Source organism: Spongiivirga citrea, from assembly GCF_010671565.1.
In the GTDB taxonomy this organism is placed as follows: Bacteria; Bacteroidota; Bacteroidia; order Flavobacteriales; family Flavobacteriaceae; genus Spongiivirga; species Spongiivirga citrea.
In genome coordinates, this window is the sequence record NZ_JAABOQ010000002.1 from 115,344 (window position 1) to 346,029 (window position 230,686).

Below are 230,686 nucleotides of genomic sequence, written 5' to 3' on the forward strand. Positions count from 1 at the left end.
TTAAGATCGAATAAATTTCGTGCTGTTTGGGCCTTGGTGCTCATAGTTGGAATTTTATTTTCTTCTTTAAGTATAAGTGCTATTGAAGTAATTTGGTTCGCTCAAATTGCAAATGGGATTTTACTACCCGTCATCGCAATTTTCTTGTTGTGGATAATGAATAAAAAATCAGTTCTTGGTGCACATACCAATACGCTACTACAAAATATACTGGGAATAGTGATCGTACTATTCACTATTTTTCTGGGGACAAAGAGCATACTCAAGGTGATTTCCAACTTATGAAGACAGTTATAGACATTAATTGTGATCTAGAGGAAGGTTTTCCTTATGATGAAGAATTGATGAAACTGATTAGCTCATGCAATATCGCTTGTGGTGGGCATTATGGAACTAAAGATTCGATCGTAAAGACTATAAAGCTAGCTCAAAAATATGGCGTAAAGATAGGAGCTCATCCAGCATATCCGGATAAAGCGAATTTCGGTAGAACTGTTCTTGATATAGATAATCATAGCTTGCAATCTAGTATTGAAGATCAATTGCAACTATTTAAGAACGTTGCGGACGACTTGAATGAGTCAATTCATCACATAAAACCGCATGGCGCATTGTATAATGTATGTGCAAAGAACAAAGAGATAGCAAATTCGGTTTTAAAAGCAATCGTTTCAGTATATCATACTATTCCGATATACGCGCCATATAAGTCAGTTATTGCTGATTTGGCAAAGGGCTTTGGTATTCCAGTAATTTACGAGGCATTCGCCGATAGAAATTATAATGACGATTTAAGCTTGGTTGCAAGATCTCAAAATAATGCACTGATTCACGATCCGATAATAGCATCAAATCACGTCTTGAATATGATAGGAGGAAAGTTGTTATCTGTTACTGGAAATGAGCATAAAATTCAGGCTGAAACTTTTTGTGTTCATGGTGATAATCCGGCAGCTTTAAAGTTGGTGGACGGTTTGGTGAAATCGCTCACAGAAAAGGGTTTTACAATCGCATAGAAATGGGAAAATTCAATCTAACTTTTTCGCCTTATGGAGACCGTGGAATATTAATAGAATGGCCTGCCGAAATAAGCGACACCATACTCCATGACCGACTTTTTTTTGAAAATTGCATTCAATCTTATTATATTAAACAAAAAATTGAGATAATCTCTGCATACAATTCATTATTAGTTATTTACAAATCAACTATAAATAACCTCTATAGTGTTAAAAAACAGCTTTTAGCACTTTATGACGAGCAAAGCAGTGATTTTATACAAACAAAAATACGATGGACAATCCCAGTCTGTTATGAAGAAGAATTCGGGACTGATTTAGCTGATTTATCTGCCAACCTAAAGTTGTCAAAACAGGCAGTCATTCATAAGCATAGTAAACCGATTTATGCAGTTCATTTTATCGGTTTTTTACCTGGGTTTTTATACTTAGGCGGGCTCAATGAAGAATTGCATTTAGCACGGAAATCAACTCCTTCTTTGAGTGTTAGAAAAGGGAGTGTTGCCATTGGCGGATCGCAGACAGGTATATATCCAATAAATAGTCCAGGCGGTTGGCATATTATCGGTAATAGTCCAGTTAATTGGTTTAATGTAACAAACGAAAATCCATGTTTTGCCTCTTCTGGTGATGAGATTAAGTTCCAACCGATTACTAAATCGGCCTATAATGAAATACTCGAGCGTATTTCCTTGAATGAATATCAACTTGAAAAGGAGATTATCAATGATTAAGGTTTTACAAGCTGGTACGATGAGCTCATTTCAAGATTTGGGACGATTTGGATATCGACATCTTGGTGTTCCTGTTTCTGGTGCTATGGATCAGCAGGCGATGACCTTAGCAAATGCGTTGGTTGGGAATAATGAAGCTGAAACCGTTATTGAATTTGCTTTAATGCCACCAAAGCTGCGTTTTGAAGTCGATACAACCATAGCGATTGCTGGTACTAGTTTTCAGCCAAAGATTAATGATAACCTCGTTAAATCAAACAAGTTGTTATCAATCGCAGCAGGGGATATACTTAGCTTTAAAGCTGCTTCTAGCGGGGTTTATACATATTTAAGTGTATCTGGTGGTTTCAAGCTAGACAAGGTATTAGGTAGTTGTAGCTACTATCCAAATATTGCTGATGATCTTCAACTTAAAAATGAGACGACAATTCAGTTAAAACAGCCGCACTCACACTTTTTAAATGCTAGGATACGCCCTCAATCAAATATAGATAATGCTTTTTTAGAAGTTTACAAAGGCCCCGAATTCAATCTCCTTTCAGATAAACAACAGTCATTGTTATTAGATACAGAATTTTCAATCTCAAAGACATTCAATAGAATGGGAATTCAACTAGAAGAACAAATTGAGAATGAATTAGCGTCGATTCTAACCTCAGGTGTTTTACCTGGTACGGTTCAACTCACCCCGTCTGGAAAACTAATAGTATTAATGAGAGATGCGCAGACAACTGGAGGATATCCAAGAATACTTCAACTAACAGAGGGCTCAATTAATAGTATCTCTCAGAAAAAATTTAAGGATAGCATACGATTTTCTTTAATTCCGAATCCCGAATTCAAAAATATTTAAGAAACGTCTTTAGCTGACCCAATTTGCCTTTATATGGTGCATACCGAATAGGAGCATCGAGCCAATTAGCTCTTTTAGAAACGGCTTTGTTATGCGTAAAGGTTTCAAAGGTCTGCTTGCCGTGATAGCCACCAATACCACTATTTCCAACACCCCCGAATGGTAAATTCGGATTGGCATAATAGACAATAGCATCATTTATTACTCCGCCACCAAAGGAGTATGATGAGAGCAATTTCTTTATATACGCCTTTCTTGTGGAGAATACATAAAACGATAAGGGCTTATCGTATGTTTTGATTATGGCATTAATTTCAGTTTCATTGTCATATCCTAGTACTGGTAAAATAGGACCAAATATTTCATCTTTCATCACCTCGCTATCCAAATCAGGTTGATCAATAATAGTCGGTTCTATATATAAGTCATTTTTGTCCGTCCTGCCACCAAAGGGAATTCTCTCATCTTTCAACATCGCTTCAAGTCGATTAAAATTTTTCTCGTTTATAATACGTGGATAATCAGGTGACTCTTGCGGATTTTCACCATAAGCTTTCTTTATTTCGTTTTGATAATGCTTAATAAATTCGGTTTTTACTTTGTTGTCAATAAGAATATAATCGGGTGCAACGCAAGTTTGACCTCCATTTAGAAACTTAGCCCAAACTAAGCGTTTAGCAGCCAACTTTAACTTGGCTGTATGGTCAATAATACAGGGATTTTTTCCACCTAGTTCCAAAGTAACAGGGGTTAAGAACTCCGCAGCTGCCTTTGCTACAATTTTTCCAACAAAAACACTTCCGGTAAAGAATATATAATCCCATCGCTTCGATAAAAGTTCTTGAGAAACTTCTACACCGCCTTGAACAACGCTAACATAGGCTTCGTCGAATACTGTTTTGCATATTTCATTAATAACTTTAGAAGTGTTTGGAGTCAACTCCGAAGGTTTCACAACGGCAGTATTTCCAGCTGCAATTGCTCCAATAAGCGGAACTATGGCAAGTTGAAACGGATAATTCCAGGGTGCAATAATCAATATAGTTCCATAGGGATCTTTATAAATGTAATCAGCAGAAGGAAAATTAAGCATGGACGATTTTACACGCTCTGGTCTAGACCACCTAGCTAGGTTTTTGATAAGCAGATTCAATTCTTTTTGAACAATTCCCGTTTCTGACAATACCGATTCAAACTCAGATTTTTTAAAATCAAGATTCACTGCTTTATGAATATCCTGCTCTCTTTTATTAATCTCACTTTTAAGTCGTTTTAGCGCAGCAATACGATAAGCTATCGGTTTCGTTTCATGCGTTAAGAAAAAATCACGTTGAGTATTAATAATTTTATCTATGCTGTTTTTCATAAAAAAGTAAAATCAAGTTCGTTTTATTGTCAATCTCCTAAAAGTTTAAGAAGATGACAGCAATGTAAATATTTATATATAATCTTGTAACTGTGTTTAAGAATTTAATTGTTAACAACGTCATAGTTATTATTAGCTCCAACCGGAACTGATACCGCTTTGCGTTGCTATATAAAAGCCTGTGTCAGTAAATGATACAGGCTTTTTTAATACAAGAAAAATACTAGCAATAATTGCTGATTGACAGTAATATAATAATTAAGTTAAGTAATTGAAAATCAATTTTTTATAAAAAATATTGTTCGTTGAGTTTGATAACAAGTACCAAACTGTTAAAATCGGACTTTTTTAAACCAATTAATTTCGATTAAGAAAATAAGTTAGACCTATTAATGAGCTATAACAAATACAGTAGAGTAGTAACCCAAGATGAGACGCAACCGGCAGCACAAGCTATGCTTCATGCAATTGGACTTACAGATGATGATTTTAAGAAACCGCTTATCGGTATTGCGAGTACAGGATATGAAGGTAACCCCTGTAATATGCACTTAAATGATCTTGCTGTTTTGGTTAAAGAAGGAACGCAAGATGTTGATTTGGTTGGCTTGATTTTTAATACAATTGGAGTAAGCGACGGTATTTCTATGGGTACACCTGGAATGCGTTTTTCACTACCCTCACGTGATGTTATTGCCGACTCTATGGAAACAGTGGTACAAGCTATGAGTTATGATGGCTTAGTGACTGTTGTAGGTTGTGATAAAAATATGCCCGGAGCCCTAATGGCAATGATTCGATTAAATAGGCCATCAGTTTTGGTGTATGGTGGTACAATTGCTTCTGGTTGTTTAAAAGATAAAAAGCTAGATGTAGTTTCTGCTTTTGAAGCATGGGGTGAAAAGGTAGCCGGTAAGATTGATGATAAACAATTTAAAGATGTAGTACAGAATGCCTGTCCAGGCGCAGGTGCTTGTGGAGGCATGTACACGGCTAATACAATGGCATCGGCGATTGAAGCATTAGGAATGGCATTACCGTATAATTCGTCTAACCCTGCAATTAGCGACAATAAAAAAGAAGAATGTAAAGAAGCCGGTAGAGCATTAAAGTATCTTATTGAAAATGATATCAAACCTTCTGATATCGTTACAAGAAAATCATTAGAAAATGCTGTACGATTGATAACAATTCTAGGTGGTTCTACTAATGCAGTGCTTCATTTCTTAGCAATTGCAAAGGCAGCGAATATTGAATTTGGTTTAGATGATTTCCAAAAGATAAGTGATACCACTCCTTTTTTAGCCGATTTAAAACCTAGCGGCAAATACTTGATGGAAGATGTGCATCGTGTAGGTGGTATTCCGGCAGTCTTAAAATATCTATTGAAACAAGGATTATTGCATGGGGATTGTTTGACTGTTACAGGAAAAACATTAGCCGAAAATTTAGAATCTGTTCCCGATCTAAGCGATGATCAACAAGTCATAAAACCAATTGATAAACCCATTAAAGTAACTGGCCACTTACGAATTCTATACGGTAACATTGCCGAAGAAGGATCAGTTGCTAAGATTACAGGTAAAGAAGGGTTAAAATTTACAGGAACTGCAAAGGTTTTTGATGGAGAGTATGCTGCAAATGATGGAATAAGGGATGGTCTTGTACAAAAAGGTGATGTTGTGGTGATCCGTTATGAAGGTCCAAAAGGTGGGCCAGGAATGCCTGAAATGCTTAAGCCAACGGCTGCAATTATGGGAGCAGGTCTCGGAAAAGATGTTGCCTTGATTACAGATGGGCGCTTTTCGGGTGGTACACATGGTTTCGTGGTGGGGCATATCGTTCCAGAGGCACAAGATGGTGGAACTATTGCCATTTTAAGAGATGGAGATACCATTACGATTGATGCAGAAACAAATACAATTAAAGTCGATTTAACTGATGCTGAAATAGCAGATCGTAAATCGAAATGGGAGCAACCTCCTTTAAAGTTTAAAAGAGGAGTACTTTACAAATATGCAAAAACAGTTTCATCAGCATCGCAAGGTTGCGTAACTGATGAATTTTAAAATATAAAATGGGATTTTATGATTCCTTTAATACGATAAGATATGGCTACACAAGCAAGAGCTATCGAAAAACAACTAACAGATAAACCAATGAGGGTTTCAGGTGCTGAGGCAGTGATCCGTTCCTTATTGGCAGAGGATGTCGATATTCTTTATGGCTATCCAGGTGGGGCAATTATGCCAATTTATGATGAGCTTTATAAGTTTCAAGATAAATTACAACATATACTCACACGCCATGAACAAGGAGCAACACATTCTGCTCAAGGTTTTGCGCGAGTATCTGGTAGGGTTGGAGTTGCGATGGCTACTTCTGGACCTGGAGCTACAAATCTGGTAACGGGTATAGCAGATGCGCAGATAGATTCGACACCAATGGTTTGCATCACTGGTCAAGTACCAAGGCATTTATTAGGATCCGATGCTTTTCAAGAAACCGATATTGTCGGTATTTGTACGCCCGTTACTAAATGGTCATATCAAATTACCGAGGCATCTGAAATCCCAGAGATTATCGCAAAGGCATTCTATATCGCTAAATCAGGTCGACCTGGTCCTGTTTTAATTGATATTACTAAGAATGCGCAGATTGAGGAATTCGATTTTAGTTATAAAAAATGCACAGGAATTCGAAGTTATAAACCAGTGCCAAAAGTAGATACATCTGCTCTAGAATCGGCAGCTGAGTTAATTAATGCAGCCAAAAAGCCAATGATTGTTTGGGGTCAAGGTGTAATTCTCGGTAGAGCTGAAGAAGAGTTCAAGGCATTTGTAGAAAAAACAGGAATTCCAGCGGCTTGGACGATTATGGGAGTGTCGGCAATTCCGTCGGACCACCCTTTAAATGTCGGTATGGTAGGTATGCATGGAAATTATGGGCCAAATGTATTGACAAATGAATGTGATTTACTACTTGCAATCGGAATGCGATTTGACGATCGTGTTACAGGCAGTTTAAATACCTATGCTAAGCAAGCTAAAATTGTTCATTTTGAGATAGATCCAGCCGAGATTAATAAAAATGTACCAGTTGATGTTGGTGTACTAGGGGATGTAAAAGAAACATTGGCCAAAGTATTACCAATGGTTCAAGCAAATTCACATACTTCTTGGTTAGAAGAATTTCATAAGAGAGATAAAATAGAGTTCGAACAGGTAATTAAAAATGATCTTCACCCTACCAAAGAAGGTTTGACGATGGGGGAGGTTCTAAAATTAATTAATCAGGAGACAAAACAAGAAGCCGTAATTGTTTCTGATGTGGGGCAGCATCAAATGATTGCTTGTCGCTATGCCAAATTCAACCAATCTAAAAGTAATATTACTTCCGGCGGTTTGGGAACTATGGGTTTTGCACTACCAGCAGCTATTGGCGCTAAAATGGGAGCTCCAGAACGTGAAGTAGTTGCCATAATTGGTGATGGTGGTTATCAAATGACTATTCAAGAATTAGGAACGATATTTCAAACTAAAGTGCCTGTCAAAATCGTGGTATTGAATAATGATTTCTTGGGAATGGTACGCCAGTGGCAACAACTATTTTTTGATAAGCGATATGCTTCTACTGAGATGGTAAATCCTGATTTTGTAAAGATTGCGGAAGGATATCATATCCAAGCAAAGCGCGTAGAGAAGAGAGAAGACCTAGAATCAGCGGTTAAAGAAATGATTCAATCTAAGGAAGCTTATTTCTTAGAGGTATGCGTAGAAAAAGAAGACAATGTATTTCCAATGATCCCAAGTGGAGCATCAGTTTCTGATGTAAGATTGAGCTAGTTATGAGCGAAGAAAACAAAACATTTACCATATCGGTATATACTGAGAATATGGTAGGCCTTTTAAACAGGGTTTCAGGTATATTTTTAAAAAGACATATCAACATTGAGAGTTTAACAACCTCACAATCAGAGATTGAAGGAGTCAATAGATTTGTGATTGTTGTAAATACGACAGAACAATGGGTTAAACGTATTGTTGGTCAATTAGAAAAGCAAATTGACGTGATTAGAGCCTATTATCATACTGATGAAGAAACAATTTATCAGGAGTCAGCTTTGTACAAAGTAAAATCTGATTCTTTGTTCGAACAACGACAAGTACAAAACATTATTAAAGACAGTCACGCAAAGATCGTTACGGTTTCCAAGGAGTTTTTTGTAATTGAAAAAACCGGATTTCGTCATGAAACAGAGCAATTGTATAACGATTTAATTCCGTACGGACTCATGCAATTTGTTCGTTCGGGAAGAATATCGGTAACCAAAGAAGCAATGCAGGTTTCCTCTTTAATAAACGGATTTCAACCAGTATAATTAAAAACCAATACTTAAAAATTAATAAAACAAAATGGCAAATTATTTTAATTCACTTTCATTACGCGAACAACTAACACAGTTGGGTAAGTGTAGATTTATGGAGCAATCGGAGTTTTCTGAAGGTGTTTCGTCATTAAAAGATAAAAAGATAGTTATTGTAGGCTGCGGTGCGCAAGGTCTGAATCAAGGCTTGAATATGCGTGACAGCGGTTTGGATATTTCCTATGCCTTACGTGAAGGTGCTATCAAAGAAAAGAGAGCATCTTTTGTAAATGCAAGCGATAATGGTTTCACTGTTGGAACTTACGAAGATCTTATTCCAAATGCCGATGTAGTTATCAATCTTACACCAGACAAACAACATACTAATGTGGTAAGTACAGTTATGCCTTTGATGAAAAAAGGAGCGACCTTATCATATTCTCATGGTTTCAACATTGTTGAAGAAGGCATGCAGATTCGTGAAGACCTAACGGTAATCATGGTAGCGCCAAAATGTCCAGGTTCAGAGGTTAGAGAAGAATATAAACGCGGATTTGGCGTACCAACTTTAATAGCAGTACACCCGGATAATGATCCGCAAGGACATGGTTTGGACCAGGCAAAAGCTTATGCTGTAGCAACTGGAGGGCATCGCGCAGGAGTGCTTGAATCTTCATTTGTAGCCGAAGTAAAATCTGATTTAATGGGAGAGCAAACCATTTTATGTGGGGTGCTTCAAACGGGATCTATCTTATGTTTCGATAAGATGGTTGAACAAGGTGTTGAGCCTAGCTATGCGTCTAAATTAATCCAATACGGATGGGAAACCATTACCGAAGCGTTGAAGCACGGCGGGATAACCAATATGATGGATCGCCTATCTAATCCGGCAAAAATCAAAGCTTTTGAACTATCAGAAGAGTTAAAGGACATCATGAGAACATTGTTCCAGAAGCATATGGATGATATCATGACGGGTCATTTTTCTAAAACAATGATGGAAGATTGGGCAAATGATGATAAGAACTTGCTAGGATGGAGAGCGGCAACAGGGGAAACAGCTTTCGAAAAGACAGCAGTTACTAACGATGAGATTTCAGAGCAAGAATACTTTGATCATGGTGTACTTATGGTAGCATTTGTTCGCGCTGGTGTAGAATTGGCATTTGAAACCATGACGGAAGCCGGAATCATCGAAGAATCGGCTTACTACGAATCTTTGCATGAAACACCACTTATCGCCAATACAATCGCTCGTAAAAAGTTATATGAAATGAATCGAGTAATTTCTGATACTGCGGAATATGGCTGTTATTTATTTGACCACGCAGCGAAACCCTTGTTAAGCGATTTCATGAAGAAAATCTATATAAACGTAATCGGTAAAGATTTCGTTAATGGTCAAGGTACCGGTGTTGATAATAAACGTTTAATTGAAATAAACGATATCATAAGAAATCATCCGGTAGAGATTGTCGGCGAAGAACTTCGTGAAGCAATGACCGATATGAAGAAAATAGTGTAATAAAAGAACTTTCAGACCCTCTCCCTTTGAGAGAGGGCTGAGAGAGAAAACATGCAAGAAACAAAAAAGACATATCTACCATTAATTTGGAATGTTCGCGAAGCGGCATTGAACTTAGCTGGAGTTGCAGAAAAAACACCTTTAAGTACAAGTGTTACCTATAGTCGTTTATATGAATCAAATGTGCTGCTAAAACGTGAAGATTTGCAGCCCGTAAGATCCTATAAAATAAGAGGTGCTTATAATAAAATTAGTACGCTTTCAGAAAACGAAACGGCGGCAGGGGTGGTTTGTGCTAGTGCTGGCAATCATGCACAAGGTGTTGCGATGTCTTGCGAAAAACTTGGTATAAAAGGAACAATTTTCATGCCGGCTCCTACACCCAAACAAAAAATTGACCAGACCAAAATGTTTGGAGGTTCGCATGTCGATATCGTGTTGGAAGGTGACACCTATGATGACTCATATAACGCTGCAATTAACTTCTGCAAGGAAAACGGCAGCACATTTGTGCATCCTTTTGATGATGAAAAAGTAATTGAAGGTCAGGCAACAGTAGGATTAGAGATTTTAGAACAAACATCAAAGCAAATTGATTATGTTTTTGTTGCTGTTGGTGGTGGCGGATTAGCTTCTGGTTTATGCAGTGTTTTTAAAACGCTTTCTCCAAATACCAAAATTATTGGCGTGGAACCTGCCGGTGCTCCATCAATGAAAACATCTATTGATAACGGAGTAAACACCAAAATCTTTGAAATAGAAAAATTCGTAGATGGTGCGGCAGTACAACAAGTAGGAGACATTACCTTTAATATTTGTAAAGAGTTTCTTCATCAAATGATAACAGTGCCAGAGGGCAAGGTGTGTCAAACGATATTAGATTTGTACAATAGAGATGCCATCGTTGTAGAGCCGGCAGGAGCATTGGCACTATCAGCTCTTGATCTGTTTAAAGATGAGATTAGAGGTAAGAATATCGTTTGTATTGTTGGCGGAAGTAACAATGACATTACAAGAACAGCTGAAATAAAAGAACGCGCATTACTGCATGCTGACTTAAAGCACTATTTTATTATTCAATTCCCGCAAAGAGCAGGGGCATTGAAAGAGTTTGTTGCCGAAATTTTAGGGCCTAACGATGATATTACTCATTTTGAATACACTAAGAAGTCAAGTCGTGAAAATGGCTATGCCGTAGTTGGTATTGAACTTAAAAGTAAGTCAGATTTTGAGCCGCTAGTAAACAAGATGAAAGCAAGAAACTTTTATGGCGACTACATCAATCATAAACCAGATTTATATCAGTTTTTAGTCTAAAAAATCAAAATAATTCCTTGCCTTAGAAAGGGTAGGTGCACAAAGGGCGGAGGGGTCAAAGCCCATTTTCCCCCTTTAGACAACACAACCAAAAAAAATGAAAACTAAAACTAATATTCCAAAAAGATTTCAATTAGATAGTCTGCTAAACCAAGACACTTATTTAGTCAACAATAAGTTGATCAAGTGGAATGGCCCGAAATCCGAAGTTTATTCTCCAATACTAACTGAAAATAGTAAGGGCGAATTGGATAAGACTTTACTAGGTACAATTCCTACCTTGGGAGAAAAAGAGGCAATATCTGCTTTAGATGCCGCTTCAAAAGCTTACAATAAAGGACAGGGCGAGTGGCCAACAATGAAGGTAGCCGATCGTATTAAGTGCATGGAAGTTTTTGTGGAGAAGATGAAAGCCCAGCGAGAAGAGGTGGTAAAATACCTTATTTGGGAAATATGTAAAAACACGGCTTCCGCAGAAAAAGAGTTTGATCGAACAATCGATTATATAAACGACACCATAGAAGACTACAAGCAAATGGATCGTGATAGTGCTCGCTTTGAAAAGAATAGCGGTATTCACGCTCATATTCGTCGTGGACCACTAGGTGTAGTATTGTGTTTAGGCCCTTATAACTATCCGTTAAATGAGACTTTTTGTCTTTTGATCCCAGCCTTAATTATGGGAAATACAACGGTTTTTAAACCAGCCAAACATGGAGTTCTTTTAATCTCTCCATTACTAAAGGCTTTTAAAGAAAGTTTTCCTCCTGGCGTTGTTAATGTTTTATATGGTAGAGGTAGAGCAGTGGCTTCACCGATTATGAAAGATGGACGTGTAGATGTCTTGGCATTAATTGGCCATAGTTCATCTGCCAACGCCCTGCAGGATTTACATCCCAAAGCAAATAGGCTACGTCTGGTACTTGGTTTAGAAGCCAAAAACCCAGCGATTGTATTGCCTGATGCCGATCTTGATCTTGCAGTTAGTGAGTGTATAGCAGGAACTTTGTCTTATAATGGACAGCGATGTACTGCTTTAAAAATTGTTTATGTACACGAGAATATCGCAGCTGAGTTTAACAAACGATATACAGAAGCGGTTGATAAATTAAAATATGGCAATCCATGGGAAGAAGGAGTAAGTCTAACACCGCTTCCTGAACCAGGAAAGGTCGATTATATTCAAGATTTAATTCAAGATGCAAAAGACAAAGGGGCTACTGTGATTAACAATCGTGGAGGAGAAGTGATGGGGAATTTTATTTTCCCAGCAGTCTTATTTCCCGTAAATAAAGATATGAAGGTATATGAAGAAGAGCAGTTTGGGCCTGTAGTACCAATTCGAACTTTTTCAAATATTGATGAGCCTTTAGATGATATCGCTGAGTCAAATTATGGGCAGCAAGTAAGCCTTTTTGGTAAAGAAGTGAAAACACTTGCTCCACTAATTGATACCTTAGTGAATCTCGTATGTCGAGTGAATCTAAACAGCTCTTGCCAGCGAGGTCCAGATGTATATCCTTTTACTGGACGAAAAGATTCAGCTGTGAGTACGTTGAGTGTGCATGATGCATTGCGTTCTTTTTCTATTAGAACCTTTGTAGCAAGCAAAGACAATGACTATAACAATGCCATTTTAAATGAGCTTTTAGAATGTGGCGAAAGTAATTTCGTGAGCACGGATTATATACTTTAACGAGGGTAAAAGCTTAAAAGGTAAAGGGATATTAAAGTTATCTCCCTTTACCTTTTAACCATTGCCTTTTAGCTAATTTTTACCTTCTTCTTTGAGTGGAGAGAACAGTTGATTTGTTGTTTTCTTCTTTTTCTTTCTTTATATAGTTTTTGTGCACCCATTTTTTCTGGTCTATATCAATAGAGGAGAACGTAAGGTGCCCATCTTTTGTTTCACGAATCTTTAGTTCTGTCGCTTCGTTTATCTTTTTGGTTTCGTGAGATCCTTCAGCAAGCTTTGATTGCTCAATGAATTTCTTAACGTCTTCAATCCTAACTTTAGTAGGAATGCTATCATTTGATTCAGCAATAGCTTCCGTTACAATCGATTCAGTGATTTTTGCGGAAAGATCATTGAATAATTTCTTGTTGGTATACATGTCTACACCATAAACTTCACCATTAATGGCATATGCATAGCCAATGACATTTTCTTTTTCATTCAATCCCTTTAAAACTGAGGTATGTAATTCTTTTTTCTCTTTTTTAAGTTCATCACTTTCCAACGCTAATTGTAGACTGGTAGCAGATTTATTTTGAGTAACATCAACTGAATTACCCGTTCTTTTGGATAGCTTGCTGCTTAATTTATGTTGTTCTTTGCTTACCTCGCTCCAAACTTTTTGCTGATTATTACTGTACTTAGCGGCTAGCTTCAATTTTTTAGAAGAAAGCATCTTGGAGTTTCCTTCAAACTTATCTGATCGCTCACCTTGCCTTGGCTTCCAGCGACCTTGTTCTACACAAAAGCTAGTTAGGGGAACATTTTTAGTGCGTGGAGGGATAATGACATCATTAGCTACTGTACGGTCTTGTTTTCCACCTTTTACAATATCTCCTGAGTGGATAAAAATGGCTTCATCGCTATTGTTATCAATACTTAGCTCATTAACGTTGCTAGTTTCTTTCACCTCGACTTTCTTTTCTTTCAAAGCTTTGTCCAGAGTTGTGTATTCTTTCTTTATTTCATCTTCACCTGTAATGGCGAATACTTGCAAGTTTTCCAGAGATGCAATTTCGTTTAATACATACGGGCCCATTGCGAGTTCTTTTAATTCCTTTTGATTGGGTGTTTCAGTAACCTCTTCTTTTTTTTCTTTACAAGAATTGAAGAAGAATAATGCGGCGACGATTAATAGTGAATAGCTTTTCATAATTATTAAATTTTGAGTAAACCTATACATCAAATGATTGTATTGCGACTTAGAATGAGTGAACGTTCTTTTTTAGATAGTGAACTCAGATATTTAACTAGACACTAACAAAAGCTTAATAATTAGTGGTGTATTATTTACAGAATGCTCAATTTTTAGTCCATTTTGTGAGGTTTTCACAAAAAAATCAGAAATCTTGACTTTGATTGCAGTCGAGTGAGATTTATTTTATAGGTTTGAGTAGAATTCAGAAAACGGTGAATCTATTAATCACGACATACTACTTTTTTTTCGGTGACTTTCCAGTTGCTTTAGTACCTGTACGTCCTGTTCGCCGCCCCCGTCCGCGCCTTTGCGCGTAATTTCCTTTTTGAAGAGGGTGCGTCCTTCTTCCCCGTGAGTTTTCAAATACCATTTTAATTTAAGTTTTACCATACATAATTGCTCGCTATGAAGCGCGTTCAAATTGTTGTTGCATCGAATAAGCATTTCAATTTTGCTGAGGAAATTTGCCAAGTAATGGCAGATTCTGCCAAAGTAAGAGGGACAGGTATTGCCAAAAGATCACCTGAATATATTCACAAGAAAATGAATAATAGTAATGCTGTCATTGCCATTTCTGAAGAAGGTAAATTCGCCGGCTTCTGCTACATCGAGGTCTGGGGACACCAAAAGTATGTTGCCAACTCTGGATTAATAGTACATCCTGATTTTAGGAATATGGGATTGGCCAGAAAGATAAAGGCTGCCATTTTCAAACTGTCTAAAAAGAAATTCCCAGACTCTAAAATTTTCGGAATTACTACTGGATTGGCTGTAATGAAGATCAATTCGGATCTTGGCTATAAACCTGTTACATTTTCTGAGTTGACAGATGATAAAAAATTCTGGCAAGGTTGTCAAACCTGTTCTAACTATGACATTTTAAAATCAAAACAGCATAAAATGTGCCTTTGTACAGGAATGTTGTACGATCCTAAAAATGGTAAAAGCGGTAAGCGAAAATGGTTCAATACCAAAATATTGAAAAGATTAAAACAAATAAAACACACTATTCTATTAAAGAATAAAACCCAGAAACAATGGACAAAGTTGTTGTAGCATATAGCGGAGGATTGGATACCTCTTATTGTGTAAAATATTTAATCCACGAAAAGAATCTCGAGGTTCATACCATCTTGGTGAATACCGGAGGTTTTGATAGTGAAGAGTTGATTGCTGTAAAAGAAAGAGCTCTGGAACTAGGTAGTTCACATCACGAAAACAAAGACATACTGGAGGAATTTTACCAGAAAGCTGTGAAATATCTCATTTTTGGTAATGTATTAAAGAACAATACATACCCTTTATCGGTAAGTGCCGAACGTATTTTTCAGGCAATAGCCGTAGTAGAGTATGCCAAAAAGATTGGCGCTAAATACATTGCACATGGTAGTACAGGTGCAGGAAATGATCAAATACGATTTGATCTTATTTTTCAAACGATGGCGCCGGAGATCGAAATCATTACACCAATTCGAGATTTACAACTAAGTAGACAAGAAGAAATGGACTATTTAAAATCACATGGTGTTGATTATAGCTGGGAAAAAGCACAATATTCTGTGAATAAAGGATTATGGGGAACAAGTGTTGGTGGTAGCGAAACATTGACATCAGAAAAACCGTTGCCAGAATCTGCCTATCCAAGTCAACTACAAAAAACAGATTCACAGACGATAACACTTCATTTTGAAAAAGGACAACCTATAGGAATTGATGATTATAAAGGAAATCCAGTTGAAGTTATTCAAAAACTTGAAGAAATTGCCAACCAATACGCCATTGGCCGAGATATTCATGTGGGCGATACGATTATCGGAATAAAAGGAAGAGTTGGTTTTGAGGCTGCTGCTGCCTTGTTGATTATTAAGGCACATCATTTATTGGAAAAACATGTGTTAAGCAAATGGCAGCAATATTGGAAAGAACAACTGGCTAATTGGTATGGAATGCTCTTGCATGAAGCCAATTATTTGGATCCCGTAATGCGAAATATAGAGTCTTTTTTAGATGATTCTCAAAAGCAAGTAACTGGCAAAGTGTTCATCACTTTAAAACCTTATCATTTCACTTTGGACGGAATTAAATCCGATCACGATTTAATGAAAAGCGATTTCGGACAGTATGGTGAAATGAATAAAGCCTGGACAGCAGATGATGCCAAAGGATTCATTAAGCTGTATGGCAATGCCAATAAAATTTATCATAACGTAAATAAAGAAGCATGATTAAAGCAGGAATTATAGGAGGATCAGGTTATACTGCTGGCGAACTACTTAGAATTTTGGTTTTTCACCCGAATGTGGAAATTGACTTTGTATATAGTACCACGAAAGATAATGAAGCAGTTAGTAACATTCATGCTGACCTTTTAGGGAATACTGATATAAGCTTTACAAATAAAATCAATCCCGATGTGGATGTTTTATTTCTATGCCTTGGTCATGGTACATCAAAGTCTTTTTTGTCTGAAAATATGTTTTCAAATGAAACTAAGATTATTGATCTGAGCAACGATTTCAGATTGAAGGCAGATGAGATATTTCAAAATAAGAAATTTGTATATGGCCTACCAGAGTTGAATAAAAATGAGATAATAAATGCGAATTACATCGCAAATCCGGGATGTTTCGCTACGGCCATTCAATTAGGGTTACTTCCATTAGCAAGTAAGAACTTATTGCAAAGTGATGTTCATATAAATGCAACTACGGGAAGCACGGGTGCCGGCGTTAAGCCAGGAGGTACAACCCATTTTAGCTGGAGAGATAACAACTTTTCGAGCTACAAAGTATTTAATCATCAACATTTAGGAGAGATTAATGAATCACTAGAACAGTTACAAGATGATTTTAATGCTGAATTGGTTTTTATTCCGAATCGAGGCAATTTTAGCAAGGGGATTTATGCGAGCATGTACACTGAATCCGATTTAGAATTGGAGGAAATTCAACAGCTTTACAAGGATTATTACAGGGATCATCCATTTGTTTTCATTTCTGAAAAGGCAATCAGTCTAAAACAGGTTGTTAATACAAACAAATGCATTTTACACATAGAAAAACACGGAAAAAGAATATTCATAACCTCGATCATCGATAATTTGGTAAAAGGAGCAAGCGGTCAGGCTATTCAGAATATGAATTTAATTTTTGGCCTAGAAGAAACAACAGGATTACTATTGAAAGCTTCGGCGTTTTAAGAGTAAGAGAAAAGAACAAAGAACAAAGAGAAAAGAATAAAGAGGAATAATACAAACGATGTCAGTTCGAGTGATTTTGATTGACGATAGGAAAATAAAAATAGTATCGAGAACCTTGAGAAGTTAGAATCTATAATACTTGCTCAAAACTCGACTTTCTTGGCTCAAAAAACATAAAATGGAAAACATAACAATTATAGGTGGCGGTAACCTCGGTAAGTCGATCGCTACCGGCTTAGTAAAAAGTAATTTATATAGTGCGAATGAGATTATCGTTACCGGTAGATCTCAAAATCGATTAGAAACGATTAAAGATTCTTTAGAAGTTGCAGTGTCAACGGATAATGTTTTGGCTATTGAAGGTTCTAAATACATAATTTTATGTGTACAACCGAAGCAACTTGCAGGTTTGCTTGCTGAGATAAAGTCTGCACTAAAACCTGAGCAAGTCCTTATCTCGACGATAACAGGAACCTCGATTCAAGAAATTGAAAATATGGTTGATGGGAATAAGCTTTTGAGAGCAATGCCCAATACGGCAGCGTCAAAACTACAATCCATAACCTGTATTGCCTGTGGCGAAAATGCTAAATCAGAATTAGATCAAGTGCAAATGATCTTTAGAACTATTGGCAAAACATTAGTTATTGACGAATCATTGATGCAATCAGCTACGGTTTTAGGAGCAAGCGGAATCGCATTCTTCCTGAGATATATACGTGCAGTAACTCAGGGAGGAATTCAAATGGGATTTCATCCTGGAGAAGCGCAATTAATTGCAGTACAAACAGCTATAGGAGCAGCCACTTTGGTAGCTGAGAATAATACACATCCTGAAAGGGAAATTGATAAAGTTACCACACCGATGGGTTGCACAATTGCTGGACTAAACGAGATGGAACATCAAGGATTGAGTTCGGCTGTTATAAAAGGCCTTATGATGTCTTATGAAAAAATCAATCACATAAAATAGAAAAACAAGAATGAAACTATTCGATGTATACCCACTATATAATGTAGAGCCAACAAAGGCAGAGGGCTGTTATGTGTTTGATAAGGAAGGAAAGAAATACCTTGATCTATACGGAGGCCATGCGGTAATATCTATTGGACATTCGCATCCACATTATGTGAAATCCTTAAAAGATCAGTTGGACAAAATAGGATTTTATAGTAATTCCATTCAAAATAGTCTACAGTTAAAATTGGCTGAAAGTCTAGGTCGAATTTCCGGTTGCGAGGATTATCAACTATTTCTATGCAATAGTGGCGCTGAAGCGAATGAAAATGCGCTAAAAGTAGCGAGCTTTGTAACTGGTAAATCAAAAGTAATTGCTTTCGAAAATGGGTTCCATGGTCGTACATCAGCAGCAGTGGCAGCCACTCATAATCCAAAAATTCAAGCCCCGATTAACAATCAGCAAGAAGTTGTGTTTTTGCCGTTAAATGATATAAATAAGGTTAAAAGTGAATTGGCAAAAAATGAAACCTGTGCGGTTATCATAGAACCAATTCAAGGTGTTGGAGGATTGGATATGCCAGAAGCGAAATTTATTAAAGAAGTGGAGTCGCTTTGTAAGCAATATGACACAATGCTGATTTTAGACGAGGTGCAATCTGGATTTGGCCGAAGCGGTAAGTTCTTCGCACATCAATATTGGGATATTAAACCGGACATTATTTCAATTGCAAAAGGCATGGGGAATGGCTTTCCCGTAGGCGGAATTCTAATTTCTGACACTATTGAAGCATCATACGGTATGCTAGGCACCACCTTTGGAGGAAATCACCTAGCATGTGCAGCAACGCAGGCAGTACTTGATGTTATTGAAGAAGAAGGATTGATTGAAAATACGAATGAGATGGGCGCTTATCTAAAAGAAAAATTAGCTAACATTTCTCAAATTAAACAAATTAAAGGTAGCGGATTAATGCTAGGATTGGAGTTCGATTTTGAGATTGCCAATCTCCGAAGAATCTTAATTTATGATTATCAGATTTTCACAGGTGGATCTGCTAACAAAAAGCTGTTAAGAATTCTTCCGCCACTAACAATAACCAAAAAGAAAATTGATCTTTTTGTAGTAGCACTGCAAAAAGCTTTAATAACGGATTGACATGAAAAAATATATAAACATAAATGATGTTGATAATCTTGATCTGATAGTTCAAGAAGCATTGGCCATTAAGAAGGCCCCATTTTCCAACAATAAATTGGGAACAAACAAGGTTCTAGGAATGTTATTTTTCAATCCAAGTTTAAGAACCCGATTAAGTACTCAAAAAGCTGCGATTAATCTGGGTATGGACGTAATGGTTATCAATTTTAAGTCGGATAGTTGGACGTTAGAATTTGCGGACGGTACGATCATGAATGCTGGTAAGTCAGAACATATTAAAGAGGCTGCACAAGTGATCTCGCAATATTGTGATATCATCGCTATTCGAGCTTTCGCGTTGTTAGAGAGTAAAGAACAAGATTATGCGGAGGAAGTCTTAAGCGGATTTGAAAAGTATGCTTCAGTTCCAATAGTCAATATGGAAAGTGCCACAGCACACCCACTTCAGGGCCTTACTGATACGATTACCATCAAAGAATATAGTAAGAATCCAAAACCTAAAGTTGTATTGACTTGGGCACCGCATTTAAAACCCTTGCCACATGCTGTTTCTAATTCATTTATCAATTATGCAAGTGAAGTAGATTGTGATTTTGTGCTAAGCTGTCCAGAGGGTTATGAATTAGATGCAGCCCTAGATAGGTCAATTACTATCATGCATAATCAAGAAAAGGCCTTCGAAGATGCCGATTTTGTTTATGCTAAAAGCTGGGCATCAAACATTGATTATGGAAAATTAACCGAAACTGATAAAGACTGGCAGGTAACGGCGAAAAAAATGGGATTGACCAACAATGGAAAATTTATGCACTGCCTACCAGTAAGAAGGAATGTGGTAGTTGAAGATGAAGTATTAGATAGTGAACATTCAATTGTTATTCAGCAAGCGAACAACCGGACCTATGCAGCTCAAGTTGTTTTAAAGCGAATCCTGGAAAATTTAGAATCATGAAACCGAGGTTAAAAGTTGTAAAAATAGGAGGAAATATCATTGAAAATGAAGAGGAGCTATCTCATTTTTTAACTGATTTTACAAAATTAGAAGGCCCTAAAATTTTGGTGCATGGTGGTGGAAAAGCTGCTAGTAAGCTTTCCGAAAAAATGGGAATTACTCCCAATATGGTAAATGGGCGTCGTATTACAGATGCCGATGCATTAGAAGTTATTATCATGACTTATGCGGGAAAGATCAATAAGAATATTGTGAGTCTACTGCAAAAAAATAAGACGGATGCCATTGGATTAAGTGGGGCCGATGGAGGAATTATAAAAGCTGTAAAGCGACCGGTTAGAAAGATTGATTATGGTTTTGTTGGAGATATACAATCAGTTAATGGTGATAGACTTAATGAGTTTATAGCGAGTGGGTTAATTCCAATAATTTGCCCGATTTCTATGACAGAAGAGGGACAGTTGTTAAATACGAATGCCGATACTATTGCTTCAGAAGTTGCGGCGGCTATGCAAGCTTTTTACGAAACGCAATTGGTCTACATTTTTGAAAAGAAAGGTGTTTTAAGATCAATCGACGATGAAGATTCAGTTATCGAGCATATTGATGGGGATAGCTATTTTAAATTATTGGAAGAAGGAATTATTGCCGATGGAATGTTACCTAAACTTAAAAACAGCTTTGATGCTTTGAAGAAGAATGTTTCTAAAGTTTTAATAGGAAACTCAACACTCATCACCACTAAACAAGATAAACACACTACGATTACATACCAAAATGCAGAATAAAGACCTACATACAAAAGCAATTAAGCTATTATTTAACCTTATTGCTACGGAGTCATTTTCTTCGGAAGAAGATGAGACTGCAAAGCATATAGGACAATGGTTAAGCAGTTTTAATGTTTCATTTACCAGAACCAATAATAATGTCTGGGCAGTTAACAAGCACTTTGATTCATCTAAACCAACTATTCTATTAAATTCCCATCACGATACTGTAAAACCTAATGGTAATTACACCCGTGATCCCTTCAAACCTGAAATCATCCATGGCAAATTATATGGTTTAGGAAGCAATGATGCAGGTGGTGCGTTAACTTCCTTGTTGTCGACTTTTGTTCATTTTTACGAGAAAGAGGAGTTGGCATATAATATTGTTGTGGCTGCCACTGCAGAAGAGGAGAGTAGCGGTCAATTGGGCTTGAATAGTCTATTAGAAGATCTACCAGAAATTGACTTTGCGATAGTTGGAGAGCCAACTTTAATGCAATTAGCCATAGCAGAAAAGGGCCTATTGGTTATAGATTGTAAATCAACAGGAACTCCTGGTCATGCGGCTCATATAAAAAATGAGAATAACGCAATTTTTAATGCAATTGAAGACTTGCAATGGTTTAATAGTTACGAGTTTCCTAAAACATCCGATGTATTAGGGAAAGTGAAGATGACCATAAGTCAAATTAATGCTGGAAAACAGCACAATGTAGTTCCTGAAGCCTGTGATTTTGTAGTTGATGTTCGGATTACTGATGCTTATACCAATAAAGAGGTACTTGCTATCATTCAGGAAAATACCAATTGTGAGGTAAAAGCTCGAAGTATGCGATTGAATTCATCATCAATTCCTATTGACCATGCCATTGTGCAATCTGGAATTAAATTGGGTAGAACAACCTATGGCTCACCAACATTATCAGATCAAGCCGTATTAAGTTGTCCATCTTTAAAACTGGGGCCAGGTGATTCAACTAGATCGCATAGTGCAGATGAGTTTATTTATGTTGAGGAGATTAAGGAAGGAATAGATTTATACATCAAGATTTTGGAAGGTATATTGTAAAAAGAAGTAAGATTTAAGAAAAAAGATCAAATATGAAACTCTGGGATAAAGGAATTGCAATTGATTACAAAATAGAGGCATTTACTGTTGGGAATGATCGAGAGCTGGACATGCATATTGCGAAATACGATATCATTGCCAGTAAAGCGCATGCAACCATGCTTCAGAAGGTCAGCTTGATTAGTGAAATAGAATTACACGAACTTATTGAAGGCTTGGATATTCTTGAACAACAGATAGAAGACGGAACATTTATAATCGAAGCGGAATTTGAGGATGTACACTCTAAAATCGAATATTTTTTAACTGAAAAATATGGTGAAGCTGGAAAGAAAATACACACAGCCCGATCACGTAATGATCAAGTGCTAACGGCACTTCATTTATATGTGAAAGAATCGATTACTGATATTAAAGCATTGTCGAATTCTCTTTTCAATACTTTAATGGAAAAGGCAGCACATCATAAAGATGATCTTTTGCCTGGCTATACGCATTTACAAGTAGCGATGCCATCTTCTTTTGGCTTGTGGTTTTCTGCTTATGCCGAAAGTTTGATTGATGATTTATACTTACTTGAAGCTGCTTATAAAATAGCCGATCAAAATCCACTTGGAAGTGCTGCTGGTTATGGAAGTTCCTTTCCAATAGATCGAGCGTTGACAACTGAATTATTAGACTTTGACTCCTTAAAAGTTAACGTAGTTGCTGCACAAATGGGAAGAGGGAAACTAGAGAAGTCTGTTGGCTACGCGGTTTCCTCTATCGCAGGTACGCTTTCCAAAATGGCAATGGATGTATGCTTATATAACAGTCAGAATTTCGGATTTATAAAGCTTAGCGATGCTTTTACAACCGGCTCTAGTATTATGCCGCATAAAAAAAACCCGGATGTATTTGAACTTATTCGTGGTAAGTGCAATGTTTTACAATCCTTACCCAATCAAATAATGTTACTCACTACCAATTTGCCAAGCGGATATCATCGCGATCTTCAGCTTTTGAAAGAGCTACTGGTTCCGGCGATTAGCACTTTAAAAGAATGTCTGGAAATTACCAATTATGCTACCAATGGAATGGAGGTGAAAAATGATATAGCCAAGGACTCTAAATACGATGATATGTATAGTGTAGAGAGTCTCAATCAGCTGGTACAGGAAGGATATTCCTTTAGAGATGCTTATAAAATGGTCGGAAATGACATTTTTTCGAAAAAAAATAAACCCACCAAGCAATTATCTCATTCTCATATAGGTAGCTTAGGAAATTTACGTCTTGATTTAATTCAAAAAAAGTATTCTAAATTATAAAACACTGTTAATCAGATTGGTATAATACTGTCTTTAATCGACATACTCTGCTCAAAAAACGAATAAATATTTGTTCAATTAAATATTAATAGTATTTTGGCATTCCAACCAAAGCATGTAAAACTAGTAAAGTGCGTACGAAGACCCCAAACTTCAGCATTTTAGTTTTTTAGTTTGATGATACACCTCTCCTACAAGGGTGTATTTAATTTATTATGTATGTTTAAGACTAATAAAATGTTTTTGGGGCGGTATATTTTTGGCTTTTTTGCCTTACTCTTAGTCACCCCCATAAGTGCCCAATTGATCGGTACACCTGAATTGTTTTTCTCTAATATTTGTCCTATGGAAGGAGCTTCCGCGGAATATGAGGTTGCCTTTGAAGTAGATCCTTCTCGTTTTAATCCAGATAACGAATTTTTTGTTGAACTTTCTGATGCCGATGGTGTATTTCTAGTAGATTTAATCGAAATACTTACAACAGTTACGAATGATGAAAATGAAAGTTTGGTTTATGCTAAGTTTAAGTTTGATAAGCCACTCTACGGGGAGAACTACCGAATTAGAATTGAATCATCGTCACCTACGGCCTTTAGTACTCCTTCCACCAGCTTTAATGGATTCTCAATAGGGGAAATTAATTTGGTATTAAATAACGGTGAAGATATCGTGATGAATTCCACTACGAATCAAGCTACAATAGCAGTGGCAGGAAGTACTGATAAAAAATATCATTGGTACAAAAACGGAGCTTTTTTTGAAGAAACGGATGGACAAGAACTGACAGTCTCTGAGCCTGGTTTGTACTACGTTTCAACTTATTATGGGGAATGTACGGGTTCTGATTTCTCCAACGTTGTAAAAGTCACTAATGCTAGTGGTTCTGGCAAGTCAATACCTCTTCAAAAAGTAGTTTCTCCTAATGGGGATAGCTTTAATGATTATTGGAAATTACCTAAAGAGCTAAGCGGCAGAGATATTCGAGTTACTATTCTTAACCAAAACGGAAATGTAATACTAGATACTGATTCCTATGAGAATAATTGGCCTCAGAATAGTGGAGGGGATAATAAAGGATTTCATAGGGTTGTTTATTACGTGTTAAGAGAAAAAGGAAAACTTTTAGGTAAAGGTTCCATCACAATAACGCAATAGCACTTTAAAATATAGCATAAAAAAGCCGTCGGTTAAGAGACGGCTTTTTTATGCTCAACTTTTTGTTTAGAAGTTTCAAAACTGTTTTAGGATACTTGATAATATTCATTTTGAACCTTTCATCATCATTTTTTCAACTCACTACAAAAAAGTTACAATTCACTACATCTAGTTTTTAGATTCTGGAATTGCAACGTACTTTCGTTTCATCATTAATCAAAAAACGAACAATTATGAATCATCTAATCAACCTAAAACCCAAATTAGTGATGCTTTTCGTAGCTACTACTTTGGTGTTTTCTATTCCAACAGCCGGACAATCGTATAAACAAAAGAAGAGCAAACGATCGGTTTCCGTAAACAATTCCAGTGGTAAAACCACTATTAAATACAGTAACGGAACTAACCGTTTTGAATTAGAGTATGAAGGAGATATTACTCTATCGGATGATGATAGTGATGTTGTCGCCATTTCTTCAGGTGGTTACTTCGACTTGAGAAAATCTACATTCGGCAATAGGAGACGAATTCTAATTGAATCTGACCGCAACGGAAGGTTGTTGAAAGAGTATTACGTAGGTAGAAAACAACAAGCTTTTACCCCAGAAGGTAAAAAATGGCTTAGCGAAGTATTAATAGATATTGTCAGGTCTACTACTATTTCAGCAGAAGCACGAGTCAACCGTTTTTATAAAAAAGGTGGTGTAGACGCCGTATTAGACGAGATCGACAAAATAGACAGTGACCATGTCAAAACGGCTTATTTTGAATATACTCTTGAAAAAGACTTGAACAAGGTCGAACTTGTTAAGGTGATAAAAATGAGTGGGAGAGAAGTAAGCTCCGACCATTATTTATCTAATATTTTGGTAAGCAATCAAGAAGCTTTTCTAAGCAGTCCTGAGACCACTTCAGCATATATAAGTGCAAGTGGTAGTCTAGGTTCTGACCACTACAAAACCAAAGTTCTTAACACCGCTATCAAAAATGGCAATATTAATAATGCTCAACTACGAGCATTATTAGAAATGACAAATGATATTGGTTCAGACCATTATTTATCTCAAGTTCTTTTGACAGTATTGAAAGAACGTGATCTAGATGCTCAGAATACGACTAGTGTAATTAAGCATACTAAGTCAATAGGTTCTGATCACTACAAAAGTCAAGTTTTAATGAAGGCTTTGAGTCAGCGAAATATTTCAAAAGAAGCGTATAATAGTTTTATAGAAACTATTGATGACATTAGTTCGGATCATTATATGACTCAGGTTATAGGCAAACTAATGAATAATGATTTTGGTGATGAAAACTTAGATCGTTTGTTAGATGTTGCTACTAATAATGTTAGTTCTGATCATTATTTATCATCGATGTTAAAGAAGTTGGTTAAAAACAATGACTTGACTGATGTACAATTAACCAAGGTTTTACAAGCGACTAGATCAATAGGTTCCGATCACTATGCATCGAGTTTATTGGTTGCTATCGCACCAAAAATCAAAACCGAAAGTAGTCGAGAAGCCTACAGAACTGCAGCCAAAAGTATTAGCTCTGATTTGTATTATGGAAGAGCATTAAAAGCACTTAACTAACAAATGTTTTCTTCTTCACCAAAGTAATCAATACTGTGAATAATTGATTACTTTGGTAGAATGAGGGTACTTTCTTTACTTCAAAACCAACCTGTTTTGCGTAACTATCTTCTCGTCATTCTTACCGGGAGTATTCTTGGTATATGTGTATTGTATTACCTGGCTTTTAGCGAGGGCGTTACCAAAGTATCAGCTTTAGCTTATATCTATGCTGCTTTTACTGGTGCTTTAACAGGAGTATCAGTTACCTTCCTTTCAAAGTTCCTGGATAATAAGATCAAATGGCAATCTCAAACTGGTTCTCGCTTAATCACGGGGATCATTTTAAATGCTGTTTTTTCGTTTGTACTAATCAACCTAATAATCAAACTATACAGTTTAGTTCATGAACTAACCTTAAATGAAGAAGTTCTTAATTTTTTCAAGATAAAACTTGCAATACTGGTAGTAATAATTATCATTTTATACAGTATCCTATATTTTACTTTTTATTCATATAACTACTATCATCACGAGCAAATTTCGGCACTTACAGTAGAACGTAAGCAAATTGACCTTCAATTAGATGCATTAAAATCACAATTAAGTCCGCATTTTCTATTCAATAATCTAAATACCATTTCGGCTTTGTACTTAAAAGACAAAACCAAAGCGGTGCATTTTATTCGGAAAATGGGAATTTGCTATCAGTATACACTTAATACATATCATCAAGTTTTAATGTCTTTATCCAATGAATTGACTCTCGTAACGTCATATTACGAGTTACTACAAACACGCTTTGAAAATCAATTAAAAATAAGCATTCGGGTTGATGATGCTTTGTTGAAAAAACAAGTTCCTGCACTGTCAATACAAATGCTAGTTGAAAATGCTATAAAGCACAATAAGATTGTAAAGAATGAACTTTTGGAGATTGATATTGTTACAATAGAAGATACAATACAGGTCAGCAACAATATAACTGTCAGCCCAGATTCAGTAGAATCATTTAAGGTTGGATTGGCGAATATTGAGAAGCGCTATAAGTTGATAAATGGAGATAAAATCACTTATGAACAAGGAATCGATTTTCGAGTAATATTACCATTAATAGATGAATAGCCTTTTTATACATCATCCAATATTTAGACTGATAGCGCCTTTATTGGGCGGTATTATGGTGTATGTATTGATTTTGATGTTGAACAATGATGTAGCGCAAATAACCGAGCAATTTTTCGGTGAGGAACTTTACGTATGTATTGCCTTGTCCTACTTAATACAAGAAGCAACACGACTGCTTATAAATGGCTTTAATAGGCTAAAAAGACCAACGAAACTGTTCCTTAGTTATCTCTTTTTGATTTGCATAACATTAATCGTTTCAATCTCGTTGGTTACAGCCGGAATGTATTTCTATTACGATCTAGTTTTGGGTTTTGAACCTAGTTTGGATGAGCTTAAGACCTTTAACAGCATTTTCGCTATTATCTCTGGGATTTATATTCTGCTATATGTGAGCCATCAGTTTCTTACCAAGGTCAATACTAAAAAAATAGAACGAGAAACATTTTTAAAACAACTTGTGATTGAAGATTATCATCAGTTTAAAAAGGGAATTAATCCTAATTTACTATTTGAATGTCTAGAATCATTAATGGTAGTTATTCAAAATGAAAATGAATCAGCTGATGATTTTGTAGATGAAATGGCAACCGTGTATCGTTATATACTTTCAAATTCAAAAAAGCAGTTGGTTCCGATAGAAGAGGAGCTGACAGTAGCGAAGGCATTGATCAAGTTATTTAATTACCTGCCGCATCAAGCCTCTGCATTAAAAATTAATCATATTGATAATGGTTATGTATTACCGGGAGCACTGCTGCATACTATTGAAGTAATTATCCGTACAACTATTGCGAGCAAAAACCGATCTTTAGAGATACTAGTGGCTCAAGAAGATGGATATATAACAATTAGATATACACCTAATGAACGTTTAATAAATCATTTTAATGAAAGCAGTATTAAAGATATTATACAAAGTTATCATGTATATACCGATCTTAAGCCAATGGTTTACGATGAAAATGAATATAAAAACATACAACTACCTATACTAACCATAAATGAATCAGTCGCATAATGAATGTTTTAATAATAGAAGATGAACTGCTTGCAGCCGAGAAGATAATCCACTATTTAGAGAAATATTCTGATTCATATACAGTTGCAGCCCATCTCTACGGAATTGAAGAAGCTTCTTCTTGGTTGGACCAAAAGCAAGAGGAAATCGACTTGATTTTTATGGATATTCAACTACAAGATGGTCTAAGTTTTGAAATATTTAATCGCGTTAAGGTTAACAAACCCGTGATTTTTGCTACTGCGTTTGATGAATATGCGATCGATGCATTTAAATCTAATGGAATTGATTATGTGCTAAAGCCTGTCACATTTATTGCCTTATCAGCAGCTTTAAAAAAGTTTGAGGGTCTCAAGGCACAATTCAGTCAACCAGCTGCAATCAATACCGTAATTAATGAAATAGAATCATCTAGATACAAAAGTCGGTTTTTAGTAAAGCTTGGGAATCATATTCACTCGGTAAAAACAGAAAATGTCAACTTATTTTACGCTGAAGGACGTACGGCTTATTTGGTAACCGACCAATCAAAAAAATATATTGTTGATTATAGGCTAGAAGATTTAAACAGTTTGTTGAACCCTCATAACTTCTTTCGAGTAAACCGCAGTTTTATATTAAACATAAATGCAATTGAAGATGTAATGGTTTATTCAAATAACCGACTAAAAATCAAAACATTTGCAAGTGTAGAATCTGAAATTATTGTTAGTAGAGAGAAAGTAAACGCTTTTAAACAATGGTTCGAGGGAGAATAAAAAAGAGTCAGGCTCCTCAGCCTGACTCCCACCTAAAACAAACCCATAACGTAGGTTCTAATGAGTAAAATAGGGATTTCTTTAGTTAAATAGTTCCCGAGTTAGTTTACCTTGATGTTACTCACTATTTTACGATAAAAGGGTATTTAGTCACTAAAATGACTAAACTGATTAATAGCTGACGGGGGAGTCTTTATTGGTTAATTAAATATACGGTTTTTTTGTAAATCGTTGATATAAAACGCTATAACTTTTTATATTATTGTCGATTGACCTAAATTTAGATTATCTAAATTGATCTTAAAGTCTTCATTATTAAGGATTAACTCAGCTATAAAATCCCCAACCCTTGTGGTTGAAAAACTATTTTCTTTATTAAGATCAGGGGTGCTCACTTTTAATTCTAACGATTTTTCAACCGCTTGACGCACCAAATTAGCTTCATCTACTAAATTAAACTGTTCTAACAACATTGCAGCAGATAAAATAGAAGCGATAGGATTCGCTATATTTTGTCCTTTTGCCTGTGGGTAAGATCCATGTATGGGCTCAAAAAGTGCACTATTGTCTCCAATAGAAGCTGAGGCTAGAAGCCCGATCGATCCACCAATTACACTTCCTTCATCACTAATTATATCACCAAACATATTCTCTGTTAAAATAACATCAAACTGTTTTGGGTTTAAGATCATTTGCATTGCAGCATTGTCGACAAAAAGGAATTCTAATGTAACATCGGAATATGATTTTGCTACTTCGGTAACAACACGGCGCCAAAGTCTAGAGGATTCTAAGACGTTTGCCTTATCTACCAATGTTAACTTATTCTTTCTCTTTTGTGCCGCCTTAAAAGCATGATGCGCAATTCGCTCTATTTCATAATCAGAGTATTCACAAAGGTCAGAAGCCGTCTTGCCATCCTCGCTTAAGTTCTTCTTACCAAAATAGATTCCCCCAGTCAATTCTCGATAAATAGTGAAATCGACATCTTTGATGAATTCAGTTTTTAATGGAGACTTTTCCAATAGGGTTTCGTAGGCTTTTACTGGCCTAATATTGGTGTATAAACCCATTGTTTTTCTCAATGCCAATAATCCTTGTTCTGGTCTAACCTTTGCATCAGGATTATTATCGTATTTAGGGTCACCAATTGATCCAAATAAAATAGCGTCAGCAGCTTCGCAAACCGCAATTGTTTCTGGCGGTAGTGGATTTCCAGTTTCGTCTATTGCGACAGCACCAACTAGGGCATCTTTATAAATAAATTCGTGATCAAAAGCGTCTGCTATTGCATTTAGAGCTTTTATAGCTTGGTTAGTCACTTCAGGTCCAATACCATCTCCGGGTAAAACAGCAATTTTTAGTTTCATATACGTATCGCAAAATGCGATTTTTCATCGTTATACTCTTGAAGCTTCGAAGGCTTCAATTTTTTCTTTATTACTAATAAGGTAGTCAATATCGTCATAACCATTTATTAGGCATAACTTTTTATATGGGTCGATATCAAAGGTACTTTTAATATCAGTATTTACTAAATGTAGTTGTTGGTTTTGTAGGTCGATACTAATCTCAGTATTAGGATTTTCTGTTACAGTAGTCATGATAGATTTTAAGATATCCGGACTTACTTGAATTGGTAAAATACCATTATTCAGTGCATTTCCTTTAAAAATATCTGCAAAAAAACTAGAGATAACTGCTTTAAGACCATACCCGGCCAAAGCCCACGCGGCGTGCTCTCGACTACTTCCACACCCAAAATTATCACCAGCAACTAAAATACTCCCTTTATAAGTTTCATCATTTAAAATGAAGTCTTTGTTAACACTTCCATCTTTGTGAAAACGCCAATCTCTAAATACATTGTCACCAAAACCAGCTTTGTCCGTAGCTTTCAAAAATCGAGCTGGGATGATTTGATCGGTATCGATGTTTTCAATGGATAGAGGTATCGCAGTGGAAACCATTTTTACAAACTTCTCCATTAATTTAAATGTTTTGTAATGTCAATAATTTTACCCTCGATTGCGGTGGCTGCCGCCACAAGTGGACTTGCTAGAATAGTGCGTGCTCCTTGACCTTGTCTTCCTTCAAAATTTCTATTTGAAGTGGACACGCAATATTCTCCCTCGGGAATTTTGTCATCGTTCATGGCCAAACAGGCAGAACAGCCAGGTTGACGTAATTCAAATCCGGCTTCTGTGAAGATTGTTGACAGGCCTTCTTTTATGATTTGCTGTGCTACTTGTTGTGAGCCAGGAACGATTAAAGCATTGACATTATTTGCCTTTTGTTTTCCTTTTATATAATCGGCAGCTACTCTGAAATCTTCTATTCTAGAGTTGGTACAGCTGCCAATAAACACCCAATTTATGGGCTGTTCTAATAACGATTGTCCTTTTTTGAACCCCATGTATTCCAGAGACTTTTCAAAAGAAGCATCCTCCAGTGCTGGGATTTCTTCATTTATTTTCATCCCCATACCGGGATTAGTACCATAAGTGATCATTGGTTTAATATCGGCGCCATCAAACTCATATTCTTGATCAAAAATGGCATCATTATCAGTTGGAAGCGATTTCCAATAGACTAATTTTTTATCCCATTCTTCACCTTTAGGCGCAAACTCTCTGTCTTTCACATATTCAAAAGTGGTTTCATCGGGGGCAATCATACCTCCTCGGGCGCCCATTTCAATGCTCATATTACAGACGGTCATGCGACCCTCCATACTCATATTTTCAAAAACCTCACCGGCATATTCACAAAAATATCCTGTACCTGAGTTTGTTCCTAACTTAGCGATGATGTACAAAATAACATCTTTTGGTAATACGCCGGTTTTAAGTTTTCCATTTACGGTTACTCGTAACTTTTTTGGTTTTTTTAGCAGTAAGCATTGACTTGCAAACACCTGTGCAACCTGACTAGTACCAATACCAAAAGCGATACTTCCAAAAGCACCATGAGTAGAGGTGTGGCTGTCACCACAGACAATAGTCATACCCGGTTGCGTAACTCCTAATTCAGGTCCTATTACATGTACAATACCATTATATTTATGTCCAAGTCCATAAAACTCGATATCGTTGGCTTCGCAGTTTTCCGCTAATTGTTTTAGTTGTTTTCTAGACAATAGATCCTTTACTGGTAAATGTTGATCCTTTGTTGGTGTATTATGATCTGCAGTTGCCAGAATCTGCTTGGGTCTAAAAACAGGAATTTTACGAGCGTTGAGTTCGGCAAACGCTTGCGGACTAGTTACTTCATGAATTAAATGTTTGTCTATATATAATATCTGTGGTCCATTTTCAATTTGATCGACCACGTGGCTATCCCATACCTTATCAAATAGTGTTTTTCCCATTTATGCGACTGCAGTTACTTCTACGTTACACGATTTGACGATTGCATGAATATCTTCGTCATTGATTTCCTTTTTGCGATCAGCAAAAGTTAAAAACTCATCATATACTTCATCAAGTTGAAGTTTTGTCAAGTCATAACCAACTTTTTTTGCACGATAGGCAAGGGCAGCACGACCGCTTCTAGCTGTTAGAACGATTGCCGATTCAGTTACACCAACATCATGAGGGTTAATGATCTCATAAGTTTCTCTATTTTTTATTACTCCGTCTTGGTGAATTCCAGAACTGTGAGCAAATGCATTAGCACCTACAATTGCCTTATTTGGTTGAATAGGAACGCCCATTTTGTCTGATACTGCTTGGCTTAAGCTGTAAAGATGGGTTGCATCTATCTTAGTATCTAAGTTTAGGTAGGGGTGTTGACGCAAAACCATAACCACTTCTTCTAAGGAAGTATTACCTGCACGCTCGCCAATCCCATTAATAGTACACTCAATTTGTCTAGCACCATTCTGAACTCCACTTATTGAGTTTGCAGTAGCAAGACCAAGGTCGTTGTGACAATGACATGAAAGAATTGCTTTTTCAATCCCTCTCACATTTTCCTTTAGATATTTAATCTTTGCTCCATATTCCTCAGGTAAACAGTACCCAGTAGTATCAGGAATATTAAGTACAGTAGCCCCAGCTTTTATGACTGCTTCGCAAACTCTAGCTAAAAATTCATTGTCGGTTCGTCCAGCATCTTCAGCATAGAACTCTACATCTTCCACATAACTTTTTGCATGTGATACAGAAGCCACAGCACGTCTAATAATCTCATCCTGATCACAATTAAATTTGAATTTAATATGCGATTCTGATGTGCCAATACCTGTGTGTATTCTTGGGCGTTTTGCATATTTCAATGCATCGGCTGCCACATCAATATCCTTTTTTACTGCTCTGGTAAGACCACAAACAGTAGTATTTTTTATCAGTTTTGATATTTCAGTAACTGAATGAAAGTCACCTGGACTTGAAATTGGAAATCCTGCTTCGATAATATCAACACCAAGCGCTTCTAGGCGTTCGGCGATCTCTAATTTTTGCGGAGTGTTTAATTTACAACCCGGTACTTGCTCTCCATCTCGAAGGGTAGTATCAAATATTTGAACGTGGTCTTTTGACATCAAGAAAATATATTTTCTAATTCTAATACTAATTTATACTTTGGACACCCGAACGCATTCAAAGGCTTTTAATCTTTTACAATGTTAAGATATAGTTATTTTGATTTAAATAACTGATTATCAATAATTTATATATAATTTTTCATTATGACTAATGGTCAAAAAGACGCATTATTTACTCTTATAAAATCGCTATCAAAGTCAGAAAAACGACAATTCAAATTGTATGTTAACAGACTTGGTATGAATGCGGAGGCAAAATTTTTGGCATTATTCAATCTTCTAGAAAAATTAAAGCAGTACGATGAACGACAAATTTTGGAGAGTGGTATTGTCAAAAAACAACAATTATCTAATTTAAAAGCCCACTTGTATAAACAAGTTTTAATTAGTTTACGTCTAAATCCTGTACACCAAAATGTGCGCTCGCAGTTACGTGAGCAATTAGATTTTGCAACTATTTTGTACCACAAAGGTTTGTATAAGCAAAGCCTTAAAATGTTGGATCGAGCTAAAACGGCAGCCATAGAACACGAAGAGAAAAATATTGCATACGAGGTTGTTGAGCTTGAAAAAATAATAGAATCGCAGTACATTACTCGTAGTATGAGTAATCGTGCAGAGCAATTAGTTGAACAGGCAAAAACAATTAGCAGACAAAACGTTCTCACGAGTCGACTTTCTAATCTTTCGCTTCAATTATACGGATTAATGTTGAAGACAGGTTATGTCAAAAATGATGAAGAGTTGCAGGTTGTAAAAAAGTTTTTTAGCGACAAATTACCGGAGTATGACAATGATTTGATGGGATTTAGAGAGAAATTATGGCTTTTTAAGGCGTACTTATGGTATAGTTTTTTAACTCAGGATTTTTTGGCTTCTTATCGCTACTCAAAGAAATGGGTTGATCTTTTTGATGAGTATCCTAAAATGATTAAATTAAATCCTGTTTTCTTCTTAAAAGGACATAACTACTTATTAGAGTCTTTATTTTTTATAAAAAAACAAACCCATTTTAAAGAAGTACTTACCAAACTTGAAAAATTAAACGAAAGCGAAGCTTTTGTTGTAGATGATAATATTGAATCGTTACTCTTTCTTTATACCTACAGCCATAAGATTAACTATCATTTTTTAAGCGGGACATTTAATGAAGGTATCCCCGTGGTAGATGAAGTACTAAGCGGATTAAAGAAATATCAATCACGTATTGATGAACATCACATTATGGTGTTTTATTACAAAATAGCATGTCTGTATTTCGGTGCTGGGGATAATAGAAGTTGTATAAAGTATCTGCAAAAAATAATCAATAACCGATCATTAAAGATGCGTCAAGATTTGATGTGTTTTGCTAGGGTACTTAATTTGGTAGCGCACTATGACGCTGGTATCGATTACAATTTGGAAATGCAAATACGAATTACCTATAAGTTCTTATTGAAAATGGATAACCTTCAAAAGGTACAGAAAGAGATGATTCGTTTTCTTAGAAGTTTAGGGGATTTCTATCCTCAAGATCTTAAGAATGAATTTGCAAAACTTCACGCCACCTTGAAAGAGTATGAAGATCATCCATATGAGAAAAGAGCCTTTTTATATCTAGATATCATTAGTTGGTTAGAAAGTAAAATTAAAGGAAAACCTGTAGGAGAGATTATTAGAGAAAAGGCTTTAATGCTTAATAAATAATACGGTTGAAAGTTAATCAGCACTTTGCAAGAGTAGCCGAACTTAATATAGCGATGATCTTGATAAGCACTTCAGGGGCATTGGGTCGCTATGTAACACTATCTCCGCCTGTTACAATTTTTTATCGTGCAATCATTGCGGTAGGGATATTATATGTATTTGCACGTTTTAGAAAGCTTTCATTTAAAATCGGATCATGGAAAGATAGAAGGACTGTTGTCATTAGCGGAATATTCATGGGATTGCACTGGGTAACCTACTTCTATGCGCTTCAGTATAGTAATGTCGCCATTGGGATGCTTTCTATTTTTACCTATCCAGTTATTACCACTTTTTTAGAACCTATTATACTAAATACAAAATTTCAACCTATTCATTTGTTACTGGCAGTGATAGTTCTAGTTGGTATATACTTTTTAGTACCAGAGTTTGATATTTCGAACAATTATACCAAAGCAGTTTTATTTGGAGTATTCTCAGCACTGTGCTATTCACTGCGTAATATTTTATTGAAGGGACAAGTAAAATCTTATGATGGTTCTATACTTATGTGGTACCAAATTGCAGTGATTTCGTTGGCTTTGTTTCCCTTTTTATTCTTTTTCAAAAACGAACAGCCAGAAGCAAACGAATGGGGAGCGATTGTTTTATTGGCCCTATTAACCACCAGTATTGGACACACACTTTTTTTGATGAGTTTTAAGCATTTTTCAATAACTACTGCTAGTTTAATAAGTAGTGCGCAGCCTGTTTATGGTATACTGATAGGAATTTTGTTTCTGAATGAAATCCCAAAATACACCACCATTATTGGCGGTATACTCATTTTAAGTACTGTGGTAATTGAAAGTATAAGGTCTGCTAAAAAAGCTTAACTATCTTTCAATTTTGAAGCTTGGTCTGTCCAATTATCTCGTTCTATCCTGCCTGGAAAAAATTGAATTAGTTCCGTCACATCATCAATATCCTTTTTAGTGAACTTACTTATTTGGTCAAAAGTATATATACCAATACTATTTAGCTTGTTTTCAATAAAAGGACCAACACCACTTATACGTTTCAAGTCATCTTTTTGAGATGCATCAGCCTTACCAAAACTTTCAAAATTAAGTTTGGGTTTCTCTTTAGGGGCATCATTAGGAATTGCTTCCTCAATAATCGCTTGTTTCATAATCGGTTTTTCTTTTTCTACTATAGCCGATGTAGCTTGCTTTTTACGTAGTGCCATTTCGGCTTCAACTTCCGCTTGTTTGATATTTAACTGGTTGGTCAAGCTTTGCTTATCAGCATTACAGTCATCAATAGCCAATTTTAGCTTGCGTTTATAATATCTTCTTGCGAAGAAGTATCCTATAAGAAAAGATATCAGGCATATGATGAACAGTACAACATACTCCCAAGTTGATACGGGTTTTAATTGATCTAACATAATGATATGGTTGGTAAGTTAATTAACTAGTATTTCTATTCTTCTATTTTTTGCACGTCCAGCTTCATTGCCGTTCGTTGCAATAGGCTGAGTTTCTCCTTTGCTGTCGCTCGTTATTTTATCAGCAGCTATTCCTTGTGAAATGAAATAGTTCTTGACATTTAAGGCACGGTTCCTACCAACAATAAAATTAGCCTCAGCAGATCCAACATCATCAGTATGACCTATGATGTCTACATTCTTTTCAGGATTACGTTCCAAATAGTTTTTTAATTCTATGGTATATGCCTTTAAAGTATTGTCGGGTTTAAAGTTTGCCGATCCAAAGTCTGCATATAGGGTTTTACGAGTAATACTTTTTTCAATTTCTGCTGTACGATTGTCAGACACCGTGTTTACAATAATTTTTATACCACCAGCATAAGTACCTGTTTCATCGTAGTCGTATACCTCTTGAACTGCTTCAGTCGATATTCGTTCCGCATTTATTCCATGATCAACCAACATATTCTTTATGTTTTCTGCGCGTTGTATACCAAATGATCCTAGACTATCTGTTTCTTGATTCTTGTAGAGACCTTGAATTAATAATTCTTTATCCTGATTATTATTCAAATAACTAAAAATAGAATCGCGATAACATAACAAGGCATCTGGCACATAAACTGATGTATTCCTATTATTAATTTCTAGTTGATCATTAAACTCGAATAAAGTCGAACCATTATCCGCAGATACGGAAAAACCAGGTTGAATTTCCTCAACAGGAGTTGAAATGACTTCTTTTACGGGGTTTGTTCGTTCAATACATAGGTTTTTGGTCTTACATGTGTAATACCATATTCCTAGTATAGACCAGCCTAAAAATATAATAAAGGCTAATAGAAAGTTTTTCATAATAAGGTCGTTTTTGGTTGAAGTATCACCTTATGTTTTACATTACTTTTTCGAAGTTAAATAATTATGCATTAATCATTTACGTTTTTTTTAGATTTTTTTAAGAAAATAGTTTTATTAAGCTATTGCGTGTCTTTTAAATTATACATTACTTTGTCATAACAAATGAAGAAAAATAATTTACATCGTCATCATTTTCATACTTGCACTCAAGCGAGGTGAATTTAGTATGTACGTAAATCATCATATTAAACCCGTTTGAGTTATCAAGCGGGTTTTTTTATTTCTAAAAATTGCTTGGTCACTCAGACAAAAAAGAAAAAGAATGACAAAAATTAGAATTGCAGTTCAAAAATCTGGAAGACTCAATCAAGAATCACTTTCATTATTAAAGAACGCAGGAGTTTCTATAGAAAATGGGAAGGATCAATTAAAAGCTTCGGCAAGAAACTTTCCTTTAGAAGTATTTTATCTGCGTAACGGCGATATTCCGCAGTATTTAAGAGATGGAGTAGTCGATATTGCCATTTTAGGCGAAAATACACTTATAGAAAAAGGCCAAGAACTTAAGATTGTAGAGCGACTAGGTTTTTCTAAATGTAAAGTTTCATTGGCAATACCAAAAAGAATCAAATATAAAGGTATTCAGGACTTTCAAGGAAAGAAAATTGCTACATCCTACCCAAATACGGTAAAAAACTACTTAGCAGAAAAAGGCATTGAGGCTGACTTGCATATCATTAATGGGTCAGTGGAAATTGCGCCAAATATCGGTTTGGCAGATGCCATTTGTGACATTGTATCTAGTGGAAGCACACTTTTTAAGAACAATCTGAAGGAAGTAGAAGTAATGCTCTCAAGCGAAGCGGTGATGACCGTTTCACCTAAAATAACAGAAGAAGCACAACAAATTCTTGACAAACTACAATTCCGTATTCAATCGGTCTTAAAAGGGCAGCGGAGTAAATATGTTTTGCTGAATGCACCAAATGAAAAGCTTGATCAAATTATTAGTCTACTGCCAGGAATGAAAAGCCCAACCGTTTTGCCATTGGCTGAAGAAGGGTGGAGTTCAGTACATTCAGTTATGGATAAAAACACCTTTTGGGATGTTATAGACGAATTAAAACTTGCAGGAGCAGAAGGTATTTTGGTTTGCCCGATTGAAAAAATGGTACTATAAATAGCGGTTCAATGAAAAAGATATATAGTCCAGATAAAGCAGATTGGAAATCTATTCTAGAACGTCCTACAAAAACAGTTGCTGATATAGAGGCAATAGTACTAGAGGTATTTGAAGATGTTAAGGAAAAGGGAGACAACGCTATTTCTAAATATACCAAGCGATTTGATAAGGCTGTTTTGGACAACAATCTTGTATCTCAAGACGAGATTGACAATGCAAAAAATCAAGTCGCGAATGATTTAAAAGGGGCAATTCAAATAGCTAAATCTAATATTGAGCGATTTCACCAAGCTCAAAAAACCAGTAAGGTCGAGGTTGAGACGACTTTTGGGGTCGAATGTTGGCAAGAAAAGCGCCCAATTCAAAAGGTTGGCTTGTATATACCAGGAGGAACGGCGCCACTTTTTTCTACGATTTTAATGTTGGCTGCACCAGCTAATATTGCAGGTTGCAAGGAAATTGTGTTGTGCACTCCGCCGGATGAAAATGGGAATATAAATCCAGCAATCTTATATACAGCTGATTTGTGTGGTGTTACAAGAATATTTAAAGTGGGCGGTATTCAGGCTATTGCTGGAATGACATTTGGTACAGAGACTATTCCACAAGTTTATAAGATTTTTGGTCCAGGAAATCAATATGTAACGGTTGCGAAGCAATTGGCTACAAAGTTCGGAGTCGCTATCGATATGCCGGCGGGCCCATCGGAATTGCTTGTTGTTGCTGATGAATCTGCCAATGCTGGATTTGTAGCTTCAGACCTTTTAAGTCAGGCGGAACATGGTGTTGATAGTCAGGTAATATTGGTTTCTACTTCTAAAGAATTGATTGATGAAGTTGAAAAGGAAGTGGAAGCACAATTAAATGAGTTGCCGAGAAAGGACATTGCTGCAAAAGCAATAGACACTTCGAAACTCATTTTTGTCGAGGATGATGAAACGGCTTTGGAATTGATTGATGAATATGGGCCGGAGCATTTCATAGTTTGTACCCTTGATCAGGAATTTTACGTGCAGAATATAGGTAATGCAGGATCTGTCTTTATTGGAAATTATACTCCAGAAAGTGCTGGCGATTATGCCTCGGGAACCAATCATACACTGCCAACTAATGGATATGCTAAACAATATAGTGGTGTTAATCTTGATAGTTTTATGAAAAGCATGACCTTTCAGAAAATATCTAAAGATGGCATTCAGAATATCGGAAATGCTATCGAACTAATGGCCGAAGCAGAAGGACTACAAGCGCATAAAAATGCTGTAACGTTAAGACTAAAAAGTTTAAAAGAATGAAATCAGATTACAATATAAACGAATTAGTCAGGCCGAACATCTTAAAACTCAAGCCATACAGTTCGGCTCGAGATGAATTCAAAGATTTTGATCAGGATATGGTGTTTTTGGATGCGAATGAGAACCCTTTTGAAAACGGTGTCAATAGATATCCTGATCCGCAACAGCGAAATTTGAAGTCGGTATTGGCAGAGCAGAAGGGTGTTGAAACAAATCAGATCCTACTAGGAAATGGGTCTGATGAAGTACTTGATCTTATCTTTAGAGCGTTTTGCGAACCAAAATCTGATAACATCATTACATTACCGCCTACTTACGGAATGTATAAGGTGTTGGCCGAAACAAATGATGTAGAAAATCGAGAAGTGCTCCTAACAACTGATTTTGAGCCAGATGTGGAAGCAATTCTGAACGCAGCTGATTCAAATTCAAAATTGTTATTTCTATGTTCACCAAATAACCCGACTGCAAATAGTTTTTCAGCATTAAAAACTAAAGAGCTATTAAATAATTTTAAAGGAATCGTTGTCATAGACGAAGCCTATATCGATTTTTCAAATCAAGAAAGTTGGATTTCAGCTTTAAAAGAACACCCCAATTTAATAGTTACGCAGACACTCTCAAAAGCCTATGGCTTGGCAGGAATTCGTCTAGGGTTATGCTACGCATCCAAAGAAATTATTTCAATCTTAAACAAGATAAAACCACCATATAACGTGAATGAGTTAACCCAACAACGGGCTTTAAAACGCGTATTGGATGTTGAGCATGTATCTGCAGAAGTCAACATGATCTTAGAAGAAAAAGCGAAGCTTGAAGATAATCTAAATAGGTTGAGTTTTGTTGAGAAAGTATATAACTCGGATGCAAATTTTCTTTTAGCCAAGGTTGATAATGCCGATTTGCGATATAAGGAATTGCTAGATCAAGGAATTGTTGTCCGCAATCGTAGTGGGCAACCAATGTGTGAAAACACATTGCGTTTTACGGTGGGAACGACAACCGAAAATAACAAACTGCTAACAGTATTAAACGAATTAAAGTAATGTCAAAACGAGTTCTTTTTATAGATAGAGACGGAACGATAGTTTTAGAACCAGAAAACTACCAATTGGATAGTTTAGAGAAGTTGGAGTTTTATCCGAAGGCTTTTCAATACTTGTCAAAAATTGCAAGCGAATTAGATTTCGAGATTACAATGATTACCAATCAGGATGGTCTGGGTACTGATAGTTTTCCCGAAGAGACCTTTTGGCCTACGCAGAATTTTATTGTGAATGCATTTAAGAATGAAGGAGTGGTTTTCGATGAAATTTTTATCGATAAAACCTTTCCGGAAGAAAATGCTCCAACCCGTAAACCTAGAACTGGATTATTAGGTAAGTATCTAGATAATCCTAACTATGACTTAGAAAACTCCTTTGTATTAGGAGATAGACTTACAGATATTGAATTAGCTAAAAACTTAGGCGGAAAGGGAATTTTTATAAACGATCATGATGCCCTAGGCAGCGAAGAAATCTCGGTTAAACGCGATGAACTATGTGAAACTATCGTTTTAGAAACCAATGATTGGCAAGAGATCTACGAGTTTTTAAAATTGAAGAACCGTTCTTCTTCCATAAAAAGAACTACGAACGAAACTGATATTGACATTACATTAAATCTTGACGGCACGGGAAAAAGTAATATTGATACTGGTATTGCATTTTTTGACCATATGCTCGATCAAATTGCCCGTCATGGTCAGATGGATTTAGATGTAAAAGTAAATGGAGATTTAGAAGTTGATGAGCATCATACTATTGAAGATACCGCCATCGCTTTAGGTGAAGTTTTTAGTAACGCTCTGGGTAATAAACTAGGAATTGAGCGATATGGTTTCTGCTTACCAATGGATGACTGTTTAGCCCAAGTTGCAATTGACTTTGGCGGAAGAAACTGGTTAGTATGGGAGGCTGATTTTAAAAGAGAAATGATTGGTAAAATGCCTACGGAGATGTTTTATCACTTTTTTAAATCGTTTACTGATGGTGCCAAGGCAAACTTAAACGTGAAAGCTGAAGGAACCAATGAACATCATAAGATAGAGGCTATTTTTAAATCCTTTGCAAAAGCAATTAAGGTTGCTGTAAAAAGAGATACAGAGAAAATGATCTTACCAACTACAAAAGGAATGTTATAATGAAAATAGTAATCATAGACTACGGAGCAGGAAACATTCAAAGCATTCAATTTGCCGTAAAAAGACTTGGATTAAATGCGGTTCTTAGTAATGATCCTGAGGAGATAAGATCGGCCGATAAGGTGATTTTTCCTGGAGTAGGAGAGGCGAGTAGTGCGATGAATAAGTTGAAGGCTTCCGGATTAGACAGTTTGATTCCCCAGTTAAAACAGCCTGTATTGGGAATTTGTTTAGGAATGCAACTAATGTGCAATTGGTCAGAAGAAGGAGATACGCAAGGCTTAGGGATTTTCGATGTTGATGTTGTAAAATTTAGCACTAGAGTGAAGGTTCCTCAAATAGGATGGAATCAAATTTCTGATTTGTGCTCACCAATTTTCAAAGGAGTTAAAGACTATGAATACATGTATCTAGTACATAGTTTTTATGTAAAAGAATGCAAGGAAACTATAGCCACGACCAGTTATGAATTAGAATACAGTTCCGCTTTACAGAAAGATAACTTTTATGGTGTACAGTTTCATCCCGAAAAGAGTAGTTCAGCTGGAGCGAAAATATTGAGTAACTTTTTTAACTTATTATGAGGATAATACCTGCAATAGATATAATAGACGGTAAATGTGTTCGCCTATCAAAGGGAGATTATAGCACGAAGAAAATATATAATGAAAATCCCGTTGAGGTCGCAAAAGAGTTCGAGTCATATGGTATTCAATATTTGCATCTCGTTGACTTAGATGGAGCAAAGAGTAAGCATATCGTTAATCACAAAGTGTTGGATCAGATCGCTTCTAGAACAAGTTTAAAAATTGACTTCGGAGGCGGACTTAAAACTGATGATGATCTTAGAATTGCTTTTGAAAGCGGAGCGAATCAAGTCACAGGAGGCAGTATAGCGGTAAAAGATCCAGATACCTTTAGAAGCTGGCTCCAGAAATTTGGATCAGATAAAATTATTTTGGGTGCTGATGCAAATAATGAAAAAATTGCAGTGTCAGGTTGGCTTGAGGAAAGTGATCAAGAACTAATTCCATTTATCAAGCAATACCAACAGGAAGGTGTTCAATATGTTATTTGTACTGATATTAGTAAAGACGGAATGCTTGAAGGACCTAGTTTTGATTTGTACAAAAAGATCATTTTGGAAACGGAGGAGCAAGCAAATTTGAAACTAATCGCTTCCGGTGGTATTTCAACTTTTGATGAGCTACCACAACTCGCAGAGATAGGTTGTGAAGGAACTGTAATAGGAAAAGCAATCTATGAAGGTCGGATTTCCATGAAGCAATTAGAATGCTTTATTTTAAACAATTAAGATGGAAGAACTATTAGTTTCAGAGTTTAAAGAAAATGCGATTTATCGTTTAGATGAGAGTAGCCGAATGGTTGCTAAAGCATTAAGGGATATTGATGAAATTCAAATTTGGAAAAAGCCGAATGGTGTTTCAAATAGTACTGGTAATTTAATCTTACATCTATGTGGAAATATCACTCAATATGCAATAGCATCCTTAGGTGAAATTCCAGATTTAAGAGATAGAGATGCTGAGTTTGCAGCAAAGAACGGATTGACTAAAACTGAATTACTAGAAAAACTTGAACGAACGGTTGAATCAGCTAAGGCAACTATCAAAAAGGCTAGTGTCGAACAACTAACACGAAAAAGAGAAGTGCAAGGCTTTAATTTTTCAGGAATCGGAATTGTAATGCATGTGGTAGAGCATTATTCTTATCATACGGGACAAATTGCTTTTTGGGTTAAACTGCTAAAGGACAAAGACCTGGGATTCTATGATGATTTCGATTTAAATATTAAAAACAAAGAATAAGATGCTAACTAAAAGGATAATACCTTGTTTAGATATAAAAAATGGGCGCACGGTAAAAGGTATCAACTTTGTTGATTTAAGGGATGCAGGAGATCCAGTAGAGCTTGCCGAAATTTATGCTCAGACTGGTGCAGACGAATTGGTATTCCTTGATATATCAGCTACAGAAGAAAGACGAAGAACACTTGCGGATTTGGTTTTGCGTGTGGCAGAGAAAGTCAATATCCCATTTACAGTTGGTGGGGGAATAAGCTCGGTAGAAGATGTTGATCGCTTATTGAAATGTGGTGCGGATAAGGTGTCAATTAATTCGTCAGCAGTTAAAAATCCACAGTTAATTAATGATCTAGCAGCGAAGTTTGGTAGTCAGTGTGTGGTAGTTGCAATTGATGCAAAACAAATAAATGGGAAATGGATGGTTCATTTAGTAGGAGGAAAAGTTTCTACGGAACTTGATCTTTTCGATTGGGCGAAAGAAGTTGAAGAGCGAGGAGCTGGCGAAATCTTATTTACATCTATGGATAATGATGGAACAAAAGATGGATTTGCCAATGAAGCACTAGCTAAGCTTTCAACAGAGTTGAATATTCCTATTATTGCATCTGGCGGTGCTGGAAACATGCAGCATTTTACTGATACTTTTAAAGAGGGAAAAGCAGATGCAGCCTTGGCTGCTAGTGTTTTTCACTTTAAAGAAATTGAAATAGTAGATTTGAAAAAAGAATTAAAAGAAAAGGGAATTCCCGTACGATTATAATGGAAATAGATTTCAATAAGAATAATGACGGTTTGGTACCTGCAATAATTCAAGACGCAGCAACGAAGAATGTGCTGATGCTTGGTTATATGAACCAAGAGGCATTTGATAAAACCAACGAAACTAAAAAGGTTACTTTTTATAGTCGAACAAAACAGCGGTTATGGACCAAAGGTGAAGAAAGCGGTAATTTTTTAAACCTGGTAGATGTTAAACTAGATTGTGATCAGGATTCACTATTGATTTCAGTAAAGCCTATAGGTCCAACTTGCCATAAAGGAACAGATACTTGCTGGGCAGAGAAGAACAATCAACATTTTGGATTCTTATCTGAATTGGAAGCAATAATTAAAGATCGAAAAGACAATCCGGAAAAGAATGATAGTTATGTTGCTTCTTTGTTCAGGAAAGGCATTAACAAAGTAGCGCAAAAAGTGGGCGAGGAGGCTGTTGAAGTGGTGATAGAGGCAAAAGATGACAACGATAAGCTGTTCTTAGATGAATCGGCTGATTTGTTATTTCATTATTTAATCTTATTGCAAGCAAAAGGATATACATTAAATGATATCGCTCAAGTCTTAAAGGGAAGGCATTAAAAATAAAAAAGCCGGAAAATCAACATGACTTCCCGGCTTTCCTTTAGTTCTAAAAGTACTTAAGCACTAAGCACTTTAGGATCATTAATAAATTTTCCATTTTTAGATTCACCCAAAATAACGACGTCTTTCGTCTTTTTGTATTGTTGGGCGGATTGTAACATTTGAGCTTCTGTTTCGCGCATAATTTTTACGCCACTTGAAGCACCTCTGTTACGTAGCTCTATATAGAAGCCATCCATTAATTTGGTTGGTTTTGTTGCGGGTCTACCCATAACTGATATTAAATTAAATTTGCGCAATATTGTGTTAAAAAAATGACATTTCCTAGTAATTAACGACTAATTAACAGCATTTTATTTCGAGAATAAATTCACAACATCCTAGAAGCCTTATGAGACAGCGGTTTTACTACATTATTAAAATTCAATTTTTAGGGTTTCGATATCATGGTTGGCAAAAGCAGCCTGGCGGATTGAAAACCGTAGAAGGCATGATAACCAAAACATTAGGTTTCGTTTTGGAAGGGCTTTCTTTCAAGATTTTGGGAGCTAGTAGAACCGATGCTAAAGTCTCTGCTAATGAAGCGTTGTTTGAGCTATTTTTAGATGATAATCCACTTGAAGATTTGCCATCTTTTTTGCAAGTATTCAATCAAAATTTGCCTTTAGATATTAGGGCTTTAGGAATTGAAAAAACAGATGCGTCTTTTAATATTATTCAACATCCGAAAACAAAGGAGTATATCTATCTGTTTTCTTTTGGCGAAAAAATACATCCTTTTGCTGCGTCCTTAATGATTTCATTTCCAGATGAACTGGATATTGAGCTAATGAAAAAGGGAGCTTTGCTTTTTGTGGGGAGGCATAATTTTAGAACCTATTGCGCACAAGCAAATAGGAATAAAGAGTTTATCCGAACTATTGATAGTTGCGAAATTATTGACAACGATCAGTATTCCGCAAGCTTTTTTCCTGAATCAAGTTATATATTAAGAGTGCGCGGAAAGGGTTTTATGCGTAATCAGATTCGATTAATGATGGGCGCATTGTATTTACTCGGAAAAGGCGAAATTGATCTGGATTTTATTAAAAATAGTCTACTAACTAATTCCGAATTAAGACTAACCTACATAGCACCTGCTTCAGGATTAACTCTAAATAAAATTGAATTGGAATAGATTACTATAGCTCAAAAAGGTCAGAGGACAAATAACGATCACCACGATCACATACAATAGAAACTACAATTCCAGATTCTAATTCGTTACAAAGTCGCAAGGCAGCTGTCGCTGCGCCGCCGCTACTCATACCCGCGAAGATTCCTTCTTCAGTTGCCAATTTTTTCGCCATTAACCGTGCATCTGTTTCGCTAACTTCTAGTACTCGATCAACTTTGTCTGCGTTGAATATTTTAGGTAAGTACTCTTCTGGCCATTTTCGTATTCCTGGAATTCTTGAGTTGTCAGTTGGCTGCACACCTACTATTTGCACTTCGTTGCTTTGCTCTTTTAAAAAGGTAGAAGTTCCCATAATGGTTCCAGTAGTCCCCATTGATGAGACAAAATGAGTTATTTTTTGATTCGTATCTCGCCAAATTTCCGGTCCCGTGGTTTTGTAATGTGCTTTCCAGTTGTCTTCGTTTGCAAACTGATTAAGCATAAAATACCCATCTTCAATCATTTTGGTTTCGGCGTAATCCCTTGCGCCTTCAATACCGATATCAGATGACGTTAGCGTGACTTTTGCTCCATAAGCTCTCATCGTTTGCACGCGCTCTTTCGTTGAATTTTCGGGCATGACCAATTCAATATTTAATTTAAAAATACCGGCAATCATTGCCAATGCAATACCAGTATTCCCACTGGTAGCTTCAATAAGCTTTGTTTCTGAATTAATGTCGCCTCGGTCTAAGGCACTTTTGATCATATTATAGGCAGCACGATCTTTTACACTACCACCAGGGTTATTTCCTTCTAGTTTAAAATATAAGCTAACATTAGGATTCGTATTTAGTCGAGTTGATTTAATGAGTGGGGTATTCCCTATTAGTTCGGCAATGGAATTATTCATTTACTTGTGTTTTTACCCTGATTTCTGGAGTATGAGATACGATTGAGTTTGCTGGAATTGATTCGGTGATCCAAACATTTCCGCCGATAATACTATTGGCTCCTATTATGGTTTCTCCGCCTAAAATGGTGGCATTAGCATAAATAGTTACATTATCTTCTACAGTTGGATGTCGTTTGGTATTTTCTAATTCTTTTGAAACATATAGCGCTCCAAGTGTTACACCTTGGTAGAGCTTTACGTTGTTTTTTATTATAGTAGTTTCACCTATTACGACACCGGTTGCATGATCGATAAAAAATGAATCGCCAATTGAAGCGCCTGGGTTAATATCGACGCCAGTTTCTCGGTGTGCATATTCAGTCATTAATCTAGGAACTAAGGGAAAACCTAGTTTATAGAGTTCATGGCTTAGACGATATATTGCGATAGCCAGAAATCCAGGATATGCCATATAAACTTCTTCGATAGATTTGGCCGCAGGATCATTTTCCACGATAGCGGTAGCGTCTAGATTTAGTTTTTGCAAAATTGCAGGCAAAGTATGTATATAGGTATCCCAAACCTCATGACAGGGCTTGTTAATATCCCAACATGCTAATGAAACAAGGTGTGAAAATGTAAGCGATAGCTCTTCAAATGTTTCTTCAACATCAGTTTGAGTATTAAAAAGCATTGAAAACAACTGTTCCGTGAACTGCTCCGTTGTTATTTTTAGCTGAAAATTGAGATTCGGTTGCTGCTTGTGTTTTTTTATTTGTTCGATGATTTGCTGTGAGCTCATTGACTTAATTTATAAAGTAAAAGTAGCTATTAAGATGTATCCTATTGTTAGAGAAATTGTAAAATATTATTATCAAATACTCTATTTAAAATCACTTTTGTTAGGAATGAAACAAGGTGGTGATAGTCGGATTAATTTTCGTATCATTTCATTTTGTATTTTCAAGTTTTCAAACCAGAAATATGAGTACGACCATACCAAAAAGCACCTTTACTTTTTTTAAAAAGCTAGAAAAGAATAATAACCGAGATTGGTTTAATGAGCATAAACCAGAGTTTAAGAACATTGAAAAAGATGTCAAGTTATTTTATAATTCTCTAATGGAAAAACTACGTTCTCATGATGATATTGAGGGAATGAAGATGTTTCGTATTTATCGTGATGTGCGATTCTCGAAGAATAAAGCGCCCTATAAAACACATTTTGGAGGAAGTTTTAAAAGGGCTACAGCAAGGTTAAGAGGGGGGTATTATTTGCATATTCAACCAGGTGAATCGTTTATAGCGACAGGTTTTTGGGAACCTAGTAAAGAAGATCTTTTTAGAATACGAAAAGAATTTGAAACGGACGATGAGGAAATACGAGCTATTCTGGATAATAAAAAGTTTAAATCTGTTTGGGGTAGTTTTGTTGGTGATGAATTAAAGACTGCACCAAAGGGATTTGATAAAGAGCACCCAGCGATAGACCTGATACGTAAAAAACAGTTTATTTTCACTAAACAATTTTCTGACAAAGAAGTCCTTGGAGATGATTTTGTTACTAAGGTCGATAATGCTTTTAAAGCAGTACGCCCATATTTTGATTATATGAGTGATGTGCTAACCACAGACCTGAATGGGGTATCATTATTAAAAGATTAAATATAAGTAAATTGGCTAATAATTTTAAATTATAAGTATTTATGCTTATATTTGGTTAATATTAGTAAAAAAGCTTATAAATTGAAACTTAAAAGTGCGGTAATAACCGCAGATATCATCAAATCATCTAGCTACGATCCTAAATCGTACGAGCTTATTATTAATCAACTTAAACAAGAAGCAAATCTTATAAAAAAAGATTTTGCTCCAACTTATGTTGAGTTCGAAATATCTCGAGGTGACAGCTTTCAATTGGTATTATATGATGCTAACAAGGCATTGCAAATTGCTTTGCGCTTTAAGGCCGCCATTAATAAAATCGTGTTATCTAATAAAAAGTCAAAATCATCTAGTAAGATTGTAGATATGCGTATGTCTATAGGTGTTGGTGCCATAGAGTACGAATCTAATATAGTTAGTGAGTCTAATGGCCCCGCATTTCACTACTCGGGCAGAGGCTTTGATAACTTAATGAAGCGAAACGATATCAAAACAATGGTACATACCGACAACACCAATGTTAATGATGAGTTTAAAACAAGTTTGAAATTACTAGATTACCTTATAGACAAATGGTCAATAGCATCAGCAGAGGTAGTGTATTACTTGCTACAAGGCTTAACCGAAACAAAAATCGCTGAACTTTTAGGTATTAGCCAAGCTGCGGTTAACCTTCGTAAAAAAGCTGCAGGTTGGGATGAAATCCAATCATTATTAAAACGATATGAGCAAGTTATAGATGCTCTTTAATAAATAGACACTATTAAAAAATGAATATTCTTTTACAATTACTACTAGCTCATGTCATCACAGATTTCGTTTTGCAATCTAAAAAGTTAGTAAACCACAAAAAAAAGCATAAGACTAAATCTTGGTTTTTGTACTTGCATTCGGCATTAGCGGGTTTTTTAAGCGTTTTATTTTTAATGGATTTTTCCTTTTGGTATATAGGGTTGATAATAGGAGTTACACATTTTTTTATTGATCTCTGGAAGTTGAATAAAGAGAAGGATAATCTAAAATACTTTTTGTTAGATCAGCTATTTCATATAATCATAATAGTATTGGCTTGGTTAGTGGTAGTAAATGGATTTAAGGATGTTTTTCCTTGGTTTAGAAGTGTATTGGCATCGTCTCAGATTATGGGAATTATTTTGGGATACATTCTTATTATTTTTCCTGTCGGATTTATTATTGGCAGAGCAACGCACCGCTGGCGAAAAGAAGTAGAAATTGATGGGGAGGAATCCAGCTTAGAAAAAGCAGGTCGTTATATCGGTATTTTCGAACGTATTTTGGTATTCACTTTTGTGATCACCAATCAGATTGCGGCAATTGGATTTCTAATCGCAGCTAAATCAATACTACGCTTTAGTAATAAAGAGGAGGTTAATGCCCGCAAGCAGACAGAATACGTATTGATAGGCACGCTTATGAGTTTTTCGATAACTATAGTAATCGGAATGTTAGTCGGCGAAATATCTTTCTAAGAGTTGCATATTACTTATTAGCCGCTCTTTTACCAAATTCATCATTCTCTTATTTATAGCCGATGAATTCTCGCAATATTTTTGGTATTCAATAATGGTGAATTGACCAATGACCATTCCTTTTAATGAGTTGCGAAACTTAATATCCTTTTGTACGGCGTTTTCTATGTATCGTATCTTTTCTTCATTAGATAAGTCGTAGAAAAGGTTTTTATGCTTCTTTACATAATTCTTAAAAACTTCAATAAATAGAGGTGATTGCAACTTAACGATCGGACGTAAGGTCTCATTTTGAAAACGCTCCCCTACACTCATATTTTCATAAATTTTTGCCGATAGTATTTCTGGTCGAATACGCATTATATCGTTTGGCCTGTCATCCATAATGAATCGTTTTGTTTAAAAGTACCTAAATAACGAGCTGACTTTAATCGGCTTCTGATTAGTTTTTAACGAGTTTATAAACACTATTGAATTGCAACGCTATTGTTGAATTAGTATTTTTAACCAAAGAACAATCATGAAATTTGGAAAAGTAGAAGATCCTTCGATTATTGATTTTAGTTTGCCGGAAGACCATCCGGACACAAAAAAATTACTGGCAACATACAAAAATGATAATGAGCTATCTGTTTATGTTGGCTGCGCAAAGTGGAATAGACAGGATCTGAAAGGGTTTTATCCGCGCGGGACAAAAGATGAGTTAGCATACTATTCAACACAATTTAACTGCATTGAGCTAAATGCCACTTTCTATCGAATATTTGGTGGTGATCAATTTGAAAAATGGAAATCGAAAGTGCCAGATGGATTTAAGTTTTTTCCAAAACTAAACCAGGAGATAAGCCATTGGAAACGATTGAATGAAGTTAAAGATCCGGTTCGAGAATGCATTGATGCTGCTATTCGGTTAGAAGATAGTCTTGGGACGCTTTTTCTTCAAATGAATAATAATTTCACACCAAAAGATATTGATCGGGTTGATACTTTTGTAAAAGAATGGCCCAAAAATATTCCGTTGGCTATCGAGTTTCGCCACACGAAGTGGTTTAGCGAGTCCGAAATAGCCGAACATATTTATCAATTGCTAGAAGAGCATAATATTGCTAATGTTTTAGTAGATTCTGCAGGGAGGAGAGATATAATGCATATGCGACTAACCAATAATGAGGCTTTCATACGTTATGTTGGTGCTAACCACCCTTCTGACTATTCTAGATTAGATGATTGGGTCGATAGGCTAGAGGTGTGGGTTAATCAGGGTCTTAGTAATATTCATTTTTTTATTCATCAAAATATAGAAAAGGAATCTCCTTTATTGGGCAGTTATTTCATTGAGAAAATGAATGATCGATTTAATCTTAATCTGCTTATACCAGAATCACCTAATAAACCGCCAACCAATCTTTTTAGTTGATGGCGACGAGTTTTCATATAAAATAACAGAAAACACTTAGGACTTTAGAAGGCAATTTTTCAATATGCGACACTCGTAAAAGTGTCGTTTTTTTTATGGAATTAACTCGAAAAATAATTTCATGAGAGTTTAGATTTTTAAATTTGTTTAACACAAATTTTGTTATACACAGATATTTTTATACATTTGATCTAAACTTTACCTATTATGACCCCTAAATCTGACCATCAATTAGCTGATGATATTGTAAATACTGGCAATTGGATTCAAGCTAAAATCACCAATCACTTAAGAAATTATGGGCTTACCTATATTCAATACAATACTTTAAATGTGTTGCATAGAGTGGGAGAGCGGCCTATGAATGTAGGAGAGTTAAAACAGAAGATTTCGTATGGTAATGCAGATGTTACTCGATTGGTGGATCGTCTTATTTCTAAAAAACTTGTAGAGCGAGATTTATCAGTTACAAACCGACGTCAAATGGAAATAAAGCTTTCCGACAGAGGTCAAGAGGTAATCACGCGTATTAACAAAGAGGTAAAGCAACTTGTAAATGTACTTTTTGAAAGTTTGCAGAACAATGAGATGCCACCCTCAGCCAAAACTCTAATGAAAAAAATAAGACAATGATACTTTATAACCTTTTTCTAGTAGCTATGCTTATTTTAAGTGCAGCACTTCTTGTAAAACAAATAAAACAGTGGCGGGATTGATCCCAAATCTTTGCTCGTCATAACCAAGAACTAATGTAGCTTGTTAGTTTCTAGTTGTCAAGCGTTCGTGTAAATCTGCTTATATTTAAGCATATTTACTTGGACGCTTATGTTTTTTAGATGTTTCTCCTTTCTCGTATTTCTTTTAGTTACTACCACCTTATCATCGCAACAAATTAAAGCTCTAGTAGGCGGAACCTTAATTGACGGTTTCGGGTCGACACCCATAGAAAACAGTGTTATTATTATTAAGAATGAGATTATTGTAGCTGTTGGTAATGTAGATTCTGTTAAGATTCCGGATAATGCAGAGGTTATTTCCACTGAAGGGATGTCCGTGTTACCAGGCCTATGGGATATGCATGTACACTTAATGATCAATGGACATAGTGATTATACGTACTGGGATAAAACGTATCCTCCTTTGTTTGAGGATGTGATAATGCCGTCATCGGCATATCAACTACTAATGGCAGGAGTAACTTCCGCAAGAGATCTAGGGGCTCCTTTAAAGGAAAGTATTGCCGTTCGTGATGCTATTAATAAAGGAGAAATTCCTGGGCCTACCATGTATATGTCGGGGCCGTTTATCCAGAAAAAGCCTTACCCCGGTACTGAAGATTTCCGTTGGGGAGTTAATGGAGCCAAGGATGCGAGGGCGAAAGTAAAGAAGCTTGCTGATGCAGGTGTTGATTGTATTAAGTTAATTGATCAAGATCAAATGACGATGGATGAGATTAAAGCGGTTGTTGACGAGGCTCATGCAAATAATCTTACCGTTGTAGCTCATGGTCACAGACCAGAAGAGATTGTTAGAGGGCTTGCGGCTGGTGTCGATTGTTTTGAGCATACAGGTTTGTCATCATCTCCTGAATATCCGCGAAGAGTAATGGAGGCATTAAAAGAGCGCACGGCTCAAATGAACTTAGGGCCATTATTCTGGACACCGACAATAGAAGGTTTATATAACTATGAATATACAAGAGATCACCCAGAAAAGTTAGATGGGGATTCATGGCATCTGGGTTTGCCAGATTCAATAATAACGGATATAAAGAATTCAATTAAACATCCCGATCGCTTGCCCTATTTTCAAATAACACCCATTAGAAAGCCGACGTTAAAACAAAAGTTTAAACAGTTACAAGAGGCTGGGGTAGTACTTTTAATTGGAACAGATAGCGGTATTCCAATGAAATTCCATTCGCAATCGACTTGGAATGAACTTGATGTTTGGGTGAATGAATTAGGTGTTGACCCAATGGCTGCCATAAAAGCAGCCACCTATTGGCCGTCGGTTATAATGAATGTTGATGACAAAGTTGGAACAATAAGTGAAGGAAAGTACGCAGATATTATTGCTGTAAAAGGAGATGTACTTCGATATATTAGTTTACTTCAAGATGTCGACATGGTCATAAAACATGGCAAAAGGTATAGGTAATTCTGCATTCCGATTCTACAAGTTTTTAAGTGTTTTTTGTCGTATGTAATTTCCGACGTTCTGCTAGCTTTTATCGGTTAATAACATGTTGATAACTCTGTAAGCCTAGTGTTTATAAGGGTTTTCAGAGGTGTCTTTTTTGTTAAAATGGCATTTGAAAAATGCAAAATTGAGTTTTTCAACGAAAATAGAGACGTTTTCATCTAAATGTTGGAGACAAATTTTGTAGGAGACATTTTATCAGATATGTTTGACCTGTGTTTGCAACAAAAGTTATTTAAACTAATACTTTAAGAAACTAACTTTAAATAGCTGCAAAACAAAAACAAACTAAAACCCTAAATCAAACATAATGCCCTACCTACAACTATTACTTAATAATATGCTTGCGCTATTGTTATTTGCTGCTTTCTCTTTTGTATTGTATGCAGCCGTGCTGATTTTTACAAGAGAGTTGTCTAAAGCATTTAAGAAGTGTTCCAAAAACTTTGCTGTGAATTCAATCAATGACCTTTCTATTTTAGGAAGAACTTTGATCACACGGTTAGACCCAACCATTTAACCTGTGTATTACCAATCTTAACCAGTGCTGTTATAGAATGGTGGAACATCCCCAATCGTTTCACCATTCTTTTTCAAAAATCTAACTTAACCTAAACCAAATGCGAATAAAAAAATTACTCGCACTAGTATCGCTTACCGTAGTTGCCCTGCTATTGTTCGCTTCTTGTGCTCCCGACAGTATAGCTGATAGCTATACACCAAAAACTGAAAAATCGTTATCGAGTGAATTTCAACCGAAGCCACCTAAATTCGGTTGAGTCATTCATTAAATTAAAACTTTAATATTTTATTTTAAATAATTTTAAATCAGTTAATTACAATTTTAAAACACATTTCACCTAAAAATTAATTCCTTTTATCCAATTGTTTGCCACAAATTTTGTAGCTAACGATAAAAGTTAGTACGTTTAAGCTATGGAACACAACATGCCCCAAAAAATTGAAGAACAGCTTGCCTCGCACATCATGCGAACAGGAAGCTATATCGAAGCGAAGATCGTAGATCATTTAAAGAAGTACGGTCTTACAATGACTCAATATAACATTCTTGAAATGTTATATAAATCGAACCCAACCCCAATGTCAGTGGGTGGTATTAAAAAGCGAATACCACATACCAATTCTGATATTACTAGGTTGATTGATCGATTAGTAAAGAAACGATTGGTAAAAAGAACCTTATCAATCGATAATAGAAGAAAAATGGATGTGGTTTTATCGAAATCTGGTTACGAATTGATTAAGAAGTTAATTCCCGAGATAAAGTCAATAATGACCAAGCTTTATAAAACCAACATAAGTGCTTCAGAAGCGAAGAAAATGATGGAAGTACTAGAAAGCATCCGCTAAAAATAAATCCCCCAACTTAACCTAATGTAGAGGATGGTAAGTGAACCCCAAATCAACTTACCATCCTTTTTTTATTTTATCTAGCTAGCAGATTCAGCTTGAATCTTTTGTGCGACCTCTTGTGCTTCATCTAGAACTCTCAATAAATTACCAGACCAAAGCTTTTCTATTTGGGCCTCAGTATAGCCGCGTTTTACAAGTTCATAAGTCACATTGAATGTCTCCGAAGCATCTTCCCATCCTTTAATTCCACCTCCACCATCAAAATCAGAGCTTATTCCAACATGATCAATCCCAATTAACTTCACCATATAGTCAATATGGTTCACAAAATCTTTGACACTAACGGCCTCAGGTGCATCGGTACTATTCGCTACTTTTTCCTCTGCAATAGATCTCACTTTTGGATAATACCCAATAAAAGCCGCTTTGGCATCTTCATCTAGAGTTCTGAACGTTTTCCAATCGTACCATTTTACATTCATGCTATCGGCAACTTTGTTGTACAAAGCAGTCATATAGTCATTTCTAGTATTGTGTTTTTCGGTATTTAAATAAGAACTGAATGCCACTGTTTGAACAACACCACCATTTTCTTTCATCCACATTAGCTGCTCGTCATCAAGATTTCTGCTGTGATCACATAATGCACGAGCTGATGAATGCGAGGCAATAATAGGTGCTTTTGAAAGCTCGATCATTTGCTTCATCGCTTCTTTAGATGGGTGAGAAACATCGATCATCATTCCTAATCGGTTCATTTCAGCAATTACTTCTTTTCCCAAGTCGCTTAAGCCATTATGCAACCATTCATCATTTTCTTCTCCTGTGTTAGAATCGGATAATTGAGAGTGCCCATTATGCGCTAATGACATATAACGTGCGCCTAGATCATAGAATTTTTCTACATTTTTGATATCATTCCCTACAGGATATCCGTTTTCAATACCAATCATGGCTACTTTTTTACCAGATTTGTGAATTGCGCGTACCTCTTCAGAGTTTACCGCAAGTCCTATCTTGTCAGGTGCGATTTCTTTTGTTAAAGCGTGTATTGCGTTAAACTTATCCATCGCATTTTTATGTGCTTTTTCAAAACCTTCGACCGTTAATGTATCTTGGCCTGTATACACAATAAACCAAGCAACATCTAGTCCGCCTTCGATCATTTTTGGTAATGTAACTTGAGTGTCAAGATCTTGCGTATAGTTTAGACTGTCGGTAAAATTATTAACATTAATGTCGTCATGGGTATCTAAGGTGATCACATTTTGATGGATTTGTTTGGCTTTCGCCATTAAATCTTCTTCAGGATTGCTGTTTTCTTGCTTTTTATCGTTTTTACACGCAATTCCTAGAATTGCGAAAAGTAAAATTGCTATTTTTTTCATCTGCTGATTAGTTTTGAAATGGAAAGTTAAGGAATAATTCTGCTATAGAAACGAACTCATAAATCTGGTTAATAACTAAGCAATTAAGAGGAACAAAATGATTTGGATTTATCTCAGAAATTATAAACCTTTGAAAATGTAACCCCCCACACTAAAAACAATGTCATATACACCTTACAAAGATTATTTGGGCAACCCGCTTTACCTCGAAGTTAGTTTTACAGAAATGTGCTATAATTTCGAGAAATCACTACTTGATTTGCTTGATCAAAATGGAATAGCAGTGGAAACTGTTTAGAGATTTTACTACTCATAGCTTTTAATAATATCGTATTTTAGAGATCGTAAAGAAAGGCATTATTCTATGATGCCTTTTTACTCGTTTTATTTGGATAGTCTAAAAAGAAAAATACGGTCGTACACTAAAGTCTCTGATGAAGACCTGACTTATGGGCTTCAATTTTATAAAGAACGAACTTTCAAAAAAGGAGAGTTTATAATTAAGCCAAGTCAGTACGTAAATTACTTTTATTTTTTAGAAAAAGGATGTGTATGCTATTATACTGAGGATGATCTCGGTTTACATGTAATGGAATTTTTCACTGATAATACGTTTTTTACCGATTTGTATGCCTACATCGAAGGTGTTCCTGCTGAAAATTACATTAAGGCTACAGAAAACTGTACCGTTAAAATGATTTTAAAAAAAGATGTTTTAAAATCGTACAACTACTCGCATGATTTAGAGCGTTTTGGAAGAATCTCGATGCAAGAAGCCTTCGTTAAGATTTTTCAAAAAACTAACGACTTAAAAACATTGAGTAATCAGGAACGGTATATTAAATTGTTAAATAAACGTCCTGATTTATTTCAGCGTGTCCCTCAGTATTTAATTGCGTCTTATCTAGGTCTTACCCCAGTCGGTTTGTCAAAAATTAGAAAAAGACTAACGGAGCAATCATAGATTGTATGAAGATTGTTAGTTTGTTATTCCACCATTTGGTCATTGTATTTTAGAGCTCATAAAAATCCAATTGTACAAATCCCAAATCCCAAAAGCGAAAATTCTTGGAATTTGGTGCTTGATTTTTGAATTTTTCATTCTCGCATTTATTAAACCTGTTTAATGAGAATCCGGCAAAATATTCTTTACTTTATTGTTCAGATTTTATTAATCAACAAAACAGTTTAGTTATGGCATCTACGTATATCGATATGGAGACTTTAAAGTTCCTCCTACATAAAGTTCATGATTTAGAAAGTGTATTAAAAAATGATCGTTTTGAAGATCATGATAAAGAGTCGTTAGATATGTTTCTAGACTCAGTGAAAGAGTTTTCCGATCGGGAGTTATTCCCTTATTTTAAGGAGATGGATGAAACTCCAGCCCACCACAAAGATGGTACTGTTATCGTTCACAAGCAGGTTGATGTAATGATGAAAAAAGGTGGTGAAATGGGATTAATTGCTGCTCCTTTTGATTATGAAGCAGGCGGATTACAAATCCCATTTATGGTGCATACTGCTGCCACTTATATTCAAGATGCCGCAAATAATCACTTACCAGGATATGCCGGATTAACACAAGGAGCCGCTGAGCTTATTGTGCATTTTGCAAATAAAGAATTAAATGATGCCTATGTCCCTAATATGCTTAGTGGGCAATGGGGTGGTACGATGTGTTTGACAGAGCCACAAGCTGGAAGTTCTTTATCTGATATTGTTACCAAGGCAACGCCTACGGATGACGGGCATTACAAATTAAATGGACAGAAAATTTTTATTTCTGGAGGAGATTATCAGTATGTTGAAAATGTGGTTCATTTAGTTTTGGCAAGAATTGAAGGTGCTCCCGCTGGTACAAAAGGAATTTCCTTGTTTGTTGTTCCTAAACATAGAATAAAGGAAAATGGCGACTTAGAGTTTAATGACGTTACTACAGTTGCTGATTTCCAGAAAATGGGACAAAAAGGATATTGCACGACTCACTTAGGTTTTGGTGATGCGGATGATTGTAAAGGTTGGTTAGTTGGTGAGGCAAATCAAGGTCTTAAATATATGTTCATGATGATGAACGGCGCTCGAATAGGAGTAGGTCGCGGTGCAGCTGCTATTGCAATGGCAGCTTATCAGGCTTCATTACAGTATGCAAACGAAAGACCTCAGGGGCGGAAGTTGCAGAGTTCAGGTAAGAAAAATCCAGAAGAAGGACAAAGTCTGATTATAGAACATCCTGATGTTCGGAGAATGCTACTACTTCAAAAATCGATTGCTGAAGGATCCATTAGTTTAATTCTTTTGGCGTCACGATACCAGGATATTTTAGAATCTTCTAAAGATGAAGAAGAAAAGAAAAAGGCAAAATTATTATTGGAAATTCTAATTCCAATGGTGAAAACGTTCCCATCTGAGGCTGGGGCACAAAGTGTCAATACAGGGCTTCAGGTTTTGGGTGGTTATGGTTTTTGCGAGGACTTCATCTTGCAACAATATTATCGTGATATCCGAATTTTCTCAATATACGAAGGGACAACAGGGATTCAATCTCAAGATTTATTGGGTCGTAAAGTTCCCATGGAAAATGGAAAAGCGCTTCAATTGTTATCTTCAGAAATCATGGAAACAATTGGTAAAGCAAGCAATCATAATGATTTAGCACCTTATGCTAAAAAGCTAGGAGGAAAACTAAAACTAGCGCAAGAGGTAATTGGTTCATTAATGCAGTACGCCCAGAAAGGAAACTATGAACGCTATTTGGCAGATGCTAATTTGTTTATGGAATTCTTAAGTCACATTACAATCAGTTGGTTGTGGTTAGATATGGCAACACATGCTAAGGTAAGTCTTGTTTCTGGTGACAAAACACATTCTGAAGAGTTTTATGAAAGCAAAATTCATGCGATGAAATTCTATTTTAAATACGAGTTAACCAAAACCACAAGTTTGGCGGAAACACTAATGGATTCAGAAACACTAACTGTTAAAACGGATCAGGAAGTATTTATTTAGTGTTAGCAGCTAGATAAAGCGACCATTAAACTCAATCGTATTATACAAAACCAACTTATATAAATGAATATAAAAGAACAGTTAGACTTAAACGGAAAAGTTGCCATCGTAACTGGATCTAGCAAGGGGATAGGCCTAGCCATTGCCAAAGGATTAGCTGAGAATGGTGCCAATGTTGTAATTAGTAGTAGAGATCAGGAAGCTTGTGATAAAGTTGCGGCTGAGCTTACTAATTCAGGTTTAAAAGCAATTGGAATTGCCTGCCATATCGGTAAAGAAGATCAACGTAAAGCGTTGGTTGATAAAACGATCAGTGCGTTGGGCGGAATCGATATTTTAGTCAATAATGCAGCAATCAATCCCGTTTTTGGTCCAATTGAAGATGCAGATGAAGCTGTCTTTAATAAGATAATGGATGTAAATGTGAAGGCGCCTTGGACGCTTTCAAATCTAGTATTACCAAGTATGCAAGAACGCAAAGGTGGTAGCATTATCAATATAGCGTCGGTTGAAGCATTAACTCCAGGAATGGGACTAGGTTTATATAGTACAAGTAAAGCTGCCTTGCTTATGCTTACTAAAAATCAGGCTAAGGAATGGGGCAAGTATGGAATTCGTGCCAATGCATTATGCCCAGGTTTGATTAAAACTAAATTTAGTCAAGCGCTTTGGTCAAATGAAAAAATATTACAGAAAGTAGAAAGAGCATTGCCGACAGGAAGAATGGGAATGCCGGAAGAAATGGAAGGTATGGTTTGCCTATTGGCCTCCGATGCCGGAGCTTATATGACGGGCGGCGTTTACACTGCTGATGGCGGTTATATGATCGCTGGTTAAGGTGGATTATCCAGAGTAAGTAGTCTCCCCTTGAGGGAAGATTTAGAGGGGTGTTTCTCTCAATTTCAAAATAATAAGATTGCATAATGAACTTCGAATATTCAGATAAGTCAAAAGAATTACAAGCTAAACTCAAAGCTTTTATGGAAGAACATATTCTTCCTGTTGAACAAGAGGTATATGAGTTTAATGCCAACCCTGAGACTTATTGGAAGCACTGGCCAGGAATGGATGCTCTGAAACAGAAGGCGAAGGAAGCTGGTTTGTGGAATTTATTTCTACCAAAGTCTTATGGAGACTTAAGTCCGGGACTTACCAATTTAGAATATGCTTCTCTAGCTGAAATCATGGGTAGAGTGTTATGGTCGTCCGAAGTTTTTAATTGTAGTGCTCCTGATACTGGAAACATGGAGGTGCTTGCAAAATATGGCACGAAATCACAGCAAAAACGGTGGTTAGAACCTTTGATGAACGGCGATATACGTTCTGCTTTCTTAATGACAGAACCAGAAGTAGCATCTTCTGACGCAACCAATATTGAAACCTCAATAAAATTGGATGGAGATCATTATGTAATTAATGGTCGTAAATGGTGGTCTTCCGGTGGAATGAATCCTGCTTGTGAGATTGCCATCGTAATGGGGAAAACCGATTTTGATGCCTCTAGGCACAAACAACAAAGTATGATTTTGGTTCCTATGGATTCGCCTGGAGTAAATATAATTCGGCCCTTGTCAGTATTCGGGTTTTATGATTCACCTGAGGGTCATGCTGAAATTGTATTAGATAATGTTAGGGTACCAAAAGAGAACTTGTTGCTAGGTGAAGGACGTGGATTTGAAATTGCCCAAGGACGTTTAGGTCCCGGACGTATTCATCATTGTATGCGTTTATGTGGAATGGCGCAACGTTCTTTAGAGCTAATGTCCAAACGAGCAGCAGAGCGAATAGCTTTCGGAAAAACTTTTATGGATTTTAGTAGTATTCGTCAAGAAATTGCACAGTCGAAATGTGATGTAGAACAGGCAAGACTTTTGACCTTATCCGCTGCAGATAAAATGGATAAAACTGGAAATAAGGATGCAAAGGATTTAATTGCAATGATCAAAATAGTGGCGCCTAACATGGCATTAAAAGTTATCGATAGGGCTATTCAAATTCATGGAGGAAAAGGAGTAGGCCCCGATACACCATTGGCTCATTATTTTGTCGCCGCACGAATGCTTCGTTTAGCTGATGGCCCGGACGAAGTACATATGTATCAACTGGGAAAAAGTGTAATTAAACAATATGCTTCACCAAAATAAAAACCAATCACCAAAATCTAAATGTCCAATCAACAAGTACGCAAAGGAGAAGAACTGAATGAGCAAAATCTTAAGCAATTTCTTCTTGAAAATGAGATCATCAATGATGTTAAAAACGATCTAGGAGTAAAGCAGTTCACTCATGGTTTTTCTAATTTAACCTATTTATTATCTGTTGAGAGCAAGGAGTATGTTTTGAGAAGACCTCCTTTTGGAGCTATCAAGCGTGGTCATGATATGGGACGCGAGTATAAAGTGCAAAGCGGATTAAATTCGGTGTTTTCGAAAGTTCCAAAGATGTATGCGTATACCGAGGATGAAAATGTGATTGGATCATCTTTCTACATTATGGAAAAAGTAGAAGGAATTATTTTAAGCTATCAGCAAGCAAAAAAACTAAATATTCCAAAAGAAGATTTTAGCACCATTTCAGATTCATGGATGAATACATTTGTTGAATTGCATCAAGTTGATTATAATCGAGCTGGTTTAGAGGATTTAGGAAAACCTGAGGGCTATGTTGAGCGTCAAGTGCTAAACTGGGGTAAACAATACTTGAAAGCGGCTACTGACGATGTTCCAGCTGCAGAAAAAGTAATGCAATGGATGCAAGACAATCAACCTACAGAATTTGATCACAGTTTGATACATAATGACTATAAATATGATAATGTCGTGTTTGCTGATGATAGTTGGAAAGAAGTAAGTGCCATTCTCGATTGGGAAATGGCAACCTTGGGAGATCCTTTAATGGATCTAGGGACTTCATTGGGCTATTGGACAATGGCCAGCGATCATGATTTTGTAAAACAAGGTATTCCATCACCAACTGTTTTTGAGGGTAACCCAAGTCGTAGTCAAGTTGTAGAAATGTACGCTCAAAAAAGCGGGAAACCGATTAACAATATTGTTTTTTATTATGTCTACGGACTTTTTAAGATAGCAGTTATAGCCCAGCAAATATATTATCGCTATAAATATGGTTATACGACTGATCCTCGTTTTGCTAACCTGAATAAGGCCGCTGAGTTGTGCTGTAACTTGGCACTTAAATCAATACAAACGAACAAAATAGATTAAATGAATAAAGAACATTATCTCGATCCTAGTCCAGAAGCGATTCAACAGCTGGCTGCGCTTCCAAACGATCAACCACTGCATATGCTTAATTACTTAAAGTATAATGAAGTTATGGACGATTCAGGTAAAACAGGAAGAGTACTGTATAAAGAGTATATGCAAGAGGCGTTGCCTTTTTTTGAAAAAGTAAATGCGAAAATTGTGTTTAAAGGAATACCGAGTATTCAAGTTATCGGCCCCAACAATGACGAATTGTGGGATGAGATATTGATAGTAAGCTATGCAAGTAAAAAGGATTTCTTAGCCATGGTAACTATGGAAGGGTATCCCGCTCATTTAAGAAGCAAAGCATTGAAAGATTCAAGATTGATATTTTGTAAATAAGAAAATATATGGAAGTAAAAGATAAAGCAGTTATTGTAACTGGCTCTGGTTCTGGTATAGGAGCCGCAACTGCAAAACATTTTGCAAATCATGGTGCTCATGTTGTCGTATCGGATTATACTTTGGAAAAAGCACAGACCGTTGCTGATGAAATTACAAAGGCAGGAGGCAAAGCTATCGCAATAAAAGCCAATGTGGCGAAATGGGATGAAGTCGAAAATTTAATCAAGGAAACAGTGAATCGATTTGATAAGCTGGATGTTTTGGTAAACAATGCTGGTATAGGCCCTAAAAATTTAGCTAGAGTAGCAGATTCAACTTTAGAGGATTGGGATCGCGTGATTGCCGTTAACCAAACAGGTGTGTTCTACGGAATGAAAGCTGCTTTACAACAAATGACAAAGCAAGGGCATGGAAATATTGTGAATATAGCTTCCTTAGCTGGATTAAAAGCTTCGCCTAATAACATTTCTTATAGTGCTAGCAAATTTGCAGTAGTTGGTATGACTAAGTCTGCGGCAATGGAATATGCAACCAAAAATGTAAGAGTGAACGCTGTATGTCCTGGATACACGGAATCATCTTTACTCAACTATCTACGCTCGGCAAGAGAAGATATGGATACCATATTAAAGAGTGTTATTCCAATGAATCGTTATGGTAAACCAGAAGAAATAGCTGATGCCATTGTTTGGTTAGCTTCTGATAATACAAAGTTTATTACAGGACAAACAATAACATTGGATGGTGGTACATCGCTTTAATTTAATAAATATGTCTGGTCGAGCGGAGTCGAGACCTTTATAAATGTTGTAATCAATGAACACAATCAATATAGATAAAAAGGAGAATTACGCAATAGTGCAATTATCCCGTGGTAAAGTAAATGCAATTAATCATGAAATGGTTAATGAACTATTGAGAGCATTTACAGATTTGGATAATGACCAAGAGGTAAAAGGAATTATCCTAACCGGTACACCTCATTTCTTTTCGGCGGGTCTTGATGTCATTGAGTTATATGGTTATAATGAAGAGCAGATCGAAGCATTTTTTACCGCATTTGGTCAGTTACATATTCAAATGGCGACATTCAAAAAACCGCTAGTTTGCGCATTAACAGGATATTCGCCTGCAGGAGGTTGCGTTTTTGCAATTACAGCCGATTATCGAATCATGGCCGATGGCGAGAAATATACTATCGGATTAAATGAGGTAGCTGTAAACATTCAGATATCAAATAACTTGATTAAAGCCTATGCTTACTGGATTGGTTATGGGAAAGCGCACGAAGCTATCTTAGACGGTAAGCTTTTCAATGTACAAGAAGCACTTGATTGTGGACTTGTCAATAAAATAGTTCCGTTAGAAAATGTCATGCCAGCGGCAGAGAAACAAATGAAAAAGTACCTTAAAGCTAACGAAACTATTTTCAAAAATACCAAACAAAAACTTCGTAAAAGCTGGATTGAATCCTTAGAAATGGATGGTAGTAAGGACCTTGGCGAAGCAATTAATCTTTGGTGGAGTCCAGAAATAAGAAGTAAAATGAAAGCTTTCGTTGAAAGTCTTCAAAAAAAGTAGTTTCCCTTGAGGGGAGGTTTAGAGGGATGTTCTCTCATAAATAACATTATAAAACCAAGAAAATGAATAAACAACTTATATTCAAGAAGAGACCAGTAGGAATGCCAGATGCAGATACATGGCAATTAGAAACAAACCCTATTCCTGACCCCGCCGATGGAGAAGTGTTGATTCAACATCACTATGTTTCGTTAGATCCTGCGATGCGAGGTTGGATGAACGATTCGAAATCGTATATCGAGCCTGTTCAAATAGGCGATGTGATGCGATCTGGTTCAATAGGAGTAGTTGTAAAATCGAATAACCATCGAACTTTTAAAGAAGGAGACGTCTTAACTGGTTGGGGCGGTGTGCAGCAGTATGCTGTTACTAATGGTGATAACTGGTATAAGGTAGATACGAACCTAGCTCCAATGCCTATGTATATTGGTACGTTAGGTATGCCGGGCATGACTGCATATTTTGGAATTCTTCAAGAAGGAAAAATTAAAGAAGGTGATATTGTTTTGGTTTCTGGAGCAGCAGGTGCGGTAGGAAGTATTGTAGGGCAAATTGCAAAGATCAAAGGATGTAGGGTTATTGGCATTGCCGGTGGACCAGAAAAATGCAAATATATTATTGATGAACTTGGTTTTGACGGAGCTATTGATTACAAATCAGAAAATTTGGCAACAGCATTAAAAAGAGAGTGTCCAAAAGGAATTGATGTTTATTTTGATAATGTTGGAGGTGAAATTTTAGATACGGCATTAACGAGACTTCGCACTAGAGCTAGGGTCGTTATTTGTGGAGCCATTTCACAATACAACAATAAAACGGCTGTAAAAGGACCAAGTAATTATCTTTCATTATTGGTAAATCGAGCAAGTATGCAAGGCATGGTGGTAATGGATTATGCAAAAGATTACGGTAAAGCCGCTCAAGAAATGGGTATGTGGATGATGCAAGGCAAACTTAAAAGCAAGGAAGATATCTATGAAGGTATTGAGAATTTCCATGAAACTTTTATGCGACTATTTAGTGGAGAAAAAATGGGAAAATTAGTGCTTAAGGTAAAAGAGGATTAAAGAATGAAAGCGATTGTTTGTAAACAATTTGGCCCGCCTTCTAGTCTGGTTTTGGAAGATGTAGAAAGCCCTTCACCAAAACCAAAAGAAGTACTAGTAAGCGTTAAAGCTTGTGGTGTTAACTTTCCTGATACGTTAATTATTCAAGGTTTATATCAATTTAAACCAGAACTACCATTTACTCCAGGTAGCGATATTGCAGGAGTGGTAGAGTCGGTTGGAGAAGGGGTGATGCATGTCAAATCTGGTGATGAAGTATTTGGATTTGTAATGAATGGCGGTTTTGCAGAGGAAGTAATTGTTCCGGCTAATGCCTGTTTTGCCAAACCACCCCAAATGGATTTCCCAATAGCCGCTTCTTTTATGATGGCTTACGGAACTTCTTATCACGCTTTAAAAGACCGAGCAAATCTCCAAAAGCATGAAACCCTATTGGTCTTAGGCGCCTCTGGAGGCGTTGGATTAGCAGCTGTTGAGTTAGGTAAGCTCATGGGAGCGAAAGTGATTGCTGCAGCATCGTCACAAGAGAAATTATCGCTTTGTAAAGAATATGGTGCCGATGAAGTGATCAACTATAATGAGGAGGATTTAAAAAGTAGAATAAAAGAACTAACAGATGGAAAAGGAGTCGATGTCGTCTATGATCCCGTTGGAGGTGCGTATTCAGAACCTGCTATTCGTGGTATGGCGTGGGAGGGCCGATATCTAGTGGTTGGTTTCGCCGCTGGTGATATTCCAAAAGTACCTTTAAACTTAGCACTACTAAAAGGTTGTGCTATCATTGGTGTTTTCTGGGGAAGCTTTGCAATGAAAACTCCCAAAAAAAACATGCAAAATACCATGGAATTGATGATGTGGTATGCACAAGGAAAACTTAAACCCCATATTCACAATATTTATCCATTAGTCGATGCGCCGAAAGCATTAGAAGAGATGATGAATAGAAAAGTTAAGGGAAAAGTTGTAATAGGAATTGATTAAAAATAGAATTTAATGAGACTTAAAGATAAAGTAGCCATCGTAACTGGTGGAGCTAGGGGAATAGGCAAGGCCGTTTCAGAATTGTTTGCACAAGAAGGAGCAACAGTAATTATTTGGGATTTATTAGATGCTGGTGTCGATACAACCAAAGGAATTAATGATAATGGCGGGAAAGCTGAGTTCCATAAAATATCAGTGACGGATAAAGAAACGGTACATAAAACAGTTGCCGACATTCATGCCAAGTATGGCAAAATTGATATTCTAATCAATAATGCCGGTATCACAAAGGATAAAACCTTAATGAAAATGAGTGAAGCCGAATGGGATGCAGTTATTGATGTTAATCTAAAAGGTGTTTTTATCTGCACACAAGCGGTGGCACCATATATGAAGGAAGCAAAGTACGGACGCATCGTAACAGCGGCCTCTAATGTTGGACTACGAGGAAATTTTGGGCAAACCAATTATTCAGCTACCAAAGCTGGTGTTATTGCGATGTCTAAGACGTGGACAATGGAATTGGGTAAATATGGTATTACGGCTAATGCCTTAGCTCCTGGATTCACACTAACAGAAATGACCGATCAAATTCCAGCTGAACATATGGAAACTATCAAAAAGCAGATCCCTTTACAATCAGCGGCACAACCAATAGATATCGCCTATGGCTACTTGTATTTAGCATCGGATGAAGCACGCTACGTATCTGGCATTTGTTTAACTATTGACGGAGGAATATCCCGTTAATGTAAACCAGCAAGGTGTTGTTTTGAAACCTACAAGGTCGGCAAGACCTTGCAGATTGAAAAACCCCCTTGTAGGTTTGAAGACTATTATGTAATAATATGGAAAAACTTATTTGTGCCAATTTTGAAGAATTTCGCTTACACAAAGGAAATAATTTACCAGATGGCGATTGGATAACAGTTACGCAGGAAATGATTAATGCCTTTGCTGATGCAACGCTCGATTTTCAATGGATTCACATTGACGTAGAAAAAGCTAAGCAACATTCACCCTTTAAAACACCAATAGCGCATGGTTTTATGTCGATTTCTTTGGTGTCTAAAATGCTTGGAGACGCTATAGAGATACAAAGCGCAAAAATGGGCGTAAATTACGGCTTGAATAAAGTGCGTTTTCCTCATCCGGTTCCTGTAAACAGTAAAGTACGACTAGTTGGAAGTATAGCAGATATTGAAGATTATGGTGATACTGGTCTCAAAATTACTTGGCAATGTACTGTTGAAATTCAGGGAGTTGATAAACCCGCTTGTGTTGCAGAGTTTATATCTTTAATGTTTGAATAACGGGTAAATACAATTTTTGTAAATCTAGATTTTATGATTAAATTGAACCATAATTAATAATATTGGTGAAAAAAATGGGAATTGTTAGAAAATCTATCACTTTTACAGAACAGCAGGATGCTTATGTCAAAAGTCTCATAGAACAAGGCTTTTATACAAATGATAGTGAATACGTTCGGGATATTATTCGAAAAGATCAAGAGCAAAGAAAACTCAGAATTGATTTAAATGAAGCTTTAATCGAGGGAATGGAGAGTGGACCATCTGACGCAACAATAGATAGTATTTGGAAAGAGGCAATAAACGAGCATAATGCCGGAAAGTAAATATATAATTAGTGTCAGAGCAAAAACTGATATTAAAGCTATTGCCAAATATACTATTCATCAATTTGGAGAAAGACAATCACTAAAATATGCCGTTGGTTTAAAAACAGCTTTAGAAAACCTTGCAATAAATCCAGATTTAGGTAAAAGGTACGTTGCTGTAAAGAATAAGATGCTTTTTAGATATCGTTACAAATCTCATGTGATATTCTATTATACTATTGAAGAAGGAATATTTATCGTTAGGGTTCTCGGAGGAATGATGAATTTCTCCAAGCATTTAAAATAAAACTATTAGTATATCATTCATTCAAACCAAATGATGCCCAACCAAACTTTTTTAGTAAATAAAACTGACCTTTTTGAAGGCAACGTATTTCATTTAGAAAAGCCTGTATTAGAAGATAAAGAAGTATTGTTTGAAATAGAGCGATTTTCTTTCACTAGTAATAATATTACCTATGCCGTTGTTGGTGAAACGATTGGTTACTGGAATTTTTTTCAAGCGGATGAGCCAAACGGGATTATCCCATGTTGGGGCTATGCAAAAGTTATTAAGTCCAATAATGAAGCTATAAAAGTTGGCGAGGAGTATTATGGTTATTGGCCAATGAGTTGCTATTTAAAGGTAAATCCCGAGAATATAAAACCATTTGGGTTTGTAGATGGAACTACACATAGAAAACCACTGCCACCCATTTACAATTTTTATGCAAAGAAACCCGAATCGTTTTCTGATGTGCAAAAAGGATATTATTCTATCATAAAGCCATTATTTACAACGGCTTTTTTGAATTATGGTTTTTTAGAAGAAGAAAACTTCTTTGACGCAGATCAAATTCTTTTAACCAGCGCCTCATCAAAAACTGCATTAGGCATTGCTTATATGTTATTTTTAAATAAAGAGAAGCATGGTAAAAAGATTATCGGATTAACATCTGCTAAAAACAAGCAGTTTCTTCAAGAAACAGGATTTTACGATCAAGTAATTTCATATGATGATATACCAGATATCCCTGATTTAAAAACCACAATGGTCGATTTAGGAGGGAATATTGAGTTGCTTTTAAGAATCAGTGATCAGTTAAAGACTAGTTTAAAATTCACTTCTTTAATAGGTCTTGCAGATTGGAAATCGGCTGGGGACATGAAAAAAGTTCCTAATTCAAAGTTCTTCTTTGCTCCAGATTATGCTACCAAACTGTTTACTAAAATTGGACCGGATAAGGCCAATCAACTAATCAATGATGCACAAGAAAAGTTTACTGAACTAGCACAAAATTGGATGCATTTGGAGTTTGTCAATTTTGAGGCTGGAATAAAAAAATTGTATCTCGATATCCTTCAAGGGAAGGTAGACCCAAGTAAAGGGTATGTGGTATTGGTAAACTAATAAGCTATGAAGATTATAAACACACCTGATTCATATTTCGAGAATTTAAAAGATTATCCTTTTTCAGCCAATTATCATGAAGTGCAGGAGGGTATAAAGATGCATTATGTTGATGAAGGTGACGGACCGATCATTTTATTGCTACATGGTGAACCAAGTTGGTCATACTTGTATCGAAAAATGATTCCTATTCTAGCCGGAAATGGATTTAGATGTATAGCACCGGATCTTGTGGGTTTTGGTAAATCCAGCAAAATTGTTGGTAAAGAAAATTACACATTCAAAAGTCACTTAGGTTGGCTTACAGCACTATTAGCGCATCTTAGTTTAAGGGATGTACATTTATTTTGTCAAGATTGGGGTGGACTTTTAGGATTGCGAAGTGCAGCCAACAATCCTGATATGTTTAGCTCGATCACTGTATCAAATACTTTTTTACCACATAGTGGAATAAAGGCAAGTCCAGCCTTTATTCGTTGGCGTGATTTTTCGCAGAATTCTCGATTTTTTGATTGTGCAGGTATACTTCAAATGGGTACGGTCAGTACTTTGAATGGGGATGTTCTTAAGGCTTATAATGCTCCTTTTCCTGATGACAGCTTCAAAGATGGCGCAAAGATATTTCCTGCTCTGGTGCCTTTTGATGATGAAGATGCTCATAACGAAATTCCCAATTGCGATGCCGCCTGGAAGGTTCTGTCTGCTTGGGATAAACCATTTTTAACATTGTTTGGTGATTCTGATGACATCATGAAGAATGGAGATTTATTTTTTCAATCTAAAGTGCCTGGTGCGAAAGGACAATCGCATAAACTAATAGAAAATGCTGGTCATTTTATTCAGGAAGATGAAGGTGAAGAACTGGCAGCCTTATTATCAGATTTTATTAAGAGTAATAATTAAATTAAATTGCGTTCACATAAAAAAACAAGATGAGTAAAGCACCTTTTATAGATTCCTTAGCATTACCAGCAATGGCAGCACCCATGTTCTTAATTTCAGGACCACAATTGGTTATCGAATGTTGTAAAAATGGAATTGTAGGAACATTTCCAGCATTAAATCAACGTACTACTGAAGGTTTCGAAGAATGGGTAATCGAAATTAAAACAGCTTTAGAGCAGTTTGAGAAGGAGACTGGAAAGAAGGCAGCACCTTTTGGTGTGAATCTCATTGTTCACGACACGAATCCGCGTCTAATGGCCGATTTACAAATCTGTATTAAACATAAAGTACCTCTTATTATTACCTCACTTGGTGCGGTTTCTCAATTAGTAGATGCAGTTCATAGTTATGGTGGATTAGTATTTCATGATGTAATTAAAAAACGCCATGCAGAAAAAGCTGCTGGAGCAGGAGTAGATGGTCTTATCCTTGTAGCTGCAGGAGCAGGAGGGCATGCAGGAACTATCAATCCAATGTCATTGGTTGCAGAGGTGAGGAAGTTCTTCGACAAAACAATTTTACTATCTGGTTGTATTAGTACTGGTCGCGATATCGCATCAGCAATGCAAATGGGAGCGGATCTAGCTTATATGGGAACTCGTTTTATCAACACAAAAGAAAGTAAAGCACCAGAAGATTATCGTAAGATGATTATTGATGCTGGTGCAAGTGATATTGTTTATACAGCTGCCATTTCTGGTGTAGCTGCAAACTTTTTAGGCCCTAGCTTAAATGCAATGGGAATAACCGAAGAGCAATTAAGAGCCACTAAAAAGGTTGATTTTGGAAAAGAACTTGATAGCGAGGCGAAAGCATGGAAAACGCTATGGTCAGCAGGTCAAGGGGTAACATCTATTACCGATTCTCTTCCTACGGAGGAATTAATAAGTCGTCTAAAAAGTGAATTTAAAGATTCGATTGAAGAACAGACTAAATTGCTTGAAAAATATGCTTAAAATGAAACTAGTAATCCCATTTTTTATAGCTGCACTTGTCTTTACATCCTGCGATAATAAGGCTTCAAAAACGGTAAAGCTTGCCGAAACCGACATTTCAACTGAGGAGACACTTGAAAGCTCATCTACCCTGGCACATTACATTTGTTCAAAAGGTTGTGGCTCTAAAGGTGGCGATGCTCCTGGAAGTTGTAAAGTGTGTGGATCAGAATTAACACACAATCAAGCATTTCATAATAAAGATGCCGATAATACCGCTCCGAAGATAGAAAGTCCATCATCAGTACCTTTGCCATCAATAAGTAACGAATCTCCTAAAAATGCAAAAGGTATTTTTCATTATACCTGTCCAAACGGGCATGATAAGGGGGGAGCAGGAGCGGCTGGCGCATGTTCTGTTTGCGGTGTTGCTTTAACACATAATCAGGCATTCCATAACTAAAACTAGTTTTTATCGAGATTGAAAAACTAATTAATGCTGAAGAAACTACTTAAACTATTATTGATCTTAGTAGCCATATTACTAATAGGTGGTGGATATTTGTTTTTTAGATTACATAACGACATTGCTAATGTTCTTCAAGCAGAAAATGATTGGCGCAGCGAAGTTTTAGAGTTTCCTTTGATTTTTGCGAGTGATATAGAATATGAAGGGGAGGAGCACATTCGGTTTGCGCCTGGCTGGGGTGAAAAAGATAACCAAGAATATTTCTCATATGTTTTTCTATGGATGATAGAGGAAAATCCTAATTTGAATTCGTCTAAACTGGAAAGTATCGTTAATGAATATTTTGATGGTTTAATGGGGGCTGGAGCAATTACAAATTTTAGTTTTTTTAAAGAAATTCCTGAAACCAAGACCTCTTTAGAGCAAATAACAGAAAATACATTCACAGGTTCCATTCAAGTGTATGATGAGTTTTTTAAAAAGGAATTAATCATCTTAAATACTGATATCAAAACAGAATACTGTCTTACAGAGAATAAATATCTCGTATGGTTCTATTTGTCTCCTCAAGAAGAAAGTCATCAGATTTGGAACAAACTCAAAGAAGTAAACCTAAACATAAATTGTCATTAGATTAAATGTTTTTATAATATTTTGTGTAACTGGTTTAAACGCTTCTATTTCCATTTTGAAAAATATTTTATCTGCTTATTCCAATTTCTTGTTAATAATATTTATCATAATCATCAGTTAACTTTTAGCTATAACCTTTAATTGTGCGTAAATTTGTGCGATTTTAAAAAAGCCGCATTGAGTTCAACATCACGCTTATTAGCAGAAAAAACATCTACAAAAGTACTTTACGACTATCAGGAGAGGGATATCAATGCAATTTTTGAGCGTCTTGATACCAAGCCAAGTGACTACAATTTGCTTTATCAACTTCCTACTGGGGGAGGAAAAACAGTTATTTTCTCAGAGATGGTGCGTAGATACATTAAACTCAAAGAGAAAAAAGTAGTTGTCTTAACGCATCGTATTGAATTGTGCAAGCAAACCTCGGCTATGCTTGAGGAGTTTGGTGTGACCAATAAGATTGTCAACAGTGCTGTGAAAGAGCTGGATGATCAAGATCAATACATGTGCTTTGTTGCCATGGTAGAGACCTTGAATAATCGCCTTAATGACGGATTGCTCGATTTGCATGATATTGGAATGGTGATTATTGATGAGGCGCATTACAATTCATTTAGAAAGTTATTCAAGTTTTTCCAGCCCTGCTTCATTTTAGGTGTTACGGCAACGCCTTTAAGTTCGAACATTAAACTTCCTATGAAGGATATGTATCGTGAGCTTATTGTTGGCGATACTATTACGTCCTTAATAGACAAAGGATTTCTTGCCAAGGCAAACACCTATAGTTATGACGTAGGTTTGGGTACGTTGAAAATCGGAATGAACGGAGATTATACCGTAAAATCTTCTGAAGATCTTTATACAAATATGACCATGCAGGAAAAACTGCTGAAGGCATATGAAGAGCGCTCAAAAGGAAAAAAGACACTTATCTTTAACAATGGTATTATCACGAGTAAATATGTATACGAGCTTTTTAAACATTACGGTTACGAAATTCGTCATCTTGACAATACCTGCAGCCGACAGGAACGAGAGGATATCTTAAAATGGTTTCGAGAAAAGCCAGATGCCATTTTAACTTCAGTTAGTATTTTGACGACGGGTTTTGATGAACCAACTGTTGAGAGTATTATTCTAAATCGAGCAACTAAGTCAATTACCCTATACTTCCAAATGATTGGTCGGGGATCCCGAATTTTAAAAGATAAATCTGAATTTACGGTACTTGATCTGGGTAATAATGCGGCTCGATTCGGATTATGGAGTGCACCTGTTGATTGGCAACATATTTTTAGAGCACCGGATTTCTACTATGAGAATTTGATTAGTGATGATGAGATCGAGCGCAATTTTAAATATGTCATGCCACCAGATGTCAGGGAAGAATTTGCCAAGAGTGAAGAAGTTTCGTTTGACATCGAGCTGGAATATGATCAGGTACTATCTGAAGGATTAAAGGCTAAGGAAGTACTTGATAGAAGCATCGAACAGCATGCCAAAATATGTGTAGAGAATAGTGAAGATGTATTTGATGCTCGGATTTTAGCCCGACTTCTAAACGATGATATCGCATATCGTGTACGTTGTTTTTCTTATTTAATTACATCTAATACAAAAAATTATAAGGACTGGTTACAAGAAGATTACAAGCGCAAATTGCGATTAAAATTGAATCAGTCGTTCGATTAACTTTATAAACCACTAGCTATGACCAAAGCGAATTGGATTACGGCCAAAGAATATACTGACATCACCTATAAAAAGAGCAACGGAGTGGCCCGTATCGCTTTTAACCGACCCGATGTTCGTAATGCATTCCGTCCTAAAACTACTTCTGAACTGATTGACGCGTTTTATGATGCGCAAGAAGATACTTCAATTGGAGTTGTTCTATTATCTTCCGAAGGACCTTCTTCGAAAGATGGTGTTTATAGTTTTTGTAGTGGAGGTGATCAAAAAGCACGTGGACATCAAGGATATGTTGGTGAAGATGGATATCATCGTTTAAACATTCTTGAAGTGCAGCGAATGATCCGTTTTATGCCAAAAGCTGTTATTTGTGTAGTGCCAGGATGGGCTGTTGGCGGTGGTCACAGTTTGCATGTTGTTTGTGATATGACTTTAGCATCTAAAGAACACGCCATATTCAAACAAACAGATGCCGATGTTACAAGTTTTGATGGTGGATATGGTTCTGCGTATTTAGCAAAAATGGTGGGACAGAAAAAAGCAAGAGAGATTTTCTTTTTAGGAAGAAATTATTCGGCACAAGAGGCTTTTGAAATGGGAATGGTCAATGCTGTTGTACCTCATGATGAGTTGGAAGATACAGCTTATGAGTGGGCTCAAGAGGTATTGGCTAAATCACCAACTTCTATTAAGATGCTTAAGTTCGCGATGAATCTTACTGATGATGGTATGGTCGGCCAACAGGTTTTTGCTGGCGAGGCAACTCGTCTTGCATATATGACAGATGAAGCTAAAGAAGGTCGAGATGCTTTCCTTGAAAAACGTAAGCCGGACTTCGAGAAGAAGTGGCTTCCGTAGTCTAACCTCAAAATACTCCTTAAATAAAAGTTAATATCCATTGGAAGGCATTGGTAAACCTATCTAAAATTCTATTTTTAGTTTATAAACCAATCCACTAATGAAAAAACTATCCGTTTTGTTATTTGCGGCTCTTCTATGCGCAAATACCTCTATTGACGCTCAGCGCAAAAAGAAAAAAAATAAGAATAAAACAGAGCAACCAGCCCCCCCGCCTAAAAAGAAAAATGGGATAAAACCCTACAGTCAGGTTATTACTAAAGATGCTAAGACTGATGAGGGTTTATTCAAAGTTCATAAGATAGATCAGACTTACTTTTTCGAAATTAAAAATGATCTTTTAGAAAAAGATATGTTGTTGGTTAGTAGAATTGCTAAAGTACCTGCAGGACTTGGCGGAGGCTACGTAAATGCAGGATCTAAAACCAATGAGCAAGTGGTGCATTGGGTTCGTTTTCAAAATAAAATACTACTAAAGCTAAAGTCCTACAATTCAGTAGCGGCCGATTCATTGGCTATTAATGTTTCTGTACAAGCGAATAATTACGAGCCTACCTTATTTGCATTTGACATCAAAGCTTTGAGTAAAGATTCGTCTGCAGTCGTTGTTGATGTAACTAAGTTTTACGGAACAGATGTGAAGGCTATTAGTGGTATGCCTTCGGCTTGGAGAACCCAATACAAAGTGCGAAATCTAGATAAGGACAGAAGTTTTATCAACCGAATGAGTAGTTATCCTGAGAATATTGAGGTCGTTCAGGATTTTACATATAATGCAAATACACCTCCAAGCAATAGAAGTACAGGTTCTATAAGTTTACAGATGAATCAGTCGATGATTCTTTTACCAGAGGAACCAATGCAACCAAGATTATTCGACCCTAGAGTGGGTTGGTTTACAACCAGTCAGTATGACTATGGTTCAGAGGAATTAAAAGCCGATAGAAAAACATACCTTCGTCGTTGGAGGTTGGAACCTAAGGATAAAGATGCCTATATGCGTGGTGAATTGGTAGAGCCCATTAAACCAATAGTTTATTATCTAGATCCAGGAACTCCTGAAAATCTGCGCAAATATATTAAGCAGGGAATTGAAGATTGGCAACAAACATTTGAAACTGCTGGTTTTAAAAATGCCATTTTGGCCAAAGATCCCCCAACTAAAGAGGAAGACCCTGAGTTTAGTCCAGAAGATATTCGGTATTCTGTAGTTCGTTATGTGGCGAGTACCACACGAAATGCCGTTGGACCTAGTGTTTCCGATCCGCGTTCTGGAGAAATTATTGAAAGTGATATCATTTGGTATCACAATCACCTTAGAAGTTACCGAAATAGATATTTATTAGAGACAGCGGCAGCAAATCCAAGCGCTAGAACACTAAACACACCAGATGAGGAAATAGGAGAGATGATGCGTATGGTTATTGCTCACGAAGTAGGCCACGCGCTAGGATTTCCGCATAATATGGCGGCTAGTTATGCTTATGATGTAGAGTCGTATCGCGATGGGGCATTCACCCAGAAAAATGGGATTGCAGCCAGTATTATGGACTACGCACGTTACAATTATATCGCTCAACCTGGAGACGAAAACATCCGTTTTATACGACAAATAGGGCCTTATGATCATTATGCAACCAATTGGGGATACCGATATTTAGATGCCAACTCGCCTGATGCAGAGAAAAATACTTTGACCAAATGGATTGAGGAAAAAGGAGCAGATCCTCAGTTTAAATTCGGAAGACAGTCAAGTAGGTTTGACCCCCAATCGCAAACGGAGTGTATAGGAAATGACCCTATGAAGGCAAGTGAATATGGATTGAAAAACTTGAAATATGTTGCAACCAATTTACCGAAATGGACAAGTGATGTAACCAATAATTATGATGATCTTGGGGAATTATACGGAGAAATGTTGGGTGTCTGGAGCCGTTATGTGGGACATGTGGTTACCAATGTTGGTGGAGTAAAAGAAGATTTGAAGGCACCAAACCAAGCAGGCACAGTCTATAAGCATGTAGATAAAAACACACAAAAATTATCGATGTTATGGTTGCAAGCAAATGCATTTGAAACGCCGAAGTGGTTGGTAGATAAAGACATTTTGCAAAATATCGACCACGCAGGATATTTCGAAAGACTTCGTCGATTGCAATCACGACACCTAAATGGATTATTAAGTTTTGATAGAATAGGTCGTTTGATCGATGCAGAAACGGTAAATACGGAGTATTATTCGGCGTTGAATATGTTGCGAGATTTACGAAACGGGTTGTTTAAAGAAGTCCGTTCTGGCAGAAAAGTTGATATTTTTAGAAGAAACCTACAACGAAGCTATATAGACAGGATGGAATACCTGATGACGGAAGATATGCGTCCTAGTTTCAGAAGTCGGATGGTTTATAATGTAAATACAAGCGATGTCCGAGCGCTTGTTAGAGGTGAATTAAAATCCTTAAGAACTCGATTACGAAATGCACGAGGAGGTGCTCAAGATACTGTTACGCGGTACCACTATGATGACATGGTTGCGAGAATTGATCAACTTTTGGATCCGAAGTAACTTAAAAACTACCAAATGTCAGTTCGAGTGTTTTCGATGACTGATAAGGAAATTGAAAATGTATCGAGAACTTTGGTCTAGCCTAAAGGTTCTCGATACATTTTTTACTTTTCACTACCGTTCAAATCAAAAAACACTCGAACTGACATTGTTCTAAAACTCTACGCGAACAGTAAAATTTGGTGTTCTGTTTAACGCTTGCTCTTGAATTTCATTAATCCGTCCGTTTGTAGCACGATAGTACTGATCGACGATGTTTTCACTATTAATAATGTTCCAGAGTGAGGCACCAGTATGTATTCTTACCTGGTCATTAACTTCAAAATCATAGGTAGCCGAAAGATCGAAGCGCAAGTAATCATCAATTAAAGCAGTATTTGCACCATGATAATCTAACTCGTTATTTTCATTTATATTTTGACTTGCTAATAGGGTAGTAGGTCGGCCCGAATGCCAATTCATACCAGCTGATATTTTAAAGTTCTTGTACTCATACGCACCTGCTAGATTTATAGTATGGCGAATGTCAAAATTACTTGGAAAAGCCTCAGCTTGGAGTGTCTCAAATGTATAATCGTTTTTGGCAATGCTATAACTTAACCAAGTGCTTAAGCGCTCTTGCTGCATATTAATTAAAAAATCAGCCCCAGTAATTTCGTAGGAGCCGATTGCATCTTGAAATTGGTATTGGTTTAAAAAGCTCTGACTCTTGGCATTAATGCCTGTTACTTTTTTATAGTAACCTTCTGCACTTAACAACCAATCTTTTGGTTTGTAATCTATCCCAAATGAAAGTTGTTGGCTTTTTATAATTGGAATAGTATTTTCATTTGATAGTACCCAACGACGATTTTCGATTCCTAAAAAGTCATTTTGAAAATTGACAATTTGGGTGGTGGTCTGATGCTTTAATTCTCCTAAAAGATTAATGGAAATATTATCAGTGATGTTTTGATTTAGGCGTATTCTAGGTTCGACTATTGCTTCATCAAACTTTTGAATATAACTCACTCTAAGTCCACCACCAAAGTAGGTGCCTTCTGTTGGATAATAGTCAATATCAGAAAAAGCAGCGTGTGTTACAATAACTTCCTTAATAGCCCTTCTGAAAATAGGATTATTAACATCTGTTACGTTCTCAATACCAGTTTCAACAAATTGATATCCTGGATTTATTTTTAGTTGATCGCTTAATTTAATGGTATTGTTAAATCGAACCCCTGTTTCTAATACATTATTCTCCTGTAGTAATAATTGATCATTCAGAATATCAACATTAGAGGATTCCAATCGGTAATTAGTACCATATAACTGAATGTCAGAACTAAATTGATCATTCCATTTGCGTTGATATAAAATTCCACCACCTAAGCTGTTTTGCAATGCGCTACTTTCTCTTGAATCGATAACACTATCAGTTAATACGGATTCTAAGAAAACAAGATTATTAGAGACACTTATAAAATTTAGTCGAAGCAGATCTTTATCAGATAGTTGATAATTCCACCGAAGGTTGACATCAACAAATGAAAAGGCCTCTTGAAGGTCTACGGGTTGGTCCTCAGAGATTACTTCTGTGTCTTGAAAAGCTTTATCAAAGAATTGATTATATGTGTTGGTCTCAAAAATATCATTGATCGATCGTCGTGCACTTATTTGAAAAGAACTACGTTGTCCAAGGGGAACATCAGCATAAACATCAGCGCTAATAAGGTTTAAGCCAACTTCTGCTTTTAAATTGTCATTAATTATGTTTGCTGAATTCAAAATAATTGTACCAGAGACACCATCGGTTAAATAACTAGGAGTTCCATTTTTGATCAAAGATACTTTGGCGGCAATCTTGGGATTTAAAGCAGATATCAAGCCGAAAAAGTGTCCAGATTGATACATTTTGATACCGTCCCATAAAATCAAGTTCTGATCATTAGTGCCTCCACGAATATTAATAGTCGAAACGCGTTCATCGATACTTTGTATACCAGGAAGTGCTTGAACAGTTTGCAAAACATCTTGTTCTATAAGACCAGGTAGTATTCCGAAATTATTATAATCAATTTCAAATAAACCGTTTTTGCGTTTATTTATTCCCGAGGTTAGGTAATTACTCACCACTACTTCGCTCAATGACTCCACTTGAGGAATAAGAACAATTGTTTTACATGGTTTCGTCAACAGGTCTTTTCCTAAAAACGTGAGTGTTTTATAACCAATATACCGAATGGTAACACGCTCTATATCTGGATTTACTTCTATTTCGAAATTGCCATTGGTATTTGATACGACAGCTTGATTTTTTGCTTGGACTGTGGCGCCTTCAATAAGCTCATTGGTGTATTTATCTTTTAAAACACCGCAGAATACAACCGTGTTCAATCTTGTTACGGCTATAAGATTTTCATTAAGAATTTTAAAAGATAGCGGGAATTGAGACTCTAAGTTGGTGATGGATTGCCTAAGGTTTAATCCGTCCGGAAGAGGATATACACTAAGATCTTTTATATCATTATCAGCGTAGGTAAACTTTACTTGAAATGTATTTTCTAAACCGAATAGCACGCTGACTAATGATTGTTTTTTTTGTGTTTCCTGAGCGGTAGAACACAAAAAGAACAATAATAAAACAATGGAGAATAATGGTTTACTTCTTATCACTAGAAGTAATACGAACCGTATTATTAGTTATTGTATAAGTAAGGTTAAAAGGCAATGTAATCGCCTTTAATGCAATGTCCCTACTATCATGAGCAAATTGACCAGTAAATAATTGCTTGGTATCAACCTCATTAACCTCTATTGTCAGGCCATACTGTCTTTCAAACTCGTCAAATACCTCTTGAAGCGGAATACTCTTAAAACTACTCACATTATTTGACCAATCAGGCTTGATTTTTCTGGTGATATCGCTCATCTTCTCACCATTAACAAACCTCACTGTATTGCCAGCTGCTAGTTTCAGTATTTCTTTATTATTGTTGACACTTACTAATCCTTCAAAACAAGTAACCTCTAAAACTTCGCCTCTTGATTTTATGTTAAACTGTGTTCCTAATACAGAAATGATACCGTTATCTGTTTCAACATCAAACTTATTTCCTTTAGCTACCTTAAAAAAAGCTTCACCATGCAATACTAATAGACGTTGTTGATCCCATTTTTTCGTGTCAAAGGATAGGGAGGAAGCAGCATTTAATACGACTTCTGAGTCGTCTGGTAATGTGACGTTTGTTTTTTCAGCAAACTCCGTAGAGATCTTTGTATCCCATTGTGAAGATGTAGCCGTGTAGAATCCAACAGCGAAAACAATTACAGCTGCTGCGGCATACCCTAAATAACGAATAATAGATGATTTCTTTTTAGGTCGATCAGTCATTAGCTGCTTTACCCTACTCAGTTCATCATCTACAATATATAATGGCGCTTTAAACGATTTGGCGGCGTTCGAAACCTTTACGATCTCGTCATAATCCTCAAGTTGTTTAAACGCTTCGAGCTCTTTTTCAGTAAGCTCGTCTCGCAACCATTTTTTTATTAATTCTTCTCTGTTCATAATAGTCTCTATTAATACAACAACTCAATTTGCCTTTTTCCTACCGCAATTCTTTAATTTCTTCTTTTAAGGTATTTAATGCACTATAAATACGCTTTTCAACGGCCTTTGCCGAAATACCTAGTAATTCTGCAATTTCTTTATGGCGTTTTCCTTCAACTCTATTTAATAAAAAAGCCTCTCGCTGTCCATCAGGTAGTTTTGCAAGTGCCATTTGATACTTTTTAAGGTATTCTGACTCCTCCATTAAAAACTCTGGGCTTTCATTCGTATAATCTTTTGGTTTTTCTAATTGATATTCTAAAACAATCTTTTCATGTTTAATACTGTTTAGCATTAATCGTTTGGCAACGGTAAAAACAAAACCACGAGCATTGTCCGGCGTCACCTTAGCGCAGTTATCCCATAATTTAATGAATGCCTCTTGTACTTTATCGCTTGGATTTAAGTTTTCACCATACTTATAGTATAGGAATTTATACAAATCCTCGGAGTTCTTTTTAAAGACGGATGCGAACACACTTTCTTCGCAAACTGTCGTATGTAATTTTTTGGGCATAAATACAGCTAATCAGGATAAAAATAAAAAAAAGTACGTTTCATGGTAGGAATTTTGAAAGTTGAGTTGTTTTCGTAGTAAAGGGTATAACATTATTAACCAAATTTTAAGCATATGAAATCCCAAATTAAGCAACTAGCACTTTTATTTTTAAGCATGTTATTCATGTTTACTTCATGTCAAAACGAAAGTGTAGAAGAAACAGATCCTACCAATGGCGAATTAGTAACTCAAAATTCTGAAGTAGCCAATTTAGTACTTAATATGGCTACTCGTGATGGTTCTGGTGATAATATTTTAGACAGAAATCATTGCACAGGAATTAAACTGCCAGTAACGGTTGTTATTAAAGGTATTGAAATCACTATCGATTCTGAAGAAGATCTAGAAACCATCGAACGCATTTTTGATGAATTTGAAGATGATTTAGATGAACTAGACTTTTTATTTCCTATTACTGTGATTTTAGCTGATTACTCTGAGCTGGTTATCGAGAATGAAGATCAATTAGAGAGATTGTTAGATGAGTGTGAAGAAGATGACGATGATATTGAATGTATTGATTTTGAATATCCAATTACTATTTCAGTATTTGATGATAACAATGAACAAATAGGCACTGAGACTTTTCAAAATGATAATCAGTTGTATCGTTTTTTCAAAAACTTAAAGGAAAATGAGTTTGTAAGCTTCAATTTCCCAATGGTTTTAGTTGATTCTGAAGGAGAAGAAGTGACCATTACTAATAATGAAGAACTAGTAGAAGCGATTCGCGTAGCACGTAACGAGTGTGATGAAGATGATGACGATGATTATAATGATGACGATTTTAGTATTGAAAGATTTGATAACTATTTAGTTGAATGTTTTTGGGTTGTGTTTGATGTAACAATCAATGGTGAAGATCGTACAGCAGATTACGTTGAATATAAGCTAGACTTTAGTGAAGACGGTAGTGTTGTTGCAACCCGTGTTATAACAAATGAAGCTTCTGTTGAAGGTACATGGACTTCAGAATTAACTGATCGCGGTGTGTTACTATCAATTGATATGGGAGATAACGAAATCCTGACAAATCAGTGGTTAGTTTACGAAATTGAAGAAGGGAAGATTAAGTTATATGATGAAGATAGTCGTATTAGAATGACTAGAAGATGTGTTGATGATGGTGAAGGAGAATTTAGTGAAGAAGAATTAGACGCTATAATTAAAGAATGTAACTGGGAAGTAGCTGCCTTTAATTTAAATGGGAATGATGTTACTGCTCAATATATGGGTTACAGCTTTACCTTTGGAGAAGATCAGGCAGTTACTGCGACAACTCCAGGTTCTACAGATGCCGTAACTGGTTCTTGGTCAACGCAAGGAGGTACTAATAGAGATGTGTTCTTCTTGTGGGATATGGCTGAGCCATTACAAGAATTAATGAACGATTGGAAACTATATGAATTAGATGAAGAGCGTGTGAAGTTTATAGCTGGAGATTCTTATGTTATTCTCGAAAGAAATTGTGAAGGTGATAACAATGACGGTGATCTAGATGCTATTAGAGGTTTTATGGTGCAAGGTGAATGGATGGTTGCTGATTACGATGATAGTTCTTTACCAGGAACAGATGAGTCAAACTATACTATCTACACTTTTAAGTTTACTGAGGATGGTAAAATGATTGCCACTAATCCTAATATGGTTGAAACAGAAGGGGCATATAGGGTGTATAGAGATGAAGCAGGAAAATTAAAGTTTGAAGTCCTAGATTTCGCTCAACCAGATTTATTAGAATTACTTGATGGTGATTTTTACATCGTAAAAGCTGAAGAAAACAGATTAGAAATTGAAGTAGAGTATTCAGAAAGCACTAAGAAAGTGGTTTATGAAAAAATACAATAAGAAACCAATTAACCTGCTAATGTTAACTTAGGTTTTAGTTTGAGTGTAAAAGCTACCTTTTTGATCGGAGGTAGCTTTTACTTTTTTGGTAGTTAGGAAGGAATAACTGAATAATAGCAAAAACAAAGCCCCGACATATATGTCAGGGCTTTGTTGTACCATAGTAAGTTAAGTTGTTACTGATAAGAGTTTGGGACTCTAATTTTTAACACTTATAATTTAAGTATGAATGTTTGGGGCATTCGCATATAAAACAACGCCAAAGTAAAAAACCCTACCATGATTTTAAATTTTAACATTTTTTTTTGAAATAGGCTGTAACAAATTTGATTTAGTGTAGTCTTATATATGTGATTGTCCACTAAACGTTCTTTAAAAATTATGGTAGATCTAATATAAAAGAGCTTGTATCCTGCTCGTTCGGGATAGGTGCTTTTTGCAAACTCCATATTCAGACGTTATTCTTGGCTAGGCTGAGAACTTCGTTGTTTATGTTTTAGATCAATATTTTTTTAATAAAGAAATAATCATCAATCAAACAAGCACAAAATCTAAAGAGCTTCTTTCCTGATATTCGGGATGGGAGCTTTTTTATTTTTGGTACTTTTATAATTGATGAATGAGTTTAAACACATAAAACTGCTGTTCACGGTTATTTTTCTACTATTAATAACAATGTCTTGTGTTTCGACTCGCATAGTCGATAAACCAATTGTTTTTGATAACCTTAGAGACTCCTTAACGATTAACTATTTAAAAGATCGATATCTTTTAAAACAAGATGCACCAACGATCACTCCAAAAATGATCGTTATTCATCACACTGCCATACCAACTTTTGAAAAATCCTATGCCGCTTTTAAAGAGCCTTTATTGCCTAGTTCTAGATCAGAAATTGTCGGAGCAGGTGCTTTAAATGTCTCTTCACAATTTATGGTCGATAGAGATGGAATTATTTATCGCCTAATGCCCGAAACTAAAATGGCGCGCCATGTAATAGGATTAAATCATTGTGCTATTGGTATCGAAAATGTTGGCGGAACAGATGATACGCCATTAACTGATGCTCAACTCAAAGCAAATATTCGTTTGGTCCGATACTTAGCCGCAAAATATGAAATTGAATATGTGATAGGACATTATCAATACACCTTGTTTGAAAACACATCACTGTGGTTAGAGGTTGATGATAATTATCGTACTCCTAAAACGGATCCTGACGCTGAGTTTTTGAATAGTATTTTAATACAAACACAGGACCTAAACTTTAAACCAATTCCAAAAGCTAATTGAATGGAACAACATTTTAGTTTGAGTGATTTAGAATTTGAGCGGTATTTTGAGAATTGCCTAATGAAACCGGCAGAATTTACACACAGTGCTCATTTAAGGTTAGCCTATATCCATATTACTAAGTATGGTATAGATAAAGCGCTAAAAAATATAGAAACACAATTACAGGTCTTTGTTGATTTTGCTGGCGCAAAAGAGAAATATCATAAAACCTTAACTAATGCTGCGGTACAAGCGGTCTATCATCATATGAAAAAAGCTCAATCAACTACCTATATCGACTTTTTAGAAGAATTCCCTGCTTTACAATATAATTTCAAAGAACTAATAAATAGTCATTATAGTTTTGATATTTTCAATTCAGCTGAGGCTAGAACAAAGTTCATTCTACCCGATTTGCAGCCTTTTTGTTGAAGTGGAAGCGAATAGTAGAAAAAAAAAGTTCAACATCAAATCTAAATTTGCATGTTGAACTTTGTTATCGTTAAAAGTTGTTTATCTAACTATTTCTTCCGGGGCTTGAATGTTATGTTTCTTTTTAGAGGCATTCGAAGAACGCTTACTTTATGTTTCATTCCATTCAAAAAAGATCAAGCTTTCAAAAAACTTTTGTTGCAATTAGTGATTGCTTACATATATAGAACAAACAGCATGCCAAAAACCCTACCTATTGATTGTAGTTTTATGAGAAAAACTTAGTTTTTTTGACTTAATTTTGAGGTATTAATAGATAATAATCCACTTTATAATGAATATAGCAGCAGTACAGCAAGGCGAATATAATCCGTATTATCAACCTTATTTCGACAAAATGACCAATATTGAGTTGGTTACAGGTCTAGAGAGCGATCATAGAGAAGTGCTAGAGTTTATGGATAAGCTGCCAGCTGATAAGCTTGAATACCGATACGAAGTGGGAAAATGGACAATTAAAGAAATACTGGTTCACTTATTGGATACCGAGCGAGTTTTTGCGTATCGAGCTTTGCGATTTGCCAGAAAAGATTCGACATCATTGGCTGGATTTGAGCAGGATGATTATATACAACCCTCAAAAGCAAATGAACGTAGTTTAGACTCTTTGCGATCCGAATTTGACGCCGTGCGCAAAGGGAATATTGAATTATTTAAAAATATGGATGAAGAAATGCTATCTCAAATGGGCACTGCAAGCGGTAGTCCCATGTCGAGTAGAGCAGCTGCATTCATGATTGTTGGACACAGTAGGCATCATCGTCAGATTATTGAAGAGCGGTATTTGTAAAGAAGTCAGGATTCCTATGCTGAGAGTCAAAAACCCCAATACTAACTCCATAAAACTAAAATCTCCAATCCTTATTCTTCCGGAGCTTCTTCTGGCAATGGTATGACAGCATCTGGATTATTCATGTCCTTATCATCATAATCGTCGGCATCAAAATTTGCCATATGCTTGGCTAGGGTAGTACTTACTTTGACAAGGTAAATGGTGTCTTCAGTTCGCACTTCGACAGCCTCAATGGTTTCATTCTTGTGATTGTTGAATGAAATGACATGACCATCATCATAGCCATAAGGATATTTTTCAACTAGCATTGAAAGAATATCAGGTGTTAGCTTTTTATAATCTACTATCTTTCGTTGCATACATTTAGGGGTTAAATGTTTCAATAATAACGAACTAGTCTGAATTTAAAGTTAGCGAAAAAAGCGCTTCAAAAAAATTAATTTCGATAAAAAGCGAAGGCCTCAGTAATTTGATCATTGCTAACTGAAACATCGAGAATATGCTTTCCGATATCACTAAGTAATACAAAATTGATATTTCCGAATGAATTCTTCTTATCGTGAATTAAAAGTTGATTAATTTTATCTAAATCTTCATCAGAAAAATCTACTTTACTATAAAGAGAAAAGACCTCCTTTTTTATTTCTTTTAGTTTATCTAAAGAAAAATCAAATAGCTGGTGCGATAAGTGTCCAGCCAATATCATACCAATACCAATGGCCTCGCCATGCAACAAAATAGGTTTCTCAGGATGAGTTAAACAATAAGATTCAATCGCATGACCCAGTGTGTGACCAAAATTCAATGTTTTACGTAATCCGTTTTCACGAGCATCTTCTAAAACCACATCATTTTTAATGGTAACTGATCTAAGAATAATATCTTCAAGTGCTTCTAAAGACTTTTCTTTTATGTTTTTAACCATCTTCCAATCATCATTACTAGTGATTAGAGCGTGTTTCAAAATTTCGGCATAACCAGAAAACAGTTGATCTTTTGCTAGAGTATTTAGATAGTACGAATCCACGATCACCATTTCGCCTTCATTAAATACTCCAACTTGGTTTTTTAAATTCCCTAGATCAATTCCAGTTTTACCACCAACGGATGCGTCGACCATAGACAATAGTGTGGTAGGCACATTTACAAACTCAATTCCACGTTTAAAAGTAGATGCTATAAATCCTCCGATATCAGTTATTACGCCACCACCCAGGTTAATCATTAGACTTTTTCGATCCCCATTTAGTTCTGATAACGCATTCCAAACACCAGCACAGGTTTCGATAGTTTTATGAATTTCGCCTGATTCGATCTCAATAATTTCAATAGTAACTTTTGTTTCAATTTGACTAAGAAAATAAGGCAGACAGTGCTCGTGTGTATTTTCATCAACTAAAACAAAAATGATTGAAAATGGATTTTTAGAAAGAAATGTATTGAGTTTTTGGTAACCAATTTCACCAAAATAAATGTCGCTATTGTTCGATTTTAAGTGCTGCATATAGCTTGCTTTGTAAGGCCGAAAATTAAGCAGAAAATGGGAAATAGAATAGCGCCTATTCAATTATATTTGTAATATTTTTCACCTGTAATGATAGCATCAAACATTTTTGAAAACACGAAAAATGCTTTCGCATTAAAATCGGATAGCGAGCTAGAACGTGCCTATTTCTTATTTAAATTAATAGGAAACGAACCGCTGGTTAAGATAGGAACTGCAGTTACCAATTTTGCCTTAAAGGCCCATTTGCCAGTTGAAGGCTTGATTCGAGCAACAGTTTTTGACCATTTTTGTGGTGGTGTAAACGAGTCTGACTGTCTTCCAAAAATTGATAGAATGTATACCAAAGGCATTCAAACGATCTTAGACTACTCCGTTGAAGGAAAAGAAAATGAAGAAGATTTTGATGCAGCGATGAATAAGAAGATCTCTTTGATCGACTTTGCTAATAATAAGGAGGAAATCCCATTTGCTGTTATGAAGCCCACAGCGCTAGGTCGCTTTGAAATCTGGCAGAAAGTCACAGAGAAGGTTGATTTGACTGCAGAAGAACAGGCAGAATGGGAGCGTACCCAAAAACGAATAGATGCTATTTGTAAAGCAGCTCATAATGCTAATGTTGGCTTGTTAATTGATGCTGAGGAAAGCTGGATGCAGGATGCGAGTGATGATTTGGTTGAGGAAATGATGCGTCGCTATAACAAAAACAGCTGTATTATTTACAATACCCTACAATGCTATCGCTGGGATCGGCTGGACTATATGAAGCAGTTACATCAGAAAGGACAAGCCGAAGGTTTTATTGTAGGAATGAAAATTGTTCGTGGGGCCTATATGGAAAAGGAGAATGATCGAGCCGAGGAAAAAGGGTATGCTACACCAATTTGTAAAGATAAAGCAACGACAGATAAGAATTTTAATAGCTGCATGCGTTATATTTTAGATAACCTATCTGAAATTTCATTGTTTGTAGGTACACACAATGAGGAGAGTACATTGTTGTGTTTGCAATTAATGGAAGAACTGAATATTGAAAAGAACGTCCATAGTGTTTGGTTTGGTCAGTTATATGGCATGAGTGATCAAATTACCTATAACCTAGCGCAAGAAGGGTATAATACCATTAAATTAATTCCATTTGGTCCGGTTAAGGAAGTAATGCCTTACTTAATAAGACGAGCAGAGGAAAACACATCTGTTGCTGGGCAAACTAGTCGTGAATTAGAATTGCTGAAAAATGAACGTAAGCGAAGGAAGTTAGATTAGCTTCTGGCGCTCCATTCACTTTTCAAGATCCCATAACAACACGAACTGCGTTTAAATCCATTTTTTACATAGACACACTCTCTAAGAATACCTTCGAGTTGAGCTCCTAACTTTTGGACAGCTTTACGCGATCGAATATTTCGTTCGTCAATGCGGAATTCTACTTTTTCAAATTCAAGTTGATTAAACGCATGGTTTAACATCAGGTGCTTTACATGGGTATTTAATCCGGTGCCTTGAACTGCTGGTGCAATCCATGTCCAACCGATATGAAGTACTTTGTTGCCAGTATCAATAAGCCCAAAGCGTGTGCAACCAACAATTTCATTTGTTCGTTTGTCCTCTATCACAAAAGGAATAGATGTGCCGATTGCTCTTTGTTGAATAGCTGCATCCAAATAGCTCGTTAATTTCTCAGGTATTGAAATATCAGACGGTCCGTATTCATAAAGATCAAGCTGCTTGGCGATTGGCCAAAGTAACGCAAAATGAGGTTCACTTAAAGGAATAAGTTTAGCTACAGCGTCTTCTAAAATTTCAAACGCATTCATAGTACTGTTTGAAGTAGTTCTTTTTTCAGTTCATGTTTCCCATCAAAAATAGTGTAGCTAATGCGATCACCAAAAAGTAAATCACCCTTTTCCTTTTCAGTTTTAAGCCGACTTGCGGTTAACCATTCATCTTTATCACCAACAATACTATGAACTTTAGTATTATTCTCATTCAAAAACGCCATATCATCTTTCGTGATTTCATGTGGAATGCTACCAGCAAATATCACCAACTTATCGCATTTGATTTTGTTATGTACGATCCATCTGCAGGCAATAGAAACTCCCTGAGAATAACCTAATACAATTAGATTGACATCTTCAGGAATTTGTTCAGTCTCGAAAACTTGCTGAGTATATGTCAAAACATTTTTTAGTGCTGTAGCAGTATCTTCTTTTGTTAACCAACTCGCCCCAACATGTTTGTATTCGCCATTTAAATAATATTTCGATGGTGCCTGAAGTGCGATAATATAGTTTTCATCCGCATCCAAATCTTTGAAATATTTCATGAAATAGCGACTTAAATAGCCAATACCGTGAAATACAACCCAGACGTTTTTTGTTCTTGGCCCTAGTGCATTTAAGGTGGAATAGGAGTTACTGGTGGTATATGTTATTTGTTTTTCTTGCATTAAGGAGATATTAGTATTTAAATTAGAGTATAGAGATCTTATTTGGGACTCAAGTTATCTTATTGAATTAAAATTTTGTGGCTACTACCATCCCACAAATGACCATAATATTTTGAGAACTCTCCCAGCATCATTTCATAAGGGAGATCATTAAATTCGCCATATTCATGTTCGTACACCATAAACTTACTTCCATCTTTAGAAAATTGCTGAAAAACAGCATCGTTTTCCCCATCAAAATCTAATACACCTACATTTAGTTTCTTACACAGTTCTTTATTGAAGGCTGGTGTTAATTTAATCCATTTGTTATTAAGCCAAACAACTGTACAGCCATGAAAAACCATTAAATCACTTTTGGTAAGCTCAACAAATTTACCAACAGCAATATGATTTCTCACATTTCCGAAATGCAGTTTGGCGGGAATATTTTTAGCTCTTAAAACCGCAGCCAATAAGACAGCTTTTTCAATACAATATGCAGTTTTTTTGTTGAGTACGGCGCTTGCTTTCATTCCGCTTGGAGAAAGGTCAAGTTCGTAGGGATTGTAATAAAAGTCATCGCGAACAGCAGTGAATAGGCTCTTCACCTGTTCAACTGTATCTGTTATGCCATTAGTAACTCTCTGCGTATAATTTTGAATGTCATCATTATCGCTGTCAATATAAAATGTAGGTTGTATGTATTGTTCCATTCTTAATCAATTAATTCAAATTAAACCATGCACTAACAATTGGCCATAGTAATTGCTTATGCTTGCTTCTAAAGAAATCGTTATGCCCTAATTTTTTAATGCCAAGTTCTTTTACTTCCAAATGCTTTCTAGTGATATCTGCGTTGACAAATACCTGTTTAGCTAAGGCATCAACTGTTTTTTTAGGAGCAAAATTATCATCATCAATGCTAATCATTAACATTGGTTGTGTGATTTTGTCATAATGATTGCTTTGAAATTTTTCAGCCAATCCTAACACGGATTTTTTACTTAACAACAGCGTTCGCCAGTCGTATGCAACTTGCTTTGGTAATGCTTCGCCCAACCCTACATATTTAGAAGGGAAGTATCCAAATATAGGCGTCAGAAAACCAACTATAAGTCCGAATCCGATAAGTATGAGCAACTGCATATGGGACGGGAAATTTTTAAAATAGCCAAATTGAGAGCCGATAAATAAAAACTTATCATATGACTTATATGCTTCACTTAAACCAATACTGTTTCCGCCAAAGCTATGCCCAATTAGATATTGTTTATTATTAGTATGCTTGTTCTTAACATGTCTTGTTATGGCCATAAAATCATAGTTGGTCCACTCAAAATAACCAGCATTTGTTTCATTTAAAGCGGTTGTTTTAGATAAAGCAATACCCCTATAATCAAAAGTGTACGTATCACATCCTTGTTCTGCCAACCATATTGCTAGCTTATAAAAAAAGTGCTGCGGTAAACCAACACCTCCTGCAATTACAATAGTTTTACCAGAAGGGTTTTTCGGTTTAAAGTAGGTCGTGGTAATTTGCTGATCATCAGCAGTTGTAATAGAAACTTGCCGCATTATTTTTTAATTGGTTTTTAAAATCATATTTTTCGCAGATCGGAAGGCGAGCCCCGGTGTGTTGTATATACCAATAACACGTTTTACACCGGGAGCCTTCACTTTAAAGTTTGTTGATCAATTTTCTCATTCTTTTTATTGCATTGAACAAGTAACGCTGATCTTGGTATACCTTCATTAATAAAATCCCACCTTCAATATCTTGTACAATCTGTTCTGCTAATTCCTTTGCTTCATTTTTATCATAGTTTACTTCCAACAGGGCGATTAGACCATTGATAAAACAATCAAAGAACTTTGCCACTTCATCAAAATAAATGGGATTGTAGTAAGCCGCTTCGAGAGCAGTGTTGGCCATAACACAACCCTCATGCCGATTTGTAAATAGTTTTCCCAGAAGGTGTTCTATGCCCTTGAGTTTTTCTGAAATCGAAAATTGAGAATTGGATAAAACTTTATTTAAGTTATAAGAGAAATAACTATTTGTAGTAGCTAAGACTTCTTTTACGAGCGCATCTTTACTATCAAAGTAGTAGTAGAAATGGGATTTTTGTATTTCGCATTCCTTCGCAAGATCGGCCATACTGGTGTTGGCAATTCCTCTTTTTCGAATAAGGGGGATTACTTTATTTAGAACAGCCTCTTTGCTTGTTTTTACTTTTGGCATTTTATTGAACGTTCGTTAAAATAAATTCAAATATACTATTTTTGAAATATAGAATCAGCTTCAATGTGTTAATTTTGTAGCGTAAAAATCAAGATTTGGATAAACAGAAAATATTAGAAGCCGTTAATGCCGTATCGCCAGGTACTTTAATGGAAACCTTAGAAATTACTTATACTGATGTCGGCGATAATTTCATGACAGCAAGCATGCCCGTTACATCAAAAGTACATCAACCAGATGGGGTATTAAATGGTGGGGCGACAGTCGCTTTGGCCGAATCTTTAGGTGGTGCTGCATCGCATGTTTTTGTTGACACTTCCAAATATCTTGTAAGGGGAGTCGAGATTGCTGCAAATCATTTAAAGAGTGTTCGATCTGGCCATGTGCATGCTAAAGCCGTATTACTTCATAAAGGCAGAACCCTACAACTTTGGGACATAAAAGTAACCGATGATGAAGGGAATCTTATATCTGTTGTGAAGCTTACCAATATATTATTACCGAAGTCGTAGTATGGCGGACACTACTGTTTTCTTTCAACAGCTAAGAACTCATTATAAGTCAAAGCTTCCCTTTGTAGCATACCGGAAGCCAGTTTCAAATACTATAAAAGGTCTACTGCAAGAGAACGATCAATTATTTCATTCGGAATCTATTAGTCGTTCGGGTTTTGTTTTTTGCTCATTTTCCGGAGATCAAAAAATCTTAATTCCAAAAGATTTATCGACTTCACTGTCTGTTGATTTTCAATCTAAAAAAGTAGATTCATTATCAAATTCAACAACGGTAAAAGCGGAGGCAGTTACTAAAGATTTGCACATCCAACTAGTGCAAAATGGTATTTCTGCGATTTCAAAAAATGAACTGGTTAAGGTTGTTTTGTCTCGCAAGCAATCAGTAGATATAGGATCAAGCGATCCTATCAGTTTATTTCAAAATTTGTTAAACACCTATGCAAATGCATTTTGTTATTTATGGTATCACCCTAAAGTTGGTATGTGGCTTGGAGCTTCACCTGAAACCTTTATAAAATATAAGAAGGGCGAGTTTACAACAATGTCTTTGGCAGGAACAAAGCCAATAATACAGGGGAAAGATATCGAATGGGATGCAAAGGAAGAATACGAGCAGCAATTAGTGACTGATTATATAACTCAACAATTAAAGACGGTTTGTACTAGTAATGTGGAGATTAAAACAGATGGTGTACACACTATAAAAGCAGGAAATGTAGGCCATTTGAAAACAACTATTTCTTTGCAATTAACAGATAAAAAATATCTAGAGCCAATTATTGAAGCTTTGCATCCAACACCTGCAGTCGCTGGCTTTCCTACTTTAAAAGCCATTGAATTTATAGAAAAGAATGAAGGGTATGACCGTAGTTTTTATACTGGTTATTTAGGAGAAATTGAAGAAGATAGACTTTCATTTTTTGTCAATTTACGCTGTATGCAACTACAAGATCAGCATGCCATAATTTATGTCGGCGGCGGAATAACCGCTGGTAGTATTCCTGAAAAGGAGTGGGAAGAGACCGTGCATAAGTCTAAAACTATGGTGAATATTCTTACTAATTAATTCGATTAATGCTCGGAAAAATTTGAGGTATCGAGTATTTTTGTAGCACATTGCTATGATGAACTATTCCAAAATTCCTTTAGCGCAAACAGTTGCGTATTTGTGTCAAGAAAAGGGCATTTCTCATATTGTTATTTCTCCTGGATCTCGCAATGCACCATTAACCATAAGCTTTACTGAAAATCCGTTTTTTAATACGTATAGTATTGTTGATGAACGCTGCGCAGCGTTTTTTGCATTAGGAATGGCGCAGCAGTTACAAAAGCCAGTTGCACTTGTATGTACTTCAGGTTCGGCTTTGCTCAATTATTATCCGGCAATAGCTGAGGCATTTTATAGCGATATTCCGTTAGTAGTGCTTAGTGCAGATCGTCCTATTGAACGCATTGATATTGGTGATGGGCAAACCATTAGACAGAAAAATGTATTTGAAAATCACATTTTATATTCTGCCAATTTGTATTCGGAGTTGGTTTTAGACAGCAATCCAGAATTAAAGAAATTAGCTCAAAAGCAATTTGAGTCTAAAAAACATAACGAGCAAGAAATTAATTATGCCTTAAATGCAGCTATTGAAAATAAAGGGCCAGTTCACATTAATGTTCCCTTTTATGAACCACTCTACGATCGAGTTCCAGAATTTTCAGTTTCACCAATTGTAATTAAGCCAAAATCAAAACCAATTTTTTCTGAATCCGATCTTAAGGATTATAAAGAAGCATGGGTAGCTGCTAAGCGAAAAATAGTATTGGTTGGGGTGAATACACCTAATTCCGTAAAACAACACTATCTCGATTTGTTGGCCAATGATGAATCAGTTATTGTATTGACTGAGACAACATCAAATATTTCGCACCCTCGCTTTTTCAATTGTATCGATCAATTAATTGCACCACTTCAACAAGAAGAGTTTAAGGATTTACAACCGGATATCCTTTTGACATTTGGTGGGATGGTGGTATCCAAGAAAATAAAGGGCTTTTTAAGAGACTTTCAGCCAAAACACCATTGGCACGTTGATGAAAAGAAAGCGTTTAATACTTATTTCTGTTTAGACAAACATTTTGAAATTGATGTCAATACATTTTTTGAGCACTTTTTAGATAACACTCAAAAGGCTAAGAGTCCTTATTTTGATTTTTGGCACAACATAAGAAACAACAGAAGACAAAAGCACAAGAAGTATTTGAGTGAGATTGATTTTTCAGATTTAAAAGCCTTTGAAATGGTATTAAATAACATTCCGTCTGGAAACCAACTACAGCTTGGTAATAGCTCGACCATACGGTATACCCAGCTTTTCGATCTAAATTCTACTTTAAAAGTATTTTGTAATCGCGGAACGAGTGGAATAGAAGGTAGCACTTCAACGGCCATAGGAGCTGCTCTCATTAATCGGACACAAACGACGTTTATCACTGGCGATTTGAGTTTTTTCTACGATAGTAACGCTTTGTGGAATGATCATATTCCCACTACTTTTAGATTGATAATAATCAATAATGGAGGAGGAGGCATTTTTAGGATTCTTCCGGGGGATAAGGACAGTGAAAATTTTGACACCTATTTTGAAACAACACATTCGCATAAAGCTGAGAAGTTATGTGAAATGCATGATATAGAATATGACAGTGCTTCTAACGAAAAATCACTAGCAACTTCACTTGTCAATTTTCATAATGAAAGTAAGCGTGCTAAGTTGTTAGAGATATTTACCCCAAGATTAAAAAATGACACCATTTTACTGAATTATTTTAACCAGATAAAATAGTAATATTTTGAACTTGGCACTTATTCATATCCATTTTCAAAAAAAAAGCTGACAAGTGTTAAAATTCCTTTATCTTTAAGGAGAAATTTAAATGCAAATCAACCTTTAATATCATTATTATGAGTAAAAGAGATGACCTGATAGCAAAATATGCGTCAGATTTGAAAGACAAATGTGGGGTAACACCTAATATGGATCTTTTGACAAAAGTAACAATCGGATGTGGCCCATCTATTTACAATGCGGATGCGGCAACAGTTTCTGGTTCAGACGAGAGCGAACTAGCAACGGTTAAGAAGAATTTCCTGATGAAGAAATTAGGTCTTAAAGACAGTGCTGATCTTGACAAAGCTATTGATGCGGTTATGGAGAAGTATGGTCGCTCTAATAGAAACAAGTACCGTGCAGTAGTATATTACTTATTGACTACACATTTCAAAAAAGAATCTGTTTACAAATAGTATTTGGATCCATATAAAAGAAATAGCCAGCTTTAAGCTGGCTTTTTTATCGATAAAAGTGAGCAATTCATATAACAATGACCATTCTTTTTTCGAATTCTATTAAAAATATTAAATTTACTTGCTATACAAATGCGAGCCTCAAACCCTAATGGATTTATCTAGATAAACAAGATTTAAATGCCGTATATAGAAGAGGATACCCTATTAGACCTTTATAAAGAGATTGACGTTTCGAATAAAGACAAGGAGCAATACCGCAGATCTTATTTCGAAAACAAAGAGTCTACCCAAAAGATAAAAAATTTTTACACCTGGGGAATGGGTGGTTTAAGCTTACTGCTAATTGGCGCATTGGGGTGGATTCTATATACAAGTTCAACAAGTCCTAAAGAATCAATAAATACTAACCAGCAAGCAGCCATACTAGCACTAACAGATAGTTTGCGGTATGCCCAAAATGAATCGGCAATTGCACAAGAAGCTTCGTTGCTAGGAAGCAATGGTCTTAATAGTTTTGAGCGTGTGGTGTATAAAGTGCAATTAGCTAATTATAAAAAGCCTACTAGAGTTGCCGTTAAACCTTGGCAAGTGGGAGATAAAGGATATATGCGCTTAGCTGTTGGAGATTTTGCCAGCTATAAAGAAGCTATCGCTCTTAGAGATGAGTTAAAGCGTATTGGTTTTTCTTCAGATATTTTTCTGATTGCAGTTTATAAAGACGAAAAAATTGATTTAAAAGAGGCTCTAAAAATGAGTAAGGAATCTTATTTATTGAATGTCACAAAGTAAAACTAAAGCCTGGCTATCCGCTGCCAGACTTCGCACACTTCCACTTTCGGTTTCAGGAATTATAACTGGTACGGCATTAGCCTATAATGAAGCTTTTAATTCAATTGTTTTTGTATTGGCTATTATCACTACGATTTTATTTCAGATACTCTCCAATTTTGCCAATGACTATGGCGATGGTGTTAAAGGAACTGATAATGAAAATAGAATAGGACCCAAACGTGCTGTCCAAAGCGGAATTATTTCAAAAGCCGAAATGAAAAAAGGCGTTATTATTACTGCGCTCTTCTCATTATTAGCGGCTCTCTCTTTAATCTATAGTTCTTTTGGAATAGATTACCTCCTGTATATCCTAGTATTTACAGTTTTGGCAATTGTTGCAATTATTGCTGCAATAAAATATACTGTAGGCGATTCTGCTTATGGTTACAATGGTCTGGGTGATGTATTTGTATTTATCTTTTTTGGTTTAGTGGCCGTTGGTGGCAGTTACTTCTTGTATACAAAGCGGTTAGACTTGATTATTCTTTTTCCCGCTACAGCAATTGGATTGTTAAGTGTAGCAGTGCTTAATTTAAATAATATGCGGGATGAAGATTCTGATCGTTCTTCAAATAAAAATACCATTGTCGTAAAGTTTGGAGGTAGGTGGGCAAGAAAATTTCATCTGGCTATTATAGGTATTGCCTTTGTCGCTATTTCATATTACTGCTGGAAAACTTTTGACAGTATTATTAGCTTGCTTCCGATTATCGCTTTTATTCCTTTAGCAATTCATTTAATCAAAATCCGAAAAATTCAACTGAATGGGGATTTAGATCCTGAATTAAAAAAAGTGGCCCTAAGCACCTTTCTTTTGTCATTATTATTAATGGTCAAAATGATATTTAGTTAATTTTCGTATTTGCATATACTATTCCAGAATTCTTGCGTTACCTATAAAAGCACTCTAGTACCTTATGTTATCAGTTTTAGCAAGTCCCTTATTATATTGCTATTTCACGATTAGACAATATTTTAATATTGTAAACATCAAACTATTTAATAGTCACATACTAAGTACATTCTTGTGTACTGCTTCATTATTTTACTACTCAATAGAATTGCATCATCAAATTGTTGGTCATTATTTATTAATTTCCCGTTGGTTTATTCTCGTGCTCGTCCCACTATTGTATTGGGTAATGCATTATTTTTTTACAAGTAATCTGGCTCTTTCATTAGAACCTAAGATCGATGCTCAAAAAAGTAGAGTTCCAAAACACTTGATTATTTTTTGTACGATTGTATTTTTAATTTTTCCAATAAAGTTCTTCGTTAAGGTTATTTTTGCCTAAATGATTGCAAGCTACAAGCAGCACATACTTCAATTTAAAAGACCTAGCGGTACCTCGCGTGGTATTCTTCATCAAAAAGAGACTTGGTTTATCATTTTAGAAGAAAATGGTAAAAAAGGTATAGGCGAATGCGGCTTGTTAAGAGGACTAAGCATTGATGATCGAGGTGACTATGAGGAAAAGCTTCAATGGGTATGCAATAATATTAATCTTGGTTTGGTATCATTGTATGATAGCCTAGCCGATTTCCCATCGATTCAATTTGGTTTAGAGCAAGCATTTCTATCCTTAGAAAGCAACGATCCCTTTATTTTATTTCCATCTGATTTCACTTTAGGAAAAAATCCCATTTCTATTAATGGTTTAGTATGGATGGGTGAGAAGAAGTTTATGCGAAAACAGATCATACAGAAGATTGATGCTGGATTTAAGTGCGTGAAATTGAAAATAGGTGCCATTGAATTTCAAGACGAGATCAACCTCTTAAACTTTATTAGAAAGGAATTTAGCTCTGATGATATTGAGATACGAGTAGATGCAAATGGTGCTTTCTCTCCCGAGGATGCATTCGATAAATTGAATCAGCTCTCTAAATTTGAATTACATTCGATAGAACAGCCTATAAAACAAGGTCAGTTAGAAGAAATGGCAAGGCTATGTGAAATCACCCCGCTGCCAATTGCACTTGATGAAGAATTAATAGGAGTATTAGATAATAATCAGAAAAAGGAAATTATTGAAACCATCAATCCGCAATACATTATTTTAAAGCCAAGTCTAATTGGTGGGTATAGTGGAAGCCAAGACTGGATAGATTTTGCTGAGGAACACGGAATAGGTTGGTGGGTTACAAGCGCTTTAGAAAGTAATATTGGTTTGAATGCTATTGCACAATGGACATCGACTTTAAATAATGGCATGCCCCAAGGCCTTGGAACAGGAGGATTATATACGAATAATTTCGATTCGCCTTTAGAAGTTAAAAATGGTTTTTTACATTGCAATCCCGAGTTGAATTGGGATATTAAAATTTTAGATAATTAAGTATGTATATAGCACAAGCGTTTAAAGGAGACAATGTTTCGTGGAAGTTCTGGATTACAACTTTAGTATGCGGAGGAATCTTCATAATTAATTTCATTTCTTATTTACTTACTTCACCAGAAGATATGGAAGCTGCTTATGAAATGCTGAAATCAATACCTAAAATTCTAGGGTTGATACTTAACTTAATCCCATTTGTTGTTTTACTTATCTTTTTGATTGTGTTTGTTGTTTTCATGCATAAGCGCAGTTTTTTATCGCTCACAACTTCAAGGTCCAAAATAGATTTTAAAAGAATATTGTTTTCTTTTCTACTTATAAGTGTTTTGACTATCGGTGGTTTTGTATATAGCTATTATAGCACCCCAGGAGAGGTAGTTTGGAATTTTGAGCCGGGAAAATTCACAGTATTAGTTATTGTTTCACTTATTCTATTTCCATTTCAAATAGGATTTGAAGAGTACTTTTTCCGTGGGTACTTAATGCAACAAATAGGTGTTGCTGTTAAGAATAAATGGTTTCCCTTGATTTTTACATCAGTATTATTTGGTGTTGCGCACTCGGCAAATCCAGAGGTGGCCGAAATGGGTTATATCACGATGGTTTTTTATATAGGAACGGGTTTGTTATTGGGTATAATGACTTTGATGGATGAAGGTTTGGAGCTAGCCCTAGGGTTTCATCTAGGTAATAATTTGTTAGCTGCATTATTGGTTACCTCGGAATGGTCAGCATTACAAACTGACGCCATGTTTAAGTATGTTAATGAACAAGCAACAGATGCTATGGTGAATGAGATGTTAGCCTCTGTAGCGATAAGTTATCCGATCATAATCATAATCCTAGCTTTTACTTACAAATGGAAAAATTGGGGAGATAAACTTTTTGGTAAAGTTGTGATGCCAGTTGAACAAGTAACGGAAAATGGGATTGGCAAATGAGATTCTACACGTTTTTAGTAACTTTAGCCAACAGCTAAATAACTAATGACACCACATTTTTCTAAGATTCATCTCCGTTTCAAACTAAACGGAATTTATTTTGATAGAGATGCCTTAAAAGAAGTTGCATATAGCTTTATTAAAGAAGGAGAACCCTATGAGATGGCTGTCGGCAATTTTTTGACCGATTGGTTAAATGATAAGGAAACCATTCGTATTAAAACTTCTGGAACGACTGGAGATCCCAAGATGATTTCTATTAAGAAACAGTACATGGTTAATTCGGCTATAGCGACTGGTAATTTCTTTAAAACTGAAATTGGTGATAGCGCTTTAAGTTGTTTATCCGCCAATTACATCGCTGGGAAAATGATGTTGGTCCGCGCTATGATTTTGGGCCTAGAGTTAGATTTGGCTCCGCCTTCATCCCGACCTTTGGGACATAGTAATAAACAATATGATTTTTGCGCTATGGTACCGCTGCAAGTACTACATTCAATCGATCAGTTGGACAGGGTTGGCACGCTAATTATTGGTGGTGCACCTATTACAAACACCTTATTTCAAAAATTACAGCTTGTTTCGGCTAACGCATTCGCGACTTATGGAATGACTGAGACGATTACCCATATTGCGGCTAAAAAATTAAATAATTTCGCCAGTGCTTCAGAAGTTAGACATATGCATTATCAGTTATTACCAGATGTTTCGATATCTCAAGATGAACGGAATTGTTTGGTTATTAATGCAAGCAAATTGAATGATGAAACCATCATTACTAATGACATCGTTAAGATCATTGATGAGAATACTTTTGAGTGGCTAGGTCGATATGATAATGTGATAAACTCGGGAGGTGTGAAGCTAATTCCAGAACAAATTGAATTAAAATTAGCAGAGAGTTTGCCAAGGGATTTTTTCGTTTCGTCATTACCAGACGAAACCTTAGGAGAGAAATTAGTTTTGGTAATAGAAGGCGATACAATTGACATAGATCCGGTTACGTATGCAAATTTGGATACCTATGAAACTCCCAAAGAGACTTTTTTTATTCCTGAATTTGAACGAACAGGAAGCGGGAAAATAAAACGTTCGACAACCTTAGAAACACTATTATGAGATTACTTTCCTTTTCATTTTTATTAATTGGTCTTTACACAAATGCACAAATTCTTCCGGAACGCGAAAGGGCAGCCGTAGTAGATGAAATTTTAGCGGATCGTTTCAATAATTTACTACCCGAATTAATGGATAAATCAGATATTGACATGTGGGTAGTCATTTCTAGGGAGTATAACGAAGATCCAGTATTGAGGACGATGCTTCCTTCTACTTGGTTGAATGCGAGAAGGAGAACTATTCTTGTTTTTTATCGAAACAAATCAAAGAATACTATTGAGAAACTTGCCATAGCCCGTTACAATGTTGGGAAAAACATCGTCTCTGCTTGGGATAAGGAGAAACAACCCGATCAATGGAAACGATTGATTGAAATAATCGAGGAACGGAATCCAAAAACCATTGGACTTAATACATCAACGCATTTTAATATCGCTGACGGTTTGGTAAAAACAGATCATGATGAGTTTATGACATACTTACCTTCAAAGTTTCAAAAGCGAATTACATCAGCAGAAAAACTTGCCGTTGCCTGGATTGAAACACGTACTGCTAGCGAAATGGTTATTTATGATCAGCTGGTAACGATTACCCATGATATTATTGCAGAAGCATTCTCCTCTAAAGTAATAACACCAGGAATAACCACGACAACCGATGTAGAGTGGTGGATGCGTCAAAAAGTAACTGATATGGGATTAGAAACTTGGTTCCATCCGTCGGTCGATGTGCAGCGATCAGAAAACAAGATAGGAAATCACCTGTATGCATTTTCTAACCGACCAGAAGATATGGTTATTCTGCCTGGAGATTTGCTTCATTGCGACTTTGGAATTACTTATTTGCGATTAAATACGGATTGTCAAGAGCTGGCTTATGTTTTAAAACCTAGGGAAAAAGATGCTCCGGCTTATCTCAAAAAAGCTTTAAAAGATATGAATCGAGTACAAGATATCTTTACGGGGAACTTCCAGGCCGGAAAAACAGGAAACGAAGTGCTGTTAAAGTCACTTAAGGAAGGAAAATCCGAAGGGTTGCGACCTGCAATTTATACGCATCCTTTGGGTTTATACGGCCATAGTGCGGGAACTACTTTAGGAATGTGGGATTCGCAAGGTGGAGTACCGGGAGATGGTGATTACCCTTTACAATACAATACGGTCTATGCAATTGAAGGGAATACGATGGTAAATATCAAAGAATGGAAACGAGATGTGCGCATGATGTTTGAAGAAGCTGGCTTTTACGGTAAAGATGGCTTTCGTTATGTTAATGGCCGTCAAACGGAGCTTTTGTTGATACCGAGAAATCAGGGTCATTTGGAGGATTAGTTTCTTAGTTAATCAACAATGTCAGTTCGAGTGGTCCCGATAGCTATCGGGATTGTATCGAGAACCTTGATGATATCTAAATGTTCTCGATACAGTTTTTCTTTCGTTCCTCAGAAAAACCACTCGAACTGACATTTGGATATGCTACTGAAATCAAAAAGCCCTTTCTACATTTGTGTAGAAAGGGCCTTGCCTTTTAAAAAGGACTTTTAGTCATCCCAATCATCATCATGATCATCGTCGTCATGATCATATGATCTATATTTTCTTTTTCTCTTTTTGTTTCTTTTACGGTTATAGAAATAATCGTCATCATCATCGTATCCATATCCGTCGTGATCAAAGTGGTTCACACTACATCCGGTAGTTCCACAAATTCCACATCCGGTATTATAATCGTTGATAAATCCAGATAACCTATTGTTATACCCACGGTTGTTATAATGCAACTGTAATCCACCTACATTATATAATCTACCTCGGTTGTAAGAGATATTAACTCGTCCGATACGTCTTACTTTTCCACGTCGGTTATAGGTGATGTAAACACCGCCTACCGTTTTAATTCGACCGTAGTAATCGTAAGAAACACGTAACCCGTTTCTAAATCTGTTTCCACGATTTCTGTAGTTTATATTAAACCCAGGAGCAGATATTGATGCACCATAGTAGGTTCCTCTTCGATGTCTAAGTCGTGTGCGTTGTGGATTGTAGTCAAAGGATCCATTAGGATACACAAAAAATACTACCCCACGCTCTACAAACCGAATTGGCTGTACATGACGATAGCGTTTTGTAATTCCGTTTAGGCCCTCATTTGTTGTCGCTGTTTCTGCAGCCGTTACAGTCATCATCGATGCGATCATAACTGCTAAAAAGAATGCTGTCTTTTTCATAATATCAGGTTTTGAATTACGCCTACTCATATAGCTTTTCGGCTTACGCTATTTGTCTAAGCAGTTTCAAAGGCCGTGCCAAAATTTAAAATAGAGTTTTATGTATTGAAGATGAGGAAGTTGTGAATCTAATATTTAATAAAAATGAAAACGGCTATTTTGTATATTTAAGAAAAACTAACAGCCTTGAGAAACAACTTTTGCGAAAACTGTGAAAGCGATATAGAATTATCCCATAATTACTGCCCTAATTGCGGCCAAATTACTGAAGATGACCTTACAGTTAAAGTCCTATTTAGTAATACCATTGCCAATTATTTTTCAGTAGATGCTCGTTTTTTTAGAAGTTTTATACCCCTTGTTTTTAAACCGGGAGTGTTGGCAAAACGCTTTGTAAATGGTAAGCGTTTAAAATACTTACACCCAGCTCAATTCTATCTTTTTATTTCGGTTGTATTCTTTTTCTTTTACTCTTTTGTACAGCGTGAGCAACAAGAACAATTTGATTTGGCATTGCAGAAAGGATTTAATAGTGAGATAAAAGTAGATAGTGTACCTTCTCAAAAGTTAGATTCCATTCAGATACAGAATATCATGGCTCCTTTAAAGAAGAATCAAAAGGTGATGGGTATTAAGGATGAGGATTTAAAGCAAATAGATTCAATAATACAGAATGCGGATGCGGATGATTTCAATAATTTTGATTTTGAGGCTAATAAGGAAAAATTAGATTCTCTTATAGCAATTGATGCAACTGATGAACAAATTTATAGAGAAATGGGGCTGACTGACGACGACTCCAATTTTAGAAAAAATATGTTTGGAAAGCTGCTTAAATTCTATAAGCAGCGCGGTGGTGGCTTGCTGGAAACTTTTTATAGCACTATTCCAATAGCCTTGTTTTTTCTGCTACCTATTTTCGCATTTTTATTAAAACTGATGTATTGGAAACGTGCTAGATATGCTCATCATATGGTGTTTTCCTTTTACTTTTTTACACTGGTATTTTTGTTATTGACATTTTTTCTCATGATTAGTATGATCGTCGAAATGGACGGCTGGTGGTGGACATTACTGTATTTGATTTTAATTATACACTTATTTATCTCGATGAAGAACTTTTACCAACAAGGTTATTTCAAGACATTTTTGAAGTATGTTTTCTTAGGATTCACTTTTGCATTATTTATTTTGCCTGTAACTTTTGGAGTACTTGTCTTTACAACTTTGCTACTCTATTGATTTAATAAGTCAAATAATACTCTAGAATAAGTAATCGCGAAACATAAAAAAGCAGTAATGAACAGAAAAAATTTGCATTTAGTAACAGGAATTTTAACAGGAATTGTATTTATAAGCGCCTTGCTTGATTCAGACGCTGGAACACTTTTCGGGAGCATATGGCTATTTAGAGGAGCGTTTTTACTTATTAGTGTAGCCTCTTTGCTTAGCTATTTTAAAATCAAGAAATCGGAGAAAGATGTACAGTAATATTTAGATGTTATTATGTTAACACTAACTTCTCTTTTAAATACTCCGCGGTATAAGATTCTTTGTTTTTGGCTACCTCCTCAGGAGTTCCTGATGCGATAAGATTTCCGCCATTTTCACCGCCCTCAGGTCCAAGATCAATCACATGGTCAGCGCACTTTATTAAGTCCATATTATGTTCTACAACAATAATACTGTGTCCTTTTTCAATAAGAGCGTCAAACGACTTTAGAAGCTTCTTGATATCATGAAAATGAAGTCCAGTAGTTGGCTCATCGAATATAAAAAGTGCCTTATCCTTAGTATTTCCTTTCACCAAAAAGGAAGCTAACTTGATACGCTGCGCTTCACCACCCGAAAGAGTAGAAGAGGATTGTCCTAGTGTAACATAACCTAAACCAACATCCTGTAGCGGTTTCAGTTTATTGGTAATTTTATCTTGTTTGTTTTCATGGAAGAAATTAACGGCATCATCAATCGTCATCGATAAAATATCATCGACATTCTTTCCTTCAAAATCAACTTCTAATACTTCCTTTTTAAACCGCTTGCCATTACAGGTTTCACAGGTTAAGTGAACATCAGCCATAAATTGCATTTCAATCGTTACCTGACCTTCACCTTTACATGTTTCGCATCGTCCACCATCTACATTAAATGAGAAATGCTTAGGCTTGTAGTTGCGTATTTTAGATAGTTTTTGATTAGATAACAGTGTTCTAATATCGTCATACGCCTTGATATAGGTAACTGGATTTGATCTAGATGACCGACCTATCGGGTTTTGATCTACAAACTCAATGTTTTTTATATTACTAAAATTCCCATCTAGGGAAGTAAATTGTCCAGGCTTATCACCATAACCGCCAACTTGCTTTAAGATAGCCGGATACAATATTTTTTTAACTAACGTGCTTTTTCCACTTCCAGAAACTCCAGTAACAGCGGTAAGTCCGCCAAGAGGGAAGTTGACTGTAATATCTTTCAAGTTGTTTTCTCGTGCTCCTTGAACTTCGATACTGTATTTTGTAGATCTCCTCGTTTCTGGTATTTCGATTGCCATCGTTCCGCCTAAATACTTGGCTGTGAGCGAAGCTGATTTTTTTAGTTCGCTAAATGTACCATTTGCAACGATCTCGCCACCATGAGTTCCAGCTTCAGGACCGATATCAATGATGGTATCGGCAGCAGCCATAATATCTTCGTCATGCTCGACTACTATAACAGTATTACCTAGGTCCCGTAAAGACTTTAATACTTTTATAAGTCGTTCAGTATCCTTAGGGTGCAATCCAATACTTGGTTCATCTAATATATACATAGAACCTACCAAACTACTTCCTAAACTAGTTGCTAAGTTAATTCGTTGTGACTCTCCACCAGAAAGGGTGTTTGATCTTCTGTTTAAAGTAAGGTAGCTAAGCCCAACATTTGTTAAGAAGGAAAGACGACTATTAATTTCTTTTAATAAACGTTTTGCGACTTGAGAGTCGTGTTCATTCAGTTTTAAATTTTCGAAGAATGCAGCCAAATCCTTAATCGGCATTTCTACCAAGTCCGTAATGGTAGTATCGGCTATTTTTACAAATTGAGATTCTTTGCGTAGACGCTTTCCATAACATACATCACATTTTGTTTTTCCGCGGTAGCGTGAAAGCATTACCCTGTTCTGTATTTTATAACTTTTCTCTTCTAAAAATGAGAAAAACTGATGCAAGCCTTCAAAATACTCATTGCCTTCCCAAACCAACCTTTTTTGATCCTCGGTAAGTTGATAATAAGGTTTGTGTATAGGAAAATCGAACTTATGAGAGTTATTAACTAGCTGATCTCTATACCAGCTCATACTTTCGCCACGCCAAGGGAAAATGGCATTTTCATAAACGGATAATGCAGTATTAGGCACTACCAAATCTGCATCTATTCCAATTACATCACCATAACCTTCGCATTTGGGGCAGGCCCCGTAAGGATTGTTAAAACTAAAAAGATGAACATTTGGCTCTAAGAATTGTATTCCATCTAATTCAAACTTATTGCTGAATTCTTTTAGTTTTTTATCCTCAAGCTTTTGAACAATACAAGTACCTTTTCCTTCAAAGAAGGCTGTTTCAATAGCATCTCCCAAACGGTTGTAAAAATCTTCTTCATCTCGTACTATGATTCGATCTACTACTAGAAATAGCTTAGAAACATCCACCTTTTTGGTGTCAAACTCTTCAATTCTCGAAACCGCATTTGCATATAAAATACGGGCATACCCTTGCTGAAGTAACACTTTAAGTTTATCGTCTAGTTTTCTTCCTTCCTCAAGAATAATAGGGGACAGCAGGAGTAACTTTTCACTAGTATCAAATGTCTTAACAAAATCTAATACATCGCTAGCAGTGTGTTTCCTAACTTCTTTACCTGAAACGGGCGAGTAGGTCTTTCCAATACGGGCAAATAGTAACTTTAAATAGTCATAAATCTCGGTGGTGGTTCCTACAGTTGATCTTGGATTGGTAGAATTTACTTTTTGTTCTATTGCAATAGCGGGAGCAATACCTTTTATATAATCAACCTTAGGTTTATTTAATCGACCGAGAAACTGTCTTGCATATGAAGATAAGCTTTCAACATATCGACGCTGCCCTTCAGCATATAAGGTATCAAACGCCAAACTTGATTTTCCAGAGCCAGATAAACCTGTAATCACTACAAGCTTGTTACGCGGAATTACAACGTCAATATTTTTAAGATTGTGGAGCTTAGCACCTTTAATTATAATGTTTTTCTTAGGATCTACGGTTGAAATGTCTTGATGCATTCTGCGAATTTGATAAACCTCAAAGATACGCTATTTGATATTCGCTGGAAAGTGCAGTTCGTCCTAAAAATCGGAAAAAATGTACTACAGATTTGCATTTCTAGAAATAATGTCATTATATTTGAGACGTATCAAAAAAACTTATACGCCTATAAAGCACATTTACTTTAACAATTATTAATTCTTGGCACGCCTCAAAACGCCATCTTAACTTAAAGTAATGTGATATGGGAAAAGAAGTTCTTGATTCCACGCTGGTCTCTAGTTATATCAAGGGAGATGAAACAGCAATCGAAACGTTGATAAACAAACATCAACAACGTATTTTCAGTTTTATTTATTCAAAAGTACTAGACAGAGACGTAACCGAAGATATCTTTCAGGATACCTTTATTAAGGTTATTAATACTCTTAAACGCGGGAGTTACAACGAAGAAGGTAAGTTTTTACCTTGGGTAATGCGTATTGCGCATAACTTGGTAATAGATCACTTTAGACGTAGTAACCGTATGCCTAAGTTTGAGGATAATGGAGAGTTCAGTATCTTTTCTGTCTTAGGTGATGGTGCGTTAAATGCTGAAAAGCAAATCATCAAAAACCAAGTTGAAAACGACGTTAAGCGTTTGATTGAAGAACTTCCTGATGATCAAAAAGCTGTTCTTAAGATGCGTATTTATCAAGATATGAGCTTTAAGGAAATATCTGACAAAACAGGAGTTAGCATTAATACCGCTCTAGGAAGAATGCGTTATGCTTTGATTAATCTGCGAAAGGTAATTGAGAAGCACAACATAATTTTAACCAATTAAAATAATAAATTAGATAGTTTGGCGTTTTAGGTGTATATTAATTGCACTAAATATTTTTTATGCCAAACATTTACTCTAAGAATTCTTCAGAAATGAAAAACCTTAAACCGAAGCGAGAAACCTTGAGTTTCTTGTTAGGTTATTCGAAAGCACTGAAGGTGGTGAAGACCAAACAGATGACTTTCGATCTTATTCTGAATTGAATTTGACGTCACAAACGACCCTCTTAACGGAGGGTCTTTTTATTTTTAGGCATATTGTAATAGTCTTTAATTACTGACTTTCTCCCAATAGTTTTTGTAATAATATCCTTTTCTAAATCCCATCCTCGTGCTGGGCTATACTCTCTACCATACCAGATAATTTGAAGATGTAGATCGTTCCATTTTTCTTTTGGGAATATGCGCTTAGCATCCTTTTCTGTTTGCACCACATTTTTGCCATTGGTTAAATTCCAACGATACATAAGTCGATGTATATGAGTATCAACGGGAAAAGCTGGAATACCAAAGGCTTGCGATAGTACTACCGCAGCCGTTTTATGACCAACTGCCGGAAGCGCTTCTAAATCCTCATAATTTTGAGGCACTTTGCCCTCGTGCTTGTCTATTAAAATATGAGAAAGACCGTGAATACCCTTAGATTTCATAGGTGATAGGCCCACAGGACGAATAATATCTCTTATCTCATCGACAGTTAATTTGATCATATCATAAGGATTATCGGCTTTAGCAAACAGTAATGGAGTGATTTGGTTAACACGAACATCAGTACTTTGAGCGGACATTAAAACGGCAATTAATAAGGTATATGGGTCTTTATGATCTAAAGGAATAGGGATTTCGGGATAAATCGATTCTAAGGTATTAATAACGAAATCTACACTTTCTTTCTTGGTCATTTTTGTTTAATTTTATCTTATTATTATTAAACAATAATTTAAAGTATAAAAATAACAAATATGAATACATTATCAGTAGGAGACAAGGTTCCAAATTTCACATCTTTTGATCAAGATGGTAATAGTGTCTCACTATCAGATTTCGCGGGAAAAAAATTAGTTGTATTCTTTTACCCTAGAGCAAATACGCCAACATGCACGGTCGAAGCTTGTAATATAAGGGATAATTATAAGGAATTAACCGATGCTGGTTATTCAATTTTGGGTGTCAGTGATGATAGTCAGAAGAAACAAACCAATTTTCGAAATAAGTTCGAGTTTCAGTATCCATTGTTAGCCGATACCGACCGAAACGTCATCGAGGCTTTTGGTGTTTGGGGACCTAAGAAATTTATGGGTCGTGAGTTCGACGGTTTGCATCGCACAACCTTTGTAATTAATGAAGAAGGAGTTGTTGAAAAAGTAATTGATAAGGTAAAGGCAAAGGAGCACACCTCGCAAATATTAGCATAACAAATAAAAGGCCGGAAATTTTCCGGCCTTTTATTTTTCCTTACATCTTTATTTATCTTTCAACCACTTCTTTACCTGTAAAGCCGAATAGTTTCTTATTTTTGATTAGAACACCAATTCCGTCAGGTAACATTTCTTCCCAGCCTTCATCTTGTTCTTCGATCATCTGTAATACTTTACGTGAGAAGATGTGCATTACACTTTCATCAGCATTTTCAATATCCAGCACTTTACCGTTGTGCTTAAAGAACTTATAAAGCTCTTTCATTCTCGGATGCACTTTCAAGTTTGCGCTGGTAATTAATTCTCCTGATTCCTCGCTCTTCATTGGGTATAAGTATAGCTTAAGGTCTTTAAAGAATAACTTACCAAAGGCCTCCAAAATACCACCACTTAGGTTGCGATAGTATTTTTCGTCAAATATGTCTACGAAATTATTTACTCCCATAGCTAGACCCATACGATATTTGGTATATCTACTGAAGTATTCGACCAATTTATAATACTCCTGAAAGTTAGATATCATAACGGTTTGACCAAGTGAGCAAAGTAATCGTGCACGATCCATAAAATCTTGTTCATCAATTTCACCTTCGGCACGAAGGTTAGAAAGAGTTATTTCAAAAATAACTTCTGTCTTACTTTCCTCAACCTTATTTTCCTGGATAAACATTTCATACGATTTTTGAAACATATCCATGTTTACCTTAGTAACGGGTCTAAAACTGCCCCGCAATGCTAGGATATTTTTCTTATAAAGTAAGCTGGCGGGCAGAATATTGTTACCGTCAGGACCAAACATCACTGCTTCTGTAAATCCATTTTTAACCAGTTGCAAGCTCATCAACCTATTATCGACAGTTACAAATCTAGGACCAGAGAAGTTAATCGTATCTATTTCTAGCTGGTCTTTATCTAAATGGTCATATAAATATCGGAGTAATTTTTTCGGACTGTCGTACTTATAAAAGGCACCATAAATAAGGTTAACACCTAGTTTTCCTAATGTTTCTTGTTGTAGTTTAGCATCTTTTTCCTTAAAACGAATATGAAGTACAATCTCATTATAATCTTCCTTAGCATCTACTTGATATCGGATTCCTACCCAACCATGACCCATATATTTTTTGGCAAAATCGATGGTGGCTACCGTATTTGCATAGGTAAAAAACATTTTATCCGGATGCTTTTCGCGAACGATTCTATTTTCTATTAGCATCGTTTCGTGAGCAAGCATTTTTTTCAAACGCTTTTCAGTTACGTAACGTCGGTCATCCTCTATACCATAAATAGCATCACTAAAATCTTTGTCATAAGCAGACATTGCTTTCGCGATTGTTCCTGATGCACCTCCAGCTCTAAAAAAACTCCTAGCAGTTTCCTGACCCGCACCTATTTCTGCAAAGGTTCCATAAATATGTTCGTTTAAGTTGATTCTTAGTGCTTTATCTTTTGTTGATGGGATCATGTCAATTGACTTATCTCCCTTTAACGAAACTGCCATTAGTATATGGATTAGTGTTATACAAAAGTAATTATTTGACCAACCAAAATGAAAAAATCAACCTATTTTTGTACTATGCCAAATAAACAATAAAATGCTACAAATCTGTTTGTTCATTTTACTTCTTCCTTCATTGTAAAAAGCACGTGTATCTTATGATATGCAAGAATTTTACAGCTTTGTAAGAAGCAAAAGCAACTACACATCTTAAGCAGCATTTTAAAATTCATTTGGCATTAAACAATTTTTAGTTGAAAGTTACTTTTTTAGGCACAGGAACATCTCAAGGAATCCCAATTATCGGTAGCACGCACCCAGTGTGTTTAAGTGATGATTCTCGTGATAAACGCCTAAGGGTATCTGTGATGGTTGAATGGGATAATTATAGGTATGTTGTTGATTGCGGTCCAGATTTTAGACAACAAATGCTAACAGCACAGGTGCGTAATATTGACGGCATCATTTTTACTCATGAGCATAGCGATCATGTTGCGGGCCTTGATGACATTCGCCCTTTTGTTTTTAGACAAGGAGATTTACCTATTTATGCTTATGATCGCGTTTTAAAAGCCCTACATAAACGTTTTGATTATGTTTTTGATGAAGAGAATCGATATCCCGGAGCGCCAGCGGTGGTAGAAAATGAAATTTTTAACGAACCTTTTGTTTTAAACGAACTCAAAGTAATTCCGGTTTTGGTAAAACATGCCTCCTTAACTATTTTTGGATATCGTTTTGGTGATTTCGCCTATTTAACTGATGTAAAAACAATCGATCCAGTCGAAAGAGAAAAACTAAAAGATTTGGATGTTTTAGTGGTTAATGCGCTTAGAATAGAACCACATCCTTCTCATTTTAATCTTGAAGAAGCATTACAGTTTATTAAAGAAATCAATCCTAAACGCGCATATTTAACCCATATTAGTCACTTACTGGGCTTTCATGTCGAAGTAGAGGCACAATTACCAGAAAATGTTTTTTTAGCATACGATAATCTTACAATTACTATATAAATGAGAAGCAGAATTTTCTTGTACCTATTTGTTTTTACCGCATTATTAGCATTGTTTCTTTATGTAAACGGAAATAATGCTATGAAAATGCAGACAAAGAAACTCCTGAACTCTGTCGAGAATCGGCATGAACTAAAAGATTCCATCAAGAATTTACTTTTAGAAAACGAAGAATTAAACCGTTTTACATTGAAGGGCAATAGTGATGCCCAAGAGTATTTTAATGATTTATACATTGACAGTCTGGAATTGTACTTAAAAGATAAGGTGTATGAGTACAATGAAATTAAAGGCGATAACCCGCTAATTCCGTATGAAGGAATGGAAGGGGATATGAAAATAAATTCCATTAAAATTCTGAACCATCGTTGGATGATTGCTGAGTTTAGTGATGGAAAGTATTGGGGAGAAGTATTGCTTCGCTACTTTTACGATAATGACACCCGTAAGGTAGATATAGAGCGTATTGATGAGATATTGTTTGCTTTTTAAGTTTGATCTTTCGTGTATGTTAGGGCCTTAGAAAGTAGAATAGGAGTATTGCAACAAGTATTACGATATAAAACCATATTCTTTTTGAACTATGGGTAGGTAAAATATGAGACCCTCTATTAGATTGTCTTTGAAAAGACATACTTCGTTTACTGTCTTCCTTCAGATCAAGTAAGATTTCCTTACTTTCTTGAAAGCTTTCTACTTCGCCAGTTTTTAGGTGGACACCATCATAATGGTCAATGTTTTGATCGAGCTTGTCAATAATTTCTTTTGCATCTTTAAGACCGATGCCAGCATTTGTTCTTAAAAAAATGATGGCAGCCAACTTATTTTGTTTTAATATATCCGCTATGGCGGATTTGGGAATCACCTTATCGTTTATTTTTATGTCCATTAATACAATTTAGTAAACTTTATATTGATGCATTTAAATGTACTTGTAAACAAATTCGACTGTTAGCGCTAACCTTATTCCAGTTTTTGTTTTCTCTATTATAATTAGCTTCTTATTTATATAAATCTCCGTTCAAATACTTCAATCCTGAATCACAAATAACGGTTACAATCGTTTTTCCTTTCCCAATTATTTTTGCTCTTTGCATTGCAGCCCAAACATTAGAACCAGAAGTAACTCCACCAAAAACACCCTCAATTCTTGCCAACTTTCTTGCAGTTTTATACGCATCTTCATCTTTTACTGCAATTATTTCATCTACTAAATCCATTCTAAATATTTCAGGAATGAATCCAGCTCCCATTCCTTCAAGTCTATGCGTTCCTGCTGTGTCTCCACCCGATAAGGTTCGTACATTATACGGTTCTATTGGAATACATCTAATATTCGGTATTTCTTTTTTCAATACTTCTGCATTACCAGAGAAGCAACCACCAGTTCCGACACCTGTTATAAACTCATCTATGTTCGTGCCTAAAACAGCCATTATTTCATTGGCCATTTGGTGATACGCATTGCGATTATCAACATTTTTAAACTGATCTGTATAAAACGTATTGGGTTGGAGTGCTATCTCTCTAACTTTTTTGATTGCATTATCTATGACTCCTGCTGTTATTTTTCCATTTTCACTTGGCACTAAATCCAACTTTGCTCCAAAAGCTCGCATTGTTTGCAGTTTCTCTTTCGCAAAAGCGTCAGATGATACAAAATGGGCTTTATAGCCTTTTGCGGAACATATCATCGCCAAAGAGCTACCAGTACTTCCACCAGTGTAATCAACTACGGTACCACCTTTTTTTAATTCTCCTCTTCTTTCAGCACCTTCGATCATTGATATTGCCATTCTATCTTTCATACTGCCAGTAGGATTTGCTCCCTCATACTTGACATAGATATCGGCACAATTAGAATCAGTAAGGTGTTTTAATTTAATAAGCGGTGTATTTCCTATTCCTTCCATTTGTGTTTGATCAAATTGCGTGTAAAGGTCTAGTATACCAGTAGCTGAAAACCTACACTTTTAGTTCTAAAAAGTAAGTTACAAATTAAAACAGGAATAACATCGATGACAAAATTGCGAGTGGAGTACCTACAAAAGTTATATTGTAAGGAACGATTATATTTCCTCTAGCTCTCCATCATCAAAAACCCGGTAATACGTCTCATTTTCAATTAATAGTCCTTCAGATTTTCTATTTGGCCAGTTTTTATGATAATCTTTAGGATGTTGAACATCAATTCCTATTACCTTACCTTTAAACTTCTTGTTCACTTTTTTCTGTATGGTATGGCCTACTATAACATCTTTGGCAACCAACCGTGCAAGTCCTTTTTCAACTTCTTCTATACCTAGATCTTCTTTAAAATAACCACGATACCACGATGGACCTTTAAATGTAGATAGTAGTAACTGCTCGTTGCTTTTTTCTCTTTTTGGGTAAAAGGTATTCCGATAATTCGCTCTAACAATTTGGTTTATCTCATCAATTGTCAGGTCTGAGTTTGCTATATCTGGATGTATGCCTCCGTGTACAAAAAGATGGCCATTAATAAGTTCTACGGTGTTTTTACTGGCGAGCCATTTACCCATAAATGAGTTAGAGTCATACAAATTATACTGCCGCACGCCAAGTATTGCAGCAACATAATTATATTTTGGTGAAGCAGCCTCGTAATTGCCTTGTAAATTTTTGATCTCATGGTTTCCTAAAATGAAATGTACAGTGCCTCCATGTCTTTTCGCTTCTTGCTCTAGCTTGTAAATAAACCAGAGAACTTGGGTGGTAGAGAATCCTCTGTCCACAAAATCGCCAACTAATACAAGATGCCCCTTGCCAAAAGTCCAGTCGAGTTTTTGATTAATTACCTTGTTACTTATTAAAAAATCCCGAAATGTTTTGTAGCCACTTTCAATATCAGAAATAGCTAGAATTTTTTCACCATCTGTATAAGTTGCTTTTGGCTTTTCAATGGTGTTGTTTATTGAAAAGTCAAAATAAGTACCTTCTAATGCAAAATGGCATTTTGCTGGAATCTCTTTTGACGTTGAGTGCTTTTCTTGACTTACATAAAAGCCATCCTTTTGATTTCCTTTTACATACTGCACATTAAGCGTGGTGTCATTTTCATAAAAAACATATGGACCTTCATTATCCCAGTTCATTTTTAATGAATTGTCCCCATAATGGATGCCACCGTCTTCTGATAATAGAATTGAAATTGCTGCTATCGATACTAATAATAGTGTCCCGAAAATGTGCTTTAAATAGCGAAAGATTCTTTTTTTCATTGTAATAAGTTTTAATGATTATTGTTCGTTTTTTGATAATGCGAATATGAAATGAAGGAATGGTTGGCTAAAGAAAATGTGATGAACTAATTGGTACTTGTGATACAAAACCATTTTGCTAGTAATTCGTAGTCCATCCCTTTCGTAAGAACTTTGGTCACACTAGGCAAGAGGTTTATCACATTTTGTTCAACAGTAATTAGGTTTTAACTTATTTTGTGGCATGCGTTTCAAACTAGAAAAAAGACAAAAACTGATCATTGCTATAGTTGCATTAGGTATAGCACTTGTACCCATTATAATTACCGCTTATCAATTGCTTACCACCTCTGACCAATCGGTCGTTTTTTTAGAAAGTTTTCATCCGATAGTCGCCAGAGTTATTGAGTTTTATTACATACTGCTATTACTAATAGGATGTGTTTGGGTTGTATTTCAAGTCAAGGATATACTGACATTGAAAAATGAAAACAAAAAGAATGAATTGCTGCATTTACAAAGTCAGGTAAACCCGCATTTCTTTTTTAATATGCTAAACAATTTATATGGGTTAATTGATGTGGATTCGGAAAAAGCAAAGACGCTCATTTTAAAACTCTCCGAATTAATGCGTTATAGTATTTATGAAGGCGAAAGAACAATGGTATCTCTTGATGAAGAGATTGAATACCTAAAAAACTATATCGAATTGCACCGAATGCGATATCACAAGGAAATTGACATTACATTTGATGTTGAAGTTGATGAAGACGATTATGAAATAACGCCTTTGCTTTATATTATTCTTGTAGAAAATGCTTTTAAACACGGTGTCGAGAATTTGCAGGAAGATGCATATGTCAGTCTAAAACTAAAAGCCTTAAAGGGAAAAATCTCTTTCGAAGTGATAAATAACTATGATCAGGCAGAACTGCCTCAAAAGCCAGGAATAGGGTTACAAAATTTAACGCGTAGGTTGGAACTAGTATATCCTAATAAGCATAAGCTTACTTTTACTAAAAACGATGCTATTTATACCGCTAACTTACACTTAGATGTATGATTAAATATCTTATTATAGATGACGAACATATAGCCCACGATATCATAAAAGGGTATTGTGATAAGATGCATAGTATGCAATTAATGAAGCATTGCTATGATGCTTTAGAGGCCTTGGATTATTTGAGAGAGCATCAGGTAGACTTAATTTTCTTGGACATAAATATGCCCAAGTTGAAAGGATTTGAGTTTTTAAAAACACTAAAGAATCCTCCCAAAGTGATTGTAACGACAGCCTATCAAGAATATGCATTGGAAGGATATACTTTAGATGTAATTGATTATTTATTAAAGCCCTTTAGTTTTGAACGCTTTTTAAAAGCTTTAAATAAGGCTACCGCTGAAAAATCAATCAATTCGCTTGATAACACTAATTCGATGGAAGAGTCGGAATTACTCTTTCTGTACTCCGAGAAGAAACATACACAAATAAATCGGAACGATATTCTTTATATTGAGGCAGCAGGCAACTATGTGAAGATACACACGTCTAAAGAACTATTTACCATCAGAGATAAAATCTCGAATATTGTTAAAAGACTTCCTGAAGCTAAATTCATTCAAGTACATAAGTCCTTTGTCGTTTCTAAACAGCATATTAATATAGTCGAAGGAAACAGAATTAGGATTGCAGACTCCATTCTCCCAATTGGTAAGCTGTACAAGGAAGAAGTTAATAAACTACTGCACTAAACTCTTTAGGAAAATGTGAGAATGCAATGAGCTATACAGGTTGCTACAAAACGTTCTTTACATTACATAAATTTGAATCCATTCCCTAGCTATGATTGTTATACAGTGTCGTGCTTAGTGCATTCTTTCGTTTAGATTCATTTCCTTAATATCAAAATAGCATTTTTCACAAACCAATTTTATTTTGGCAAAAGCCATTGACTCCTCATTCCAACCACCTGTTTTAATTCTCACTTTTTCGCATTCAGAACACCAAGCTTGAAAATCATCTTCCCCATCCAATTCCATTCCAGGATAAGTTTCGAATGCTTCTTCAAATCCAGTTTTTGATTCTGTATTCAAGTGTTGACAGATAAATGCTTTTCTTAATTTTCCATGAACTCCGCATTCAATTAATCCATTTTCTATTTTCTCAACTTCTTGTTTAGTTATCTGTTTCGTTAAAAGAAAATATATTTCTAAATGTTCACAAATGACTCTATAAGTTCCAATTCCACCAATTATGTCAAATGCAACAGCGGTAAATTCCCAGCCTGTAAATTCGTTTCCAGCGAAATGTGCATTAGTTAGATTTTGATACTTCTTTTTTTCTCCAAAGCGCTTGACTTTTAAGGTTCGAAATTTTCTTGGTTCAACTGAATCTTCATTCGCCCAAGCCCACATCCAAGTATTTGTATTGCGCGAAAATGTTCCGATTGGAATATATCTGAAATAAACCTCTTTGTCATCTGAATAAAGCCTTAATGTTTCAGTCGATTGATTATAGAACCAATTCGCATAACTATCAATATCATATTTTGCCCTGAAATTGTTTTGAAATTCAGTAAGTCTTTGACAGAGTTTTTCAGTATATTTTTCGTATTTCAGAGCTCTAAATATCAATTTATCTCAATTTTCCTGGCATGAAGCACATCGGATTTGTATATGAACGTTGCCGTTTGTTTAGCTTGAAAGTTAATTAAAAAATAGGATTTTAAAGTAGGAGAGAAGTGCCATTTTTTTTGATTGAATTGGCAATGTTTTATATATGGTGTTGCCATTTCGTTGTTTTTTCAGAGTAAATTATTTGTCTTAATTCGGTTTTCGGCTTTTCCGATAGAGTAAATTCCGTCCGCGTCTTATTTCGTAATATTTAAAATTTCACTTATGCCATTTATAATCAATTTCATAAAATTCTCCCAATTATATATATTAGACTAAAAGCACTAATAAGAGTCATAATTAAAGCAATATAAAAATGAGGTTTGTTTTCGTGATTCACTATTTTATATTTATTCTTACTTTTTAAGTATGTAATTGAGATTTTTTTATAATGCACATAATTTGGCATACTTTGATTTAATGTTTCTTTAATAAGTTTTTCATTATCATAAAACTCAATCATCGGCCAATAGGAAATTCTATCACTTCCATCTTCTCCCCCTCCCATTTCAGTTTGTTTAAGACCAACCAATGTAGCAGTAGTATTTATTCCTTTATTGATAATATAAAATCTTTTAAAAAGACTTCTAAATCCTAAAATAAAAATGAATGAAAAAATGATAATTGCTATAACTGAACCTGTTCCCATTTATTTATAATTTTTATACATTTTTTTTCAATTTTGAGTTCGTTCCTCAATGAATGGGAACTTGCTATATCAACACTAAATATACTGATATCCCATTAAAAACCTCTTCATAATAGGAGCGAAGCGATGTTATTTCAATAATAGAAAAACTATAAACGAGCCTTCAACCAGTCTCTAAACTCATAAAAGTTTTGTGGTGCGACGCCATGACCTACAGGAAATTCTGAAAAGCTGTTTTTAATCTGTAATCCGTTTAAAAAAGCAGGGGTTCTTCTTGCCCAATCAACTGGAATAACTTGATCGACACTACCATGTGAGCAGTAAAAATCGAGATGTACATAGTTTTCAGGCTTCCTATCTTTTGGTAGAATATCAACATTGACATAACCGCTTAACGCAACAATGTTTTTAACCTTTTTAGGGTATTGTAGTGCAACAGCGTAGCTTAATATTGCACCTTGGCTAAAGCCTAGTAGATTGACACTGGTGCCGTCTACAGGGTATTTGGCTATACATTCATCAATAAAAGTGGCAATAAGGTCTCGAGAAGCAATGGCTTGCTCATCATCAGAAAATTTACCGCCATTGGCATCAAAATTAATGGCATACCAAGCATTACCAAAAGGTGGAAGGGGGTAGGGCGCCTTTACCGAAACAATGAATAGTTCATCTGGTAATTCACTAGCAAACGAAAAAAGATCCTCTTCATTACTACCATAACCATGCAGTAGAATTAAAAGCGGGGCTTTTTCAATTGCAATTTTAGGTTTACGAATTAAATGGTCTAATGATAGTGAGGTTTCCATGAAGTTTTATGAGTTGTGACTTTTGTTTTTGAAATCTGAATATAGCGGTCTAGATAGGTCTTCCCGACTACTCGGGACTCGACCAGACATTTTATTGGTTGGTAACAAGTTTGTTGTTTGAAAAGATTCCATAAACAGATCCTTTTAGTTCTTGTCCTAAAAAGGCACTGTTTTTTGAGGTGGAATGAATATGATCTTCACTAAAAGTATAAGCAGTATCTGGATTGAAAAAAGTTAGGTTAGCTTCAACTCCTTCCCCTATAGATGGTGATTCGATTTTAAATCGTTCACGACCTTTGATTAATAGTTCGACTGCTAATTCCGTGTCAAACAAACTATTTAAAGCTCCGAATGCTGATTCAAGACCTATTGTCCCATTTTTGGCATGTTCAAATGCCACTTTTTTATCTTCAATATCAATAGGGCTGTGATCGGATGTGACCATATCGATTACACTGTCTTTTACAGCTTTGATGAGTACTTTGTTATTTTTTATGGTACGCAACGGAGGAGACACTCTTAGATTCCCATCAAATTGATCTAACATCGAGTCATCTAAAAACAAATTGTGGATTGCAACACTACAACTCACATCAATTCCCGATTTTTTTGCATTCTTTATCTGAGCTACTGAGCCATCAGTCGAGATGGTAGGTAGGTGTAGTTTCCCTCCTGTATATTCAGTTAAATAGATGTTTCTGGCTATCTGTATTTCTTCAGCTAATGGCGCGATTCCTTTTAAACCAAGATGTGTACTCGATACATCTTCATTTGCGACACCACTTCCTTTGATTTTTTCATCTTCAGAAAACATGCAAACTAGTGTATCACAGGTTTGACTATACTGAATCGCGATCTTAACTAAATTTGCATTGGAAATGGATTTTTTATAATCGTAAAATCCAACAGCTCCCGACTTTTTCATATCATAAAGCTCGGCAAGATCGACACCTTTGCTACCTTTGGTTAAACTTCCTAATGGATGAATACGCACTGCGTTAGACGAAGTCGTAGTCTTGATATAACTCACATCAGTTGCACTGTCTATAACCGGATTGGTATTTGGGTTTAGGACAATGTCGGTAAAACCAGATAAAGCCGCTGTTTTTAGTCCGTTTTCTAGTGTTTCACGTTCTTCGTAACCCGGCTCACCAAAGCTTACACTGCTGTCAAACCATCCTAAAGAAACATGAAGGTTATCGCGTTTAAATTCTTTGAAATTAGCTGGATTATCGATCTTAGATCGGATCTTGGAGATAGTGCCTTTTTCTATTAAAATATCTACTTTTTTGCCATTGTACTTGCTGGCTTTGTCAACAATAGTAGCCGATTTTATAAGCAGATTCATTTATAATACTTTAAAATTATCATTTCTAATAATAGGCATAACGCCGCAAAAATAGCAAACCATTTCCAAAGTGCATTCACCTCGTATTTATTTTGTATTTCTTGAAGGGTCTCACTAACTGAATTCGAGATCGAAAATGCATTTTTATCGAGTACATGATATTGCAATTTACTTTCCTTTCTATCGTAGTTATAGCTTACTTCTTGTAGGGTTATATTATTATTTGTTAGCTGATACCTTCCAGATAGATCCGGTTTATCAGTCGTATTTATTTCAACACGATTGGTGTAAACACGTTGTAACGGAATCAAGTTGATGTTTTCATTGCTAAGGGCTATAATTTGATCTTGGGCAATCGCAGCTTGAACATCATAGCTGTTATCTGCACCTACTGTATAGTAAAGGCTCGGTAACTGTAAGCTTTGTTTTCCCATTTTATAAAAGATAGGAGCAATTAAAGGCGCATTTTTGAAATTTCCATTTTCGACGCTTAATGAGGCTGTAAACAGGAAGCCAGATGTGCCTAATTCAGCTAAAAATGCCGTTTTATTATCGTATTGCAATAGACCATTAGTACTCGAAAAACCGTAATGCGTATTAACCGTAGGATATTGAAAATTTGAAACTCTTTTATCAAAAATGCCTTGCATAAAAGGGTGATCAAAAACGATCTCTGTTATTTTCCGACTTTGTTGTTTCAGATTAAGGAGTGGTCCAGAAGCTAATTCTTGAAGAAAAGTGTTGTAGGAGTTTAAATTAATATCTTGACTAGGTATCACAATTAATGTACCTCCCTCATCTGTAAATTGTTTTAAAGCTGTATTAAGCGATAGAGGAATTTGAGTCAATTCATTTAGCACAATCAAATTCTGATCAGTTATTACATTATAATTCAGTTGCTCAAATGCAGTGGATTGCAATACAAATTCATCTTCTGTATAAATTCGTTTTAAAAAAGAATCATCTGCTTCGTTTATTGCGAGTACTTTGATTTTTTGTGGTTCATTGATACTAAAGAACAACTCATTATCGAATGGAATATTGGCATCTTCAATACTGATTTTTCCTTGAATTTTTTTATTTATGGGAATGACGAACTCCGCAGTTTCCTGGCCATCAGAAGAAATTGAAACTGCTGTTTTAGCCAGTAAGTCATCGCCATCATATAAAGAAATGGGAATATCGGCAATTGCATCACCTTGATTGCTAATACCGACACTAATCCTGAAGTCGTTTGCATTGCTTTCACTAATATAGACGGTGTCAAGAGCAATATTGTTATTGTTAACCGCTTTGAGTTGTACTAAATCTAGTTGAAATGTACTGTCTTTTTGCTGCTGAATACCAATATCATCTTGTTGAAAATCGGATATGACCACAATATTATTGGCACCGACATTTGCATTATTAAATAGTGCCTGACCCTTAGAAACAACTTGGTTAAAGTTTAACTGACCATTACTAAAATCCCTTTTTAATAGTTGATCTCTTATATCTTTAGTCGTTACATCTTTAAAAGTTGTTGTGTTCGTAAACAGTGTAATAATCTCTTCTTCAGGAATAGTCTGCAGCAGTTGTTGTACTGCTTGATCATACAGCGGTCCATTAGCTCCTTTGGCCTGCATGCTAAAGGAGTTGTCAAGATAAATAATCTGGTTTTTCTTATTGTTTAAGGCAGCTTTATTCGCAATAAAAGGCTGTGCAAATGCAATAATTAAAAAGGCTAATGCAAGCAATCGAGTAAGTAAAACCAACCACTTTTTTAATTGTGAACTTTTACGGGTTTGCGCTGTAACTTCCTTTAAAAACTGGACGTTTGTAAAAGCGACTTTTCGAAATTTCCGAAGCTGAAATAAGTGAACAATAATGGGAATAATAAGCAGAAAAAATGCGTAAAGAAGTTCCGGGTTTTTAAACTGCATATTCGTTTTTCAGATGACAATACCATTTTGACCTTGAAATAGCACTAATAAATTGTTTCTTTTTCAGTTAGTCTTCGTTAAAAAATGTAACCGTAACTAAGGCTATGCTTAGATTTTTTGCCTTGAATAACTGAAAAATAAATTCAATTTCTATACGCACGATTTCAAAATCAAAGCGGTATAGCAAATATAGTAAATGAAGCTAGATGCCGAATGATGCAAATAAGTTTTAGGGTAATTTTATTATTTGATTGAGATTGTTAAATGGAGAAGGTTCTCGATACGATTTCTCCTATCGTCGAAATCACTCGAACTGACATATTAGCTTATCGATTAAGAACTACTGTCAGTTCGAGTGGTTTTTATTGATCCCAAGGATTCGGGGGAAATAAAAATTGTATCGAGAACCCTTCAATCAGATATAAGTACTAACCAAACATGAAATAGTCAACCATTGGCTTCATGTGGTGCTTATTCATATAGGCAGTGATTTCCTGTTGCGCTTGTTCATTAGCAACCGTTACAATACTTTGTGGATTTTCTAGCTGTTCTAGATGCTGAAAAGGCAGCATCTCCTGCCCGTAAATCGACTTTCCGATCTTCTTTGGGTTATCGCATATCCAATTGAATGGGATACTACGATCAATCAATTTCTTAGCGATTGTTTTTCCTTTAAAACCAGCGCCCCAAACCACTAAATTTTTACTTTGTTGATAGTCCAACTCTAGAAAATATTTCAGCTTAATATCTAGAAAATAGTTTTGGGCATAATGTTCGTGGGTACGCGAGGTACGAGTAGGGTAGTCGCGCCAGTAATGCAATAAGTTTCTACTTGCTATACACTTAAATTGATGCTTATAAAAACGAAATGTTAGGTCATAATCCTCCGGGTAGTCATTAGGATTAAAAGCATCGCATGCCAATAGATCGCTTTTATACAACATCCAACAAGGGGAAGCAATCGAGCATTCTTTGTATATCTCGGAATAATTACTTCCAGCTTCAGTCAGTTTATTTAACCATTTTTCATACCGATCATAACCATCACTAATACCAGCTTCTGAGAAATATTTTACCAACCCTAAGGCAACATGACCTTTTCCATGTTTTTCGAGATCATTTGCCATAAAGTTGAGCTTCTCTTGATGCATAATATCATCAGAATCCATGCGTGTAATAAAATCACCAGTGCTTAGGGAAAGTGCGTAGCGCAAGGCTTCAATAATCCCATTTCCTATGTTATTCACCACTTGAATTCTTTTATCCCTGCTAGCTAAGCGCTTGCAGACGGCTACGCTATTATCAGTTGAATGATCATTTACTAAAATGAGTTCCCAATTAGTGTATGATTGATTTATAACGGATTGGATACAATCTTCAATAAACTGATCCGTGTTTTTAAAAGGGGTAAGTATGGAAACTTTTCTGGATTTCAAACTAATGATCGAGGTTTAAGATAATAAGTGAATCGAATTTACACCTCCCTTAATCGCTCCTCAAGGAGGGAGATGACTTGTTTCTTTAAAAATATATCGAATTACTTAAAGATCAAGATTCTGAACTAGAAAGATTCATTCTCATTTCAATTAGGTGCTTTTCAAAACCAGCTTTCTTATAGGCGCGTATTGCAGGTGGGTTTTTATCGTAGACCGTAAGTCTAACTTCGCTGATACTTCTGCTTTCAAACCAGGTGTTTATAAAATCTATAATCATCTTAGCAACACCTTGCCCACGATGTTCTTCTGAAGTAAACATAAAACCTATATAACCGTAATAGGGATATTTGAAATAATCTTTATTCTTTCTTATTTGGCCATAGCCACTACCTACAATCTCATTTTCGGTTGCTACCACTACAACATAAGTGTCGTCTTCCTTGATGTATGATTCGAGGTCATAATAAATGATATGATCGTCTTTTAGTGTAGGGTCCATTGGCCTTTCAGCTTCAATAATCCCCTGCAAAAAACGTTCTAAAACCGGCAAATCTTGTAGAATTGCCGGTCTAACATGATATATATTACTTTTTGTCAATTCCGTATTTTCCAGGTCCAGCCAATAGAATGGTCAGAAAACCGATTAGATATAATAATGCCTTTTCTTTTACATCAATAGGATCAGCACCATGAACTACGAAAGCTGCTACTGCCATAACCATAACAGGCAGAATACTCGCTATACGAGCTCGCAAACCTATGATAATTAATAAAGGACATAGAACTTCTGCCAATATTGTAATTATTAAATTAACAATTGGTGGTAATCCGAAAAGACCTGAAAATTCAGTATTTCCGTTAATCAAGTTTTGTAATTTAGGAATACCATGAGTGAGCATTAATCCGGAAATTCCGACACGTAAAATTAGTAATGCTAAATAGGGATACTTAGACTTCATATTTAATATGGTTTGGTTATTTATGTTTAATATTTGGCAGATTTGCCATTGGTTGTAGTCTTCTTTATAAAATCGCGGATATCATCATTCGCATTTTTTAAATCTTCTGCTCTTAAGTACATCATATGACCCGATCGATAGCCTTTAAAACTTAGTCGATCTTTCATTTTTCCGCTAGGGTCAAGCTGCCACATCGTATATTTCGCATTGAAGTAAGTTGTCGCTCCATCATAATAACCAGATTGAAAAAGCACATTCAAATATGGATTCTGAGCCATTGCTTGGCGCAAGTCTTCTCGTGTATTGTCATCATCAAAATTCCAAGGACGCACTGGACCAAACATATTGTACTTCAGGTCGGTTTTAAATTTTAAAACCTCTCTTGTATAGTAATTTATTGCTGGAGTAAACGAATGTAACCACGAAGTTAATTCAGAATTAAAATCTGGTCTTGTACCGGCATCCATTTTATCGATTCCCTTATAGCGTGAATCCAAACGCCCAACAGTAAAACCTTTATCACGCATAAGCTCTTTCCAATAAAAACTAGTAGGTACTACTAAGTTATGTCGTAGAATCGATTTTTCTGATAAACCGGAATAGGTTGCAAATTTTTTGGCAACTGCATTTTTTTCTGTTTCACCGATAAACCCGCCTTTTGCTATTGCAGGAATTAGGGTGTTGATAGTGTAATTTTCAACTTCGGGTAAGATGTCATTTAAATCTTTTTGTTGAAGCGATGGAGATAGCATTTTTTGATGCCATGCTGCTGCTGTATAATAAGGCAAATTAAGTGAAGCTGAAACAGGTCCTCCAACACGAAGTACTTTGTAATCTGCTGGAGACACCATGATTACACCATTTAGATACATCCATTGTCTATTTTGAAGTGCTAAAGAAAGTCCGGCTACACGTGTGCCGCCATAGCTTTCTCCAATAATATATTTAGGAGAGCGCCAGCGATTATTTCGACTTACGAAGGTGTCAATCCAATCTGCCAAATATTTGATGTCCTCATTCACACCGAAGAATATTTTTTTGTCTGGCATCTTACCTTCTTTGTCTGGAATCATTCTGGAATAGCCGGTATTGACAGGGTTTACAAATACGATATCCGCTACATCTAAAATAGAATGAGGATTATCTTTTACACCATAAGGTTGAATAGGATAACCTTCATCGTCAATCTTCAAAATTTTTGGGCCTGTATAAGCCAAATGCATCCAAACTGAAGCCGAGCCTGGCCCACCATTAAATGAAATCAAAAGTGGGCGAGTGGTATTGTTTTTGACGCCCGATCGCTGATAATAAGTATAATACAAACTGGCAATGGGCATTCCTTTCTCATCCCAAACGGGCTGGGTACCAGTAGTTGCTTTATATGCAACTGGTTTACCTTTTATAGTTACTGTATTGGCCGTTACAATGGTAGTATCTATTGGTAGTATTCGTTCTTGTGCATTAAGTGCGACTCCAAATAAGAAGAATAATGAGAAAAAACGTAAAGCCTTTAACATAGTGTATATGGTTAATTAGAGACTTAAAAGTACTATAATCAACAGCAACTAAAAAATAGAGATGGTTAGCTTATCCGTTTGGCGATAGCTCATTATGTTGAATCCAATCAAAAGCATCTTCTAAACTTTACATTTCCTTTAAGTTAATGTCATGGATTTCAGTATATACTCAATTATTGTTCTTTGGGGCAATTCAAGAACAATAATTATTTTCAGTTAAGGGCGTAAGGGCGCCAATTGTAATAACAACAATCTATAATAAAATGCTCTTGATTAGAGTTCGAGGGACTTACTATGTAATTAATTGGGCTAACAATTGAAAAATAATATCACTTTTATTATTCTATGGGGTCACTTAACGCTTTCATAAAGAGTACAAGGTCATTTACCTCATTTTTCGATAGCTTAAGTGCGTCTGGTGGTAAGGTTTGCGCTTCTAGATTAATTCCTATACCAGCTCCGCCACCTCGGTTATAAAAATCAACCACTTCCTCCAGAGTATTGTATACACCATTATGCATATATGGACCAGTCATGTCGACGTTTCGTATAGTAGATGTTTTAAAGAAATACTTGCGCTCTTCAGTTTTGTAGACTTCATAAGCCCCTAGGTCAGTATCAACAATGGCATTTATAGTATCGTTGAATTTTGGTATGCCAATCAATTCCATTTCAGACTCTTTATACAGTATAGGAACAGTACCATTATAACTAGGAGGGAAGTGGCAGGTCGCACATTTCGCTTTGCCATGAAATAGATTAAAACCATTGATTTCTGATTCCGTAAGTGTACTTTCAATCCCATTTAAATTTTTATCCACTTTTGAATTAAACGGAGTTAAACTTCGGATAAATGTGGCAATGGCATTTCTAATATTCAGTTCGTTTGCTCCCTGCCTGTATAGAGAGTCAAATTGCACTACATATTCCTTATTCTGGTTTACGACTTCTTCAACATGCTTTAAGTTACTGTGGAACTCGTTTTCATTTTCTACAACCGAAATAATTTGTCCTTCTAAACTACCAGAACGGTTGTCATAAAAGAATCCTTTTTGTAAGGATGCGTAGAGTAAGGTTGGAGTGTTTCGACTTACTTTTTTACCAATTTTGAGCCCATCGGTATATTGTTTTTTGGGATTGTGACAGGTTGCACAGCTCATTGCCTTACCGTTTGATAAATCTTTATCGTGAAAAAGTTGCTTGCCCAGTGCTATTTTGCGAACGTTTAATGAGTCGAATTTTTCTCCGGAGAAATAACTTAAGTTAAAGGTTTTATCACTGTAAAGGGACGTAACATCGTTTTTGATTGAGCGATTAAAGGGAAAGGAAACATTCCAATCATCTACCGTCTTATTGAAGAGTAGTAAACCTGTAAACGTATGATTTTTCATAAAAGAGTAGCGATCAAAACTGTTGAATTCACCTGTTAGGTTAGCAACTGTTTTTTCGAAATGATTATTCCATTGTGTCAGAAGATTGGAATTCGAAAATCGTTCTTTATGCATACTGATGATATCCTGAACGCTTCTATATACCCATTGTCCTTCAGCTAAAGAATTTTCTAAGACTGGAGAATCGAAACCAGTTACTCCTGTTAATGACACCCGCATAAGCGCATCACGAATTATCCATAGAATATGGTGATCTTTTAGAAAAGATAGATCAGCATTGTTTTTAGTAAAAACAAGACGGTTTTTTGTTTTGACTGAATGAAAATGAATTTCATTTAGTTCTGGTTCATCAGCAAAAATAGTTTCCTCTAACACTTGAAAACCAGATGGTTTTTTGATTTTGATATCGGTAAAATCGTCTTCTTCAACCTTGGTAATGTTCGGTTGATTTAAAAACTTATAGTTTTCAGCATCAATATAAGCCAAAATGGGTTCGGCATATTTAAACTGTTTTCTAGCCTCTTTATATAAAATCTTTGCACTATCAATATCCTTCGTATTTGCAATTTTATCAAGCGCATTGATACCTAAAGCCAAATATTCTTGGTAGCGCTCTTGCAATTTGTGATTGAGGTCCTTTTTTTCAGTAATGGTTTCTTTTTCTTTTTTGCACCCTATAAGTAATAGGAAGAGGCTTATGATAACATAAGCCCCATTTAATTTTCCTAACAACATTAATTCTTAAAATTTGATTGTTTATCTAGGTAGTCCGTTTAAAACATAGAGCATACTACCTTCTTTGCGTGTTTCGTTTAATTGGGTAGCGTCTAAATCAGGAAAGGCAGTTGGATCGGTAAACGCAGATCCGTCTGATGGCTCCCAACCATGGTTTTGCGTAATTAAAACAAAACTACGGTCTTTATCTACCGTATCAGAGATGTCAATCATTCCTGTAATTTCCCAAATGCGATCAGTAGTGCCGTATCCTTGGGATGCCGCGGCTTCTTGATCACATTCAAGTACTACTTTTAATGTGCCAAAACGAAGGTCATACTGATATAAATAAGCAAAGTGCATTTTATCAGGGGTATCAAAATATCCGTTTGGATCTTCTTGGATGTACGCATAATTCTCAGTTACCAAGATATTATCTGGACTATGAAATTGTTTAGCAACACCATTTAAATTGTCGCCATCTAGCACTGGGGAAATAGTCGCTTTGGTTGGATCGTTTTTATCTAGAACGATTTTGTATATCCTACCGTATAATGTTCCTTTACCTACAAGACCGTCTTTTTTTCTACCAGTTACAACAACATATATTTCTCTTTGATTGGCTGCTGAACCACGACGCCAGTCGATATCTTCAACACGAGAAAAGCCCATTACACCTTTCGCTTTTGCTTCTGCGTCAAGCTCGGCCAATGTTCGCTCTTCAAGCTCTACAAACTCAGCTTCATAAGTTTGGCCTTCTTCCATATCCATTTCAAAATCGATACCTTCCGTTAGTACTTTTAAACCGTGTAATTTTCCACCATATAAGTCACCGCGGTCCGCCATGTACATGCCAATTTGACCAGAAGGAATTTCATTATTACTGTTATCATCCCCAATAAAGATTATAGTTTTATCAGGAAATGCATCTTTGCCAATAGCTACAGCATTTTCAGTGGACCATTGTCCCATAGAAGCTGTTAAGATTTCAGCAGTACCAGCATCGGCAGCATCTTTTCTTGGATCAGCAAGATAAACTCCTTTAGAGTCACCACCCCATTCGCCACCAGACAAATACCAGGGGCCAAAACCGTGTTCTTGAGGAGTAATTAGAGATCCTGAGCATTGGGCTGTGTTCGCTGATGCGTTCGCATTCATGATATACTCGCCACTAACTGGTTTAAATGTCTTGTCGAAGCTGATACGTGCAATAGAGTAGTCGGCTTCAATATTATTGATCAAACTGAATGTCCCATCATTATTTTTTAATAAACCTGCACCATCTGCCATACTACCGTAAACAAAGTTAGGTGATTCGGGTAGTGCATCTTCTGATGAAAGCATTGTATACACCTTTAATTTTGGGAAAGATGATGATACCTTTAAAAAAGAAGGTGTTGTCGAATGATTTTCGAATTTAACTGATTGTGATGGAACTCCATCGTCGTCTCCCGGTATTGGCAGATCATCTATAAATTCACAAGAAGTAAATGTTACCAGCATTGCGCTGAGTAGTAATTTTGAAAGCGTTTTCATTGGATTTTTGTTTGGTTTAATGTTGCTTAAAATTACCCTAAAAGCTGTTGTTGGGTTTTATAGAAATATGGTGAGATTATTAAGAAAAAGTAACCTTTAGGTTAGCCATATTACAGAATTGTAATCTAGGTATTAATAAGATTAACTGAATTAAAACTTCTCAAAAACACCTAAGCCAAATAGCGCAAAATCATATTTAACAGGATCTGTTGGATCCAGCTTTCGTAGGCTTTTATCAAGTTCTAATAAAGCCTTTGCGTCATTTTGTTTTCTTTTTACCAAGCCTAGTTTACGTGCTACATTGCCGGAATGCACGTCAAGTGGGCAGGAGAGTAGTGAAGGTGAAATGTTATGCCACAATCCGAAATCAACGCCAGCAGCTTTAGATCGTACCATCCATCTCAAAAACATATTTATGCGTTTGGCTGCAGAACCACGGTGCGGATCTGAAACATGTTTTTTGGTACGTTCTAGGTGAGGAATATCAAAGAATGTTTTTTTAAAATGATGGATTCGATCCTGGATGTTTTTCCCATTTTCAGCCTTACTAAAAATATGCTCAAGTCCAGCTTGTTGCGTGTATATGTGTTGTAATGATTTTATAAACTGACCTAGGTCATCACCATTAAAGGTTCTGTGCACAAAACTTTTTAAGCTATCAAGGTCACTTTCTTGATGGTTCATCACAAAATCATAAGGGCTATTATCCAGTACCTCCATCATTCGAGTAGCACTTTTGATAATACTCTTTCTATTTCCCCAAGAAATGGTGGCTGTTAAAAATGCGCTGATCTCCTTATCTTCCTTTAAGGTGAATTGATGCGGAATTTGAATAGGATCATCCTCAATAAATTTTGGATGCTCATAAAACGAAGCCTTTTCGTCAAGAAATTCCTTCAACTCAGCCTTATTCATACAATCTCGGGAAAGAAAGGTTTTAAAAGGTAAACACTACCTATAATGATAAAGTTATAACAACCATGAAGTAGGACAGCCCAGAAATAACCAAATCGCATGCATATATACGAGGCAAAGAAACCTAAATTAATCTGAGGTAATACTAATAAAGGAGTGAACAATAGTATTTTTGTGTTCATTTCAAAGTTGGTGATATGAATTAATCCAAAGGCAGCGACAAAAACATAAACCCAAATTTTAAAGTATTTTGAGTTCCGCAAACCCAGTAGAGGAGCTCTAAAGAACAGTTCTTCTATAATAGGTGCAACCACGGCCGCCGCAAATAGTACTATTAATGGGGATAAATTTTCAAATAATTCATTTACTGCATGTTCTTTCAAGTCAATTATTTCAAGCTCGTCAAGAATAGCAGAAATAGGCGTTAATGCAATACTAATGGTCATTGCCCATAACAATAGCTTTACAAAAATCCCAAGTTTAGCCCCAAGTGAAACTTCCTCATCCCAATGTGATTTGGGTTTCTTAACAAATTGAAATACTTCTTTAATCATGCGTTTTCGATTTTACCATCGACCATAATTAGTTTTCTGTCGGCCATATCGGCAAGGGCTTTATTATGAGTTACAATAACAAAAGTTTGCCCGAAAGTTTCTCTTAAATCAAAAAATAGTTGGTGTAGTTTCTCAGCTGACTCCGAATCTAAATTACCACTCGGCTCATCAGCAAAAATCAGCCCAGGATTATTAATAAGCGCTCTTGCAACTGATACGCGCTGTTGCTCGCCACCTGACATGGCATCAGGTTTATGGTGATAACGTTCTTTTAAACCAAGAAAATCAAGATATTTTTTAGCCTCCGCTTCAACCTTGTCTTTGTCTTCGCCTTTAATATAAGCAGGTATACATACATTTTCTAGAGCCGTAAATTCAGGCAACAATTGGTGGAACTGAAATATGAAACCGAGATTGGTATTTCTAAAAAATGCAATTTCACGATCGTTTAATCCAAGAACATCAACATTATTTATAATTAGACTGCTGTCATGTGGGTTTGAAACAGTATCTAAAGTACCCAATATTTGAAGTAGGGTAGTTTTACCAGCACCAGAAGCACCAACAATAGATACAATTTCCCCTTTTTCAATAGCGACATCAACTCCCTTTAAAACCTCAAGAGATCCGAACGACTTTTTTATGTTAGTTGCTTTAATCATTTACGACTAGTATAACGGACGTGAAAATAATTTAATCTTTTCAAATTGATCATTGTTCCGTAATATTTATTCCAACATAAAAATTAAAGAAACGTTAATTCCAAAAATCACTTTTAATATTGTTTAATAAATGTTATTTTTGGTTAAACAAAATAGATTAAATGGAAAACTTGAAAATTGCAACATTTGCTGGAGGCTGTTTCTGGTGTACCGAAGCAGTATTTAATGAAATAGAAGGTGTTCATAAAGTAGTCTCAGGATATACAGGTGGTCATATCAAAAATCCGGCATATCGCGAGATATGTTCTGGTAGAACAGGTCATGCGGAAGGAGTACAAATATATTATGATGAGACCCTAGTTAGTTTTTCTGATTTATTGGAGATTTTCTTTACAACTCATGATCCAACTACCTTGAATAGACAAGGAAACGATGTAGGAACACAATACCGATCTGCTGTTTTTTATAGTGATGAGTCGCAAAAAAGATTTACCGAACGTTTTATTGAACAACTGGAAGCATCTGAAGCATATACAAATCCAATCGTGACAGAAGTAGCCCCATTAGACATATTTTATGAGGCAGAAGCATATCATCAAAATTACTACGATGCTCATAAAGACCAGCCCTATTGTCAAGTAATTATTAATCCTAAATTGCGTAAGTTAGCTAAAGATTTTTCTGAAAAATTAAAAAAAGAAGCAGTAAGCTAAATCCCATTCATGCCTTATAAAAAATTCGAAGAATACAACATTCACGTTACGGATGATGTAAAGGACCGCTATAAAAATATCATTACTGATCTTGGAGAAAACGTCGAAAGAGAGGGTTTATTAAAAACACCTGAGCGTGCTGCCAAAGCAATGCAGTTTTTGACACAGGGTTATTATCAAGATGCAGCCGAAATATTAAAGAGTGCGATGTTCGAGGAAGATTACGACGACATGGTGATCGTAAAAGATATCGAGTTGTATTCGCTTTGCGAACATCACATATTGCCATTCTTTGGTAAAGCACACATCGCATATATTCCAAACGGACATATTGTTGGGCTAAGTAAATTGCCTAGAATAGTCGATGTTTTTGCAAGACGGCTGCAGGTTCAAGAACGTTTGACACATGACATATTAGAATGTATTAATGAAACCTTGAAACCTAAAGGAGTTGCGGTGGTCATTGAGGCTAGCCACATGTGCATGATGATGCGCGGTGTACAAAAACAGAATTCAGTAACAACCACTTCTGGATTTAGAGGCCAATTTGAAAAGATAGAGACTCGTAATGAGTTCTTAAAGCTTATCAGTTCTTCACTTTCTTAAATTATTATTGCTTTTTAGTAGAGTTACGCCTATTTTGGGAGTATGAATAAGAAGTACAAGTTATTACTGTTAGGACTACTTATAGATGGTATCGGATTGTTGTCATCTAGTTGGGTATTCCCGGTTATTGGAGATTTTACAGATATTGTTTGGGCGCCTCTTACAGGATATCTAATGATGAAAATGTATAAAGGCCGAACAGGAAAAGTAGCTGGAACGATATCTGTTGTTGAAGAATTATTACCTGGATTAGACGTAATACCGACCTTCACGCTTACATGGCTTTACACTTATGTGTTTTCAACTAAAACAGAAGGGAGTAAAGCCAAAAAACTCGACAAATGAGTGATTTCTTTTGAACCCAGAATTTGATTACTTAACCATTCCTGGAGGGTGTTTATCTCTATGCTTAAAGCGCTTATGCGTCCATAAATAGTACTCAGGAGCTTTGCGTATTTGCGCTTCTAACATATCAGTAAAAATATCGGTGATTTCGTAATCAGGATAGTCGTTTGGTGTAGCCGTAATTTCCTTAAAAGTTGCCGTGTAATATCCTCTTTTTACCTTTTGAATATCAATAAATACTACTGCTTGATCGAATTTTTTTGCCATAAATTCTACTCCAGTATGAACAGGTACATTAATACCAAAAAAATCACGCCAGTATTTTGCTTTCATTGGCATCGGTGATTGATCGCTTGCCATGCCGTACATCGCCAACACTTTGGTATCATGGTGCATTTGTATGGTTTGCATAGACTCATAGCGACTTATCAATTCTGCATTATGACGCTTTCTTATTTTTTGAACTAATCGATCAAAATACTTATTGCCTAGAGGCGTGTATACCGCATAACCCTTATGTGCTATATGATATTCTAATGACATTGCCCACTCGTAACTTGCAAAATGCCCACAAATAAGTTGAACGCTTTGGTGTGCTTTGGTATACTTATCGATCGCTTCTGCATTCGTCACATAAAAACGTTTTTTTATCTCTTTTTCTGAAATGCGCAGTGATTTTATCATCTCTAAAAAGAGATCACACATATGCTTATAAAACTTTTTGGTGATACGATTTACCTCAATATCTGATTTTTCGGGAAATGCCATTTTTATATTGTCGACAACTACCTTTTTTCGGTACCCAAAAACACGATATACCAAGAAGTAAACAAAGTCAGAAAATAGGTAAAACAGTCTGAAAGGGAGTGATGCAATGATCCACAAAAGAGGATATGCAATTATATAAACAAGAAGTTGCATTCAATAAAATTCTTCTGCAAATATAGTTATATTTGATACGAACCTATACCCAATTATGAATATTGATATTGCTACAATAGCGATTATTGCTATTACCTGTTTAGTGTCTTTCAAAGGCTTTTCTGATTTCTCTTTTTTTGAACGATATAAGTTTAATGTGGGTGCTTTACGCAGGGGAGAACAGGTACGAATGCTTTCTTCAGGTTTCTTGCATGCCGATACGGTACACCTATTTTTTAATATGTTTACGCTTTACTTTTTCGCTCAAGTTGTCATTAATGATCTTGGGCGTGTAAGCTTTTTACTTATTTATTTTGGAAGTCTTATAGCGGGTAATTTATTGGCGTTTAATTTTCACAAAAATGAATATCATTATAGCGCAATAGGAGCTAGTGGCGCTGTGACTGGTGTCTTATACAGCGCCATACTGCTTTTCCCGAATATGGAATTATATTTATTTTTTATTCCTATTCCAATTACTGCCTGGATATTCGGAATTCTCTACCTAGGATTTTCAATTTATGGCATGAAAAATCGTTTGGGAAATATTGGTCACTCCGCACATTTTGGTGGCGCTATTGGCGGTTATGCCTTAACCTTATTTATGAAACCTTCGCTTTTAACCGATGATGTATTTACAGTAGTAGTATTGGCAATCCCAATTATTATACTATTTGTATTAGAAAAAACAGGTAAATTGCAGTAAGTCATTTGTCTAAACCCATTTTTATCTTGTTTAATCATGAAAAACATATTCCATTTAGTTTCATTTTTATTTATAAGCTGTGCTATGAGTGCTCAAAAAAACGATCATAACCCGTATGTCTCCGTATCTGGAGAAGGAATTGTAAAAGTAGTGCCAGATCAAGTGATTGTAAATGTGCGCGTTGAAAATGATGGCGACAACGCCGCGTCAGTTAAAGCGTTAAATGACAATACAATTAATTCGGTGTTGAAGTTCTGCAAACAAATGAAAATCGATAATAAGGATGTACAGACGGCTTATATCAGACTAAATAAGAATTACGATTACAACAAAAAGATTTATAAGTATACTGCCAACCAATCACTGGCGATTAAGCTTAGAAAGTTATCAGACTATGAACGTTTGATGCAAGGACTATTAGAATCTGGAATCAATAGGATTGACGGAGTGAATTTTAAGTCATCTAATATGGATACTTATTTGAGTGAAGCTCGTAAAAAAGCCGTCAAAAATGCCAAGAAAAAGGCAATGGAATATGCGGGAGTTTTAGATCAAAAAGTAGGAAAGGCTACGAGCATAAGTGAGCATGCTGTTAATGTTGGTAATCCTAGAGATTTTAAGAATATGCAAGTAAGATCGATGGCGATGGCAGAATCTGATGGTAACTCCGAAAGTATTTCTATCGGTGAAATGCTAGTGACTTCTAAAGTCAATATAACTTTCGCATTGGAATAAGATAAAAGGTAGGGTTTTCTCCTAGGCGTTTGTTATATATACAGATAACCTAGAACAAAGTCCCTAAGACTATATCAAGTAGCTTAATTGCTATGAAAAAACCCTGACATGGTTATTGTCAGGGTTTTGTTTTTTAAGACTAAATACAAGGAGTATTATTCGGTTACTCCTAATAACTCTCTTACTTTTTGCTGTAGGGCTTCACCACGAAGATCTTTGGCGACAATAGCACCATTTTCATCTAAAATAAAAGTCTGTGGTATAGCACTTACGTTGTATTTTTTTGCAATAGGATCTCTCCAGGACTGTAGATTAGATATATGACTCCATTCAAGTTTGTCTTCTTCAATAGCCTTGATCCATTTATCTTGACTATTATCAAGACTAACCCCTAAAATATTTAATCCTTGATCGTGATATTTATTGTACATAGCAACGATACTCGGATTCTCAACACGACATGGCTTGCACCATGAAGCCCAAAAGTCAACAACAGTTACTTTTTCTCCTATCACATCATTTAAAGCGATATCTGTTCCTTCAGGAGTTTTTCCTGTAAAGTTGGGTGCTATCATACCAACATCAGTCGCTCCTAAAGCTGCTAATTTATCGCCTAAGCTTTTACCATTTTGAGAAGCTTTTAGATTCTCAGGAACTTTCGCGTACAATTCTTTAAGTAGCTTAGTGGGCTGTGATTTTGTATCAAGAATTCGTTCTAACACCAATAAAGCGATATATGAATTCGTGTTTTTCTCAACAAAGTCTAAATCAAATTGCTTTCCTTTATCCTGTACTTCTTTAAACGATTGTCTAATCTCGCTTATCGCATTCATGTCTTGGCGTTGAGTTGCAGCCGAAAATGAATTGCGAAGCATTTCTAATTCTTTAAATAGTTTGCGTGTTTCTCCTAAATAGGATGAAAACTCGTCATTAGATACACTTCCTGAAACCTTGGATAAGGCTATACTATCCTTGTAGGCCTCTACAGCAATACTTCCTTCTTCTAAAACTACAGGAATATTCCCTTTTATCCCGTCAACCACAATATAGTGAAGCTCTGGTGTAACCGATTTTCCCTCAAAAAAGACGCTTTCAAACTCTACAGCCGAAGTATCAACGTTTACAAAACGATTGTTTGTATCCAGTTTTTTCAGAAAAACCTTTTTCCCGTCAACCATTCCTTTCAAAGAAACGTTTACGAAGTAACTATCTTTTTCTGTCTTACTACATCCTAATACTATTAATACTGATGCCGCAAGTATTATTAATTTTTTCATGCTTGTTTATCCTAATTTTAAACAGCACAAATCTAATTAATCTTATAAAAAAAGAGGTGTTCTAAGAAGTTTAGTTTACACTTGGGTTGTTAAAATTGATATCTAATACCCAATCCTAGGTCAAACTCAATCCCATCATTAAATTCATTAAATCCTATTTCTGGTTTGAGATCTAAGGATATTACTAACGGTATACTAAAATTATATTCAATACCCACATCACCAGCAACAAATGCAAAAAACTCATTTTCATCAGTTGCAAACTGACTATCGCTGTTGAAGTTAACATTGCCAATACCGCCACCAACGCCTGCAAACCATTGAAACCCTTCTTCAAAATTAAGATCGAACATCCACTGATAAATTCCTGTCAAACGAAAGGCGTCAAAGTTTCTATTATCACGCCAGCCTAAATTGGCTTCGATTCTATTTAAACGCCCAATAGCACTTTGATAAGATATTTCTGTTCCAAACCCGTTACTGGCACCAAGACGTAACCCGAGGGCATTATCAGAGATCGTTTGTGCGCTGGCTGTCGCCATCATAAACAAAAGGCTTATGCTTAATATGATTTTTTGTGTCATTGTTTTCTTTTAGTTAACAGCTATAACGCATTATAGAAAAGAGTAATTGCATTGTTTATTCAAAAGTAAGAATTTTAACGAGGTGTTAAGAAAGCTATAAACTAAGCAAGCCTACGAATAGTGAAGAGGATTTTTTCGGTTTGTCAGCCTCGACTTCTCGTTTAATAACTGATAGTAGGTCAGTTAAAGAATTTTCCTTGTTCGTAAGCGAATGTATCAAGATTAAAAGAATACTACCGCTTATATACCAGAGGTTTTTTGCTTCGTCAGTAGAAAGTTCATACTGTTCTTTTATCTTTTTTAAAAAGTCAAGATGCTCTAAACCATAAATGGCATGTACAAGATATTTCCCGTTTCTGAGTATACTACTGGTTCTAAGATCAACATCATCAAAAACATTATTGGTAGTAACATAAGGAGCTTCTATTACCAATTCTTGTAGAAGACTTTTGTTTTTATCATCAATATATAACTCAGGAAGTTCATTGATCAATTCTGAAGCTGATTTTATACAGTAGTCTAAAACTGTTTCATCAGGACCATTAATACCCAAACCACGCCTTACTTTACCAACTATTTCGAGGGTAAACTGTGTTCTAAACAGATCAAGTAAATGTACATTCATTTCTGGGTTTGCTAACTTATATGCAAAGAGAAATATTTTAGAATGATTCGACTAGTAAAAACTATCAATTTTATGGTAAATTCGACTAGTGGTTTTTAATTAACGACTAACAGAAAGAAAAAGTTAAGTTTTTATATGAGTGAAATAGAACATCGGTTAAAAGATCTTTCTACAAGGCTTGAAGGAACGTTACATTATGACGACTTACACAAAGCTATTTATGCTACTGATGCTTCTGTTTATCGAAAAATCCCAACTGCTATAGCATATCCTAAAACCACCGATGATATTAAGGAATTGATTGCATTTGCAACAAGAAATAAAACATCAATCATTCCACGAACTGCCGGAACTTCATTAGCAGGTCAGTGCGTCGGAGATGGAATTATCGTTGATGTAAGTAGGCATTTTACCAATATTCTCAATTTTGATAAAAATGCTAAAACCATAACCGTGCAACCCGGTATAATTAGAGATGAACTCAATAGATTTTTAAAAGAACACGGATTGTTTTTCGGTCCAAATACTTCAACGTCTAATCGGTGTATGATCGGGGGCATGGTTGGAAATAATTCTTCTGGATCAACTTCTATAAAATACGGAGTGACCCGAGATAAAGTACTTTCTCTAAAAACTATTATGGCAGATGGTACTGAGCTAACTTTCGGGGCTTTATCAGAGAAGGAATACCAAGAAAAAGAAGGGGTTAGCGGTATTGAAGGTGTAATTCATAGCAAGTTACGCGCATGGTTATCAGAAAAGAATACGCAAGAAGAAATTTTAAAGGAATTCCCAAAACAGACTATTCATAGGCGAAACACGGGCTACGCGGTTGATGCTTTACTACAAAATGCCATTTTTGCTGATTCAGAGGAACGCTTTAATATGTGCAAATTGCTTGCAGGTAGTGAAGGAACATTGGCTTTTACCACGGAAATCACTTTACAGCTAGATGATTTACCACTAGAAGAAACCTTCATGGTTGCAGCTCATTTTAATAGTATTGACGATTGTATGCAGTCGGTTGTGCATCTAATGAAACATGACCTCTATACCTGCGAAATGATGGATCGTGTGATTTTAGATTGTACAAAGAATAACACTTTACAGGCCAAGAATCGATTTTTTGTAAATGGCGACCCGAAAGCTATTTTGTTGTTAGAGGTAAGAGGCAATACTAAATTACAATGTGAAGCAAAGGTTGAAAAACTGCTAGTGACACTTAAAAAGAGAACAAAAAGCTATGCAAATCCTATATTATATGGAGAGCAAATAGATCAGGCTTTTGAATTGCGGCAAGCAGGTTTGGGCTTATTGGGAAATATGGTAGGCGATAAAAAAGCGGTTGCCTGTATAGAAGATACTGCGGTTGCTATCGAAGATTTGGCAGACTATATATATGAATTCAGCCAGATTATGAAGAAGTATGATCAAGATGCTGTGTATTACGCACATGCTGGTGCTGGCGAGATTCATTTGCGACCCATTTTGAACCTAAAAAAATCAGAAGATGTAACCCTTTTTCGAAAGATAACCACTGATGTTGCTCATTTAGTTAAAAAATATAAAGGTTCCATGAGCGGTGAACATGGGGATGGGATTGTTAGGGCCGAATTTATAGAAAAAATGATCGGGAGTGAGAACTACCAGCTTCTTAGAAAAATCAAATATTTATTTGATCCAAATAACATATTAAATCCAGGAAAAATAGTAGATCCGTTTAAAATGGATGAGGACTTACGTTATCAACCTGATCGACCGACCGTTGAAATTGATACTATTCTTGATTTCTCTGATTCGGAGGGAATTGTAAGACTTGCTGAAAAATGCAACGGCTCTGGCGATTGTCGAAAAACAGCAAAAGCTGGTGGTACGATGTGTCCAAGCTATCGCGCAACATTGAATGAAAAGGATACTACTAGGGCTAGAGCCAATGCACTACGCGAGTTTTTAACCAATACCGAAAATAAGAACAAGTTCGATCAAAAAGAGTTGAAAGAAGTATTTGATTTATGCTTGAGTTGTAAAGCATGCGCAAGTGAGTGTCCGAGTAATGTTGATGTAGCCTCTTTAAAAGCCGAATTTCAATACCAGTATCAGAAGGTAAACGGAAAAAGCTTGCGCAGTAAGTTGTTTGCTTACAATGATAAAATGAATAGGCTAGGATCAACTAGTCCATGGCTTTATAATACTAGTTTGAAAAGTAAGTTTTTCAGTGGAATTGTAAAAAAATCATTGAGAATAGCCGAAAAAAGGAGCTTGCCATTAATATCAAGCATTAGTTTAGAAAAATACATTCAAAATTCTAAAAACGAGGTAATTACAAATAAAAAAATATATTTATTTATCGATGAATTTTCTAACTTTTTGGATACACCCTTGGGCATAGATGCATATCACTTATTAACTGATTTGGGTTATGAGGTATGCACTACAAAGCATCGTGAAAGTGGTCGCGCAATGATCTCAAAAGGCTATTTAAAAGAAGCCAAAACCATTGCAAATAAGAATGTGTCCATTTTTAAAGACCTAATTGCTGAAAATGTCCCTTTAGTAGGAATTGAGCCATCTGCTATTTTAACCTTCAAAGACGAATACTTAAGACTAGCCGATGATAAGGAAGCTGCAAAGTCCATAGCAGAAAATACGCTGTTAATTGATGAGTTCTTAGATAAAGAAATTCAAAAAGGCGCTATCACATCAGATCAATTTACTGAGGACAGTTTAAAAATTAAGTTTCATGGACATTGTCATCAAAAGGCATTAGCCAATCAATTATGCAGTTTTAATGTGTTGAATTTACCTAAAAACTATACTGTGACAATTATTCCTTCGGGATGCTGTGGTATGGCGGGATCTTTTGGTTATGAAAAAGAGCATTATGATATAAGCATAAAAGTAGGAGAGCAGACACTATTCCCTGCAGTAAGAAAGACTAATGGGGATACCATAATTGCCGCTACCGGTACTAGTTGTCGTCATCAAATTAAAGATGGAACCGATAGAGAGGCACTTCATCCTGTAACTATTTTAAGAAGGGCACTAAAGACTGCTACTAATTAATTCCCCATAAGTACCGAACTCGTAAGTTCTTGAAATGAAACTACGTCTACCATTGTGTTATAGGGTAAATCAACACCAAATGATGAGAAATCCTCGAGTTGGTAATTCAAAGTGCTAGTAGATGAAATTAGACCAATTTGATCGGCGTACGTATTTTCAATTACCAGGACATCTTTAGGTCTTAGTAAATCAACTGTTACGGGAACGCCGCCGATATTGCCGCTTGCAATAATTCTTAGATCAATGATTAATGAAGATGTAATCACATCATCATAACTAACTCCTGCCACCATTGCATTTGCAATAAGTTCGCCTTGAATAGATCTAACTGTGTATTGAAATTCAAGAGTAATACCACCATCCAAAGATTGTTCATAGGTATCGCTAAATGAAGTTAGTTCACTACCAGCTGATATATTTTTGTCGTATAAAATGACATCGGTTAGGTCAACTACAAAATCTTCCAATCCTTCTGCTGGAAAAGAAATACTGCCTGTAATATTCAATTTTTCTTCCGCTGAGCGTATGCTACTATTATCAAAGATGTTAGTCATAATAGCTGCCGCTGGTTGCTCTGCTGTTACTGTAAAATAGGGAAGTCCGTTCACCATTGTAGTTCCGGATATATAAAATGAGTCATCACGACTGAAGTTTTCATTGTTTACTCTATCTTCTATAGCTACAGCGTAATTCCAGCGATTATCAGTTACCAATGGAAAATAATCTGAAGTCATTGGTTCATCTCCACCTGTTCCATCTCCATTTCCATCACCGCCCATGCCATCACCTGATCCATCTCCGTTTCCGTCGCCACCCATGCCATCTCCATTCCCGTCACCATCACCAGAGCCGTCTCCATTTCCATCACCATCACCAGATCCGTCGCCATTCCCATCACCGTTTCCATCGGCATCTCCGGATCCATCACCATCACCGTTACCGTCGGCATCTCCTGAGCCGTCTCCTTCTTCCTCAGAATCATCATCTGAATCCGTTTCACCATCCGTTGGGTTATCGAGTGCTTCTTCGAGAATAGGATCGAGTCGCTCATTTTCACAAGCAGCTAAACCAACAATAAGAAATAGGAATAAAAAAATTGAAGAAATACGGAGTTTCATTAGAATAATTTTGGTTCACCAAATATACGGTGAGAAACTACCATATAGATGTTAACTAATTTTTCCTGTAATCGTTATTGCGGCGAGCAACTCTTTGTAGTCCATGTTTTTCAAGTTTTCATTGGCATAGAAGGGCTGCATATTGTCTTCTGTGTAGCTGTATAAATTCCACCGTTTATCCTTGTATTCTAGTGCGGTTAAGTTCTCTACCCAATCACCAGAATTTAGATACATACAGTAGCCATGTTCATTCACTTTATTAACTAACCTTGGTTGATGAATATGTCCGCATATTACCGTTTTATAACCTTGCTCTATGGCAAGATCAACAGCAGTTTGCTCAAAATCACTTACGAATTTAACTGCTTTTTTTACACTATTTTTTATACGCTTTGACAAGGAGTATTTTTCCCTCCCTAAACGAAGTAAGAGCCAATTTATAATTCGATTTAAAACAATCAAAAAGTCATAACCCCAACCGCCTAATTTCGCAATCCATTTTGAATGCTGAATAGAAGCATCAAATACATCACCATGAAATACCCAGGTTTTCTTTCCGTCAAGGTCAAAAACCAATTTATTTACAATTGAAATATTGCCAATAGTCAAATTGGTAAACTTCCGCAGCATTTCGTCATGATTTCCTGTTATATAAACAACCTCGGTACCCTTAATAGAAAGATCGATGATTTTTTTAAGTACGAGTAGATGTGATTTAGGGAAATACCGTTTTCTAAACTGCCAAATATCAATAATATCGCCGTTTAGAATGAGCTTTTTAGGTTTGATACTACTTAAGTAGGCAAGTACTTCTTCTGCATGGCAACCATAGGTGCCAAGATGAATATCTGATAATACAACAACGTCTAACTTTCGCTTCTTTAATTGCATTAGTTTTTTTGCAAATAAAATGATCTTAGCGCAGCGAATGATTACCTCATTTTTAATTGATCATTAAGTATTAGACCTAATGTTAGCTTAAGGTTATCAACTTATATAAATGTTTCTGTGCTTTTTTAGAATTAAAATGAATCCAAATTATTTTTATTAATTGATTTAAGATTTACATTTGCTACAAAACCTATTTGAATGGCAGGAAATTCGTTCGGGAACCTTTTTAAACTTGTATCGTTTGGAGAATCGCATGGAAAAGCAATTGGTGGTGTTATTGATGGCTGTCCGTCGGGAATAGAACTAGACCTCGAACATATTCAACAAGAACTAGATAGAAGAAAACCAGGTCAATCAAAGATTGTTACACAACGAAAAGAACCGGATACAGTTGAATTTTATTCCGGAATCTTTGAAGGGCAAACAACAGGAACACCTATAGGTTTTGCTATTCACAACACCAATCAAAAATCCCACGACTATAGTCATATTAAAGACCAATATCGACCTTCGCATGCCGATTATACTTATGATCAAAAATATGGCGTACGCGATTATCGTGGTGGTGGAAGAAGCTCTGCACGCGAAACTGCGAGTAGAGTAGTAGCGGGCGCAATTGCAAAACAATTTTTAAAAGATGTAAGTATTCAAGCGTATGTTTCAGCTGTTGGTGAACTCGCTTTAAATAAACCTTATCAAGAATTAGACTTAGGTCAAACGGAATCGAATATTGTACGTTGTCCAGATCCAGAAATGGCCAGAACCATGGAGGATTATATCAAACAAATTCGAAAAGAAGGGGATACAGTCGGTGGGGTTATAAGTTGCGTTATAAAAAATGTACCTATTGGATTGGGCGAACCTGCTTTCGACAAACTACATGCTGAATTAGGTAAAGCAATGTTATCGATTAATGCTGTAAAAGGTTTTGAGTACGGCAGCGGATTCGAAGGAAGCAAATTAAAGGGAAGTCAACATAATGACTTGTTTAATGAAGATGGGACTACCCAATCTAATATGTCAGGAGGCATTCAAGGGGGGATTAGTAACGGAATGGATATCTACTTTAATGTAGCATTTAAACCTGTTGCGACTATCATGCAAAAACAAGAAACCATTAATAACAAAGGAGAAAAGGTGGAGATGCAGGGTAAAGGAAGGCACGATCCTTGTGTCGTTCCTAGAGCGGTTGTTATTGTTGAGGCCATGGCTGCGATGGTGTTGGCGGATTATATGTTGATGGCAAGAACTAACAAAAAAGAATAATTATGAATTCTGAATTCAGAATTCTGAATTGAAACATATGAGAAAACTAGCACTACATTGGCAAATTTTAATCGGGATGTTATTAGGAATCGGATTTGGTTTCTTGATGACTTCTTTCGATTGGGGAAAAGAGTTCGTTGCAGATTGGATCGGCCCTTTCGGTAAAATATTTGTCAACCTTTTAAAGTTAATCGCGATTCCGTTGATTATAGCTTCCTTAATAAAAGGAATATCAGACTTAAAGGACATTTCTAAGTTTAGGAATATTGGCTTAAAAACAATAGCTATTTACATCTGTACTACAGTAATAGCAATAACCATCGGACTTTTGTTAGTTAATATTATTGAGCCAGGAAATGGAATTTCTGAGGAAACGGTAGCTAAACTTAAGGAAACCTATGCTAATGATGAGTCTATAAAATCCAAAATCATGGAAGCTTCAAAGGATAGAGGTCCTTTGGAATTTTTAGTTGATATGGTTCCTGACAATGCAATCAAAGCAATGGGAGATAACAGATCAATGCTGCAAGTTATCTTCTTTACTATGATTCTTGGCATTTCACTTTTATTAATTGGTGAAAAACGAGCCAGACCATTAAAAGATTTCTTCGATAGTTTGAATGATGTGGTGCTAAAAATGGTCGACTTAATTATGTTGACAGCACCCTTCGCAGTATTCGCCTTATTAGCTCAAGTAGTCGTAACTGCTGATGATCCTGAGATTTTGACCAAACTCCTTTCATACTCTATGGTGGTAGTATCAGGGTTGTTATTGATGATAGTTTTTTATGCTATTGTTGTTGCCGTTTATACCAAGAAAAATCCGATTTGGTTCTTGAAACAGTTAAGTCCGGCCCAGTTATTAGCATTCTCTACAAGTTCAAGCGCAGCGACATTGCCTGTAACAATGGAGCGTGTTGAAGAGCATATTGGTGTAGATAAAGAAGTATCCAGTTTCGTTTTACCGGTAGGAGCAACCATCAATATGGATGGAACGAGTTTGTACCAGGCCGTAGCAGCAGTATTTATTATGCAAGTGTTGTGGCCAGAAGGATTGACTTTTAGTAATCAAATCTATATTGTATTGACAGCTTTATTAGCTTCTATTGGTTCGGCTGCGGTTCCCGGTGCTGGGATGGTAATGCTTGTTATTGTGTTAGAAGCAATCGAATTCCCTAAAGACTTATACCCAGTTGCACTTGCCTTAATATTTGCGGTTGACAGACCTTTAGATATGTGCCGCACAGTCATCAACGTTACAGGAGATGCTACGGTATCAACCGTTGTGGCCAAGTCTGTTGGTAAACTCGGTGAGCCAAAACCGAAAGAATGGGATGATCATTATGAAGAAGTAAAGTAATTTGCTTTTTTCGTATTTTTAAATTCAATCTTAACTACCGAAAATGAATGTTTGTTTTTTAATGTATCCTTGGGAGAGCATTGAGCCCAATGGAGATTCTACCTTAGTACTTATTCATGAATGTTTAAAAAGAGGCCATAAAGTAGCTGTGGCTACTCCTGCTAATCTGACTATTAGAAATAGCGTTGCCTATGCATTTTGCAAATTGGTTGGAAAAGGAGATAAATTTTCAAACACACCAAGGTTATTTTATAAAACGGCAAAACTTCGTGAAAAAATGCTTCCGATAGCTGGATTCGATGTGATTTTTATGAGGGCGAATCCACCTTTGGATCCTATTGTTCTTAATTTTTTAGATTCAGTTAAAGAAGACGCTTTTATTGTAAATGATATTGAGGGACTGCGAGAGGCAAATAATAAAATTTATACGGCTGCTTTTGATGATCCTAATAATGAGATTATTCCTGTAACACACGTATCTAAAAACAAGCAGTATTTAAAAGAAACTATTAAGGAGAGTGAACATGAAAAGATGATCATGAAGCCATTAAATGGTTATGGAGGAAGTGGAGTTATTCTATTAGAAAAAAGTGCATTGAGCAATATTAATTCCTTGCTTGATTTTTATATTGATAATAAAGATGGTACTTCAAACTACGTGATTCTTCAAGATTATATTCCTGGCGCCGACCAAGGAGATGTCCGTATTTTATTGCTAGGCGGAGAGCCAATAGGAGCCATAAGACGTGTTCCAGGGGATGATGATCACCGATCTAATTTAAGTGCAGGGGGTTCATTTAAAAAACATTCACTTACCAAACAAGAAAAGGCACTCTGTAAAAAAATAGCACCTAAACTCCGAAAAGATGGACTACATTTTGTTGGAATAGATGTGATAAATGGGATGTTAGTTGAAGTAAATGTGATGAGCCCCGGAGGAATCACTTATATTAATAAAGTCCAGAAAACGCGTTTGCAAGAAAAAGTGATGGACTATATTGAAGAAGAGGTGTCGATTAGACAAAAGGCATTTGACCGCCGAGCACGTTTAAGAAGTAGTATGACTGATGCTTAAATTATCGGTTGAAGATATTATCGAAAAAATCAAGCAGCAGCAAACCTTCGAAGCTGTTTCTGATGATTATTCCTTCACGCTAAAAATAGAAGATTATTCTCCTTATATCTGTGGAGCGGTTCATGACGGACATCAATTTCGAAGCTCATTATGGAATAATTGTTTGCATACGGAATACGAACGTTGGTATGAAGAGGATCCTTGTACCAAGCAAATGGTCCAATCACATCCTATTGTTATTGCAGGGTTAGACTCTAGGTTTGAGTACGATCTTAACCGCGCGCCCGATAGCGCTATTTATACGGATGCTTGGGGAAAACAACTATGGAAAAGCCCGCTTGCTGAAGATGAGAAAAACCGAAGTCTTCAAAAGCATTATAATTTTTATAAAGTAGTTCAAGCACTTGTAGAAACTATAGAAACTAAGTTTGGAGTGGCTTTAGTCTATGATATGCATTCCTACAATTGGAAACGATGGGATAGGGAAGTACCTACTTGGAATTTGGGTACTGTCAACATTGATAATGGTCGGTTTGGAAAAACTACACAATCCTGGAGCGGAACATTAGGAAAGATGAATCTGCCAAATGGAATAAAAAGCTCATCAGATATTAATAACACCTTTCAGGGTAATGGTTATTTCTTGAAATATATTTCGCAGAATTTTGATAATACATTGGTGCTTGCCACTGAAATAGCTAAGGTATATTGCGATGAGGAGGCTTATGTTATTTATCCTGACGTAGTTCATTCAGTAGAAGCGCATTTAAAAGAAATGATTCCTACATTTGCACATTCCTTTTACAAAGAATTTCAATAGTACGAATTATGAAGAGTGATTATGATGTAGCGACGAATGCTGACCTATTTGATATCGACAACGATATTCATCGTTTGGTCCAGAAGATTGAACTTCTCAATTATGTCAATCCAATTAATATTGAACAGGAAAAGGGGGCATTTTTTTCATCCAAATACCGAAATAATCCAGTTTTTAAATACCCAAAGCTAAAGTTCGACGCTTATAAATTACAGCGATTATTATTCTCGATGCGCTTGGAACGAATTGCAGACGAGGATATTAGAAACTTATATCGCGATATTATTTATGATTACTCTTCTTTAATCGAGTGTATAGATACGATAGGTAAAGGAAAAGACTTTTATTACAACTGCCTAAAATCGTTTGGAACTCCGACTGAACGTGATGTTGAAAACGCACGATTTATTCTTCATTTTGAAGATGAAGTTAATGATTCTACGATGATTCCTGCTTATAATGTTCATGAGGCGGAGGCATTTTTTCGACAGTATTCCAAGGAATATGGTTTTGATTTCAACATCAAACTATCTACAAAATTAAGTGCATCGGCAATGGTGCTTAATAATACACAGACCTTGGTATTGAAGAAGAACGCCATGTTTAGTGCCAATATGCTAAATGTACTTGCTAATCATGAGATTGGTGTTCATATGGTTACTACTTTTAACGGATTGAGTCAACCATTAAAAATCTTTTCAAACGGACTCCCAAAAAATGTGGAAACCCAAGAAGGATTGGCGGTATTTAGCGAATATATGTCTGGTAGTCTTACTATGCATCGTTTAAAGGAGTTGGCTTATCGCGTGCTGGCCGCGGATAGTTTGCTTAAGGATCATAGTTTTTCTGAAACCTTTAATTTATTACACAGTCAATATAAGTTGAATAAAGAAGAGGCTTTTACCATAACATTACGAGTCCACAGAGGTGGAGGATTTACAAAAGACTATTTGTACTTAACGGGGCTTAAAAAGGTGTATGATCACTATCATAGCGGGAAAGACCTGAATAATCTGCTAACTGGAAAAGTTACTTTAGAATACTTGCCGGTGATCGAAAAACTACAAGAACAAGGATTAGCGCGATTATCAAAATACGTATCGAGTGCTTTTAAGAGTAACGACAACCAAAACAAACGGTTGGATTTTATCCTTAAGAATTTGAAATAAAAAGGGTTAATTAATCCAAGGTTTTAACCTAAACATCACAAATCAAAACACCTTCCTTTAAAGCTGCTAATTTATCCTTGTAGGTTGGAATAAACTCCTGAGCAACATAACCCTTAAAACCTGTTCCTACAATCGCTTTCATGATAGCTGGGTAATTTAATTCTTGTGAATCGTTGATCTCGTTTCGCCCAGGAACTCCACCAGTATGATAGTGTGAAATGTATTTGTGGTATTTTTTAATCGTTGCTATGACATCTCCTTCCATAATTTGCATATGGTAAATATCGTATAATAATCTAAAGTCATCAGAACCGATCTTTTCTACTAATTGAACACCTCAAGGTGTGTGGTCGCATTGGTAATCGCGATGATCAACTTTGCTGTTAAGTAATTCCATTACAACCGTGATCCCCTTTTTAGCAGCGTAATTAACCAGCGGATCTAATCCGATAGCGCATTGATCTAATCCGACTTCATCACTTAAGCCGTTTCGATTACCAGAGAATACAATCACCTGTTTTACATCATTATCTGCAGCTTTATCAATAAGTCCCATATACTTCTCTTGTAAAGGCCCATGATTTTCAGGAGTATTAAATCCATTCTGAATATCAGCAAAAACATCAGTACCTAATGAGCTTTTAAGGCCATATTTAGCAACAACAGGCCATTCTTCAGGAGTTAATAGGTCTATAGCCTGTAATCCGATTTCCGCTGATTTCTCTGCGAATGTTTCTAATGAAATATCCTGATAACACCATCTGCAAACTGTATGATTGATATTCCCTTTTAAACCAACCGCTGTCTCTTCAGTTTTCTCTTCGTTTTTATCAGCAGATATTATACAGGAAGTACTTACTCCAGCGAGTCCTAATGTTCCGGCTGTAATAGATAAGTTTTTAATTACGGTTCTGCGGTCTATTTTGTTGCTCATGACTAGTCTCGATTTGTTTGGTTTTTAAGTTACAAAAGGATATCACTCGTTACAATAATTTTTATGAATTCCTATTTCAAAAAATTACCAATCCAAGTATAGCCTACCATCATTAATATTACTGATAGAATACTGTAACTAGGAAAAAAAAGCCCAGTCATAATAGCTACAACGGGAATTGAACCAGCGTAGACTAGTGAAATGAGTCGTGAATTTTCATGATCTCTTAAAATACCGTGTGCAGCAGGTAACATACAGCAAAGGGCAGTTATTGCTGATAGAAGAAAATAAGAATTATCAAGAAGAAAAAAGCAAACAGCGCAAATGACTCCTATACCTAACAAGCCTGCAAATAAATATCCACTGATTCGCTCCCGAGAATCTAACAAATACTTTCCGTAGGAATCAAAATTTAAAATGGCATTTGAAATAGGCTCTGCGATCCAAACACCCAGTGCAAAAAACAAATACAAAATAAGTAGAGGGATCGCTAAATAATCCAATTTAAATGAGCTTAATACGGAATACCCAATTCGATAGGCAATATAAATTCCAATAATAAAAACCCATTGGTTTTTGGTGGACATTTTACTAATCCAAAATGCATACTTTAGATAAGCTCGATATAAAAAATTCTTTCCTTTTAAAGCAGTTGACATTCCTGAACGAGCATACTCCGAGTTAGGATCTAGCATTAATGCTTCTTTAAAATGATTCAATGCTTTTTTAATATTACCATGTTCTAAAGCCACCCAACCGCTGCTGGCATGAGAAAAGTCATCCTCAGGGTTTTCATACAGTACATTCTCAACAGCTATCGCTGCTTCTTCCTTTCTATTTAGTTTTGTTAAAACAATGCCGCGCGCATTAAGACATGTGGTATTTCGCGGGTTAATAGCTAACCCCTGATCGACTGCAATGAGCGCATTTTTAAAGTCTTTTAAATGCAATAATATATATGCTTTTTGGGCGAATAGATAATCGTCATAAGGTGCCAAACTAATTCCCTGCGCATTTAAACTCAAGGCTTCTTTTGATTTATCTTGCCTTAATTTAATACTAGCCAACATACGATAAACATCGGAATCGTTAGGCGTTTCTCCCAATAGAGCCTGACCCATTTCTTCCGCGATTTCAATAGCGCCAAGTTGTAAATGACTATGTGCTATATAAAATTTCGCTTCTGCGTTGTTTACATCTTCTTGAAGGGCTTTTTGTAAATATGAAATGGCGTCTTGATACCTACCTAAATTATATAATTGAAGTCCGCGTTCGAGATTCGGAGATTCACTCATTACTTTTTAATGTTTAAATAAGTCAATATTTCATCATACAATCCAGCATCGTTGGCATATAATGCATAATTTTTGGCTGAACCAAACCATTCCTTAGTTGAAGGTTTAACTTGTTTAATAGCTTTTAAAAAATCTTTTGTAGTCAAGGGCTTCGGAATACCATCTTTAAACGATTCTTGAAGTTTTTTCTCGATGGCCACATCAATAACAGCATTAATATCGGCACCAGAAAATTCTTTAGAACTTTTTGCTAGTGATTTTAAGTCAATAGGGTCACAAGGTTTTCCTTTAAGATTAATGTCATAAATGGCCTCACGCGCTTCCAGGTCAGGAGGTGATACAAATATAATTCTATCAAAACGTCCCGGCCTTCTAAAAGCAGGATCTAAATACCAAGGTGCATTGGTAGCACCCATAATAAGAACACCATCATTCGACGATTCAATGCCATCTAATTCTGATAAAAATTGATTAATAACTGTTCTTCCTGCTGTTTTGTTAACGTCATTCCGGTTGGCGCCGAGTGCATCGATTTCATCAATAAAAATTACACACGGAGTGTTTTTTCTAGCCAATTCAAATATCTCATGCAGATTTCGCTCACTACTACCTAGCCACATATCAAGAATTTCGTTGATGCCAACATTAATGAAATTGGCATTAATTTCGCCAGCAGTAGCTCGCGCCAAATGTGTTTTTCCACAGCCTGGTGGTCCATACATTAAGATGCCACCACCAATTTTTTTACCGTATGCTTTATATAAATCAGCATGTTCTAGAGGCTTTATGATTTTTAAAGAAATCTCTTCTTTTACTTTATCCATACCACCTATATCTTTAAAAGAGGTATTGGGCTTTTTCAAAAAGCGCAAGGCATCATCATCAATAAACTCCTCTTCATCGGGTGTCATATTAACTTTTAGCTTGCTGTCAAAATATTCATTGACATAGTTTCTATCAATATCCAGTAACTCTTGATAGGTTGCAGTAGCCTGACCCATTTGATCAGTTTTTAAATAACAATAACAAAGTAATTCGAGATACTCTACAGTCTTTTTCTTGGCGATCAATTCTTCTAAAATAACTTCCGAAGCTGAATATTTTTCTTGCTTAAAATAAGTGTTTGCTAGTCCAAGCTTAGCCACTTCATTAGTGCCATCATGCTGTAAAACCTGCAAATAGTGATTTTCAGATTCTTGGTAATTACCAAGTTTATAATAGATTTTTGCTACTTGAAGCCGCAGCGGATTATTATTTGGCGAAAGCAAAAGTGCTTCTAGTAGATCATTCAACAAAGACTCATCCATACTGATGTAATTTGAGTATAAGTTTACGACATTTGATCATAAAATATAAGCGAATTTTTAATTTGTTTTTTGATTGCGAATAGAAATTACTTCTTCTTGTGATACAGGTGCATTTGCCCCAACTTTCGAAGCCACTAAAGCACCCACGGCGCAAGCGAAATCTAAAGCAATTTCTGGACTTTCTTTGCTTAAAAGTTTGAAAACTAAACTGGCTAAAAAGGAGTCGCCTGCACCAACAGTATCTCCAACCTGAACTTTATAGCCAGAATGTCTGTAAAAAGTACCATCTTGATAGAGTAGTGCTCCATTACTTCCCAAGGTGACACAAATAGTGTTTGAATCAGTAGTTTGAGCGATATACTGAACTTGATCCTCAATACCGTCAAATTGCTTTTCTTGCATTCCGCAGATTAATATGATCTCCTCATCATTAAATTTGATCATATCTGCTTTGTTCATTAATTCAAACAACACTTTTTTCTCGTAATGGGGAGCTCTCAAATTAACATCGAAAATTTTAAAATTGGCTCGATTCAAATAAGTTTTTAAAGTAGCTCGAGTGGTCTCTTCTCGACAAGCTAAACTCCCATAAATAAATGCATCAGTTGAAGCTATTTTGTCAGAGGCACGGTCATCATAATTTATATGATCCCATGCAACTGGTTTTGCAATAGTGTAGCTTGCGCTTCCTTTTTCATCTAGTACAACCGGTACATTGCCAGTAGGTAGCTCATTTTGCTGAATAAATGCAGTATTGAGCTCTCGTTCTTTTATGTATGTCAATGCTTCGTTCCCTAAAGCATCTGTTCCGATAGCGCTTATAATAGTTGTGTCAAGACCGAGAGATAAAAGTCGCAGAGCCACATTTAGAGGAGCACCCCCAATTTGTTTTCCTTCTGGAAATACATCCCATAAAACTTCACCAAAACACCAAACTGATAAACTAGTCTTCATCAACCAATTGCTTTTCAAGTTTTTCTAAGGAAACCCCTTTTGTTTCTGGCATTATGAAAAAGCCCCACAGGAGTTGTAGCACCATCATTCCCGCAAAAAAGTAATAAATGACCTGCAAATTATCTTTGAATATTCCTTCTTTGTCGTCAATAAAGAAGGGCGTGATTAAGGTGATAATTGCTGCGAATACCCAGTGTGTCCCTGTTCCCCATGATTGCCCAAATGCACGAACACGATTTGGAAATATTTCGGAAATAAATACCCAAATAACAGCACCTTGACCGATTGCATGAGATGCGATAAACACACAAATAAATGTGAGTAAAACAGCAGGACTCAAATCTGCTTGAAAGCAATAACCAACCATTAGTAAACTCACAATATAGCCGATAGAGCCAATTATAATAAGCTGTCGTCGTCCTAGTTTGTCAATTAATCTGATACCAACATAGGTGAAAACTAGATTCACCACACCTATTGATATAGCATTAAACAAGGAGTCCTGGCCACCTAAACCAGCTTGCTCTAATATTCTAGGCGCATAGTATAAAACAAAATTGATTCCCGATAGTTGATTAAAAAATGCGATTAGAAAACCTAGCCATAAGATCTTGCTGTATTTTTTCTGGAATAACTTCTCACTGCTTTTGGGCTGCTTTAGATCGGCTTTGATATTTACAAGTTCTTCTTTTGATTGTTCCTCACTATAGATCACATTTAAAACAGCCAAAGCCCCCTCGTCATCCTTTTTCTGTAGTGCCAACCATCTTGGACTATTAGGCACTTTCAATACCATAATAGTATATAGCAGCGCTGGAATTGCCTCAATACCAAGCATGAAGCGCCAATCGTTTTCACCGCCAATACCTTTTAATAACCAATTAGATACAAAAGCGATTAGTATACCAAATACAAGATTAAATTGGTACAAGGCAACTAGTCGACCTCGATTATTTGCTCCAGTGATCTCTGATATATAAATAGGAGCTGCAACTGAAGAGGCTCCTACACCGACACCACCAATAAATCTGAAAAAAGAAAATGAATATGGATCAGGAGCAAATGCACTACCAATAGCCGACATAAAAAACAAGACCCCAATCCAAAACAGGGTTTTCTTTCGGCCCAATTTCTTAGTTGGAATTCCTCCAAAAATTGAGCCGAGTACGGTACCCCAAAGAGCCATGCTCATGATAAAAGTCCCGTGGAAAAGGGGAGAGGTGTTCCAGAGTTTTTGAATAGGTTGATCTGCTCCGCTAATTACAATGGTGTCAAAACCAAATAAAAAGCCGGCAAGGGCAACGGTAATTGCCCAAATGGTTAGTTTTTTATTCATTCCAGGTTGATTTAATTGTTGAATACTCAAAATGATCTAGTAGTTGGCCTTGCTGACCAGAGAAGGTCATTTCGTCATAAGGGGAAGTTGGAAATACCTGAAGCGTCATCACATAGTTACCGTCATCAAAAAATAGTTCAATAGAAGATCTATCTACAAACAATTCAATTTTAGGTCGTATGTTATTGGTTTTAACTGGCATTCGCATACTATCTTTAAAGCTTTCTTCAAAATCGGTGATACCGGATTTTGAGCGATCAATTTGAAATTCTGAAGTTTCAGTATTGTAGTTTATTACTACTTTTTCATTTGCCTTATTTTTTAATTCAATTGAAATACTTTTATCAGGGTCAATATAGAAACTCGTTTTGTGACTAGTGCTTTTGGAAATATCCAAAGTATAGATGGAATCGAGATTTTCTTTTTCAAATTTCTGCATGCTAGTTGCATACTTATTAAGAGCATCCATAGGCACGCTCTTTAAAAGATAATCTCCTTTTAGTTTAATCAAATCTAATTTTCTAGGAATAGTCATCGCACTTCGCCATTCCTTAGTTGGAGTTTTTTGTGCATAGTTCCAATTGCTCATCCAACCTATAAAAAGGCGCTGATCATCAGGTGTATTATTATATGTTACACCAGCGTAATTATCAGTACCATAATCCAGCCATTTAATATCTTTTTGATTTGTAGTGAAGGTATTTCCATCAAAATCACCTATAAAATATTGAGTTCCTGAACCACCATTAGGCGCTCCTGGGTTTATACTTATTAGTAATACCCATTTTTCTTCTTCCTCTCCTTCAACTTTCAATTTAAATAAGTCGGGGCATTCCCAAACGCCCCCATGAGCTCCAACAGTTTTACCAAACTCACTTAAGTAGGTCCACTCTTTTAAGTTAGGCGAACTATAAAATTTAGCATGATCGCCGGCCACTAGTGCCATTATCCATTGGTTGGACTCATCATGCCAAAATACTTTTGGGTCTCTAAAATCGCGAATTGATGTTGGGTTCTTAATTACTGGATTTCCCTCATATTTTGTCCAAGTTTGACCATTATCATTACTGTATGCAATTCCTTGTGTTTGAAAATCATTTCGTCCAGCTTTTTCCCCTTCCATTAAATGATAAGTAAAAATGGCAACTAAAGCTGGTTTTTCAGCGGTACCAAATCCAGATGAGTTTTTATGATCTACAACTGCGCTACCAGAAAAAATATAACCATGTTCATCAGGAAATAATGCAATTGGTTGGTGGTCCCATTGTATCAAATCTTTACTCGTGGCGTGCCCCCAATGCATAGGCCCCCAAACAATATCTTCAGGATAATATTGGTAATACAAATGATAAACACCTTCATTGTAGACAAGACCATTGGGGTCATTCATCCATTTTTCTGGTGGTGAAAAATGAAATTGATTACGATGCGGTTCATCATATGATTTTTTTGTGGGTTGAGCGGAGACTGCTTGTTTTTCAACTTTTTTCTTACAGCTTGCGCATACAGCAAAAAACAAGACTGATACTAAAAATGCTCGCTTCATTTGAGAAATATGGTTAGTGCCGTTAATTTATGCATAATTTATAATATGAACGACAGTATACCATCAAAACCGATTAAGATGTTAAAATTGATTATTTGGGTAGGAAAATGCCTTTCTCAGTTGTTTTCGAAGTAAGAGACATTAAAACCAAAAACATGAAAAATCTAAGTATATTTTTAGTGCTTATGCTATCGTTAATAGCATGTACCTCCGATGATTCCGATAGTTCAATGATTACCGTTGAAGACATGGCACAAATACGAGCAACTGTTAGCTCTGGTAATTGGGTTGTGAGTAAGTATATTGATTCTGGTAAGGATGAAACTAGTGATTATTCTGGCTATAGTTTTAGCTTTAATACTGATGGAAGTTTAGTAGCAAGTAATCCAACTAGTACCATTGAAGGAACCTGGTCAGTAACTAATGATGATAGCAGCGATGATGATAGCGCTGATAACGATGTAGATTTCAATATCTTTTTTCAGTCACCTGAACTCTTAAATGAATTCACCGATGATTGGGATATTGTAAGTTATTCATCAACTCGTATTGAACTTAAGGATGTAAGTGGAGGAGATGGTACTACTGACAATCTTGTGTTTGAAAAAAATTAAATTATTTTTTTGATAGGCAGTCCGTTCCTATAAAAGTGTTAGGTGCTGAGTGAACGGGCTGTTTATTTTTGTTATAAGCCTTTAGTAAAAAGTTGTATTTTTAAATCGATAAGACAACTTACTAATACAATTTGAATCCTTCTAAAAACGAACTCCCAGACTGGGTAAAAGATTACAGAGACCAAAGTTGGCAAATAGAAATGTTAATTGCCGGTAGTGTAATTTTCTCTTTATATAGCGCATCGGACATTTTTAGGGAATATTTCTTAGCCGTTTTCCCGATTAGTTATACTAAACCCAATCATATTATTCTATTATTTGGGGTATATGTTATCACACGAATCTTATTAATTGGTTTTACTGCAAATTTGATATTAAGATCGGTATGGTTGGCATATTTAGGGATCAACTTTTCTTTTCCGAAAGGAGTAAACTACAATAAATTAAAACTCAGCAGTAATTACAAGGAAAAATTAAAAAGCAGTCCTAATATTGTACAACGTGTTGTTAGCCTCGAACGCTGGTGTAACCTGTCATACTCATTTGCTGTATTGCTGGCCCTTTTTACTACTAGCCTGCTAATTTCAGTGTCGGCAATTATTTGGATTTTAGATACGTTAGGTGCAAGTGTCTTCTTTACAAGTACTGTTTTTATATACAGTCTTGTTGCATTTTTAGCGATTGTACAACTTGGAGTTTTTGATAAATTACTTTTTTCACGAAATAGAGCAAGCGGTAAATTAGGTAAGGTTCTAAGTGGCATCTCACGTTTTTTGGAGATCATTACCCTTTCATTTCTTTTTAAACGAGAGCTTTTAGTAATGCGCACCAATGCCAATAAGTGGTTGCTATATCTATTTTCGATAGCTTATATCTTTATTGCACTTGTGTTTTCTGTAAATCATATAGATAGGTATTATTCATATGGCACTTTTCGCTTTAATATATGGGACGATCGAGAACAATATGCTGTTAATAATGCTCCTAGAAACAATGCACTACGATATCAAAATAACCTGAGCAAATCACGCAAATCCTATTTAGGTTGTATTCAAAGTGATATTATTAAAGATAGGTATGTAAAACTTTTTGTGGTTTCGTGGGTTACGTATGATAATTATCTTAAAACCAGTTATGAAAAATATGGTTATGAAAAGGATAACAGGAGTTTCAATACATATGCGGAACGAATTAACTTTGAAAGAAAAAATGACAGTGTTTATCGTTTGGCACTAAATGATTTGTTTAGAGTGTCTATCGATGATAAACCCTTTACAAATTTGACATGGAGTACTGGAGTTAATCCCGTTACACTAGAAGACGGCTATTATGCTTATATTGATATCAACAGTCTAGAGCCAAAAGAGCATAAGTTGAAAGTCAAAGTGGCCTACATTAATTGGAAGGACGAAAAACTCTTGGGAGACGTGATGGAGATTCCTTTTTGGAAAGACTAGGTTTACAATCCTTTTACATAGGTTTTTGAGGGCTGCTCGAATAACTCTAACTCAAAGTACTTAATAGAAGCAATTAAGTGATCGAATATATCGGCAATGATGTATTCATAGTTTTTCCATCGCTTATCACTGCTAAACGCATAAATTTCAATGGGAATACCTTGAGTAGAAGGCGGTAATTGGCGCACCATAATGGTCATATCCTTGTTAATAGCGGAGTGATTTTCAACATAGGTTTCGACATACTTTCTAAAAACACCGAGATTTGTTAGATTTTTACCGTTAATCGCTAAGGACTTGTCAATATTATGTTCTTCGTTGTATTCAAGAATTCTAGCTCCTCGACTTTCTAAGTAAGAAGTGAGCAATTCAATTTTTTTGAGCTGTTCAATCTTCTCATCAGTTAAAAAAGAAACCGATTCTTGTTTAATGATTAAAGCTCGTTTAATACGTCTTCCATCGGATTCATTCATACCTCGCCAATTCTTGAAGGAATCGGATATTAAGGCGTAGGTCGGAATTGTGGTAATGGTCTTATCAAAATTTTGAACTTTTACAGTTGCTAAGTTAATTTCAACAACATCACCATCAGCACCATATTTCTCGAAAGTGATCCAGTCACCAATACGAACCATATCATTAATAGATACTTGAATGCTCGCTACAAAACCTAGAATGGTGTCTTTGAAAATAAGCAGGATAATTGCAGAAGCTGCCCCTAGTGCTGTAAAGAATTTCCAGATTGTGGTTTCGGTAATTATGGCAAAAACGGTCATAATACCTGCAACCCAAGCAAAGATCATAAATACCTGTATGTAGCTGTCTATAGGCTTGTCCTTAAAAGTAGGAAGTGTTTTAAGGTGGTCTTTTATAGTATTCAATAAACTTCTAACAATTCTTAAAATCAAAACAACCCCAATAATATAGGTGGTTTTGATTGCGACATTCTCTGCATATTGAAAGTCAATAAATACCCATGGTACTATTTCAATGGCTAATAACAATGGAAAAACATGAGCAAGAAAACGTGGAAGTTTGTTCGCTACCAACAGGTCATCAAAATTTGTTTTCGATCTTTTAGCAATTCGTGAAGATAAGACTCGCAATAGCTTCCAAATAATATAATCACAGAGAAAGACAACTAGTAACATCGCTAAAAACAATGTTACCATATTCAAGTATGTAGCAGCTGTCTCAGCTAAACCAATTGAAATCAAATAATCATAAACAATATGTGATAGCTTTTTTTCCATAAAATCAAATTACGCGAAATTAGGACTTTTTTGAGGTTTAAAAATTGATATTGGTTATCCTTTTGAGTTTTAAGATTTATTTATAACAATCTAGCTAATGAATCTTGTAAATTGTATAACAATTAAGCTGTTCATTTAAAAACTACAACCATGAAAAAACTAAGTCTGGGTATTATGTTGTGCGCACTAGCATTAATAACTACCTCACTAATAGACAAAGATGACGAGACACTTACTGCTAATTTTATTACAGGTAATCCAGAAATAGCTTCGATTAACACATTGAGTTTTGGCCCAGAAGGAATTCTATTTATAGGGGACTCAAAAAATGCAACTGTGTATGCGATCGATACCAAAGACATTGACGAAAAACAGGAGGGAAGCAAATACAATATGGGTGAATTTGATAACAAAATAGCAGCTTCATTAGGCACCGATGTTGATAATATTAAAATCACCGATATGGCTGTTAATCCAATATCAAAATCGGTTTATTTTTCCGTGAATACAGCCGACGGAACTCCCGTTTTATTGAAGTTGAAGGGAGAAAACTTTGAAAATGTGTCACTTACCAAAACAAGTTTTTCAAAAATCGGATTGAATAATGCTGTAGCCGCCGATAAAAAGGATAGAAGAGGTCGTTCTCAAAGAGTATGGGCAATCTCAGACTTAGTATATCACAATGGTAAGGTAATGGTTACTGGCTTATCAAATAAGGAGTTTAGTTCTACATTTAGAAGCATTCCGTTCCCATTTAAGGACAAACAAGATTTTGCATCATTAGAAATCTATCATGCAGCTCACGGAAAGTATGAAACACATGCACCTATTAAGACTTTTAGCGTGATTAATATGGAAAACACTGATTATGTTCTGGCAAGTTACACCTGCACACCATTGGTTTTATTTCCGTTGAATGATCTGAAAAATGGGAAACATACAAAAGGACGCACAGTTGCAGAATTAGGTTCTGGTAATTCTCCTATCGATATGATATCCTTCAAAAAAGAAGGAAAACCATACTTTGTAATGACGAATACAAACCGTTCTGCAATGCGAATTGATTATGAAACCATAGCTAGTTTCAAAGAATCATTGACGGAACCAGTAACAGAGTTTGCTGTAGCGACAGGGGTAAATTATGTGTCCTTACCGATGGTAAATGTGTTACAACTTGATAATTTGGATAAAGAGAATGTGGTGTATATGCAACGTACTGCTTCTGGTGAGTTAGTTTTAAGAAGTCGCCCTACTAAATGGATGTAGGAATTCATAATATGTTTAAAAAAAAGATCAAGTTCGTCTTGGTCTTTTTTTGTTTAGGTATTCTTTTTAGCTGCTCGAATAATTCCAAAGAAACGGAAGTTGAAGTTAACTACGAGCAACAAAAAGCTCTAAGTATTAGCTTTAAAAACAAAGGGCAAGATTCTGATTTGAAGGTGTACAGGAAGAGCAATAAAGAAACTGCAATCTTAGGTGATTTTACGACTAAGGACGGAATTACAAGCTTTACTCCTATAATCCCGTTCTCATCCGGCAACGAGTATGTCGTATATAGCAAGGACAGACTTCTGTCTTCATTCACTATTCAGTCTTTCGAAAATGAGTTAGCAAAACTGTTAGCTATATACCCAACTACAGATAATGTGCCAGAGAACCTCTTAAAAATATATCTCGTTTTCTCGCAGCCGATGGAAGAGGTTGGCAAAGCACTGGATCATATAAAAGTGATGAATACGAATACGGGAAAGGAGGCTAGTGTTTTTCTGGATTTACAACCCGAATTATGGAATAAAGATCATACACAACTCACCTTGTGGCTAGATCCTGGACGAATAAAAACGGGTTTGATACCTAATAGAGAAAGTGGGTTGCCAATTTTAAAAGGAAATACCTATAAGATCATCGTAGATAAAAACTGGAAAACAGCTAACGGACGGCCTTTAGATAAAGACTATATAAAACAACTAAATGTTGAAGAACGAGATGCCACCAAACTTGATCCAAACTCATGGAGTTTGAAAGTGCCAAAAGTAGATACTAAAAACCCACTTACCATTACATTCACTGAAACATTAGATGCAATTTTACTGAAAGAGAGTTTTAGTATTTTAGATAATCAAGGAGTTGAAGTAGAAGGAGAGTTTGTGTTTGAAGACAAGGAAACTGTGTTGCTTTTCAATCCAATAAATAAATGGAATGTAGGAGCTTATAATATATCAATTGCCTCAAAACTAGAGGATCTAGCAGGTAATAACCTCAATCATTTATTCGATCAAGATATTACTGATAAAAATGTCACAACAAATTCATCTGGATCGCATAAGGAGCTTTCATTCGAAATTTTATAAATTAGGGTTATGTTTAAAAAAATAGTACTATTTCTAACGCTAGTCTTGTTTATGGCTGGTTGTAACAGTTCACAAGTTGATCAAAACAAGGAATTTGATTCCAACTATGCACATGTTGTATATTTTTGGTTAAAGAACCCAGATAGCCAACAAGACCGCACGGCATTCGAAACATCACTTCGTAAATTCCTGGATAATTCTCAATTTGCTAAAACCAACTTTATCGGCACTCCGCCCAAAGCGACTCGGGATGTGGTAGATGATTCATTTACCTACAATCTGATTGTTTCTTTTGAGTCTGCAGAGGATCAGGAAGGGTATCAAAAAGAAGAGGCGCACTTACAATTTATCGAAGAATCTAAACACTTATGGACAAAGGTTGTGGTGTACGATGCGTCGACTATTGAATGATCCGATAGTTTAAGATGATGCTAATTCCTTCGTATTTGTTTTTCTCATCCATAGAAGAATAAGAACAGAAAGTCCGCTACATACAGAAAAACCAATAAATAATGGTAGGGAAGAGGTTATTACATACTTACCAATAATAATTCCGATAGGAACAGCCATTAGAGTTGATATTAATCCAGTGATTGCCGAAGCCATACCAGCAATATGACCAACAGGTTCCATAGCAATAGCTCGCAGATTACCAAATAAAAACCCGATTGCAGCAAACTGTATGCAAAAGAAAATCACCAAGGTGATTACATGAGGATTTACTCCACTAGAAAAAAGCAACACATAGCAGAGCGATATAACAAAAAATGAGATTAGTGCAACGTTTACTAACTTTCTCATACCAAAGCGCACTACTAGAGAACCATTTAAAAAAATAGCAGCCCCTATGGCAATTGCCGTTACCGCAAATATGTACGGAAATTCCTCTTTAAGCCCATATTGCACTTCATAAATCTGCTGTGATGTACTCAAGTAAACCAAAAAAGAACCAACAACAAACCCAGATATCAGGGTGTATCCCATAGTTTGCTTTTGACTAAATACTTCTTTAAAACCATTCGCAAAAGCTTTTAAATTAAGAGGCACCTTATATTCTGGTTTCAGGGTTTCTGGCTGTCTCCGCCAAAACCAAAAGCCTACTAGGATACTGAACAGCACCTGAACGTAAAAAATAGCTTGCCAGCTATAAATATCTAGTACTAGCTTTCCTATAGTCGGAGCAACAACGGGTACGAGAATAAAAACAACGACTATAAAAGACATGATACGTGCCATATAATCCCCGCTGTACCGATCTCGAACTATGGCAACTGCGATTGTGCGGGGAGCCGAAAGTCCGATTCCCTGAAGTAAACGACCAAAAAGCATGATCTCCAAGTTTTCTGTGTAAATGCAGATAAAACTTGCGCTTATAAACACCAAAAAGCCGATATATACAACTGGTTTACGACCTACGGTATCCGATACAGGACCGAAAAACAAAGGGCCAATTCCTAGGCCAAGAAAAAACAGAACAACCAATAGCTGATTATCAACTGTGTCGATTATTCCGATAGCGGCACCAATAACATCAAGAGCGGGTAGGAGTGCATCTAATGCCAAGGGAGCGATTGACATTAAAAATGCCATTAAGGCGATGAATTCGAATTGTGATTTTCGAGATGGTTTATGCATCCGGCAAAAGTATGTCAATTAGGAGGAACATGTTCAGTATACCGACTTTTAATTAGGTACTATTTATTTATGTGTGTAACTTCCTAAACTTTTGATCGTCAAATTTTCGTGAAACCGGAATGATGGTGTGTTTATGTTTATAATTAGTCAATTCATGCACTAAATTAAAACCACCGGCAGTATAAATGTGATGAGCATATTTAAAATATTGACAAACAGGATATGAAACATTCATAAAAATAAAGGCTGGATGATTCAACCTTATTTTTACTTGCGAAAACACGACCAAACGCATTGATTTTGAAGCTGGATGGCTCAATGCAAAGTGGCAAAGTTTCGAAAGATCTTCTTTTCCGCCTGAGTGAATAATTAAGGAATAAGGCTTGTCAAATATTTTAGTCTGTTTATTGGGTTTAAAAGTTGTTAATGAAATAATCCTTAGTTTTATAGATACATTTTTAATCCAATTATAATGATCAGGATAAAGATGTTCTATTAAAAAAGTAGTTCTAAATGTAGGCTGATAAATCGTGTTGATTGTGTCAAGGTAAAAATCCCATTTTAAAACTCTAGAAACGTAATGATAATCTAGCTTAGGTTTTTTCTTATACACATCAATGAGTTCTCCATTAATACCTAAAGGAAAGGTATCGACATAAAAAGATTTGCAGTTATACTTATCTATTATATCTATAATGATAGTACTTAAATCATTTTGACTACTGTCGATAAGAACTATGGTGAATTCACTAAAATACGAGGTGAATTTTGAAGCTGTAATTAGAAGTACGTCCTCAGATTCAATATCTAAAGTTTTGATAAGTTTAACCGTTCTGGTTAAATGCCCCAAACCATGACCTCGCACATAAAAAACGTTCACTAAAAGCCTTTTTCAATAAGTTCGCTTATAATTATTTCTTGTTGATCTTTTGGGATTTCGTCAATACTCAAAACTAACCAGCTAGGTGAGTAGTCGGAAGCCTTTGTTATTTTCTCTCCAGAAGCAGGATTAATAGTGATGGTTTGTGAACTTTCGTCGAAGCCAATTCTAGCTAAATTTTCATTATTTCGTTCTAATTTAGCTTCTAGCGGACCTTTAACTTTGATTTGATAACCGTTTAAGTTCTCTTCATTATCACTAATCTTTACTTTATCATCGTATAATTTTACTTTCCAAAGTAAGGTTGATGCTACTGTACGCAATTTAAAAGCATCGTTTTTGTATTTAACTTCATATACAACATTGTTATTACTATCATAATACTTTTTCTTATCTGCCTTCGTCTTTTTAGAGGTGTATGATGTAATCCCAATATCTCCATTATTACTGTTCGTTTCTTTACAGCTTTGTAACACAAATAATAAGAGTAGAAGGTAGACTGATTGCCTTAAAAAATTAGTTGATTTTACTAATCTATACATTGTATGATTTTTAAGTAGTTATTGATTTCTTTTTGTGGTGTAAAATTAGTTGCAATGTGCTGTCTTAAAATTAATGCTTTATCTTTTAAAACATCTCTACTGGAATTTTTAAAACTAATTAGCGCAGAACTTAATGAAGGATCAGATAAGACATTAAATAAAAATGAATTTGACGCATTTAAAACATCTGGAATACCACCAGCTTTGGCAGCTATTATTGGGATTTCTAAAGCGGCCGCCTCAAAAAGTACATTTGGCATTCCGTCATAAATAGAAGGAATAGCCACGGCATCACAAAGCATATAATTGGATATTAGATGGGTTTGAGAGGTTGGTTTTACGGTCGAGAAATCAATATTGCTTTTTCTCATTTTAGCTAAAAGAAAAGAATCAATATCGCCAATAATTCTAATATGAAATTGATCGCGAAAATTTGACTGCTTCATGACCTTAATAAAAAAATCAATTCCTTTTTTCTCCTTTAAAAATCCGACTAAACCTATTACTAATCGACCGTTAATATTTAAGTCTCTTTTTTGATTATTACTAAGTACAATATCTGACTCTAAAGCTTGCCACTCATTAAGTTTAATTGAGTTTGGTGTAAAAAACACCTTTTCACTGAGTTCCATTGCTACTATTCTATCAACTTTTTCCTTAGTAACGCAAGCAATTGCAGCGGCATTTTCTATAGCATGCAATAGATCATTTCTTTTTTGTGAGAAAATTGCGGTGTCAAAATCATTTCCTCTAAGACATAGTACGTATGGCTTATGCAACCAACTAGCGACCATTGGCACACCTTTTAAGCACAAATGACTACCAAAGGACACGAAAAGCGTTGAAGCTTTTATTATTAGATTTTCCTTTATATGTACCCATAAAATATTGAGTGTATGAGCTGTATCATGATGAAGGGGTAGTGCGGTATAGGTGCCATTTATTTCAGCATGATGTGTAAAAGCCCTAATACGATTGGTGAAATGAAAAACATGAACCTCATGATGTATTCGTAAATTATGGACAATACGATCGCAACTTCTAGACATTCCACCTTTATCCGGTGGATAGTTTTCTGTAAACCAACAAATTTTCATATGCTATTAGCTGTAAAAAAAGCTACCTTCATTCGTACCTAAAGAAGTATCGTTCATATCTGTTTGATCAAAACTATTTATATCTTCTTCAGACCAATCACCAGAAGCACCACCACCTCCAAATTCACCGCCACTAAAGCCATCTTCAAAAGAATCAACATCAGAATCCGAAGTACGCGAATCATAGGAACTCGAAGATGTAAAAACAGTACCATCATCATCGTAATAATCGACGGGAGTTGGTTTATTTTGCTCATCATACAAATACTGTTCCCAGTAACAATCCTCGCAAAGCGTTTTTGAATTTAATGTATGAGTATGTACAAGACAGGTGTCCTTTTCGCATTTTGAACATTTTTTTTCTGCTTGTCGTCTGCATGCAATATTTAGAAAAATTCCTGAAAATTGTTTACAACTCATACTGGCTTAGTTTCCTATTTTGTTTAAGTTATTTGTCCTCGTATAAACATTGTTGACGTATAAATAAGTTAACATATCTGAATAATAGGATGTAGCGGTTTTTTGTTGGTTTGATATTTTTTTCGGCAACGAATGTAGTTTTTCTTTATACTTGATTTTTATATAGTGGTATCCATCAATTGTATCACATGTAATAATATATTTATCACTTAGCATTCCCAAACGATCCGCAGAAAGCACTTGGCTTGTATTTGCGTTTAATCGTAATGTCAATAAGTAGTAAAATCGATGTTTGTACTTTACTTTTGTTTTGTACTTTCCACTTGACCTTCTTTTTGATGTGGTGACCCTTACTACCATTTGGTGCAAAGAGACTTGTACAAAGCTATTGTCTTTCAAAAAAAACTTAGCTCTTATGCGATTTAGTTGGTGGGCTTTAAATTTTGTTTTGGCTTTTGGTTTTATCCCTAATCTTTTGGGGTCGACTTCATGTTCACTTTTTTGCAAATCACCAAGATTAAGTGTAATACTCGCTAGGTTTTGTTTTACATCTCCTTTTATATCAATAATGAATTTCGCTAAATTATCAATAGATTCTAGATTTAAAAAGCCATACCGATCAAAATAACCGAGTAGTGCAAATGCAATCGCTATTGCAAAAATGGAAACGATAAACATCGGTAAAATGGCCTCATAATTACTAGTGAGAAGAAGAAATATCAACCCAAAAATAGGCAGCAAAAACACTAAATATTTTAATTGAAAATTCTTTTTTCGCTTGGTGCTTAATATTTGCTTGAATACAATTAACCAGTAATTACAGGGGCGCGTTGATGATATTACACCTTCCGTATTGATAATTCCGACATCTCTTCTTAATGTTGTTGCAATCATTATACCGATAGTTGTTTATAAACAGTTGTCATTTTAAGTTCCTGCTGTTTCCAATGATACTGGGTATTCATTTTCTTTTTTGCTGCTGTACCGTATTTCTTTATTCGTTTAGAATCTGCTAGTACTTGTCTTATCTTTCTGCCTAGCAGCTCCGGTCGATCTGGTTGTACTAAAAAACCATCCACATTGTCATTTATCAAACAAGTAGCTACTGGTATGTCCGATGCAATAACAGGAATACCATAGCCCATAGATTCTATTATTTTAAGTGGATTACAACCTTGTATTAAATTGCGATCACATTGACTTAGTGGGGCAACCGTAAACAACGCATTTTTTATAATTCCTGATAACGCCAGTTTATCAAGTTCAAAATACCATAAAATTTTGGAAGAAACTCCAATGTCCTCGGCAAGTTTTTGATGAAAAACAGCTCTTTTTTCTGAAATAGACGAGCAAATAACCAGTTTAATATCTAAATCATAAATCTCTTTTAATGCCTTAAAAAGTATTTTAATGCCTTGCCACTTTTGCAATGCCCCAAAATAAAGAAAGTAGGGTTTTTGTATTTCTGACGGTTTTGTTTTCCCGTTTATAATTGTTACCCCATTTTGAATTACTGTAACTTTATTCCGTTGAATATTATATTCATTTTCAATGTGCTTTTTAGTCACTAATGATGGAGTTATTATAGCATCAGCACCATTTAAATTTTCCTTTTCAATAGCCTTTATTTGAGTAATAGCATTAATCGAAATACCGGCATATCGCGTCGGAAGCTCAATGGACTGAAATGAGTTCACTTCAAACACTTTCTTTATACTCGAGCTCGTTTTTAAAGCTACTTGACCACCCCAAATATCTCTAAAATGAATAAGTGCCAGTTGACTACAAAGTGAGTTATTTAATAATGTTTGTAATTGTTGTTGAAATGCAACTGTCCGTTCTAAAAAATTGACAATCTTATCTTTAAAACGGACAATATATAAGTCACTTTCTTCGTCAAATTGAAATTTTGGCATATCATCATTCCCTAAGCAGAATAGAATACCAGTACCATATTGTGCTTTTAATGCCTTTAGGCAATGGTATATATGGGTAGCTGCACCTTTCCTAGATGGGAAAAGATCAAAAGCTATGTAAAGGTATTTTGGTTTATTTGGAATCATCAGATAAAAACTACTATATTCAATTAGTAATAACCTTACGATTTTCCATATCATAACGTTCTCCCGACCTCAAAAAATAGAATACATTTTCTTTTGATGGAACTGTTTTAAGACTTGTTCCTTCTCTTGAATAAAAAGTACCATCATATATAAGTACATAGCTCTTTCCAATCACTTCAAAGGTATTTCCTGTTACTACAACCGCCGTACTTTCATCAATGGCAATGCCCAATAACTCAGGCTTATTCTTTAGGATGTCGAACATATCGAATTGTCTATTCCTAGCTAATACATGCTGGTCTATTGCGATGTTCTTTATAAAGGCGAAACCTTCTTCATGATCGCCCATCATTTTCTGGTTGTTTTCTGTATGCCCTCTGGCCAGATAAGAACCTTGTATCGTGGCACCAGCTGATGAACCTCCAACTACACCGCCACGATTAAGAACGTCCCATATCGCTTTTTCAGTTTTGGTATCTTTATAGGAGTCAACTAATCGCCATTGCCGACCACCACTAAACCAGACCGCTGTAGCCGATTTTAATGGCTCAATAAACGCATTTGTATTGGCAATTTTTGGGTTGCTTGTATGTAGTACCGTAACTTTGGTAGCGCCCATTTTGCGAAACAGCCCCGCATTACCGGCGTTATCAGAATAAGCCTCGGCTCCCCATGCGGTTGGAATAACAACAATGTGTGCATCTTTTCCACCTGCTAACTCCATAAACTTTGCTGTTACTTGGTCGTTGTTTCGACCTCCTCCTACAATTACTAAAGATCCTTTAGTAGGACCGGTGGTGATATTTTTTTGTGCTAAAGTAAATTGCACTGTGCTAGTAGCAAGAAAGCAGCATACTAGTTTGGCGAATATTCTCATATTAAATGGCTAGAAATTTAACTCAAGTGAAGGTAGTAAAAAGGGAGAAATACCCTCTTAAAAGCAGATAAAACCTATTGTGCTGTGGAATTATGGATTGTAACTTGCAGCATACCAACCTTATAAATCGAGTTGTCATGCCAGATCAAGATCAGCCAAAGAAAGCAAGTTTTCCTTTTAAAACACTAATATGGGCAATACTTGCCTTAGTAGCATTATTTCTTTTTAAACCAGAACTAAAAAGCCTATTAAGCAGTGCAGAGGAAGTTTCTTTATTCGGAATGGAATTTAAAGTAGGGAAGGAGAAGGCCGCTAAATTAGAAATAGCCATTCAGCGATATAAAAGTGAAATAGATGATTTTAATGTTCAGATGGATGAGCAGCAAAAGCATATTGCTAAATTAGAGGAGATCAAAACTAATCTTGAAAATAGCATTACGGATTGTCCAGGTACTCAAGAGGACGCTCGAAAATTAAATATGGAGTTAGGCATTATCATGCGAACAAACAAAGCACTACAACAAAAATCGGATGTGCTAAAGAATACCAAGATACTTCAGCGCTCAACAGGTAGTCTACAAATGCCCAAGTGATTGAATTAAAGTCAAACCATAAACACAGCACTTATTCTTCTCAGAATACAACAAAGAATGTAGCAATAAACTGTTATTAATTTTCTTTCCCACCACAATTCTATTTGCAAATAACATCCGAAACACCTATAAATAAAGAGTTTTTAAAAATATCTACTAAAAAATTAGTAGATATACTAAAAAGTTAGTAGTTTTGAGCCTGTAAAGTTATAGGTATGGAAAAATTAACTAAAAGAGAAGATCAAATAATGCAAATCGTATGGCAGTTAAAAACTGCTTTTATACGCGATATTATTGAAAGACTACCAGAGCCTAAACCACATTATAACTCCGTTGCCACTATTGTAAAGATTTTGGTAAAGAAGGGAGTTTTAAAATCTGAATTGATTGGGAACACACATCAGTATAGTCCCGTAATAGATTTTGAATCCTACCGGGATAAAAACCTAACGAACATTAAAAAGAAGTTTTTTGGGAATTCCTTTCCTAAAATGATGGCTTATTTCGCCAAGGAGGAGAATTTATCGGAAGAGGAACTTTCTGATTTAGTTGAATTAATCAAATCGAATAAATCAAAGAAATCATGATGGTACTTCTTCTAAAAGCATCCTTAATAATAGCGATCGTTTTAACCTTTTATAAATTGGTGATTGAAAAAGAAAGCTTTTTTGCTACCAATAGGATTTATCTCATAATCGGATTAGTATTTGCATTTGCAATGCCATTTATTAGTCTCCCAAAGTTGGTAGAAAATCAAGGGGCAGTTTCCAATTTTATTGAGCCAGATACGTCCATAACTTCTGATCAGCAATTAATAAATTCGACTGATGCTGAGCTAAACGAACCGATTGAAAGCACGGCTGAAAAGGCGCCAATTCAGTCAGATAAGCGAATAGAATCCACTTTAACACAAACTACACAACGCAGCTTGGTAGATTGGTTATGGATTATCTATCTATTTGGTGCAGCAGTATTATCTATCAACTTAATTGCGCAAGTAATAGGGCTCCTTTTTAAAGTGATTAAAAGCAATGATAAAATCAAAGATATTGATGGTATTATAGTCAATTCTACCGGAATAAAGGAGCCTTGTTCCTTCTTCAATTATATTTTCATCAATCCCGAACAGTATGAATTTGAAATTTATGAACAGATTATCGCTCATGAGAAAATTCATGTCAAAAAACGCCATAGTGTGGACCTTTTACTGGCTGAAATAGCAGTCATTGTCCTATGGTTTAATCCTTTCGTATGGTTATTTAGAAAGGAAGTAGAAAAAAATATCGAATACCAAACTGATCACTTGGTATTAGATACTAAAAAGGCAGAACGAGATAGCTATCAAATGAATCTTTTAAAGATAGCCACCTTCAATAAGCCACTTGCAATAACCACCAATTACAATCAATCATTAATCAAAAAACGAATTTTAAAAATGAACAGTAAGAAATCAAATCCGTACAGTTACTGGAAATATGCATTTACAATGCCGCTATTTTTCGCAGTATTATTATTCTTGAACAAGCCATTATCTGCTGCTTCTCAAAGTGCAATTGAGCCTGAGTTAGTCGAAGAGTCTACTGCTAACGAAGTTCTAAAAGAAAAACAAGATTTGAAATCAGCTTCAACAGAAAAAAGTGACAAATCAAATACAATTGTTGCCACTTCAAACTCGGATTGTATGAAACTTTTAGAAGCTATTCGAGTGGAGGATATGACGAGGGTTAAGTCACTTGTTACTGCCAGTTCAGTGAATTGTATTGAGCGTAATCCTGGCTATGAAGACATCAGTGTTAACGGACGTTCATGGAGATTATCTCGACCGAAATCACCATTATTTGCAGCTGCAAAAATCGGAAATTTGGAAATTGCCAAGCTACTTGTTGCCAATGGTGCAGATGTGACACTAAACGTTCGAGGAGATGGGACTGCCTTAATCACCGCAGCTGAATTTGGTCATTTAGATTTTATAAAGTACCTCGTATCCCAAGGAGCTGATATTAATAGAACGTTCCCAAATCAAGGAAATGCACTTATTGCAGCATCAGGTAGAGGGCACTTAGAAATCATGAGGTATTTGGTTTCAAAAGGAGCAGATATCAATCATTATTCGCCTAACCAAGGGAACGCATTAATAGCTGCCGCTCATAGTAATAATCTTGATGCGGTAAAGTTCTTAGTTTCAAAAGGAATGGATGTTGACTTTATATCTCCCAATCAAGGTAATGCCTTAATAGCGGCATCGGGTCATGGGGAATTAGAAACAGTGAAATTTCTAGTGTCAAAAGGATCTGAAGTAAACAAAATCTCACCAAATCAAGGAACACCTTTAATTGCCGCCGCGAATAATGGTCAGACCGAAGTTGTAAAATTTTTAGTAGGCAAAGGAGCTGAAATCGATAAGATATCCTCAAACCAAGGTACCTCTTTGATTGCAGCCGCCAATAATGGTCATTTAAAAACAGTTGAATATCTGGTGGCTCAAGGGGCTGATGTCAATAAATATGCCCCTAATCAAGGAAGCGCAGTCACTGCTGCAGCCAATAATGGGCATATGGCTACCATGAAGTTTCTAGTGAAAAAAGGAGCATCTGTAAATGTAAATACAGATAGTCATGGTTCTGCGCTAATTTCAGCCGCTAAAAATGGAATAAATGAAACCGTAAGTTATCTAATTGATCAAGGTGCTGATGTAAATGCAGCCACTGATGGCAATGGTTCCGCTTTAATAGCAGCTGCAAGAAACGGACACAATCATACCATTGAATTACTACTATCAAAAGGCGCCGATATCAACGCACAGAATGATGGAAGCGGATCGGCATTAACGGCAGCTGCTAAAAATGGGTTAGTTGATACAGTAAAACTACTCTTAGATAAGGGAGCTAATATTAACGGGCAAACCGATGGTAGTGGATCAGCATTAAGCAATGCCGCAAAAAACGTGAGGAACAGTATGATAAAACTTCTTCTAGATCGTGGTGCAGATATTGATCTTCATAATGATGGTAGTGGTTCTGCGTTGATCAATGCAGCAAGAAATGGACATCTAGAAACCGCTAAACTTTTGATTGAGAAAGGAGCTAATGTAAACTTGTATACAGCAGGGCAGGGCACTGCACTTTCACAGGCATCTAAAAACAATCAGCAGGCAATTGTCGATTACCTTTTATCAAAAGGAGCACGACATATTTATGGAAACTAGTCACTAGAAAAAACACCTTTTAAAATAGGATTATGAAAAATTGCATATTACTGCTATGCCTGGCATACTGCACGCTAAATTGTAGTCAATCTACTGAGTATGATCTTGCTATTACCGATGTAAATGTCTTCAATAGCAAGACCTTAGAAGTGAAAGAGCATCAAACTGTACTAATCAATGCAGATACCATTGCTGCTATTGTCAATTCCGATAAAAAGGTAAAAGCTACCAAAACTATTAACGGAGATGGCCGACTATTAACTCCCGGTTTTATTGACACTCATGTACATTTAATTGGAAACTACGGAGTGGATTCCGCATTGCCCGAAGAGTACGAAGCAGATGGTGGATTAGAAATGCTACGAGAGTTGACCACCCATCATTATTTAAATCATGGAGTCACTACGATTATTGACATGGCACAGCCTGAGGAATGGATAGATATTACCCTAGATTGGCAAAATAATCCAACGTCAGAATACCCAGATCTCTATATCACCGGAGGATCAATCGTCTCGGATGAAGATAGAAGACAGCCAGCACATCATATTGAAGTAATGAATCCCGAAGATGGCCGCAAAAAAGTAAGAGATTATGCTGCAAAGGGTTTGAAATACATGAAATTCTACCGGAAACTTCGTAAACCAGACTATGAAGCAATGGCAGATGAAGCAAGAAAGCAGGGTATTATTGTAAATACACATGTAGATAATAATGTGGTAACTATTGGCGAGGCTATGGATTATGGGATATCCAATTTTGAGCACTTTTTTACACTTACCCCAAGTATTTTAGATTATGATACCCACTGGCCCGCAATGAATGAGCAATATGGAATTCGGATGACTTCCAGTATTGATGAATTTGCCGCTCAAATGGTTTTTTTCTTTGGATATATAAAAGAACATCCTGAGATGGAGGAGGAGCTTATGGCATTGTTTGATACTATGGCAACTAAAGGGGCTTCAATAAGTACGGCTTTGAATGTGGTAGCATCATCCGCAGGGCAATCTGATTTTTTTACCTCCTTTGAGTACTATCCCATTCGAAAAATACCAATGGTAAATTATACCGAAGAACAGCAAAAAGCACTAGATGACGCTTACAATGCAATGATGGGGTACTATCGAAAAGCCCACGATAAGGGTGTCAAAATCAGAATTGGAACCGACTGCCGTTTTGGTGGACGTGCTTTACTGTCTGAATTAATATTACTAAGCAAAGCTGGTTTTTCCATAGGAGAGGTGTTGCAAATAGCTACGCTAAATGGCTATGAATCTATGCAATTGGATCAAACACATGGAAATATAGCAGTAGGCAAGGCTGCCGATCTTATTTTATTTGATAAAAATCCTTTTGAGAATACTGTGAATTTTCTAGAAAAAAAGACAATCATAAAAGATGGAAAAGTCCTGACTGCAAAGCGATCAGTTGCTTATGATTATATGCAAGACTTGCTAAATAAAGGAGCCAACACCGCCCAAAATTCATTTAAAGTAAATATTGATAATGAAGACTATAAAAAATTACAAAACAGTGAGTTAAAGCAAGTAGTGAAAGAATTATTTAGTGGAAATAAGATCAAAGAAGCTATAGCGTCATATTCCCTTTATAAATCGCATTTTCCTGAAGGCAATTTTCAACTAGATGCCGTTTCAATTACCAATACTGCCTATGGTTTAATTCGAGATAATAAGCTGGATGTGCTAAAGGAATATTATGCATTCTGCGCAACGAATTTTCCAGAAACAAAGCGATATTTAGGCTTATCGGTATACCATGAAATACTAAACAACGGCATTGAAGCAGGAAAGACGCATTTCACAGCCAACAAGGATAGTGCAGATTATATTTTGGATGAAAATGAGATAAACGGATTGGGTTATTTATATCTTCAATCGGGAAAAACTGATGAGGCTATTGCCGTATTTAAGCTAAATGTAGAAGCATTTCCAGAAAGTTGGAATGTGTATGACAGTCTAGGTGAATCATTAACAACAATAGGGAAGAAGAAAGAGGCGAGGCAAAACTATTTAAAGTCATTGGAGTTGAATCCGGAGAGTGCTTCGGGTAAGGCTGCGCTGAAAAAATTAGCACCTTAGAGTCATTCTAATAACTTTCTATTTCTAAATAATTTATATAATTGTTTTAATATGGTCATTCCCAATTATGGTCTAGTCCTTATGGTTAATGACCATATTAAAACAAAATAAAGATCAATTAAATTTAACCGAGACGGCTTCTGGTGGAACATCTTTGAAACGATTGTCTAAAAAGAAGGCATTTTTCATTTGGTTTAAATTATCGCGATATCCAATCCAAGTGCATCCTTTAATACCCTTTTTACATCTTTCTTCTGCATACTTAATCGTGTAGTCTTCCCATTGTTGCTCATTGGGGAACTCTCCGTATTTTGATTTATAGTATATGCGAGTGCTTGCAAATTCGGTAGCTATACCGATCCCTGGGTTTTCAATATCATTTCTTAATATATCAATAACCATACGTCGAATATTAAGATTAATATCCTTCCATTTCTTTTTTTGAAGATCAATATGTCTTTTGTACTGTACTTTTTTAATATTGGTTCCTTTGTAAGTGCCTTCACCTATAACAATTGGATGTTTCTCAGGATTTGCACGATGATTTTTCCATACCCGTTTAGCGGCTCCTTTACTTTTAAGGATCGGCTGGAGTGTAGTAGAATAGAGTTGGAGAAATTTACTGAAGGACTTCCAGCTTTTTACGCGATGTCTTAAAATGCCATATCTATTAAACATAGCCCAAATGACCGCATGTCCATTAGCGTCGTCTTTTACACCAGACTCTCCTGTTACAAATCGAGCCATCCAAAGAGCATCTTCCTTGGTAAATTGATAACTTGGTTTACTTTTTGACAACTCAGCAATGGTAGTATCAATTTCAAGGGTACCAAGATCGTCAGGAATTACATCCAAGCTTTCGACTTCTATAAACATAGTATCCATTACTATTTCCTCTTGTGCATTAATATGACTGATACTAAGAAGCATCGTCAGGCTTATAAATATTTTAAATGTTTTCATAACTAATGTTTTTAGATTTAATACTCTTCAATCGCACTTAGCATTGTTTTTATTTCGGCACTAAAAGTTTCCAAATCAAAATTCTGTGGGTCATCATGACCATTTTTTATCCCTTGATCTAAAACTGCGTGATAACCGGGGACTAACCAATTCTTCACGCGTATCGATGCACAGATATACAACAAAGCAAGTTTTTGATATTGGTCAGTGGTGAAACCAGGATCCGGAGCTATAATGTCATTATCCCTCCATTTTCCAGATTTTGATTTGCGTGGTTGTACGAGCTCGATATGAATAAATAACCCTCTTGAAATACTCTTTCCTAGTGCTTTGAATTCAAATTTTGTTGCACGGTAAGCAGAAGAGAATTCGATGGGAAAGAATATTTTTCCAGTTCGTCCCACAAAAGCATGAGGCCCTTTCCTATGTTTCCATCGTACCTCCACATTATTTTGTTTCCAAGAATCTTCGTTTATATAATCGGGAAAATCTCTTTTTAAAAAATTTGGAGTGCTCGTATCATGTATGATAAAATACTTAGCCTGACTTCCTTTTGCATTATGGGATAAGTCGTCGAGAACGGAACCTCCGACATGGTCATATTCTAAGTTTTTAGATTCTAAATACATATTGATCTTGAATATTGCCGGAATAGCAACCTCATCGGTCATTAAGGATTCAATGAATTGAGGCAGCATTGCATCTTGTTTTGAAACAATGCCCATAGGTTTTACTTTTTTCAATAAGTATTGGGCTTGCTCAAGTTTAGTCCCGATAAATTGTTGATCCTCTAAGGAGAATTTCTTAATTGCTTTTGATTGCCCAAAACTCATCGAGCAGAGCGTAATTAGTACTAGATTTATGATAGTTTTCATGTTTATAATGTTTTGTGATTATTACTTTTTAAATATGTTTTCCTCTAATGTGATAAATTTTGAATCGACCACTAGATCCTCAACAATATCACGTTCCCCGTTTTCATAGTATGCCTTACCACTTACTTTGATCTTATAATTTTCTGAATGTTTGACAAAAGAGATATTGTTCTCCGAAGCAAGGGTAGAGTAAGAGGACAATCTAAAAGGACCTCTAAATACCGTTTTATTATCAAAAATAAATTGCAGCGAAACTTCTATATAATTCAGAGTTCCTTCATTATCTAGACTGGGTGATAGTTGACTCGATATTCGAACATTATCGGTAATAGTATTGCTTTCGATTACATTGAATTTATCGATCAAATTTTCATAATCAATATCCTTCAATAAGCTTTCTGGTACTTTTAAAACCAGTTGTTGTGACTTTGGCTGTTGTGATTCCTGTATTTTATAATTCAGATTAAAGTCAATATTGTTGCTCTTAGGGAATAACTTAATTAGTGAAAGCTGTTCATCTTGTAAAAGGACTTTAAGACGTAGAATACTATTTCCGATTGGGATAATTTTCCCGGCATTTTCTCCATTAAGTTTAAAGGATTGATCATTAATGTAAATAAGATTGTTCGGAATTTTCTTCTCCAAAACGAGTCCTTTTTTTGATAATACGTTGTTCACCTCCTCTAAATACTTCGGGTCATACCCAAGTTCTACTTCCAGTTTCATGGATAGTTTTGCCCCACCTGTAGCATCAAAATGTATAGCTCCGAATCGATCGTTAACCCCATTATTCATGTTAGATACTGGAATTAGAGTTGCGATAGAAGGAAGTGCGTAATATTTGAAAGGAGATTTATGTAAGTCTTTTATCTTTCCAGACACGAGTATGGTCAAATCACCAATTTTTCTATTGGTTTCAAGTCTTTCAAGATCGTACTGACTATCAAAATTGCTGCATAAGGAAGCGAAATCTTCTTTGTAATCTTTGTCTTTCCACAGCATATCTGATCTCACTTTGTTATATCGATAATTCTGAAATTCAGTCAACAATTTATCACGTTCCCAATCATCAGTTAAGCCGTTAAGTTCAGTAGCAATCTGCCCCATTATTTCTATACATAGTCTATTGGTCAGCAGGGCTTCATTCTCCCCGAATGGATCCTTATGTACTTTAATGTTAGTATCAGCAACAACAAAAGGAGGGTTCGGCTTCAGTTCCCGACTATTAAGCTCTTTATAAGGCGTTTTAAGCAATATTTCCTTTGCGGAAAAAACATAATCTGTCATTTCCCTTGCTCTAGCTGATCCTGGAGTAATTGGACCGTCATAAATAATACAGTTTGCAATTACCTTTATATAGCTTCTTTTTGTACTGCGTGGTTTGCCATCAGTATTTAAAAAAGAAACCGGTGCAAATAAGGTATCGGTAACTATGATATGATCGTATGCTGACGAAAATGCTGTAAATTCTTTCCTCCTTATATTCTTAAAGAAATAAAAATTTGTCCTTCCCTTTTTACCTTCTAGACCGCGAGCACTTTGCCTTTTTTTATGAATCCAATCCCAGGAGTCGGGGCTAATCTTTCGAATATCAAAAGTTTTAGGTGGAATTTCATGCACTATTTTAGTAATGAAGCCCGTCTTAATGGTTTTTTTACTCCTACTTGAAGCATAATTATAGGATTTTAAGTGGTCAAATTTTAGTGGATAGAAATAGAAGTCTTTATTCTCCCAAAACGCTTTTATTTCAGAAGGTAGTGGCTTTGTCCAACGGCCTTTGGTGTAAAAGTCACGGTTATTAATCCTTCTTTTCTTACCACCATAGATCCATACTTTGTTTTTTCTATGTGGCATTATTTTTCTAGGACCAATAGCTGCTGATCCCCTTGTAGCGGTTACAACTTCACTGGGCCTAGTTCCTCTTCTAGCCCTAATGGTCTCACTTGGTCTAGTTACTTGCGACCATAATTCCCCTGACATACCAAAGAATGCCAGAATTATGATATATTTTATGTAGCATTTCATAACAGAATCTAATTAGGTTATTCAATAGACTGTTTCCAATCAAAATCGTCTAGTATATTTTCACCTAGTTCAATTTTCTGATCTCGTACCTTTCGTATACCATTTTTTGTTACATAGGTTACTTTTCCAGTTGCGCCAGTTTCACTTTTTGGGAAAAGGAGATAGACTGGGCTAGGAGCGGTAGCAGTTCCATTAATTGAATAGGGTTTTATACTTTTCTTTATCGAAACATCTCCATTTTTGATAAGTACTTCTGCTCTGGATAGATCTGTAGGGTTTCCAGAGGTTTTAAAGTAGCTTAGGTCCTCTCCATCAATAATGTAAGAATCAGTAACCATTTCGATCGCATCTACGAATTTTTCATCGCCAGCCATTTTGACCTTGCGGCTAATATTAAAAGAACCATTTGGAATACTAGAAACAACTTGAAGATTAACGTCAAACTCCGGTTCATCTAGTTTTGCTTGATCTTTCTCTCCAATTAAATTAAACTGAATGTGAGATACCTTTTTGCCCATAGGAGTAAGCCAGCCATTATTTTTGGTCCACTGTCTCGCTTCGCTTCTTGTGCTACCATCACTGTTTTTATACTTTATTTCTAAAGTAATAGCGCGAGCTCCGTAGTCAGGGTTTATTATTGGCAAACCAAAGATGGTACTTCTAAAATCTTTATTCGCATCAATATTTATGACATAGCCATCCTGAACAAGTTGTTCTTCAGATAATTTATATTTTGAAAAGCTTAAACCACCACCAAATGTAGTATTACGCGTAACGATCTGCTGCTTCGAATAATCATAGTTGATTTCGCCTGTCTGCCTTTTTTCAATGTCTTTTACAGAACGTTGATATCCAAAGTTTATGGACTTTTCGGTTCCAGCTATCTTATCAATTAGCTTCTTTTTAAGGTCTTCATCATTGGTGCTTTCGAACATTGATTTCAATTTCTCAAGCTCCTTAGCTTGTGTCAAAATTTCGGTATTAAACACTTGCCCTTCTATCTTATCTAATAAGCTTTTCAGGTTTTCATCACCAGCAGATTTGTCTTCACCTTCGCAGGCAATTTGTTCAACAGTTATATCTTGAATCTTCTCTAAACTCTCACGTTTCTTTTGTTTGGTGTCTGTAGCAGATGCTTTTATAACCCATATTTTTACACCTCCTTCTTTCTTTGTTTGTTTTTCAAAGTATTTGTAGACATTATCCCATTTCCCATTAATGGTATACCCACAAGGAGGCGTTAATCCTTTATATGCAACACTCGCCCTAAGGGTTAGACCAGATTTTCCGCTTGCAAGACCTTGAATTACGCTAGCCCCTAAAGCGGTAAGATTATAGCTCATGACCATCTCCTGACTAGCTGTCGTAGCACCATCAAAGGAAGTTTTGGCGTCAACCTCACCCATAAAATCTCCTTTGCCATTTAAGAATTGAATCTTACTGCTTTCTAATGGGAGCCCTGCCAATCTAATTTCTGCTTTGCCAAGTTTACGTTGGTACTTTTTCCAATAGGCATCTTTAGAATTTTGAAGCTTTCTAACCTTAGCCACTAGCTTTGTTTTTACTTCATCTACTACTTCAGATTCCATTGCCATTGTGAAGGTTGCTGATAATACAGCGCCTTCTTTGGTTTCTTTTGTGATTTTGTCCTTATACTGATATTTGAGAATGGTCATTTTGGGTCCCACCTTACCATTTACATTGACCTCTTCAGCAACTCTAACACCGTTAGGCATATAGTACCACTGCTCTGGAGTTTGAGAGTCTCTGATGAGTGTATAGGTTTTTTGTTCCCCATACTTAGTAGTAACAGTAATATCTTCGACCATGTCCTCTGCAGCTAAACTAGCCTGCGCATACAAAAGGGTCGTACTTGTTATTAAATAAAAGGTGATTGCTAAAAAATGCTTTACTTTTTTCAGCATACCATGAGTTACTTTGCCAAAAGTCAATGAACTCACATTCTGAGTTTGATTGTTTGTTTTCATTATTGTTATGTTTAAAAGTTTATCCTAATTTGAAGGGAGAATCAAATAGATAGAATGGGGGAGTTGTATAAACTCGTGGAGGAATCTGATAGCAATATTAATTCAGGAAGAAAGGAATGGTGTTCACTATTATTGCAAGCACTAGGATTATTTGCTTTGCAACAAAAAAAGTCTTGTACTATTATTGCAAGCACAGGACTGTTTGTATTTTAAAGAATTGATTTGCAGCTATTTAACCAATTCGCTAGGAGCAAGGCCAAATTCTTTCTTAAAGGCTCGGCTAAACCAGGATGGATCATTAAAACCGACCTCATAAGCAGTTTCTGAGATGGTTTTGTCGGTTGTTTCAATTAATTCTTTAGCCTTTTGTAAACGTACAGAACGAATAAATACCGCAGTTGATTTATGAGTGATAGCTTTTATTTTTCGATATACCTGTGATTCGCTTAGATGAAGTTTCTTAGCCAACTCTGCAGGACCAAAATCTGAATTATCCATTTCAGTATGGATGAGTTTAATGGACTTTTGTAGAAACCTGGTTTCTGGTGTTGTAGCAGCTTTTTTTACCAAGCTTCCATATCCGCCATCATGAATTTTGTTAATTAGTTTTTTCCTAACTAACAATAGCTGATCTAAGCGGGTATACAATTCAGTCTTATTAAAGGGTTTTCCTAAATAAGCATCCGCTCCATGTGATAAGCCTTCTAAACGATCTTTTGTAGACACTTTCGCTGTTAAGATAATGATAGGGATGTGATCGGTTCTTTCGTCAAGTTTTAAAGTCTTACAAACTTCGAAGCCATTTTTTTCAGGCATCATTACATCGGAAATAATCACATCAGGCATATGATCAAACGCCATTTCTATTCCGACTAGCCCATTAACGGCATGAATAACCTCATACTTTTCCCATAAGCATGTTTTTAAATAATGGGCAACATCCATATTGTCTTCGATTACTAAGGCAATTGGGAGTTTAGGATTTTGGATTAAACTCTTTTCAGTAGTAATAACAGGAGTATTGGCATTTACTAACGACTCCTTTTTGTTTAAAACTATCTCTGGAGTGACAGGGGCATTTTGAGTCACGGGAATTTTTATGGTAAACTCACTACCTTTCCCTAGTGTACTCTTTAATGATATACTGCCATTCATTAAAGTAACTAACTCTTTGGTAAGGGCAAGTCCAATTCCAGTACCAGTGTTTATTCTAGTAGTCGATATATCTGCCTGATAAAACCGTTGAAAGATATTCGGTATTTCCTCTTCTGAAATACCAATACCACTGTCCTTTATTTTTATATACAGATAATCTTCGCTCTTATGCACATATTGTTTTATATGCACTATTATCTGGCCCAATGCAGGTGTGAATTTAATTGCATTCGAAAGGACATTGGAAATAATGGATGTTAACTTAGTGACGTCTATATCCATAACTAAGTGTTCTATTTCTGAATAAATAGTGAGATCTAGCTCATTTTCTTCAGCCAATGAACTAAAACTTCCCGCTAGATATTTTAGCAAGGGCACTACATTGGTTTGCGCCAATTGTAGTTCCATGTGGCCGCTTTCTAATTTAGATAGGTCAAGCATTTCATTTACTAGACGTAATAGATTTTCACCATTTCGCTCTATCATTTGCAATGATGTTTTTGAGTCTTCAGTTTTTAAATTAGAAGTCCTTGTTTTTAATGAATCTGTCAGGCCTAATATAACGGTAAGCGGTGTTCTAAATTCATGAGTAATATTGGTATAGAGACTATTTTTAAATTGATGCATTTCAATAAGTCGTTTACTTTCGGCAACGGCTAATTTTTTAGAAAGTTTAAAACGATAAAACCAGTATGCAAAAATCAGGGCAGCTAAACCATATAACAAATAGGCCGTCCATGTTGCCCACCAAGGAGTAGGTATTGTCAAGTTATACAACACGGGGTTTTCTTGAACCTGACCTAAACTATTAACAGCTCTTAGTTGAAACGCATAGTCCCCAGAACTTAGATTTGTGAAATTAATTTCATTACTCACACCAATATCTATCCAATCATCTCCAATCGTATATTGATAGTTAATTTGGTCTGGTTTGTGAAAGCCCAAAGCGCTTACCTGAATCATGAGGTGTTGAATTCCACTTTTAAATTGAAGGTTTTTTCTTGAAATTTCCCTTGCATTAAATAGAATAGTACCATTTGAACTCACATTTTGGATATAGGGAACTGCAAGTTCAGAATGCGCTTCTCCTTGAGTTGAATTGTATATTAAAACGCCATTATTACAACCAATTATATATTCATTATGCTTCGAATTAATAACAGGTCCTCTAAACACATATTGATTATCCGTATCCCTCAGATTCATTTTAGTATGGGTTAGGGTATTGGTGTTTAATTGGCCGAGATGATCACCAATTGTCCAAAAAATGCTATCATTAAGAGGATACAACCCTCTATAATATCCATCGATTTCATGACTGATTCCTTTAGCAAAATTTTCATAGTCTGTGTACCCTAATCCCTGTTTATAACCAGCAATCCATACACGTCCTTTATTATCTTCTAAAAAACCACCAACATCGGTATACGAATTAATACTGTCTTGAATTACGGGGTCGAGGTTATGAATAGAAAGATCATTCAAATTCATAATAGTACTTGAGGACCCCTTACCAAGCCAGAGTTTATTCTTAGAATCTAAATATAAACGATTAACCCATCGATGATTACCCTCTTCATAAATATCGAACTCTTCTCGATAATTTACAATGCTGTTTTTTTGAAAGTTCAAACAAAAAACACCTCCTTGTCTGGCGCCTACCCAATAATTGTTATCTCGATCCTTAATAACCTTTTGTAGTGAAGGATACACATGATCAATTTGAAGAGGTGAGAGGACAACCTCTTCTGTTTTCGGGTTGAAAATGACCATTTTATGACTTCCAAGAATTAGGAATCGACCATCTTCCATTTCAATCATATCTCGAAGTGAATATCCCGTTTTTTTGTTCCCATTTAAATAGGGTAAACGAATAACCTTAAATGAATGATCTGTTAAATTTATTTTATAAAGTCCCAGGCCAGCATGCCCTAAAACATAAAGATTATTTTCAGCTTTAATAATTGCATTTACAATGACTGGTTCTGACAATTCACTTCTCGATTCTAGTTCAATAAATTTAGTTTGAGATGGTAGCGGATCATATTTAAGCAGTCCCTTATTGTTAGCATACCAAATAATTCCTCTGGAGTCAACAAAGGAAACACCTCGTAAAACATCTTTATCTAAATTATTTGGAACTATATTGGTAATATCACGGGTTTCTGAATTGTAGGACATTAAACCATTTACAGTAGTCACCCAAATGGTTCCGTCAGTATCTTCATGAAACCCTTTGATTCCCCTATGATAATTAGGGAAGCGTTTTTTTAGCGGCTGCCTAAATTCTCTAGTCGATTTATCAAAAAACAATACTCCTTCGCTCCATGTACCAATTAAAACTTCATCTTTAGAAGCATGAATATTGCGAATGTGATTTTGCGCTGCTTCTATATGGTTTTGATATACATAAATATCGTAGTCATTTGTAAGGCTATTGAACCTAATCAAACCAGCTCCAGTACCTAACCAAAGAATATTGTTATCAATAGGATCTTGAGAGATATTGGTAATGCTATTAAGTTTTGAATTGCCTTCAGCGGTACTATTCTTAAATAAAATTCTTTTATGCGTATTTCCTTCTAAGTCAATTCGCACTAGCCCTTGGTCAAATTCTGCGGCCCATATTATTTTTTGATGATCTAAGATAATATCAGCGATTTTTTCAATAGGGAAGGGGATACTCGAAATGAGTGATTCTATCCGCTGGAAATTGATAGTAGCCGTATTACTGTAAAAAATACCGTCATCACTAGCTAGCCAGAGGTCTTCACCGGATTTATCGGTTATAAGTGTATTCACAAAACCGATTTTATCTAGTTTGTCATTTGTTAGTTTCGAAAAGTCACTAAATTTCTTTCCATCAAATCGGACGATTCCTTTGGCAGTAGCTATCCACAAAAATCCAAATTGATCTTCTGCGATATCGGAAGTAAAAGAGGAGGGTAAACCATTCTTTACTGTATAAAATTGAGCATTATTAAAGTCTTCTAGTGCTATTTGAGCATTAGCATTAGAAAACACAGTAGAAAGCAATAGGAAGAAAGGAAGTGCAATCTTTGTTAATCGGTTTAACCTAAGGAATATAAAAACCATAACAAATGAATAAATTAAAGGACAGAACACAGTTGTTTACCAATCAGTGTGTAGGCTGATATAGATCGTCGGAGACGAATGTAGTTATTTTGTAAACTGTTCTCTCTAGGAAAAATACCCATTAATTAGGGGTGTTAAACAGTTTTATTAATAGGTTCTAACTTGACTAAGACAACTCAACCTAACAAAACGACATTTCAGTTAGTTTTATATTCCGTGGCATATCTTATTGTCTCATCTTTGGAATAGATATCATTACATCAATTAAAAAACTAACCAATCATGAAAATTCGTTCCATCATCAAATTAATCCGACTAGTAAGTATTCTTTCTTTTTTATTTATGTCCAAATCAAACGCACAGGAATCTATTTCTGCGGCGCAATGGCAGGAAGATTTGCGATACTTGCAAAAAACAGTGCATTCAAAATTCCCGCAATTATTTAAAAAGATAAGTGCTGCTGATTTCGATACTGAAGTAGAAAAACTATATAAAGAAATCCCAAATTTAGAAGCACATGAAGTGCCGGCAGGTTTAGCGCGTATGGTTTCGTTGTTTGAATATGGTCATTCACAAATAACATTTGGTACAGTGGCTCAAGACAAGATATTGCCGATTAATCTCTACCAATTTTCTGATGGGGTTTATATAGAAGGTGCACATAAAGACTATCAAAAAGCAATTGGGGCTAGGGTAGTAGCCATTGAGGGAATTCCTATTGAAAAAGTCTTTAGAATGATTCGGCCGGTGGTGCCAGTTGAAAACGATCAGTATTTCAAGGCATATGGCGTTCGTTTTGCGACCTTACCAACAGTACTGCATGCGCAAGGAGTAACCGAAGAGTTAAAATCGACAATTGAATTCACCTTAGAGAAAAATGGAAAGCGTTTTAAGCAAACTATAAAGTCAGTTGAATTGAAAGAGATGTCGACTGATTATTGCTTGACGATACCAAATGAACAGTGGGAGAGTGCCCGCTCTCAAGCGGTGACTCCATTATATTTAAAGGATTTGAATGAGAAATTTTACTTTTTTGAATATTTAGCGGACTCTAAGGTGTTATACGTACGTCAAAGCTCAGTTTTTAATGATGAAAAGGAGTCATTAGCGGATTTTTACAAACGTCTTTTTGAATTTATTGACACCAATGAAATAGAAAAATTGGTGTACGATTGTAGATTAAATGGAGGCGGAAATAACTACAACAATAAGGCATTTATAAAAGGCATTATGGCACGACCAAAGGTCAATACAAAGGGAAAATTCTTTTACATCATAGGAAGAAATACCTTTTCTGCGGCACAAAACTTGACGAATGAGATTGAGAACTATACTGAGGCAATTATTGTAGGCGAACCAACTGCTGAAAACAAGAATTTTTATGGAGATGCCCGAAGAGTAACATTGCCAAATTCTCGAATTAACGCATATTTATCATATGCATGGTGGCAAGATGTCCCGCAATGGGAAAATAAAGATTGGACTATCCCGAATATCGCGGTAGATATGAGTTTTGATCAATATAGTAAGAATGAGGATCCTATTTTAGAAGCTGCGCTAAAGTATACAGATACAGGTTTCATATTAAATCCACTAGATCATTTAACGCAACTGTTTTTAGCTGGAAAATATGGAGAGGTGAAACAAGCTGCCAAAGAGATCGCCAGCAATCCACAATATAAATACTATGATTTTGAAAAGGAATTTGGGCAAGCGGGAAATCGTTTGTTTGAAAATGGTAATGTACAAGGAGGATTATTTGTTTTAGAACTCATTACAGAAGTATATCCTAAATCAGCAAGTGCATTGTATAGTTTGGGTTATGCACAGGAGCAATCTAAACAATTGGAAGCTGCTAAGAAGTCATATCAGGCAATTATTGATATTGATTCTAAAAGTACATTAGCGAAAGCTGCAAAGGGTAGAATAGATAGTTTAAATAATAAGTAGGATATATGGGAGTAGTTTAGGCTGCTCTTGAATATTTATTTTACATAATATAAATTATAGCACAAATGTTATTATTCAATATTTGGACTCGTATGCCATTCGTGATCTATAATTCTCTAATATCTAAAATACCCTAAGAAGTTCAGTTTTATTATTTTTCAACGTTTTTTAAGGCTTCCTCCTGAGAAATTAGAGCATAGTGTTTCTAGATTGCATACTTCGAACAGCAAGGTTAGCATGTTTTTTTTCGGCTTTAGAGTTTCTTTTTCCTCTTCACTCTGTTTTTGTTGAACAATACACGACGCCAAAGTAATATTGTAACGCAATTAAGTATTGTAGATAACAAGATATGAGTAATGCAAAACCAAAAGACATGAAAAATTTAATAGGTACCCTACTGGGGATAGTGTTTATTCTATTATGTAGTTGTAATACTAACGAAATAGAAGACTTAGAAAGAGAGGTGAGAACACTAAACGATAGTTTAAGCCTTGTACAGGCAGAGCAAAATAGTTTATTAGACTCCATTTCAAAACTGATTGAAAGTAATGATGTATTTGATATAAATGCAGTAAAAATGAGTCAAATAAAAAGCCTATTTGAGTTTATTGCAAGACAGCCCGAGGCAGCTGATGTACTGATAAGCGCTTCAGAGCAAATTTATAGCGACTTCACAGAGTTGTTACCATTTACTGATAGTACCATTGTAGAACGTGGAAGAGCATTGGCATTTTTGTTTGAGGCCATTGCAAGGCAGCCAGAGGCATTTGATGTTTTAGATGATGCAGCAACACAATTTTTGGGAGCGTTCGATCCTGCGAATATGAGTAGCAATTTTAATGCAGATACAGAAGCCAGAGGTATTGCAATAAGCGAACTATTTAATGCCATTGCACGACAACCCGCAGCATTTGATAACCTAGATAGTACCGCAACTAAATTTATGGGCGCATTTAAGGTATCACAGATGAGCACTAATACTGTTATAGAAGGTAAAGCGAGAGGCATCGCACTTAATGAGTTATTTGTTGCTATTTCAAGACAACCAGCGGCTTTTGATGAGTTGGAGCAAACCGCAACAAAATTTCTAGGCGATTACGATCCCGCTATTTTTAGCGATGAATTAATTGAAATTTCTAAAAGCTTTGCTTTAAGTGGATTAAATCAAGGCTTGGGACGTAATCCAGAGTCTGAAGATCTTCTAGACTCCATTTGTATTAAGTTTTTAAATTTTAGCTTTTTATCCGAATAGTGGTTGACCAACTGAAGGTTGACATTCATTAATTCGGTTTCTCTAAATGTCGGAACTAGTATAGTCAACAATGGTAAAAGCCTTTACCATTATTACAAATCATTACTAACAATAATCTTATCATTATGAACCATTTACAAACAGAATTAAAAGGAGCGCTTCAATTTGCTAAAGCAATTGAACAAACAAGAGACATTATGCTAACAGCACCATGGTATGTTTTTAGTCCTAATCCAGAACAAGAACTTGCCGCAGCACAAAAACAACTTAAACATCAAATAGCGGCCGCGTTAGATGAAGGTTTTGTCGTTCATGACGCGCTTCATCCTGAATTTAGGGTAATGAGTCAGCATAATCAGTATGGTTTATACAATCCTGACAATAAGTATTTTGCAGCGACCATTGCATCAGATGGTATTTATGTAATACGTGGTAAAAAGGGAACCAGTGCATCTCTTGAAATTCAGGTTGGTGCAGGAAATCCTGGTTATAATGAAAACTTGACAAGTCCTATTACCGTAGATCAAATTGATGGTGAAAAATTAAATCTCAGAAGTGATGATACTTTTGAAATAGTTATAAGCCGCAACAAACCTAAAGGAGCAGAAAATTGGTTGCAAAATTATAAAGATGAATATGAGGCAAATAGCGTGCTTATTAGAGAAAGTTTTATGGATTGGGAACAAGAAAAAGGGGGAACCTGGTACATTGAGCGTGTCGATACTGTCGGCCGACCTAATGCCAACCTTACTCCTACACTGATAAATGATCAATATGCACGAGCGTCGAAATACTTAATTAACGCTACCAAAGGTTGGGTGAAGTTTGTAGATCGTCTACGAGCGAATCTTGCCAGTAATATGTTAAGTCCACCGCGCCCCACGCAGGACGGCAGTGGTTTGCCGGGTCAATGGAATGCCGCTGGTTTTTTTGTAATGGCACCTGACGATGCAATCATGATCACCGTATCAAAATCGAACGCAAAATATCAATCCATTCAAATAGGTGATTTTTGGTTTAATGCACTTGATTTTTACCAACGACAAACCAGTTTAACGGCAGCGCAAGCACAGATAAATGACAATGATGAATATCGATTCATCATTAGTGCTAAAGACCCCGGTGTTGCAAATTGGCTAGACACATGTGGTACACAAAATGTATTTGTTTTTATGCGATGGCAAGGCTTGCCAAAAGGTGAAGAGCCGTCTGCAATTCACTCAAAAAAAGGCACATTAAGCGAAATACGGGAATGTCTTTCAGATGAACCTTTTTTTGGTCCGAAGAAAAGGAAAGCGCAGCTCGCTGCACGTAAACAATCGGCATTGACCAAACCCAGAGGGTTTTAGAAACGCATAAAGGCAAAGGATTGATTTGATTCTTTGCCTTTTTGCGGTTTTTAAGTTGATATTTTAAAAGAAGATGATTTCGCATAGTTAGATAAAATGAACTTTGTTCATGTCCCATTTTAAATTACCGGCCACATATGACATGTGGAATACAAATTATTCTTTTACAAATGCAGGTATAATGATTTCAGAGATTGCATCCATTATTTTATCATCTTCACCATCATGACCAGAAATAACGATGGTCAAATCAAGTTCTTCAACGACTATAACACGTTGTCCGCCACCTCCCCATGCAAATGCAGTATCATAACTTTTATCACCTACTTTCACACCTGTTTGATACCAAAAATAACCAGAGCGATAGTCTTTAGGCATCCAGTCTTGGGTAGGCTTCACTAGACCACTGGTAGCTTTGGTGAGATAGTCTGCAGAAATAAGCTGCTCACCATTTAATTGTCCTTTATTAAGCACCAAATTCCCCAATTTGATCATGTCGCGAGACAGGAAACTGGCACGCGATCCTGCATGTGGCAATCCACTAATATGTGTTGACCACTTATAATTTGTAATACCAAGTTTGTCAAGTAGCTCTGTTTTAATAAACGCCTCGGCTGTTCCGGGAACAACGGCATCAATAACCGTCATAACCATTATAGGATTAAAATTACCATACAAATATGTCTGAGAATCGTTCGTTATAGGCTTGCTTTGCTCAAGAAGCGTCTGCACCAGCCCTTGACCTTTTAATCGTACGGAGTCGTTCTCAAATTCTTTCCATGCCTCGCGATCTATAGTCAATCCCCCTTGCATGGTCAATGCTTTATGAAGTGTGATTTTTTCGGCGCCTTTGGTCATTTTTTTAGGATTAACATCTTTTAAAAAACTAATTAAAGGTTTGTTTAGGTCTTCCATCGATAGGTAACCCATTTCAATGGCTCTACCCAATATCAAACTGGTATACCCTTTCACTGCAGATGCTTGTCCGTGTGGTACGTTGATACGCCCCTTTTTATAATAAGATTCAAAAACCAATTTGTTTTTGTGTGAAATCAGTACGGCATCATAGCTCCCATATTTACCATCAAAAATCTCTTGAGAAAGGTTGAGAATTGCGGTTCGATGATTATTTTTCACCGCTAATGTATCAATTACTATTCCGTCTTTTCTATTGGCTGGAGTTGTCGTAACAAATGCATTGTTAAGGTGCGGAATATCCCAGAATGAGACCTTATAGTCATCGCTTACAACAGGACTCATCAATGATGACAGCCAAGCGATACTTTGTACAGCAATCATTGGAAAAGCGGTTTGATGATCACCTTCAATTACTTTATTTTGAATAGATACGCCTGAATTTGATCTAGTATCTAGTAAACTAATAAATTCATCAGTAGGTTCGGTCTTCTCTTTTTCTAAGGTGCCATAGGCAATAAATACGTTAGCATTCAATGTATTGTTCTTATTTGATTTGAAAGCCCCGACTTTAGTATTAATCTCAGTAAGGTAAGGCATAATGCCTTTGCTCAACGGACTACCAAGAATGTAATTATTAAAGGTATCGGGTTGCGTAAGTACTATATAGGCCCCAAATGCACCGCTTAGTGAGTAACCAAAATAGCTACGACTGTTTGTATCGGTGCGATAGTTGTTATCTACATATTGAATAACGTCATTACGAATAAATTCTAAGTGGTTTTTAGCTTCACCAAATTTTAATAAGGGATGATTTGGGTTGGATTTTTTCCAGAATGAATAATCGGTAAATCGGCTGGCGTGTGCTCCATATTGTTCCTTTAAATCTTCTGCGATATTCTTCTGCCACGAAATTCCAACTAGAATAACATCTTCAAGGATAAATTCTTGGGAAGCAGCTAATATTTCGAGATGCCACATAGCATCTGTATAATAAAGTACAGGATAGGTTTTATCAGTGTTCTCAGCATAATCTGCAGGCAATTCTATATAGAGTTCATAGTTTTTTTCTGTATTGCTATCTTTTATCGGTTTGACCTGAATCTGTGGCAATACCAAGGAAGTTCCTTTTCTATTTGATGTGAATTCTTCTACATTATTTTCTTGTGCAAAGCTTGTATTTATTGATAAAAGGATTATCAGTATTAAGAATTTAATTGCTCTCATAGTAATCGTCTTTTATTAATGATTGATATTAATATATTGTTAGTATTTCGTTTGTAGGTCATTTTATTCAAGATCGAAAAGGCCAGATTTAGAGAGCTGTCGAGCAATAACATTGAGTTGATTGCTTTCACGATCAGTATTGGCAGTGCCGAAATACGCTATAACCAAATCTTTAGAAGGAGATATATAAAGGCCTTGCCCTCCATGAGCACCTTTATAAAAATCGCCGTCTTCATAAACTGCGCCCCATAGATAACTGCTGTATATTGTTTCTTGCGTATGCCGTGATACCTTTTTAAGGTTTTGATTTACATTACGGATGTTAGCCAAATGAGCATCAGAAATTATGGGATGGTCGTTATTTCTACCACTAGGTGTATAAGCAAGGCCAAATCTAGCTAGGTCTCTTAACGTAGTTGACATACCATCGAGATATGAAAGCGTGGTTCCATTCGTATTGATTCCCAGTAAAGCACTATATTCCGCCCCTATCCTACTCCATATTTCCTGCTCCACGAATTTGCTGAAGGTCAAGCCGCTAATTTTTTCAACGAGTAGTGTTAATATGGCGGCATCAACATTAGAAAATTGGTACTTCGTTCCAGATGGGCTAACAGATTTCACAGTAGCTAAATCTTTAATTGGATCAAAACTTTCCAAATAAGTCGCCAATGGGCGATCAATTCCAGAACTCATGGAAAGTATATCTTTAAGCGGAACACCTTCCCAGCCTGATCCCTTGAGAGCATCGAAATAATGATCAATCGATTTGTCGGTATCTATTAAACCTCTATCTTCTAAAATAGCAATTGACGTACTCACAAAGACTTGGGTTATTAACATAGTAATATGCAAATCGGTTGGGAACATTCTAGGATAGCCTTCAAAGACAATTTTACCTTTATGAATGATAATTAATCCATTAACCTCTACTTGCTGCACATAGTCGTTTAATGAGAGTCCACCGCCTTTTTTTAATTCGGTTGTCGTTATAAAGTTTTTTACATCATCTCTTGGTGTTTCTTCAAGAACTCTTGGTGAATTTGACCTAAGTATACGTGAGTGTTTCTGAATTTGAGAGAAGTTGAGATAAAAATAACGTTCCAAATCACCGTATTCGGTCCAATTGCCACCTTCATAAATGCGCTGATGAAATCCATAAACTTCTTCTTTTGTAAATCCTGAATAATTATACGTTTCATACTTTGGACTTGCGGTGCTGATAATACTAGATTCATTATGTGGCTCATTTTTGCATGCAAGGAAAAGAACAACTAAAAGTAGTAGTCCTGTTTTGATTTTCATGATGGTTAGTATTTATAGACCGTAAGAAACGAGTTGTTATTATTGTATGAAATTATAGAATAACAGCTGTCTAATTCTTTAAATAGGATAAGCTTCGCAATTAAATGACAAAACGATTTCGTCATTGATATAAGGCTTTTGTAAGAAATTAAGACGATTTGTATTTGTAGATAGTATCTTTAGTAGCTATTAATAGTTTATGATTAAAAAGTCTTTACGGAATACCATACTCCTTAACACAGGAGCTTTTATATTGGTAGCCATACTAGAAATATTGGGCGGATGGATAGCCAGAGATAAATATGATAGCGATTATGCGTTTTACGTATGGCAATTAGGATTTGCAGTAAGTATTATGGCGGTTATTTGGATTAACCACTTTATACTAATTCCTTTTTTTTACGATAAGAAAAAGTATTTTTTATATGGGATGTTGCTTATAGGAACCATATTTCTAACATCTTACTTAAAAGGATATTCTCCAACAAGTTGGATAGGAGTCTATAAGATGTTCTTTTTTCTTATTTATACAACAGGAACCGGAATGGCTGCTTTCTTTCTGAGAAGAAGTATCTTATTTCGAAGAAAAAATGACGAGAAGGAAAAACTACAAAAAGAAATGGAGCTCACCTATTTAAAAGATCAGGTGAACCCACATTTTTTATTCAACTCCTTAAATAGTATTTATGCTTTAGCCAGACAACGGTCTTCAGAGACACCTGATATGGTTATGCAGCTTTCAGAACTCATGCGTTATCAGTTAGAGAGTGCTAAGAAAGACGCCGTTCTATTAAAAGAAGAGCTTGAGTTTGTAGAAAACTACTTATTACTTGAAGACAAAAGACTGAGTAAACGCTGTACTATTGAGTTCTCCATTGACGGTGAGGTAGCGGGCTTAAAGATCGCTCCCATGTTACTTATTCCCTTTGTAGAAAATGCCGTAAAGCATGGCGCCCATAGTACCAATGAGCAGAGCAGCATTGATATTTCTGTAGCTGTAGAAGGTACCACCCTTCATTTGACAGTAGATAATTCAACCCCCCCTTTAACTGCCGTATCAAAAAGAGAGGGAATGGGCCTTGGAAACGTAAAAAGGCGCTTAAAACTATTGTATCCAAATTCGTATTCTTTAGAAATTAATGATACCGAAAATGCATACCAAGTACATTTATTCATTGATGTATCGGTTTCACTATTAAAAAAAGCTGTAAATGATTAAAGTAGCTATTGTAGATGACGAAGTGCTAGCCCGTAAAGTGTTGGAAGACTACTGTTCCAAAATAGAAACTTTGGAAGTTGCAGTGAGTACTGGGAATCCGCTTGAATTTATCAATTTTATTCAGCAAGATACGGTAGATCTTATCTTTCTAGATATAGAAATGCCTGAGCTTAACGGCATGGAAGTGCTACGTTCTATGATCAATCCACCCAAAGTTATTTTGACCACGGCTTATTCTGACTACGCCTTGGAGAGTTATAACTACGGAGTGGTCGATTATTTGCTGAAACCTATAAAAATTGAGCGCTTTTTAAAAGCCATGAACAAAGTCTCAGCTTCAAAGATATCATCCACTAAAAAAGAGAGTGGCATTGAAGAACTGCAAATAAAACACGATGGGATGCCTGTGAATATTCCCTTTCAATCAATTCTATACATTCAGAGTTTTGGGAATTATTTGAAAATCTTCACAGATTCAAGAATGTATCTTATCTCCGAAACACTTATTAACATTACTACTTTACTATCTGATAATTTTCAACGCACACATAAATCATACATTACCAATTTGGACAGAGTTACAAAGGCAACCAGAACACATTTGTTTATTGAAAATATTAAAGTCCCTGTCAGTACCATGTATAAGGTTGTTGTTTTTAAAAAATTGGAAGTTATCAAAATCATTAAATAGTTAATTCCCATTACATACACATTCCCACTTCGCTTCTAACGTCGGTTAGGGCAAAGCATTTACCATTACATTTTTAGAGAAACTTCTGAGAATAAATTTTTAAGGAAACTGTAGTATGTCAGCACGCAGCCTCGCTCATTCGCTAAGATGATCTATCACGTAGTTGATAATCCTTTTTTTGAAATTCATGGTTTTATTTAGGCAAGCGGTTCTTTATGGTTGCTATTTGCCCCATATGGTTGGACGAATGTTCCATCACGTGGTACCAGATATAGTGGTAGTTTAATCCCTCTTCTAAATTCGATGAAAACCAGGCATCATCTTTGGTTTTGAGTCCATTTAAGGTTTTTTTACGGACTTCATCCCATAAATCCAGATAATACCCAATCGGCTTACCCTTAATTATGCTTTTTACTTTTTCATTAAGTTCGCCCGCCATACCCAATCTCGTTAGCTCATCGTCTGTCCATTCCCGCCCCTCCAAGGTGGCTATCCGGTAATATGATTCCGTAGACACCAAATGCATAATCAATGACCCTATGCTATTAGCATTTGCATCATATAAGAAATCAATTTGTGATTGGTCTAAGTCCTTAACTTGTTGGGTAATTCTGTCTTTTAGGTCTTCTAACATATAGACCATTAGACCAATCTGGGGCGAATAACCATCAATCGGTTCTAGTTTCCCTTGTGCGTTCAACAATATAATCGGCAATAAAAGCAGTAAAAGGCTGGTTTTTACTTTCAAGTATTTCATAATATCGTGTTCAAATTAATACATTGATAAGAAAAGATAGTCAAAACTACTATTTCCGGTGATTTAATTTTTTGCAAAGGGTTTCAAAACGCCTCAATAATAAAAAAGCTACCATCGTTTGGGAATTCAAATTTATCATAAGACCCATCCTTACGTTTAATACTCCCAATCTTCATTTTTAGATTCCAATTCCCTTTCCCAAACCTTGCTTTGCTTAATTGTAACTCTCTTGCTCTGGTTAATTTAAATCTATATCTAAAGTCCTCTCCATTTCTATCCATGCCATTTGGCCAAACTACATTAGAATTCCAGCCATTCATGTTCCACCATCTATCACTTTCTGGACTATCAGGAGCCGTGCCTGGAGCGTTTAAATACCACTCACCATTTTGTCCAGAAACATGGAGGTTTAGAGAATCTCCTACTTTTTCTGTTTCAATATGCATATCCAAAGTCCCATAACTACCCTCTGGCATGGTGTAACAAATCCAGACATAGTGCTCGTTTTGATATGTATATAAATCGACACCTTCAGAGATGGTTATAGGTTCAATACCTAGGGCTATGTAGTCATCGTATTTTCCGTCAACTAATGGTGCAGGTAAAGACTCATTTTGATTGTGTTTAGAATTGCAACCAGCCAATATACTAATTACTAATACTGAAAAAATTGTATACTTCATACGCTACTTTCTTTATAATTATCTTAATGCACTTAATGAAATGTGTATTGTTTAATATTTTACCCTATGTAAACCACCAAAGAGCTGCAAAAATTAGCAATCTTTTCTATTAATTATGTTTATAGAAAAGTTAAAACCTCGAAATAGGCACTGGTAGCCATTCATTTTTTTATGGCACTTCACTGTTTTAGTCAATATTTTATAGCTCAAAAAATGAGGCTGTTTAATTTGTTATTACCTTAAGATAAAATGAAGTTCATAAAAATTTGATGCGTTAAAAATGCCACCATTATATAATAGAAAACAAAGATTTCCTTCATTTTTCTATCTAGATATAATACACTAATAATTACGGCTTGTATCATTAATAGTTTAAGGTTTTCCCGCTGTAACACAGTCCAGGAAGATAAAAAGTAAGGTAAAATTCTGGCAAGTGTAGGGCCTAATAAGGTGATGCCAGTTCCTATCATATATAGCATATGTAACTGTGGGTGCTTTCTATTGAATATGGCCAGGCTGTAGCATATGATAAGAATTAGTGTTTCTCCAACAGGAATAATTGCAAACCTTCCATATTCAGAAAATAACGTATTGCTAATAAGTATAACTGCTGTTATAACAAAAATTGGAAAAACTACATATGATAGTCTACCTATAATTCGGTGATTATTCATCATTCCTTTTTTAATGAACCATGGTTGTGCAATGAGCATAATTATCCAAATTAGCCCAGCAATAGTGTGGATATGGGTTACTGTTGCAATAGTATCCGGAAATGAAGGGAGGTACTTAAAATAGGATTCGAAAAAAGCAATAAAAGTTATTGGTAATAATATGACCATAAAAGCTCCAACGTTTTTATACTTTCTTTCCATAAGACACTACTAAAGCTTATCCGTTGTTTTTACACCAACCACAATACGTTCTATAATTTCCTTTGCCGTGGTAAGGGTTGATAAATCAGGATTAATAATTCCATTTTGGCCGGATTGATGCCCATGCCCGATCAAATTCATTAAGTAATAGTTGTTACCATCTTGCATATCGATAGCTGACTGAAAAACAATCGATGGCTGTCCTAATTGCCCAGTACCATTATGAAAGGTGTCGTCATCTGGAAAATCATATTCAGAATAGTATTCGTTATCATCAAACGCGACATTAAGTTCAATTTTTAGTTGAAACTTTTGCATTGGCTTAATTGAAGTTTTTAATTTAAAATTATCTACCAATGTGGCGCCAGTAATAGCATCTGGCAATGGATTATTACTGGGTGGTACGTAAAATCCGTCTTTATATTTAACATGCCTTTTATGAGACCAAACAGGTAATGCGTTAACACGACGGTAGTCTCCAGCATTATTCTTATTCTCATCAAACGATTTAAAATTAGCTTTACTCCTACCACCAAAAAACAAACCTTTTGCAGTGGCTTTTGATACAAAAAGTGTTTCGATGTAATTCTCATTCATATCTTCGATCCATACGGCCATTTGAGGATGCCAATAGTGTTCTGCTCGTAAGACGTCGATTGTTAATTGAATGGTATTCGAGGTATTCATTTCTAAAAACTCGTAGGTGGCGTGATTAAGTTCATTTTTAGAAGAAGACTTCTGTTTAGCGCCAAAATTCATTAATGTATTAAACGGTGTGATTTGATACATGGCACCCAAGAAAAAAAGAGTACTGAGTATAATTATAGCTATAAACGGCTTGCCATTCGCATAGTTTTTTATAGACCGAAAGTTATTCTTAAAATGAAACAGAACACCAAAAGAAAACAACATACCAAAAACAGTGTGAATCGTTGCTACAGACCTCGAATAGTTATTAAAATAGGATAGTATTCCAGTTATCAATAGAATACCAAAACTTACCCCTATCGATAGGCTAATGATTTTTCTGAATGTCATTATAGAAGTTCAAATAGAAAGCGCAGTCTAGCGCAATAAAACGAGACCGCGCCAAAATTTACTTATAGGAATTTTTTGAGGGTAGTGATTCTATGATCTAAATACGCTATTTGCTTGGCCTTGTTTTTTGGTAATGAAAGTGTTGCCAAGGTAACATCGGTTTTGTTAGAAACTTCCTGTTCAATTAATTTAATTTCTCTAATAATAATCTGTAAGCTTTCGTCATCAGTTGTACCTATGATATCGTGAATATCATAGGCTCTTGGATCAAATTTTATAGTGTTCGATTTTTCCATACCAGCTTTTAAACTAATAAGGTTTGTTCTTAGGTTAGAAATCACCTTGGCTTCTCCAAACTTTGTTTTTACTCCCCTACAACTCGATGGCAAGCATCCTGAAGTAGCTTTATTTTGTTTCAAAGAATCTACTTCACAACTAACTTCGTTACTGGCACGGGAGGTATTTGCATCAACGCTGGACTGAGTAGACTGAGCGTTGGTAATTGAAATAAATAGCATAGTTGCAATAAAAAAAAGTAATGATCTTGTCTTTTTAAAATTTAAAGTCATCGTAATAGGTTTAAAAAATTATTCACCTAGTAAGACGAAACTCTTAAAAAAATGATGCAAAAAATATTAGCAGCAATCCGTATTGTTGGTATAACAAAGAATACTTCCTCTTCCCCCTTTCTCAACTTGACAACATTGAGCAAATAACGCTCTTAGTTTTGACCTACCTCGTTGAATCTTGGAACGTACAGTAACATAGTTTATGTTCAATTTCTCAGATATTTCTTTTTGCGAGATACCATCAATTTCGTGGAGCTCTAGTAGTTGAGCATAATCCTGAGGTAATTCCTTAATAAAAGGTTTAACACATTGACTCAATTCAAAAATAATTGCAGTATTGTCTGATGTTTCGGTAACAAACTCTTTTTCTAGATTTCTAATTTCTAGTTTCTTTTTTCTGTAATAATCAATTATAATGTTCCTAGTAATTGCAAATAACCAATGTTTAAAATTTTTGACACCGCTTAAATCAGATTGCGATAACTTTAAGAATACATCCTGTGTTAGATCTTCGGCATCTAAGCTATTTTTAACACGTTTATTGATGTAGCCAAATAGAGGTTTATAGTAGCTTTGAATGTTGTCTTTCATATACCTTAAAATTAAAAGAATACTTCTAACTAAATATAGACGCAGTGAATTAAAAATGATGCATAAAACTACTTTAAAAGATGTTTCAAAACAGTTGCCGTCAAATTAATTTATTGCTTTTTCTGTCCTTTTTCAAAATACTATGATAAGTGGATTCGTTTCCTCCATCTATAATGCTATCATTGATTGGTGAATTGAAGTATATTAAAAGAACTCCAATTATATTTAGGGAAACCCCTAAACTATTCATAATTAACTCAATATTAAACCTTTATTTGAGCTTTTGAAATTGGAAATGTGCATTTGAATCAATTCCCTCGTTGACCAGCCAACCACCTTTGATAATCAGCCTTACCTCTGGAAAAATCGGTAGCATTGTTGTAAAAATGATGTGAACCATCATTGGCCTCTACATTTAGTACGTAATAAAGATTATCAGTCTTTGCGGGATTTAACGCTGCTTCAATTGCAGTACTGCTGGGAGAACTGATTGGACCAGGAGGCAATCCACGTATCTTTCTAGTATTGTAGGGGTGTTCTACTTCAACATCACTTTTGTGTATGATACCATCCCAACGGCCAAGTAATTTGGCAATGTATACATTAGTTGCATCAATGCCCAATGGAATTCCTCGCTCAAGACGGTTGTAAATTACAGAAGCAACCAAATCACGTTCGGAGTCTATTTTGGTCTCATTTTCAATAAGACTTGCAATGGTGATAATTTCTTGTTTAGTCCTCCCCTTTTCTAGCGCCAAACGATCCCATTCTGGTCGCCAAACTGATTTAAATTGTTGCACCATTTTGGCAATTACATCCTTAGGATGCGTACCAAACTCAAACTCATAGGTCGTTGGATAGAGATAGCCTTCTAGATTTTTTGCTTTAGAATCAATATCCTCGATTAGGCTAGTATCGTCCATCAATTTCAAAACTTCTTTTTCAGTCAACGATGGTGCTACTGGAAACTCCTTTACAATGCGTTTGGCAATCTCAAAACGTGTCCAACCTTCAGGAATAGTAAGTGTTTTTGTACGTTTTTTCCCGTTTTTAAGTTGATTAATCACCTCTATGGGACTGATCGGCGAAGGAAATTTGTAATCACCCGCTTCCATCTTAGCATCCATATTAAAGAAGCGCACATATAGCTTGGTTGCCAACGGTGCTTGGAGTACATTATTCTTTTCCAATGTTTGGAGAATGCTATTCGAAGATGAGCCTTGTTCAATTACAATGTATCTCTCAGCATTACTATGGCTTACCGGGCTATGTAAAGCATTATATACCCAAAAAGCAAATACTCCAGTAATTAAGATGACCAATATAAAAATCATCATAATAGGTCGAAATGAATTGCCTAGTTTCATGTCTTTCAATTATTGTTTTTATTGAATTTTGGCAACGGGATTCTATACCAAATGTTGCGGCTCTTAAGTTAGTGGTTAAAATAAACTTTTTCTAAATCCCTATTTTAAAAACGTTGTCAAAATCGCATTTCTTGTTAAATGTAATTAGTCTCAAGAGTAATTACACTTTAAATGAGACATACTTGTTTAAATGACAGATATATTTAAAAAAACATTCACAATCATATAAAAACTCAACTGTTTATAATTAAAAATCTACTACATTTAAAGCAGTTATGACAATACTAAACGTGTTAATCACATTCTGCTCAATTTCCTTTATTATTTTTGGTATTAGTTGCTTTTTAACAAGCTATATGAAGACAGAATTTGTTCGTTACGGACTTGATAAATGGCGTATGCTAATCGGAGCCCTACAACTTTTAGGTGCTTTAAGCCTTATCTTAGGGTATTTCTATTTCCCTATACTAACTATAATCGCTGCTACGGGATTATCAATATTAATGATTCTAGGTTTCGGTGTTCGCTTAAAAATAAAGGATACTGCAATGCAATCTGTCCCATCTCTCTTCTACGCCTTAATCAATGCCGGTATAGCAATTATAGAACTTAATAGGCTACATTAAAATGCAAATACAATGCATAAACACATACTTAAAAAAATAAAAGCTGGCATGGACTTCTTAATAGGGTCCTTGATCTTAACATGCATCAGTACAGAGCCTGTTAATAAGGCCGCCAGCCCAAGAGCAGCAGGTTTTAAAAATGAGGGAAACCAAAGAGCGGCTATCAAAGCAAGTGCAAGGACGACTTTTAAAAAACCAATTAAATAGAAGCTCCACTCAGGTAAGCCATATACCCTAAACTCTTCTCTTATTGAGGTGGCATTGCCTCCACGCCATTGTGTAGGCTTATTTAATTGGACTAGCCACACATTTAAAATACTTAGGCCAACGATAATCTGAAACGCAATAGTGATATATTTCATATTCCTTTAATTGGGTTAAACAATTTCTAAAGTTTTATTGTTACTCACTTTGTGAGTTAGTACTCATTAAATTATTTTTTTCGTACTTGTTATGAATACTTAGTATCGCTAGTCCAAATAAAACAGCTGCTACAATTAATATGGTGTTCATTAAACCATTAACCCCAAATGACATTCGAATTAGGATTGTAGAAATCACGAAACCAGAATTTCTAATAATTTTGTGAAACTGATCAGTGTAAAAGAAAGACAGTAGTAGTAGTACTACATCTACAAAAATCAGAATCGTAAAAAACTCATCAAAAAACAGGTCATTAATATTTTTAAACCCGGATGAATCAATGCTTGGGTCTAAAATGCCTATTGACCAATCAGCAAATGAATAAAGAGAAATAATAAAAAATAACGGGACCAAAATAATGGCAATTATCTTTTTCTTATTAATGAATTTTTCAATATTTGGTTTTAAGCTCGCTAGGGTATTGAATTTTCTTTTTCCGTGAATTTGAAAAAGATATATCAAATAGAAAAGCAAAAGTGAGGCTATTAAGTCAAAAGTAAATTCTAAATCTCCTTTTATTTGAAACCAATTCGATGATAGTTCTAATGAAGACAGATCCTTAAACAACCTTCTTATAACAATGAGTGTAATAATCTCATATTGCTTCGCTATATAGGTCGTAATTGATCTAGGCAGGTAATAAATAAGTAGATAGACTTCATAAATCAAGATAAAAGAGAAAGGCGTATAAATAGCCGCAATTGGATTTACTAATAGCTCGGAACTGTATGGAACCGTTATAAAATCGAATTTAACTAAATAAATGACAATTAAATGAATAATAAAACTGGACAGGGCAATTATCAGAATTGCTTTTTCCACATTCGACCTAGTGGTATCCGAAAGGAGTTTATCGAAGAGTAACGAGAAAGAAAATCTTTTTTCGAGCATAGCAGTTATCTTCTCAGGGTTATAGTAGCTGGTGTTTAATTTTTTATCAAGTTATTCGATGACTTAAAAAGCTGCATGAAGGATAGCGTAAGAACCAAAGAAGTGGCAAACCCCATAATGGCTACAGTAAAGAGTACAATGCCTGCAAAGCCTGCATTTTTGAACCAATTTTTAGACAGTTCCTTTAGAAAAACAGTATTGACTTCAGTACAATAAACCGCAAAAAATATGGTAAAAACTAAGGTAGCCATAAACCCAGTTACAATACCCGTAGAGAACCCTTTTGAATAACTAAAATTCTGCCGTTCTTCAAGACGCCTGTATTTAATGGCTTCATAGATTCCAAAACCAGTAATAAATCCATTAAATAAGCTGAAGAAAATATTAGAATGTAGGTTAAACAGCGATAGTACGAGGAAGTATCCGATCAATGAGCCACTGGTTGCCAATCCAAAATGAATAGGTAATGTAAAGTTTTTCATGATTATTTCTTTTTTAAGGTTACATAATACTAAAAGTCAATACAACTCTTCTACAGCTACAGTTTTCGCTTATGAAAATGTGGTTTAAAATCTCGTGAAAATCGGTTTTTTGATATGCTATCGACATTGACTTTATCGATACTGACACAATTGTTATCGGTTAAAGATAGTGAAATTTACAATTTTGTTTAACAATAAATGTATTTAATTAAACAAAAAAAAATGATTGTGGAATAATTATTAGATGCTTATTAGCCTGGTTATAGCAAGTGAAATAGTGACTGTCCTTAGAGAGTCAAGAGGAAGATTTTCCTAATTGTGATACGCTAATCAGTAACAATATATTCTATAACACTTAGTATTCCTTAATATCTTCAACAAAATTCAAGCAAGACTGTTACTGTTCAAAATCAAATAAACTCATTTTCAAATTACTCTTGATGCTATTTGCTATAGATTACCGGCATTTGCCCTTTCCATCTAGCCCATAAGTTGTCATCATTGATTAAACTAGCCATAAAATGCCCCACATTTATCCGACTTACTTTACCAGCATTAAAAATAGCGCTTCGTGTTGGTGAAGGATATATCTCATAATCGGTAACTTCCTCATTATTAATTAAGCCATCTGGTCTTACTGCAACCCATTCAATTGAATTACTGTTTTGACCTATTTGCGTTCGTAAATAATCTGCCGCTTTTTCATTATCTACATGTGGTGGTAATAACAAGCGTAGCAGTCCAACAACGCATTTTTGAGCAAGAGATATGGGTTCGTTTAAATCGCGATTGCGATTGCCCGTAGTATTCATTAAGACGAACTTAGTTGGCCTTTGTAGATTGTTTGAATCTATGGCATTGCATAATCGTCTGGTAGCATCTGTTACTAGTCTTCTTGGCTTTCCGTAAACTCCTTTCAATGTCATATTATGACCGAGGCATGAAGCAACTGCATGACAATCACTTACAATTTGACTCATTTCGGCATCACTAAGTTCTAAGATACTTGCAGTAATAATTTGTAAGTCATCATTCGTTTTCCATGATTCTGGTAACTTCTCTGGTGATCGTACAATCACCTTCACCTTGTTCTTTTTGATTAGAAGTTGATCGACTAATAGACTACCGGTTGCCCCACTTGCTCCTACTACTAAAACTGTCATACCTGTTTTTTAAGAATTGTATTTTACAAACGTTTTGCTTTACGTAAAATCTTTACAACGCGTGAATGTGTTATTTGTAACAAGTTCCATTGGTAACCTTCAAAATCAGTGGTATTCATAAATTGAACTACCACCGCGTCAATATCTTGATGGTATTCTGCCATACATTGGTAACCCGGAGCCAATCCTCCATGATTAAACTCATAAATAGACCTATAGATTTCCATTTCTTTTTCATTAAGCAATGAACCATCGTTTAAAGCTCTTAAAAAGATACCAACATCTTCTGCTGTAGCTATCATCATTCCTTGATTCTCGCTTTTGAAGTCCCTTTCAATTCCAACATAATAACCACTCATGACATCATCTAGATTTACGTCATCAATTGAGCCATAAGTATTTTTAAGCCCAAGTGGGATTAAAATTTCCTTGTTGAAATAGTCTTGACGACTACCTCCTGTAACTTGCTCTATGATTCTTGAAAGGAGTAAATAATTTGTATTAGAATAGCCATAATCTTTGTTTGGCGCAAAGTCAGCTGGCAAATCGAGTGCATATTGAAGCACATCTATATGGTTGTTTGGTTGATTTTTCCAAAAATCAGGATTGTCTGTGAAATTAGGAATCCCACTTCTATGTTGCACCATCATTCGTAAGGTTATTTCATCTGCATTTTCAATTCTTCCTACAAGTTCTGGAAAATAATCAGCAAGCGTTTTATCCAAAACTAAACGCTTATCATTAGCTAATTTTGTGATAGCAACTGCAACATATAACTTACTTACACTTGCTATTTTGAATAATGCCTTTGGATTGGCAGGTATTTTCTGCTCTCGGTTATGGTAACCAGCCGCATAAAACGCTGGTGGCTTACCAGATTCATCTACATATACGATAACGCCATCAAAACCATAACTTAAAGTTTGATCGACTTGCTCCTGTACAGTATCTGGCAATGGTAGTATCCATGCTTTTACTAAAATCCACGGCACAAACCATAAGGAAATAAAAGTCCCAACAAATAATACGACCCTGAAAATTTGTTTTCCTTTACTAGTCTTTTGTTTGGCTCTTTTCATTAGTCTATACTATGGATTTTAATTTACAACTCAAATATATTTTAGATTAAACCTTAAATGAATTGTGAATTACTGAACTGTGTTATAATATGGATGAATTGATTTTTGTATGATTAATGAATTATATATGCAATTAATCATTCTATCAGAACAGCTGATAATTATGTTTCTTCAATGTCGAAATCAATTGATAGTATGACGATTACCGTAGCCAAAAGTTACGATTCCTTTTTTAATGTATGATTTGCTTTTTGAAAGTGTAGATTGAAAAGTTAAGCTTCTTTTCATTGTTTAACACTTAGTTCTTTTTTCAAAATATTCCTAAATCGAGTTGCACTTATATAATGGTCTTCTAGCAATTTACCATCGCGTAAAAGATTAAAAACACCAAAGCCAGAAGGCGCCATTTTGGCTTCTTTTACGGTATTTATTTTAGACACTTTTAAGTCTATATCATAATCCATTGCAACATTAAGTATTGCTGCTGCAGACTTTTCGTTCCAAGGGCACTGGTCTGCATAAAGTAAGTGCCAACCTTTGTACTTTTTTTGCTGCTTAGTCCAATTATGAAACTTCGGTTTTTCGGCCTTCGGGTTCCACGTTTTAGAAAGCAGTTCGAATCGGTCTTTTACTTCAATTTGCTCAAAGCCATTTTTCTCAAAAAGTGTTTTATTAGCTAACCAACCTCCGGTACTTGTTATTACACATAAACCGTCCATACCTTTCGCTTTTGCTGCTTTTTCCGCATCTTCAATAAGCATTGCACCATAACCTTTACTTCTATCTTTTTTAGAGTAGATGTAGGTACAATGAATAAACATATAATTATCGGCATCTATAGGCCGCCAAGCATTTTTAGCTGGAACATACTCTATAAAACCAATCATCTTGTCTTCCTCGTTTTTCAGGATTTTTATGTTTAGCCCCTCTTTATAGCGCTTTTCGAACCAATTAAGTTTGTCCTTAAATCCTTGTCTTTTGGTGTCCTTGATGCAAAAGAAAGTCTCCTTTAATGCATTTTCTGGAGTAACAGCCACTAGTTTCATAGGTTTTCGTTTACCGTTTCTATCATTTTAGCCGTATGAATAACGGGTATATCCCACGCTTCTTTGATCTTACTATCAACAATACACCATACCACAATAGCATCAATTTCCATTGGTTTGTCTTCTAGAAACATGCTGTCTTTAACATGAGTGATGACTAGTTTATCTCCCATAGGTGTAATGGATATTGGATGTACCTTAAATGAACTTTTGGTTTTACCAGCCAATATTTTGAAAAAGTCTATCAAACCAGAAAGCCCGAAATAGTCCCCTTCTATTTCGGGCAATTCTGGATTGTAATAATGCCAAACAAAGTCTTCTGCAAATACTGTGGCACTTGCAGCCAAATTGGTAAGATCCAGTCTTTTCAAAATCTTAATATTTGGATGTTCTTCATTCATAACATCAACTTGTAACGCGTTGTTTTTTAGAGCGAATCACCGCTAAGGTTAATGCGCCATACGTAATTGCCAATATAACAATAGAGACAGCTATTCCTACATATGGTATTGTGGTAAGCAGACGCATTAAGAGGAGAAATCCTAAGGCAATGAATGTAACATTCCAAAAGCCCCAATTCATATCCTTTTTATATTTTACATAGTAGGCCAGTAGTATTGCGGCAATTAATTGACCGAAGAGCAGACTAAATATAAATATAGCTGCTGCGAAGAGGCCTAAAGAGATGCCAATGGTAATGAGAAGCGTAAAAATAATTATTAAAGGAATACCAATTAAGTAAACCAATCCAAAGCCAAAACTTTTAAGCCATTTATTCTCAAAGCTTTCAACAGCTTGTGTAAACGCGTGTTTAAATAGCGCGTGGAAAACAAGAATTCCTAGGAATGCAGTTAGGATATATTTCAACCAGGATGACAATGACCTAGTACCATATGTAGTCAATGATAATTCTGATTGTTCTTTACCCAGATCTTCATTGAATTGCGCTTTGGTATTCACCAAGGAGTTTTTAAAATCTATTTCTTTGTCGCTATTCCAAAACTCAACAGCATTGTGAAATTTCGCATTCGATCCGATGGTAATGTCCTCTCCTATTATTTTTGAGGTTTTTTGTACAACCCCATTAATAAGTATATCGGCTCCTTTAACTTCAAGCTTTCCCACTACTTCTCCATTCATTTTAATATTGCCCGCAAAGCATTTAAGATTTCCATGTATTTTGGCATTTTCGGTTATGGTTACTTCTCCGCCAAAAACAATAAGATCATCCCCTATTTCAGAGTCAATAATTGCTCGACCTACCGCAATGCGAACATCATCGGCTACATAACTATTTAGAAATAGCTCGCCTCCTGCTGCCGTTAAGTCCCCATTAATACTATCATTAACCGTGAGGTTTCCACCAGCGATAACCAAATCTCCTTGTACCACTGCATTTGTCCTGATGGTTTCTCCTGCGTGATAGGTATCATCTTCTTGTGTCTTATTAATTACAATATCACCTTCATTCTGCGTTTGCCCAAAAGAGACCATTGAGCATAATGAGATAAGTAAAATAGCTATTGTTTTCATTAGTCCTGTTTTTTAGTTTCAGCACTAAATATACTTACCGATAGCAACCTATAAAATGACTTAAATCAATAGAATAGAGTTCTTTTTTAAGTTGTTTTTAGGAAATTATCATACACCTGTACAAGCCCATTTCTCAACTGATAAATATCATTTAATTGCTTTCCTATCTGGGGTACATTTATAGGAAGATGATGAGTATAGGCGAAGTTGAAAGTGGTTACTTCCAGAAGTATAAACAGGATACTAAATAAGTCTTTGTCAGTAATTCATCTTGAACTCAAATACTATAATCATAATCCACAACTAAATACATCATGGAAAATACAGAAGCATATCAAAAGGCAAAGAAAAAAGTACGGGCGAGACTTGGTTTTAAAGTTCATTTGGCTGTTTACATTGCAGTAAATGCAATTCTTATAAGTATCAACCTCATTAATTCACCAGATTATTTATGGGCTATTTGGCCGCTTATGGGATGGGGTATTGCAATATTTTGGCATGCAATGAACTTGTATGTTCTAAATAAAGAATCTGGCGTCACAGAAAATATGATTCGGAAAGAAATGGATAGGCAACTTTTGAAAAAGGAATAGCACTTTCCCTTTATTTCTAACTGAAATTAATACTAAGGCTAGACCATCAACTCAATTGTAGATAGTCTAGCCTGCTAACTAAATTTAAAAACTATCTCATTTGGCTTTCGCTAACTTTTTACGCGTAGTGGTTTCCTTTTGGAACCAAATATCAGCAACTCCAGATGTAGACAACTTAAAACCTGTGATTGTACCATTTGTATCTCTTTTAAATGCTAACGATGAAAAGTGTCTACGGTCTCCTGAGAATACGTCAAGTATTCTTGGATCTAATAGTACAGGTTCTAACCTAGGATGCTTAAGTATAAGTTTTCCTTGATCAATACCAAGAGAATACGAAGTACCTAAGTCGGCGGCATAATAATTTCCAGTAAATACACTTAAGTTCTTTGCCCAATTTGCATTAGGGTCATAAGCAACCAATTGAAAAGTATCTTCCCCGACGATTACCGACATCTTCTTAGGAACGGCCTTCGTATCAAAATTTACAGTTACTTCTCCACCAGTAATCATCTTAAAGGAGTTTTTGGTTAGTGGCACAAGTGCACTTTCATTGCCAGGACCTCTAAAATATCGCAAAGTATCGTTAGTAACGTGAATTTTACGCGATGAGTGATTGTTACCATCCCAATAATCGCCTTCAAATGCGGTAAGTTGCTTTCTTGATAATTTTTTTGAAGAAATTTTTGAAGACACATTGTTTGCCTCAGTATCTAAGAAATCCTCAATATAAAGGGCACTAGCCCCTGTACCTGCATAGCCATTATATGCACCATCATTTCCCATAATAACAACGGCGAGGTCATATTCAGGATAGCGTATCAATTTACTAGCATATCCGCCTGCTACTTCAATATGGTATATTTTTTTAGCTCCTCGAAAATTCCAAAATCGATGCCCTCCAGTATAAAGGGATGTATTGCTTTCATCTACTTCTTTTCCATTAACTATGGAGAGACCATCGAATTTTTTAACCATTAGCTCAGTACCGATTTTTGGGTTACCAAGTTCTTTAGCCCAAAGACACATATCTCCGACAGTAGTATATACATCAGATACGATTGTATGATTGTGGTTCATGCTTGAACTGGCAAAACCATCATTTTGTGCAAAATATCCTTGTGCCTTGTTAGCTATTACCGCACCCTGAGTGTCAAATACGGAGTTTGTCATTCCTAGCGGTTTAAAGATTTCTTTGCTTACAAAATCGGCATAGGATGTATTGCTGATCTTGGCTATAAGATCTTCGAGTATCATAAAACCTGTGTCGGAATGACGTTGCTCGTTTCCGCTGTTGGTTAGCGATTTTGCCTGGCTTTTAACCATATTATATGCCTGTTTCTTGGTGAAAAGATCTTCTTCCCTCCAGCCAGCAAGCGCCTTGGCAACCTCACTGTTGTTCAATCCGCTCGTGTGATGTATCAATTGTTCGATACTAATAGGATGGGAAAAAGGCATCAAATTGGGCATATACTTCCGAATATCATCTTGAAGGGAAAGCTGACCTCGTTCTTCTAATAATAGAAGGGCATAAACAGTGAACTCCTTTGCTATATCTCCAATATGGAATTTAGTTTCTGGACTTATTGGAATCTTGTGCTCCAAATTAGCCAGCCCATACCCTTTAGTATACATTATTTTGCCATCGCTTAATACGCCCACAGCTATCCCTGGCTTATCTTGGGTATCCCATTGCGAAAAAATTGCGTCTATTTGGCTTGATGTAATTTCTCTTTTTTGAGCTTCCTGTGAAAAACAGATCACAGATGTGAAGCATAAGACTATTGCTATTATATTTTTCATGTCCTTAGTTTTTTTAAAGATTTATAATCGTTGTAATGTTTCTACAACTTTTCTTGCAACCGAAGCAGCCGCCGAAGGGTCTTGTCCAGTTATTAACCTTCCATCGGCAATCATAAAATCATCCCACCCTTTTGATGAATATTGAAAATCACCTCCTCTTTCAATAATGAGTTGCTGAATTGAAAAGGGAAAGGTTTTATAATAATCGGCCTCCATATTTTCAAAAGCATCCGGAAAGCCATTCACTTTTTTCCCTGAAACCAGATAAGTCCCATCTTTTGTTTTAAGATGTACAATGCCGGCAGTTCCGTGGCATATAGTAGAAATAATGCCACCTTGGTCCTCATACACTTGCATTGCAATAGCTTGTATTCCTTTGTTATCTGCTACTCCAAACATCGCGGCTCCTCCACCACCATAATAGACCGCCTTATAATCAGACGCATTCATCTGATCTGGACTTTTAGTATGCTCTAATTCATCCATGAATGTATTATCATAGAGATATCTCTTCTGAATGGAATCTGAAGTATTTATGTAACCAATGGGTATTGCTCCTCCTTCAGGGCTTACAAAATCCATTGTATAACCCGCTTTTTCAAACACATCATAGGCGTGCACTATTTCTGAAAAATGATTGGAGGTATTTCGTTCAGAATCTCCATAAAAATGCGCATTAGAAACTATAATCAGAATCCTTTGAGAAGTCTCCTCATTTATAATGGTATTATTTGATTTATCTTCATTTTGTGCGCATGTCAATAAAAACGAAGCAAATACAAGCACTAAGCAAATAGCCTTTTTCATAATTCTAGATTTAATAAGAAAGGCTTATTACTTCGTTTTCTTAGTAAACATTTTATGTATAATAGTCCATTTGCCCTTTGTTTTTAGCAGCATAAAATAGTCGATGTACGGGGTGTTACCCGGAGCCGCTATTTCGACTTTGGCCATGGCTGCATTGTTGGTATAGTCTATAGAAAGAATCTTTCCTGCTTCTCCTGTTGGTTTACCTTCTTTGGTATCTGCTATTTAGGCTTCACCGGACCAAATACTTACCTGATCATTTTTTACATAATATAGATTCAGATCTGGGTGGAAGGCTTCCTTTAATAGTTTTGGCTGTCCACCAGTAGAACCATCGATATACTTTGTCAGGGTTTCTCGAATTCGGTCTTCTTCTGTTTGCGCCAATAGGCATTGAGTAAGTAATACACAGCTAATTAAAAGTAGTTTTTTCATTGTTCTTGTTTTTTGATTGAATGATGTTATTATTAATTCTTCAACCAAGCTATTACAAATGAGCAAACAAAAGGAAAGCGTCAAGTGAAAAGACCTACAGATTTATAATTCTGTAGAAAACAAAGCCTATTTCAAAGACTTTTTAAACTGTGCAGGAGTCATGCCTTTATGCTTTTTAAAGGCGTTATAAAATGATGTATTCGATTTAAAACCGCATTCGTTTCCGATACCTTCAATAGTTAGAACTTGGTTTGATTGTAGCATTTCTATAGCCGATTCTACACGATACCCGTTTATAAAATTTGAAAAACTTTGACCAACCGTATCATTAAGATATTGAGACAAGGTATGCCGTTTTACCTCGAGTCGATTGGCTACATCTAAAAGTTTTAAGTCGGAATTTAGATGCACTTTTTCTTCTGTAAAAAGACGTGGCAAGGTGTCGGCAATTGTAGTTATTTCGGCATCACTAATTACTTTATTTTGGTATTTAATAGCTGGCGACAAAAAAGACAAACCATGCTGTCGTCGTTTAAAAAACCAGATCATAAGGCTCACATAAAGCGTAAACGAAAAAGATAAAGCTCCTACGATATATGATGTGTACATAACTGTATTATACGCCAACCAAATTAGAAAGCAGCCGACCACAATATTAATGATCCAATAATCCAGATTACTCAGTTTCTCTGTCTTAGAAAACAATTTTAAAAAAGAGCGCCTCGACTGATATATAGCTGCAATGAGGTATATTGTCCATAGGAAAAGTAGCATATATCCAAAAATCCCATCGGATCTACGCTGCCATAAATGCCAATACTCGTTATAAGGATATAGTATGCCAGTCACGATCATAAATACAATAATGGGTACAATATGAAGCAACCATTGCCATTTACCAATGCTATCCGGTCTGGTGGCTATTCGAGTATATAAATATAGGAAAGGACCAATAAGAAAGCAGGCCGTCAACCCTACTTGGATAAATAGCGATGATGTTTCAGGATAAAATGTTAGGAATACTGATTTTATGACCCGAACGCTAATAACAAAAAGTAAGGCAGCCAAAAAATAAGTAGCTATATTCTTGTTTTTTATAATGAAACCGAAATAAAGACTAAGAAAAAGGCCATTAAAGCCTCCTAGGGCACTAAAAAAGAATAATATTTGATCTTCGAATTCCAACCTTGACTTAAAGACATTAAATATACCCCATTTAAAATAATAGGACACCAAAGAAAAATCTAAATTCTACCTAAAACGGCTTTTCGATATGATTTTCCAATTGGAAGTTTAACGGCATACTGCTTCCTAGTCAGCCCCCTGTGAAGTGTTCTTTTTTATGTTGACCTATGCCAATGTAAATGGGATAATAGAGATGGATTACTTTGGGGGGTTGGTTATAGTGATTACAATGTGTTGTGACTTTTTGTGCCTGTGTTAATCCTAGGAACTGGAAGTGTGTTTTTGAGAAGGGAGGCGTTGAGGAGATGACGGTGGACTGTTTGCTTATTGTTTTAGTAAAAATTCTCTTAGAAAAATACCCTGCTATCATTATTAGATTTTCATTTTACATTAAAAATGATATAATATTTTATGTATATTGTCTATAGAATATTAATTATTTGAATTTTAATGTTTAATCAGTCATTCTCACAAGAGACCTTTCAGGAAATTTTTGATAAAGAAAATCGAAAAGGAAAAAATATAGAAAGTAAATTTAAAACAGACTTTCAACCAAGCATTGACCGATTAAAGTTGATTCAGGCTAAAACTGCTGAAATTATATCAGAAACTGATGCAGAAAGGAAAAAAGTTCTTCAGCTGGAAAGAAAAAAACTTAAACAAGAAAGAGATCTATTAATCAAAAGTATACTTATTGAAACAAGTACCAATCTACCTAATAAAATTCAAAATCTAAGACTTGATTTAGGACCATTAATTGGTAAGCAAACGTATGTTTTAGAAGAAAAGCTTGAAAACTTCTTCATTTCCAAAAAAGTTCAATGGAATATTGCAAGAACATATAAAGTCAAACAGGCCAATAGATATGCTATTTTAAGTCAAATTACCAAGCTACTTGAAGACAAATTTCCCAAGTATATTATACGAACCGATATTCAATCATTTTATGAATCTATTCCACAAAAGGACTTACTTATAAAAATAAATAATGACCATCTTTTAAGTGTGCTTTCAAAAAGATTTATTAACAAGGTTATTGCACAGTATAATGTTTTAACTGGTCAGACAGGAGCGTTAAATCCAGTGGGAGTACCAAGAGGAATAGGCATTAGCCCATATTTATCTGAATTATACATGAGAATAGTAGACAATGAGATTAAAAGTATGCCTAATCTTATTTATTACTCAAGATACGTCGATGATATTTTGGCAATATTTGTTCCCGAATCCGAAACAGTTTCATCTGCAGAATTATCAAGATATAAAACGAATTTAACTCGAATTATTAAAAGTAAAGGGCTGAATATCAACACTTATAAAACAGAAATCTATAATATGCTTAAAGGAATAGATTCTATTAATACAAGGAGTATTGAGTTTTTAGATGATAGCCTTATATCAAAAAGAAAGAATAAAAACCCAACCACTATTAACTATTTGGGTTATTCAATTGGTTCACTAAGAACAGTTAACAAATATTCAGATGCAGCAAAAAGAAATAGAATAATAACATCTCTTACCGTTGATATTTCTGATAAGAAAATTAGCAAGTACAAAACGAAAATAAAAAGTGCCTTTGATGATTTTCAGAAAAAAAGAATCAGGAATGAGAAGAACGCCTTTAAGCTCCTTAGAGCTAGAATAGAATTTTTGACATCAAATACAAGGCTACGTAATAACAAGGCAAACGTTTTAATAGGTGTGTATTACTCTAATCCTTTTATAAATAATAGCTATACCTTAAAAATATTGGACAGTTATTTGAAATGGCATAAGAATCACGGAGGATTGTCAATAAAGCAAAAAAACCAACTGGATAAATTAAATTTTGAGAATGGATATGACACAAAAAAATTCGTGCTTTTTCCTTTAAAAAAAGAATTATATAGAAATCATAATTCTAAAAAAAACGACTTGGTTAATAAGAGTAACAAAGGTGTTTTACGATATGGCCTTAGGGAAATAAATTCAATTTGGGAAAAAATTTAGCATGAAAAAAATAAGGCAAGGCATAGGATATAAAAAGGAAAGAGTCGTATTGTCAGATGTTTTACCCTACGAAGTCCCTCCCTTCTTCTCTAATAGACATTTTTATGATTTTCTTACTAGAAATAATATTGAATTAATTGATAAGCCCAATGGCGCTGAAATAAGATTTAAAAATAATAGGTCGAAAACATTAGAAAGAATTATCAAAATTGTTTTTGGAATTAACTTCACAAAACAAGTTCAATATAATGATGGCAACAACTATAGATACATCACCCTAAGACCTGAAGACTTGCAAAAAATCCCTTTTAAGTTCAGAATTTCCCATAAGAATAAGGACTATCGTGAACTAACTGTTGTTCATCCGATTAATCAATTATTACTTGTATCATTTTATGAAAGTTATAAAAACACAATGCTTTACTATTGTGATAAAAGTAAATATTCATTAAGAAAACCAAGTAAAATTGCTTCGCTTAAGTATTTTAAGGATTCAACATTTAAAAAACATCGAGTTAAAAACCCAGAAATCGAAATTATTGAAACGAATGATATGGAATATAAGGCTTTGAAAACCTTTTTTTCATATCAAAAGTATAGTAACATCTATAAATTTTACGAATCAAATTCGTTTCATAAGGCAGAAAAAGGATTCGATAAATTGCTAAAGTTTGACATTTCTAGATGTTTTGATAGCATCTACACTCACTCCCTTTCTTGGGCTTTAACTAATAAAAATATTGTAAAAGAAAATTTGGGAACCAACAAAAATACTTTTGGAGGTGTATTCGATAAGTTAATGCAGTTAATGAATTATAACGAAACCAATGGAATAGTTATTGGCCCAGAATTCTCTAGGATTTTTGCAGAATTAATATTGCAACAGGTAGATGAATCAGTTGAAAAAGAATTAAAATATAAATACAAAGTTGAATACGATATTTACAGATATGTAGATGATTATTTTGTGTTTTTTAGTAAAGACAAAGTAAAGGATGAAATACTTACATTATACAAACTAAAGCTTAAGGAATATAATTTGTTTTTCAATGATTCAAAAACTGAAGAATACAGTAAGCCTATAATTACAAGAATAACTATAGCGAAGGAAAATATTAGAGAGCTAATAGAGAATACAATAATTTTTAAATTTCTAGAAAATGACGATTTACCGCCAACAGGAATAAAGTACTATGAATCTCGTGATGTAATAACTAACTATAAAAAAATTCTTGCTGCTACAAAGACTTCTTATAAAGATTTACAAAACTATTTCCTAGCAACAATTTTTAATAAGACAAAACAGCTTATTGGAAAATTTCAATCTGAAGAAAGAATTCTGATTAACCATTTATTAGAAGAGTCTGAATTAAAGGAAGAACTTTTAATCCCTGAACTTTCAGATGATAAAAAAAACAAAATTTCAGAGGATTTATTTACCTTAAAGAAAGATATTGATTTAGAGAAAAAGAAAATAGTTAAGTATCAAAAACAATTAGTAAAAAAGTTCCTTGAAATTATAAATCTGACTTTTTTTGTGTATTCAGTTCTTCCCAGAGTGAGCTATTCCATAAAAGTTTGTCATATTCTTTTTAGAATAATTGACTTTGTAAAGAATCAAGAAAAAACTAGGAACTCATTATGTCAAAAACCTCGATATGAATTTATCCTTAAAAACATTGACATTGGTTTTAGTTTTGATGATAAGCATACAATATTCAAGACTATTTATGATGGTATTAATATCGTTTTAAATAAGAATAGGGCAACCGTGCATTCTGAAATAGAAACCCTTTATTTACTTCCAATTTTAAACGAATTGGGCAAGAATTACGAATTGTCAGAGAAGACAATAAAAATTCATTTTAAAGAGGAAATTGAGCAGAATATGTCATATTTCTTAATTATTTCTTTATTACATCATATTCAAAGAAAAGACAAATATGATGGTTTGAGAAATATATTAAAGGAAAAAATACGGAAGAAATTTACTAAATTTGAAAGTAGAAAAACGGAAGACACTTTACTACTCATTGATATTCTTACATGTCCGTATGTAGGTAGTAATGATCAAGAAGTTAAAGAATTTCGTAAAGAGGTTTTAGAATTAATTAAGTTTTTCGAACCATCAATTTCCAACACGGAAAAAGAATCAATTATAGATGATATTTCTATATTTCAGAATAATTGGTTTGCAAAATGGGAAGGTTCTGATTTAGGTAAGGAATTAAATACAAAAAGAGGGCATAATGTCTATTAAAATTTATGGTGCAATGTTGAACTTGATTGTTTAGCTGCTCTAAAACCGTCATTTACTAATTGAGGAATTAGTACACACAAGCACCCTAAACTTTTTTACAAGGTTTTGAAGGCAGAGGTTGAGTCTCTGCCTTTTTTTATTATTTCCTCTTAACATTAATTTACATTCATCTCTTTATAGAAGCAAAATTATCTCACTAATAGACTTGGTACAGGCTCCAAAAAGAATATTGTATATAATAATAGTGATAACAAATTGATGAAAAATTCCTTACTGCTGTGCAATTTGGTTTATACTAAATTGTTACTAAAACCTTTGGTATTATTGATTAAACAGGAACCAATTGTGTCTAAAAAAGCATATGACTTGAATGCTTAAAGAAAGGGAACCTTTCATTTCTTGTCTTAATCACAGATTACCTTCCAATTCCCTGTTTCTGGATCACGAACCAATCTGCACCTAGAAGGCCTTACTTCATTTTCCTGTTTTCCCTTTAATTCATTCAAGTTATTGAGGTCAAATGATAACTGAATTAAGTCAATACTCTCAAAACCATATTTAGTCATTACTATTTCAATTTCTTCAACAAGTCCTTTGTATTTATTATTATTATCCATATTCAAAAATGTTATTTTATTCATTGTAAGCGAATACTCGAATATTATCACTAATCCCTAAAAGAGTGCCATCTTCATCAATAAGTTCAACAAATATTGTGATAAATTGATTTGACGGTATAGAACCAGGGGAATAGACCATAGAGATTTTGCTATCGCCGTTTGACGACAGTTGTTGTGCGCGAAAGACTCCTCCAGCTGAAGACCCATCTTCTAATAAATCCAATACTTGCGCTTTCACGCCTTGTGATGCCTTTGCCCCCTCAGAATTCAGAATGAGCCCTTCAATAATTACCTCTCCAAGAAAACCAGATTGAACGGAGTTTGAAGATCTTGACAATGAAATTGATTCGGGTAAGGATATTAAAGATTTAAGAGGATAAAATTTCCGATATTTATTTACCTCAATTTCAACTCGAAAATTCCCAGGTCTTGTGGTGCTTACAATTGTAAACTCCGCTTGGATTCTTCCGTTATCGGTAACCTCGGGCGCTAAAGAGATTTCTTCTGATTCCTCATTTTCATGAGTTGTAAAAGTTTTATTGATCCTCGCCTTTGCATCAATTTTGGACAAATCAGCATCTTTAACAAATCTAACATCAACATTTATTGTACTCTTACCGTCTGCTTTAAAATCACTTGCTATTGGAAAAAATACTGTCTCAACTATATCGCCATATTGCACTTCCTCTTTTGAACAGGAGATCAACAGGGTTGAAACAAATATTAATAATGTAAATGGTTTTTTCATTCTTGTAGCGTTTAGTTGAATATCTTATTGAAAATTGCAAAATCTCCAAAAAACTTATTGTCAAATGAAATACTGAAATATGGCAAAAAAGCCATCCCTTCTCTTACTAAAATTGGATTTCTATCATATCTTAAAATAAGACTACCTATTCCCAAACGAACATTTTTTGCAGCCCTTATGTTTATACCTGTTGATACAGAGAGTCCATTAAACAAATCTTTATACCCGCCCTCGTCAATACTTCCAAGTGTTATCCCGGCTGAGACTGAAAAACGAGACCAAAAACGTTTTTTGGCAAGCTGAGATAGTTTTTTATTCTTATTGTAACCATTAACATGCCAATTTAAGCCAAGATAAGGCCTGCCTACATACTCAATTTCTCCAACTTGATCTTTACCCCAAGCATTAACAAAACCAATGTCTGGAACAAGGTATGCTAATCCTCCATCATCATCTTGTTTACTAATACTATTATTTGTTACCGTAGTACTGTAGCTATAATATTGACTCACTAACTTTTCGCTTTTTTTCGAAAGAATATTCATTATACTGTCATTGTGCCTTAAGCTGTTTTTTAAATTTAGAATTACTTCTCTATAAAATCCGCCTAGTTCTTCATTCGCAGCATAGTGGGAAATCAAGTCGATGAAATTTTTGTCCAGTTTCTTAACAATGCCATAACTCATCTTTAAGTTCTTTCGCCGTTTTTGTATTTCGAGTACATTGACGATAGTATCAGAACCAATCGCTTTCAGTCCGTGTAGTACTTGATAGTTACTTTTACCACCACTTTTCGTGTATCCAAACATAGTTTGAGAAAAATCAGAAGATGGTATTTTCTTAGTCGTCAGCATTCCAATATATTTTTCAATATCGGGTGCGGAAACTTCAGATGGAGAGTCTTTTAACGCTTTGGAATGTAAGCTCAAAATGCCCTGTAGCTGATGAGATAAAGTGTCCCTAAGATATTCAAAAGAACTCATTACACTTACAGGCATTTGAGGCTCTGATTGTACGTCTAATGATTTAATTTTTTTATTAAAAAGAATCGAAGCTTCATTTTTTTTTCCATTTGCAATAAGGTTAAGTACCTCATAAAATACATTTATTTGTCTGCTGTTCAACTTTTTAGTAAATATTAAATTATAACTTCTATCGGGCAGTAATGGTTGAATAATGCCTTCATATAAATTTGGCGATTTCTCTTTAGATTTGATATTTATTGTGATTGGCTCGACTTTTTTCGAGAATACTACTGGTTTAGATTCTTGCGCTTTATCTCTTTTTTTCTTCCGTTCTTTTTTTCTAATCCACCTTTTCAACTCTTTGACATCCACTACTTTTGTTTTCCTCACATAAACAACCTTAAATATCGAAAGATCTTCAAGAAGCTTATTTTCTTTGCTCGTAACCTGTATTTTGATATACTCATCGAAAGGAAATTCTCCTGATACTGTTCCTTTATCAAGATCTATTTTGACGGTTGGCAACCCTTCTTCATTAAAGCCTTTTTGAGCCAAGGTTAAACCAACTGTAATAAATGTAAAAATTAGTGTTAATGGAAAAACGAGTACTTTATTATTGATCATGTTTTTTGGTTATTTTAAAAAAGCAAATTTTTATATTTTCCTCAGAGGCATATCAATTTCACACACATATTGTCTTTAGATATATAGGTCTCTTTTTATTTGGGGGAGTAAACAGTAAGAAGTAAATTCCTTGAAGCAATTTATTATTTGAAGAACTTCAGCTAACAAATCATTTTTTAAAATTAAAAGACATCAGTTGTATAAAAAATACCCAATACTAGGTATTTTTTATAGCCATCATTCTCCACATATACTCCACGATTACTCAATTCATCGAGAATACGTGTAATTCATTGGAAACTAGCCAAATGATTGCACGAATTCAATACCTTATCATCGCAAACTATCCCTAACTATATTTTATCGGAAAATGCATATAAACTATTTTCCTGATGAACGAAGCAATCATTTCCTATAGTGAAATTTTTGATACTAACGGACAGTATGATGGTACCTATGTCCGAGAGTATGTTGATAAACTGCAATATTTAGATGATCATACTCCCCCACTGCAGTCGTATATTTTAGTGACCAATACGTCTACCCAAACCTATGAATATGTAGGCAGTGACTTTGAAAAAACCATTGGTCTAGATCGCGAAAAAATGCTTAGTGATGGCTTAGGCTATTATATTTCCAATTACCACCCCCAAGAACTACCAGTCCTACTCAAAATATTTGAAGAATTAATGGTATTTACCATGACACAATTAGAACTGGAACAACGGCAACGAGTCGTCTATACCTGGAATTATCGCATTAAAAATGGATCAGGAGACTATAAAAGTATGCATGTACAACAGACCCCTATATTTTTTGACACAAATGGTCGGCCTATTATTGGCTATTCGCAAAACACCATTGTAGGCGATGGTCGCCCTCGCCCGCTGGTTGCCACTTGTAAATATTTAAATAAGAACAATGAGTTTGAAACGCTTTTTAGCAAGAATTACCTGCTAGAAGCGCTACAGCAAATGCTTACCAAACGAGAACTGGAAATAGTAAAATTATTAGCCAATAGTTATACCACTAAAGATATCGCTACCGAGCTTTTTATTAGCGAACAAACCGTTAGTGTACACCGTAAAAACATATTAAATAAGCTATCCTTCGTTTCTACAGCCGAGATTATTGAGTATTGTAATAAGTATCAGGTGTTTTAAACATCTTAACTTTATATTCATCATACCACAACCACACTAAACCAACCGACCATGTCAGCAGACAACCAACCAACTAAAAAGAAAAAAGCTAGCACCTACAAAAGGGTATTTAAGCCACGTATTTTGTGGCTATTAATCCTTACAGTCCTCATCTTGATAGCCGCGAGTTGTTGTCGGATTCCCGGTCTTATTGATCATCCGCAATTCACAAATAAGCTCGACGCCAATTTTGTAATTCAACTTCTTACTGATAACCATATGATGTGGTCGTATTGGGCATTTTTTATCATTGATTTTGTTTGGGCGTTCGTACTACTGCGATCCATCTGGATCTTTGTTGACGATTTTGTCAAGAATCAAACAGATTATGGTAAGTGGATTCATTCGGTTTTAAAAGTATTTAAAATCATCATCGTTCTAGCATATGTATTTGATGTATGTGAAAACGTTCTGTATTTGTGGAACTATGAGTATCCTAAAACAATAGCAGGTATTAAAATGGGATTATACGCAGTTGTACTACTTGGTTGGCTATTGGTTGCAATTAAAAAGTACTATAAGCGCTATTTCCCTTCATTGTTAAGTTTCTTGAAGTCTGCCTTTTATAGCTTAGTAATCATTGTAATTATTGGGGTGTTATTACCAAAAGCTAGTCAGGTAAACTCCATTGTAGTCAACCTTTATATGCGCCCTTATAATTTGGGAATTTTGTTGTTAGTGGCTGCACCTATATATGCGGTAATGTTGGCACACTATCCTAGTTATTTTAATATAGATAAGAACCGCCGTAAATGGTACAGAGCTAATTGGAGTTGGCAATTAATAAGTACCGTTTTTTATAAAAATGACTATACGAAGCCAGAGGAAAAAGGAACTCATGCTATCGAAGGACATGTCAATTTTCTTTTACGCATATTAGGTATTCTGTTTTATGCGGCTTTATTCTATTTCATTTCTTTTACTTCAGAAACGAATTTTCATTGGCCCTTTGCCACATCTGTGATATCTTCTTCTATGTTGTTGCTTGGCCTTTGTTTATTGTATTATCTAAGAATTAAAAAACAACGATGGTTAAAAAGTAATGTCACTTTACTCAAATCTCGTATCCCATTTTATGATGGTGATTTTAACGATGCTGACTCCGATATCGATGAAGTTGAGGAAGCAGATTTGCAGCAAGAAGCAAAAAGACGTTTAGAAAAGGATTTAGAAAAATTAGCAAGCGCTGAAAAATCGCTTACAACAGAAGAAACTGAAAACCTGCGAAAAATAATTCCCCATATACGGATTTATGGTTGGATTATTACAGTCACTGTGCTAATAACTATTTTATTTATAGGCTATTTGTTATTTAAATACATGACATCAGATACCGAACTTAATAATTCATTGTACACTGAAGGAACAGCTATTGTTAGCCTTGTGTGTATTGTACTTCAGATGGTTAGTTTTATCTATTACCGAACCTTCCGATCGATATTTAGATTGCTGTTCTTTTCGGCTGATAGTAAATTAGTGGTTAATGCCTTTTATGTCATGCGCGTGCTTAAGGTAGATGCTGATGAAGAAGTGCAATTAACACAAGCACATTTAGACGCGAAGAAAGGACAATTGAAAGAGTTTTACAAGCATAACCCTTTTGGAGATCCCACAGGAATTTTAAAACTGTTGGATAGACTAAACATGGGAATTTTTAGCAACAATATTTTCTTTTTACAAGCGACAGCCATATTTGGTATGTTCAATACTGCTTTTTTCCTGCTCATGAACCTTGTCGATGAATTACCATTTCATTTTAATGCGGCACTCATCATACTTTCTGCCCTATTCTTGTACTACGGAATGTTGGTCGTAATTACTAAAAATTTCATATTCTACAGATACTCCAAAGAAGAGTATGCGGTACGCAATCGGCAGTTGTTTAATTTTTATTTAATCATAGGGTTGGTCGTGATGCTGGTGTTTAATGTATTAACCACTAAGTTCCCTAACAATTTATTTGTATTAGAAACCGTAGATCGCGATAAAGAAAGCGAATTGACCTTAAAGGAATATACGGAAGCTCTTAGCCCAACGAAAATAAAATACTATATCGGCGCCTATGGCGGAGGCATGAAATCGAACGCCTGGACGATGACAGTATTAGATGAGCTTTATAAAAAAGACTCCACTTTTCTTGAAAAAGCAGTAGTAATGTCAGGTGCTTCTGGTGGAACGATAGGTATTACCAATTGGTCGGCTATCATGAAAGAAGATAGAGATAGTTTAGCCCGAACTAGAATGATTACAGATATTTCTACTGAGCATGTACTGTCGATGGATTTGACCCATATACTAGGTCGGGATTTAGTGAATTATATGTTTGTCCCGTTTTTTAATAAAAGTGGTCAGGACCGTTCATCAAAAGCCATGGAACGTTATGCGAAACTAGCAGAGAACCAAGAGGCTATTTGTTCAAGCACATCCTACCGTGCGTTTTGGAAGGAAGTGTATACAGAAAACAATAATCAATTTCCAATTCTTATTTCGAACAGCACCAACGTGCGAGGTAACCAAGGAATGGCCGTTAGCATAGGAGGTATTAATTCAACAAACACCTACCCTTCTTTGCTATATCAAAAAGCCGACAACATTCTTGAACTTGAAGTGTATAATGACGAGGCTGAAAAGTTAGAACAAAAGACTATTTCCTATTATAATGCAGCTTCTACTTCTAATAGGTTTCCATTAATAAGTCCGGCGGCCAAAATACCCACATTAGGTCATTTTAATGATGGTGGTATTTATGAAAATTCAGGCTTACTATCGGCATATAAACTATTTAGACAGATTAATAATCAACCGGGGATTACCGATTTAGATTGTCTCCCGGAAACCAATGTATTTATTAGTATTGTTAATGATAAGAACGCCTATATAAAGAAAACGGTTCAAGATTATATAAAGGATGGAATCCGTATTAAAAAAATCAATCCAAATACAGAACTCAATGCCATTTTGAATTCGGTATCCTCTACTGAAATGATGCCGATCTTTATAAAGACTGAGTTGGAACGGCTGGATTCACTTCACCAGACAATCGATTTCAAAACAATCTATCTTCCTCATCAGTTTAATATGCAGGACATAAAGGACATTTATGGCTTAGAATTGATTTCGGAAAAAACGAATAAGCCTATTTATGAGCATTTATATAAGTGCGTAACAGCAAACAACGATAGCATTAAAAAATGGCGATTTTCTACTGCTGCAAATAAACGTAATCCCATTATCGAGGCACCAATGAGTCGGGTAATGGCGCCGCAGGCCTATGAGTTTATGCAAAAAATGGTTTTGGATGAAACACCCGCAGGAAGAATGATTAAAGAGATTTCTGCGATTGAATAGTCTAATGACATTAATAAAAGGGCTTATTCAAATAATCAATTTTAAAAGTGTTTTTGTGACAAATAATAGTTTAACAATATGCTATTCAAGGGTGTTTTTATCAGTTTCGAATAACTCAATCGCCTTTACGTAATTTTGAGCGCCCTTCATGGTCATATCATTAATAAAACCATTAAGTTCAGGATGATTTTGTTCCGTCCAATTCACCAACGAGTTCACCCCTACTTGCCAAGCTTCCCAATCCGCATTTTTGCATGCTAACTCTTCAATTTTTGATATTTTACCAGAATCAAAGCTGATGTTGTACTGACATAGCATCTCATTGTTTTTTAAAAACTCATTTTTGATAGAGCTTAACTCCACAGTAACTAAAATTTGACTGTTTTTTTCAACTAATTCAACAACTTTATATGAAGGCTTAAATACAGAATCCCATTTGAATACTTCATAAAAACCATCGGGATCATATGGCATAATGTAATCTCCTGAAATAATGGTGACACTATCACTTACGAGCTTTTTTAATTCATTAAAATTAGCATTGCTTCGGGCATTATAATAGTCGGTAACAGCTTCTTTATGTGTTAATTGTTGATTATTGCATCCTATTAAGATACATAGGATAAAAAGTATCGAGAAGGTTGATTTCATTAAATGTATTTTAAACTTTTGTTGAGACATTACTATCCCAGTTTATCTAATTAGCTAAATAAAGATATCTCACTCAATAATTAAAAAATTGAGTGTCAAAAAAAGGGTTTCGCATTTTATATAAACTATAACACTTCCTGTTAAACCTTCCCCAATTAAGAATTTGCTAAGAAAAATTTTCTGTTGTTTTGAAGCAAACTAACTAAATGAAGAAACTACTACTCGCCTTTATGGCATTATTTACTTTTACCCTTTCTGCACAATACGAATCGCTATCCTCATCTTCTTTTTGGGATAAAACAGAGTTTAAAATTGGTTATTCAGGTACTATTTTTTGGAGTAATGGATTAACTGTTGGTGCAGAATATGTCTGGAAAGAATATGACAAAACCAAAGAACGAAGAGGTACCGAAAGAACAAACACCCACCAATTTCTTTTTAATGGCAACTTGGGGTTTGCTACCAATTTCGCATCTAAAACCGATACAGGTGCCTTTACCAACTTCGGAATCACATGGCGGCGTACCAATAAAAAAGGGAAACAATTTAGTATAGAAATTAATCCACTTGGCTATTACCGCTCATTTTTACCAGAGACTTTTGAAGTCAATGGCGACAATGTAGACAAGGTGTTTTTACCGGGCCGAGGGTACTACGCTCCTTCGCTGTCAATTGGAATAGGAAGACAGCGCAAAGGAAAAGTTCGCTCTGGAAGTTACTTTAACATCAATTATAGTCCGCGCTTTAACTACAATGCAGGTACTTTGCCCACATTTTCGTTACAATACGGCTTTCGATTTAATTTCAAAAACAAGAAATAATGAAAAATAAATATCGACTACTCATAAAATCAACACTCGTTCTAATAAGCATTCTAAGTCTTGTTTCTTGTTCCAATGAAGGCAATCTAAATGACCTAAACGAAACAATTTTTGTACGTCATAAAAATGCAGATATGCCAGCTTATATCAAAGGAAACGCATCGGAAAAGGTGTTTTTAATAACGCTACATGGAGGCCCTGGAGGTTTCGGTTTAGGCTTTGTCGGAACTGCTTTTAGTAAAATAGAAGAAAATTACGGGGTCGTCTATTTTGATCAGCGTGGTTCAGGCTTGTCTCAAGGCAGTTACTCTAATGAAGACATTAGTTTAGATTTAATGGTAGAAGATGTCTTGGCACTTGTTAAGGTTATGAAACTTAAATTTGGCAATGATTCCCGTTTCTTTTTGCTTGGACATAGTTGGGGTGGTACTCTTGGTACCGCCACCCTATTAAAAGATCAAAGTGATTTCTCTGGCTGGATAGAGGTTGACGGAGCCAATAACCCATCGGGACTGTATGATCAATATATAGAAACATTTACCAGTACTGCAAATACTCAAATCGCACTAGGAAATAGTCTTGAATTTTGGGAATGGGTCTTGACTTCTGTTGCTGAAGTGGATCCTGTTTCTAACAAAGATGATTTCTTCAAATTGAATAGTATGTCTTTTGAACTTGAAGCAACATTGCAAAAAGATAACTTTCTTAATAATCCCGATAATGGATCCGAGAGTGACGGTATCATATTTCAATATAATTTATTAACTGCTTTCTGGAATCTAAGTCAAATTCAATATATACTGGTAGATGAACAATGTCTTTTCCAAACTTTAGATTTTACTAATCAACTTCCTGAAATAACAGTGCCTTCACTATTTATATCTGGAGAATATGATATGGTTGTTCCTGCTGTTTCTGCCCAGCGTGCTTTTGATAATATTGGTTCGGATATCAAAGAATTACGAATTTTTGAAAGATCTGGACATTCCCCTATAGCAAGCGAACCTGAGCGATTTGCAGAAGAGGTATTGCGGTTTATGAATGAAAATAAATAACCACAAATTTTCAATACCAACTTCGTTTTTGCTTAATTTTTCAACAGCAGCGACACTCAAAGTGCACAACAAACATCTTTTTCTTCAAGAATGTCTATAATAACGGTCATTTTTCAAACCTAGAAAAGTTAGAAAAATGACTACAAATGTTGATTAAGATCATTTTCTAAATCATTATGTGAGCATACTTTTAAGCTTGAATTTCTAAATCGATTGATCATGAAAACAGTTAGAAAAGGTTTGCTCACAACTATAATACTATTTTTTGTAACATCACTCGCGATTGCTCAGGAAAAGTGGTCCTTAGAATTAAGACCAAGCACAAATTTTTCGACCGAAGATTTGGCCGACGCCAAGCTAAAAACTGGCTTTGGACTTGAGTTTACGGTTAGTTATAATTTCATGGAACATTTAGGGGCTTATGTTGGTTGGGGCTATAATGTCTTTAATTCGGACAATGACTCCTTTGCAGGAACAGGAGATACCGATTTCGATGAAACTGGTTATTCTTTTGGACTACAATTTATTCACCCGATCGGGACATCTGGAAAACTTTCTTATTTAATTAGGGCTGGAGGCGTGTACAATCATATAGAAGTTGAAAACGATGTTGTTGGAGATATCATCTCTGATTCTGAACACGGATTAGGATGGGAAGTTGCTACCGGTCTTCAAATAAACCTTGGTGATAACTGGAAACTGCGCCCGCAAGTTGGTTATCATGAACTTTCAAGAGATATTGAAATTGGTAGTGTAACTACGGCGGTTGATTTAAACTACGTGGCTGTTGGTGTTGGGATT

At 35.6% G+C, this 230,686-nt stretch carries 217 protein-coding genes and 2 pseudogenes (2 of these 219 only partly in view); 123 read left to right on the forward strand and 96 right to left on the reverse strand.

The features are described 5' to 3' along the window. The 4 genes in view from GWK10_RS04100 to GWK10_RS04115 are tightly spaced (at most 2 nt apart) and all read left to right on the forward strand, a layout consistent with a single transcriptional unit that may run on beyond the window. Positions 1–285, forward strand: the 3' end of a protein-coding gene (locus GWK10_RS04100; RefSeq protein WP_164029651.1) for an Nramp family divalent metal transporter. 939 nt of this gene lie to the left of the window's left edge; the window shows 285 of its 1,224 coding nt (coding positions 940–1,224); its start codon lies off the left edge, out of view; it ends in the stop codon at positions 283–285. Continuing rightward, a complete protein-coding gene (pxpA, locus tag GWK10_RS04105; protein WP_164029652.1) occupies positions 282–1,016 on the forward strand; it encodes a 5-oxoprolinase subunit PxpA in 735 nt (244 codons plus the stop codon). Before GWK10_RS04100 ends, pxpA begins: the two co-directional genes overlap by 4 nt. A gap of 2 nt (positions 1,017–1,018) precedes the next feature. Then, the gene (pxpB, locus tag GWK10_RS04110) at positions 1,019–1,753 is read left to right on the forward strand and encodes a 5-oxoprolinase subunit PxpB (protein WP_164029653.1); all 735 of its coding nucleotides are present in this window, start codon (positions 1,019–1,021) and stop codon (positions 1,751–1,753) included. After that, complete coding sequence (locus GWK10_RS04115; RefSeq protein WP_164029654.1) at positions 1,746–2,606, forward strand: 5-oxoprolinase subunit C family protein; 861 nt, start codon at positions 1,746–1,748, stop codon at positions 2,604–2,606. Before pxpB ends, GWK10_RS04115 begins: the two co-directional genes overlap by 8 nt. Here GWK10_RS04115 and GWK10_RS04120 read toward each other — a convergent pair. Beyond that, positions 2,593–3,972, reverse strand: coding sequence for an aldehyde dehydrogenase (locus tag GWK10_RS04120; protein ID WP_164029655.1), 1,380 nt, complete (start codon positions 3,970–3,972; stop codon positions 2,593–2,595). The two genes, GWK10_RS04115 and GWK10_RS04120, sit on opposite strands and share 14 nt — an antisense overlap. Positions 3,973–4,364: 392 nt before the next feature. Here GWK10_RS04120 and ilvD point away from each other — a divergent pair, with 392 nt between their 5' ends. The 6 genes from ilvD (at position 4,365) to GWK10_RS04150 (ending at position 12,876) form a co-directional block, all read left to right on the forward strand. Next, positions 4,365–6,041 carry a dihydroxy-acid dehydratase gene (gene ilvD, locus GWK10_RS04125; RefSeq protein ID WP_164029656.1) on the forward strand — a complete coding sequence of 559 codons (1,677 nt, stop codon included), beginning with the start codon at positions 4,365–4,367 and terminating at the stop codon, positions 6,039–6,041. A gap of 42 nt (positions 6,042–6,083) precedes the next feature. Next, positions 6,084–7,817, forward strand: coding sequence for a biosynthetic-type acetolactate synthase large subunit (gene ilvB, locus GWK10_RS04130; protein WP_164029657.1), 1,734 nt, complete (start codon positions 6,084–6,086; stop codon positions 7,815–7,817). A gap of 2 nt (positions 7,818–7,819) precedes the next feature. Then, complete coding sequence (gene ilvN / locus GWK10_RS04135; RefSeq protein ID WP_164029658.1) at positions 7,820–8,353, forward strand: acetolactate synthase small subunit; 534 nt, start codon at positions 7,820–7,822, stop codon at positions 8,351–8,353. Between the two features lie 34 nt (positions 8,354–8,387). Then, positions 8,388–9,863, forward strand: a complete 1,476-nt coding sequence (gene ilvC / locus GWK10_RS04140) for a ketol-acid reductoisomerase (RefSeq protein WP_164029659.1) — start codon at positions 8,388–8,390, stop codon at positions 9,861–9,863. A 51-nt stretch (positions 9,864–9,914) separates the two neighbouring features. After that, complete coding sequence (gene ilvA, locus GWK10_RS04145; protein WP_164029660.1) at positions 9,915–11,180, forward strand: threonine ammonia-lyase IlvA; 1,266 nt, start codon at positions 9,915–9,917, stop codon at positions 11,178–11,180. A 97-nt stretch (positions 11,181–11,277) separates the two neighbouring features. Continuing rightward, the gene (locus GWK10_RS04150; protein ID WP_164029661.1) at positions 11,278–12,876 is read left to right on the forward strand and encodes an NADP-dependent glyceraldehyde-3-phosphate dehydrogenase; all 1,599 of its coding nucleotides are present in this window, start codon (positions 11,278–11,280) and stop codon (positions 12,874–12,876) included. A 79-nt stretch (positions 12,877–12,955) separates the two neighbouring features. On the opposite strand, the gene GWK10_RS04155 is transcribed toward GWK10_RS04150, so the two are convergent. Continuing rightward, positions 12,956–14,068: an ARPP-1 family domain-containing protein gene (locus GWK10_RS04155; protein ID WP_164029662.1), complete on the reverse strand. Its 1,113-nt coding sequence runs from the start codon at positions 14,066–14,068 to the stop codon at positions 12,956–12,958. A gap of 450 nt (positions 14,069–14,518) precedes the next feature. On the opposite strand from GWK10_RS04155, the gene GWK10_RS04160 reads away from it, so the two are divergent. The 14 genes from GWK10_RS04160 (at position 14,519) to GWK10_RS04225 (ending at position 29,172) form a co-directional block, all read left to right on the forward strand. After that, a complete protein-coding gene (locus GWK10_RS04160) occupies positions 14,519–15,169 on the forward strand; it encodes a GNAT family N-acetyltransferase (RefSeq protein ID WP_164029663.1) in 651 nt (216 codons plus the stop codon). After that, positions 15,151–16,338 carry an argininosuccinate synthase gene (argG, locus tag GWK10_RS04165; RefSeq protein WP_164029664.1) on the forward strand — a complete coding sequence of 396 codons (1,188 nt, stop codon included), beginning with the start codon at positions 15,151–15,153 and terminating at the stop codon, positions 16,336–16,338. Before GWK10_RS04160 ends, argG begins: the two co-directional genes overlap by 19 nt. Further along, positions 16,335–17,312, forward strand: coding sequence for an N-acetyl-gamma-glutamyl-phosphate reductase (gene argC, locus GWK10_RS04170; protein WP_164029665.1), 978 nt, complete (start codon positions 16,335–16,337; stop codon positions 17,310–17,312). Before argG ends, argC begins: the two co-directional genes overlap by 4 nt. A gap of 178 nt (positions 17,313–17,490) precedes the next feature. Further along, positions 17,491–18,285, forward strand: coding sequence for a pyrroline-5-carboxylate reductase (gene proC, locus GWK10_RS04175; protein WP_164029666.1), 795 nt, complete (start codon positions 17,491–17,493; stop codon positions 18,283–18,285). A gap of 10 nt (positions 18,286–18,295) precedes the next feature. Further along, positions 18,296–19,429, forward strand: a complete 1,134-nt coding sequence (locus tag GWK10_RS04180) for an aspartate aminotransferase family protein (protein ID WP_164029667.1) — start codon at positions 18,296–18,298, stop codon at positions 19,427–19,429. A 1-nt stretch (position 19,430) separates the two neighbouring features. After that, positions 19,431–20,384 carry an N-acetylornithine carbamoyltransferase gene (locus GWK10_RS04185; protein ID WP_164029668.1) on the forward strand — a complete coding sequence of 318 codons (954 nt, stop codon included), beginning with the start codon at positions 19,431–19,433 and terminating at the stop codon, positions 20,382–20,384. Continuing rightward, the gene (gene argB / locus GWK10_RS04190) at positions 20,381–21,172 is read left to right on the forward strand and encodes an acetylglutamate kinase (protein WP_164029669.1); all 792 of its coding nucleotides are present in this window, start codon (positions 20,381–20,383) and stop codon (positions 21,170–21,172) included. Before GWK10_RS04185 ends, argB begins: the two co-directional genes overlap by 4 nt. Further along, positions 21,162–22,226 (forward strand): M20 family metallo-hydrolase, encoded by a 1,065-nt coding sequence (locus tag GWK10_RS04195; protein ID WP_164029670.1) that lies wholly within the window; start codon positions 21,162–21,164, stop codon positions 22,224–22,226. Before argB ends, GWK10_RS04195 begins: the two co-directional genes overlap by 11 nt. A gap of 32 nt (positions 22,227–22,258) precedes the next feature. Beyond that, positions 22,259–23,536 carry an argininosuccinate lyase gene (argH, locus tag GWK10_RS04200; protein ID WP_164029671.1) on the forward strand — a complete coding sequence of 426 codons (1,278 nt, stop codon included), beginning with the start codon at positions 22,259–22,261 and terminating at the stop codon, positions 23,534–23,536. Positions 23,537–23,755: 219 nt separating this feature from the next. Next, the gene (locus GWK10_RS04205; protein ID WP_164029672.1) at positions 23,756–24,691 is read left to right on the forward strand and encodes a T9SS type B sorting domain-containing protein; all 936 of its coding nucleotides are present in this window, start codon (positions 23,756–23,758) and stop codon (positions 24,689–24,691) included. 233 nt (positions 24,692–24,924) lie between these two features. Then, positions 24,925–26,286 (forward strand): hypothetical protein, encoded by a 1,362-nt coding sequence (locus GWK10_RS04210; RefSeq protein ID WP_164029673.1) that lies wholly within the window; start codon positions 24,925–24,927, stop codon positions 26,284–26,286. A 96-nt stretch (positions 26,287–26,382) separates the two neighbouring features. After that, the gene (locus GWK10_RS04215; protein ID WP_164029674.1) at positions 26,383–27,390 is read left to right on the forward strand and encodes a sensor histidine kinase; all 1,008 of its coding nucleotides are present in this window, start codon (positions 26,383–26,385) and stop codon (positions 27,388–27,390) included. Next, positions 27,383–28,414: a histidine kinase gene (locus GWK10_RS04220; RefSeq protein ID WP_164029675.1), complete on the forward strand. Its 1,032-nt coding sequence runs from the start codon at positions 27,383–27,385 to the stop codon at positions 28,412–28,414. Before GWK10_RS04215 ends, GWK10_RS04220 begins: the two co-directional genes overlap by 8 nt. Then, complete coding sequence (locus tag GWK10_RS04225; protein WP_164029676.1) at positions 28,414–29,172, forward strand: LytR/AlgR family response regulator transcription factor; 759 nt, start codon at positions 28,414–28,416, stop codon at positions 29,170–29,172. Before GWK10_RS04220 ends, GWK10_RS04225 begins: the two co-directional genes overlap by 1 nt. A 254-nt stretch (positions 29,173–29,426) precedes the next feature. On the opposite strand, the gene leuB is transcribed toward GWK10_RS04225, so the two are convergent. From leuB to GWK10_RS04245, 4 genes are read right to left on the reverse strand one after another with little or no spacing between them, the layout of a single operon-like run. Continuing rightward, positions 29,427–30,542, reverse strand: a complete 1,116-nt coding sequence (leuB, locus tag GWK10_RS04230) for a 3-isopropylmalate dehydrogenase (protein WP_164029677.1) — start codon at positions 30,540–30,542, stop codon at positions 29,427–29,429. 30 nt (positions 30,543–30,572) lie between these two features. After that, on the reverse strand, positions 30,573–31,160 hold the full coding sequence (leuD, locus tag GWK10_RS04235; RefSeq protein WP_164029678.1) for a 3-isopropylmalate dehydratase small subunit: 588 nt from the start codon (positions 31,158–31,160) through the stop codon (positions 30,573–30,575). Beyond that, the gene (leuC, locus tag GWK10_RS04240; RefSeq protein ID WP_164029679.1) at positions 31,160–32,542 is read right to left on the reverse strand and encodes a 3-isopropylmalate dehydratase large subunit; all 1,383 of its coding nucleotides are present in this window, start codon (positions 32,540–32,542) and stop codon (positions 31,160–31,162) included. Before leuC ends, leuD begins: the two co-directional genes overlap by 1 nt. Beyond that, complete coding sequence (locus tag GWK10_RS04245) at positions 32,543–33,715, reverse strand: 2-isopropylmalate synthase (RefSeq protein WP_164029680.1); 1,173 nt, start codon at positions 33,713–33,715, stop codon at positions 32,543–32,545. A 147-nt stretch (positions 33,716–33,862) separates the two neighbouring features. On the opposite strand from GWK10_RS04245, the gene GWK10_RS04250 reads away from it, so the two are divergent. Together GWK10_RS04250 and GWK10_RS04255 are read left to right on the forward strand one after the other, a co-directional pair. After that, on the forward strand, positions 33,863–35,407 hold the full coding sequence (locus GWK10_RS04250) for a hypothetical protein (protein WP_164029681.1): 1,545 nt from the start codon (positions 33,863–33,865) through the stop codon (positions 35,405–35,407). Positions 35,408–35,412: 5 nt separating this feature from the next. After that, the gene (locus GWK10_RS04255) at positions 35,413–36,282 is read left to right on the forward strand and encodes a DMT family transporter (protein WP_239540698.1); all 870 of its coding nucleotides are present in this window, start codon (positions 35,413–35,415) and stop codon (positions 36,280–36,282) included. Here GWK10_RS04255 and GWK10_RS04260 read toward each other — a convergent pair. Both GWK10_RS04260 and GWK10_RS04265 read right to left on the reverse strand, forming a co-directional pair. Beyond that, complete coding sequence (locus GWK10_RS04260; protein WP_164029682.1) at positions 36,279–36,836, reverse strand: hypothetical protein; 558 nt, start codon at positions 36,834–36,836, stop codon at positions 36,279–36,281. The genes GWK10_RS04255 and GWK10_RS04260 overlap by 4 nt on opposite strands. 18 nt (positions 36,837–36,854) lie before the next feature. After that, a complete protein-coding gene (locus GWK10_RS04265) occupies positions 36,855–37,733 on the reverse strand; it encodes an OmpA family protein (RefSeq protein WP_164029683.1) in 879 nt (292 codons plus the stop codon). 325 nt (positions 37,734–38,058) lie between these two features. Between GWK10_RS04265 and hisG the strand changes: the two genes are divergently transcribed. The 9 genes from hisG to hisIE are packed head-to-tail and all read left to right on the forward strand — an operon-like array spanning position 38,059 to position 45,581. Continuing rightward, positions 38,059–38,916 (forward strand): ATP phosphoribosyltransferase, encoded by an 858-nt coding sequence (gene hisG, locus GWK10_RS04270; RefSeq protein WP_164029684.1) that lies wholly within the window; start codon positions 38,059–38,061, stop codon positions 38,914–38,916. Between the two features lie 11 nt (positions 38,917–38,927). Next, entirely contained in the window at positions 38,928–40,214 is a 1,287-nt protein-coding gene (hisD, locus tag GWK10_RS04275) for a histidinol dehydrogenase (protein ID WP_164029685.1), read from the forward strand. Then, positions 40,211–41,260: a histidinol-phosphate transaminase gene (gene hisC / locus GWK10_RS04280; protein WP_164029686.1), complete on the forward strand. Its 1,050-nt coding sequence runs from the start codon at positions 40,211–40,213 to the stop codon at positions 41,258–41,260. The genes hisD and hisC overlap by 4 nt, the downstream gene beginning before the upstream one ends. Beyond that, a complete protein-coding gene (gene hisB, locus GWK10_RS04285; RefSeq protein ID WP_164029687.1) occupies positions 41,260–42,399 on the forward strand; it encodes a bifunctional histidinol-phosphatase/imidazoleglycerol-phosphate dehydratase HisB in 1,140 nt (379 codons plus the stop codon). Before hisC ends, hisB begins: the two co-directional genes overlap by 1 nt. After that, entirely contained in the window at positions 42,399–42,983 is a 585-nt protein-coding gene (gene hisH, locus GWK10_RS04290; protein ID WP_164029688.1) for an imidazole glycerol phosphate synthase subunit HisH, read from the forward strand. The genes hisB and hisH overlap by 1 nt, the downstream gene beginning before the upstream one ends. Further along, positions 42,980–43,714, forward strand: coding sequence for a 1-(5-phosphoribosyl)-5-[(5-phosphoribosylamino)methylideneamino]imidazole-4-carboxamide isomerase (gene hisA, locus GWK10_RS04295; RefSeq protein ID WP_164029689.1), 735 nt, complete (start codon positions 42,980–42,982; stop codon positions 43,712–43,714). The genes hisH and hisA overlap by 4 nt, the downstream gene beginning before the upstream one ends. 1 nt (position 43,715) lies before the next feature. After that, positions 43,716–44,228, forward strand: a complete 513-nt coding sequence (locus GWK10_RS04300) for a DinB family protein (RefSeq protein ID WP_164029690.1) — start codon at positions 43,716–43,718, stop codon at positions 44,226–44,228. Between the two features lies 1 nt (position 44,229). Beyond that, entirely contained in the window at positions 44,230–44,985 is a 756-nt protein-coding gene (hisF, locus tag GWK10_RS04305) for an imidazole glycerol phosphate synthase subunit HisF (protein ID WP_164029691.1), read from the forward strand. Continuing rightward, positions 44,985–45,581, forward strand: a complete 597-nt coding sequence (gene hisIE, locus GWK10_RS04310; RefSeq protein ID WP_164029692.1) for a bifunctional phosphoribosyl-AMP cyclohydrolase/phosphoribosyl-ATP diphosphatase HisIE — start codon at positions 44,985–44,987, stop codon at positions 45,579–45,581. The genes hisF and hisIE overlap by 1 nt, the downstream gene beginning before the upstream one ends. Positions 45,582–45,640: 59 nt before the next feature. On the opposite strand, the gene GWK10_RS04315 is transcribed toward hisIE, so the two are convergent. Continuing rightward, complete coding sequence (locus tag GWK10_RS04315; RefSeq protein ID WP_164029693.1) at positions 45,641–45,856, reverse strand: hypothetical protein; 216 nt, start codon at positions 45,854–45,856, stop codon at positions 45,641–45,643. Positions 45,857–45,975: 119 nt separating this feature from the next. Between GWK10_RS04315 and GWK10_RS04320 the strand changes: the two genes are divergently transcribed. Beyond that, positions 45,976–46,761 (forward strand): tRNA pseudouridine synthase A, encoded by a 786-nt coding sequence (locus tag GWK10_RS04320; protein WP_164029694.1) that lies wholly within the window; start codon positions 45,976–45,978, stop codon positions 46,759–46,761. A gap of 4 nt (positions 46,762–46,765) precedes the next feature. Here GWK10_RS04320 and cysM read toward each other — a convergent pair whose 3' ends face one another. Beyond that, entirely contained in the window at positions 46,766–47,653 is an 888-nt protein-coding gene (gene cysM / locus GWK10_RS04325; protein WP_164029695.1) for a cysteine synthase CysM, read from the reverse strand. Further along, positions 47,646–48,437: a serine O-acetyltransferase EpsC gene (gene epsC, locus GWK10_RS04330; protein WP_164029696.1), complete on the reverse strand. Its 792-nt coding sequence runs from the start codon at positions 48,435–48,437 to the stop codon at positions 47,646–47,648. The genes cysM and epsC overlap by 8 nt, the downstream gene beginning before the upstream one ends. Before the next feature lie 182 nt (positions 48,438–48,619). Between epsC and GWK10_RS04335 the strand changes: the two genes are divergently transcribed. The 3 genes from GWK10_RS04335 (at position 48,620) to GWK10_RS04345 (ending at position 50,790) form a co-directional block, all read left to right on the forward strand. Then, positions 48,620–49,300: a DUF2461 domain-containing protein gene (locus GWK10_RS04335; protein WP_164029697.1), complete on the forward strand. Its 681-nt coding sequence runs from the start codon at positions 48,620–48,622 to the stop codon at positions 49,298–49,300. An 81-nt stretch (positions 49,301–49,381) separates the two neighbouring features. Then, positions 49,382–50,050 carry a SatD family protein gene (locus tag GWK10_RS04340; RefSeq protein ID WP_164029698.1) on the forward strand — a complete coding sequence of 223 codons (669 nt, stop codon included), beginning with the start codon at positions 49,382–49,384 and terminating at the stop codon, positions 50,048–50,050. A gap of 20 nt (positions 50,051–50,070) precedes the next feature. Beyond that, entirely contained in the window at positions 50,071–50,790 is a 720-nt protein-coding gene (locus GWK10_RS04345) for a DUF3307 domain-containing protein (protein WP_164029699.1), read from the forward strand. Here the strand turns inward: GWK10_RS04345 and GWK10_RS04350 are convergent. Continuing rightward, the gene (locus GWK10_RS04350; RefSeq protein ID WP_164029700.1) at positions 50,767–51,174 is read right to left on the reverse strand and encodes a glyoxalase; all 408 of its coding nucleotides are present in this window, start codon (positions 51,172–51,174) and stop codon (positions 50,767–50,769) included. The genes GWK10_RS04345 and GWK10_RS04350 overlap by 24 nt on opposite strands. A 136-nt stretch (positions 51,175–51,310) precedes the next feature. Between GWK10_RS04350 and GWK10_RS04355 the strand changes: the two genes are divergently transcribed. The 5 genes from GWK10_RS04355 (at position 51,311) to GWK10_RS04375 (ending at position 55,780) form a co-directional block, all read left to right on the forward strand. Further along, on the forward strand, positions 51,311–52,207 hold the full coding sequence (locus GWK10_RS04355; RefSeq protein ID WP_164029701.1) for a DUF72 domain-containing protein: 897 nt from the start codon (positions 51,311–51,313) through the stop codon (positions 52,205–52,207). A 207-nt stretch (positions 52,208–52,414) separates the two neighbouring features. After that, entirely contained in the window at positions 52,415–52,840 is a 426-nt protein-coding gene (locus GWK10_RS04360) for a MarR family winged helix-turn-helix transcriptional regulator (protein ID WP_164029702.1), read from the forward strand. A gap of 192 nt (positions 52,841–53,032) precedes the next feature. Further along, positions 53,033–54,367, forward strand: coding sequence for an amidohydrolase family protein (locus GWK10_RS04365; RefSeq protein ID WP_164029703.1), 1,335 nt, complete (start codon positions 53,033–53,035; stop codon positions 54,365–54,367). Between the two features lie 662 nt (positions 54,368–55,029). Beyond that, positions 55,030–55,188 (forward strand): hypothetical protein, encoded by a 159-nt coding sequence (locus GWK10_RS04370; RefSeq protein ID WP_164029704.1) that lies wholly within the window; start codon positions 55,030–55,032, stop codon positions 55,186–55,188. Positions 55,189–55,345: 157 nt separating this feature from the next. After that, positions 55,346–55,780 (forward strand): MarR family winged helix-turn-helix transcriptional regulator, encoded by a 435-nt coding sequence (locus tag GWK10_RS04375; RefSeq protein WP_204263086.1) that lies wholly within the window; start codon positions 55,346–55,348, stop codon positions 55,778–55,780. Positions 55,781–55,860: 80 nt separating this feature from the next. On the opposite strand, the gene GWK10_RS04380 is transcribed toward GWK10_RS04375, so the two are convergent. Next, complete coding sequence (locus tag GWK10_RS04380; RefSeq protein WP_164029706.1) at positions 55,861–57,171, reverse strand: dipeptidase; 1,311 nt, start codon at positions 57,169–57,171, stop codon at positions 55,861–55,863. 364 nt (positions 57,172–57,535) lie between these two features. On the opposite strand from GWK10_RS04380, the gene GWK10_RS04385 reads away from it, so the two are divergent. The 22 genes from GWK10_RS04385 (at position 57,536) to GWK10_RS04490 (ending at position 78,553) form a co-directional block, all read left to right on the forward strand. Then, positions 57,536–58,135 carry a Crp/Fnr family transcriptional regulator gene (locus GWK10_RS04385; protein ID WP_164029707.1) on the forward strand — a complete coding sequence of 200 codons (600 nt, stop codon included), beginning with the start codon at positions 57,536–57,538 and terminating at the stop codon, positions 58,133–58,135. A gap of 230 nt (positions 58,136–58,365) precedes the next feature. Continuing rightward, positions 58,366–60,180 (forward strand): acyl-CoA dehydrogenase, encoded by a 1,815-nt coding sequence (locus GWK10_RS04390; protein ID WP_164029708.1) that lies wholly within the window; start codon positions 58,366–58,368, stop codon positions 60,178–60,180. Positions 60,181–60,243: 63 nt separating this feature from the next. Then, complete coding sequence (locus tag GWK10_RS04395) at positions 60,244–61,017, forward strand: SDR family NAD(P)-dependent oxidoreductase (RefSeq protein ID WP_164029709.1); 774 nt, start codon at positions 60,244–60,246, stop codon at positions 61,015–61,017. A gap of 86 nt (positions 61,018–61,103) precedes the next feature. Beyond that, entirely contained in the window at positions 61,104–62,324 is a 1,221-nt protein-coding gene (locus GWK10_RS04400; RefSeq protein WP_164029710.1) for an acyl-CoA dehydrogenase family protein, read from the forward strand. Between the two features lie 21 nt (positions 62,325–62,345). Further along, a complete protein-coding gene (locus GWK10_RS04405; protein WP_164029711.1) occupies positions 62,346–63,404 on the forward strand; it encodes a phosphotransferase family protein in 1,059 nt (352 codons plus the stop codon). Beyond that, on the forward strand, positions 63,405–63,788 hold the full coding sequence (locus tag GWK10_RS04410; protein WP_164029712.1) for a hypothetical protein: 384 nt from the start codon (positions 63,405–63,407) through the stop codon (positions 63,786–63,788). 8 nt (positions 63,789–63,796) lie between these two features. Next, the gene (locus GWK10_RS04415) at positions 63,797–64,552 is read left to right on the forward strand and encodes an SDR family NAD(P)-dependent oxidoreductase (protein ID WP_164029713.1); all 756 of its coding nucleotides are present in this window, start codon (positions 63,797–63,799) and stop codon (positions 64,550–64,552) included. Between the two features lie 55 nt (positions 64,553–64,607). Beyond that, a complete protein-coding gene (locus tag GWK10_RS04420) occupies positions 64,608–65,372 on the forward strand; it encodes an enoyl-CoA hydratase/isomerase family protein (RefSeq protein WP_164029714.1) in 765 nt (254 codons plus the stop codon). Between the two features lie 62 nt (positions 65,373–65,434). After that, complete coding sequence (locus tag GWK10_RS04425; RefSeq protein ID WP_164029715.1) at positions 65,435–66,439, forward strand: NADP-dependent oxidoreductase; 1,005 nt, start codon at positions 65,435–65,437, stop codon at positions 66,437–66,439. A gap of 3 nt (positions 66,440–66,442) precedes the next feature. Beyond that, positions 66,443–67,420 carry an NADPH:quinone oxidoreductase family protein gene (locus GWK10_RS04430; RefSeq protein WP_164029716.1) on the forward strand — a complete coding sequence of 326 codons (978 nt, stop codon included), beginning with the start codon at positions 66,443–66,445 and terminating at the stop codon, positions 67,418–67,420. Positions 67,421–67,432: 12 nt separating this feature from the next. After that, entirely contained in the window at positions 67,433–68,170 is a 738-nt protein-coding gene (fabG, locus tag GWK10_RS04435) for a 3-oxoacyl-ACP reductase FabG (RefSeq protein ID WP_164029717.1), read from the forward strand. A gap of 98 nt (positions 68,171–68,268) precedes the next feature. After that, positions 68,269–68,733 (forward strand): MaoC family dehydratase, encoded by a 465-nt coding sequence (locus GWK10_RS04440; RefSeq protein WP_164029718.1) that lies wholly within the window; start codon positions 68,269–68,271, stop codon positions 68,731–68,733. A 74-nt stretch (positions 68,734–68,807) separates the two neighbouring features. Beyond that, positions 68,808–69,059, forward strand: a complete 252-nt coding sequence (locus tag GWK10_RS04445; protein ID WP_164029719.1) for a type II toxin-antitoxin system ParD family antitoxin — start codon at positions 68,808–68,810, stop codon at positions 69,057–69,059. Beyond that, entirely contained in the window at positions 69,046–69,348 is a 303-nt protein-coding gene (locus GWK10_RS04450; RefSeq protein WP_164029720.1) for a type II toxin-antitoxin system RelE/ParE family toxin, read from the forward strand. The genes GWK10_RS04445 and GWK10_RS04450 overlap by 14 nt, the downstream gene beginning before the upstream one ends. 30 nt (positions 69,349–69,378) lie before the next feature. Continuing rightward, positions 69,379–70,452, forward strand: a complete 1,074-nt coding sequence (locus GWK10_RS04455; protein ID WP_164029721.1) for a DUF2855 family protein — start codon at positions 69,379–69,381, stop codon at positions 70,450–70,452. A gap of 6 nt (positions 70,453–70,458) precedes the next feature. Further along, positions 70,459–71,355 carry a haloalkane dehalogenase gene (locus GWK10_RS04460; RefSeq protein ID WP_164029722.1) on the forward strand — a complete coding sequence of 299 codons (897 nt, stop codon included), beginning with the start codon at positions 70,459–70,461 and terminating at the stop codon, positions 71,353–71,355. Between the two features lie 29 nt (positions 71,356–71,384). Further along, a complete protein-coding gene (locus GWK10_RS04465) occupies positions 71,385–72,353 on the forward strand; it encodes an NAD(P)H-dependent flavin oxidoreductase (protein WP_164029723.1) in 969 nt (322 codons plus the stop codon). A gap of 1 nt (position 72,354) precedes the next feature. Then, the gene (locus GWK10_RS04470; protein WP_164029724.1) at positions 72,355–72,795 is read left to right on the forward strand and encodes a heavy metal-binding domain-containing protein; all 441 of its coding nucleotides are present in this window, start codon (positions 72,355–72,357) and stop codon (positions 72,793–72,795) included. Positions 72,796–72,828: 33 nt separating this feature from the next. Beyond that, positions 72,829–73,434 carry a hypothetical protein gene (locus tag GWK10_RS04475; protein WP_164029725.1) on the forward strand — a complete coding sequence of 202 codons (606 nt, stop codon included), beginning with the start codon at positions 72,829–72,831 and terminating at the stop codon, positions 73,432–73,434. A 177-nt stretch (positions 73,435–73,611) separates the two neighbouring features. Continuing rightward, entirely contained in the window at positions 73,612–75,129 is a 1,518-nt protein-coding gene (locus tag GWK10_RS04480) for a DEAD/DEAH box helicase (protein WP_164029726.1), read from the forward strand. 18 nt (positions 75,130–75,147) lie between these two features. Next, positions 75,148–75,987, forward strand: a complete 840-nt coding sequence (locus GWK10_RS04485; RefSeq protein WP_164029727.1) for a 1,4-dihydroxy-2-naphthoyl-CoA synthase — start codon at positions 75,148–75,150, stop codon at positions 75,985–75,987. Positions 75,988–76,087: 100 nt separating this feature from the next. Further along, positions 76,088–78,553, forward strand: coding sequence for a zinc-dependent metalloprotease (locus GWK10_RS04490; RefSeq protein WP_164029728.1), 2,466 nt, complete (start codon positions 76,088–76,090; stop codon positions 78,551–78,553). A 153-nt stretch (positions 78,554–78,706) separates the two neighbouring features. On the opposite strand, the gene GWK10_RS04495 is transcribed toward GWK10_RS04490, so the two are convergent. The 3 genes from GWK10_RS04495 to GWK10_RS04505 are packed head-to-tail and all read right to left on the reverse strand — an operon-like array spanning position 78,707 to position 82,662. Beyond that, positions 78,707–81,208 carry a TonB-dependent receptor plug domain-containing protein gene (locus tag GWK10_RS04495; protein ID WP_164029729.1) on the reverse strand — a complete coding sequence of 834 codons (2,502 nt, stop codon included), beginning with the start codon at positions 81,206–81,208 and terminating at the stop codon, positions 78,707–78,709. Beyond that, positions 81,195–82,103, reverse strand: coding sequence for a FecR family protein (locus GWK10_RS04500; protein WP_164029730.1), 909 nt, complete (start codon positions 82,101–82,103; stop codon positions 81,195–81,197). Before GWK10_RS04500 ends, GWK10_RS04495 begins: the two co-directional genes overlap by 14 nt. A 40-nt stretch (positions 82,104–82,143) precedes the next feature. Further along, on the reverse strand, positions 82,144–82,662 hold the full coding sequence (locus tag GWK10_RS04505; protein ID WP_164029731.1) for an RNA polymerase sigma factor: 519 nt from the start codon (positions 82,660–82,662) through the stop codon (positions 82,144–82,146). A gap of 114 nt (positions 82,663–82,776) precedes the next feature. Here GWK10_RS04505 and GWK10_RS04510 point away from each other — a divergent pair, with 114 nt between their 5' ends. The 4 genes from GWK10_RS04510 (at position 82,777) to GWK10_RS04525 (ending at position 87,109) form a co-directional block, all read left to right on the forward strand. Then, positions 82,777–84,552, forward strand: a complete 1,776-nt coding sequence (locus GWK10_RS04510; RefSeq protein ID WP_164029732.1) for a hypothetical protein — start codon at positions 82,777–82,779, stop codon at positions 84,550–84,552. Positions 84,553–85,227: 675 nt separating this feature from the next. Continuing rightward, positions 85,228–85,845, forward strand: a complete 618-nt coding sequence (locus GWK10_RS04515) for a peptidoglycan recognition protein family protein (protein WP_239540699.1) — start codon at positions 85,228–85,230, stop codon at positions 85,843–85,845. Further along, positions 85,846–86,259 (forward strand): hypothetical protein, encoded by a 414-nt coding sequence (locus GWK10_RS04520; RefSeq protein WP_164029734.1) that lies wholly within the window; start codon positions 85,846–85,848, stop codon positions 86,257–86,259. Positions 86,260–86,593: 334 nt separating this feature from the next. Continuing rightward, positions 86,594–87,109 (forward strand): DinB family protein, encoded by a 516-nt coding sequence (locus GWK10_RS04525; RefSeq protein WP_164029735.1) that lies wholly within the window; start codon positions 86,594–86,596, stop codon positions 87,107–87,109. Between the two features lie 71 nt (positions 87,110–87,180). Here GWK10_RS04525 and GWK10_RS04530 read toward each other — a convergent pair whose 3' ends face one another. Together GWK10_RS04530 and aroB are read right to left on the reverse strand one after the other, a co-directional pair. After that, a complete protein-coding gene (locus GWK10_RS04530; RefSeq protein ID WP_164029736.1) occupies positions 87,181–87,471 on the reverse strand; it encodes a hypothetical protein in 291 nt (96 codons plus the stop codon). 77 nt (positions 87,472–87,548) lie between these two features. Continuing rightward, a complete protein-coding gene (gene aroB, locus GWK10_RS04535; protein WP_164029737.1) occupies positions 87,549–88,616 on the reverse strand; it encodes a 3-dehydroquinate synthase in 1,068 nt (355 codons plus the stop codon). Between the two features lie 90 nt (positions 88,617–88,706). Here aroB and GWK10_RS04540 point away from each other — a divergent pair, with 90 nt between their 5' ends. Beyond that, on the forward strand, positions 88,707–89,882 hold the full coding sequence (locus tag GWK10_RS04540) for a proline dehydrogenase family protein (RefSeq protein WP_164029738.1): 1,176 nt from the start codon (positions 88,707–88,709) through the stop codon (positions 89,880–89,882). Here GWK10_RS04540 and GWK10_RS04545 read toward each other — a convergent pair. The 5 genes from GWK10_RS04545 to GWK10_RS04565 all read right to left on the reverse strand — a co-directional run bounded on the left by GWK10_RS04545 (position 89,879) and on the right by GWK10_RS04565 (position 93,292). After that, positions 89,879–90,433 (reverse strand): GNAT family N-acetyltransferase, encoded by a 555-nt coding sequence (locus GWK10_RS04545; RefSeq protein ID WP_164029739.1) that lies wholly within the window; start codon positions 90,431–90,433, stop codon positions 89,879–89,881. The two genes, GWK10_RS04540 and GWK10_RS04545, sit on opposite strands and share 4 nt — an antisense overlap. Next, a complete protein-coding gene (locus GWK10_RS04550) occupies positions 90,430–91,068 on the reverse strand; it encodes an alpha/beta hydrolase (RefSeq protein WP_164029740.1) in 639 nt (212 codons plus the stop codon). Before GWK10_RS04550 ends, GWK10_RS04545 begins: the two co-directional genes overlap by 4 nt. Positions 91,069–91,127: 59 nt before the next feature. Beyond that, a complete protein-coding gene (locus tag GWK10_RS04555) occupies positions 91,128–91,763 on the reverse strand; it encodes a transglutaminase-like domain-containing protein (RefSeq protein ID WP_164029741.1) in 636 nt (211 codons plus the stop codon). 10 nt (positions 91,764–91,773) lie between these two features. Then, a complete protein-coding gene (locus GWK10_RS04560; RefSeq protein ID WP_164029742.1) occupies positions 91,774–92,625 on the reverse strand; it encodes an alpha/beta hydrolase family protein in 852 nt (283 codons plus the stop codon). 103 nt (positions 92,626–92,728) lie between these two features. Beyond that, a complete protein-coding gene (locus GWK10_RS04565; protein ID WP_164029743.1) occupies positions 92,729–93,292 on the reverse strand; it encodes a TetR/AcrR family transcriptional regulator in 564 nt (187 codons plus the stop codon). 149 nt (positions 93,293–93,441) lie between these two features. On the opposite strand from GWK10_RS04565, the gene GWK10_RS04570 reads away from it, so the two are divergent. The 10 genes from GWK10_RS04570 (at position 93,442) to GWK10_RS04615 (ending at position 103,669) form a co-directional block, all read left to right on the forward strand. Beyond that, entirely contained in the window at positions 93,442–93,804 is a 363-nt protein-coding gene (locus GWK10_RS04570; protein ID WP_164030541.1) for a PaaI family thioesterase, read from the forward strand. A gap of 1 nt (position 93,805) precedes the next feature. Next, positions 93,806–94,873 (forward strand): isochorismate synthase, encoded by a 1,068-nt coding sequence (locus tag GWK10_RS04575; RefSeq protein WP_164029744.1) that lies wholly within the window; start codon positions 93,806–93,808, stop codon positions 94,871–94,873. 58 nt (positions 94,874–94,931) lie between these two features. Next, positions 94,932–96,644 carry a 2-succinyl-5-enolpyruvyl-6-hydroxy-3-cyclohexene-1-carboxylic-acid synthase gene (gene menD, locus GWK10_RS04580; RefSeq protein ID WP_164030544.1) on the forward strand — a complete coding sequence of 571 codons (1,713 nt, stop codon included), beginning with the start codon at positions 94,932–94,934 and terminating at the stop codon, positions 96,642–96,644. A gap of 119 nt (positions 96,645–96,763) precedes the next feature. Then, entirely contained in the window at positions 96,764–97,105 is a 342-nt protein-coding gene (locus GWK10_RS04585; protein ID WP_164029745.1) for a DUF2853 family protein, read from the forward strand. Positions 97,106–97,285: 180 nt separating this feature from the next. Then, positions 97,286–97,897, forward strand: coding sequence for an SPOR domain-containing protein (locus tag GWK10_RS04590; RefSeq protein ID WP_164029746.1), 612 nt, complete (start codon positions 97,286–97,288; stop codon positions 97,895–97,897). After that, positions 97,884–98,792 carry a 1,4-dihydroxy-2-naphthoate octaprenyltransferase gene (gene menA / locus GWK10_RS04595; RefSeq protein WP_164029747.1) on the forward strand — a complete coding sequence of 303 codons (909 nt, stop codon included), beginning with the start codon at positions 97,884–97,886 and terminating at the stop codon, positions 98,790–98,792. The genes GWK10_RS04590 and menA overlap by 14 nt, the downstream gene beginning before the upstream one ends. A gap of 442 nt (positions 98,793–99,234) precedes the next feature. Further along, positions 99,235–100,278 (forward strand): o-succinylbenzoate synthase, encoded by a 1,044-nt coding sequence (locus tag GWK10_RS04600; RefSeq protein WP_164029748.1) that lies wholly within the window; start codon positions 99,235–99,237, stop codon positions 100,276–100,278. A 2-nt stretch (positions 100,279–100,280) separates the two neighbouring features. Further along, complete coding sequence (locus tag GWK10_RS04605; protein WP_164029749.1) at positions 100,281–101,219, forward strand: CPBP family intramembrane glutamic endopeptidase; 939 nt, start codon at positions 100,281–100,283, stop codon at positions 101,217–101,219. A gap of 45 nt (positions 101,220–101,264) precedes the next feature. Beyond that, positions 101,265–102,338: an AMP-binding protein gene (locus GWK10_RS04610; RefSeq protein ID WP_164029750.1), complete on the forward strand. Its 1,074-nt coding sequence runs from the start codon at positions 101,265–101,267 to the stop codon at positions 102,336–102,338. Next, entirely contained in the window at positions 102,335–103,669 is a 1,335-nt protein-coding gene (locus GWK10_RS04615) for a M24 family metallopeptidase (RefSeq protein WP_164029751.1), read from the forward strand. Before GWK10_RS04610 ends, GWK10_RS04615 begins: the two co-directional genes overlap by 4 nt. A gap of 209 nt (positions 103,670–103,878) precedes the next feature. Here the strand turns inward: GWK10_RS04615 and GWK10_RS04620 are convergent, their stop codons facing one another. Then, positions 103,879–104,565, reverse strand: a complete 687-nt coding sequence (locus GWK10_RS04620; protein WP_164029752.1) for a hypothetical protein — start codon at positions 104,563–104,565, stop codon at positions 103,879–103,881. A 186-nt stretch (positions 104,566–104,751) separates the two neighbouring features. Between GWK10_RS04620 and GWK10_RS04625 the strand changes: the two genes are divergently transcribed. Then, positions 104,752–105,807, forward strand: coding sequence for a DUF3667 domain-containing protein (locus GWK10_RS04625; protein ID WP_164029753.1), 1,056 nt, complete (start codon positions 104,752–104,754; stop codon positions 105,805–105,807). Positions 105,808–105,864: 57 nt separating this feature from the next. Beyond that, positions 105,865–106,056, forward strand: a complete 192-nt coding sequence (locus GWK10_RS04630) for a hypothetical protein (RefSeq protein WP_164029754.1) — start codon at positions 105,865–105,867, stop codon at positions 106,054–106,056. 13 nt (positions 106,057–106,069) lie between these two features. On the opposite strand, the gene uvrA is transcribed toward GWK10_RS04630, so the two are convergent. Next, positions 106,070–108,865: an excinuclease ABC subunit UvrA gene (uvrA, locus tag GWK10_RS04635; RefSeq protein WP_164029755.1), complete on the reverse strand. Its 2,796-nt coding sequence runs from the start codon at positions 108,863–108,865 to the stop codon at positions 106,070–106,072. A gap of 227 nt (positions 108,866–109,092) precedes the next feature. Here uvrA and GWK10_RS04640 point away from each other — a divergent pair, with 227 nt between their 5' ends. Further along, positions 109,093–109,674, forward strand: coding sequence for an RNA polymerase sigma factor (locus tag GWK10_RS04640; protein ID WP_164029756.1), 582 nt, complete (start codon positions 109,093–109,095; stop codon positions 109,672–109,674). Positions 109,675–109,900: 226 nt separating this feature from the next. On the opposite strand, the gene GWK10_RS04645 is transcribed toward GWK10_RS04640, so the two are convergent. Beyond that, positions 109,901–110,575, reverse strand: coding sequence for an endonuclease III domain-containing protein (locus GWK10_RS04645; RefSeq protein ID WP_164029757.1), 675 nt, complete (start codon positions 110,573–110,575; stop codon positions 109,901–109,903). Positions 110,576–110,635: 60 nt separating this feature from the next. Between GWK10_RS04645 and bcp the strand changes: the two genes are divergently transcribed. Continuing rightward, positions 110,636–111,088 (forward strand): thioredoxin-dependent thiol peroxidase, encoded by a 453-nt coding sequence (bcp, locus tag GWK10_RS04650; RefSeq protein WP_164029758.1) that lies wholly within the window; start codon positions 110,636–110,638, stop codon positions 111,086–111,088. A 52-nt stretch (positions 111,089–111,140) separates the two neighbouring features. On the opposite strand, the gene GWK10_RS04655 is transcribed toward bcp, so the two are convergent. Further along, complete coding sequence (locus GWK10_RS04655; protein WP_164029759.1) at positions 111,141–112,592, reverse strand: TonB-dependent receptor; 1,452 nt, start codon at positions 112,590–112,592, stop codon at positions 111,141–111,143. Positions 112,593–112,843: 251 nt separating this feature from the next. Between GWK10_RS04655 and GWK10_RS04660 the strand changes: the two genes are divergently transcribed. Together GWK10_RS04660 and GWK10_RS04665 are read left to right on the forward strand one after the other, a co-directional pair. Continuing rightward, entirely contained in the window at positions 112,844–113,605 is a 762-nt protein-coding gene (locus tag GWK10_RS04660) for an MBL fold metallo-hydrolase (RefSeq protein WP_164029760.1), read from the forward strand. Continuing rightward, a complete protein-coding gene (locus GWK10_RS04665) occupies positions 113,606–114,097 on the forward strand; it encodes a hydrolase (RefSeq protein ID WP_164029761.1) in 492 nt (163 codons plus the stop codon). Between the two features lie 19 nt (positions 114,098–114,116). On the opposite strand, the gene GWK10_RS04670 is transcribed toward GWK10_RS04665, so the two are convergent. From GWK10_RS04670 to GWK10_RS04680, 3 genes are all read right to left on the reverse strand, one after another. Further along, positions 114,117–114,494, reverse strand: a complete 378-nt coding sequence (locus tag GWK10_RS04670; protein WP_164029762.1) for a hypothetical protein — start codon at positions 114,492–114,494, stop codon at positions 114,117–114,119. Between the two features lie 112 nt (positions 114,495–114,606). Then, on the reverse strand, positions 114,607–115,518 hold the full coding sequence (locus GWK10_RS04675; RefSeq protein WP_164029763.1) for a PLP-dependent cysteine synthase family protein: 912 nt from the start codon (positions 115,516–115,518) through the stop codon (positions 114,607–114,609). Between the two features lie 156 nt (positions 115,519–115,674). Next, complete coding sequence (locus tag GWK10_RS04680) at positions 115,675–116,847, reverse strand: metallophosphoesterase (protein WP_164029764.1); 1,173 nt, start codon at positions 116,845–116,847, stop codon at positions 115,675–115,677. 223 nt (positions 116,848–117,070) lie between these two features. Between GWK10_RS04680 and GWK10_RS04685 the strand changes: the two genes are divergently transcribed. Together GWK10_RS04685 and GWK10_RS04690 are read left to right on the forward strand one after the other, a co-directional pair. Continuing rightward, a complete protein-coding gene (locus GWK10_RS04685) occupies positions 117,071–117,889 on the forward strand; it encodes a sensor histidine kinase (RefSeq protein WP_164029765.1) in 819 nt (272 codons plus the stop codon). Continuing rightward, positions 117,886–118,581 carry a LytR/AlgR family response regulator transcription factor gene (locus GWK10_RS04690; RefSeq protein ID WP_164029766.1) on the forward strand — a complete coding sequence of 232 codons (696 nt, stop codon included), beginning with the start codon at positions 117,886–117,888 and terminating at the stop codon, positions 118,579–118,581. The genes GWK10_RS04685 and GWK10_RS04690 overlap by 4 nt, the downstream gene beginning before the upstream one ends. A 114-nt stretch (positions 118,582–118,695) precedes the next feature. Here GWK10_RS04690 and GWK10_RS04695 read toward each other — a convergent pair whose 3' ends face one another. From GWK10_RS04695 to GWK10_RS04760, 14 genes are all read right to left on the reverse strand, one after another. After that, a complete protein-coding gene (locus GWK10_RS04695) occupies positions 118,696–119,463 on the reverse strand; it encodes a DUF6882 domain-containing protein (protein ID WP_164029767.1) in 768 nt (255 codons plus the stop codon). A gap of 283 nt (positions 119,464–119,746) precedes the next feature. Beyond that, positions 119,747–120,151 (reverse strand): hypothetical protein, encoded by a 405-nt coding sequence (locus GWK10_RS04700; protein ID WP_164029768.1) that lies wholly within the window; start codon positions 120,149–120,151, stop codon positions 119,747–119,749. A 149-nt stretch (positions 120,152–120,300) separates the two neighbouring features. Further along, the gene (locus GWK10_RS04705) at positions 120,301–120,957 is read right to left on the reverse strand and encodes an alpha/beta hydrolase (protein ID WP_164029769.1); all 657 of its coding nucleotides are present in this window, start codon (positions 120,955–120,957) and stop codon (positions 120,301–120,303) included. A gap of 91 nt (positions 120,958–121,048) precedes the next feature. Continuing rightward, positions 121,049–122,305, reverse strand: a complete 1,257-nt coding sequence (locus GWK10_RS04710; RefSeq protein ID WP_164029770.1) for a dihydroorotase — start codon at positions 122,303–122,305, stop codon at positions 121,049–121,051. Further along, positions 122,302–124,227 carry a BatA domain-containing protein gene (locus GWK10_RS04715; protein ID WP_164029771.1) on the reverse strand — a complete coding sequence of 642 codons (1,926 nt, stop codon included), beginning with the start codon at positions 124,225–124,227 and terminating at the stop codon, positions 122,302–122,304. Before GWK10_RS04715 ends, GWK10_RS04710 begins: the two co-directional genes overlap by 4 nt. Before the next feature lie 428 nt (positions 124,228–124,655). After that, positions 124,656–125,663: a glycosyltransferase family 2 protein gene (locus tag GWK10_RS04720; protein ID WP_164029772.1), complete on the reverse strand. Its 1,008-nt coding sequence runs from the start codon at positions 125,661–125,663 to the stop codon at positions 124,656–124,658. A gap of 112 nt (positions 125,664–125,775) precedes the next feature. Further along, positions 125,776–126,261, reverse strand: coding sequence for a GNAT family N-acetyltransferase (locus tag GWK10_RS04725; RefSeq protein ID WP_239540700.1), 486 nt, complete (start codon positions 126,259–126,261; stop codon positions 125,776–125,778). Next, entirely contained in the window at positions 126,248–126,622 is a 375-nt protein-coding gene (locus GWK10_RS04730; protein WP_164029774.1) for a DoxX family protein, read from the reverse strand. The genes GWK10_RS04725 and GWK10_RS04730 overlap by 14 nt, the downstream gene beginning before the upstream one ends. Before the next feature lie 26 nt (positions 126,623–126,648). Then, positions 126,649–128,139 (reverse strand): S10 family peptidase, encoded by a 1,491-nt coding sequence (locus GWK10_RS04735; protein ID WP_164029775.1) that lies wholly within the window; start codon positions 128,137–128,139, stop codon positions 126,649–126,651. A 338-nt stretch (positions 128,140–128,477) separates the two neighbouring features. Continuing rightward, positions 128,478–130,265: a cytochrome-c peroxidase gene (locus GWK10_RS04740; protein WP_164029776.1), complete on the reverse strand. Its 1,788-nt coding sequence runs from the start codon at positions 130,263–130,265 to the stop codon at positions 128,478–128,480. A gap of 21 nt (positions 130,266–130,286) precedes the next feature. Then, positions 130,287–131,780 (reverse strand): alkaline phosphatase PhoX, encoded by a 1,494-nt coding sequence (locus GWK10_RS04745; protein ID WP_164029777.1) that lies wholly within the window; start codon positions 131,778–131,780, stop codon positions 130,287–130,289. A gap of 150 nt (positions 131,781–131,930) precedes the next feature. Then, positions 131,931–132,695, reverse strand: a complete 765-nt coding sequence (locus tag GWK10_RS04750) for a TIGR02757 family protein (protein ID WP_164029778.1) — start codon at positions 132,693–132,695, stop codon at positions 131,931–131,933. Further along, a complete protein-coding gene (locus GWK10_RS04755) occupies positions 132,692–133,249 on the reverse strand; it encodes a CPBP family intramembrane glutamic endopeptidase (protein ID WP_164029779.1) in 558 nt (185 codons plus the stop codon). Before GWK10_RS04755 ends, GWK10_RS04750 begins: the two co-directional genes overlap by 4 nt. After that, positions 133,246–133,911, reverse strand: a complete 666-nt coding sequence (locus GWK10_RS04760; RefSeq protein WP_164029780.1) for an ABC transporter ATP-binding protein — start codon at positions 133,909–133,911, stop codon at positions 133,246–133,248. Before GWK10_RS04760 ends, GWK10_RS04755 begins: the two co-directional genes overlap by 4 nt. A 161-nt stretch (positions 133,912–134,072) precedes the next feature. Here GWK10_RS04760 and msrA point away from each other — a divergent pair, with 161 nt between their 5' ends. Genes msrA through GWK10_RS04775 form a run of 3 tightly spaced genes read left to right on the forward strand, consistent with a single transcriptional unit; the run spans position 134,073 to position 135,575 of the window. After that, entirely contained in the window at positions 134,073–134,624 is a 552-nt protein-coding gene (gene msrA / locus GWK10_RS04765; RefSeq protein WP_164029781.1) for a peptide-methionine (S)-S-oxide reductase MsrA, read from the forward strand. A gap of 9 nt (positions 134,625–134,633) precedes the next feature. Continuing rightward, positions 134,634–135,230, forward strand: coding sequence for a GTP cyclohydrolase I FolE (gene folE / locus GWK10_RS04770; protein WP_164029782.1), 597 nt, complete (start codon positions 134,634–134,636; stop codon positions 135,228–135,230). A 42-nt stretch (positions 135,231–135,272) separates the two neighbouring features. Further along, positions 135,273–135,575, forward strand: a complete 303-nt coding sequence (locus GWK10_RS04775; protein ID WP_164029783.1) for a hypothetical protein — start codon at positions 135,273–135,275, stop codon at positions 135,573–135,575. Between the two features lie 27 nt (positions 135,576–135,602). Here GWK10_RS04775 and GWK10_RS04780 read toward each other — a convergent pair whose 3' ends face one another. After that, positions 135,603–136,496: a lysophospholipid acyltransferase family protein gene (locus GWK10_RS04780; protein WP_164029784.1), complete on the reverse strand. Its 894-nt coding sequence runs from the start codon at positions 136,494–136,496 to the stop codon at positions 135,603–135,605. A gap of 52 nt (positions 136,497–136,548) precedes the next feature. Between GWK10_RS04780 and GWK10_RS04785 the strand changes: the two genes are divergently transcribed. Both GWK10_RS04785 and GWK10_RS04790 read left to right on the forward strand, forming a co-directional pair. Continuing rightward, positions 136,549–137,202, forward strand: a complete 654-nt coding sequence (locus GWK10_RS04785; protein ID WP_394351643.1) for a rhomboid family intramembrane serine protease — start codon at positions 136,549–136,551, stop codon at positions 137,200–137,202. 36 nt (positions 137,203–137,238) lie between these two features. Beyond that, positions 137,239–137,937, forward strand: coding sequence for an SIMPL domain-containing protein (locus tag GWK10_RS04790; RefSeq protein ID WP_164029786.1), 699 nt, complete (start codon positions 137,239–137,241; stop codon positions 137,935–137,937). Between the two features lie 155 nt (positions 137,938–138,092). On the opposite strand, the gene GWK10_RS04795 is transcribed toward GWK10_RS04790, so the two are convergent. From GWK10_RS04795 to GWK10_RS04805, 3 genes are all read right to left on the reverse strand, one after another. Beyond that, the gene (locus GWK10_RS04795) at positions 138,093–139,214 is read right to left on the reverse strand and encodes a TlpA disulfide reductase family protein (protein ID WP_164029787.1); all 1,122 of its coding nucleotides are present in this window, start codon (positions 139,212–139,214) and stop codon (positions 138,093–138,095) included. An 89-nt stretch (positions 139,215–139,303) separates the two neighbouring features. After that, positions 139,304–139,798 (reverse strand): hypothetical protein, encoded by a 495-nt coding sequence (locus GWK10_RS04800; protein WP_164029788.1) that lies wholly within the window; start codon positions 139,796–139,798, stop codon positions 139,304–139,306. Positions 139,799–139,892: 94 nt separating this feature from the next. Further along, positions 139,893–140,423 carry a hypothetical protein gene (locus tag GWK10_RS04805; RefSeq protein ID WP_164029789.1) on the reverse strand — a complete coding sequence of 177 codons (531 nt, stop codon included), beginning with the start codon at positions 140,421–140,423 and terminating at the stop codon, positions 139,893–139,895. Positions 140,424–140,558: 135 nt separating this feature from the next. On the opposite strand from GWK10_RS04805, the gene GWK10_RS04810 reads away from it, so the two are divergent. After that, positions 140,559–143,486 (forward strand): FAD-binding and (Fe-S)-binding domain-containing protein, encoded by a 2,928-nt coding sequence (locus GWK10_RS04810; protein ID WP_164029790.1) that lies wholly within the window; start codon positions 140,559–140,561, stop codon positions 143,484–143,486. Here the strand turns inward: GWK10_RS04810 and GWK10_RS04815 are convergent. Next, entirely contained in the window at positions 143,483–144,604 is a 1,122-nt protein-coding gene (locus GWK10_RS04815; protein WP_164029791.1) for a hypothetical protein, read from the reverse strand. The two genes, GWK10_RS04810 and GWK10_RS04815, sit on opposite strands and share 4 nt — an antisense overlap. A 51-nt stretch (positions 144,605–144,655) precedes the next feature. Then, entirely contained in the window at positions 144,656–145,495 is an 840-nt protein-coding gene (locus GWK10_RS04820; RefSeq protein ID WP_164029792.1) for a UDP-2,3-diacylglucosamine diphosphatase, read from the reverse strand. 198 nt (positions 145,496–145,693) lie between these two features. On the opposite strand from GWK10_RS04820, the gene aroC reads away from it, so the two are divergent. The 5 genes from aroC to GWK10_RS04845 are packed head-to-tail and all read left to right on the forward strand — an operon-like array spanning position 145,694 to position 151,185. Continuing rightward, on the forward strand, positions 145,694–146,761 hold the full coding sequence (gene aroC, locus GWK10_RS04825) for a chorismate synthase (protein ID WP_164029793.1): 1,068 nt from the start codon (positions 145,694–145,696) through the stop codon (positions 146,759–146,761). Positions 146,762–146,798: 37 nt separating this feature from the next. Further along, positions 146,799–148,121 (forward strand): dicarboxylate/amino acid:cation symporter, encoded by a 1,323-nt coding sequence (locus tag GWK10_RS04830; protein WP_164029794.1) that lies wholly within the window; start codon positions 146,799–146,801, stop codon positions 148,119–148,121. 43 nt (positions 148,122–148,164) lie between these two features. After that, positions 148,165–149,196, forward strand: coding sequence for a glutathione synthase (gene gshB, locus GWK10_RS04835; protein ID WP_164029795.1), 1,032 nt, complete (start codon positions 148,165–148,167; stop codon positions 149,194–149,196). After that, the gene (locus tag GWK10_RS04840; protein ID WP_164029796.1) at positions 149,189–150,016 is read left to right on the forward strand and encodes an N-formylglutamate amidohydrolase; all 828 of its coding nucleotides are present in this window, start codon (positions 149,189–149,191) and stop codon (positions 150,014–150,016) included. The genes gshB and GWK10_RS04840 overlap by 8 nt, the downstream gene beginning before the upstream one ends. Positions 150,017–150,024: 8 nt before the next feature. Continuing rightward, complete coding sequence (locus tag GWK10_RS04845; RefSeq protein WP_164029797.1) at positions 150,025–151,185, forward strand: flavohemoglobin expression-modulating QEGLA motif protein; 1,161 nt, start codon at positions 150,025–150,027, stop codon at positions 151,183–151,185. A gap of 28 nt (positions 151,186–151,213) precedes the next feature. On the opposite strand, the pseudogene GWK10_RS18395 reads toward GWK10_RS04845, so the two are convergent. From GWK10_RS18395 to GWK10_RS04875, 7 genes and pseudogenes are all read right to left on the reverse strand, one after another. Beyond that, positions 151,214–151,504, reverse strand: a pseudogene (locus GWK10_RS18395) (TIM barrel protein); the annotation flags it as partial. 18 nt (positions 151,505–151,522) lie between these two features. Further along, positions 151,523–152,119, reverse strand: a complete 597-nt coding sequence (locus GWK10_RS04850; protein WP_239540702.1) for a sugar phosphate isomerase/epimerase — start codon at positions 152,117–152,119, stop codon at positions 151,523–151,525. 71 nt (positions 152,120–152,190) lie between these two features. Next, entirely contained in the window at positions 152,191–153,414 is a 1,224-nt protein-coding gene (locus GWK10_RS04855; protein ID WP_164029798.1) for a tetratricopeptide repeat protein, read from the reverse strand. Continuing rightward, positions 153,414–154,721 carry an ATP-binding protein gene (locus tag GWK10_RS04860; RefSeq protein WP_164029799.1) on the reverse strand — a complete coding sequence of 436 codons (1,308 nt, stop codon included), beginning with the start codon at positions 154,719–154,721 and terminating at the stop codon, positions 153,414–153,416. The genes GWK10_RS04855 and GWK10_RS04860 overlap by 1 nt, the downstream gene beginning before the upstream one ends. Before the next feature lie 57 nt (positions 154,722–154,778). Then, positions 154,779–155,675 carry a carbohydrate kinase family protein gene (locus GWK10_RS04865; RefSeq protein ID WP_164029800.1) on the reverse strand — a complete coding sequence of 299 codons (897 nt, stop codon included), beginning with the start codon at positions 155,673–155,675 and terminating at the stop codon, positions 154,779–154,781. Then, positions 155,665–157,011, reverse strand: coding sequence for a sugar porter family MFS transporter (locus tag GWK10_RS04870; RefSeq protein WP_164029801.1), 1,347 nt, complete (start codon positions 157,009–157,011; stop codon positions 155,665–155,667). Before GWK10_RS04870 ends, GWK10_RS04865 begins: the two co-directional genes overlap by 11 nt. After that, a complete protein-coding gene (locus GWK10_RS04875) occupies positions 157,004–158,557 on the reverse strand; it encodes a glycoside hydrolase family 32 protein (RefSeq protein WP_164029802.1) in 1,554 nt (517 codons plus the stop codon). The genes GWK10_RS04870 and GWK10_RS04875 overlap by 8 nt, the downstream gene beginning before the upstream one ends. A gap of 155 nt (positions 158,558–158,712) precedes the next feature. Here GWK10_RS04875 and GWK10_RS04880 point away from each other — a divergent pair, with 155 nt between their 5' ends. Both GWK10_RS04880 and GWK10_RS04885 read left to right on the forward strand, forming a co-directional pair. Further along, the gene (locus GWK10_RS04880) at positions 158,713–159,171 is read left to right on the forward strand and encodes a hypothetical protein (RefSeq protein WP_164029803.1); all 459 of its coding nucleotides are present in this window, start codon (positions 158,713–158,715) and stop codon (positions 159,169–159,171) included. Positions 159,172–159,302: 131 nt separating this feature from the next. After that, entirely contained in the window at positions 159,303–160,628 is a 1,326-nt protein-coding gene (locus tag GWK10_RS04885; protein WP_164029804.1) for a hypothetical protein, read from the forward strand. Positions 160,629–160,630: 2 nt separating this feature from the next. On the opposite strand, the gene GWK10_RS04890 is transcribed toward GWK10_RS04885, so the two are convergent. Continuing rightward, positions 160,631–161,881, reverse strand: a complete 1,251-nt coding sequence (locus GWK10_RS04890; RefSeq protein WP_164029805.1) for a mechanosensitive ion channel family protein — start codon at positions 161,879–161,881, stop codon at positions 160,631–160,633. 150 nt (positions 161,882–162,031) lie between these two features. Here GWK10_RS04890 and GWK10_RS04895 point away from each other — a divergent pair, with 150 nt between their 5' ends. From GWK10_RS04895 to GWK10_RS04905, 3 genes are read left to right on the forward strand one after another with little or no spacing between them, the layout of a single operon-like run. Continuing rightward, positions 162,032–163,147 (forward strand): hypothetical protein, encoded by a 1,116-nt coding sequence (locus GWK10_RS04895; protein WP_164029806.1) that lies wholly within the window; start codon positions 162,032–162,034, stop codon positions 163,145–163,147. Continuing rightward, positions 163,138–164,232 carry an Ig-like domain-containing protein gene (locus GWK10_RS04900; RefSeq protein WP_164029807.1) on the forward strand — a complete coding sequence of 365 codons (1,095 nt, stop codon included), beginning with the start codon at positions 163,138–163,140 and terminating at the stop codon, positions 164,230–164,232. The genes GWK10_RS04895 and GWK10_RS04900 overlap by 10 nt, the downstream gene beginning before the upstream one ends. Positions 164,233–164,241: 9 nt before the next feature. Next, positions 164,242–164,643, forward strand: coding sequence for a Dabb family protein (locus tag GWK10_RS04905; protein ID WP_164029808.1), 402 nt, complete (start codon positions 164,242–164,244; stop codon positions 164,641–164,643). Positions 164,644–164,652: 9 nt separating this feature from the next. Here the strand turns inward: GWK10_RS04905 and GWK10_RS04910 are convergent, their stop codons facing one another. From GWK10_RS04910 to GWK10_RS04945, 8 genes are all read right to left on the reverse strand, one after another. Further along, complete coding sequence (locus GWK10_RS04910) at positions 164,653–165,867, reverse strand: multidrug effflux MFS transporter (RefSeq protein ID WP_164029809.1); 1,215 nt, start codon at positions 165,865–165,867, stop codon at positions 164,653–164,655. Positions 165,868–165,934: 67 nt separating this feature from the next. Continuing rightward, positions 165,935–166,747, reverse strand: coding sequence for a hypothetical protein (locus GWK10_RS04915; RefSeq protein ID WP_164029810.1), 813 nt, complete (start codon positions 166,745–166,747; stop codon positions 165,935–165,937). Further along, entirely contained in the window at positions 166,747–167,289 is a 543-nt protein-coding gene (locus GWK10_RS04920) for a hypothetical protein (protein ID WP_164029811.1), read from the reverse strand. Before GWK10_RS04920 ends, GWK10_RS04915 begins: the two co-directional genes overlap by 1 nt. Continuing rightward, entirely contained in the window at positions 167,277–168,386 is a 1,110-nt protein-coding gene (locus GWK10_RS04925) for a glycosyltransferase family 4 protein (protein ID WP_164029812.1), read from the reverse strand. Before GWK10_RS04925 ends, GWK10_RS04920 begins: the two co-directional genes overlap by 13 nt. Positions 168,387–168,392: 6 nt before the next feature. After that, the gene (locus GWK10_RS04930) at positions 168,393–168,806 is read right to left on the reverse strand and encodes a hypothetical protein (protein WP_164029813.1); all 414 of its coding nucleotides are present in this window, start codon (positions 168,804–168,806) and stop codon (positions 168,393–168,395) included. A 6-nt stretch (positions 168,807–168,812) separates the two neighbouring features. Beyond that, complete coding sequence (locus GWK10_RS04935) at positions 168,813–169,700, reverse strand: hypothetical protein (RefSeq protein WP_164029814.1); 888 nt, start codon at positions 169,698–169,700, stop codon at positions 168,813–168,815. After that, positions 169,700–170,869 (reverse strand): glycosyltransferase family 4 protein, encoded by a 1,170-nt coding sequence (locus tag GWK10_RS04940; RefSeq protein ID WP_164029815.1) that lies wholly within the window; start codon positions 170,867–170,869, stop codon positions 169,700–169,702. The genes GWK10_RS04935 and GWK10_RS04940 overlap by 1 nt, the downstream gene beginning before the upstream one ends. A 19-nt stretch (positions 170,870–170,888) precedes the next feature. Next, entirely contained in the window at positions 170,889–171,746 is an 858-nt protein-coding gene (locus GWK10_RS04945) for a cyanophycinase (RefSeq protein WP_164029816.1), read from the reverse strand. Positions 171,747–171,883: 137 nt separating this feature from the next. Between GWK10_RS04945 and GWK10_RS04950 the strand changes: the two genes are divergently transcribed. The 4 genes from GWK10_RS04950 (at position 171,884) to GWK10_RS04965 (ending at position 177,646) form a co-directional block, all read left to right on the forward strand. Further along, complete coding sequence (locus GWK10_RS04950; RefSeq protein WP_164029817.1) at positions 171,884–172,339, forward strand: hypothetical protein; 456 nt, start codon at positions 171,884–171,886, stop codon at positions 172,337–172,339. 215 nt (positions 172,340–172,554) lie between these two features. After that, a complete protein-coding gene (locus GWK10_RS04955; protein ID WP_164029818.1) occupies positions 172,555–172,926 on the forward strand; it encodes a BlaI/MecI/CopY family transcriptional regulator in 372 nt (123 codons plus the stop codon). Beyond that, positions 172,923–175,544 (forward strand): ankyrin repeat domain-containing protein, encoded by a 2,622-nt coding sequence (locus GWK10_RS04960; RefSeq protein ID WP_164029819.1) that lies wholly within the window; start codon positions 172,923–172,925, stop codon positions 175,542–175,544. Before GWK10_RS04955 ends, GWK10_RS04960 begins: the two co-directional genes overlap by 4 nt. Before the next feature lie 32 nt (positions 175,545–175,576). After that, the gene (locus tag GWK10_RS04965) at positions 175,577–177,646 is read left to right on the forward strand and encodes an amidohydrolase family protein (protein WP_164029820.1); all 2,070 of its coding nucleotides are present in this window, start codon (positions 175,577–175,579) and stop codon (positions 177,644–177,646) included. Between the two features lie 114 nt (positions 177,647–177,760). On the opposite strand, the gene GWK10_RS04970 is transcribed toward GWK10_RS04965, so the two are convergent. The 5 genes from GWK10_RS04970 to GWK10_RS04990 all read right to left on the reverse strand — a co-directional run bounded on the left by GWK10_RS04970 (position 177,761) and on the right by GWK10_RS04990 (position 187,748). Further along, complete coding sequence (locus tag GWK10_RS04970) at positions 177,761–178,576, reverse strand: hypothetical protein (protein WP_164029821.1); 816 nt, start codon at positions 178,574–178,576, stop codon at positions 177,761–177,763. A 50-nt stretch (positions 178,577–178,626) separates the two neighbouring features. Further along, on the reverse strand, positions 178,627–179,484 hold the full coding sequence (locus tag GWK10_RS04975) for a hypothetical protein (protein WP_164029822.1): 858 nt from the start codon (positions 179,482–179,484) through the stop codon (positions 178,627–178,629). A 21-nt stretch (positions 179,485–179,505) separates the two neighbouring features. Next, the gene (locus GWK10_RS04980; protein WP_164029823.1) at positions 179,506–181,509 is read right to left on the reverse strand and encodes a hypothetical protein; all 2,004 of its coding nucleotides are present in this window, start codon (positions 181,507–181,509) and stop codon (positions 179,506–179,508) included. 17 nt (positions 181,510–181,526) lie between these two features. Continuing rightward, a complete protein-coding gene (locus tag GWK10_RS04985) occupies positions 181,527–183,497 on the reverse strand; it encodes a hypothetical protein (protein WP_164029824.1) in 1,971 nt (656 codons plus the stop codon). A gap of 228 nt (positions 183,498–183,725) precedes the next feature. Further along, positions 183,726–187,748 (reverse strand): hybrid sensor histidine kinase/response regulator transcription factor, encoded by a 4,023-nt coding sequence (locus tag GWK10_RS04990; RefSeq protein ID WP_164029825.1) that lies wholly within the window; start codon positions 187,746–187,748, stop codon positions 183,726–183,728. 282 nt (positions 187,749–188,030) lie between these two features. Between GWK10_RS04990 and GWK10_RS04995 the strand changes: the two genes are divergently transcribed. From GWK10_RS04995 to GWK10_RS05005, 3 genes are all read left to right on the forward strand, one after another. Beyond that, positions 188,031–189,698 (forward strand): tetratricopeptide repeat protein, encoded by a 1,668-nt coding sequence (locus GWK10_RS04995; protein ID WP_164029826.1) that lies wholly within the window; start codon positions 188,031–188,033, stop codon positions 189,696–189,698. 373 nt (positions 189,699–190,071) lie between these two features. Further along, a complete protein-coding gene (locus GWK10_RS05000; RefSeq protein ID WP_164029827.1) occupies positions 190,072–190,950 on the forward strand; it encodes a hypothetical protein in 879 nt (292 codons plus the stop codon). A gap of 125 nt (positions 190,951–191,075) precedes the next feature. Continuing rightward, positions 191,076–192,299: a hypothetical protein gene (locus tag GWK10_RS05005; protein ID WP_164029828.1), complete on the forward strand. Its 1,224-nt coding sequence runs from the start codon at positions 191,076–191,078 to the stop codon at positions 192,297–192,299. Positions 192,300–192,455: 156 nt separating this feature from the next. On the opposite strand, the gene GWK10_RS05010 is transcribed toward GWK10_RS05005, so the two are convergent. Continuing rightward, positions 192,456–194,441, reverse strand: a complete 1,986-nt coding sequence (locus GWK10_RS05010; RefSeq protein ID WP_164029829.1) for an alpha/beta hydrolase-fold protein — start codon at positions 194,439–194,441, stop codon at positions 192,456–192,458. Between the two features lie 63 nt (positions 194,442–194,504). Continuing rightward, on the reverse strand, positions 194,505–195,746 hold the full coding sequence (locus GWK10_RS05015) for a serine hydrolase domain-containing protein (protein WP_164029830.1): 1,242 nt from the start codon (positions 195,744–195,746) through the stop codon (positions 194,505–194,507). 199 nt (positions 195,747–195,945) lie between these two features. Between GWK10_RS05015 and GWK10_RS05020 the strand changes: the two genes are divergently transcribed. Continuing rightward, complete coding sequence (locus GWK10_RS05020; RefSeq protein ID WP_164029831.1) at positions 195,946–196,965, forward strand: sensor histidine kinase; 1,020 nt, start codon at positions 195,946–195,948, stop codon at positions 196,963–196,965. After that, positions 196,958–197,656: a LytR/AlgR family response regulator transcription factor gene (locus GWK10_RS05025; protein ID WP_164029832.1), complete on the forward strand. Its 699-nt coding sequence runs from the start codon at positions 196,958–196,960 to the stop codon at positions 197,654–197,656. The genes GWK10_RS05020 and GWK10_RS05025 overlap by 8 nt, the downstream gene beginning before the upstream one ends. A gap of 193 nt (positions 197,657–197,849) precedes the next feature. Here GWK10_RS05025 and GWK10_RS05030 read toward each other — a convergent pair whose 3' ends face one another. From GWK10_RS05030 to mltG, 7 genes are all read right to left on the reverse strand, one after another. Then, positions 197,850–198,413, reverse strand: a complete 564-nt coding sequence (locus GWK10_RS05030) for a DinB family protein (RefSeq protein ID WP_164029833.1) — start codon at positions 198,411–198,413, stop codon at positions 197,850–197,852. Positions 198,414–198,496: 83 nt separating this feature from the next. After that, on the reverse strand, positions 198,497–199,096 hold the full coding sequence (locus GWK10_RS05035; protein WP_164029834.1) for a hypothetical protein: 600 nt from the start codon (positions 199,094–199,096) through the stop codon (positions 198,497–198,499). A 239-nt stretch (positions 199,097–199,335) separates the two neighbouring features. Continuing rightward, positions 199,336–199,971 (reverse strand): hypothetical protein, encoded by a 636-nt coding sequence (locus GWK10_RS05040; protein ID WP_164029835.1) that lies wholly within the window; start codon positions 199,969–199,971, stop codon positions 199,336–199,338. Between the two features lie 9 nt (positions 199,972–199,980). Further along, complete coding sequence (locus tag GWK10_RS05045; protein ID WP_164029836.1) at positions 199,981–201,009, reverse strand: hypothetical protein; 1,029 nt, start codon at positions 201,007–201,009, stop codon at positions 199,981–199,983. A 62-nt stretch (positions 201,010–201,071) separates the two neighbouring features. Beyond that, the gene (locus GWK10_RS05050) at positions 201,072–201,578 is read right to left on the reverse strand and encodes a hypothetical protein (protein WP_164029837.1); all 507 of its coding nucleotides are present in this window, start codon (positions 201,576–201,578) and stop codon (positions 201,072–201,074) included. A gap of 66 nt (positions 201,579–201,644) precedes the next feature. Continuing rightward, positions 201,645–202,169, reverse strand: coding sequence for a sigma-70 family RNA polymerase sigma factor (locus GWK10_RS05055; RefSeq protein ID WP_164029838.1), 525 nt, complete (start codon positions 202,167–202,169; stop codon positions 201,645–201,647). A gap of 308 nt (positions 202,170–202,477) precedes the next feature. Further along, entirely contained in the window at positions 202,478–203,536 is a 1,059-nt protein-coding gene (gene mltG / locus GWK10_RS05060) for an endolytic transglycosylase MltG (RefSeq protein WP_164029839.1), read from the reverse strand. Between the two features lie 356 nt (positions 203,537–203,892). Here mltG and GWK10_RS05065 point away from each other — a divergent pair, with 356 nt between their 5' ends. Next, a complete protein-coding gene (locus GWK10_RS05065; protein WP_239540703.1) occupies positions 203,893–204,162 on the forward strand; it encodes a DoxX family protein in 270 nt (89 codons plus the stop codon). Here the strand turns inward: GWK10_RS05065 and GWK10_RS05070 are convergent. From GWK10_RS05070 to GWK10_RS05105, 8 genes are all read right to left on the reverse strand, one after another. After that, the gene (locus GWK10_RS05070; protein WP_164029841.1) at positions 204,159–204,524 is read right to left on the reverse strand and encodes a DoxX family protein; all 366 of its coding nucleotides are present in this window, start codon (positions 204,522–204,524) and stop codon (positions 204,159–204,161) included. The two genes, GWK10_RS05065 and GWK10_RS05070, sit on opposite strands and share 4 nt — an antisense overlap. 40 nt (positions 204,525–204,564) lie before the next feature. Next, the gene (locus GWK10_RS05075; protein WP_164029842.1) at positions 204,565–205,476 is read right to left on the reverse strand and encodes a hypothetical protein; all 912 of its coding nucleotides are present in this window, start codon (positions 205,474–205,476) and stop codon (positions 204,565–204,567) included. Between the two features lie 35 nt (positions 205,477–205,511). Next, complete coding sequence (locus GWK10_RS05080) at positions 205,512–205,958, reverse strand: DUF4199 family protein (RefSeq protein WP_164029845.1); 447 nt, start codon at positions 205,956–205,958, stop codon at positions 205,512–205,514. 443 nt (positions 205,959–206,401) lie between these two features. Continuing rightward, a complete protein-coding gene (locus GWK10_RS05085) occupies positions 206,402–207,121 on the reverse strand; it encodes an NAD(P)-dependent oxidoreductase (protein WP_164029847.1) in 720 nt (239 codons plus the stop codon). 23 nt (positions 207,122–207,144) lie between these two features. Further along, positions 207,145–208,200 carry a serine hydrolase domain-containing protein gene (locus GWK10_RS05090; RefSeq protein ID WP_164029849.1) on the reverse strand — a complete coding sequence of 352 codons (1,056 nt, stop codon included), beginning with the start codon at positions 208,198–208,200 and terminating at the stop codon, positions 207,145–207,147. Positions 208,201–208,484: 284 nt separating this feature from the next. Continuing rightward, positions 208,485–209,246 (reverse strand): GNAT family N-acetyltransferase, encoded by a 762-nt coding sequence (locus tag GWK10_RS05095; RefSeq protein ID WP_164029851.1) that lies wholly within the window; start codon positions 209,244–209,246, stop codon positions 208,485–208,487. Further along, positions 209,243–209,617 (reverse strand): nuclear transport factor 2-like protein, encoded by a 375-nt coding sequence (locus tag GWK10_RS05100; RefSeq protein ID WP_239540704.1) that lies wholly within the window; start codon positions 209,615–209,617, stop codon positions 209,243–209,245. The genes GWK10_RS05095 and GWK10_RS05100 overlap by 4 nt, the downstream gene beginning before the upstream one ends. 34 nt (positions 209,618–209,651) lie before the next feature. Continuing rightward, on the reverse strand, positions 209,652–210,779 hold the full coding sequence (locus GWK10_RS05105) for a bactofilin family protein (RefSeq protein ID WP_164029855.1): 1,128 nt from the start codon (positions 210,777–210,779) through the stop codon (positions 209,652–209,654). Positions 210,780–211,093: 314 nt separating this feature from the next. Here GWK10_RS05105 and GWK10_RS05110 point away from each other — a divergent pair, with 314 nt between their 5' ends. Further along, positions 211,094–211,372: a 2TM domain-containing protein gene (locus tag GWK10_RS05110; protein ID WP_164029856.1), complete on the forward strand. Its 279-nt coding sequence runs from the start codon at positions 211,094–211,096 to the stop codon at positions 211,370–211,372. 96 nt (positions 211,373–211,468) lie between these two features. Here GWK10_RS05110 and GWK10_RS05115 read toward each other — a convergent pair whose 3' ends face one another. The 4 genes and pseudogenes from GWK10_RS05115 to GWK10_RS05135 form a co-directional block, all read right to left on the reverse strand. Beyond that, a complete protein-coding gene (locus tag GWK10_RS05115; RefSeq protein ID WP_164029859.1) occupies positions 211,469–213,175 on the reverse strand; it encodes a serine hydrolase domain-containing protein in 1,707 nt (568 codons plus the stop codon). A 21-nt stretch (positions 213,176–213,196) separates the two neighbouring features. Continuing rightward, positions 213,197–213,982, reverse strand: a complete 786-nt coding sequence (locus GWK10_RS05120) for a type 1 glutamine amidotransferase domain-containing protein (RefSeq protein ID WP_164029861.1) — start codon at positions 213,980–213,982, stop codon at positions 213,197–213,199. A gap of 27 nt (positions 213,983–214,009) precedes the next feature. Beyond that, positions 214,010–214,417 (reverse strand): annotated as a pseudogene (locus tag GWK10_RS18400) (nuclear transport factor 2 family protein). A gap of 126 nt (positions 214,418–214,543) precedes the next feature. Then, the gene (locus GWK10_RS05135; RefSeq protein ID WP_164029865.1) at positions 214,544–215,602 is read right to left on the reverse strand and encodes a helix-turn-helix domain-containing protein; all 1,059 of its coding nucleotides are present in this window, start codon (positions 215,600–215,602) and stop codon (positions 214,544–214,546) included. 450 nt (positions 215,603–216,052) lie between these two features. On the opposite strand from GWK10_RS05135, the gene drt3a reads away from it, so the two are divergent. After that, a complete protein-coding gene (gene drt3a, locus GWK10_RS05140) occupies positions 216,053–217,591 on the forward strand; it encodes an antiviral reverse transcriptase Drt3a (RefSeq protein ID WP_164029867.1) in 1,539 nt (512 codons plus the stop codon). A 1-nt stretch (position 217,592) separates the two neighbouring features. Then, positions 217,593–219,851 carry an antiviral reverse transcriptase Drt3b gene (gene drt3b, locus GWK10_RS05145; RefSeq protein WP_164029869.1) on the forward strand — a complete coding sequence of 753 codons (2,259 nt, stop codon included), beginning with the start codon at positions 217,593–217,595 and terminating at the stop codon, positions 219,849–219,851. Positions 219,852–220,255: 404 nt separating this feature from the next. Here the strand turns inward: drt3b and GWK10_RS05150 are convergent, their stop codons facing one another. Genes GWK10_RS05150 through GWK10_RS05160 form a run of 3 tightly spaced genes read right to left on the reverse strand, consistent with a single transcriptional unit; the run spans position 220,256 to position 222,739 of the window. Then, complete coding sequence (locus tag GWK10_RS05150; protein ID WP_164029871.1) at positions 220,256–220,492, reverse strand: hypothetical protein; 237 nt, start codon at positions 220,490–220,492, stop codon at positions 220,256–220,258. Continuing rightward, complete coding sequence (locus GWK10_RS05155) at positions 220,485–221,219, reverse strand: hypothetical protein (RefSeq protein ID WP_164029873.1); 735 nt, start codon at positions 221,217–221,219, stop codon at positions 220,485–220,487. The genes GWK10_RS05150 and GWK10_RS05155 overlap by 8 nt, the downstream gene beginning before the upstream one ends. 11 nt (positions 221,220–221,230) lie before the next feature. Then, positions 221,231–222,739, reverse strand: coding sequence for a hypothetical protein (locus tag GWK10_RS05160; RefSeq protein ID WP_164029877.1), 1,509 nt, complete (start codon positions 222,737–222,739; stop codon positions 221,231–221,233). A 461-nt stretch (positions 222,740–223,200) separates the two neighbouring features. Between GWK10_RS05160 and GWK10_RS18620 the strand changes: the two genes are divergently transcribed. Both GWK10_RS18620 and GWK10_RS05170 read left to right on the forward strand, forming a co-directional pair. Then, positions 223,201–223,971, forward strand: coding sequence for a LuxR C-terminal-related transcriptional regulator (locus GWK10_RS18620; RefSeq protein ID WP_164029888.1), 771 nt, complete (start codon positions 223,201–223,203; stop codon positions 223,969–223,971). A gap of 51 nt (positions 223,972–224,022) precedes the next feature. Beyond that, positions 224,023–227,358 (forward strand): hypothetical protein, encoded by a 3,336-nt coding sequence (locus GWK10_RS05170; RefSeq protein WP_164029890.1) that lies wholly within the window; start codon positions 224,023–224,025, stop codon positions 227,356–227,358. 81 nt (positions 227,359–227,439) lie between these two features. Here GWK10_RS05170 and GWK10_RS05175 read toward each other — a convergent pair whose 3' ends face one another. Beyond that, complete coding sequence (locus tag GWK10_RS05175) at positions 227,440–228,009, reverse strand: hypothetical protein (RefSeq protein ID WP_164029891.1); 570 nt, start codon at positions 228,007–228,009, stop codon at positions 227,440–227,442. Between the two features lie 206 nt (positions 228,010–228,215). Here GWK10_RS05175 and GWK10_RS05180 point away from each other — a divergent pair, with 206 nt between their 5' ends. The 3 genes from GWK10_RS05180 to GWK10_RS05190 form a co-directional block, all read left to right on the forward strand. Then, on the forward strand, positions 228,216–228,830 hold the full coding sequence (locus GWK10_RS05180; protein ID WP_164029893.1) for a hypothetical protein: 615 nt from the start codon (positions 228,216–228,218) through the stop codon (positions 228,828–228,830). Further along, entirely contained in the window at positions 228,830–229,885 is a 1,056-nt protein-coding gene (locus GWK10_RS05185; RefSeq protein WP_164029896.1) for an alpha/beta fold hydrolase, read from the forward strand. The genes GWK10_RS05180 and GWK10_RS05185 overlap by 1 nt, the downstream gene beginning before the upstream one ends. A 219-nt stretch (positions 229,886–230,104) precedes the next feature. Next, positions 230,105–230,686, forward strand: the 5' portion of a protein-coding gene (locus GWK10_RS05190; RefSeq protein WP_164029898.1) for an outer membrane beta-barrel protein. The gene runs 15 nt beyond the window's last position; the window shows 582 of its 597 coding nt (coding positions 1–582); the start codon lies at positions 230,105–230,107; the stop codon falls past the right edge of the window.

Coding starts and splice junctions, on each gene's coding strand:
- GWK10_RS04585 (WP_164029745.1), top strand. CDS start 96,764: ATGAGTAAAAGAGATGACCTGATAGCAAAATATGCGTCAGATTTGAAA.
- GWK10_RS04795 (WP_164029787.1), bottom strand. CDS start 139,214: ATGAAAAAATTAATAATACTTGCGGCATCAGTATTAATAGTATTAGGA.
- GWK10_RS04220 (WP_164029675.1), top strand. CDS start 27,383: ATGAATAGCCTTTTTATACATCATCCAATATTTAGACTGATAGCGCCT.
- hisA (WP_164029689.1), top strand. CDS start 42,980: ATGAGGATAATACCTGCAATAGATATAATAGACGGTAAATGTGTTCGC.
- GWK10_RS04195 (WP_164029670.1), top strand. CDS start 21,162: ATGCAGAATAAAGACCTACATACAAAAGCAATTAAGCTATTATTTAAC.
- GWK10_RS04630 (WP_164029754.1), top strand. CDS start 105,865: ATGAACAGAAAAAATTTGCATTTAGTAACAGGAATTTTAACAGGAATT.
- GWK10_RS04705 (WP_164029769.1), bottom strand. CDS start 120,957: ATGGAAACCTCACTATCATTAGACCATTTAATTCGTAAACCTAAAATT.
- GWK10_RS04150 (WP_164029661.1), top strand. CDS start 11,278: ATGAAAACTAAAACTAATATTCCAAAAAGATTTCAATTAGATAGTCTG.
- GWK10_RS04485 (WP_164029727.1), top strand. CDS start 75,148: ATGACCAAAGCGAATTGGATTACGGCCAAAGAATATACTGACATCACC.
- GWK10_RS04950 (WP_164029817.1), top strand. CDS start 171,884: ATGCCAGATCAAGATCAGCCAAAGAAAGCAAGTTTTCCTTTTAAAACA.
- ilvB (WP_164029657.1), top strand. CDS start 6,084: ATGGCTACACAAGCAAGAGCTATCGAAAAACAACTAACAGATAAACCA.
- GWK10_RS04710 (WP_164029770.1), bottom strand. CDS start 122,305: ATGAATCTGCTTATAAAATCGGCTACTATTGTTGACAAAGCCAGCAAG.
- GWK10_RS04675 (WP_164029763.1), bottom strand. CDS start 115,518: ATGGAAGGAATAGGAAATACACCGCTTATTAAATTAAAACACCTTACT.
- GWK10_RS04590 (WP_164029746.1), top strand. CDS start 97,286: ATGCCGTATATAGAAGAGGATACCCTATTAGACCTTTATAAAGAGATT.
- GWK10_RS04500 (WP_164029730.1), bottom strand. CDS start 82,103: ATGAACAGAGAAGAATTAATAAAAAAATGGTTGCGAGACGAGCTTACT.
- GWK10_RS04180 (WP_164029667.1), top strand. CDS start 18,296: ATGAAACTATTCGATGTATACCCACTATATAATGTAGAGCCAACAAAG.
- GWK10_RS04800 (WP_164029788.1), bottom strand. CDS start 139,798: ATGACACAAAAAATCATATTAAGCATAAGCCTTTTGTTTATGATGGCG.
- GWK10_RS05155 (WP_164029873.1), bottom strand. CDS start 221,219: ATGAAAAAACCATTTACATTATTAATATTTGTTTCAACCCTGTTGATC.
- GWK10_RS04155 (WP_164029662.1), bottom strand. CDS start 14,068: ATGAAAAGCTATTCACTATTAATCGTCGCCGCATTATTCTTCTTCAAT.
- GWK10_RS04775 (WP_164029783.1), top strand. CDS start 135,273: ATGAATAAGAAGTACAAGTTATTACTGTTAGGACTACTTATAGATGGT.
- GWK10_RS04450 (WP_164029720.1), top strand. CDS start 69,046: ATGCCGGAAAGTAAATATATAATTAGTGTCAGAGCAAAAACTGATATT.
- GWK10_RS04420 (WP_164029714.1), top strand. CDS start 64,608: ATGAACACAATCAATATAGATAAAAAGGAGAATTACGCAATAGTGCAA.
- GWK10_RS04210 (WP_164029673.1), top strand. CDS start 24,925: ATGAATCATCTAATCAACCTAAAACCCAAATTAGTGATGCTTTTCGTA.
- GWK10_RS04160 (WP_164029663.1), top strand. CDS start 14,519: ATGAAGCGCGTTCAAATTGTTGTTGCATCGAATAAGCATTTCAATTTT.
- GWK10_RS05035 (WP_164029834.1), bottom strand. CDS start 199,096: ATGAAGTATACAATTTTTTCAGTATTAGTAATTAGTATATTGGCTGGT.
- drt3a (WP_164029867.1), top strand. CDS start 216,053: ATGTTTAATCAGTCATTCTCACAAGAGACCTTTCAGGAAATTTTTGAT.
- pxpA (WP_164029652.1), top strand. CDS start 282: ATGAAGACAGTTATAGACATTAATTGTGATCTAGAGGAAGGTTTTCCT.
- GWK10_RS04315 (WP_164029693.1), bottom strand. CDS start 45,856: ATGGGTAGACCCGCAACAAAACCAACCAAATTAATGGATGGCTTCTAT.
- GWK10_RS04680 (WP_164029764.1), bottom strand. CDS start 116,847: ATGAAAAAAAGAATCTTTCGCTATTTAAAGCACATTTTCGGGACACTA.
- GWK10_RS04830 (WP_164029794.1), top strand. CDS start 146,799: ATGAGAAAACTAGCACTACATTGGCAAATTTTAATCGGGATGTTATTA.
- GWK10_RS04345 (WP_164029699.1), top strand. CDS start 50,071: ATGAATATTCTTTTACAATTACTACTAGCTCATGTCATCACAGATTTC.
- GWK10_RS04810 (WP_164029790.1), top strand. CDS start 140,559: ATGAGTGAAATAGAACATCGGTTAAAAGATCTTTCTACAAGGCTTGAA.
- GWK10_RS04385 (WP_164029707.1), top strand. CDS start 57,536: ATGATGCCTTTTTACTCGTTTTATTTGGATAGTCTAAAAAGAAAAATA.
- GWK10_RS04815 (WP_164029791.1), bottom strand. CDS start 144,604: ATGAAACTCCGTATTTCTTCAATTTTTTTATTCCTATTTCTTATTGTT.
- GWK10_RS04960 (WP_164029819.1), top strand. CDS start 172,923: ATGATGGTACTTCTTCTAAAAGCATCCTTAATAATAGCGATCGTTTTA.
- GWK10_RS05010 (WP_164029829.1), bottom strand. CDS start 194,441: ATGAGAGCAATTAAATTCTTAATACTGATAATCCTTTTATCAATAAAT.
- GWK10_RS04570 (WP_164030541.1), top strand. CDS start 93,442: ATGGAAACCTTAGAAATTACTTATACTGATGTCGGCGATAATTTCATG.
- GWK10_RS05120 (WP_164029861.1), bottom strand. CDS start 213,982: ATGAAAAAGGCTATTTGCTTAGTGCTTGTATTTGCTTCGTTTTTATTG.
- GWK10_RS05045 (WP_164029836.1), bottom strand. CDS start 201,009: ATGACATTCAGAAAAATCATTAGCCTATCGATAGGGGTAAGTTTTGGT.
- GWK10_RS04370 (WP_164029704.1), top strand. CDS start 55,030: ATGCGAATAAAAAAATTACTCGCACTAGTATCGCTTACCGTAGTTGCC.
- GWK10_RS04890 (WP_164029805.1), bottom strand. CDS start 161,881: ATGGAAAAAAAGCTATCACATATTGTTTATGATTATTTGATTTCAATT.
- GWK10_RS04470 (WP_164029724.1), top strand. CDS start 72,355: ATGAAACTAGTAATCCCATTTTTTATAGCTGCACTTGTCTTTACATCC.
- hisG (WP_164029684.1), top strand. CDS start 38,059: ATGACAAAAATTAGAATTGCAGTTCAAAAATCTGGAAGACTCAATCAA.
- GWK10_RS04250 (WP_164029681.1), top strand. CDS start 33,863: ATGACTAATGGTCAAAAAGACGCATTATTTACTCTTATAAAATCGCTA.
- GWK10_RS04860 (WP_164029799.1), bottom strand. CDS start 154,721: ATGGATGAGTCTTTGTTGAATGATCTACTAGAAGCACTTTTGCTTTCG.
- GWK10_RS04955 (WP_164029818.1), top strand. CDS start 172,555: ATGGAAAAATTAACTAAAAGAGAAGATCAAATAATGCAAATCGTATGG.
- GWK10_RS04400 (WP_164029710.1), top strand. CDS start 61,104: ATGAACTTCGAATATTCAGATAAGTCAAAAGAATTACAAGCTAAACTC.
- GWK10_RS04555 (WP_164029741.1), bottom strand. CDS start 91,763: ATGGAACAATACATACAACCTACATTTTATATTGACAGCGATAATGAT.
- folE (WP_164029782.1), top strand. CDS start 134,634: ATGCCTTATAAAAAATTCGAAGAATACAACATTCACGTTACGGATGAT.
- GWK10_RS05070 (WP_164029841.1), bottom strand. CDS start 204,524: ATGAAATATATCACTATTGCGTTTCAGATTATCGTTGGCCTAAGTATT.
- GWK10_RS04755 (WP_164029779.1), bottom strand. CDS start 133,249: ATGATTAAAGAAGTATTTCAATTTGTTAAGAAACCCAAATCACATTGG.
- GWK10_RS04440 (WP_164029718.1), top strand. CDS start 68,269: ATGGAAAAACTTATTTGTGCCAATTTTGAAGAATTTCGCTTACACAAA.
- proC (WP_164029666.1), top strand. CDS start 17,491: ATGGAAAACATAACAATTATAGGTGGCGGTAACCTCGGTAAGTCGATC.
- bcp (WP_164029758.1), top strand. CDS start 110,636: ATGAATACATTATCAGTAGGAGACAAGGTTCCAAATTTCACATCTTTT.
- GWK10_RS04880 (WP_164029803.1), top strand. CDS start 158,713: ATGAAAAATCTAAGTATATTTTTAGTGCTTATGCTATCGTTAATAGCA.
- cysM (WP_164029695.1), bottom strand. CDS start 47,653: ATGAATAATTCCATTGCCGAACTAATAGGGAATACCCCACTCATTAAA.
- GWK10_RS04380 (WP_164029706.1), bottom strand. CDS start 57,171: ATGAAAAAAATAGCAATTTTACTTTTCGCAATTCTAGGAATTGCGTGT.
- GWK10_RS04975 (WP_164029822.1), bottom strand. CDS start 179,484: ATGAAAACTATCATAAATCTAGTACTAATTACGCTCTGCTCGATGAGT.
- GWK10_RS05095 (WP_164029851.1), bottom strand. CDS start 209,246: ATGAAACTAGTGGCTGTTACTCCAGAAAATGCATTAAAGGAGACTTTC.
- GWK10_RS05085 (WP_164029847.1), bottom strand. CDS start 207,121: ATGACAGTTTTAGTAGTAGGAGCAAGTGGGGCAACCGGTAGTCTATTA.
- GWK10_RS04475 (WP_164029725.1), top strand. CDS start 72,829: ATGCTGAAGAAACTACTTAAACTATTATTGATCTTAGTAGCCATATTA.
- GWK10_RS04525 (WP_164029735.1), top strand. CDS start 86,594: ATGAATATAGCAGCAGTACAGCAAGGCGAATATAATCCGTATTATCAA.
- GWK10_RS04605 (WP_164029749.1), top strand. CDS start 100,281: ATGTATATAGCACAAGCGTTTAAAGGAGACAATGTTTCGTGGAAGTTC.
- GWK10_RS05040 (WP_164029835.1), bottom strand. CDS start 199,971: ATGGAAAGAAAGTATAAAAACGTTGGAGCTTTTATGGTCATATTATTA.
- GWK10_RS04375 (WP_204263086.1), top strand. CDS start 55,346: ATGGAACACAACATGCCCCAAAAAATTGAAGAACAGCTTGCCTCGCAC.
- GWK10_RS04760 (WP_164029780.1), bottom strand. CDS start 133,911: ATGATTAAAGCAACTAACATAAAAAAGTCGTTCGGATCTCTTGAGGTT.
- GWK10_RS05005 (WP_164029828.1), top strand. CDS start 191,076: ATGAACCATTTACAAACAGAATTAAAAGGAGCGCTTCAATTTGCTAAA.
- GWK10_RS04980 (WP_164029823.1), bottom strand. CDS start 181,509: ATGAAATGCTACATAAAATATATCATAATTCTGGCATTCTTTGGTATG.
- GWK10_RS05180 (WP_164029893.1), top strand. CDS start 228,216: ATGAAGAAACTACTACTCGCCTTTATGGCATTATTTACTTTTACCCTT.
- GWK10_RS04395 (WP_164029709.1), top strand. CDS start 60,244: ATGAATATAAAAGAACAGTTAGACTTAAACGGAAAAGTTGCCATCGTA.
- GWK10_RS04490 (WP_164029728.1), top strand. CDS start 76,088: ATGAAAAAACTATCCGTTTTGTTATTTGCGGCTCTTCTATGCGCAAAT.
- GWK10_RS04740 (WP_164029776.1), bottom strand. CDS start 130,265: ATGTTGTTAGGAAAATTAAATGGGGCTTATGTTATCATAAGCCTCTTC.
- GWK10_RS04425 (WP_164029715.1), top strand. CDS start 65,435: ATGAATAAACAACTTATATTCAAGAAGAGACCAGTAGGAATGCCAGAT.
- GWK10_RS04320 (WP_164029694.1), top strand. CDS start 45,976: ATGAGACAGCGGTTTTACTACATTATTAAAATTCAATTTTTAGGGTTT.
- GWK10_RS04845 (WP_164029797.1), top strand. CDS start 150,025: ATGAAGAGTGATTATGATGTAGCGACGAATGCTGACCTATTTGATATC.
- GWK10_RS04335 (WP_164029697.1), top strand. CDS start 48,620: ATGAGTACGACCATACCAAAAAGCACCTTTACTTTTTTTAAAAAGCTA.
- menD (WP_164030544.1), top strand. CDS start 94,932: ATGAACTATTCCAAAATTCCTTTAGCGCAAACAGTTGCGTATTTGTGT.
- GWK10_RS04565 (WP_164029743.1), bottom strand. CDS start 93,292: ATGCCAAAAGTAAAAACAAGCAAAGAGGCTGTTCTAAATAAAGTAATC.
- leuC (WP_164029679.1), bottom strand. CDS start 32,542: ATGGGAAAAACACTATTTGATAAGGTATGGGATAGCCACGTGGTCGAT.
- GWK10_RS05170 (WP_164029890.1), top strand. CDS start 224,023: ATGTCAGCAGACAACCAACCAACTAAAAAGAAAAAAGCTAGCACCTAC.
- argB (WP_164029669.1), top strand. CDS start 20,381: ATGAAACCGAGGTTAAAAGTTGTAAAAATAGGAGGAAATATCATTGAA.
- menA (WP_164029747.1), top strand. CDS start 97,884: ATGTCACAAAGTAAAACTAAAGCCTGGCTATCCGCTGCCAGACTTCGC.
- leuB (WP_164029677.1), bottom strand. CDS start 30,542: ATGAAACTAAAAATTGCTGTTTTACCCGGAGATGGTATTGGACCTGAA.
- GWK10_RS04905 (WP_164029808.1), top strand. CDS start 164,242: ATGTTTAAAAAAATAGTACTATTTCTAACGCTAGTCTTGTTTATGGCT.
- GWK10_RS04360 (WP_164029702.1), top strand. CDS start 52,415: ATGACCCCTAAATCTGACCATCAATTAGCTGATGATATTGTAAATACT.
- argC (WP_164029665.1), top strand. CDS start 16,335: ATGATTAAAGCAGGAATTATAGGAGGATCAGGTTATACTGCTGGCGAA.
- GWK10_RS04790 (WP_164029786.1), top strand. CDS start 137,239: ATGAAAAACATATTCCATTTAGTTTCATTTTTATTTATAAGCTGTGCT.
- GWK10_RS18620 (WP_164029888.1), top strand. CDS start 223,201: ATGAACGAAGCAATCATTTCCTATAGTGAAATTTTTGATACTAACGGA.
- GWK10_RS04735 (WP_164029775.1), bottom strand. CDS start 128,139: ATGTTAAAGGCTTTACGTTTTTTCTCATTATTCTTCTTATTTGGAGTC.
- GWK10_RS05090 (WP_164029849.1), bottom strand. CDS start 208,200: ATGAAAAGAGCCAAACAAAAGACTAGTAAAGGAAAACAAATTTTCAGG.
- GWK10_RS04670 (WP_164029762.1), bottom strand. CDS start 114,494: ATGGACATAAAAATAAACGATAAGGTGATTCCCAAATCCGCCATAGCG.
- GWK10_RS04545 (WP_164029739.1), bottom strand. CDS start 90,433: ATGAATGCGTTTGAAATTTTAGAAGACGCTGTAGCTAAACTTATTCCT.
- msrA (WP_164029781.1), top strand. CDS start 134,073: ATGGAAAACTTGAAAATTGCAACATTTGCTGGAGGCTGTTTCTGGTGT.
- GWK10_RS04920 (WP_164029811.1), bottom strand. CDS start 167,289: ATGTATAGATTAGTAAAATCAACTAATTTTTTAAGGCAATCAGTCTAC.
- GWK10_RS04935 (WP_164029814.1), bottom strand. CDS start 169,700: ATGATTGCAACAACATTAAGAAGAGATGTCGGAATTATCAATACGGAA.
- GWK10_RS05025 (WP_164029832.1), top strand. CDS start 196,958: ATGATTAAAGTAGCTATTGTAGATGACGAAGTGCTAGCCCGTAAAGTG.
- GWK10_RS05000 (WP_164029827.1), top strand. CDS start 190,072: ATGAAAAATTTAATAGGTACCCTACTGGGGATAGTGTTTATTCTATTA.
- GWK10_RS04970 (WP_164029821.1), bottom strand. CDS start 178,576: ATGCTTCTTAGTATCAGTCATATTAATGCACAAGAGGAAATAGTAATG.
- GWK10_RS04730 (WP_164029774.1), bottom strand. CDS start 126,622: ATGAAGTCTAAGTATCCCTATTTAGCATTACTAATTTTACGTGTCGGA.
- GWK10_RS04245 (WP_164029680.1), bottom strand. CDS start 33,715: ATGTCAAAAGACCACGTTCAAATATTTGATACTACCCTTCGAGATGGA.
- GWK10_RS05185 (WP_164029896.1), top strand. CDS start 228,830: ATGAAAAATAAATATCGACTACTCATAAAATCAACACTCGTTCTAATA.
- GWK10_RS04600 (WP_164029748.1), top strand. CDS start 99,235: ATGATTGCAAGCTACAAGCAGCACATACTTCAATTTAAAAGACCTAGC.
- GWK10_RS04560 (WP_164029742.1), bottom strand. CDS start 92,625: ATGCGGCAAGTTTCTATTACAACTGCTGATGATCAGCAAATTACCACG.
- GWK10_RS04925 (WP_164029812.1), bottom strand. CDS start 168,386: ATGAAAATTTGTTGGTTTACAGAAAACTATCCACCGGATAAAGGTGGA.
- aroC (WP_164029793.1), top strand. CDS start 145,694: ATGGCAGGAAATTCGTTCGGGAACCTTTTTAAACTTGTATCGTTTGGA.
- GWK10_RS05150 (WP_164029871.1), bottom strand. CDS start 220,492: ATGAATAAAATAACATTTTTGAATATGGATAATAATAATAAATACAAA.
- GWK10_RS04620 (WP_164029752.1), bottom strand. CDS start 104,565: ATGAAAAAGACAGCATTCTTTTTAGCAGTTATGATCGCATCGATGATG.
- GWK10_RS04965 (WP_164029820.1), top strand. CDS start 175,577: ATGAAAAATTGCATATTACTGCTATGCCTGGCATACTGCACGCTAAAT.
- GWK10_RS04745 (WP_164029777.1), bottom strand. CDS start 131,780: ATGAAAACGCTTTCAAAATTACTACTCAGCGCAATGCTGGTAACATTT.
- gshB (WP_164029795.1), top strand. CDS start 148,165: ATGAATGTTTGTTTTTTAATGTATCCTTGGGAGAGCATTGAGCCCAAT.
- GWK10_RS04805 (WP_164029789.1), bottom strand. CDS start 140,423: ATGAATGTACATTTACTTGATCTGTTTAGAACACAGTTTACCCTCGAA.
- ilvN (WP_164029658.1), top strand. CDS start 7,820: ATGAGCGAAGAAAACAAAACATTTACCATATCGGTATATACTGAGAAT.
- aroB (WP_164029737.1), bottom strand. CDS start 88,616: ATGCAGCACTTAAAATCGAACAATAGCGACATTTATTTTGGTGAAATT.
- GWK10_RS04780 (WP_164029784.1), bottom strand. CDS start 136,496: ATGCAACTTCTTGTTTATATAATTGCATATCCTCTTTTGTGGATCATT.
- GWK10_RS04840 (WP_164029796.1), top strand. CDS start 149,189: ATGCTTAAATTATCGGTTGAAGATATTATCGAAAAAATCAAGCAGCAG.
- GWK10_RS04930 (WP_164029813.1), bottom strand. CDS start 168,806: ATGAGTTGTAAACAATTTTCAGGAATTTTTCTAAATATTGCATGCAGA.
- GWK10_RS04390 (WP_164029708.1), top strand. CDS start 58,366: ATGGCATCTACGTATATCGATATGGAGACTTTAAAGTTCCTCCTACAT.
- uvrA (WP_164029755.1), bottom strand. CDS start 108,865: ATGCATCAAGACATTTCAACCGTAGATCCTAAGAAAAACATTATAATT.
- GWK10_RS04750 (WP_164029778.1), bottom strand. CDS start 132,695: ATGAATAAGGCTGAGTTGAAGGAATTTCTTGACGAAAAGGCTTCGTTT.
- GWK10_RS04945 (WP_164029816.1), bottom strand. CDS start 171,746: ATGAGAATATTCGCCAAACTAGTATGCTGCTTTCTTGCTACTAGCACA.
- GWK10_RS04415 (WP_164029713.1), top strand. CDS start 63,797: ATGGAAGTAAAAGATAAAGCAGTTATTGTAACTGGCTCTGGTTCTGGT.
- GWK10_RS04410 (WP_164029712.1), top strand. CDS start 63,405: ATGAATAAAGAACATTATCTCGATCCTAGTCCAGAAGCGATTCAACAG.
- GWK10_RS04655 (WP_164029759.1), bottom strand. CDS start 112,592: ATGGCAGTTTCGTTAAAGGGAGATAAGTCAATTGACATGATCCCATCA.
- GWK10_RS04865 (WP_164029800.1), bottom strand. CDS start 155,675: ATGAAGACTAGTTTATCAGTTTGGTGTTTTGGTGAAGTTTTATGGGAT.
- GWK10_RS04690 (WP_164029766.1), top strand. CDS start 117,886: ATGATTAAATATCTTATTATAGATGACGAACATATAGCCCACGATATC.
- GWK10_RS05175 (WP_164029891.1), bottom strand. CDS start 228,009: ATGAAATCAACCTTCTCGATACTTTTTATCCTATGTATCTTAATAGGA.
- epsC (WP_164029696.1), bottom strand. CDS start 48,437: ATGAGCTCACAGCAAATCATCGAACAAATAAAAAAACACAAGCAGCAA.
- GWK10_RS04405 (WP_164029711.1), top strand. CDS start 62,346: ATGTCCAATCAACAAGTACGCAAAGGAGAAGAACTGAATGAGCAAAAT.
- hisIE (WP_164029692.1), top strand. CDS start 44,985: ATGGAAATAGATTTCAATAAGAATAATGACGGTTTGGTACCTGCAATA.
- GWK10_RS04260 (WP_164029682.1), bottom strand. CDS start 36,836: ATGTTAGATCAATTAAAACCCGTATCAACTTGGGAGTATGTTGTACTG.
- GWK10_RS04510 (WP_164029732.1), top strand. CDS start 82,777: ATGAAATCCCAAATTAAGCAACTAGCACTTTTATTTTTAAGCATGTTA.
- GWK10_RS04640 (WP_164029756.1), top strand. CDS start 109,093: ATGGGAAAAGAAGTTCTTGATTCCACGCTGGTCTCTAGTTATATCAAG.
- GWK10_RS04225 (WP_164029676.1), top strand. CDS start 28,414: ATGAATGTTTTAATAATAGAAGATGAACTGCTTGCAGCCGAGAAGATA.
- GWK10_RS04430 (WP_164029716.1), top strand. CDS start 66,443: ATGAAAGCGATTGTTTGTAAACAATTTGGCCCGCCTTCTAGTCTGGTT.
- GWK10_RS05115 (WP_164029859.1), bottom strand. CDS start 213,175: ATGAAAAATATAATAGCAATAGTCTTATGCTTCACATCTGTGATCTGT.
- GWK10_RS05050 (WP_164029837.1), bottom strand. CDS start 201,578: ATGACTTTAAATTTTAAAAAGACAAGATCATTACTTTTTTTTATTGCA.
- GWK10_RS05075 (WP_164029842.1), bottom strand. CDS start 205,476: ATGCTCGAAAAAAGATTTTCTTTCTCGTTACTCTTCGATAAACTCCTT.
- GWK10_RS04995 (WP_164029826.1), top strand. CDS start 188,031: ATGAAAATTCGTTCCATCATCAAATTAATCCGACTAGTAAGTATTCTT.
- GWK10_RS05030 (WP_164029833.1), bottom strand. CDS start 198,413: ATGAAATACTTGAAAGTAAAAACCAGCCTTTTACTGCTTTTATTGCCG.
- GWK10_RS04575 (WP_164029744.1), top strand. CDS start 93,806: ATGGCGGACACTACTGTTTTCTTTCAACAGCTAAGAACTCATTATAAG.
- ilvD (WP_164029656.1), top strand. CDS start 4,365: ATGAGCTATAACAAATACAGTAGAGTAGTAACCCAAGATGAGACGCAA.
- GWK10_RS04700 (WP_164029768.1), bottom strand. CDS start 120,151: ATGGGAACAGGTTCAGTTATAGCAATTATCATTTTTTCATTCATTTTT.
- pxpB (WP_164029653.1), top strand. CDS start 1,019: ATGGGAAAATTCAATCTAACTTTTTCGCCTTATGGAGACCGTGGAATA.
- GWK10_RS04550 (WP_164029740.1), bottom strand. CDS start 91,068: ATGCAAGAAAAACAAATAACATATACCACCAGTAACTCCTATTCCACC.
- GWK10_RS04850 (WP_239540702.1), bottom strand. CDS start 152,119: ATGAGCAACAAAATAGACCGCAGAACCGTAATTAAAAACTTATCTATT.
- GWK10_RS04205 (WP_164029672.1), top strand. CDS start 23,756: ATGTTTAAGACTAATAAAATGTTTTTGGGGCGGTATATTTTTGGCTTT.
- GWK10_RS04855 (WP_164029798.1), bottom strand. CDS start 153,414: ATGAGTGAATCTCCGAATCTCGAACGCGGACTTCAATTATATAATTTA.
- GWK10_RS04895 (WP_164029806.1), top strand. CDS start 162,032: ATGAAAAAACTAAGTCTGGGTATTATGTTGTGCGCACTAGCATTAATA.
- GWK10_RS04940 (WP_164029815.1), bottom strand. CDS start 170,869: ATGATTCCAAATAAACCAAAATACCTTTACATAGCTTTTGATCTTTTC.
- GWK10_RS04185 (WP_164029668.1), top strand. CDS start 19,431: ATGAAAAAATATATAAACATAAATGATGTTGATAATCTTGATCTGATA.
- GWK10_RS04465 (WP_164029723.1), top strand. CDS start 71,385: ATGAGTAAAGCACCTTTTATAGATTCCTTAGCATTACCAGCAATGGCA.
- GWK10_RS04715 (WP_164029771.1), bottom strand. CDS start 124,227: ATGCAGTTTAAAAACCCGGAACTTCTTTACGCATTTTTTCTGCTTATT.
- GWK10_RS04365 (WP_164029703.1), top strand. CDS start 53,033: ATGTTTTTTAGATGTTTCTCCTTTCTCGTATTTCTTTTAGTTACTACC.
- GWK10_RS04900 (WP_164029807.1), top strand. CDS start 163,138: ATGGATGTAGGAATTCATAATATGTTTAAAAAAAAGATCAAGTTCGTC.
- GWK10_RS04265 (WP_164029683.1), bottom strand. CDS start 37,733: ATGAAAAACTTTCTATTAGCCTTTATTATATTTTTAGGCTGGTCTATA.
- ilvA (WP_164029660.1), top strand. CDS start 9,915: ATGCAAGAAACAAAAAAGACATATCTACCATTAATTTGGAATGTTCGC.
- GWK10_RS05020 (WP_164029831.1), top strand. CDS start 195,946: ATGATTAAAAAGTCTTTACGGAATACCATACTCCTTAACACAGGAGCT.
- GWK10_RS04445 (WP_164029719.1), top strand. CDS start 68,808: ATGGGAATTGTTAGAAAATCTATCACTTTTACAGAACAGCAGGATGCT.
- GWK10_RS04610 (WP_164029750.1), top strand. CDS start 101,265: ATGACACCACATTTTTCTAAGATTCATCTCCGTTTCAAACTAAACGGA.
- GWK10_RS04645 (WP_164029757.1), bottom strand. CDS start 110,575: ATGACCAAGAAAGAAAGTGTAGATTTCGTTATTAATACCTTAGAATCG.
- GWK10_RS04990 (WP_164029825.1), bottom strand. CDS start 187,748: ATGGTTTTTATATTCCTTAGGTTAAACCGATTAACAAAGATTGCACTT.
- GWK10_RS04985 (WP_164029824.1), bottom strand. CDS start 183,497: ATGAAAACAAACAATCAAACTCAGAATGTGAGTTCATTGACTTTTGGC.
- GWK10_RS04355 (WP_164029701.1), top strand. CDS start 51,311: ATGAAATTTGGAAAAGTAGAAGATCCTTCGATTATTGATTTTAGTTTG.
- GWK10_RS04120 (WP_164029655.1), bottom strand. CDS start 3,972: ATGAAAAACAGCATAGATAAAATTATTAATACTCAACGTGATTTTTTC.
- hisB (WP_164029687.1), top strand. CDS start 41,260: ATGTCAAAACGAGTTCTTTTTATAGATAGAGACGGAACGATAGTTTTA.
- leuD (WP_164029678.1), bottom strand. CDS start 31,160: ATGGAGAAGTTTGTAAAAATGGTTTCCACTGCGATACCTCTATCCATT.
- GWK10_RS04875 (WP_164029802.1), bottom strand. CDS start 158,557: ATGAAGCGAGCATTTTTAGTATCAGTCTTGTTTTTTGCTGTATGCGCA.
- GWK10_RS04540 (WP_164029738.1), top strand. CDS start 88,707: ATGATAGCATCAAACATTTTTGAAAACACGAAAAATGCTTTCGCATTA.
- hisD (WP_164029685.1), top strand. CDS start 38,928: ATGAAAAAGATATATAGTCCAGATAAAGCAGATTGGAAATCTATTCTA.
- mltG (WP_164029839.1), bottom strand. CDS start 203,536: ATGAAACTAGGCAATTCATTTCGACCTATTATGATGATTTTTATATTG.
- GWK10_RS04615 (WP_164029751.1), top strand. CDS start 102,335: ATGAGATTACTTTCCTTTTCATTTTTATTAATTGGTCTTTACACAAAT.
- GWK10_RS04685 (WP_164029765.1), top strand. CDS start 117,071: ATGCGTTTCAAACTAGAAAAAAGACAAAAACTGATCATTGCTATAGTT.
- GWK10_RS05055 (WP_164029838.1), bottom strand. CDS start 202,169: ATGAAAGACAACATTCAAAGCTACTATAAACCTCTATTTGGCTACATC.
- GWK10_RS04460 (WP_164029722.1), top strand. CDS start 70,459: ATGAAGATTATAAACACACCTGATTCATATTTCGAGAATTTAAAAGAT.
- GWK10_RS05065 (WP_239540703.1), top strand. CDS start 203,893: ATGAAGACAGAATTTGTTCGTTACGGACTTGATAAATGGCGTATGCTA.
- hisF (WP_164029691.1), top strand. CDS start 44,230: ATGCTAACTAAAAGGATAATACCTTGTTTAGATATAAAAAATGGGCGC.
- hisH (WP_164029688.1), top strand. CDS start 42,399: ATGAAAATAGTAATCATAGACTACGGAGCAGGAAACATTCAAAGCATT.
- GWK10_RS04115 (WP_164029654.1), top strand. CDS start 1,746: ATGATTAAGGTTTTACAAGCTGGTACGATGAGCTCATTTCAAGATTTG.
- GWK10_RS04910 (WP_164029809.1), bottom strand. CDS start 165,867: ATGCATAAACCATCTCGAAAATCACAATTCGAATTCATCGCCTTAATG.
- GWK10_RS04505 (WP_164029731.1), bottom strand. CDS start 82,662: ATGCCCAAAAAATTACATACGACAGTTTGCGAAGAAAGTGTGTTCGCA.
- GWK10_RS05110 (WP_164029856.1), top strand. CDS start 211,094: ATGGAAAATACAGAAGCATATCAAAAGGCAAAGAAAAAAGTACGGGCG.
- GWK10_RS04350 (WP_164029700.1), bottom strand. CDS start 51,174: ATGGATGACAGGCCAAACGATATAATGCGTATTCGACCAGAAATACTA.
- GWK10_RS05105 (WP_164029855.1), bottom strand. CDS start 210,779: ATGAAAACAATAGCTATTTTACTTATCTCATTATGCTCAATGGTCTCT.
- GWK10_RS04665 (WP_164029761.1), top strand. CDS start 113,606: ATGAGAAGCAGAATTTTCTTGTACCTATTTGTTTTTACCGCATTATTA.
- GWK10_RS04820 (WP_164029792.1), bottom strand. CDS start 145,495: ATGCAATTAAAGAAGCGAAAGTTAGACGTTGTTGTATTATCAGATATT.
- GWK10_RS05015 (WP_164029830.1), bottom strand. CDS start 195,746: ATGAAAATCAAAACAGGACTACTACTTTTAGTTGTTCTTTTCCTTGCA.
- GWK10_RS05080 (WP_164029845.1), bottom strand. CDS start 205,958: ATGAAAAACTTTACATTACCTATTCATTTTGGATTGGCAACCAGTGGC.
- GWK10_RS04455 (WP_164029721.1), top strand. CDS start 69,379: ATGATGCCCAACCAAACTTTTTTAGTAAATAAAACTGACCTTTTTGAA.
- GWK10_RS04530 (WP_164029736.1), bottom strand. CDS start 87,471: ATGCAACGAAAGATAGTAGATTATAAAAAGCTAACACCTGATATTCTT.
- fabG (WP_164029717.1), top strand. CDS start 67,433: ATGAGACTTAAAGATAAAGTAGCCATCGTAACTGGTGGAGCTAGGGGA.
- GWK10_RS04520 (WP_164029734.1), top strand. CDS start 85,846: ATGGAACAACATTTTAGTTTGAGTGATTTAGAATTTGAGCGGTATTTT.
- argH (WP_164029671.1), top strand. CDS start 22,259: ATGAAACTCTGGGATAAAGGAATTGCAATTGATTACAAAATAGAGGCA.
- ilvC (WP_164029659.1), top strand. CDS start 8,388: ATGGCAAATTATTTTAATTCACTTTCATTACGCGAACAACTAACACAG.
- GWK10_RS04300 (WP_164029690.1), top strand. CDS start 43,716: ATGGAAGAACTATTAGTTTCAGAGTTTAAAGAAAATGCGATTTATCGT.
- argG (WP_164029664.1), top strand. CDS start 15,151: ATGGACAAAGTTGTTGTAGCATATAGCGGAGGATTGGATACCTCTTAT.
- GWK10_RS04515 (WP_239540699.1), top strand. CDS start 85,228: ATGTCTTGTGTTTCGACTCGCATAGTCGATAAACCAATTGTTTTTGAT.
- hisC (WP_164029686.1), top strand. CDS start 40,211: ATGAAATCAGATTACAATATAAACGAATTAGTCAGGCCGAACATCTTA.
- GWK10_RS04870 (WP_164029801.1), bottom strand. CDS start 157,011: ATGAATAAAAAACTAACCATTTGGGCAATTACCGTTGCCCTTGCCGGC.
- drt3b (WP_164029869.1), top strand. CDS start 217,593: ATGAAAAAAATAAGGCAAGGCATAGGATATAAAAAGGAAAGAGTCGTA.